Annotated in this window: 183 protein-coding genes, 1 tRNA gene and 8 pseudogenes (2 of these 192 cut by a window edge); 113 read left to right on the top strand and 79 right to left on the bottom strand. The window is 58.8% G+C overall.

Annotated features, from left to right (window positions below; genetic code table 11):
* Positions 1-294: the 5' end (the start) of a LysR family transcriptional regulator gene (locus tag ACL2XF_RS18940; protein ID WP_410012561.1), read on the bottom strand. 609 nt of this gene lie to the left of the window's left edge; 294 of the gene's 903 nt are visible here — the first part of the coding sequence; its start codon is at positions 292-294; its stop codon lies beyond the left edge, outside the window.
* A 103-nt stretch (positions 295-397) separates the two neighbouring features.
* Between ACL2XF_RS18940 and ACL2XF_RS18935 the strand changes: the two genes are divergently transcribed.
* Together ACL2XF_RS18935 and ACL2XF_RS18930 are read left to right on the top strand one after the other, a co-directional pair.
* Positions 398-820: a CidA/LrgA family protein gene (locus tag ACL2XF_RS18935; RefSeq protein ID WP_410012560.1), complete on the top strand. Its 423-nt coding sequence runs from the start codon at positions 398-400 to the stop codon at positions 818-820.
* Complete coding sequence (locus ACL2XF_RS18930) at positions 813-1,502, top strand: LrgB family protein (RefSeq protein ID WP_410012559.1); 690 nt, start codon at positions 813-815, stop codon at positions 1,500-1,502. The genes ACL2XF_RS18935 and ACL2XF_RS18930 overlap by 8 nt, the downstream gene beginning before the upstream one ends.
* A 212-nt stretch (positions 1,503-1,714) precedes the next feature.
* On the opposite strand, the gene ACL2XF_RS18925 is transcribed toward ACL2XF_RS18930, so the two are convergent.
* From ACL2XF_RS18925 to acs, 3 genes are all read right to left on the bottom strand, one after another.
* Positions 1,715-3,394: a cation acetate symporter gene (locus ACL2XF_RS18925; RefSeq protein ID WP_413721881.1), complete on the bottom strand. Its 1,680-nt coding sequence runs from the start codon at positions 3,392-3,394 to the stop codon at positions 1,715-1,717.
* Positions 3,387-3,704 carry a DUF485 domain-containing protein gene (locus ACL2XF_RS18920; protein WP_413727349.1) on the bottom strand — a complete coding sequence of 106 codons (318 nt, stop codon included), beginning with the start codon at positions 3,702-3,704 and terminating at the stop codon, positions 3,387-3,389. The genes ACL2XF_RS18925 and ACL2XF_RS18920 overlap by 8 nt, the downstream gene beginning before the upstream one ends.
* A 63-nt stretch (positions 3,705-3,767) precedes the next feature.
* Entirely contained in the window at positions 3,768-5,726 is a 1,959-nt protein-coding gene (gene acs, locus ACL2XF_RS18915; RefSeq protein WP_413727348.1) for an acetate--CoA ligase, read from the bottom strand.
* Positions 5,727-6,272: 546 nt separating this feature from the next.
* Between acs and gltP the strand changes: the two genes are divergently transcribed.
* On the top strand, positions 6,273-7,589 hold the full coding sequence (gltP, locus tag ACL2XF_RS18910; RefSeq protein ID WP_410012555.1) for a glutamate/aspartate:proton symporter GltP: 1,317 nt from the start codon (positions 6,273-6,275) through the stop codon (positions 7,587-7,589).
* A gap of 606 nt (positions 7,590-8,195) precedes the next feature.
* Here gltP and ACL2XF_RS18905 read toward each other — a convergent pair.
* From ACL2XF_RS18905 to ACL2XF_RS18870, 8 genes are all read right to left on the bottom strand, one after another.
* Entirely contained in the window at positions 8,196-11,315 is a 3,120-nt protein-coding gene (locus ACL2XF_RS18905; protein WP_410012554.1) for an efflux RND transporter permease subunit, read from the bottom strand.
* On the bottom strand, positions 11,312-12,901 hold the full coding sequence (locus tag ACL2XF_RS18900; protein ID WP_413727347.1) for an efflux RND transporter periplasmic adaptor subunit: 1,590 nt from the start codon (positions 12,899-12,901) through the stop codon (positions 11,312-11,314). Before ACL2XF_RS18900 ends, ACL2XF_RS18905 begins: the two co-directional genes overlap by 4 nt.
* Positions 12,898-14,148, bottom strand: a complete 1,251-nt coding sequence (locus ACL2XF_RS18895) for a TolC family protein (RefSeq protein ID WP_413727346.1) — start codon at positions 14,146-14,148, stop codon at positions 12,898-12,900. The genes ACL2XF_RS18900 and ACL2XF_RS18895 overlap by 4 nt, the downstream gene beginning before the upstream one ends.
* Before the next feature lie 12 nt (positions 14,149-14,160).
* Positions 14,161-14,532, bottom strand: coding sequence for a copper-binding protein (locus ACL2XF_RS18890; protein WP_413721886.1), 372 nt, complete (start codon positions 14,530-14,532; stop codon positions 14,161-14,163).
* Between the two features lie 76 nt (positions 14,533-14,608).
* Positions 14,609-14,965 (bottom strand): hypothetical protein, encoded by a 357-nt coding sequence (locus ACL2XF_RS18885; protein WP_410012550.1) that lies wholly within the window; start codon positions 14,963-14,965, stop codon positions 14,609-14,611.
* Positions 14,966-15,247: 282 nt separating this feature from the next.
* Positions 15,248-15,712: an anaerobic ribonucleoside-triphosphate reductase-activating protein gene (gene nrdG / locus ACL2XF_RS18880; RefSeq protein ID WP_410012549.1), complete on the bottom strand. Its 465-nt coding sequence runs from the start codon at positions 15,710-15,712 to the stop codon at positions 15,248-15,250.
* A gap of 5 nt (positions 15,713-15,717) precedes the next feature.
* Positions 15,718-17,856: an anaerobic ribonucleoside-triphosphate reductase gene (gene nrdD / locus ACL2XF_RS18875; RefSeq protein ID WP_413727345.1), complete on the bottom strand. Its 2,139-nt coding sequence runs from the start codon at positions 17,854-17,856 to the stop codon at positions 15,718-15,720.
* 392 nt (positions 17,857-18,248) lie between these two features.
* On the bottom strand, positions 18,249-19,901 hold the full coding sequence (locus ACL2XF_RS18870; protein ID WP_413727344.1) for an alpha,alpha-phosphotrehalase: 1,653 nt from the start codon (positions 19,899-19,901) through the stop codon (positions 18,249-18,251).
* A 529-nt stretch (positions 19,902-20,430) separates the two neighbouring features.
* Here ACL2XF_RS18870 and mgtA point away from each other — a divergent pair.
* Positions 20,431-23,142, top strand: coding sequence for a magnesium-translocating P-type ATPase (mgtA, locus tag ACL2XF_RS18865; RefSeq protein WP_410012546.1), 2,712 nt, complete (start codon positions 20,431-20,433; stop codon positions 23,140-23,142).
* Between the two features lie 34 nt (positions 23,143-23,176).
* Here mgtA and ACL2XF_RS18860 read toward each other — a convergent pair whose 3' ends face one another.
* The 4 genes from ACL2XF_RS18860 to ACL2XF_RS18845 are packed head-to-tail and all read right to left on the bottom strand — an operon-like array spanning position 23,177 to position 27,134.
* On the bottom strand, positions 23,177-23,914 hold the full coding sequence (locus tag ACL2XF_RS18860; RefSeq protein WP_410012545.1) for a peptidase: 738 nt from the start codon (positions 23,912-23,914) through the stop codon (positions 23,177-23,179).
* A 24-nt stretch (positions 23,915-23,938) separates the two neighbouring features.
* Complete coding sequence (locus tag ACL2XF_RS18855; protein WP_410012544.1) at positions 23,939-24,778, bottom strand: transglutaminase domain-containing protein; 840 nt, start codon at positions 24,776-24,778, stop codon at positions 23,939-23,941.
* Entirely contained in the window at positions 24,775-25,704 is a 930-nt protein-coding gene (locus ACL2XF_RS18850) for an alpha-E domain-containing protein (protein ID WP_410012543.1), read from the bottom strand. The genes ACL2XF_RS18855 and ACL2XF_RS18850 overlap by 4 nt, the downstream gene beginning before the upstream one ends.
* Complete coding sequence (locus ACL2XF_RS18845) at positions 25,698-27,134, bottom strand: circularly permuted type 2 ATP-grasp protein (RefSeq protein ID WP_410012542.1); 1,437 nt, start codon at positions 27,132-27,134, stop codon at positions 25,698-25,700. Before ACL2XF_RS18845 ends, ACL2XF_RS18850 begins: the two co-directional genes overlap by 7 nt.
* A gap of 289 nt (positions 27,135-27,423) precedes the next feature.
* On the opposite strand from ACL2XF_RS18845, the gene vapB reads away from it, so the two are divergent.
* Both vapB and vapC read left to right on the top strand, forming a co-directional pair.
* The gene (vapB, locus tag ACL2XF_RS18840; protein ID WP_410012541.1) at positions 27,424-27,657 is read left to right on the top strand and encodes a type II toxin-antitoxin system VapB family antitoxin; all 234 of its coding nucleotides are present in this window, start codon (positions 27,424-27,426) and stop codon (positions 27,655-27,657) included.
* On the top strand, positions 27,657-28,058 hold the full coding sequence (vapC, locus tag ACL2XF_RS18835) for a tRNA(fMet)-specific endonuclease VapC (protein ID WP_410012540.1): 402 nt from the start codon (positions 27,657-27,659) through the stop codon (positions 28,056-28,058). Before vapB ends, vapC begins: the two co-directional genes overlap by 1 nt.
* A 24-nt stretch (positions 28,059-28,082) precedes the next feature.
* On the opposite strand, the gene ridA is transcribed toward vapC, so the two are convergent.
* The 3 genes from ridA to pyrB form a co-directional block, all read right to left on the bottom strand.
* Complete coding sequence (gene ridA / locus ACL2XF_RS18830; RefSeq protein WP_410012539.1) at positions 28,083-28,469, bottom strand: 2-iminobutanoate/2-iminopropanoate deaminase; 387 nt, start codon at positions 28,467-28,469, stop codon at positions 28,083-28,085.
* Positions 28,470-28,545: 76 nt separating this feature from the next.
* The gene (pyrI, locus tag ACL2XF_RS18825) at positions 28,546-29,010 is read right to left on the bottom strand and encodes an aspartate carbamoyltransferase regulatory subunit (protein WP_410012538.1); all 465 of its coding nucleotides are present in this window, start codon (positions 29,008-29,010) and stop codon (positions 28,546-28,548) included.
* A gap of 11 nt (positions 29,011-29,021) precedes the next feature.
* Positions 29,022-29,957 (bottom strand): aspartate carbamoyltransferase, encoded by a 936-nt coding sequence (gene pyrB, locus ACL2XF_RS18820; RefSeq protein ID WP_410012537.1) that lies wholly within the window; start codon positions 29,955-29,957, stop codon positions 29,022-29,024.
* Positions 29,958-30,341: 384 nt separating this feature from the next.
* On the opposite strand from pyrB, the gene ACL2XF_RS18815 reads away from it, so the two are divergent.
* Entirely contained in the window at positions 30,342-30,809 is a 468-nt protein-coding gene (locus ACL2XF_RS18815) for a YhcH/YjgK/YiaL family protein (protein ID WP_410012536.1), read from the top strand.
* 17 nt (positions 30,810-30,826) lie between these two features.
* On the opposite strand, the gene argF is transcribed toward ACL2XF_RS18815, so the two are convergent.
* Positions 30,827-31,834, bottom strand: coding sequence for an ornithine carbamoyltransferase (gene argF / locus ACL2XF_RS18810; RefSeq protein ID WP_413727342.1), 1,008 nt, complete (start codon positions 31,832-31,834; stop codon positions 30,827-30,829).
* A gap of 176 nt (positions 31,835-32,010) precedes the next feature.
* Here argF and rraB point away from each other — a divergent pair, with 176 nt between their 5' ends.
* Positions 32,011-32,472, top strand: a complete 462-nt coding sequence (rraB, locus tag ACL2XF_RS18805; protein ID WP_410012534.1) for a ribonuclease E inhibitor RraB — start codon at positions 32,011-32,013, stop codon at positions 32,470-32,472.
* 14 nt (positions 32,473-32,486) lie between these two features.
* Here rraB and ACL2XF_RS18800 read toward each other — a convergent pair whose 3' ends face one another.
* The 4 genes from ACL2XF_RS18800 to pepA all read right to left on the bottom strand — a co-directional run bounded on the left by ACL2XF_RS18800 (position 32,487) and on the right by pepA (position 38,250).
* Positions 32,487-32,993 carry a GNAT family N-acetyltransferase gene (locus tag ACL2XF_RS18800; protein ID WP_410012533.1) on the bottom strand — a complete coding sequence of 169 codons (507 nt, stop codon included), beginning with the start codon at positions 32,991-32,993 and terminating at the stop codon, positions 32,487-32,489.
* Between the two features lie 342 nt (positions 32,994-33,335).
* Complete coding sequence (locus ACL2XF_RS18795) at positions 33,336-36,191, bottom strand: valine--tRNA ligase (RefSeq protein ID WP_410012532.1); 2,856 nt, start codon at positions 36,189-36,191, stop codon at positions 33,336-33,338.
* Positions 36,192-36,204: 13 nt separating this feature from the next.
* Positions 36,205-36,654 carry a DNA polymerase III subunit chi gene (locus ACL2XF_RS18790; protein ID WP_410012531.1) on the bottom strand — a complete coding sequence of 150 codons (450 nt, stop codon included), beginning with the start codon at positions 36,652-36,654 and terminating at the stop codon, positions 36,205-36,207.
* A gap of 84 nt (positions 36,655-36,738) precedes the next feature.
* Positions 36,739-38,250, bottom strand: a complete 1,512-nt coding sequence (pepA, locus tag ACL2XF_RS18785; protein ID WP_331122916.1) for a leucyl aminopeptidase — start codon at positions 38,248-38,250, stop codon at positions 36,739-36,741.
* Positions 38,251-38,533: 283 nt separating this feature from the next.
* On the opposite strand from pepA, the gene lptF reads away from it, so the two are divergent.
* Together lptF and lptG are read left to right on the top strand one after the other, a co-directional pair.
* Positions 38,534-39,634: an LPS export ABC transporter permease LptF gene (gene lptF / locus ACL2XF_RS18780; protein ID WP_410012530.1), complete on the top strand. Its 1,101-nt coding sequence runs from the start codon at positions 38,534-38,536 to the stop codon at positions 39,632-39,634.
* Positions 39,634-40,704, top strand: coding sequence for an LPS export ABC transporter permease LptG (lptG, locus tag ACL2XF_RS18775; RefSeq protein WP_410012529.1), 1,071 nt, complete (start codon positions 39,634-39,636; stop codon positions 40,702-40,704). Before lptF ends, lptG begins: the two co-directional genes overlap by 1 nt.
* Positions 40,705-40,813: 109 nt before the next feature.
* Here lptG and ACL2XF_RS18770 read toward each other — a convergent pair whose 3' ends face one another.
* Both ACL2XF_RS18770 and ACL2XF_RS18765 read right to left on the bottom strand, forming a co-directional pair.
* On the bottom strand, positions 40,814-41,713 hold the full coding sequence (locus tag ACL2XF_RS18770) for a LysR family transcriptional regulator (protein ID WP_410012528.1): 900 nt from the start codon (positions 41,711-41,713) through the stop codon (positions 40,814-40,816).
* 533 nt (positions 41,714-42,246) lie between these two features.
* Positions 42,247-42,780, bottom strand: coding sequence for a DUF2501 domain-containing protein (locus ACL2XF_RS18765; RefSeq protein WP_410012527.1), 534 nt, complete (start codon positions 42,778-42,780; stop codon positions 42,247-42,249).
* Positions 42,781-42,978: 198 nt separating this feature from the next.
* Here ACL2XF_RS18765 and nei point away from each other — a divergent pair, with 198 nt between their 5' ends.
* Positions 42,979-43,770, top strand: a complete 792-nt coding sequence (nei, locus tag ACL2XF_RS18760) for an endonuclease VIII (protein WP_410012526.1) — start codon at positions 42,979-42,981, stop codon at positions 43,768-43,770.
* 156 nt (positions 43,771-43,926) lie between these two features.
* A tRNA-Leu gene (locus tag ACL2XF_RS18755) sits at positions 43,927-44,011 on the top strand.
* Positions 44,012-44,221: 210 nt separating this feature from the next.
* Here ACL2XF_RS18755 and ACL2XF_RS18750 read toward each other — a convergent pair.
* Positions 44,222-44,323 (bottom strand): annotated as a pseudogene (locus ACL2XF_RS18750) (hypothetical protein); the annotation flags it as partial.
* Between the two features lie 655 nt (positions 44,324-44,978).
* Here ACL2XF_RS18750 and ACL2XF_RS18745 point away from each other — a divergent pair.
* The 13 genes and pseudogenes from ACL2XF_RS18745 to dpdD all read left to right on the top strand — a co-directional run bounded on the left by ACL2XF_RS18745 (position 44,979) and on the right by dpdD (position 67,277).
* Complete coding sequence (locus ACL2XF_RS18745) at positions 44,979-45,935, top strand: hypothetical protein (RefSeq protein WP_413727341.1); 957 nt, start codon at positions 44,979-44,981, stop codon at positions 45,933-45,935.
* A 72-nt stretch (positions 45,936-46,007) separates the two neighbouring features.
* The gene (dpdA, locus tag ACL2XF_RS18740) at positions 46,008-47,258 is read left to right on the top strand and encodes a tRNA-guanine transglycosylase DpdA (protein ID WP_413727340.1); all 1,251 of its coding nucleotides are present in this window, start codon (positions 46,008-46,010) and stop codon (positions 47,256-47,258) included.
* Positions 47,255-48,382, top strand: a complete 1,128-nt coding sequence (gene dbpB / locus ACL2XF_RS18735; RefSeq protein ID WP_413727339.1) for a DGQHR domain-containing protein DpdB — start codon at positions 47,255-47,257, stop codon at positions 48,380-48,382. Before dpdA ends, dbpB begins: the two co-directional genes overlap by 4 nt.
* 343 nt (positions 48,383-48,725) lie before the next feature.
* Positions 48,726-48,905 (top strand): annotated as a pseudogene (locus tag ACL2XF_RS18730) (transposase); the annotation flags it as partial.
* 75 nt (positions 48,906-48,980) lie between these two features.
* Positions 48,981-49,154, top strand: a complete 174-nt coding sequence (locus ACL2XF_RS18725; protein WP_413727338.1) for a hypothetical protein — start codon at positions 48,981-48,983, stop codon at positions 49,152-49,154.
* A gap of 332 nt (positions 49,155-49,486) precedes the next feature.
* Entirely contained in the window at positions 49,487-52,654 is a 3,168-nt protein-coding gene (gene dpdE, locus ACL2XF_RS18720) for a protein DpdE (protein WP_413727337.1), read from the top strand.
* Positions 52,651-55,209: a protein DpdF gene (gene dpdF, locus ACL2XF_RS18715; protein ID WP_413727336.1), complete on the top strand. Its 2,559-nt coding sequence runs from the start codon at positions 52,651-52,653 to the stop codon at positions 55,207-55,209. The genes dpdE and dpdF overlap by 4 nt, the downstream gene beginning before the upstream one ends.
* Entirely contained in the window at positions 55,193-56,098 is a 906-nt protein-coding gene (gene dpdG, locus ACL2XF_RS18710) for a protein DpdG (protein ID WP_413727335.1), read from the top strand. Before dpdF ends, dpdG begins: the two co-directional genes overlap by 17 nt.
* Complete coding sequence (gene dpdH / locus ACL2XF_RS18705) at positions 56,098-59,160, top strand: protein DpdH (RefSeq protein WP_413727334.1); 3,063 nt, start codon at positions 56,098-56,100, stop codon at positions 59,158-59,160. The genes dpdG and dpdH overlap by 1 nt, the downstream gene beginning before the upstream one ends.
* Positions 59,157-59,942, top strand: coding sequence for a hypothetical protein (locus ACL2XF_RS18700; RefSeq protein ID WP_413727333.1), 786 nt, complete (start codon positions 59,157-59,159; stop codon positions 59,940-59,942). Before dpdH ends, ACL2XF_RS18700 begins: the two co-directional genes overlap by 4 nt.
* Positions 59,943-59,956: 14 nt before the next feature.
* Entirely contained in the window at positions 59,957-64,486 is a 4,530-nt protein-coding gene (dpdJ, locus tag ACL2XF_RS18695; protein ID WP_413727332.1) for a protein DpdJ, read from the top strand.
* On the top strand, positions 64,483-65,025 hold the full coding sequence (gene dpdK, locus ACL2XF_RS18690) for a phospholipase D-like domain-containing protein DpdK (protein ID WP_413727330.1): 543 nt from the start codon (positions 64,483-64,485) through the stop codon (positions 65,023-65,025). The genes dpdJ and dpdK overlap by 4 nt, the downstream gene beginning before the upstream one ends.
* On the top strand, positions 65,022-67,277 hold the full coding sequence (dpdD, locus tag ACL2XF_RS18685) for a protein DpdD (RefSeq protein WP_413727329.1): 2,256 nt from the start codon (positions 65,022-65,024) through the stop codon (positions 67,275-67,277). Before dpdK ends, dpdD begins: the two co-directional genes overlap by 4 nt.
* 54 nt (positions 67,278-67,331) lie before the next feature.
* On the opposite strand, the gene queD is transcribed toward dpdD, so the two are convergent.
* Complete coding sequence (gene queD / locus ACL2XF_RS18680) at positions 67,332-67,694, bottom strand: 6-carboxytetrahydropterin synthase QueD (RefSeq protein ID WP_009114672.1); 363 nt, start codon at positions 67,692-67,694, stop codon at positions 67,332-67,334.
* A gap of 461 nt (positions 67,695-68,155) precedes the next feature.
* Between queD and ACL2XF_RS18675 the strand changes: the two are divergent.
* From ACL2XF_RS18675 to ACL2XF_RS18655, 5 genes and pseudogenes are all read left to right on the top strand, one after another.
* Positions 68,156-68,517, top strand: a pseudogene (locus tag ACL2XF_RS18675) (type II toxin-antitoxin system RelE/ParE family toxin).
* Positions 68,501-68,824 (top strand): helix-turn-helix domain-containing protein, encoded by a 324-nt coding sequence (locus ACL2XF_RS18670; RefSeq protein WP_413727328.1) that lies wholly within the window; start codon positions 68,501-68,503, stop codon positions 68,822-68,824. Before ACL2XF_RS18675 ends, ACL2XF_RS18670 begins: the two are co-directional and overlap by 17 nt.
* A 161-nt stretch (positions 68,825-68,985) precedes the next feature.
* Positions 68,986-69,078: pseudogene (locus ACL2XF_RS18665) on the top strand (zincin-like metallopeptidase domain-containing protein); the annotation flags it as partial.
* A 552-nt stretch (positions 69,079-69,630) separates the two neighbouring features.
* Positions 69,631-70,104 carry a hypothetical protein gene (locus ACL2XF_RS18660; RefSeq protein WP_413727327.1) on the top strand — a complete coding sequence of 158 codons (474 nt, stop codon included), beginning with the start codon at positions 69,631-69,633 and terminating at the stop codon, positions 70,102-70,104.
* Positions 70,105-70,336: 232 nt separating this feature from the next.
* Positions 70,337-70,963, top strand: a pseudogene (locus ACL2XF_RS18655) (Fic family protein); the annotation flags it as partial.
* Positions 70,964-72,010: 1,047 nt separating this feature from the next.
* Here ACL2XF_RS18655 and ACL2XF_RS18650 read toward each other — a convergent pair.
* Positions 72,011-72,123 (bottom strand): annotated as a pseudogene (locus ACL2XF_RS18650) (IS630 family transposase); the annotation flags it as partial.
* Between the two features lie 366 nt (positions 72,124-72,489).
* On the opposite strand from ACL2XF_RS18650, the gene ACL2XF_RS18645 reads away from it, so the two are divergent.
* Both ACL2XF_RS18645 and ACL2XF_RS18640 read left to right on the top strand, forming a co-directional pair.
* On the top strand, positions 72,490-74,349 hold the full coding sequence (locus tag ACL2XF_RS18645; RefSeq protein ID WP_413727326.1) for a glycoside hydrolase family 15 protein: 1,860 nt from the start codon (positions 72,490-72,492) through the stop codon (positions 74,347-74,349).
* Between the two features lie 386 nt (positions 74,350-74,735).
* On the top strand, positions 74,736-79,937 hold the full coding sequence (locus ACL2XF_RS18640; protein WP_413727325.1) for a hypothetical protein: 5,202 nt from the start codon (positions 74,736-74,738) through the stop codon (positions 79,935-79,937).
* 70 nt (positions 79,938-80,007) lie between these two features.
* Here ACL2XF_RS18640 and ACL2XF_RS18635 read toward each other — a convergent pair whose 3' ends face one another.
* On the bottom strand, positions 80,008-80,811 hold the full coding sequence (locus ACL2XF_RS18635; protein ID WP_410012515.1) for a shikimate dehydrogenase family protein: 804 nt from the start codon (positions 80,809-80,811) through the stop codon (positions 80,008-80,010).
* Positions 80,812-81,078: 267 nt separating this feature from the next.
* Here ACL2XF_RS18635 and ACL2XF_RS18630 point away from each other — a divergent pair, with 267 nt between their 5' ends.
* The 7 genes from ACL2XF_RS18630 (at position 81,079) to ACL2XF_RS18600 (ending at position 88,732) form a co-directional block, all read left to right on the top strand.
* Positions 81,079-82,137, top strand: coding sequence for an NAD(P)-dependent alcohol dehydrogenase (locus ACL2XF_RS18630; RefSeq protein WP_413727324.1), 1,059 nt, complete (start codon positions 81,079-81,081; stop codon positions 82,135-82,137).
* A 1,365-nt stretch (positions 82,138-83,502) separates the two neighbouring features.
* The gene (locus ACL2XF_RS18625; protein WP_410012513.1) at positions 83,503-84,009 is read left to right on the top strand and encodes a ferritin-like domain-containing protein; all 507 of its coding nucleotides are present in this window, start codon (positions 83,503-83,505) and stop codon (positions 84,007-84,009) included.
* A gap of 98 nt (positions 84,010-84,107) precedes the next feature.
* The gene (locus ACL2XF_RS18620) at positions 84,108-85,028 is read left to right on the top strand and encodes a manganese catalase family protein (RefSeq protein WP_410012512.1); all 921 of its coding nucleotides are present in this window, start codon (positions 84,108-84,110) and stop codon (positions 85,026-85,028) included.
* Between the two features lie 310 nt (positions 85,029-85,338).
* The gene (locus ACL2XF_RS18615) at positions 85,339-86,775 is read left to right on the top strand and encodes a cytochrome ubiquinol oxidase subunit I (RefSeq protein WP_413727323.1); all 1,437 of its coding nucleotides are present in this window, start codon (positions 85,339-85,341) and stop codon (positions 86,773-86,775) included.
* A gap of 2 nt (positions 86,776-86,777) precedes the next feature.
* A complete protein-coding gene (gene cydB, locus ACL2XF_RS18610; protein ID WP_413727322.1) occupies positions 86,778-87,788 on the top strand; it encodes a cytochrome d ubiquinol oxidase subunit II in 1,011 nt (336 codons plus the stop codon).
* Positions 87,745-87,966, top strand: coding sequence for a DUF2474 domain-containing protein (locus ACL2XF_RS18605; protein WP_413723556.1), 222 nt, complete (start codon positions 87,745-87,747; stop codon positions 87,964-87,966). Before cydB ends, ACL2XF_RS18605 begins: the two co-directional genes overlap by 44 nt.
* 601 nt (positions 87,967-88,567) lie before the next feature.
* Positions 88,568-88,732: a general stress protein gene (locus ACL2XF_RS18600; protein ID WP_410012508.1), complete on the top strand. Its 165-nt coding sequence runs from the start codon at positions 88,568-88,570 to the stop codon at positions 88,730-88,732.
* A 329-nt stretch (positions 88,733-89,061) separates the two neighbouring features.
* Here ACL2XF_RS18600 and ACL2XF_RS18595 read toward each other — a convergent pair whose 3' ends face one another.
* On the bottom strand, positions 89,062-89,949 hold the full coding sequence (locus tag ACL2XF_RS18595; protein ID WP_413727321.1) for a LysR family transcriptional regulator: 888 nt from the start codon (positions 89,947-89,949) through the stop codon (positions 89,062-89,064).
* A 120-nt stretch (positions 89,950-90,069) separates the two neighbouring features.
* Here ACL2XF_RS18595 and ACL2XF_RS18590 point away from each other — a divergent pair, with 120 nt between their 5' ends.
* Complete coding sequence (locus ACL2XF_RS18590) at positions 90,070-91,053, top strand: NAD-dependent epimerase/dehydratase family protein (RefSeq protein WP_410012506.1); 984 nt, start codon at positions 90,070-90,072, stop codon at positions 91,051-91,053.
* Positions 91,054-91,274: 221 nt separating this feature from the next.
* Positions 91,275-92,231: a GNAT family N-acetyltransferase gene (locus ACL2XF_RS18585; protein WP_410012505.1), complete on the top strand. Its 957-nt coding sequence runs from the start codon at positions 91,275-91,277 to the stop codon at positions 92,229-92,231.
* Between the two features lie 73 nt (positions 92,232-92,304).
* Here ACL2XF_RS18585 and ACL2XF_RS18580 read toward each other — a convergent pair whose 3' ends face one another.
* The gene (locus ACL2XF_RS18580) at positions 92,305-93,801 is read right to left on the bottom strand and encodes an NCS1 family nucleobase:cation symporter-1 (protein WP_410012504.1); all 1,497 of its coding nucleotides are present in this window, start codon (positions 93,799-93,801) and stop codon (positions 92,305-92,307) included.
* A gap of 144 nt (positions 93,802-93,945) precedes the next feature.
* Between ACL2XF_RS18580 and ACL2XF_RS18575 the strand changes: the two genes are divergently transcribed.
* Both ACL2XF_RS18575 and ACL2XF_RS18570 read left to right on the top strand, forming a co-directional pair.
* On the top strand, positions 93,946-94,662 hold the full coding sequence (locus ACL2XF_RS18575) for a GntR family transcriptional regulator (RefSeq protein ID WP_410012503.1): 717 nt from the start codon (positions 93,946-93,948) through the stop codon (positions 94,660-94,662).
* Between the two features lie 114 nt (positions 94,663-94,776).
* Positions 94,777-95,517, top strand: a complete 741-nt coding sequence (locus ACL2XF_RS18570; RefSeq protein ID WP_413721921.1) for an aspartate/glutamate racemase family protein — start codon at positions 94,777-94,779, stop codon at positions 95,515-95,517.
* Between the two features lie 57 nt (positions 95,518-95,574).
* On the opposite strand, the pseudogene ACL2XF_RS18565 reads toward ACL2XF_RS18570, so the two are convergent.
* The 3 genes and pseudogenes from ACL2XF_RS18565 to ACL2XF_RS18555 all read right to left on the bottom strand — a co-directional run bounded on the left by ACL2XF_RS18565 (position 95,575) and on the right by ACL2XF_RS18555 (position 98,877).
* A pseudogene (locus ACL2XF_RS18565) lies at positions 95,575-96,985 on the bottom strand (AtzE family amidohydrolase).
* Entirely contained in the window at positions 96,982-97,191 is a 210-nt protein-coding gene (gene hpxX, locus ACL2XF_RS18560) for an oxalurate catabolism protein HpxX (protein WP_413721923.1), read from the bottom strand. The pseudogene ACL2XF_RS18565 and the gene hpxX overlap by 4 nt, the downstream one beginning before the upstream one ends.
* 99 nt (positions 97,192-97,290) lie before the next feature.
* Positions 97,291-98,877, bottom strand: coding sequence for a gamma-glutamyltransferase family protein (locus ACL2XF_RS18555; protein WP_413727320.1), 1,587 nt, complete (start codon positions 98,875-98,877; stop codon positions 97,291-97,293).
* Positions 98,878-99,023: 146 nt separating this feature from the next.
* On the opposite strand from ACL2XF_RS18555, the gene ACL2XF_RS18550 reads away from it, so the two are divergent.
* From ACL2XF_RS18550 to ACL2XF_RS18480, 15 genes are all read left to right on the top strand, one after another.
* A complete protein-coding gene (locus ACL2XF_RS18550; RefSeq protein WP_410012499.1) occupies positions 99,024-99,869 on the top strand; it encodes a MurR/RpiR family transcriptional regulator in 846 nt (281 codons plus the stop codon).
* Positions 99,870-100,098: 229 nt separating this feature from the next.
* Positions 100,099-100,890 (top strand): transporter substrate-binding domain-containing protein, encoded by a 792-nt coding sequence (locus tag ACL2XF_RS18545; protein WP_413727319.1) that lies wholly within the window; start codon positions 100,099-100,101, stop codon positions 100,888-100,890.
* Between the two features lie 13 nt (positions 100,891-100,903).
* Positions 100,904-101,572 (top strand): amino acid ABC transporter permease, encoded by a 669-nt coding sequence (locus ACL2XF_RS18540; protein WP_413727318.1) that lies wholly within the window; start codon positions 100,904-100,906, stop codon positions 101,570-101,572.
* Positions 101,569-102,225 carry an amino acid ABC transporter permease gene (locus ACL2XF_RS18535; protein ID WP_410012496.1) on the top strand — a complete coding sequence of 219 codons (657 nt, stop codon included), beginning with the start codon at positions 101,569-101,571 and terminating at the stop codon, positions 102,223-102,225. The genes ACL2XF_RS18540 and ACL2XF_RS18535 overlap by 4 nt, the downstream gene beginning before the upstream one ends.
* Positions 102,206-102,949 (top strand): amino acid ABC transporter ATP-binding protein, encoded by a 744-nt coding sequence (locus tag ACL2XF_RS18530; RefSeq protein WP_410012495.1) that lies wholly within the window; start codon positions 102,206-102,208, stop codon positions 102,947-102,949. The genes ACL2XF_RS18535 and ACL2XF_RS18530 overlap by 20 nt, the downstream gene beginning before the upstream one ends.
* 153 nt (positions 102,950-103,102) lie before the next feature.
* On the top strand, positions 103,103-104,347 hold the full coding sequence (locus tag ACL2XF_RS18525) for a pyridoxal-phosphate-dependent aminotransferase family protein (protein WP_413727317.1): 1,245 nt from the start codon (positions 103,103-103,105) through the stop codon (positions 104,345-104,347).
* A complete protein-coding gene (hpxK, locus tag ACL2XF_RS18520) occupies positions 104,347-105,648 on the top strand; it encodes an allantoate amidohydrolase (RefSeq protein WP_413727316.1) in 1,302 nt (433 codons plus the stop codon). Before ACL2XF_RS18525 ends, hpxK begins: the two co-directional genes overlap by 1 nt.
* A 569-nt stretch (positions 105,649-106,217) precedes the next feature.
* Complete coding sequence (locus ACL2XF_RS18515; protein WP_413727315.1) at positions 106,218-111,143, top strand: hypothetical protein; 4,926 nt, start codon at positions 106,218-106,220, stop codon at positions 111,141-111,143.
* A gap of 297 nt (positions 111,144-111,440) precedes the next feature.
* The gene (locus ACL2XF_RS18510; protein ID WP_413727314.1) at positions 111,441-113,177 is read left to right on the top strand and encodes an acetolactate synthase catalytic subunit; all 1,737 of its coding nucleotides are present in this window, start codon (positions 111,441-111,443) and stop codon (positions 113,175-113,177) included.
* A gap of 16 nt (positions 113,178-113,193) precedes the next feature.
* Positions 113,194-114,198, top strand: coding sequence for a dihydroxyacetone kinase subunit DhaK (locus tag ACL2XF_RS18505; protein ID WP_413727313.1), 1,005 nt, complete (start codon positions 113,194-113,196; stop codon positions 114,196-114,198).
* The gene (locus tag ACL2XF_RS18500) at positions 114,198-114,824 is read left to right on the top strand and encodes a DAK2 domain-containing protein (protein ID WP_410012489.1); all 627 of its coding nucleotides are present in this window, start codon (positions 114,198-114,200) and stop codon (positions 114,822-114,824) included. The genes ACL2XF_RS18505 and ACL2XF_RS18500 overlap by 1 nt, the downstream gene beginning before the upstream one ends.
* The gene (locus tag ACL2XF_RS18495; protein ID WP_410012488.1) at positions 114,821-115,990 is read left to right on the top strand and encodes a CaiB/BaiF CoA transferase family protein; all 1,170 of its coding nucleotides are present in this window, start codon (positions 114,821-114,823) and stop codon (positions 115,988-115,990) included. The genes ACL2XF_RS18500 and ACL2XF_RS18495 overlap by 4 nt, the downstream gene beginning before the upstream one ends.
* Before the next feature lie 22 nt (positions 115,991-116,012).
* Positions 116,013-116,948 carry a MaoC family dehydratase gene (locus ACL2XF_RS18490; RefSeq protein ID WP_410012487.1) on the top strand — a complete coding sequence of 312 codons (936 nt, stop codon included), beginning with the start codon at positions 116,013-116,015 and terminating at the stop codon, positions 116,946-116,948.
* Between the two features lie 119 nt (positions 116,949-117,067).
* Positions 117,068-118,450 (top strand): MFS transporter, encoded by a 1,383-nt coding sequence (locus tag ACL2XF_RS18485; protein WP_410012486.1) that lies wholly within the window; start codon positions 117,068-117,070, stop codon positions 118,448-118,450.
* Between the two features lie 219 nt (positions 118,451-118,669).
* Entirely contained in the window at positions 118,670-119,725 is a 1,056-nt protein-coding gene (locus ACL2XF_RS18480) for a LacI family DNA-binding transcriptional regulator (protein WP_413727312.1), read from the top strand.
* Positions 119,726-119,800: 75 nt separating this feature from the next.
* Here the strand turns inward: ACL2XF_RS18480 and ACL2XF_RS18475 are convergent, their stop codons facing one another.
* From ACL2XF_RS18475 to ACL2XF_RS18460, 4 genes are read right to left on the bottom strand one after another with little or no spacing between them, the layout of a single operon-like run.
* Positions 119,801-120,616, bottom strand: a complete 816-nt coding sequence (locus ACL2XF_RS18475; protein ID WP_413727311.1) for a CoA-transferase subunit beta — start codon at positions 120,614-120,616, stop codon at positions 119,801-119,803.
* Between the two features lie 4 nt (positions 120,617-120,620).
* Complete coding sequence (locus tag ACL2XF_RS18470; protein ID WP_413727310.1) at positions 120,621-121,514, bottom strand: CoA transferase subunit A; 894 nt, start codon at positions 121,512-121,514, stop codon at positions 120,621-120,623.
* The gene (locus ACL2XF_RS18465; protein WP_413727309.1) at positions 121,511-122,380 is read right to left on the bottom strand and encodes a hypothetical protein; all 870 of its coding nucleotides are present in this window, start codon (positions 122,378-122,380) and stop codon (positions 121,511-121,513) included. Before ACL2XF_RS18465 ends, ACL2XF_RS18470 begins: the two co-directional genes overlap by 4 nt.
* Positions 122,377-123,270 (bottom strand): CoA transferase subunit A, encoded by an 894-nt coding sequence (locus ACL2XF_RS18460; protein ID WP_413721935.1) that lies wholly within the window; start codon positions 123,268-123,270, stop codon positions 122,377-122,379. The genes ACL2XF_RS18465 and ACL2XF_RS18460 overlap by 4 nt, the downstream gene beginning before the upstream one ends.
* A 290-nt stretch (positions 123,271-123,560) precedes the next feature.
* On the opposite strand from ACL2XF_RS18460, the gene ACL2XF_RS18455 reads away from it, so the two are divergent.
* On the top strand, positions 123,561-124,616 hold the full coding sequence (locus ACL2XF_RS18455) for a LacI family DNA-binding transcriptional regulator (protein WP_413721936.1): 1,056 nt from the start codon (positions 123,561-123,563) through the stop codon (positions 124,614-124,616).
* Between the two features lie 33 nt (positions 124,617-124,649).
* On the opposite strand, the gene ACL2XF_RS18450 is transcribed toward ACL2XF_RS18455, so the two are convergent.
* The 4 genes from ACL2XF_RS18450 to ACL2XF_RS18435 all read right to left on the bottom strand — a co-directional run bounded on the left by ACL2XF_RS18450 (position 124,650) and on the right by ACL2XF_RS18435 (position 128,664).
* Positions 124,650-126,431: an EAL domain-containing protein gene (locus ACL2XF_RS18450; protein ID WP_413727308.1), complete on the bottom strand. Its 1,782-nt coding sequence runs from the start codon at positions 126,429-126,431 to the stop codon at positions 124,650-124,652.
* Between the two features lie 191 nt (positions 126,432-126,622).
* Positions 126,623-127,138 carry a GNAT family N-acetyltransferase gene (locus ACL2XF_RS18445; RefSeq protein ID WP_413721938.1) on the bottom strand — a complete coding sequence of 172 codons (516 nt, stop codon included), beginning with the start codon at positions 127,136-127,138 and terminating at the stop codon, positions 126,623-126,625.
* A complete protein-coding gene (locus ACL2XF_RS18440) occupies positions 127,138-127,407 on the bottom strand; it encodes a DUF1778 domain-containing protein (protein WP_413721939.1) in 270 nt (89 codons plus the stop codon). The genes ACL2XF_RS18445 and ACL2XF_RS18440 overlap by 1 nt, the downstream gene beginning before the upstream one ends.
* A 519-nt stretch (positions 127,408-127,926) precedes the next feature.
* Positions 127,927-128,664, bottom strand: a complete 738-nt coding sequence (locus ACL2XF_RS18435) for a GntR family transcriptional regulator (protein ID WP_410012476.1) — start codon at positions 128,662-128,664, stop codon at positions 127,927-127,929.
* Between the two features lie 333 nt (positions 128,665-128,997).
* Here ACL2XF_RS18435 and tkt point away from each other — a divergent pair, with 333 nt between their 5' ends.
* The 6 genes from tkt (at position 128,998) to ACL2XF_RS18405 (ending at position 135,300) form a co-directional block, all read left to right on the top strand.
* Entirely contained in the window at positions 128,998-130,998 is a 2,001-nt protein-coding gene (gene tkt / locus ACL2XF_RS18430; protein ID WP_410016655.1) for a transketolase, read from the top strand.
* A gap of 44 nt (positions 130,999-131,042) precedes the next feature.
* Positions 131,043-131,492, top strand: a complete 450-nt coding sequence (locus ACL2XF_RS18425) for a PTS sugar transporter subunit IIA (RefSeq protein ID WP_413721940.1) — start codon at positions 131,043-131,045, stop codon at positions 131,490-131,492.
* 42 nt (positions 131,493-131,534) lie between these two features.
* A complete protein-coding gene (locus ACL2XF_RS18420) occupies positions 131,535-131,807 on the top strand; it encodes a PTS sugar transporter subunit IIB (protein ID WP_410012474.1) in 273 nt (90 codons plus the stop codon).
* A gap of 30 nt (positions 131,808-131,837) precedes the next feature.
* The gene (locus ACL2XF_RS18415; protein WP_413727307.1) at positions 131,838-133,211 is read left to right on the top strand and encodes a PTS ascorbate transporter subunit IIC; all 1,374 of its coding nucleotides are present in this window, start codon (positions 131,838-131,840) and stop codon (positions 133,209-133,211) included.
* 572 nt (positions 133,212-133,783) lie between these two features.
* Complete coding sequence (locus ACL2XF_RS18410) at positions 133,784-134,551, top strand: HNH endonuclease (protein WP_413727306.1); 768 nt, start codon at positions 133,784-133,786, stop codon at positions 134,549-134,551.
* A gap of 488 nt (positions 134,552-135,039) precedes the next feature.
* Positions 135,040-135,300, top strand: coding sequence for a hypothetical protein (locus tag ACL2XF_RS18405; RefSeq protein WP_413721945.1), 261 nt, complete (start codon positions 135,040-135,042; stop codon positions 135,298-135,300).
* A 131-nt stretch (positions 135,301-135,431) separates the two neighbouring features.
* Here ACL2XF_RS18405 and ACL2XF_RS18400 read toward each other — a convergent pair whose 3' ends face one another.
* Together ACL2XF_RS18400 and ACL2XF_RS18395 are read right to left on the bottom strand one after the other, a co-directional pair.
* A complete protein-coding gene (locus ACL2XF_RS18400; protein ID WP_413727305.1) occupies positions 135,432-137,603 on the bottom strand; it encodes a YgiQ family radical SAM protein in 2,172 nt (723 codons plus the stop codon).
* A 242-nt stretch (positions 137,604-137,845) separates the two neighbouring features.
* Complete coding sequence (locus ACL2XF_RS18395; protein ID WP_410012469.1) at positions 137,846-138,157, bottom strand: hypothetical protein; 312 nt, start codon at positions 138,155-138,157, stop codon at positions 137,846-137,848.
* A gap of 289 nt (positions 138,158-138,446) precedes the next feature.
* Between ACL2XF_RS18395 and ACL2XF_RS18390 the strand changes: the two are divergent.
* A pseudogene (locus ACL2XF_RS18390) lies at positions 138,447-138,554 on the top strand (VapC toxin family PIN domain ribonuclease); the annotation flags it as partial.
* A 122-nt stretch (positions 138,555-138,676) separates the two neighbouring features.
* On the opposite strand, the gene ACL2XF_RS18385 reads toward ACL2XF_RS18390, so the two are convergent.
* Both ACL2XF_RS18385 and ACL2XF_RS18380 read right to left on the bottom strand, forming a co-directional pair.
* Positions 138,677-139,339, bottom strand: a complete 663-nt coding sequence (locus tag ACL2XF_RS18385) for an HAD-IA family hydrolase (protein WP_413727304.1) — start codon at positions 139,337-139,339, stop codon at positions 138,677-138,679.
* A 73-nt stretch (positions 139,340-139,412) separates the two neighbouring features.
* On the bottom strand, positions 139,413-140,540 hold the full coding sequence (locus ACL2XF_RS18380; protein WP_410012467.1) for an alanine racemase: 1,128 nt from the start codon (positions 140,538-140,540) through the stop codon (positions 139,413-139,415).
* 198 nt (positions 140,541-140,738) lie between these two features.
* On the opposite strand from ACL2XF_RS18380, the gene ACL2XF_RS18375 reads away from it, so the two are divergent.
* Positions 140,739-141,668 carry a LysR family transcriptional regulator gene (locus ACL2XF_RS18375; protein WP_410012466.1) on the top strand — a complete coding sequence of 310 codons (930 nt, stop codon included), beginning with the start codon at positions 140,739-140,741 and terminating at the stop codon, positions 141,666-141,668.
* A gap of 2 nt (positions 141,669-141,670) precedes the next feature.
* Here the strand turns inward: ACL2XF_RS18375 and ACL2XF_RS18370 are convergent, their stop codons facing one another.
* Positions 141,671-142,411, bottom strand: a complete 741-nt coding sequence (locus ACL2XF_RS18370) for a 3-oxoacyl-ACP reductase family protein (RefSeq protein ID WP_410012465.1) — start codon at positions 142,409-142,411, stop codon at positions 141,671-141,673.
* Between the two features lie 117 nt (positions 142,412-142,528).
* On the opposite strand from ACL2XF_RS18370, the gene ACL2XF_RS18365 reads away from it, so the two are divergent.
* Positions 142,529-143,209 (top strand): TetR/AcrR family transcriptional regulator, encoded by a 681-nt coding sequence (locus tag ACL2XF_RS18365; protein ID WP_413727303.1) that lies wholly within the window; start codon positions 142,529-142,531, stop codon positions 143,207-143,209.
* Here ACL2XF_RS18365 and ACL2XF_RS18360 read toward each other — a convergent pair.
* Both ACL2XF_RS18360 and ACL2XF_RS18355 read right to left on the bottom strand, forming a co-directional pair.
* Positions 143,190-144,515 (bottom strand): APC family permease, encoded by a 1,326-nt coding sequence (locus ACL2XF_RS18360; protein WP_410012463.1) that lies wholly within the window; start codon positions 144,513-144,515, stop codon positions 143,190-143,192. The two genes, ACL2XF_RS18365 and ACL2XF_RS18360, sit on opposite strands and share 20 nt — an antisense overlap.
* A 63-nt stretch (positions 144,516-144,578) precedes the next feature.
* Positions 144,579-145,391 (bottom strand): carbon-nitrogen hydrolase family protein, encoded by an 813-nt coding sequence (locus ACL2XF_RS18355; protein ID WP_410012462.1) that lies wholly within the window; start codon positions 145,389-145,391, stop codon positions 144,579-144,581.
* 97 nt (positions 145,392-145,488) lie between these two features.
* Between ACL2XF_RS18355 and ACL2XF_RS18350 the strand changes: the two genes are divergently transcribed.
* Entirely contained in the window at positions 145,489-146,268 is a 780-nt protein-coding gene (locus tag ACL2XF_RS18350) for a response regulator transcription factor (protein ID WP_410012461.1), read from the top strand.
* Here ACL2XF_RS18350 and ACL2XF_RS18345 read toward each other — a convergent pair.
* Positions 146,233-146,589, bottom strand: coding sequence for a transposase (locus ACL2XF_RS18345; RefSeq protein ID WP_410012460.1), 357 nt, complete (start codon positions 146,587-146,589; stop codon positions 146,233-146,235). The two genes, ACL2XF_RS18350 and ACL2XF_RS18345, sit on opposite strands and share 36 nt — an antisense overlap.
* Positions 146,590-147,060: 471 nt before the next feature.
* Here ACL2XF_RS18345 and ACL2XF_RS18340 point away from each other — a divergent pair, with 471 nt between their 5' ends.
* The 4 genes from ACL2XF_RS18340 (at position 147,061) to ACL2XF_RS18325 (ending at position 150,904) form a co-directional block, all read left to right on the top strand.
* On the top strand, positions 147,061-147,831 hold the full coding sequence (locus tag ACL2XF_RS18340; protein ID WP_410012459.1) for an alpha/beta hydrolase: 771 nt from the start codon (positions 147,061-147,063) through the stop codon (positions 147,829-147,831).
* A gap of 33 nt (positions 147,832-147,864) precedes the next feature.
* Positions 147,865-148,539, top strand: coding sequence for a heavy metal response regulator transcription factor (locus tag ACL2XF_RS18335; RefSeq protein WP_410012458.1), 675 nt, complete (start codon positions 147,865-147,867; stop codon positions 148,537-148,539).
* Positions 148,536-149,933, top strand: coding sequence for a heavy metal sensor histidine kinase (locus ACL2XF_RS18330; protein WP_413727302.1), 1,398 nt, complete (start codon positions 148,536-148,538; stop codon positions 149,931-149,933). The genes ACL2XF_RS18335 and ACL2XF_RS18330 overlap by 4 nt, the downstream gene beginning before the upstream one ends.
* Positions 149,934-150,001: 68 nt before the next feature.
* Positions 150,002-150,904, top strand: coding sequence for a LysR substrate-binding domain-containing protein (locus ACL2XF_RS18325; protein WP_410012456.1), 903 nt, complete (start codon positions 150,002-150,004; stop codon positions 150,902-150,904).
* Positions 150,905-150,915: 11 nt separating this feature from the next.
* On the opposite strand, the gene mntP is transcribed toward ACL2XF_RS18325, so the two are convergent.
* A complete protein-coding gene (gene mntP, locus ACL2XF_RS18320; RefSeq protein ID WP_413727301.1) occupies positions 150,916-151,488 on the bottom strand; it encodes a manganese efflux pump MntP in 573 nt (190 codons plus the stop codon).
* 197 nt (positions 151,489-151,685) lie between these two features.
* Positions 151,686-152,912: an MFS transporter gene (locus ACL2XF_RS18315; RefSeq protein WP_410012454.1), complete on the bottom strand. Its 1,227-nt coding sequence runs from the start codon at positions 152,910-152,912 to the stop codon at positions 151,686-151,688.
* A gap of 82 nt (positions 152,913-152,994) precedes the next feature.
* Between ACL2XF_RS18315 and ACL2XF_RS18310 the strand changes: the two genes are divergently transcribed.
* Positions 152,995-153,960: an AraC family transcriptional regulator gene (locus ACL2XF_RS18310; protein ID WP_413727300.1), complete on the top strand. Its 966-nt coding sequence runs from the start codon at positions 152,995-152,997 to the stop codon at positions 153,958-153,960.
* 111 nt (positions 153,961-154,071) lie between these two features.
* Here ACL2XF_RS18310 and ACL2XF_RS18305 read toward each other — a convergent pair whose 3' ends face one another.
* Positions 154,072-155,037 carry an aromatic alcohol reductase gene (locus ACL2XF_RS18305; protein WP_413727299.1) on the bottom strand — a complete coding sequence of 322 codons (966 nt, stop codon included), beginning with the start codon at positions 155,035-155,037 and terminating at the stop codon, positions 154,072-154,074.
* A 90-nt stretch (positions 155,038-155,127) separates the two neighbouring features.
* Between ACL2XF_RS18305 and ACL2XF_RS18300 the strand changes: the two genes are divergently transcribed.
* Both ACL2XF_RS18300 and ACL2XF_RS18295 read left to right on the top strand, forming a co-directional pair.
* Positions 155,128-155,529: a winged helix-turn-helix transcriptional regulator gene (locus ACL2XF_RS18300; protein WP_410012451.1), complete on the top strand. Its 402-nt coding sequence runs from the start codon at positions 155,128-155,130 to the stop codon at positions 155,527-155,529.
* Between the two features lie 136 nt (positions 155,530-155,665).
* The gene (locus tag ACL2XF_RS18295) at positions 155,666-156,079 is read left to right on the top strand and encodes a VOC family protein (protein ID WP_410012450.1); all 414 of its coding nucleotides are present in this window, start codon (positions 155,666-155,668) and stop codon (positions 156,077-156,079) included.
* On the opposite strand, the gene ACL2XF_RS18290 is transcribed toward ACL2XF_RS18295, so the two are convergent.
* Positions 156,076-156,819, bottom strand: a complete 744-nt coding sequence (locus ACL2XF_RS18290) for a sulfite exporter TauE/SafE family protein (protein ID WP_413728835.1) — start codon at positions 156,817-156,819, stop codon at positions 156,076-156,078. The genes ACL2XF_RS18295 and ACL2XF_RS18290 overlap by 4 nt on opposite strands.
* Before the next feature lie 139 nt (positions 156,820-156,958).
* Here ACL2XF_RS18290 and ACL2XF_RS18285 point away from each other — a divergent pair, with 139 nt between their 5' ends.
* Complete coding sequence (locus ACL2XF_RS18285) at positions 156,959-157,867, top strand: LysR substrate-binding domain-containing protein (RefSeq protein WP_410012449.1); 909 nt, start codon at positions 156,959-156,961, stop codon at positions 157,865-157,867.
* Between the two features lie 12 nt (positions 157,868-157,879).
* Here the strand turns inward: ACL2XF_RS18285 and ACL2XF_RS18280 are convergent, their stop codons facing one another.
* Positions 157,880-158,824 carry an AraC family transcriptional regulator gene (locus ACL2XF_RS18280; RefSeq protein WP_413727298.1) on the bottom strand — a complete coding sequence of 315 codons (945 nt, stop codon included), beginning with the start codon at positions 158,822-158,824 and terminating at the stop codon, positions 157,880-157,882.
* 201 nt (positions 158,825-159,025) lie between these two features.
* Here ACL2XF_RS18280 and ACL2XF_RS18275 point away from each other — a divergent pair, with 201 nt between their 5' ends.
* Positions 159,026-159,778, top strand: a complete 753-nt coding sequence (locus ACL2XF_RS18275; RefSeq protein ID WP_413727297.1) for an SDR family NAD(P)-dependent oxidoreductase — start codon at positions 159,026-159,028, stop codon at positions 159,776-159,778.
* Between the two features lie 21 nt (positions 159,779-159,799).
* The gene (locus ACL2XF_RS18270; RefSeq protein WP_410012446.1) at positions 159,800-160,507 is read left to right on the top strand and encodes an SDR family oxidoreductase; all 708 of its coding nucleotides are present in this window, start codon (positions 159,800-159,802) and stop codon (positions 160,505-160,507) included.
* A gap of 1 nt (position 160,508) precedes the next feature.
* On the opposite strand, the gene ACL2XF_RS18265 is transcribed toward ACL2XF_RS18270, so the two are convergent.
* The 9 genes from ACL2XF_RS18265 to phnF form a co-directional block, all read right to left on the bottom strand.
* Positions 160,509-161,111 carry a DapH/DapD/GlmU-related protein gene (locus ACL2XF_RS18265; RefSeq protein WP_410012445.1) on the bottom strand — a complete coding sequence of 201 codons (603 nt, stop codon included), beginning with the start codon at positions 161,109-161,111 and terminating at the stop codon, positions 160,509-160,511.
* 85 nt (positions 161,112-161,196) lie between these two features.
* Positions 161,197-162,333 (bottom strand): alpha-D-ribose 1-methylphosphonate 5-triphosphate diphosphatase, encoded by a 1,137-nt coding sequence (gene phnM, locus ACL2XF_RS18260; RefSeq protein WP_410012444.1) that lies wholly within the window; start codon positions 162,331-162,333, stop codon positions 161,197-161,199.
* Complete coding sequence (gene phnL / locus ACL2XF_RS18255) at positions 162,323-163,036, bottom strand: phosphonate C-P lyase system protein PhnL (protein ID WP_413727296.1); 714 nt, start codon at positions 163,034-163,036, stop codon at positions 162,323-162,325. Before phnL ends, phnM begins: the two co-directional genes overlap by 11 nt.
* A gap of 31 nt (positions 163,037-163,067) precedes the next feature.
* Positions 163,068-163,856 carry a phosphonate C-P lyase system protein PhnK gene (gene phnK, locus ACL2XF_RS18250; RefSeq protein ID WP_413727295.1) on the bottom strand — a complete coding sequence of 263 codons (789 nt, stop codon included), beginning with the start codon at positions 163,854-163,856 and terminating at the stop codon, positions 163,068-163,070.
* Positions 163,853-164,713 (bottom strand): alpha-D-ribose 1-methylphosphonate 5-phosphate C-P-lyase PhnJ, encoded by an 861-nt coding sequence (locus ACL2XF_RS18245; RefSeq protein WP_410012441.1) that lies wholly within the window; start codon positions 164,711-164,713, stop codon positions 163,853-163,855. The genes phnK and ACL2XF_RS18245 overlap by 4 nt, the downstream gene beginning before the upstream one ends.
* A complete protein-coding gene (locus ACL2XF_RS18240) occupies positions 164,706-165,806 on the bottom strand; it encodes a carbon-phosphorus lyase complex subunit PhnI (protein WP_410012440.1) in 1,101 nt (366 codons plus the stop codon). The genes ACL2XF_RS18245 and ACL2XF_RS18240 overlap by 8 nt, the downstream gene beginning before the upstream one ends.
* Positions 165,806-166,387, bottom strand: a complete 582-nt coding sequence (gene phnH / locus ACL2XF_RS18235; protein WP_413721958.1) for a phosphonate C-P lyase system protein PhnH — start codon at positions 166,385-166,387, stop codon at positions 165,806-165,808. The genes ACL2XF_RS18240 and phnH overlap by 1 nt, the downstream gene beginning before the upstream one ends.
* On the bottom strand, positions 166,387-166,833 hold the full coding sequence (gene phnG / locus ACL2XF_RS18230) for a phosphonate C-P lyase system protein PhnG (protein ID WP_410012438.1): 447 nt from the start codon (positions 166,831-166,833) through the stop codon (positions 166,387-166,389). The genes phnH and phnG overlap by 1 nt, the downstream gene beginning before the upstream one ends.
* Positions 166,834-167,559, bottom strand: coding sequence for a phosphonate metabolism transcriptional regulator PhnF (gene phnF, locus ACL2XF_RS18225; RefSeq protein WP_413723531.1), 726 nt, complete (start codon positions 167,557-167,559; stop codon positions 166,834-166,836). It abuts the gene before it with no gap.
* Positions 167,560-167,954: 395 nt separating this feature from the next.
* On the opposite strand from phnF, the gene phnC reads away from it, so the two are divergent.
* The 4 genes from phnC (at position 167,955) to phnE (ACL2XF_RS18205) (ending at position 171,645) form a co-directional block, all read left to right on the top strand.
* Entirely contained in the window at positions 167,955-168,788 is an 834-nt protein-coding gene (gene phnC, locus ACL2XF_RS18220) for a phosphonate ABC transporter ATP-binding protein (protein ID WP_413721959.1), read from the top strand.
* A gap of 91 nt (positions 168,789-168,879) precedes the next feature.
* Positions 168,880-169,812, top strand: a complete 933-nt coding sequence (phnD, locus tag ACL2XF_RS18215) for a phosphonate ABC transporter substrate-binding protein (protein WP_410012436.1) — start codon at positions 168,880-168,882, stop codon at positions 169,810-169,812.
* A 64-nt stretch (positions 169,813-169,876) separates the two neighbouring features.
* Complete coding sequence (phnE, locus tag ACL2XF_RS18210) at positions 169,877-170,740, top strand: phosphonate ABC transporter, permease protein PhnE (RefSeq protein ID WP_410012435.1); 864 nt, start codon at positions 169,877-169,879, stop codon at positions 170,738-170,740.
* Positions 170,740-171,645 carry a phosphonate ABC transporter, permease protein PhnE gene (gene phnE / locus ACL2XF_RS18205; RefSeq protein ID WP_410012434.1) on the top strand — a complete coding sequence of 302 codons (906 nt, stop codon included), beginning with the start codon at positions 170,740-170,742 and terminating at the stop codon, positions 171,643-171,645. Before phnE (ACL2XF_RS18210) ends, phnE (ACL2XF_RS18205) begins: the two co-directional genes overlap by 1 nt.
* A gap of 29 nt (positions 171,646-171,674) precedes the next feature.
* Here the strand turns inward: phnE (ACL2XF_RS18205) and ACL2XF_RS18200 are convergent, their stop codons facing one another.
* Positions 171,675-172,430: an SDR family NAD(P)-dependent oxidoreductase gene (locus tag ACL2XF_RS18200; protein WP_413727294.1), complete on the bottom strand. Its 756-nt coding sequence runs from the start codon at positions 172,428-172,430 to the stop codon at positions 171,675-171,677.
* A gap of 134 nt (positions 172,431-172,564) precedes the next feature.
* Here ACL2XF_RS18200 and ACL2XF_RS18195 point away from each other — a divergent pair, with 134 nt between their 5' ends.
* The 5 genes from ACL2XF_RS18195 to ACL2XF_RS18175 all read left to right on the top strand — a co-directional run bounded on the left by ACL2XF_RS18195 (position 172,565) and on the right by ACL2XF_RS18175 (position 177,278).
* On the top strand, positions 172,565-173,449 hold the full coding sequence (locus tag ACL2XF_RS18195; RefSeq protein WP_413727293.1) for an AraC family transcriptional regulator: 885 nt from the start codon (positions 172,565-172,567) through the stop codon (positions 173,447-173,449).
* 138 nt (positions 173,450-173,587) lie between these two features.
* Entirely contained in the window at positions 173,588-174,073 is a 486-nt protein-coding gene (locus ACL2XF_RS18190; protein WP_410012431.1) for an Hsp20 family protein, read from the top strand.
* A gap of 224 nt (positions 174,074-174,297) precedes the next feature.
* Positions 174,298-174,630 carry a FlxA-like family protein gene (locus tag ACL2XF_RS18185; protein ID WP_410012430.1) on the top strand — a complete coding sequence of 111 codons (333 nt, stop codon included), beginning with the start codon at positions 174,298-174,300 and terminating at the stop codon, positions 174,628-174,630.
* Positions 174,631-174,904: 274 nt separating this feature from the next.
* Positions 174,905-175,795: an aldo/keto reductase gene (locus ACL2XF_RS18180; protein ID WP_410012429.1), complete on the top strand. Its 891-nt coding sequence runs from the start codon at positions 174,905-174,907 to the stop codon at positions 175,793-175,795.
* 805 nt (positions 175,796-176,600) lie between these two features.
* Positions 176,601-177,278 (top strand): RibD family protein, encoded by a 678-nt coding sequence (locus ACL2XF_RS18175; RefSeq protein ID WP_410012428.1) that lies wholly within the window; start codon positions 176,601-176,603, stop codon positions 177,276-177,278.
* Positions 177,279-177,336: 58 nt separating this feature from the next.
* Here ACL2XF_RS18175 and ACL2XF_RS18170 read toward each other — a convergent pair whose 3' ends face one another.
* The gene (locus tag ACL2XF_RS18170; RefSeq protein ID WP_413727291.1) at positions 177,337-178,779 is read right to left on the bottom strand and encodes an amidohydrolase family protein; all 1,443 of its coding nucleotides are present in this window, start codon (positions 178,777-178,779) and stop codon (positions 177,337-177,339) included.
* Between the two features lie 935 nt (positions 178,780-179,714).
* On the opposite strand from ACL2XF_RS18170, the gene ACL2XF_RS18165 reads away from it, so the two are divergent.
* Both ACL2XF_RS18165 and ACL2XF_RS18160 read left to right on the top strand, forming a co-directional pair.
* Positions 179,715-180,914 (top strand): serine hydrolase domain-containing protein, encoded by a 1,200-nt coding sequence (locus tag ACL2XF_RS18165; RefSeq protein ID WP_413727290.1) that lies wholly within the window; start codon positions 179,715-179,717, stop codon positions 180,912-180,914.
* Positions 180,915-181,050: 136 nt separating this feature from the next.
* Entirely contained in the window at positions 181,051-182,676 is a 1,626-nt protein-coding gene (locus ACL2XF_RS18160) for an alpha,alpha-phosphotrehalase (protein WP_413727289.1), read from the top strand.
* Here ACL2XF_RS18160 and ACL2XF_RS18155 read toward each other — a convergent pair.
* The gene (locus ACL2XF_RS18155) at positions 182,666-184,720 is read right to left on the bottom strand and encodes a TIM-barrel domain-containing protein (protein WP_413727288.1); all 2,055 of its coding nucleotides are present in this window, start codon (positions 184,718-184,720) and stop codon (positions 182,666-182,668) included. The genes ACL2XF_RS18160 and ACL2XF_RS18155 overlap by 11 nt on opposite strands.
* A gap of 234 nt (positions 184,721-184,954) precedes the next feature.
* On the opposite strand from ACL2XF_RS18155, the gene ACL2XF_RS18150 reads away from it, so the two are divergent.
* The 8 genes from ACL2XF_RS18150 (at position 184,955) to ygjG (ending at position 194,804) form a co-directional block, all read left to right on the top strand.
* Positions 184,955-185,866 carry a LysR substrate-binding domain-containing protein gene (locus tag ACL2XF_RS18150; RefSeq protein ID WP_410012423.1) on the top strand — a complete coding sequence of 304 codons (912 nt, stop codon included), beginning with the start codon at positions 184,955-184,957 and terminating at the stop codon, positions 185,864-185,866.
* Between the two features lie 117 nt (positions 185,867-185,983).
* A complete protein-coding gene (locus ACL2XF_RS18145) occupies positions 185,984-187,489 on the top strand; it encodes a gamma-aminobutyraldehyde dehydrogenase (protein ID WP_413727287.1) in 1,506 nt (501 codons plus the stop codon).
* A gap of 4 nt (positions 187,490-187,493) precedes the next feature.
* The gene (ydcS, locus tag ACL2XF_RS18140) at positions 187,494-188,645 is read left to right on the top strand and encodes a putative ABC transporter substrate-binding protein YdcS (RefSeq protein WP_410016652.1); all 1,152 of its coding nucleotides are present in this window, start codon (positions 187,494-187,496) and stop codon (positions 188,643-188,645) included.
* Positions 188,646-188,701: 56 nt separating this feature from the next.
* A complete protein-coding gene (locus ACL2XF_RS18135) occupies positions 188,702-189,727 on the top strand; it encodes an ABC transporter ATP-binding protein (protein WP_410016651.1) in 1,026 nt (341 codons plus the stop codon).
* Positions 189,728-189,732: 5 nt separating this feature from the next.
* Positions 189,733-190,680 (top strand): ABC transporter permease, encoded by a 948-nt coding sequence (locus tag ACL2XF_RS18130; RefSeq protein ID WP_413727286.1) that lies wholly within the window; start codon positions 189,733-189,735, stop codon positions 190,678-190,680.
* The gene (locus ACL2XF_RS18125; protein ID WP_410012420.1) at positions 190,670-191,476 is read left to right on the top strand and encodes an ABC transporter permease; all 807 of its coding nucleotides are present in this window, start codon (positions 190,670-190,672) and stop codon (positions 191,474-191,476) included. The genes ACL2XF_RS18130 and ACL2XF_RS18125 overlap by 11 nt, the downstream gene beginning before the upstream one ends.
* A gap of 15 nt (positions 191,477-191,491) precedes the next feature.
* Complete coding sequence (patD, locus tag ACL2XF_RS18120; RefSeq protein WP_410012419.1) at positions 191,492-192,916, top strand: aminobutyraldehyde dehydrogenase; 1,425 nt, start codon at positions 191,492-191,494, stop codon at positions 192,914-192,916.
* A 421-nt stretch (positions 192,917-193,337) separates the two neighbouring features.
* Positions 193,338-194,804: a putrescine aminotransferase gene (gene ygjG, locus ACL2XF_RS18115; protein ID WP_413727285.1), complete on the top strand. Its 1,467-nt coding sequence runs from the start codon at positions 193,338-193,340 to the stop codon at positions 194,802-194,804.
* A 131-nt stretch (positions 194,805-194,935) separates the two neighbouring features.
* On the opposite strand, the gene satP is transcribed toward ygjG, so the two are convergent.
* The 4 genes from satP to malK all read right to left on the bottom strand — a co-directional run bounded on the left by satP (position 194,936) and on the right by malK (position 199,190).
* The gene (satP, locus tag ACL2XF_RS18110) at positions 194,936-195,493 is read right to left on the bottom strand and encodes an acetate uptake transporter (protein ID WP_410012418.1); all 558 of its coding nucleotides are present in this window, start codon (positions 195,491-195,493) and stop codon (positions 194,936-194,938) included.
* A gap of 235 nt (positions 195,494-195,728) precedes the next feature.
* The gene (gene malM, locus ACL2XF_RS18105) at positions 195,729-196,640 is read right to left on the bottom strand and encodes a maltose operon protein MalM (protein ID WP_413727284.1); all 912 of its coding nucleotides are present in this window, start codon (positions 196,638-196,640) and stop codon (positions 195,729-195,731) included.
* A 111-nt stretch (positions 196,641-196,751) separates the two neighbouring features.
* Positions 196,752-198,041, bottom strand: a complete 1,290-nt coding sequence (locus ACL2XF_RS18100) for a maltoporin (protein WP_410012416.1) — start codon at positions 198,039-198,041, stop codon at positions 196,752-196,754.
* A 39-nt stretch (positions 198,042-198,080) separates the two neighbouring features.
* Positions 198,081-199,190 (bottom strand): maltose/maltodextrin ABC transporter ATP-binding protein MalK, encoded by a 1,110-nt coding sequence (gene malK / locus ACL2XF_RS18095; protein ID WP_410012415.1) that lies wholly within the window; start codon positions 199,188-199,190, stop codon positions 198,081-198,083.
* A gap of 456 nt (positions 199,191-199,646) precedes the next feature.
* On the opposite strand from malK, the gene malE reads away from it, so the two are divergent.
* From malE to ACL2XF_RS18070, 5 genes are all read left to right on the top strand, one after another.
* Positions 199,647-200,840, top strand: a complete 1,194-nt coding sequence (malE, locus tag ACL2XF_RS18090) for a maltose/maltodextrin ABC transporter substrate-binding protein MalE (protein WP_410012414.1) — start codon at positions 199,647-199,649, stop codon at positions 200,838-200,840.
* A gap of 65 nt (positions 200,841-200,905) precedes the next feature.
* Entirely contained in the window at positions 200,906-202,477 is a 1,572-nt protein-coding gene (gene malF, locus ACL2XF_RS18085; RefSeq protein ID WP_410012413.1) for a maltose ABC transporter permease MalF, read from the top strand.
* 11 nt (positions 202,478-202,488) lie between these two features.
* On the top strand, positions 202,489-203,379 hold the full coding sequence (gene malG / locus ACL2XF_RS18080) for a maltose ABC transporter permease MalG (protein ID WP_410012412.1): 891 nt from the start codon (positions 202,489-202,491) through the stop codon (positions 203,377-203,379).
* A 153-nt stretch (positions 203,380-203,532) separates the two neighbouring features.
* Positions 203,533-203,973: an antitoxin Xre/MbcA/ParS toxin-binding domain-containing protein gene (locus ACL2XF_RS18075; protein ID WP_410012411.1), complete on the top strand. Its 441-nt coding sequence runs from the start codon at positions 203,533-203,535 to the stop codon at positions 203,971-203,973.
* Positions 203,970-204,440: an RES family NAD+ phosphorylase gene (locus ACL2XF_RS18070; RefSeq protein WP_410012410.1), complete on the top strand. Its 471-nt coding sequence runs from the start codon at positions 203,970-203,972 to the stop codon at positions 204,438-204,440. Before ACL2XF_RS18075 ends, ACL2XF_RS18070 begins: the two co-directional genes overlap by 4 nt.
* Here the strand turns inward: ACL2XF_RS18070 and malQ are convergent.
* Positions 204,437-206,518, bottom strand: coding sequence for a 4-alpha-glucanotransferase (malQ, locus tag ACL2XF_RS18065; RefSeq protein ID WP_413727283.1), 2,082 nt, complete (start codon positions 206,516-206,518; stop codon positions 204,437-204,439). The genes ACL2XF_RS18070 and malQ overlap by 4 nt on opposite strands.
* Before the next feature lie 253 nt (positions 206,519-206,771).
* Here malQ and malT point away from each other — a divergent pair, with 253 nt between their 5' ends.
* A complete protein-coding gene (gene malT, locus ACL2XF_RS18060; protein ID WP_413727282.1) occupies positions 206,772-209,486 on the top strand; it encodes an HTH-type transcriptional regulator MalT in 2,715 nt (904 codons plus the stop codon).
* 1,522 nt (positions 209,487-211,008) lie between these two features.
* Here the strand turns inward: malT and ACL2XF_RS18055 are convergent.
* Positions 211,009-213,306 (bottom strand): TonB-dependent siderophore receptor, encoded by a 2,298-nt coding sequence (locus ACL2XF_RS18055; RefSeq protein ID WP_410012407.1) that lies wholly within the window; start codon positions 213,304-213,306, stop codon positions 211,009-211,011.
* 315 nt (positions 213,307-213,621) lie between these two features.
* Here ACL2XF_RS18055 and fes point away from each other — a divergent pair, with 315 nt between their 5' ends.
* From fes to ACL2XF_RS18040, 3 genes are all read left to right on the top strand, one after another.
* Entirely contained in the window at positions 213,622-214,896 is a 1,275-nt protein-coding gene (gene fes / locus ACL2XF_RS18050; protein ID WP_413728834.1) for an enterochelin esterase, read from the top strand.
* Between the two features lie 101 nt (positions 214,897-214,997).
* On the top strand, positions 214,998-215,204 hold the full coding sequence (locus ACL2XF_RS18045; protein ID WP_410012406.1) for an MbtH family protein: 207 nt from the start codon (positions 214,998-215,000) through the stop codon (positions 215,202-215,204).
* Positions 215,205-215,239: 35 nt separating this feature from the next.
* Positions 215,240-219,202: an enterobactin synthase subunit F gene (locus ACL2XF_RS18040; RefSeq protein ID WP_413727281.1), complete on the top strand. Its 3,963-nt coding sequence runs from the start codon at positions 215,240-215,242 to the stop codon at positions 219,200-219,202.
* Positions 219,203-219,205: 3 nt separating this feature from the next.
* On the opposite strand, the gene ACL2XF_RS18035 is transcribed toward ACL2XF_RS18040, so the two are convergent.
* The 3 genes from ACL2XF_RS18035 to fepD are packed head-to-tail and all read right to left on the bottom strand — an operon-like array spanning position 219,206 to position 221,990.
* Positions 219,206-220,006, bottom strand: a complete 801-nt coding sequence (locus tag ACL2XF_RS18035; RefSeq protein ID WP_413721974.1) for an ATP-binding cassette domain-containing protein — start codon at positions 220,004-220,006, stop codon at positions 219,206-219,208.
* On the bottom strand, positions 220,003-221,004 hold the full coding sequence (gene fepG / locus ACL2XF_RS18030) for an iron-enterobactin ABC transporter permease (RefSeq protein ID WP_410012403.1): 1,002 nt from the start codon (positions 221,002-221,004) through the stop codon (positions 220,003-220,005). The genes ACL2XF_RS18035 and fepG overlap by 4 nt, the downstream gene beginning before the upstream one ends.
* The gene (fepD, locus tag ACL2XF_RS18025; RefSeq protein ID WP_413727280.1) at positions 221,004-221,990 is read right to left on the bottom strand and encodes a Fe(3+)-siderophore ABC transporter permease; all 987 of its coding nucleotides are present in this window, start codon (positions 221,988-221,990) and stop codon (positions 221,004-221,006) included. The genes fepG and fepD overlap by 1 nt, the downstream gene beginning before the upstream one ends.
* A gap of 132 nt (positions 221,991-222,122) precedes the next feature.
* On the opposite strand from fepD, the gene entS reads away from it, so the two are divergent.
* The gene (gene entS, locus ACL2XF_RS18020) at positions 222,123-223,406 is read left to right on the top strand and encodes an enterobactin transporter EntS (RefSeq protein WP_410012401.1); all 1,284 of its coding nucleotides are present in this window, start codon (positions 222,123-222,125) and stop codon (positions 223,404-223,406) included.
* Positions 223,407-223,480: 74 nt separating this feature from the next.
* Here entS and fepB read toward each other — a convergent pair whose 3' ends face one another.
* Positions 223,481-224,416 (bottom strand): Fe2+-enterobactin ABC transporter substrate-binding protein, encoded by a 936-nt coding sequence (fepB, locus tag ACL2XF_RS18015; RefSeq protein ID WP_413728833.1) that lies wholly within the window; start codon positions 224,414-224,416, stop codon positions 223,481-223,483.
* Positions 224,417-224,667: 251 nt separating this feature from the next.
* Here fepB and ACL2XF_RS18010 point away from each other — a divergent pair, with 251 nt between their 5' ends.
* Genes ACL2XF_RS18010 through dhbA form a run of 4 tightly spaced genes read left to right on the top strand, consistent with a single transcriptional unit; the run spans position 224,668 to position 229,096 of the window.
* Positions 224,668-225,840: an isochorismate synthase gene (locus tag ACL2XF_RS18010; RefSeq protein WP_413727279.1), complete on the top strand. Its 1,173-nt coding sequence runs from the start codon at positions 224,668-224,670 to the stop codon at positions 225,838-225,840.
* An 11-nt stretch (positions 225,841-225,851) separates the two neighbouring features.
* Positions 225,852-227,483: a (2,3-dihydroxybenzoyl)adenylate synthase gene (locus ACL2XF_RS18005; RefSeq protein WP_413728832.1), complete on the top strand. Its 1,632-nt coding sequence runs from the start codon at positions 225,852-225,854 to the stop codon at positions 227,481-227,483.
* Positions 227,484-228,341, top strand: a complete 858-nt coding sequence (locus tag ACL2XF_RS18000; RefSeq protein ID WP_410012399.1) for an isochorismatase family protein — start codon at positions 227,484-227,486, stop codon at positions 228,339-228,341.
* Positions 228,338-229,096 carry a 2,3-dihydro-2,3-dihydroxybenzoate dehydrogenase gene (gene dhbA, locus ACL2XF_RS17995; RefSeq protein WP_413727278.1) on the top strand — a complete coding sequence of 253 codons (759 nt, stop codon included), beginning with the start codon at positions 228,338-228,340 and terminating at the stop codon, positions 229,094-229,096. Before ACL2XF_RS18000 ends, dhbA begins: the two co-directional genes overlap by 4 nt.
* Positions 229,097-229,158: 62 nt before the next feature.
* Here dhbA and ACL2XF_RS17990 read toward each other — a convergent pair whose 3' ends face one another.
* Positions 229,159-229,914 carry an IclR family transcriptional regulator gene (locus ACL2XF_RS17990; protein WP_413727277.1) on the bottom strand — a complete coding sequence of 252 codons (756 nt, stop codon included), beginning with the start codon at positions 229,912-229,914 and terminating at the stop codon, positions 229,159-229,161.
* 85 nt (positions 229,915-229,999) lie between these two features.
* Between ACL2XF_RS17990 and ACL2XF_RS17985 the strand changes: the two genes are divergently transcribed.
* On the top strand, positions 230,000-230,686 hold the 5' end (the start) of the coding sequence (locus ACL2XF_RS17985; protein ID WP_413727276.1) for a hydantoinase B/oxoprolinase family protein. It continues 963 nt past the right edge of the window; the window shows 687 of its 1,650 coding nt (coding positions 1-687); the start codon lies at positions 230,000-230,002; its stop codon lies beyond the right edge, outside the window.

Below are 230,686 nucleotides of genomic sequence, written 5' to 3'. Positions count from 1 at the left end.
GGGAATGCCCAGCCGCAGGCGGCCTTTTTTCAGCGAGCCGATATCCTCCAGCTCCGTCTCCAGCTGGCGGAATTGATCCAGAATGCCCAGCCCGCGGTGATACACCGCCTGCCCGCTGTCGGTCAGGCGCAGCCTGCGTCCCTCGCGGATCAGCAACGTGCAGTCCAGCTCCTCCTCCAGATGTTTGAGCATTTTGCTGATGGTGGGCTGGGTAACGAATAAGCTTTGCGCCGCGCGCGTAAAGCTTTGCTGTTTGACCACTTCGACAAAATATCGCAGGGTGCGGATATCCATGACTATTCCAATGGGTAATGATATCCATGATATTAATTCATTTTAAGCAAGTTTACCCGTCCGCCTATAATGCCGTTTCTTCGAGGCAAAAAAGGATGCTGTCATGCTGTCGCAAGGGCGCCTGAACCTGCCGCCGCGCGTGCTGCAATATCAACTCCCGGTCCAGGTGGGGTTGTATATCGGCCTGTTCCTGATAGCCCAGCAATTGGTGGCGCGTTTTCATCTGCCGCTGCCCGCCAATGTGGTGGGCATGTTTATGCTGCTGGCGCTGATTTTATCCGGTATCGTGCCGGTGGCGTGGGTGGCGGCCGGCGCGCGCTGGCTGTTGGCGGAAATGTTGCTGTTTTTCGTCCCCGCCGTGGTGGCGGTGATTAATTATACCCAATTGCTGATGCTGGACGGCTGGCGTATTTTTGTGGTGATTGCCATCAGCACCGTGCTGGTGCTGGGGGTTACCGGCCTGGTGGTCGACCGGGTGTATCGTTTTGAGCTGTGGCTGGCGCGCCAAAAGGCCCGACATGATTGATCTGATCCTGGGTCTGGCTTGTTTATTAGTGACCTTGGTGCTGTATTTCGCTAATAAGCACCTTTATCGCCTTCATCACCACCTGATGCTGATGCCGCTGATTTTTACCCCGGCGGTGCTGGTGGCATTGCTGGCGGTAACCCATGTGTCCTATCAGCACTATCTGGTGGAAACCCATTGGCTGTTATGGCTGTTGGGCCCTGCCACCATCGCGTTTGCGGTGCCGGTATACGAAAACCTGGCGATTATCCGCCAGCATTGGCTGTCGCTTTGCGCCGGCGTTATCGCCGCGACCCTAACGGCGGTCATCAGCTCGGTATGGCTGGCGCGTCTGCTGGCGTTGCCCGAGGTTATCCAGCGCAGCCTGGCGGTGCGTTCCATCACCACGCCGTTCGCGCTCGAGGCGGCCCGGCAGATGGGCGGCCAGCCGGATCTGGTGGCGCTGTTCGTGGTGATCACCGGCGTGTTCGGCATGGCGATGGGCGATATTGTTTTTTTGCGTTTGTCGGTCACGGGCAAGATGGCCAAAGGCGCCGGCCTCGGCGCGTCATCCCACGGCGCGGGCACTGCGCGCGCCTATGAGCTTGGCCGGGAGGAGGGCGTGGTGTCGAGCCTGGTGATGATGCTGGCGGGAGTGCTTACGGTGATGGTGGCGCCGCTGATTGGGCGGGTGATGTGGTAAAGCCGCATCAGTAAGTTGTTTTATGGGTAAAAGACTTGCGTGGCGCGGGTGCCGGACGCGCGCAGGTAAAGACGGTCCGTCCGCACGGACCGCCGGGCCGCTTGCCTGCGCCGGGCAATTCCTCTATCGCCCAGTGCGTGGCACGCGTAACCCTGCCTAGGCGATAGAAACCCCACCGGCGGTCGCAAGCGACACCTTTACCGCCGCCGCGATCAGGCCTTTTTGAATGCGGCCGGGGCCGGTGTTTCCGGCCGCACGGCGTTGGGTTCGCGCACGCCGGTCTGCGAGCGGATAAACTGGGCGAAGAACAGCGCGCGCTCGCTGGCGCCCTGCGCCGAGGTATCGGTAATCGAAAACACCCAGATACCGATAAACGCCACCAGCATCGAGAACAGCGCCGGATATTCATACGGATAAATCGGCGCGGCATGGCCCAGCACCTGCACCCAGACGGTCGGCCCCAGGATCATCAGCATCACGGCGGTAATCAACCCCAGCCAGCCGCCCACCATGGCTCCGCGCGTGGTGAGCTTCGACCAGTACATCGACAGCAGGATAATGGGGAAGTTACAGCTGGCGGCAATGGAGAAGGCCAGCCCGACCATAAAGGCGATGTTCTGCTTTTCAAAGGCAATGCCCAGCGCAATGGCGACGATGCCCAGGATCACCACGGTGATTTTTGACACCCTGAGCTCGTCGCGTTCGGTGGCGTTGCCGCGCTTGATGACGCTGGCGTAAAGATCGTGGGAAACCGCCGACGCCCCGGCCAGGGTCAGTCCCGCCACCACCGCAAGGATAGTGGCGAAAGCCACCGCCGAGATAAAGCCCAGGAAGAAGTTGCCGCCCACGGCGTTCGCCAGGTGGATGGCCGCCATATTGGCGCCGCCCAATAACGCGCCGGAGCTGTCCTTAAACACCGGGTTGGCGCCGACCAGCAAAATAGCGCCGAAGCCGATGATAAAGGTTAAAAAGTAAAAATAACCCATAAAACCGGTGGCGTAGAGCACGCTCTTGCGCGCTTCCTTGGCGTCGCTGACGGTAAAAAAGCGCATCAGGATATGGGGCAGGCCGGCGGTGCCGAACATCAGCGCCAGTCCCAGCGAGAGCGCGGAGATGGGATCGGAGACCAGCCCGCCGGGGCGCATGATGGCGGCGCCTTTGCTATGCACCTTCATGGCCTCGGAAAACAGCGTGTCAAAACTGAAGTGGACGGTTTTCATCACCATCAGCGCGATAAACGTGGCCCCCGCCAGCAACAGCACCGCTTTGATAATCTGCACCCAGGTGGTGGCCAGCATGCCGCCGAACAGCACATACATCACCATCAGGATGCCGACCAGCACCACCGCCACATGGTAATTCAGGCCGAACAGCAGCTGGATAAGCTTACCCGCGCCCACCATCTGGGCAATCAGGTACAGCGCCACCACCACCAGCGAACCACAGGCGGACAGGGTACGAATCGGCATTTGCTTAAGGCGGTAGGAAGCCACGTCGGCAAAGGTGTAGCGGCCGAGGTTGCGCAGCCGTTCGGCGATCAAGAACAGGATAATCGGCCAGCCGACCAGGAAACCCAGCGAATAGATCAGGCCGTCATAACCCGAGGTATACACCAGCGCGGAAATACCGAGAAACGACGCCGCCGACATATAGTCGCCGGAGATGGCCAGACCGTTTTGCAGGCCGGTGATATTGCCGCCGGCGGTGTAATAGTCCTTGCGCGAGCGGGTCCGTTTCGAGGCCCAATAGGTGATATACAGCGTCATGGCGACAAACAGCACGAACAGGATGATGGCCTGGATGTTCAGCGGCTGCCGGTCCCCCGGCGCCGCCTGTGCCAGCAGGGGAACGGCCAACAGCAAGCCCGCGGGGAATCTGATGAATTTATGCATCGTACCGTACCTCGCGCAGGAGCTGTTGGGTCAGGCGTTCAAATTCGCCATTGGCGCGGATGACATAAACCGCGGTCAGGACAAATGAGAGGATGATAATGCCGACACCTATCGGGATACCGCGCGTGATGCTGGTCCCCTCATGGATCGGCGTGCCCAGCCAGCCCGGCGCAAAGGCGATCAGCATGATAAAACCATAGTAGATCATAAGCATTATCAACGAGAGCAGCACCGCGAAATGCTGTCGTTTGGCCACCAGTTCCTTGAAGTGTGGGTTACTCGCTATCCTTTGATAAATGACGTCATTCATCAGGGACTCTCCAGTAGGGTAGAGGTAAAGATCGGAAAGCGCCGTCCGGAGACGGCGGAGTTTTTATGAAGGCATATCCATGGATTGTTTTTCTTCTAACAGCTTTTCAACGACGCCCGGATCGGCAAGCGTCGAGGTGTCGCCCAGATTACTGGTGTCGCCGGCGGCAATTTTGCGCAGGATGCGGCGCATAATCTTGCCGGAGCGGGTTTTAGGCAATGAATCGGTCCAGTGCAGGATATCCGGGGTGGCGAGGGAGCCAATTTCCTTGCGCACCCAACTGCGTACCTCGTTATACAGTTCGGCGGTGGGCATTTCGCCGTGGTTAAGGGTGATGTAGGCGTAAATAGCCTGGCCTTTGATCGCATGCGGAATACCGACCACCGCCGCCTCGGCGATTTTCGGATGCGATACCAGCGCCGACTCGATTTCCGCGGTGCCGAGGCGGTGGCCGGACACATTCAGCACATCGTCCACCCGGCCGGTGATCCAGAAATAACCGTCTTCATCGCGCCTGGCCCCGTCGCCGCTGAAATACATGCCTTTAAAGGTGGAAAAATAGGTTTGCTCGAAGCGGTCGTGATCGCCATACAGGGTGCGCGCCTGCCCCGGCCAGGAATCGGTGATCACCAGGTTTCCCTCGCCGGCGCCTTCCTGGATAGCGCCGCCGTTATCCACCAGCGCGGGCTGGACGCCAAAAAACGGCAGTGTGGCGGAGCCGGCCTTCAGCGCCACGGCCCCCGGCAAGGGCGTGATCATGAAACCGCCGGTTTCGGTTTGCCACCAGGTATCCATGATTGGGCATTTGGCGTTGCCGATTTTATGGTAATACCATTCCCAGGCTTCCGGGTTGATGGGTTCGCCCACCGACCCCATGATGCGCAGGGATGCGCGGCTGGTGCCCTCGATGGCCTTGTCGCCCTCGGCCATCAGCGCGCGGATGGCGGTCGGCGCCGTGTACAGGATATTGACCTGGTGTTTATCCACCACCTGGGCCATGCGCCGGGCGTCGGGCCAGTTCGGCACCCCTTCGAACATCAGGGTGATGGCGCCGCAGGCCAGCGGGCCGTAAAGCAAATAGCTGTGGCCGGTTACCCAGCCCACGTCGGCGGTGCACCAGTAAATATCGCCGGGATGATAATCAAAGACATATTTAAAGGTCATGGCGGCGTAGACCAGGTAACCGCCGCTGGTATGCAGCACGCCTTTGGGTTTACCGGTCGAGCCGGAGGTGTAAAGGATAAACAGCGGATCCTCGGCGTTCATTGCCGCCGGCGGGCAGTCGTCAGCGGCGCGCGCCACCGCATCATGCCACCAGAGATCGCGCCCCTCGGTCCAGTCGATGTCTTTACCGGTGCGCTTAAAGACAATTACCCGTTCTATGGTTTTTACCGTCGGGTTTTTCAGCGCGTCGTCGATATTCTTTTTCAAGGGGATCTTGCGCCCGGCGCGAATGCCTTCGTCGGCGGTGATCACCAGTTTGGCGCTGGAGTCGACAATCCGTCCGGCAATGGCCTCGGGGGAAAAGCCGCCGAAGATCACCGAATGTATCGCCCCGATACGGGCGCAGGCCAGCATCGCCACCGCCGCTTCCGGCACCATGGGCATGTAAATCGCCACCACATCGCCTTTGGCGACGCCTTGCTCTTTCAGTACATTGGCGAAGCGGCACACCGCCTGATGCAGTTGCCGGTAGGTCAGGGTCTCGCTTTCGCGGGCGTCGTCCCCTTCCCAGATAATGGCGGTCTGATCGCCGCGTTCCGCCAGGTGCCGGTCCAGGCAGTTGGCGGATACATTGAGGGTTCCGTCTTCAAACCAGCGGATTCGCACGTGGCCGGGGTCGAAAGAGGTATTTTTCACCCTTTGGTAAGGCGTGATCCAATCAATAATCTTGCCCTGTTCACCCCAGAAGGTATCGGGGTCGGTGACAGACTGTTGATAAAGCTGGCGATATTGCTCCTGGGATAACAGGGCGCGTTGCGCAATCGCGTCGGGAATCGGGTACGTATGGGGATGGCTCATGGTTTCCTCCTTGGATTTGTTAATAATATGTCAAGCGAGGGTTAATTGAACCTGCCCTGAGGGCTTTGTTTCTTTTTTGCGCGTTAGATCACGCAGCAAAACTGAGGTTTTACCTCAGCGTACAAAAATCTGCCGCGAACTGAACTTTTTGTCCGTTTGTAGGGAGTTTATTTATCATACATAAATATTTTTTTGGTCGCTTTTTCATCGCCCATTAAAGCGCCAAAAAAGAAAAATAAGGACCGAAAAGAGAAGGGTAAACCTGATTATAATGCGTAAATGGATAAAATTTATCAAATTATAACAAACGGTTATATGAGATAGTAGGCCTAATTCCACCGCAATAAGTTAAATCGTCGCCAACTCCCTATAAATCAGCGCTTGCATTCGGGCTTTTCAAGATGGTACAGAGTGACGTCCTTTTTTTTAGGCAGTCTGTAAACAGGCTCCGCCGCGTCCGATGACAGGGCGCTAAAAAATGCGCGCGACGACGTATTCAGGCCGCAATCGGCCACGACGGAATCACTTCGGGAAATTGTAAATGTTATGAAAAAGTTAAAAATTAGTCTTGCCTGGCAAATTCTCCTGGCCCTGATCCTGGGCATCGGCGCCGGGGCGTTGCTGCATAACCAGATTGAAGCCAGGGTATGGTTTATCGGCAATATTCTTGCGCCGGCGGGCGATATTTTTATCCGTCTTATCAAGATGATCGTGGTGCCTATTGTTATCTCCACGCTGATTGTGGGCATTGCGGGCGTCGGCGATGCGAAAAAGCTTGGACGCTTGGGCCTGAAGACCATTGTTTATTTCGAGATTATCACCACCCTTGCCATTGTGTTGGGCATTACGCTTGCCAACGTGTTCCAGCCGGGGCACGGGATTGATATGTCCACGCTTGCGGCGGTGGATATTTCCCAATATGAAAAGACCACGGAACAGGTGCAAAGCGGCAACCATAGCCTGGTGGGCACGCTGCTTTCGCTGATCCCGCCGAATATTTTCGCCGCCATGGCGCGCGGCGATATGCTGCCGATTATTTTTTTCTCAGTGTTGTTCGGTTTGGGTCTGGCGGCTTTGCCCGGCGAAACCAAGACGCCGCTGCTTAATGTGTTTAAGGCCGTGGCCGAGACCATGTTTAAAGTGACCCATATGATCATGCGCTATGCGCCGGTGGGGGTATTCGCCTTGATTGCGGTGACGGTGGCCAATTTTGGTTTTGCCTCGCTGCTGCCGCTGGCCAAGCTGGTGCTGTTGGTGTATGCCGCAATCCTGTTTTTTGCCCTGGTGGTGTTGGGGCTGGTGGCGCGGTTGTGCCATTTGCGCATCTGGACGCTGATCCGCATCCTGAAGGAGGAGCTGATCCTGGCCTATTCCACCGCCAGTTCGGAAAGCGTGCTGCCGCGTATTATCGAGAAGATGGAAGCCTATGGCGCGCCTGCGGCAATCACCAGTTTTGTGGTGCCGACCGGGTATTCCTTTAACCTGGACGGTTCCACGCTGTACCAGAGCATCGCGGCTATTTTTATCGCCCAGCTGTATGGTATCGATCTGTCCATCGGCCAGGAAATCGTGCTGGTGTTGACCCTGATGGTGACGTCGAAGGGGATTGCCGGCGTGCCGGGGGTGTCTTTTGTGGTGCTGTTGGCGACGCTTGGCAGCGTGGGTATTCCGTTGGAGGGGCTGGCGTTTATCGCCGGCGTCGATCGCATTTTGGATATGGCTCGTACCGCCCTGAACGTGGTGGGCAACGCGCTGGCGGTGCTGGTGATAGCCAAGTGGGAAAACCAGTTCGATAGCGATAAGGCCCTGGCGTATGAACAGCAGGTACTGATGCTGAAGGCGTCGGCCGCGACGCCCTTCTGAAGGCGGCGCGCGCTCCCTTTAACATGCCTTCTGTCGGTTTGGTGACGGCGGGCCCAGCGTGCCGTGGGGCGCTCGGTCGGGCGGGAAAAGCACGCCCGATTCGACCCCATTGGCACGCTCTCCCTTTAACACGTCTGCTTTGAGATGGGTGTTGGCGGGCATACCCTGCCATGGGGCGCTCGGTCGGGCGGGAAAAGCACGCCCGATTCGACCCCATTGGCACGCTCTCCCTTTAACACGTTTGCTTTGAGATGGGTGTTGGCGGGCATACCCTGCCATGGGGCGCTCGGTCGGGCGGGAAAAGCACGCCCGATTCGACCCCATTGGCACGCTCGCCCTTGAACACGTCTGCTTTGAGATGGGTGTTGGCGGGCATACCCTGCCATGGGGCCTCGGTCGGGCGGGAAAAGCACGCCCGATTCGACCCCATCGGCACGCTCTCCCTTTAACACGTTTGCTTTGAGATGGGTGTTGGCGGGCATACCCTGCCATGGGGCGCTCGGTCGGGCGGGAAAAGCACGCCCGATTCGACCCCATCGGCATGCTCTCCCTTTAACACGACTTCTGTCGGTCTGGTGATGGCGGGCCCAGCGTGCCGTGGGTGCGTTAACCTTTGCGGTGCAATAGACGATACAGCGCCGGGATCACCAGCATCGACAGCAGCGGCGCGCTGACCATGCCGCCGATCATCGGCGCGGCGATGCGTTGCATCACCTCGGATCCGACGCCGCCCCCCCACATGATGGGCAGCAGCCCGGCCATGATGGTGGCCACCGTCATCACCTTGGGGCGTACGCGCAGCACCGCGCCTTCGCGGATGGCCGCCAGCAGTTGAGCCTCGCTGAGCGGTTCGTTGCCGGTGCGATGGTTTTCCATGGCATGATTAAGGTACAGCACCATAATCACCCCGAATTCCGCCGCCACCCCCGCCAGGGCGATAAAGCCCACCGCCGCCGCCACCGACAGATTATAATGCAGCAGGTAAAGCAGCCAGACGCCGCCTATCAGGGCAAAGGGCAGCGTGCCCATAATCAGCAGCGCGTCCCTGACCCGGCCGAAGGTGACATAGAGCAGGACAAAAATAATCGCCAGCGTAAAGGGCAGCACGATTTTCAGCTTGGCGCTGGCGCGCTCCAGGTATTCAAATTGCCCCGACCAGCTTAACGAGACGCCTTCCGGCAGCTTGACCTGCTGCGCCACCGTCCGCTGCATTTCCTGCACGGCGGATTTGAGATCGCGGCCGCGTAAATCGACGTAGATCCAGTCCGACAGGCGGGCGTTCTCGCTTTTCAGCATCGGCGGGCCTTCGCTGACGCGGATATCCGCCAGATCGGCCAGACTGACCTGCGCGCCCCCGGCAGTCACTACCGGCAAGTCGCGCAGTTTCTGCACCGAGTCGCGCAGCTCGCGCGGATAACGTACGTTGATGGGGAAACGTTCGCGGCCTTCAATGGTCTCGCCGATATTATCACCGCCGATAACCGCCGCCACGATAGACTGCAGTTCACCCACCGACACGCCGTAGCGGGCGGCGCGCACCCGATCGATATTGATATCGATATAGCGCCCGCCGTTGAGCCGTTCCGCCAGCGCGGAGGTGACGCCTGGGACGTTTTTCACCACCCGTTCGATCTGCTGGGCCACCGCCTCGACCTGCTCGATATTATTGCCGTTCACTTTGATCCCCACCGGGCTTTTAATCCCGGTGGCCAGCATATCGAGCCGGTTGCGGATGGGGGGCACCCAGATATTGGCTACCCCCGGCAGCGACACCGTCCGGTCCAGTTCCTGCACCAGCTTATCGGTGGTCATGCCGGGCCGCCATTGATCCCTGGGCTTGAAATGGATGGTGGTTTCCAGCATGGTCAGCGTCGCCGGGTCGGTGGCGGTTTCGGCGCGTCCCGCCTTGCCGAAAACAGTGGCCACTTCCGGCACGGTTTTAATCAGCCGGTCGGTTTGCTGCAACAGCCGGGCGGCTTCCCGCGCCGATATGCCGGGCAGCGTGGAGGGCATATATAATAAATCCCCCTCGTCCAGCGCCGGCATAAACTCGGTGCCCAGGCGGCTGAGCGGCAGCAGGGTGACCACCAGCAGCGCCAGCGACAGGGCAAGCGTGGTTTTCGGCCACGCCAAAACCTTGTCCAGCAGCGGCTGATACATGCGGATTAGCCCCCGGTTGAGCGGGTTGGCGTGTTCGTCCGGAATACGCCCACGGATAAAGTACCCCATCAATACCGGCACCAGGGTAATGCCCAGTCCCGCCGAGATCGCCATGGCATAGGTTTTGGTGAACGCCAGCGGGCCGAACATCTTGCCCTCCTGCGCCTCCAGTGAAAATACCGGAATAAAGGACAGGGTGATGATCAGCAGGCTGCAAAACAGCGCCGGCCCCACCTCGGTGGATGCGCGGGCGGAGATTTCCCAGTAATCCTCGCTTTTCGGCGTCTGTCCGGGATGATCGTGCCGCCATTTTTCCAGCACCTTGTGCATATTTTCAATCATGACTATCGCCGCGTCCACCATGGCGCCGATGGCGATGGCGATGCCGCCGAGCGACATGATATTGGCGTTAACCCCCTGGTAATGCATGACGATAAAGGCGCCGAGGATGCCCAGCGGCAGGGTGATGATCGCCACCAGCGCCGAACGGAAGTGAAACAGGAACAGGCTGCACACCAGCGCCACGACGATAAACTCTTCCAGCAGCTTATGGGAGAGGGTTTCTATGGCCTGCTTGATAAGGCTGGAACGGTCATAGACCGGCACGATTTGCACCCCTGGCGGCAGGCTGCGGCGCACCTCGTTCAGCTTTTGTTTGACCGCGTTGATGGTCTCCAGCGCATTTTTGCCATAGCGCATGATAACAATGCCGCCGGCCACTTCCCCCTCGCCGTTCAGTTCGGCCACGCCGCGCCGCATTTCAGGACCCAGGCGGATATCGGCCACATCGGACAGCAACACCGGCACGCCGCCGCGCGAGGTGATGACGATATGATCAAAATCCTCCGGGGTTTTAAGGTAACCGGCGGCGCGCACCATATATTCGGCCTCGCTCATTTCCAGTACCGATCCGCCGCCCTCCTGGTTGGCTTGCTTAACCGCGTCGATGACCTGCTGATGAGACAGGTTAAGCGCCCGCAGCCGGTCCGGTTTCAGCAGGATTTGGTATTGGCGCACCATGCCGCCGACGCTGGCCACTTCCGACACGTTCGGCACGGTTTTTAATTCGAATTTCAGCACCCAATCCTGGATGGCGCGCAGATCGGCCAGGCTGTGGCGCCCGGTTTTATCCACCAGCGCGTATTCATAGACCCAGCCGACGCCGGTGGCGTCCGGCCCAAGGCTGGCCTTGGCCTCCGCCGGCAGCGTAGACTGCACCTGGCTGAGATACTCAAGCACCCTAGAGCGCGCCCAGTAGGGATCGGTGCCGTCCGCGAACAGGATATAGACATAGGCGTCGCCAAACATCGAGAAGCCGCGCACGGTGGTGGCGCCAGGCACCGACAGCATGGTGGTGGTCAGCGGATAGGTCACCTGATCCTCCACCACCTGCGGCGCCTTGCCGGGATAACTGACGCGGATAATCACCTGTACGTCGGACAGGTCGGGCAGCGCGTCCACCGGCATACGCTGCAAAGACCAGATGCCCCAGGCGGTCAGCAGCCCGGCGGCCAGCAGTACCAGCAGACGGTTGCGCAGCGACCAGCGAATGATAAAGGCGATCATTTGGCACTCCCCAGCGGCATCATTTGGGTGATGCGCGCACCGCTGTCGTCAAGCGTAAAGTGGAACATGACACGGCTGCCGACGGCGATGCCCTTGGGCAGTCCGCCCGCGGGCAGGATAAAATCCATGGTCATCGGCGGCCAGTTCAGGCCGGGCACGGCATGGTGCGACAACGTCGCCATTTCGCCGTTAACCGCGTCGATAACGCCCTCAGTGGCATATTCCTGCGCGGCGCCGGGCGGCGGCGATTGCGTCGCGGCGCTGTCAGCCGGCGTAGCGGCGGACGGGGGGGCATCATCCGCGCCGGCGCCAGGATTTACGCCGGTTGCCGGCGGCGATGAAGCGTCCGTATCGTCCGCCATCTGCGGCAGAGCGCTGCGCAGGCTGGCTTCGGAATCAATCAGGAACTGGCCCGAGGTGACCACCCGATCGCCGGCGGCCAGCCCTTTACGCACTTCCACCCAGTCGCCGAACTCCCGGCCGGCGATAACGCTTACCGGGGTGAAATGCCCGTCGCCCTTGGCCAGCAGCACGGTATTGCGGCTGCCGGTCTGGATCAGCGCGTCCTGCGGCATGGTCAACACCGTTTCGCCCCGCGCCGCCTGCGCCAGGCGGATGTTAAGGTACATGCCGGGCTGCAGCTTGCCGTCATGATTTTCCAGCGCGATGCGCGCCCGGTAGGTGCGGGTGGCGTTATCCACCACCGGCAGCATTTCCGCAATCCGGCCGTGAAACAGGTCCCCCGGCCAGCGTGACGTCGTGGCCTGGATATCGCTGCCGGGCTGGAGGGCCCCGGCTTGGGATTCAGGATAATCCACCACCACCCAGACCGGATCGAGCGAGCTGAGTTCAAACATCGCCTGGGACGTGCCGACCTGGCTGCCTTCGCGCACCTCCAGGCGGCTGATAAAACCCTGCTCCGGCGCCCGTACTTCGATACGGGTTTGCGGCCGGCCGGTTTTTTCAATAGCGCGGATAATGTCCTCCGGCATAAACAGCAGTTGCAGACGCTGGCGCGCCGCGGCGGTGAGCGACGCATCCCCCAAATGCCGCACCGCCAGATACTCCTGCTGGGCGGCGCTCCATTCCGGAATCCACAGCCGCGCCAGCGGCTGGTCCTTTTTCACCAACTGCTGCTCGGCGCGGACATAGAGTTTTTCCACCAGACCGTTGGCGCGCGCCGGTATCACCTGTATTCCCCGATCGTCAATGCTGACGGTGCCGAACGCCTCGAAACGCGGCTGCACGGTTCTCAATGCCACCGTGCCCAGGCGCACGCCCAGGTTTTGCTGCTGGCGGGCGCTGACGGTTACTCCGCCGTCCTGCTGCGTCTCGTCGGCATAACGCGGCGTCAACGGCATATCCATAAACGGCGATTTGCCGGGTTTATCAAAGCGCTGTGCCGGCGACATGGGGTCGTACCAATACAGTACCCGGCGGCCGCTGTCGGCCGCGGGATTGGCCTGGGCCGGCGTGCTTGCCGCTTCCGGCGGCCGGCGCAGGAAATAACCGGCGGCAAAGGCGGCGCAGAGCGCGGCCAGGGCCAGGACGACGGCGACGGTACGTCCGGTGGTAATACGGTTCATGACCTGTTCTCCTGCGGGATAAGATAACGAATGGCGGCCCAGCTTTGCGCCAGTTCCCTGGCGGCGCGGGTTTCATTCTGCTCGCTGGCCAGCAGGGCGCTGCGTGCGCCCAGCAGTTCGGCGAGCGTGGCGCTGCCGGCGCGATACTGCGCCTGCATCAGCTGCAGTCGCTGCTTTTGCAGCGGCAGTACCTCGTCCCGCTGCCGCAGCCAGCGGGCCTGGGCGGCCTGGTACTGGGCCACCAGGATATTCAGCTGCGCGGTATGATCCCGAATGGTCTGCGCCAGGCGATCGTTGGCCTCGAAGGTACGCGACTGGTCGGCGGCATGATCCTTATCCTGCCGTTGCGACTGGAACAGCGGCAGATCGACGGTAAACATAATGCCGGCCATATCGTCGCGGCCGCTGTCGCGCTTGCCGTAATACACTTCCACGCCGACATCCGGAATCGCCGCCACCGCCGACTGCGCGGAGCGGGCCTGCGAGACTTCCGCCTCGCGCCGCGCCTGCACTATTTCAGGATGCTGGTTCACACCCTGGGCCAGTGCCTGCGGATCGGCCGGCAGGCGGTCGAACCGCGGCAGGGGGCCGGCGGTCTGGATACGATCGATGCCGGTCAGCTGCATCAGGCGCGCCTGCGCCATCGCCACGTCCCGCTGCGCGTCGGTAAGCGCATCGCGCATATCGATCACCACCAGGCGGCCGTCCAGCACCGCGCCGGCGCTGCTCCCGCCGGCTATCGCCGCCTTCTGCACCGCAATCTGCCGTTCGCTTTCCGTCAGCAGATGGGTCGCCGCCTCGACCGCCTGTTGCGACAGGGCCAAATCCAGCCAGGCCTGGGCGGTATCCCGCTGCAGCTGCGCGCGCAGGTTTTGATAACCGGCGGCGGTGGAGGCCGCCTCGGCCCTGATCGCGTCCGCTTTGCGTTCGCGTTTGGTACTGCTGACATAATCCTGCATGACGCCGATGCGCTGCATGGTCATGTCTTCACGGGTAAAACGCCGGGCATTGCCGCCGCCCACCGGCAGGTTATCAATGCCGAATTTCAGCTTGGGGTCGGGCAGCTGCAGGGCGGAATCGGCCATATTTTCCAGCGCCTGGCGCTGATGAAGGTTGGCGGAAAGATCCGCCGAATAGCGTTCGGCCCGGGCCAGCGTCTCATCCAGGCTCATTTGCGCCGCGGGAGCCGCGGCGGAAACGAACAGCATGAGGACCAGCCACGTCCGGGAGGAGCATGGTAGCAACATAACGATCCTCGCTTACTGCTGGAGAGAATGAATGGCGGTGAGCGTATAGCCCTGGGCGTCCTGGCGGAAACTGAAATCCACCTGCGTGCCGGCGGCCAGCTTTCCTGCGTCCAGGTCGGCCGGCACGGCGAAGGTCATGGTCATCGGCGGCCATTTCAGCGCCGCAATGGCCTGATGGGCGATAGCCACATGCTGGTTATCCCAGCGCTTGATAATGCCGCTTGCATGGTAGTCGGCGGGGGAGGTGTTAACGTTTGACGCGGCCGTGACGCCGTGATCATGATGCATACCGGGCATATCGCCCATACCGGCCATGTCGTCGGCAAACGCGGGCAAGGCAAAAACAGAAACAGCGGAGAGAACAACAATAAATAATGTGCGCATTGCATTGATTCCTGAACATAAGTCATCCACTACCGTCGCGTTCAGGCGACGGCAACCGTTGGCGTTATGTCAGGATCTATAACCGGTACCGGCAGAATTGAATCTCCGCCGGCGGCCCTGCTATGGGCGGGGTAAGCCAGGCGACATCCGGCAGGCGCGGTTCGTCGCGCCACTCGGCCACCTGGAGATCGGTTTGGCTGGGCAGGACCACGAACGGCGCGTGCTGGGTGTCTTTTTGCGCGGAATCCGGCACGCAGTGCTTATCGCATAATAACCCGGGCGCGGCGGCGCGCTGCTGCGAAGGCATATTGTCATGCAGCATATGCTCGCTATGCTCAAGGGCCGCCGGCAGCGCGGTAACCGGCATTGAGCACTGGTGGCTGGCCAGCGCCAGCTGGGCGTTCAGTAACAGCCAAAAGGCCAGCAGAATCATAGCGAACACCCGCCGCCTGCGGCAGCGTAGCTTGACCATGAATTCTGTTACTGAAGCGGAGGACACGATAATTCCCTTGTTTGGCAATCCCGGCGCGGAAAAGGCGCCGGTCGGCTTAAGTGAACGCGAAAAGCCCGGACAGCTTATTGATGCGCATCAATTTTTACTTGATAAGCAAAAACTGGCAAGGGTAATTTGCACTAACTGACAAATCAGGGGGTGAGCCGCGATGCCCGCCGCGATGCGGCGTAAGCGCGACGGTTGCGCGGATGATGGCGGATGTTAACGCAGATGATGCACCACCTGGTTGCTGCTGCCGCGCCAGATCAGCGCCGGGTCCCGCAGCGCCTGGATAAATTTACCGTCGATCAGCACGTTTATCAACGCGGCCACCTCCTGCTGGGCGTCGGTTAATTCCGCCAGCCGGTAACCGGTCCAGACCCAGATATCCTTGGCCGGGCACTCGGCGCGCACGCGCCGCACCAGTTGCAGCACGGCGGAGAGATTCTGCGGATGCAGCGGATCGCCGCCCGAGAGCGTCAGCCCCTGGCGGTGGATACGGGTATCCTGTAAATCGGCGATAATCCGGTCTTCCATGGCCGGGGTAAAGGGCACCCCGGAGTTAAGCCGCCAGGTGCTTTTGTTATAACAGCCCGGGCATTGGTGCACGCAGCCGGACACAAACAGCGTACAGCGCGTGCCGGGGCCGTTAATCACATCCACCGGGTAATACTGGTGATAATTCATCCCTGTCAGCCCAGCTGGCCGTCGGGCAGATGTTTCACCCGCCGTTTCACCTCTTCCTGCTTGCCGGCGTTGAACGGCCGCGCGTCCGGGCTGCCGAGATAACCACACACCCTGCGGGTTACCGACACTTTGGCCGGATTGTGATTGCCGCATTTCGGGCAGGTAAAGCCTTTGCTGGTACAGGAAAACTCGCCGGTAAAACCGCACTCGTAGCATTCGTCGATGGGCGTGTTGGTGCCGTAGTAGGGAACCCGGGTATAGCTATAGTCCCAGACGTCTTCCAGCGCTTTCAGGTTATGCTGCAGGTTCGGATATTCGCCGTAGCAGATAAACCCGCCGTTGGAGACCGGGGGATAGGGCGCTTCAAAATCCAGCTTGTCGTAAGGATTGACCTGCTTTTCCACGTCAAGGTGGAAGCTGTTGGTGTAATAGCCCTTATCGGTCACGCCTTCGACGATGCCGAACTCGGCGGCGTCCAGACGGCAGAAGCGGTCGCACAGGTTTTCGCTCGGCGTGCTGTACAGGCTGAAGCCGTAGCCGGTCTCTTCTTTCCAGCGGTCGGTGGCCGCCTTCAGGTGGGCCACGATGGACACGGCCTTCGCGCGCAACGCCTGATCGTCATAGACATGGGTCTGGCCGCCGAACAGGGCGTTAATGGTTTCATGCACGCCGATATAGCCAAGCGAAATGGAAGCCCGGCCGTTCTTGAAAATGTCGGCCACGTCGTCATCGGCTTTCAAGCGCACGCCGCAGGCCCCTTCCATATACAGGATCGGCGCCACGCGGGCCTTGACGCCGTCAAGCCGGGCGATACGGGTCATCAGCGCTTTTTTCGCCAGCACCAGGCGTTCATCCAGCAATTGCCAGAAACGGGCTTCGTCCCGTTTGGCCTCCAGGGCGATGCGCGGCAGGTTGAGGCTGATAACGCCCAGGTTGTTGCGCCCGTCGTGGATCTGCCTGCCGTTCTCCTCGTAAACGCCGAGGAAGCTGCGGCAGCCCATCGGCGTCTTAAATGAACCGGTAACCTTCACCACCTGATCGTAATTCAGGATATCCGGGTACATGCGTTTGCTGGCGCATTCCAGCGCCAACTGCTTGATATCATAGTTGGGATCGCTGAATTTATGGTTCAGGCCGTCGCGAATGGCGAACACCAGCTTCGGGAAAACGGCGGTTTTACGGTTTTTACCCAGCCCGGCAATGCGGTTGCGCAGGATGGATTGTTGGATCAGGCGCGATTCACGGCTGGTGCCCAGGCCAAAACCGAAGGTGACGAACGGCGTCTGGCCGTTGGCGGTATGCAGGGTATTGACTTCATATTCCAGCGACTGGAAAGCGTCGTAACATTCTTTTTCGGTGCGCGACAGGGCATACCCTTCCGCGTCGGGAATCTTCCACTTCGTGGCGGTATTGCGATGTTTGTCGTAGCTGGCGGCCACGTAGGGCGCCAGGATCTCGTCGATCCGGTTAATGGTGGTGCCGCCGTAGATATGGCTGGCCACCTGGGCGATAATCTGCGCGGTTACCGCCGTGGCGGTGGAAATGGAGCGGGGGGGCTCGATTTCCGCGTTGCCCATTTTAAAGCCTTTGGTCAGCATACCTTCCAGATCGATCAACATACAGTTGAACATCGGGAAGAACGGCGCGTAATCCAGGTCGTGGTAATGGATTTCGCCGCGTTCATGGGCCAGCACCACGTCGCGCGGCAGAATGTGCTGGCGCGCGTAATGCTTGGCGACGATGCCGGCCAGCAGATCGCGCTGGGTGGGGATGACCTTGCTGTCTTTATTGGCGTTTTCGTTGAGCAGCGCCATATTGCTCTGCTCGACCAGGCCGCGGATTTCCTGGTTCAGGCGGCCGCGTTGTTCACGGGCGACGTCACGATCGTGGCGGTATTCGATATACAAACGGGCCAGCGTTTTATGCGGCCCCGCCATCAGCTGGTTTTCCACCGCGTCCTGGATATCGCGGATATCGACATGGGAGCGGGAATTCATCTGCTGGCCCACCAGGGCGGCGACGGTGGCGCAATAATCGTTATCCTGAACACCGGCGGCCTGCGCGGCATGCATTATAGCCTGGTAAATCCGTTGCTCATCGAAATTGACCTGACAACCGTCTCGTTTGATCACTACCGGTTTCACGATGCGACTCCTTTACGCCTGGGGGCGGGTTAGGTGTTTCCTTCTTTTACCGGCCGTTTTCCCGGCGGGCCTGGCCGGGCGCGATACCAGCGGTAGAGAAGGTAAACACTATATCTAGTTTGTTATAATCAATAATGCCACTAGATGTAGAGTATGAGCTAGTCAGATGTCACTAAACTTGACCTAACGCAATAAAATCGACCCGTGGTCGAAGAGTTGTACAGCGCGGTTTTTAGCCGATAAACGGGCCGTCGCGGTTTATGCCGCTGAAAATAAATCAATAAATTTCCCCCGGGGCGGCTTGGGGCGTAAAAAAATTTTTCGCGCGATTTTCCGGTCGTCGTTACCGACGGGCGGGCGGGGCGACCGGCGGGTTTTATCCGCGCGCATGATTATTCCCGCAGCCAGAAAACCGCCTCATAAGGCCGCAATGTCAGCGGCTCCGGCGAGTGGGGCGTATCGGCATAATTGCTCATCAGCCGCCGCCACGGGCCGCGCCAGGCGGTTGCCGGCTGCCACTGCTGCGGTTGCCGGCCCAGATTCGCCAGCACCAGCAGCCGCTGGCCGCGCCAGGCGCGCCGGTAATGCCAAAGCGCGGGGTGCGCCGGGCTCAGGTCGCGATAATCCCCCTCCGTCAGGATCGGCAGGGTTTTGCGCAGCGCAATCAGCCGCTGATAACAATAAAATACCGAATCCGCGTCGGCCAGGGCGGCCCGCGCGTTGATCCGGGCGGCATTGCCGGCGCCGGCAATCCACGGCGTGCCGGTGCTGAACCCGGCGTTGACGCCGTCATCCCATTGCATCGGCGTGCGGCTGTTGTCGCGGGATCGGGCGGCCAGGACGTCCAGCGTCTGCTGGCGGCCCAGGCCACGCGCCATGGCGTCGGCATACATATTCAGGCTTTCGACGTCGCGGTAGTCGGTAATGGCGCTGAACGCGGGGTTGGTCATGCCGAGTTCCTCGCCTTGGAAGATAAACGGCGTTCCCTGCATGCCGTGCAGCGTCATGGCCAGCATCTTGGCCGAGACGACCCGCAGCTCGCCCTCGTCGCCGAAGCGGGAAACGATGCGCGGCTGATCGTGATTACACCAAAACAGCGTGTTCCAGGCGTGGCGGTGCATCCCCCGTTGCCAGCGGTTGAATATCTGCTTGAGCAGCACAAAATCCGGCGGCGCCAGCGCCCATTTTTCTCCGTCGGCGTAATCCACTTTAAGGTGATGGAAATGGGCGGCCATGGACAGCTGTTCGCCGTTGAGATTGGCGTACTGGCGGCATTTCTCCAGGGAAGTGGACGACATTTCCCCCACCGTCGTCAGCGCCAGCGGCGTAAAGATTTCCCGGTTCATCTCGCGCAGATAATCCTGCACCTGCGGCAGATCGGTATAAAAAGGCCGGCCGTCGCCCCCGGGCGCATCGGGCAGCCGCGGGTGCTTGGCTATCACGTTGATCACGTCCAGGCGCAGGCCGTCGATACCGCGATCGGCCCAAAACCGGCAGATATTTTTCAGCTCCGCGCGCAGCGGCGGATGCGCCCAGTTCAGGTCCGCCTGCTCCCGGGAATACAAATGCAGGTAGTATTGTCCGCCCGGCGCCGGCTGGTGCCAGGCGCTGCCGCCGAATTTTGACAGCCAGTTATTGGGCGGGCCGTCGTCCCGGCCGTCGCGCCAGAAGTAATAGGAGCGGTACGGGCCGTGCGGGTCTTTCGAGGCGATAAACCAGGGATGGGAAGTGGAGCTGTGATTAAGCACCATATCCATAATGATGCGCATGCCCCGCCGGTGGACGCCGGCCACAAGCGCGTCAAAATCCGCCATCGTGCCGTAGGCCGGGTCGATGGCGTAATAATCGGCAATATCATAACCGCTGTCCACCTGGGGCGAGCGATAGACAGGCGTCAGCCACAGCGCATCCACTCCCAACTGGTGCAGGTAATCCAGACGCCGGGTGATCCCGGCCAGATCGCCGCAGCCATTGCCGGTGCTGTCCTGAAAACTTTTCGGGTAAATCTGGTAAATAACGCCGTTGCGCCACCACGGGACCGTCATGCTAGCCTCCGCCCCGCAGCCGGCCTGCCGCCGGTGTCGTTATGATTGTCGATGCGCTGGTCTCCCGGTTGTTTTTCGTCGTGACGGTATAACGATTGCCTGGCAACGGGGCAAAATGTGCTGTCGCGGCCAAAGGGTTCAATTATCAGCCGGCAAACGCATAGTTGTTTATTTTTCGTTGATGTCTGGGGCCGTATAGTCCGCCAGGAAATAAACGCGGCTGCCTGCAATACAGTTTATGCCTGACGTTACCTACCCTAAAGAAGTTGCCGCGCCAGGGACAGTAGTTTCGTCTTCCCGCGGGCGGATTTGTCGATAACCGCATGTTTTTTGTCTCACCGGAGGTGGATCACCTGTATGGACCCCGTACCCAACCCTGATTGTTATTCTCCCATCCGGTAAAGCCCCTGCGCTTTTTCGTGCCTGCCTTGCCGGATGATAAACGGCAGGCAGAAGCGACGCTCTTCTGCTGATGAACTTTTTGCCCTGCCCGGCGGTATTCGTCCGGATCGGCACGGAAGACAGCATCATGATTACACTTTACGCACGTCAACTTTTTACGCGGCTCTATCATCATTTGCCCCGCCGCCTGTTCCAGCGCGACCTGATGCTGGATGGGCTGAAAGCCGGCGCCAGCCGCACTGTGCCCGCCGCCCTGACCCGCGCTTGCCTGGAGTGCGCGCAGGCCACGCAAGCGGAACTCTACGCGCGTTTCGCCAGCGGCCCGCAGGGCCTGGACGCGGCCGGCGTCGCCATCGCGCACCGGCGGCATGGCCTGAACAGCGTGGCCGCCGAGCAGCCGCTGACCTGGCGGCGGCACTTATGGTCCTGCTATCGCAATCCCTTCAATATCCTGCTGACGGTGCTGGGCATCGTGTCCTACGGCACCGATGACATTATTGCCGCCGGGGTGATCGCCCTGATGGTGATGATTGCCACCCTGCTTAATTTTATCCAGGAGGCGCGCTCCAACAAGGCCGCCGACGCGCTCAAGGCCATGGTGAGCAATACCGCCACGGTACTGCGCGCCGACGGGCCGGGCGGCAGCGGCGTGTACCAGGAGATCGCCATGGCCAGCCTGGTGCCGGGGGATATCGTCAAACTGTCCGCCGGGGATATGATCCCGGCGGATTTACGCATCCTGCATGCCCGGGATCTGTTTATCGGCCAGGCGGCGCTGACCGGCGAAGCGCTGCCGGTGGAAAAAAAAGCCGGCGTCGCTGGGGAGGCCGGGCGCAATCCCCTGGAATGCGGCAACCTGTGTTTTATGGGCACCAACGTGGTAAGCGGCACGGCGCAGGCGCTGGTCATCGGTACCGGCGATAGCACCTGGTTCGGTCAGCTTGCCGGCCAGTCCACGGCGCAATGCGCGCCGCCAAACGCGTTCCAGCTGGGCATCAGCCGGGTCAGCTGGCTGCTGATCCGCTTTATGCTGGTCATGACGCCGGTGGTGTTGCTGGTGAACGGTTTTACCAAAGGCGACTGGTGGGAAGCGGCGCTGTTTTCGCTCTCGGTGGCCGTGGGCCTGACGCCCGAAATGCTGCCGATGATTGTCACTTCGTCCCTGGCGAAGGGGGCGGTGCAGCTCTCGCGCCAGAAGGTGATCGTCAAGCGGCTGGACGCCATCCAGAACTTCGGCGCGATGGATATCCTGTGCACCGATAAAACCGGCACGCTGACCCAGGATAAAATTGTGCTGGCCAGCCATACCGATGCGTTCGGCAAGCGCTGTGAGCGGGTGCTGCAAAACGCCTGGCTGAACAGCTTCTACCAGACCGGCCTGAAAAACCTGCTGGATAAGGCGGTGCTGGAAAAAATGGCGCAGGAAGACGCCGGCCTGGCGCAGGCGCGGTGGCGCAAAATCGACGAAATCCCCTTTGATTTTGAGCGCCGCCGGATGTCGGTGATTGTCGGCGCCGACGACGGCCAGGCGCGGCTTATCTGTAAAGGCGCGCTGGAGGAGGTGCTGGGCGTTTGCAGCCGGGTGCGCCACGGCGACGATATCGTGCCGCTCGGCGCCGCGTTGCTGGCGCAAATCAGCGCCGTGGCCGGCGAGCTGTCGCTGCAAGGGCTGCGGGTGGTGGCGGTGGCCGGTAAACCCGTCGCCATGGAACGCGGCGACTTCAGCCGGCTGGATGAGGCGGATCTGGTCCTCGAAGGTTATATCGCCTTTCTCGACCCGCCGAAAGAAAGCACCGCGCCGGCGCTGGAGGCGCTGGCCAGGCACGGCGTCACGGTGAAGATACTCACCGGCGATAACGAACGGGTGGCGGCCAAGGTCTGCCGGGACGTCGGCCTGGCGGTCGACCGGGTGCTGACCGGCGATGAGATCGAGGGCATGGACGACAGGCAGCTGGCGCTTATCGCCCGGGCGACCACGGTGTTCGCCAAACTGACGCCGCTGCAAAAAGCGCGCATTGTCGGCGCCCTGCGCCGGGAAGGGCACGTGGTGGGGTTTATGGGCGACGGCATTAACGACGCGCCGGCCCTGCGCGCGGCGGATATCGGCATCTCGGTGGACTCGGCGGTGGACATCGCCAAGGAGGCGGCGGATATCATCCTGCTGGAGAAAAGCCTGATGGTGCTGGAGGCGGGCGTAATCGAGGGCCGGCGCACCTTCGTCAATATGATGAAGTATATCCGCATGACCGCCAGCTCCAACTTCGGCAATGTCTTCAGCGTGCTGGTGGCCAGCGCCTTTTTACCGTTCCTGCCGATGCTGCCGCTGCATCTGCTGGTGCAGAACCTGATTTATGATATCTCGCAGATTGCCATCCCGTTCGATAAGGTGGACGAGGAGCAGCTACGGCGCCCGCAACGGTGGCGCAGCGGGGACCTGGGGCGTTTTATGGTGTTTTTCGGCCCCATTAGCTCCATCTTCGATATCCTGACCTTTTGCCTGATGTGGTGGGTATTCAAAGCCAACACGCCCGAGCAACAGACTCTGTTCCAGACCGGCTGGTTTGTGGTGGGCGTGCTGTCGCAAACCCTGGTGGTGCATATGCTGCGCACGCGTAAAATACCGTTTTTGCACAGTCGCCCGTCCTGGCAGCTTGGCATCACCACCCTGGCGGTCATCGCCGCCACCGTCGGCATGACCTTTACGCCGCTGGCCGGATTCCTGCACCTGCAGGCGCTGCCGGGCGGCTACTGGCCCTGGCTGGTGGCGATACTCGCCGGCTATATGGCGCTGGTCCAGTCCATGAAAGGCTGGTTCGTGCGCCGGTATGGCTGGCAATAAGCGCACGCCGGCGCCAAGCCTCGTCCCGCGCCGGCTAATTCTCCGCCAGCTTCAGCGGCGGCAGCTGCAGGAAAGTGTTGAGCAGTCCTTCGGCCCAGGCTTTGCGGATAGTGGCGAAGTAGGGGTGCTGCTCGGTAATGCGATACTGCTCGTCGCTGGCGAAGCTGTCGCGGCGATAGATCATCACATCCAGCGGCAGGCCCACCGACAGGTTGCTGCGCAGCGTCGAATCGATGGAAATCAGCGCGCAGCACATGGCCTGTTCCAGGGGGGTGTCAAAGGACAATACCCGGTCGATAATCGGTTTGCCGTATTTGCTCTCGCCAATCTGAAAGTAGGGGGTATCTTCCGTGGCCTCGATAAAATTGCCCTCCGGGTAGATATGGAACAGCCGGGGCCCTTCGCCGGCGATTTGCCCGCCCAGCAGGATGCTGCAGCTGAAATCGGTGCTGGAACCGCTTTGCTGCGCGCTGCTGTCGCGGAAAATAACTTCCCGCACCGTTTCGCCAATCAGGCTGGCGGCGTCGAACAGCGTGGGCACGGTCAGCAGGTTCGGCCGTTCCATATCCCGGGTGCGCAGCCGCAGCAGGTTGATGATGCTCTGGGTGGTCGCCAGGTTGCCGGCGCTTTGCAGCACCAGCGTGCGCTCGCTGTCCTGATGCAGGACATGCAGCTTGCGGAAGGTCGAGATATGATCCACTCCGGCATTGGTACGGGAGTCGGAGGCAAACACCAGTCCGTCCGACAGGCGCATCGCCACGCAGTAGGTCATAGAAATATATCCTCGTTATGCAGGTTATTGTTGTTGGGCGCCGGCCTGGCTCTCCTTGCCTGGCGGGCGGCTTCCCTCGGTCTGCTCCACCGTCGCTTCTGAAAACATCTCTTCGTAGCCGCCGCCGATACGCGAGCCGCGCACCGGGCAGGCGTCGAGATAATCGAAGCCGACCGCCAGCTTCAGATGCTGGCTGGGGTTACAGGTATTATTGGTAATATCGAAACTCTGCCAGTGCTCGTTCAGCCACACTTCCACCCAGGCGTGCATCGCCACGTGTTTGGTGTCTTCGCTGTAAATATAGCCGCTGACGTAGCGCGCGGGGATATGCAGGCTGCGGCAACAGGCCAGGAATACATGGGAATGATCCTGACAGACTCCGTGCTGGGCGGCAAATACTTTAGCCGCCGAATCCTGCACCTGGGTGGCGCCGGGGGTATAGGGCATGCGTTCGCGCAGTTCCGCCATCAGTTCGCGCAGGCTTTCGTCCGCGGCGGCGGCGCGGTAATAACGCGCGGCGAAAGTGCGGATGGCCTCGTCCGCCCGCGTCAGCGGGCTGGGACGCAAGAAGACCAGCGGCGACAGCGGGCCGCATTCCTCCATGATTTCCTCGCTGTTATCGGCAATCTCCACCACGCCTTTGGCGCGGATGGCGATCACCTCATGCGGCCGGTCGAGGGTCAGCACATGCTGCAGGTTGCCGAAGCCGTCGATAACCTGCGTCGCCTGCTCCGGCAGGTTAAGCGACCATTCCATAATCCGTTGCCGGGCGGTGTTCTGCGGCGTCAGGCGCAGGTATTGCGTGCTGAATTTGACCTCGTGATCGTAGCGATAATGGGTCAGGTGATCGACGGCCAGTTTCATAACGCCTCCAGATACGTATGGTTAATGCTTTCCGCCAGCGCGTTTATCTTGCCCTGGAATTGCATCATATAAGCCTGCAACCCCAGCGCCAGCACTTCATCCAGCGTGCTGAAGCGCAGCTCCACGTTCAGGGTATGGGCCAGCCGCCGGGGCACATTGGCCCGTTGGCCGCCGATCCGCTCCAGCTGCTGCACCACATCGCCCACGCAGGCGCGCAGGGAGCGCGGCATATCGTTGCGCAGCACCAGCAGCTCGGCCACCGTTTCGCGGCTGACGGGATGTTTATACAGGCTGTGGTAGGCCTCGCGGGCGCTGACCGCGCGCAGCAGGGTATCCAGGCGATAATATTCGCGCACCGGATCGGAGTCGGCATCCAGCTGCTGGTCCTTGACGCCCAGCAATTGCGCCGTGGCGTAGGCGCGCTCGATAAGCGTGCCGAGGCGGATAAAACACAGGGCGTCGTTGCGCAGCAGGGTGCCGAACATGGCGCCGCGAAACAGGTGCGCCCGTTCCTTGACCCAGTCAAAGAACGCGTCGGTGCCCACCTTGGCCACGCCCTTGCCGCGCATCAGCTTCATTTCGATCCAGGTGGCGTTAATGCTTTCCCACACCTCGGATGACAGGCTGCCGCGCACCGCATGGGCGTTGTTCCAGGCCACCTCGAAGCAGCTGTAGATGCTGCTCGGATTGTGGGGATCCAGGGCGAAAAAGTTCAGCAGATTGGTCATGCTCAGGCGGGGATAATGCTCGGCAAACAGCTCGTGGGTGCCGGTCAGGTTAAGCGGCAGGGTTAAATCCTCGTTTTGCTGGCTGCGCAGCGGCATCAGCGACAGCTTATAGGTCACGTCCAATACCCGGGCAATGCTCTCGGCCCGCTCCAGGTATCGGGCCATCCAGTAGAGTTCGCTGGCGGTTCTGCTTAGCATGCGTCGTCCTCCATAATCCAGGTATCCTTGGTGCCGCCGCCCTGGGACGAGTTCACCACCAGCGAGCCGGCGTTCAGCGCCACCCGGGTCAGCCCGCCCGGCACCAGCCGCACCTCGTCGCCGGTCAGGGCGAACGGCCGCAGGTCGATATGGCGCGGCGCCAGGCCTTCCTCGACAAAGGTCGGGCAGGTGGACAGCGCAAGCGTCTCCTGGGCGATATAGTTGCTGGGGTTGGCCAGCAGCCGCTGGCGGAATTCAGCCAGTTCGGCGCGCGAGGCTTTCGGCCCCACCAGCATGCCGTAGCCGCCGGCGCCGTGCACCTCTTTCACCACCAGCTTTTCCAGGTTGGCCAGCACGTAGGACAGGGCGCTGGGATCGCGGCACTGCCAGGTGGGGATATTGCCGAGGATGGGCTCTTCGGAAAGATAAAACCGGATCATCTCCGGCACATAGGGATAAATGGATTTATCATCCGCCACCCCGGTGCCCAGCGCGTTGGCCAACACCACGCCGCCGGCGCGGTAGACCGACAGCAGCCCGGGCACGCCCAGCGTGGAGTCGGCGCGAAAGGCCAGCGGATCGATATAGGCGTCGTCGATACGGCGGTAGATCACATCCACCTTGCACGGTCCCTCGGTGGTGCGCATATAAACCGCGCCCTGTTTGACGAACAGATCGGCGGCCTCCACCAGCTCCACGCCCATCTGCTGCGCCAGGAAACTGTGCTCGAAGTAGGCGCTGTTAAAACGCCCCGGCGTCATCACCACCACCGTCGGGTCTTCCACCGCCGTGCTTTCGCGCAGGGTTTGCAGCAGGTCGAAAGGATAGCGCTCGATGGGGGCGATATGCTGGCTGGCGAACAGATCCGGATAAAGCCGCATCATCATTTTGCGGTTTTCCAGCATATAGGAAACGCCGGACGGCGTGCGCAGGTTATCTTCCAGCACATAATAGTGCCCGTCGCTGTTGCGCACCATATCGGTGCCGACGATATGCGCATAGGTATTATTATGCAGATCGATCCCCTGCATGCAGGGCTGGTATTGTTCGTTGGCCAGCACCTGTTCCGTCGGCACGATACCCGCCTTTAGGATATTCTGCCCGTGATAGATATCATAAAGGAACGCGTTCAGGGCCTTGACCCGCTGGCGAATGCCGCGATCCATCCAGGCCCACTCCTTGGCCGGGATAATGCGCGGCACGCTGTCGAACGGGATCAAGCGCTCGGTGCCGCCCTCTTCTCCGTAGACGTTAAAGGTAATGCCAACCCGGTGAAACAACAGCTCGGCTTCTTCTTTTTTCTGCTGAATGGCCTGCCGGTCCGCCTGCTGCAGCCATTGCCAGTAAGCGCCGTAGTGGCCGCGATGTCCGCCGTCGGCCAACAGCATCTCATCAAAAAAGGGCGACCCGGAAAGATTTATTTTAATCATCTGTTTACCTTTGCTGGCCCATCAACGCTGATAAAACCCCGTTAGCAGCTCCATTGACAACCCATGCATAAAACGCGCCAGCCCGTGAACCGCGGCCACAGGAGAAAACCACGCCGCCAGGCGTCCGCCTGCATCATTTTAGTGCGCGCAACGACGCCGCAGCCGTTTTCTCCCCAAAATGATGCGTAAAATTAACCCGTTGCACACGGGCGCTTGCCTGCCATATACACTTGCTATATACCGTAATGACGTATAATTTGATGAATAAACAGGCTAAAGGAGAGGTTGGATGTCCACGAGTACAATCTTTATCAATAATCGCTCGCAGGCCGTGCGCATCCCGGCTGAGTTACGCTTTGCCGATGATGTGAAGGTGGTGAATGTCCGCGCGGTGGGGAATGAGCGGATTATCTCTCCCGCGCAGCACCGCTGGGATAGCTTTTTTTTGACCGACCCGGCGGTCTCGGAAGATTTTCCGGAGGAAAGACCCTCTCAACCGCAACCTGAGCGTGAGTCCTTTTAATGTATAAATATATGCTCGAGACGAATTTTGTCATCTACGTGATAAAACGGCGTCCGCTTGAGATGCTCGACCTGTTTAACGCCAATGCGGGGCGCATGGTGTTATCGTCCATTACGCTGGCCGAGCTGATGCACGCCGCGGAAAAAAGCGCGGATGCGGCGCGCAATTACCGGGCGGTGGAGAGTTTTGTTTCGCGCATGGAAGTCCTGGGGTATGGCGCGAAAGCGGCGCGGCATTATGGCGATATCCTGGCCCATCTGGAACAGACGGGCCTGCCGATAGGGGTAAACGAGGTGCATATCGCGGCCCATGCCCGCAGCGAGGGTTTGGTCGTCGTCACCAACAACCCGGCGGAATTCAGCCGGGTCGAGGGTTTGCTGATTGAAAACTGGATTAACTGAGGCGCCGGGCACGCCTGTCATGGCCTAGCGCCGTACGGCGATGGCCTCGATTTCAATCTGCACGTCTTTCGGCAGGCGTGCCACTTCCACGCATGAACGGGCCGGGAAGGGCGCGTTATGTTCGGTGAAAAAAGCTTCGTAAGCGGCGTTGACGGTGCCGAAGTCGTTTAAATCCTTGACGAACACCGTGGTTTTAATAATATCCGCCACCTTCAGGCCGGCGGCTTCCACAATCGCCCGCACGTTGTCCAGCGATTGACGGGCCTGCGCCGCGATATCATCGGCCACCAGCCCGGTTTGCGGGTTAATGGGGATCTGGCCTGAGGTGAAAAGCATAGTGCCGAGATCGACCGCCTGAACGTAGGGTCCGATGGCGGCCGGTGCGTTTTCAGTACTGATAATACGGGACATGCTGGCTCCTGGGGTTGATAGGCGAATCAAAAAGCGTTGCCGGCCATTATAAGGACTAAACCGGCGCGTGCCCAGCTCAGGCGTTCTGGATAACCGCCTGATGCTCGAACTCTTTTTCACAATATTTGCATTTCAGGTGCACCTGGCTGTCGCGGCTTTTGACCGTAAAACCCGAGGCCACCGGCTCGCTGCGGCTGATGCAGTTGCTGTTGGGGCAGGTCAGCACGCCGTCGATGCGATCCGGCAGCGTCAGGGTCAGCTTGCGCACCACTTCATAGTTATCGATACGATTCACGGTGGCGTGGGGGGCGTACATCGCCAGCTGGTTCGCCTGCTGTTCGGTGAGGAACACGTTCTCTATCTTGATCAGATCTTTTTTCCCCAACTGGTTCGACGGCAGGTTCAACCCGATGGTGATGCGCTGATCGGTGGCGGTCAGCTTAAACAGGGTCAGCAGCTTAAAACCCACCTGCGCCGGGATATGGTCGATCACCGTGCCGCGCTTGATTGCCTCGACCTGCAGTTTATTATCCTGAGTCATTCTCTTTCCCCTTAGCCTGCCAGTTGATCGTTTAACACCAGGGACAATAAGGCCTGGCGCGCGAAAATGCCGTTGCCGGCCTGCTGGAAATAATACGCGTAGGGCGTGGCGTCCACCTCGTGGGCAATTTCATCCACCCTGGGCAGCGGATGCAGCACCTTGAGATTCGCGCGCGCCTTCAGCAGATCCACGGCGCGCAGCACAAACTGAGCCTTGACGTTGGCGTATTCCGACGGATCCAGCCGTTCTTTCTGCACCCGGGTCATATACAGGATATCCAACTGCGGCATCACTTCCTCGATGGTGGCATGCACGCTGTAGCCGATGCCTTTATCCGCCAGCATATTCAGGATATAGGCGGGCATCGCCAGCGCTTCCGGCGCGATCAGGAAAAAGTGATTGCCGTCGAACTTGGCCAGCGCCTGGGCCAGGGAGTGGACGGTGCGGCCGTACTTCAGGTCGCCCACCAGGGCCACGTTAAGGTTATTCAGCCGTCCCTGGGTTTCCTGAATGGTAAACAGGTCAAGCAGGGTCTGGGTCGGGTGCTGGTTGGCGCCGTCGCCGGCGTTGAGGATGGGCACGCCGCCGGAAAATTCGGTGGCGAGCCGGGCGGCCCCTTCCTGCGGATGGCGCATGACGATGGCGTCGACGTAGGTGCTGATAACCGAAATAGTGTCCGCCAGGGTTTCGCCCTTTTTGCCCAGCGAGGTATTGCCGGCGTCGGAGAACCCGACCACCGAGGCGCCCAGGCGGTGGATGGCGGTTTCAAACGACAGCCTGGTACGGGTGGAGGCTTCAAAAAAACAGCTGGCCACCACTTTATGTTTCAACAGCTCCGGTTGCGGACGGGCTTTCAGGCCGGCTGCGGTGCGCAGTACCAGCTCCAGCTCCTCGCGGTTCAGGTCATTAATGGAAATGATGTGTTTTTGATAAAGGGGGTTAGCCATGTATGTCCTCCTTACGGGTGTCGTTGACGCCGGCCTTGCGCAAGTGTAGATCGCGGTCCGGGATAGCGCGCAAAAAAAAGCCCCTCAACGAGGGGCCTGATACGGATAGATAAAAACGGGCAACGGGAGCAGCAACGGCAGCTGGCCGCCTGCGGGCAGGCGGCGGCAGTCATAGGCAGCAAAAATCACGCAGCTGTTCATTGATCCTCCCGGCAAATTGCCCGGAATTATACGCGCGTGCCGGCACACTTCAAGGGCCAAGACGCCGATATTTATGAATAAGCAAACGATTGGCTTGCTAATCAAAATAAGTGTTAAATAACTCTCTTTTTTCGCGCGCAATCTGATTTATAATGAAACGATATTTCATTTTAAGGAAAAATTATGATCACCGGTAATATCCATCATCTCGATCTCGTGCCTTATCTGCCCGCCAAGCTGCGTGACGCCATCGACTATGTCAAACAACACATTACCAGCGAGACGCCGCTGGGTAAGCATGATATCGACGGCGACCGGGTATTTGTGCTGATCTCCAACGACAGCACCGATCTGCTGGAAAAGCGTCGCGCCGAGTTCCACGCTAAATATCTCGATATCCAGATCGTGCTGGACGGCGTGGAAGGCATGACCTTCAGCAACCTGCCGGCGGGCAAGACGGATACCGACTGGCTGGCGGATAAGGATATTGCCTTCCTGGCCGCGGGCGAGCAGGAAAAACAGTTTGTGATGCAGGCGGGCGACTTTGTGGTGTATTACCCCGGCGAAGTGCATAAACCGCTGTGCGCGGTCGGCGCGCCGGCCCATGTGCGCAAAGCGGTGGTGAAAATCGACACCGCCCTGGTTCGCTGAACAGATAGCACGCCGGCTTATTCCCGCGCGAGCGTTGCCACCATCACCGCTTTGATGGTGTGCAACCGGTTCTCCGCCTGATCGAATACCAGGCTGTGCGCCGATTCAAACACCTCGTCGGTCACTTCCATGCCGCCGGCCAGGCCATATTGTTCGGCCATTTGTTTGCCTACGCCGGTCTGGTCGTCATGGAACGCGGGCAGGCAGTGCAGAAATTTCACCTCTGGGTTGCCGGTCAGCCGGAGCATCGCCATATTGACCTGGTAGGGACGCAGCAGGGCGATACGCTCTCCCCAAAGGGCTTTCTCCTCGCCCATGGAAACCCAAACGTCGGTGTAGATAAAATCCACCTCGCGCACGCCCGCCGCGATATCCTCGGTCAGGGTAATATTGCCGCCGCGCTGTTGCGCCAGTTCGCGGCAATGGGCCACCAACTGCTTATCCGGCCAACAGGCGCTGGGGGCGACCAGGCGTAAATCCAGGCCGGTCAGCGCCGCCGCTTCCAGCATGCTGTTGCCCATATTGTTGCGGGCGTCCCCCACGTAGGCGAACGCCATCTGCGCGAAGGTTTTCTGCGGCAGGTGTTCCTGCATGGTCAGCAGATCGGCCAGTAACTGGGTAGGGTGGAACTCGGTGGTTAACCCGTTCCACACCGGCACGCCGGCATGGCGCGCCAGTGTCTCGACGATCTCCTGGCCATAGCCGCGGTATTGAATGCCGTCGTAAAGCCGGCCCAGGACCCGGGCGGTATCCTTAATGGATTCCTTATGTCCGATCTGGCTGCCGCTCGGGCCGAGATAGGTGACGCGCGCGCCCTGATCGAATGCGGCGACTTCGAAAGAGCAGCGGGTGCGGGTCGAGTCTTTTTCGAAGATGAGCGCGATATTTTTACCCGCCAGGCGCGGCGTTTCCCGCCCGGACTGTTTTTCCCGCTTCAGGCTGGCGGCCAGGGCCAGTAATTCATGGATCTCGGCGGGCGTGAAATCCAATAACTTCAGGAAATGACGGTGATAGAACTGGCTCATATGCGGCGTTCTCCGGTCTTAATCAATTGTAAATTGAATTTAAATTCACTTTATATGTATGAATATTCAATTTCAAGTGTTGATATCAATTCTTTCATGTTTAAGCTGGAGCCTTACCCCCGGCTGTGGGAAAATAGGTTCCTAACAGGCCGACCGACGCATTGAGGATTGAGGGCATGGCACATCAATTTCTGGAAGAGCAGCGTGACGAAACGCGTTTGATAATCGAAGAGCTGCTGGAAGATGGCAGCGATCCGGAAGCGCTTTACACCATCGAACACCATCTGTCCGCCGAGAATTTCGATACGCTGGAAAAAGCCGCGGTCGAAGCCTTCAAGCTGGGTTATGAAGTCACCGATGCCGAAGAGCTGGAAGTGGAAGACGGCTCCGTGCTGATGTGCTGCGACGCCGTCAGCGAAATCGCGCTGAACGCGGAACTTATCGACACCCAGGTCGAACAGCTGTTTACCCTGGCCGAGCGCCTGGGCGTCAACTATGACGGCTGGGGCACGTATTTTGAAGACGGCGAAGACGACGAAGACGACGAAGCGGATGAGGACGGCGAAGAGGGGATTGACGGCTCGGCCCCGCCGGCGCGCGGCCTTCTGGATCAGGACGACAACGGCACCCGCCACTAAGGCCATACGCGCCGTCAGATCAAAGGCTTAAGCATCGTGACTTCGCAATCCACATGTCCGGTGTGGCCCATCGGCCCGGCGATATGCCCAAACCCCAGCCGTTCATACAGCGCTATGGCCCGGGTCAGGGTGGCGGTGGTTTCCAGGTAACAGTGGGTAAACCCCTGCCCGCGGGCAAAGTCCAGCGCCTTGAGCGCCAGCTCATGGGCCAGGCCGCGCCCGCGCAGGACCGATAAAAAATACATCTTCTGCAGTTCACATATCCCCACATCCGCGCCGGCCAGCGGGGCAATGCCGCCGCCGCCGGCAATCCTGCCTTCAAACTCAATCACCCAGTACGCGCTGCGCGGCTGGCTGTAGAGCTGGTACAGATTATCCAGGTTCGGGTCGGAGACGGTATAGCCTTTATCCGCCGTCAGGCCGAACTCGGCCGATACCTGGCGAATGACGTCGGCAATGGCATGGTTATCTTCCGGCGTAATGGGGCGCACCAGAATATTGACTGAAGTAGCTGTGGACATCGTCATTACCCAAAAAAGAAAAAAGACACTAAGCGTTCTGGATTTATTGTTATGAGTAATAGCATCGCGCGGGCGGCGGATGCAAATAAATTAAACGGCGGTTAAACTTTTGTCGATTGCCGGCAAACCTCCACACGCGCTGAAAGCGGGTGTGCCGGGCCGGGAACCGAGCGAGCGCCCACGTCTTTGCACGACGGCGCGGACGTTGGCACGCGCTTATGGCTCACCTCCGTGTGAGCCATAAGCGCACGTCTATGTCGCCAGGGACGATTTACGCTCGCCCTCATGCCCGCGGGCATGGCCTGACCGGCAAACGCCCGCGGGTGACGCTTTCGTTGTCAGCTATAAATTGGCGATGGTCGCCTGCTGCTCCAGCAGCTTGGCCTTGGCGTCGGCATAACCCGCCAGTTTTTCCCGCTCTTTCGCCACCACCGCTTCCGGCGCGCGGGCGACAAAACCTTCGTTGGACAGCTTGCTCTCGATGCGCCCGATCTCGGTATCGATTTTCAGCACTTCGTTGGCCAGCCGGTCCAGCTCCAGGGCTTTGTCGATAATGCCCGCCATCGGGATCAGCAGTTCGCCTTCCTCCACCAGCTTGACGATGGAGACCGGGCCTTTCTCGCCGTCCGCCAGGATATCCAGGCTCTGCAGCCGCGCCAGCGTCTGGATAAAGCTCTTGTTATCCGCAATCCGCCGGCGGGTCAGCGCCGTGGCGCCGCGCACCAGGACATCCAGCGGTTTGCCGGGGGCGATATTCATCTCGCTGCGAATGGTGCGCACGGCGATAACCAGCTGTTTAATCCATTCCACGTCCGCCAGCGCCTGCGTATCGTCAAGCGTGGCGTCAAACTGCGGGAAGGCTTGCAGCATCAGCGTATCGTCGGTAATGCCCTTGAGCACTTTCACCCGCTGCCAGATGGTTTCGGTAATAAACGGCACTATGGGATGCGCCAGGCGCAGCAGGCCTTCCAGCACCTCCACCAGGGTATGGCGGGTGCCGCGCAATTCGGCCTCGGCGCCGCCGGTCATGACCGGTTTGGTCAGCTCAAGATACCAGTCGCAGAACTGGTTCCAGGTAAAGTCATAGAGGATATTGGCCGCCATATCGAAGCGGTAGCCGTCAAGCGCGTCGCGATAGGCTTTTACCGTACGGTTGAATTCCGCCAGGATCCAGCGGTCCGCCAGCGACAGGCTCATCTCGCCGCCATGCTGGCCGCAATCCTGGTCCTCGGTGTTCATCAGCACAAAGCGGCTGGCGTTCCACAGCTTATTACAAAAGTTGCGATAGCCTTCCAGGCGCTTCATATCCCAGTTGATATCGCGCCCGGTGGACGCCAGCGCCGCCAGGGTAAAGCGCAGCGCGTCGGTGCCGTGCGGCTCGATGCCGTTGGGGAACTGCTTTTCGGTGCGCTTGCGGATTTTGTCCGCCAGCTGCGGCTGCATCATATTGCCGGTGCGCTTTTCGATAAGCGCCGGCAGCGAGATGCCGTCCACCATGTCCAGCGGGTCGATAACGTTGCCTTTGGATTTCGACATCTTCTGGCCTTCGTCGTCGCGGATAAGGCCGGTCATATACACGGTCTTGAACGGCACCTGCGCACGCCCCTGTTCATCCTTGACGAAATGCATGGTCAGCATGATCATGCGGGCGATCCAGAAGAAGATAATATCAAACCCGCTCACCAGCACGCTGGTGGGGTGGAAGGTCTTCAGCGCCTCGGTCGGCTCCGGCCAGCCCAGGGTGGAGAAGGTCCATAGGCCGGAGGAGAACCAGGTATCCAGCACGTCCTCGTCCTGGCGCAGCGCCACCGAGGCGTCAAGGCCGTTTTCACGGCGCACCTCGGCCTCGTCGCGTCCGACATAGACCTTGCCGGCGGCGTCGTACCAGGCCGGGATGCGATGTCCCCACCACAGCTGGCGGGAAATACACCAGTCCTGGATATCACGCATCCAGCTGAAATACATATTTTCATACTGCTTCGGCACGAACCGGATAGCGTCGTTTTCCACCGCCTCGATGGCCACCTTGGCCAGCGGCGCGGTACGCACATACCACTGATCGGTCAGCATGGGTTCAATCACCACGCCGCCGCGATCGCCGTAAGGCACGGTCAGGGCATGGGGTTTGATTTCATCAAGCAGGCCCAAGGCGTCGAAGGCGGCGACCACCGCCTTGCGGGCGGCAAAACGCTCCAGGGAGCGGAATTCGGCCGGGATCTCGCCGCTCCAGGCGTCGCTGGCCTCGCCCAGGGTGTCGAACACTTCCGCCTGTTCGCGGATATCGCCGTCCAGGGTCAGGATATTGATCATCGGCAGGCCGTGGCGCTTGCCGACCTCATAGTCGTTGAAGTCATGGGCCGGGGTGATCTTCACGCAGCCGGTGCCCTTGGTCATATCGGCATGCTCGTCGCCGAGGATGGGGATGCGGCGGCCGACCAGCGGCAACAGGACGAATTTGCCGATCAGGTCTTTATAGCGCGGGTCCGCGGGGTTCACCGCCACGCCGGTATCGCCCAGCATGGTTTCCGGACGGGTGGTGGCCACCACCAGGTAGTCCCGGCCGTCCGCGGTCCTGGCGCCGTCGGCCAGCGGGTAGCGCAGGTGCCACATGGATCCCTGGGATTCGCGGTTTTCCACCTCCAGATCGGAAATGGCGGTGCGCAGCTTGGGATCCCAGTTCACCAGGCGTTTGCCGCGGTAAATCAAATCCTGCTTGAACAGCTGGACGAACACTTCCTTCACCGCCTCGGACAGCCCGGCGTCCATGGTAAAGCGCTCGCGCTCCCAATCCACCGAGGCGCCCAGGCGGCGCATCTGGCGGGTAATGGTGCCGCCGGATTCCGCCTTCCACTGCCAGATTTTTTCGATAAAGGCGTCGCGGCCGTAATCGTGGCGGGTCTTGCCCTCTTCGGCGGCGATTTTACGCTCCACCACCATCTGCGTGGCGATGCCCGCGTGATCGGTCCCCACCTGCCACAGGGTGTTTTTACCCTGCATGCGCTGGTAACGCACGATAATGTCCATAATGGTCTGCTGAAAGGCATGACCCATATGCAGGCTGCCGGTCACGTTCGGCGGCGGGATCATGATGCAGAAGCTTTCTTTGCTGGTATCGTTATGCGGCTTGAAATAGCCCTGTTTTTCCCAGTGCTCGTACAGCGGCTGCTCGATATCGTGCGGGTTATATGTCTTTTCCATTATGCGTCGTATTTCACTGCGTTGGCGGCGTGGCCGTGGTCAATTGGAAGCCGACGCTGCGATAGGCTTTATACCGGTCGCGCGCCAACTGTTTTAATGCGTCTTCGTCCGGGACGAAGTCTATCACTTCATGGAAAGCGGAGGCAAAATCCGCGCACTGCGGCAGCAGGCTTATCAGCAGCTCGCGCGGCGCATTGCCGCGGCGCTTGGGCCAGCACAGCTCCACCGGCGCGCCATAGCGCGGCCCCTCGCCCGCCAGGTTATGGGGAACAAAGGCGGCCGGGTCCCGCTGCCATAGGGCTTCGTCCAGCCTCAGCGCCTGCTCCTCGTCGTCACAGGCTATCAGCACCCTTTTACCGGCGCGCCAGTGGAGCGCCGCCAGATCGCAGGCCAGCCGCTCCATGGGGCTAAGCCCTTCCTGGAGATCCTGCCGGTCGAGAAGATAAAAGGTTGCGTTTTTCATGTACCGTTTTAGTCAAGCCTGAGGGGGAGAACGGAAAAATAACGGGCGGCCTGGGCCGCCCGGACAAGTTTACCTTTTTTAGGCCTACTCGTCACCGTTGAGACCGGAGCGATTGAGCAGAAACTGCGCCAGCATGGAGACCGGACGCCCGGTGGCGCCCTTGGCCTTGCCAGAACGCCAGGCGGTGCCTGCGATATCCAGATGCGCCCAGCTGTATTTGCGGGCGAAACGGGACAGGAAGCAGCCGGCGGTAATGGCGCCGCCCGGACGCCCGCCGATATTGGCCATATCGGCGAAATTGGACTCCAGCTGCTCCTGGAACTCATCTCCCAGCGGCAGGCGCCAGGCGCGGTCGCCCGACTGCTCGGCGGCGGCGATAAGCTCGTGGGCCAGCGGATTATGGTTGGACATCAGCCCGGTCAGGTGATGGCCCAGGGCGATAACGCAGGCGCCGGTCAGGGTGGCGACGTCAATCACCAGCTCGGGGTCGAAACGCTCGACATAGGTCAGCGCGTCGCACAGCACCAGCCGCCCCTCGGCGTCGGTATTCAGCACTTCCACCGTCTGGCCGGACAGGGTGGTCAGCACATCGCCGGGACGGAAGGATCGCCCGTCAACCATATTCTCGCATCCCGCCAGCACGCCCACCAGGTTCAGCGGCAGGCTCAGCTCCAGCGCCATGCGCATCACGCCGTACACGGTGGCGGCGCCGCACATATCGTATTTCATCTCGTCCATGCTGTCGGCGGGCTTGATGGAGATGCCGCCGGCATCAAAGGTCAAGCCTTTGCCCACCAGCACGATCGGACGCGCTTCCGGGTCCGGATTGCCCTTATATTCGATAACCGACATCAGCGATTCGTTTTGCGAGCCCTGGCCGACCGCCAGATAGGCGTTCATGCCCAGCTCTTTCATCTGCTGCTCGCCGATAACGCGGGTGGTGGTGGTCTTGCCGTACTTATCCGCCAGCTGGCGCGCCTGGGATGCCAGGTAGGCCGGATTGCAGATATTGGGCGGCATATTGCCCAGGTCCTTCGCGGCCTTGATGCCGGAGGCGATGGCCAGTCCATGCTGGATGGCGCGCTCGCCGCCGGTAAGCTCGCGGCGGGTGGGCACGTTAAACACCATCTTGCGCAGCGGCCGGCGCGGTTCGGCCTTATTGCTTTTCAGCTGGTCGAAGGTATAAAGCGACTCTTTGGAGGTTTCCACCGCCTGGCGCACTTTCCAGTAGGTATTACGCCCCTTGACATGCAGTTCGGTCAAAAAGCAGACGGCTTCCATTGATCCGGTGTCATTCAGCGTATTAATGGTTTTCTGGATAACCTGCTTGTACTGGCGCTCATCCAGCTCGCGTTCCTTGCCGCATCCGATAAGCAGGATACGCTCGGAAAGCACATTGGGAACATGGTGCAGCAGCAATGTCTGGCCCACCTTCCCTTCCAGTTCGCCGCGGCGCAGTAAGGCACTGATATAACCATCGCTGATTTTGTCGAGCTGTTCGGCAATCGGCGACAGACGGCGCGGTTCGAAGACGCCGACGACAATACAGGCACTGCGTTGTTTTTCCGGGCTACCGCTTTTTACACTGAACTCCATGCACTCTCCTGAATCTTAAAGACAAAGACGGCCAACCGGGATAAAATATTTCATTCCCTATCGTATCCCCCGCCTTTGCATTAACTCTTATGTGTTAATCTGAACGACGCAAAGGACGTTATTCCGGCAATAATCAGTGCGTTCTCATAGCACAGCCGAACGCTTAATGTTGTTATACTCTATCTGGCGATAAAGGTGACTAATTGATACGCATTAATAGTGCATTAGCGAAGAAATTATCGATTTTCCTGCAAAAAGACAAGTTTTCACAGGCGAAATAAGCGTGATCATCATTAGATATCTGGTTCGGGAAACCTTTAAAAGCCAGCTGGCCATCCTGTTTATCCTGCTGCTGATTTTTTTCTGTCAGAAGCTGGTGCGGGTCCTGGGCGCGGCGGTAGACGGCGATATCCCGACAAACCTGGTGTTATCCCTGCTCGGTTTAGGCGTGCCGGAAATGGCGCAGTTGATTCTTCCCCTTAGCCTGTTCCTTGGGTTACTGATGACCCTGAGCCGGTTGTATGCCGAAAGCGAAATAACCGTCATGCACGCATGCGGGCTGGGCAAGAGCGTACTGATCAAGGCGGCGCTGCTGTTAAGCGTGCTGACGGCGTTATTCGCGGCCGCCAATGTCATCTGGCTGTCGCCCTGGTCGTCCCGGCACCAGGACGAGGTGCTGGCGGAGGCCAAGGCCAACCCCAGCATGGCGGCCATGGTGGGCGGGCAGTTCCAGGCGGCGCAAAACGGCAACTCCGTCCTCTTTGTCGGCAACGTCAAAGGGCAGGAATTCCAGAACGTCTTCCTGGCGCAGCTGCGCCCGCATGGTAATTCGCGCCCCTCGGTGGTGGTGGCGGACCAGGGCCATATGACCCAGCGTCCCGACGGCTCGCAGGTGGTTAACCTCAATAAAGGCACCCGCTACGAGGGCACCGCGCTGCTGCGTGATTTTCGCATTACCGATTTTACCCAGTACCAGGCGGTCATCGGCCACCAGGCGGTATCGGTGAACAACAACGACGCCGAGCAGATGACCCTGCAGGCCCTGTGGCAATCCAGCCAGCCGGAAGCGCGCGCGGAGCTGCAGTGGCGCCTTACCCTTATCATATCGGTGTTTATCATGGCTATCATGGTGGTGCCGCTCAGCGCGGTCAACCCGCGCCAGGGCAGGGTATTAAGCATGCTGCCCGCAATGCTGCTGTACCTGGTGTTCTTTTTGCTGCAAAGCTCGCTGCGCTCCAACGGCGCCAAGGGCAAGCTTGATCCGGTGATATGGATGTGGCTGGTCAACCTGGCCTACCTGGGCATCGCCCTGCTGCTTAACCTGTGGGACAGCGTACCGTTCAGACGGGCGCGCGAACGTTTACATATCAGAGGAGCGGCCTGATGTTTGGAGTACTGGACCGCTATATCGGTAAAACCATCTTCAACACCATCATGATGACCCTGTTCATGCTGGTGTCGTTGTCGGGCATCATCAAATTCGTCGATCAGCTGCGCAAGGTGGGGCAGGGCGATTACTCCGCGGCGGGCGCCGGGCTCTATACCCTGCTGAGCGTGCCGAAGGATATTGAAATCTTTTTCCCGATGGCGGCGCTGCTCGGCGCGCTGATGGGGCTCGGCACCCTGGCCAGCCGCAGCGAGCTGGTGGTGATGCAAGCCTCGGGTTTCACCCGCATGCAAATCGCCGCGGCGGTAATGAAAACCGCCATCCCGCTGGTGCTGCTGACCATGGCCATCGGCGAATGGGTCGCCCCCCAGGGCGAGCAGATGGCGCGTAATTTCCGCTCGCAGTCGTTATACGGCGGCTCCATGCTGTCGGTGCAAAACGGTCTCTGGGCCAAGGACGGCAGCGATTTTATCTACATCGAGCGGGTGGTCAGCGACAACCAGCTGTCGGGGGTGAATATCTATCACTTCAACCACGAGAACCGCCTGCAGACGCTGCGCTACGCCGCCAGCGCCACCTTTACCGACGGCACCTGGCGCCTGGCGCAGGTGGATGAATCCGACCTGACCGACAGCCAGCAGATCACCGGCCGGCAAACGCTCAGCGGGGAATGGAAAACCAACCTCACCCCCGATAAGCTGGGCGTGGTGGCGCTCGACCCGGAATCGCTGTCTATTTCCGGGCTATACGACTATGTCAAATATCTCAAGCAGAGCGGGCAGGAAGCCAGCCGCTACCAGCTGAATATGTGGAGCAAGATCTTCTCGCCCTTCTCGGTGGCGGTGATGATGCTGATGGCCCTGTCGTTTATTTTCGGCCCGCTGCGCAGCGTGGCGATGGGCGTGCGGATGATCACCGGTATCAGCTTCGGCTTCTTGTTCTACGTGTTGGATCAGATCTTCGGACCGCTCAGCCTGGTGTACAATATGCCGCCGCTGTTCGGCGCGTTGCTCCCCAGCATGGCCTTCCTGGTGATAAGCGTGGCGTTGCTCTTGAAGAAACGGTAAAGATATCCCGACGCGCTAACAGGCAAAACCTGTTAGCGCCGGGTTGGATTGGCGCAGGCCCATTGCATCGACCTTCAGATTCAGCTCTCTTATTACAACCGTAAAAAACTCATTTAATACTCTCGACAAACATCACCTTGGTCAGGTCGCGCAGCCATTTATGGCAGGGCGAGTGATTATGCTTGGAATGCCAAGCCTGGATGATGCTGCGTTTGCCCAAATCAAAATCGGCGCTGAAAAACTCCACCGCGATATTCAATTTACGCAGGTTATTCACCACAAAATCCGGCACGATGGCCAGCGCGTCGGAATGGGTAATGGCGTTCATGGTGGCCATATAACCGGGCGTGGTGCCCATCACATGGCGCGTGGACCAAAAATATTTCATTGCTTCGTCCGACCCGGCCGGGTATTTTTCCTTGGTCTGGACAAAATGATATTTCAATAAGTTATCCATATTTTTATCCCCACAAATAATAGGGTGACCGCAGCGGCACATAAAATAACATTTGGCCGAGTGAATGGTGCGGATGGTAATTTCCGGATTGAGATCGCGCATTTCGCCAATGTAGAGATCAATATCGTTGGAGCGCAGGAAATCATCATCAAATTCCGAATCATGCACCATATTAATAAAGACATTCGGCGCGCTGCGCTGTATTTCGCTGAATAACGAGGCGTTAAGGGTAAAGACGATGGTGGCGTTCGCCGCGATGGTGAAGGACACCGTGGTGGTATGGGGTTCAAAGGCCATATTGGTATTGAGCATCGACTCAATGCGGTTGACCAGTTGGCGCACATCCTCCTTAAGTGCGATAGCCTTGGGCGTGGGGATCAGTTTTGTGCCGCTGCGCACCAGGATGGGATCGTTGAACAGCCCCCGAATCTTATTCAGCGATTTGCTGATGGCCGGCGCGGTGACGTTCAGTTTCCTGGCCGCCAGATTTACGCTACAGTCTTCCAGCAGCGCATTGAGTACTATCAATAAATTGAAATCAAAGTTATTCATATAATTGTCATGATCTAGAACGCTGGTTTGAGGGATATCCGATAGCTAAACGGATATAAATGCAAAATAAATTATTATCCTGCTTCTACTGCTCCTATATATCGATAGCATGAGAATTATTAACGTACTGCTTTCAGTGACTAATGATTTTATCTTTTATTTTTTAACGATGACAAGGCGAAAATATCTCCAACGAAATGCCTCAGCGCCGGAGAAGGCCATAAAATGACCGCGAAAGGGCGCTGGCGCTGGCATGTCTTGCCATTATTGTTGCGTTTCATAATATAGTTAATTGAGTGTAAATAGCATGATATTAATATTATGTTTACCATGTGAAGGGCGGTTTTATGATAACCGAATATAAGCGGAGGAGGGAAACTAATACACACAAACTGACTGTGGATGTGCCTTATGTTGAACTTAGTCTGAGAATTGCAACTACCCTTTAGTATAGGTGGCGTTGTCGCCCGCGGGCATATGCCATGCCGGACGGCATATCCAGCGCGGTAGTTCCCGCGCCTTATCCCGCGCGGTCAGGAAATGAAATTCTTGCTTTGTTTCAGCACCACATCGCAGGCCTTGGTTTTCACCTTCTGCCCCAGTTGTGAATTGCTCAGATCGTTAAGATTCACCTGGCCGTTTTTACCGGTGGTCAGCAGGCCGCCCAGGCCTTCCTGATAATCCTGGCTTTTGGCGTTGGCGGTGCTGGTAATCCCCAGCTTGCCAAGCAACTGGTCCTTCAGCGTCGAGGTGCCGTTGGCGGACAGCAGGTTATTTTTAACACAGTATTGCAGCACGCCGGCGGCATTGGTCATGCTGCTGGAGCTTAACGCCTTGTCGCCGCCGTTCAGCAGGCCCGACAGGGCGGCCAGTGAACTGGCGTTATTGCCGGTGGTGGCGCCGGCGGTGCCGGACCCGTTGCCGGTGGACGATTTATTCAGCTCGGTAACCGCGCTGTTAACCGAATCCATCCAGTTGCCGGCCGCCTGGGCCACGCCCGAGGCCAAACCGGTGCAGAGCGCGGCGGCAACGGCCAGCGCCATTAACCTGCGGTGGGTGGTGATCATAATAAGCATACTCCTGAAATAGTCGCGCCGGACGCGCCGGCTGTTAATCTGCGAATAACCTACCCCACACCCGCGCCGCACCGCCAGCGCGGACGGGTGAAAACCCCCCGCCGGACGGCAAATTAAGACTATTCCCGACGGCCGGTGCTATCTTAAGTACAGAAACGAAACATAAACGGAACATAACGGAGTGCAGCAATGCCGGAAGGACCGGAAATCCGCCGCGCCGCCGATACCCTGCTGGCGGCGATGGCAAACAGGCCCATAACCCGGGCCTGGTTCGCTTTTCCCCACCTTAAGCCTTATGAGGACGGATTGGTGGGCCAGCATATCGAGAAAATCGATACCCGTGGCAAAGCCCTGCTGACCTGGTTTTCCAATGGCCAGGTGCTTTACAGCCATAACCAGCTCTATGGCGTCTGGCGGGTGGCCGCGGCCGGGGAATCACCGGTCACCAAACGCGATCTGCGGGTGCGCCTGGAAAACGCCGACCAGGCCATCCTGCTCTACAGCGCCTCGGATATCAAAATCCTCAGCGCCGATGAACTGGCCGCGCATCCGTTTTTACTGCGCATCGGTCCCGACGCCCTGGATATGGCCCTGACGGTGGACGAGGTCATCGATCGCCTATCGTCGCCCCGCTTTAGCGGCCGCCAGTTCGGCGGCCTGCTGCTGGACCAGTCGTTTATCGCCGGCCTGGGCAACTACCTGCGGGTGGAGATTCTCTGGCAGGCGGGCCTGACCGCGCAGCACAAGGCGCGTGATTTAAGCGCGCAGCAGTTGCGCCGCCTGTGCGAGGCCATCCTTGAAATCCCGCGCTTGTCCTACGCCACCCGTGGACAAAGCGATATCAATAAGCACCACGGCGCGGTGTTCCGCTTCCGGGTCTTTCACCGCGCGGGCAAGCCCTGCGAGCGCTGCGGCCGGCCGATAGAAAAAACCACGGTAGCATCGCGGCCGTTTTACTGGTGCCCGGGATGCCAGCGGTAAAAAAGGCGCCGGCGCGGGATGGGTTCACATACCGGCCGCATGAATCCGCCCGGAAGGGTGTTTTTTCAGCAGTCGGCAGCACCTGAAGCTGATTAGTATTGCGCCGGGATGCGTTAACGGTATAATGCACCTCGTTTTCCGTATACTAACTTCAGTGCCGAAGTGGCGAAATCGGTAGACGCAGTTGATTCAAAATCAACCGCCTTCGGGCATGCCGGTTCGATTCCGGCCTTCGGCACCATTAGTACACAATCAGGTCACCCAAGGGTGGCTTTTTTTATGCCTGAAATTCAGTCTCCGCAAGGCCTTGCCCCGCTTTTCAGTCAATCGACGTCAACCAGATTCAATCTATATTAACTTACTAATGCGGGCATGAATGTGAGCATATCGCGGTTCGATCATGTTTGTATCCAAATTAGACTGACCCCAAAACTGTGGACATATTCTGCCCTCACGAAGAGGCCCGTTCAAAAGCATTGGGACTGACTCCGCTCAGATGGTTGTGCCGGTGGGTGCGGTTGCAAAACACTTTGATATAATCGAAGATATTTGCGGTGACTGCGGAAGAAAACTTGTTGCTAGATTATAGTTGTAGGTTGATTTTCTGGGTGCGCAGCGTGTAAGTCTCTAGTATTTTAGGAGGTAATCTTTATATACACAATAGGACATATTGATGCTTGGATGACAATATGAATTAAAAAATGGTTGTTTGCATTCTGAATTTTTCGATAAATAAAAATTTATTATATGCTTATGTGAATAATATTTTGTAAAAGAAAGCGAAACATAAAGGTTTAAAGTAAAAAAGGATGCTTGCAAAAGTTTCAATAATTTTTTATAAATCATATATGCTGACCATCATGGGGTACATCATGCAATCTTTCGATACGCAGGTAGCTATGGCTATTATATCACGCTCTACAGGAGGATTTAGCTACGATACTCTAGCTAGAGCATTGATTTCAAATGTAAATTATCCATATAGTCAACATTTTCTTGATGAGTGTAGACGCTTTTGCCTGCAACTTGAGGAGAAGGGATTGTTGAGGAGATGTCCTCACTGTGTGAATGTGCGGGATGAGTATTTCGAATACGTTCATCATTGATAGCCCATCCCTGAAAGTTTTTTCAGGGATGAACAATACGTTTCTTGCAACGACCCCTTTTCTGCGGTAGCTTTGCTACGAAGAATTTTTTGAGGGTAGGTTGTGAACCATATCAATCTGATAACTACATGCACGAATGGGAAACATGGTGATAGCTATAATTCACTGAATTTAAGTGACTATTCGTCTGGAAAAACATTTTCGAATGTACTTATTCATTCTTGGTGTCGCGCCTTAAAAGAAGCGCTTTCAAAATCAGCGTCCATTTATGTTGAAGATCTTTACAAAGGTGGACATTGGGCAACTGCGAAAGCCATATATAAAAAATATCCTATTGATTTATGGGTTCTCTCTGCAGGGCTTGGTCTTCTACATAGTAAAGACAAGGTTGTGCCTTATCAGGCGACATTTGCTACAGGTTATCAAGAGTCCATCCCATTGTATTCAAAGGATTATTCTGGGAAGTCCTTTCATAGGACATGGTGGAAAGAAATTACCGAAAGATCTGCTTTCAAATCTGATCATCCGACATCGATAACGGAATTGATGAGAAAGAAACCACAGGAGTATTTTATTATTTGTGGTTCTCCTGATTATATTAATGCTATTGAGCTTGATATTGTTAATGGTCTGGAATACTTGGATGTGCCTCACAAACAGCTTTTAATTATCACATCAAAAAAAATAAATTTTAGATTGAAAGAGTATCTCTTAAAAAGTGATAACCGTATAGCCGAGTGGTTGAATTGCAATATGTTGATGCTTAATATCAAACTAGCTCAGCATGTTATAAGAGATTTTACATCCCATCAGCGAGATGATTTAAGTATTCTTTCTCAAGAATTGTCGCGGGAATTTAATTTCTTGCCAGAGCGTAAAGTGATTCAAGGGATAAAGCGTAATCCTGATGAAGTGAAAAAATATATTTTTGACCTTTTACAGCAACAACCAGGAATCAGCGCAACGAAGGCATTGCGTGCTTTTCGTGATTCAGGCAACAGTTTTGAAGAGAAACGTTTTCGCACTTTGTTTCAGGCTGTTACTGCTAGCAATGCCTAATGTCTAGGCTAGAGTTTTGTGGTAGAATCTCGCTTTTTTTGAGGCTATGCAGAGGCGTCGCAGGAGAGCAGGTTGTCGAAGTTAAAATACTTTTTCCCTGATAGTCAGGATTTTATCGATCCAAGTTTCGACTTCGTACGTGAAACGCGCAATGAGCATCGCGTACGCCAGCGTGATGACCATTATCCACACGAAGTTTTTCCCCATCCTTACGATGGGATGCTGGTTTCAAAAGCAGTAGTTGATGGCCTTGGTGGCGGTGAAAGTAAATATACACGCGCTCAGCGATTACGTTATTTCCGTAATGGTATGAAGCACTTTTTTCGATTGCCAGATAGAATGGAGACGATGGGTGACTGCGGTGCATTTACTTACGTCAATCAGGAAGTGCCACCTTACCGTGTCGAAGAAGTCATCGAGTTTTACGAGACATCCCGCTTTAACTACGGAGTCTCACTAGATCATATTGTCTTTGGATATGAAAAACCTGGTGAATTTTTTAGCGGTGATGTTCTGGCTGAATGCTGCCGTCGCCAGGATATCACCTTGACTTTGGCTCAGGACTTTCTGACGAAAGCAAAAAGAAGTTGTTTTCAGCCCTTTGGTGTCGCTCATGGTTGGAGTAAGCATTCTTATCGGCAGTCTGTTGAAGCACTGCTGGCTATGGGGTATAAAAATATCACCATGGGGGGTATGGTTCCCCTAAAAACGGCACAGATCCTGGAAACGCTGGAAGAAATCAAGCCGCTATTGAAGGGCGATACGCAGGTACACCTGCTTGGCATTGCGCGTCCGGAGAGTTTTGCTGATTTTATCAGGTTGGGTGTCACTAGCATCGATTCTACTACACCGCTTCAGCAGGCGTTTAAAGATCGTAAAAACAACTATCACACGCCTGATGGTCTCGCCTACACTGCTGTTCGCGTTCCGCAGTTTGATGCTAACCCGAGCCTAAGTCGCAAAATCAAATCCGGCCTAGTTGATCAGGATCTGGCACGTAATTTAGAGAAAAATGCGATGCATGCTCTCTTCGAATACGACAAAGGGGCGATGTCACTATCACAAACGCTTGATGCGATTTTGGCATACGAGCGACTGCATGCCGGAGAGAAAGAAGCAGAGAAAATCCGTGTTGACTACGTGCGGACGCTAAGCGATCGTCCTTGGAAGCAATGCCAATGTAATATCTGTAAAGCAATTGGTATAAATGTCATTATTTTTCGCGGTGCTGAACGTAACCGGCGTCGTGGTTTTCACAACATTCAGGTGCTGTACAGTCGTTTACAGCGCACATTGTCATCACGCTCAGAGGAATTATCATGAGTGAGTATCGTGTTCCTGCCTTGCGCATCAGACAAGGGGAGGAAAGGCAGTTGTACAGTCTCGCGATTGAGGGTAAAGATATTAGTAAAATTGCTGCGATTTCGCGAATCCGTCGTGGTGAAGAAAGCTTAGTTGGATATCAGCGCCCAGAAGTTCGCAATCATATTCGGGAGATCCAACGCTATATTGAAAGTTCCAACCCCATGATACCTAACCCGGTCATTATCGCTTTTGATAAGCGCGTCCGTTTTGAGTCGATGACTGCGGGTGGTGATATGGGGCACTTAGTGATCCCTTATTCCGAAGAGGAAGATTACGAAAAACCTGGTTTTATTGTTGATGGGCAACAACGCACAGCTGCTTTGCGCGACGCGGATATCGAATCGTTTATGATGCCCGTTTCGGCTTTTATTGCTAACGACGCTGAAGAGCAACGTGAGCAGTTTATGCTGGTTAACTCTACTAAACCGCTACCAAAAACGTTGCTGTATGAACTGGCACCACACACTCATGGTCGTCTGCCTTCAGATTTACAGGTACGAAAATTCCCTTCCCTGCTGACTCAGCGTCTTAACTTTGGTGAAAGCCCACTTGCTGGCCGTATCAAAATGGCAACCAATCCAGATGGTGTCATCGCCGATAATTCAATGATCAAAATGATAGATGCTAGTTTGCGAGAAGGAGCGCTTTACCGCTTCCGTGATCCTGCCACTGGATTGGGGGATGAGGCGAAAATGGTGAAGTTGTTGAATAACTTCTGGTCTGCAGTTGAGATTGTCTTTACTAATGACTGGGATAAAAAGCCACGCTACTCCCGTCTGCTGCATGGTGTAGGTATAATGGCGTTGGGCAGCCTGATGGACGAAATCGACCAGGTTCATCAAGAGTATACCGGCGAACCTGGCTGGAGCGAAATCCCTCCGATGAAACGTTTTGTAGATGAACTAAATACTATTAAACCGCTTTGCGCCTGGAGTAGTGGCGTCTGGGACTTCGGCACAGATATCGACGGGCAACGCATCACCCGTAAATGGAATGAATTGCAGAACCTTTCGAAGGATATAGCGTTAGTAACCAATTATCTAGTCAGCAATTATACTCGCACCGTGAATACGAATATCTAGGTTAAAAAGGGGCTACGCCCCTTTTTTATGAGGTAACAGCGGTGGTCTGAAGTATGTGCGCGATAAACGCATTAAGCATCGATTCAGCTCCTTTACCGGCAGGATGAATCAAATCTCTCCGCCAGGCCGTTACTGCGTACAGCGCCTGATACTTAGCGCTGGCTGAAGCAAAGATGAAGTAATCTGCCTGCTTCGCCATATTGACGAGCTTGTCTGTTGCCGTATGGTCATGATTGACTTCAACTCCGATACCAGTGAACAGAGTGTTTCTGTAGTCTCCCTAAATTTAGTCTTACCGCTTAATGGAGTTCCCTGGTTAAAATACAACCAACGGAGGCTCATCATGAAGAAAGCGCGTTTCACCGAATCTCAGATCTTGCGGGTCCTGAAAGAAGTTGAAGGTGCCCGACATGTGAAGGATGTTTGCCGCGAAAACGGTGGGTCGGAAACCAGTTACTACAATTGGAAAGCCAAATACGGTGGTATGGAATCCTCTGATATCAAGCGCATGGGAGAACTGGACGGCTGAGTAAGTCGCAAACTACGTTACCTGATGTGGCGGCATTGGAAAAAGCCGTACAAATGGGCAAGAATGCTAATGAAAGGCGATCTGAATGAAGAAAGGGCATGGATATCGGCGACGAACCAACGCGGCCACTGGTGGAAAGTGGGGGTAAGTCATATGAATCAAGTACTGCCGAAGAAAGCCTTTGAGCGTGCAGGACTGTTATCGCTGCTGGAGTTGCACAAACAGTTCCAGCGTTGTAAATGAACCGCCGTATACGAAACCATACGTACGGTGGTGAGAGAGGACGGTGGGAGTAAGTCCGCCCCCTACTCGATTCTCGAAAATAGTTAAAAACCATTAAACCCCCTTTTGATAAACAAAGAAACAAAACACAGTCTTAGCTCCCTCTTTTATATCTATGTCTAAAAATTAACAAGAAATGATTAACTTTCTTGACAGTTATCAGGAAGGGCAGCAATGTATGACATTATCCTTATAGTTAATAGCGTTATATTTTTCACTTCCTTAAAAATAAATAAATAATTTCAATAAGTTAAAAAATTCCGTTACGAATAGCTAAACTTATGGATGGATATATGCCCCTTGAAGCAGGCGATCTCGTTTACTCGTCTTATGGAATTGGCAGACTCATTCGCATTAATCATGATGATGCGCTTATTCAGTATTTTGACTCTCCAGTAAATTATCAAGGTATAGAGCAAACTGTCGAAATAAAATATCTTAAAAAAGCCGAACTTTATGCGGAAAGTTTGGTATATCGTTACGACTACGAACTTGCCCACTGGCAGATTGCGCGTGTTATTGGTGCTGTTCCGGGCGGTGTGCGCCTGCATTTTCCTAATAAGCAGCAGGAAGACATCAGCTTAAATGACATCTTTGTTCGGTGGGATCGTCCCATCAGCGATGCCGCCGCCCTTCTGGCCGAGCGCATTACCTATACTCCCTTCTGGCAGGATGCCCGCCTGGCTTATCAGCATCAGATGCTGAAACAGCGCAACGCCTGCGCCGGGATCACCTCTGCGCTGTCGTCCAGTATTGAACTTGAACCATACCAGTTGGCCGTCGCACGTCGGGTGTTATCTGATCCCATCCAGCGCTATCTGCTGGCGGATGAAGTCGGCCTCGGAAAAACCATCGAAGCCGGGCTGATCGTGCGCCAACACGTCATGGAAAATCAGTTCACCCACTGCGTGGTGATCGTGGCGCCCAGGGTTCTACACCGCCAGTGGCAGCAGGAACTTTCCGCACGTTTTCACCTGGAGGAACTGCTGAATGAGTCGATCCATATTATTGATATGGCTGCCTTTTGCGCGGAGAACCCCCTGCCGTTTCGCCCCGATATGTTGGTGATTGACGAAGCACATCAGGTCGGTGCCTGGGCATGGGACGCAGAGCATGAGCAGCAGTATGCCAGCGTGAACCACATGGCGCAGCAAAGCGAAAAACTATTGCTGCTATCGGCGACACCCATAACCGGCAATGAAAAGAACTTCCTCGCCATGTTGCATCTGCTGGATGCTAAAAATTACCCGCTGACTGACACTGGCTTGCAGAAATTTCAGCAGCGTATCCAGCAACGCGAAGAGATAGGTGCACTGTTCTACGCGTTTAACTGTGATAACGATAACATGACGCTGGAAGAGAATCTGGAAGCGTTGATCAGACTATTTCCTGAGGATGAGATACTGAATGGGATGGCTACACAATTGCTTCCCCATTTAGACATGATGCAACCGCTGCGGACTGAGACGCGCGACCTGCTGATCAATAAAATCCGCCATTACATCGGTAACCGTTACCGTCTGCATCATCGCCTGCTGCGCAACCGCCGCAGCAACCGCGGTATCAGCGTCCTGATGCCTGGTTTGTCCGGCCTGTCGCTAAAAAAATACACCACGGCGAAATCTAGCAACGACATGATGATCGCCTGGCGCGAATCGGCAGTAATGATGCATCCACAGGACCCGACGCTGGCTGCAATTTATCAGTTACTGTTTGAAGCCGCTATCGCTACGCCAGAACTGCTGGCTCGGCTCGCAACTTGTCGCTTACAGCAACAGACGCTAACTGCCGCGCAGGGCTTCCTCTACAGCGAATCACAGCTTGCGCTGTTGCAGCATCCGCTGTTTGATGGCGAGAAGGATATCCTGCTTGAGCTGATAGACCGCTGTAAAATGGAGCGTGATAGCAAGCGTCAGCGCTTAACTGAAGTATTGGAAACACTTCTGGGTAGTAACGCCAGAGAGATCCCATATATTGTGGTGTTCTGTGACCAGCCATGGGTAGCCGACCAGGTATTTACCGACCTGATGATGCCATTCATTGGCAAAATACAGCGCCATAACCCCGATAAAGAAGTGCGTTTTGGTAAGGAACGTAAATGCCAGATCCTAGTGTGCGATCGCCAGGCTGAAGAAGGGGTTAATCTGCATGGTGGGCGCAAAATTGCACTGCATTACGACCTGTTACTGTCGCCTAACCGTATGGAACAGCGCCTTGGACGACTAAACCGTTACTGCGCGAATGAGAATGCGACCACCATCCTCAGCATGGCGCTGGTTAGTGAGGCTGACGATCTGCAAAACCAGTGGCTTATCATCCTTAACGAGGTTTTCGACGTCTTTGAGGAGTCGATTGCCAGCCTGCAATACCTGGTTGATGAGGAGTTACAGTGGCTTAGCGCCCATCTTTACCCGCTGGGTGAAGAGAGTATGATGCAACTCAGCGCGCGTTTGGCTGGTGAAAATGGCCGCCTGGCATTAGAAAAACAGCGAATCGAAATGCAGGAAGTCCTGCTGCAAATCGATGGCGATATCATCGAAGCCAGAGAGTACGCCGATGCACTGGCGGAGATCGATGAGCATGAAGAGGAATTCCGCCGCTGCGCTCGTAATCTGATGGGTAAAGTGTTGCGCTTCGATTTTATCCCAGATGAAGAAATCCCGGCGGCTTTCCGCTACCGCTTCAACCCGGGGGACTGGGCGACGGGCACCTTAGTCAGCCCGCAGCGCTTACAAAAACACTGCCTGCTAGGCTTTGATCTAAACAAACCTGGCGGAAGTTCGCCTATGACCTGGCCACTGAGCTACAACCGCGCAGATACCACCCAGGGCAAAATCCGCCCGGCGCGCCTTGGCGAACCTTTCCATGATGCTATCCTGCGACTGCTGGATTTTGAAGAGCGCGGCATTGCCAGCGCAGTTCTGCGCATCACACCCGGCATGGGCGATGAGCAAAAAATATTTTTCCGCTACGATTTCCTGATTGAAGCCAACGTCAACACCCCGACGCAGCAGCGTCTGGCCGACCATCTGATGCCGCCGGAAACCATTACCTTTTGGCTGAACCAAGCCGGCGAGCTGATCACCGATGCAGACGTGATGACTATATTGAATGAGCCCTATTCCCCGCTGAAGCGCGGCGGACGCCACCTTAACCTGAATGAACAGCGCTGGGCGCAGATTGCCCACTGTTTAAGCGCCAAAGAGTGGCGCAACTGGTGTAACGATAGCTACAGCATTGCCCAACGACTGGCGGTGGAACAATTCGCCACGCAACAGGCTCTCAGCTTAAGCCGTCTGGAACATTATCTGAGCAGCGCCGGGCTGCACCACGCTGACCAGCAGGAGACCGGGCAGATACTGCGCCAGGGCATTGCACAGTTGAAGATGACCTGCCTGGCGACGCGCGCGTTAATTATCGCGTCAGAAGCCCTACTTCACGAGGACCCACAAATCGGATGAAGCTGGCACAACTGATTGATCACTTAGGGGTTTGCTCAGCGCTGAGAGAGTGTCTGCTGCCCGAAACATCCGCAGGGCGACTCGATCGCCGGGCGTTGATTCGTGACTGGCTATACCGAGAAAAATATGCCCACCACAGCGATAACGAACTGAACGTTCCGGATGACAGTCACCCCGGTTGGCCAGGGCAGGAGGAGTGGGAAGCCAGCAGTGTTCAATGTCAGCGACTGGGTCACACCTTCTTGCTCAAAGCTGGTCCTGCCTGGTGCCCGCAGTGGTTGGAGCAGGGGAACAGCACGCCTTTTCTCGCCAGCGACCAGCACCACCCATGCCGCCAGGACACGCGAGTGCCGATGGACCATATCCTGCGCCCGGTGTTGAAGTTTGATCACTACCAGGCACCGGGCCAGCGCGATGCGGTACGCCGGGCCCTGTTCGCTCCGCCAGGCAGTACGCTGCTGGTGAATCTGCCCACCGGCACTGGGAAGACGCTGGTGGCGCAGGTGCTGACGCTGATGGCTCCACCGCAAGGAGCGCTATGCCTGCTGATTGCTCCAACTACTGCGTTGGTGATGGAACTGGCTAGCCGTTTCGGGGAGTTGCTGACTGAAGCAGGGAATAAAACAGAATCGGTCACCGCCTGGTATAGCGGCTTACCGGCACAGGATAAATACGATACGTACGCGCGTGTCCGCGCAGGTGAGCAGCGGCTGATTGTTACCTCTCCTGAAGCGACCTGTAGTTCACTGCAGTTCGCATTGTTTGAAGCCGCGAAACAGGGTGGCCTGCGCCATGTCATCGTTGATGAAGCGCATATTGTCGCCAGTTGGGGTAACGGCTTTCGTCCACACTTCCAGCAACTCGGCGGGTTAATCCGTGGTTTGAAACGCATCAGCCGTGCAGCGCATCACCCTCCGTGCTCCACGCTTTTAATGAGCGCCACCATCACCGAAGCCAGCCGCAAAACCCTGCGCGATACTTTCGACCAGCAGATGACGGAGGTCCACGCCAGCCATCTTCGCCCGGAACCATCTTACTGGTGTTACCAGGCGGTAGACCTCGGCGACAAACTGGATAAAGTGCTGCAGTCACTGGCGCATGCGCCGCGCCCGCTGATCCTCTATGTGACGCAACCGAAAGAAGCAGAAGAGTGGGCGCAGCTACTGAGTTTGCAGGGGTATCAGCGTTTTGCAACATTTACCGGTGATACACCGGATGATGTACGCCAGAGTCTGCTGGGGAAATGGAATAAAAATCAGCTGGATATCATGATTGCCACCTCGGCATTCGGCGTAGGCATGGATAAAAACGACGTGCGTACAGTGATCCACGCCACCGTGCCGGAAAACATGGACCGCTTTTACCAGGAAACGGGGCGTGGCGGACGCGATGGCTATGCCTGTACCTCAATGCTAATTTACAGTCTTCAGGACGTCAGCCAGGCAAAATATCTGTCCTCACAAAAGCTGATTGGTCTTGAGCTGGGGCTGGAACGCTGGAAAAAGCTATGGAGCAGGGCCGAACCTGTGGGCGACAATCTGTATCGTATTGATATAGAGAGGATCCGCGACGGCCTTAATTTCCGCAGCAAAAAAAATAAATTTTGGAATCTACGTACCGTACTCATGATGGTGCGAGCAGGCGTGCTGGAACTAGATACCGACCTGCAAAGCCCGCCGGACAAAAGTACGTTTGTCAATGTCAGAAGCTACGAAGCGGCAAAAGAGCAAATCATCCGACAGAACGAGAACTCACTGGTGGTACGCATCCGGGTCAGTAACCACACTGAAGAAGAACTGTGGAAAACGTGCATTATCCCCTCCCGTGAAGAGACGCTGGAAGCGGCAACGGATAACCATAATTCGCTAATCAACTGGCTGCAAGCGCCATTGCTAAGACCACTGTGCGAGACGCTGGTGGATCTCTACTCCCTGACCGAATTTATCCCGGGTCATGCTTGTAGCGGCTGTCCTGCCTGCCGCGATCGTCAGATGTTTAACAGCGGCTATTTGATCCCGTCGCCGCTATTGCTCAACCCGACAGTATCGGCGGCGCAGTATGCGTTGAGCCGCTGGCAGGCGCTGAGTGGCCTGCCGCACGCCAGTTGCTTTATTACCTACTCACCGGTGATCGACGATGACTGGGAACGTGACGGCTGGTATCAGCGCGTCGCGACGCTGCTGGTGCGGTTGCATCGAGCCGGGATTGTCCAGCGCGTCCGGGCGGGAAGTGAGTTGCTGCACAGTGTGTTCTCCGCTATTCCACCTGGTGAACGCCTTATCCTGCTGAGTGACGAGTTGCCGGCAAGCTGCGAATCGGTAGCGGATAACGATGCCATGGGTGAACTGGCGGAACTGGTGCTTCCTGCGGCAGAGGCGTGCCGTAACGGCTATCTCCCGCCGTTCAACCTGGCCCCGCTGCAACTGACGCTGATCCCCCATGATATGCCTGATCCCTACCACCCCGGCGGGGCGCACTACGTTCACCTCGATAATCACAACTGGATCACCCTCGAACAACTTCAAAGGAAACTAGACTGTGTCGATTATCAATAACGCCCACGGAGGCAGTCAGTATGCCGTGCTGGCCGCATTTTATCAGGTGCTGAAAGCCAGCCCGAAAAACACGTTGCCGCGTGAAAAATTGATGGCGCTCTGCGCACCGGCAACGTTGCAAACCGGCGATTCAGAAAATGCGAGCGGGAAAGCGCCAAAAGAACTAAGTGCGTGGCTTGACTTGGGATTGCTAAAGGAAGAATCGGCAAATGGCGCGACTGAAATTTGTCTCAATACGAACTATTTCAGCACAAAAAACATGCCTTTGCGCCAAGCTGCTCGCCGTTGCCTACAGGCCGTGGTGAACAACCGCGACTTAAACTCACGAGATGAACGTGCCGTCGATCTCACCCTTCTGGCTGCATTGCTGCTGGCGCTGGATGTCTATCAGAACGCCGAAATCAGCTCGAGCAACCTTGAAGTGCTAGTGAGCTCGTTCATGCCTGACTTTCGTATCAACAGTAATGAGGTTGCTGTCGTTCCCGGCTATCTCAGTTGGCTGGGGTTTGCTCAGCAATTGACCCGCGACCGCTACGCTGTCGATCCCACCGACGCAATCCGTGAAGAGCTAACATTCCTGATGCAACCCGGTGAGCAACTGTCCATTAGCGAAGTGCTGCAACGCCTGAATCAAGCACTGCCGGTGCTAGATGGAGGTAGTTACCGCCAGCAGGTCGAGGGCCGTATCAGTCTGGATGGCTGGCAACCGCTCAGTGCTAACCGAATTTCGACATCGCTGTCGCGTGCACTGCTGCGTCTTCAGCTCTCCGGGATAATCAATATGAAGGCGGAGTCTGACGCCAGCGGCGCGATGCAGTTGACTGGAAGAAAAGGCAGCGTGCTGCGTACCGTGACCCACCTCACCTTGACACGTACAGGAGCCCACTAATGTCACAACTACAGAGCTACTGGCCACGCGCAGAGAATGTTACCGCCTGCATCCTGACCGAAGCCGAGTCGCTGGCCGACAGTCAACTATTGGCGGTACATGAACCGATGCGCCTCGACCGCTCCGAATTTCACAGTGGTAAGGTCAAACAGGTGGGCGAAGGGGCGCTGCTGGAGTTTCTGCTGGAGCACAATCGCCCGCTGCCGTTGATTGGTGCCTCCGGCGTGGGAAAATCCCACCTGGTGCGCTGGGTCCATGCACAGCTCAAACGCCGTGAAGATCGCGCGAAATACCACATCATTCGCATCCCGAAAAATGCGTCGCTGCCGCGCGTACTCACCACCATTCTTAAAGGTCTTGAGGGGGACGAGTACCAGAGGATCCGCGAGAAGGTTAACGGGGTCGGGCAACAACTTATCCCTGAAAACGTTGCTGAACATATTGCCCTCAAACTGCGTCAGGCGCTGAACGCTGCATGCGCTGCAGTCCCGGAAGAGCTTCAGCAGGCGCAGATGGGAAAAATCCAGCTAGACGAAAGCAGAAAACAGCAGCTGAAAGATATCCAGCAACACGCAGCATCAACCCGACTGCCCGCGCTGTTTTTTGACAGCGTGATGACCCAATATTTCACCGCCCCTGGTGCTTGCCTGAACAATATCGCGCTGCGTTTCTGCCAGGGTGCTGACGACGACAGTATTGCCAACCTGCGCTATGAAATGTCTGCAGAGGACTTCACCTTTAGCGGCCTGAACCTCAGGCAGGTTTCACCGGCAGTGCTGCCCTATCTGGTCAATCAGCAGTTGCTTACCAGTGATGCAAAAAAACAAGCAGCCGCTCGGGTTGTCAACGAGGTGATTCCCCAGGCATTGGGAGACACCTTCGGCGAACTGTTCAGCTTTAATCGGGCCAGTTTCCAGGAGCTGATGCGCATGATCCGCAGCCAGTTGCTGGCAGAAGGCCGAAGCCTGATCCTGCTGGTGGAAGATCTAGCCGCCACCTCGGCGATTGAGGATGTGCTGATCGATTGCCTGCTGGAAGAAGAGGAGTACGAAGGCAAAAAGGTGTTGTGTACCCTGAATTCGATTATTGCAGTGACCGAGGGCCACGACAGCTTTAAGCGCCACCGCAATACGCTGGGCACCCGTGCCCGCTATGAGTGGGTGATCCAGCAGCAATATGCCAGCGAAAGCGATACCGTACTGAAAGAACGGGTTGTCGATTTCTGCGGTCGCTATCTTAATGCCGCCCGTCACGGTGCTGTTGCGCTGGAAAATTATCACCACCAGCAGGACGGGCAGCGCTATCGGGATATCCCGGTATGGCAGGATCAGGAAGTACTGGAAAATGAGTCTGCTGCGCCTGTGCTGGCCAGTTTCGGTTGCAGCAGTTACGGCCACCCGCTGTTTCCGTTTAACCCGGCAGCTATCGGACAGTTGGTTGAACGCCACTGTCAGGATAAAGAACACGGGTTGGTTTTTGTCCCGCGCAATATATTGAACGCTATCCTGCGCGAACCGCTGAAAAACTATCGCCAGAGCTATCTTGATGGGCAATTCCCACCGTCAGGATATGAAGGAATTATTTGCGGCCAAGAACTTCAGCAGCGAGTGCGCCTGTCCGGTGTCAGCCAACCGGATCGGGTCAATTCATTGCTGGCTATTTGGGGCGGTAACAGTGCACACCTAGCTGATCTGACACCCGCCATCTGTGAAGAATTTGGCCTACCGCAGGCGGCTGAACTCCTGGGTGATATTCCACCACCACCACCACCACCACCACCACATGAGGGCGATAAACCATCGCCACCACCACCACCACTACCCGGTGAACCCCGAGCCATTCAGGAATGGAAAGCCGTGCTGGAAAAATGGAACCAGGGCAACGCGCTCGATCAAGTAAGAGCGCGTGATATCCGTAAATGGCTTCTTGAAGCGTTGATTGCGCGTATTGACTGGTCAATCGAGCTGATCCAGACCCCGCTCTCGGCCAGCTCAGCAAAAACTCAGGGAAGACTCCACTTACCCCGCGTGCTGGTGGGGAATCAGTCGCGTCCGCTGGTGACGCTTGAAGATACTCCGGAGCTGTACAGCGCCTGCCTGGCGATGGCGCGCTTCAACCTCTACCAGAACTGGGATTTCGACGGCAGTGAGATCGACTACGCCGCCTTCCATAACTTTGTTGACCGTATTGAAACAGAAGTAAAACTCAAGGTGTTGCAGGAAGAACGCGAGGAGCTTTCAAGTATTGTCAAAGACCTGCAGTTGAGTGGTGCATTCCTCGGGCAGGATGGCTTGTCGTCTCCAGTCTCGACTATTCTAGTGCAGGCTCTGTTAACAGAACCAAAACTTACGGACAAAAGCCATCCGCTGCTGGACGACTTCTTAACCCAGGCGCGTGCTAACGTGATCGATGAACACCGGAACCTACGCGAGCGTTTAATCGCGCTCACTGCGGCGAAAAAGTCGGGTGCCCAACCCTATGCCATCAACGGATTAATGCTGGTGGAAGCGGCCAAGAGTCAGCAAATAGTCGCCGGGAAACAGCCGGGCAAGATCCACGAAGTCAAAAACAAACTGGCTGGCTACCGTAACCTGCTGCTGAAGACTCAGGAGGGCATCACTGAACGCCTGAGCGACGGCAACAGCGCCAGTCTGGCAGAGGTGAATCTCTGCGACACTATGAAGGAGATCATCGAGCTGGCGAACAGCGCTGACGCCGCTCGCCCGGTGGGTGAAACGGTGCCGGTTCTGCTGAAGCTGTTGAAGGGTTGGAAAGATCCGGAGTTGAAAAGCCTGATCAGACAGCTGGAGAAACTGACGCTTCCAGCCGATAACCCTTTGGTGATGATGAGAGAAATCCTCGCCGTCAACGGCAAACAATATGAGGTATTTAGGCAACTGCTGGAAGCCTGGAGCAAGTTCGAAGATGCTACTGGCAGCCATCTGCAGCAGCGTCACCGTGATGAGGGCGGCGACCAGATTGAGGGTGCCGAAAATGAGATCGCGGAAACCCTGACAAAGCTGACTGAGCAGCTAACGCAGTTGGAGAAGAACTTAGCATGAGTGAAGTAAGTAACAGTGAAGCCGTAACCGCCAACACGTCGGAAGAGATCAACGTTTTTGCGCGGCGCAGCGGCGAATTTAAAGCGCGCCTTGAGCGCCATCAGCAGTTGGAAAAAGCACAGGAGATACGCGACAGCCTGCTGCTGGTTGCGCGAAAAATCGATACCCCGGCGAAAAAGCTGGCGCAGATCCTCACTAGCTATCTGCTGCTGCGACAGGTCTACGATAGTGTGAGCGGTGAGCCTATTGTGGGCCTGTTTGATCGCAAAACATTCGGGCATCCGCAGGCCCTGCTGACGGCCTTTCTTCAGCAGTACGAGGCGCATACATACGATGTTGCTCAAGCACAAGAGTTTACCCTGCTGGTTCTGGAAATTGAGCGCTTAGCCAGTGCTCTCAATGAACATACCAGCACCGCGTGGCGTGAATACATCTGTACGTTAAAAGCTCAGTGGGAAGTGGACCAGAGACTTTTCAGTAACCTTGCTCATCAGGAAGGACAACGAAAAGTACAACAGTACTACATTGACCTGGTCGCTCAGTTCACCAACAGTAGCCGTGGGCTGCCAAAAACTGCTGACGAAGTTGAGGCGATAATCGATCTGCATGAGCAACTCTGCCACCAGCGCGACGCGCTCAGCCTGGAGGTGCCGGAAGATGTCAATCTCTTCCTAAAAGCAGTAGCCGGGCAAGGTGCCACGCTCGATATGCTGACGGAAAAAGTGCGCACGTGGCTGGCTAATGAAGACGACCCGACGCGCTATCGCATTAAACGCCTGTGAGGAACCATCGTTAAATGGAACAGATTATTCGCGCCGCACTCGATGAGCTGGAGTCTCAGGAGTCGGTACTGCTCACTTGGGGTAACACCCAGGGTTTCTTCACTCAGATCGAGCTCAGAAATATTATCACTCAGGTGCTACAGAACCAACCGCCCGACGCCAGCGGCCTAACCAGTTTCGGCGTAGCGAAAGTTATGCTCGATCGCGGATTGCTGCTGCGCCACCAGCAGAATGGCGTCTCGGTGTTCCGTACCCGCATGGCGGAGTCAGTGCGGCTTTACAGCCAGTTGCGCCAGATGTTTCCCAAGCATGGCCGGGGTGATAACTGGCGTACCGCGCCGACACTGGTATCCGACTATCGCTTTCTGCGCCGACAGCGCAAATACCCGCTACGCAACCTGCAGGCCGCTGAGGTTCTGCAGCAGCTTGATGAAACAGCCGGTTTTACCCCTACCCACCGCCAGCTACTGTCGGCACTGATCAGCCACTCGAGCGGAATGTACAACCTGGCGCGCTTTCAGCAGGATGCCTGTATAAACGTGCTGCGCGGCGTGCAGCAGAGCCAGCACCGTTCAACCGCCACCATTGTGTGCGCCGGGACCGGGACCGGTAAAACGCTGGCGTTCTATCTGCCTGCGTTGACCTTTATCGGTAGCGAACTGGTCGCCAAAAGAAAAGATGCGGTTAAGGCGCTGGCTATCTACCCGCGCAACGAACTGCTGAAGGACCAGTTTATCGAAACGCTGCGGCAGACGCGCAAACTGAACAATGAACTGGCAGAGAAAGGTGCGCGCAAGGTGCGGATCGCCGCGCTATTCGGCATGGTGCCGCTGAATAAAGACGCGATTTATCGCGACTACATGAAAAATGCCTGGAGCCGGCATCGCGACGGCATGGCCTGCCAGTATATTCCCTGCCCGACAGAGAACTGCCGCGGCAAAATGGTCTGGCGCACCGCCGATTTTGAAAACAGCATTGAGCGCCTGCACTGCGACAACTGTAGCCAGACCATCGAGCCTGACGAAGTGATCCTGACGCGTAAGCGCATGAGGGTCGAACTGCCTGACATTCTGTTCACCAGCACCGAGATGCTGAATAAAAATATGGGCAACCCATTTCTGGCATCACTGTTTGGCATAGGCAAAAATGTCGTCCCGCCGTCGATGATGCTGCTTGATGAAGTACACACCTATTCCGGCGTCAGCGGTGCACAGAACGGTATGCTGATCCGCCGCTGGCGGCATCTGTCCGGCGCAACACCGCACTTTGTTGGGCTGTCCGCAACCCTGGAGCAAGCGACGCGCTTTATGGCTTCGCTAACCGGGCTGGAAGAGCGCCTTGTGGCGGAAGTCAGCCCGACTGAGGACGATATGGAGACGGAAGGCGCGGAGTATATGCTGGCGCTACGCGGCGACCCGGCTTCCCGCTCTAGCCTGCTATCCACCACCATTCAGGCCTCCATGCTCACCAGACGTATGCTCGACAACGCAGCAGCGCCGGTCAGCAACGGCATGTACGGCACACGGAGCTTTGTTTTTACCGATGATATGGACGTCATTAACCGCCTCTACTTCCAACTGCTGGATGCCGAAGGCCGTTACTCAAACGGCAATATCAATGCTAATAAAGAACCGCTAGCGATGCTGCGCGGTGATGCGCCGAATGACGAAAAATTTACCTTTGGTCAGCAGTGGCCGCTGGCCAAAATGATCGGCCATACCCTAGACTCAGCTGACCGAAGCAATGTTAAGCGCACCTCTTCGCAGGATGCCGGCGTTGACCACGCTGCGGACATGATTGTTGCTACTGCGTCACTGGAGGTCGGCTTCAACGACCCGAGCGTCGGTGCCGTTATCCAACACAAAGCGCCACGCGATAATGCCCAGTTCCTGCAGCGAAAAGGGCGCGCCGGGCGTCAGCGCGCTATGCGCCCGTGGACCGTAGTGGTGCTGTCCGACTATGGTCGCGACCGCATGGCATTTCAGTGCTACGAAAACCTGTTTGAGCCGGTACTAAAGGCGCGCCAGTTGCCGGTCGGCAACAGCTACGTACTGCGTATGCAGGCGGCCTTTGCCACTATGGATTGGCTCTCTAGCCGCAACGAGTATCTTAATCATTGGAATCGCGGTATCTGGGATGATCTGTCAGTCCCGCAGGACAAAGGTAAGCCCTCTGGAGCTCAGTCAAAGCTGGCCGAGCTGATTGAAGACCTGCTGAACACCCAGAAAACCCAGCAGACATTTAACGCATGGCTGGCGGAAGCGCTGGGGATTAAGGACAATGACTTGCTGCAGTCCTTATTGTGGCAACCACCGCGCGCGATTATGACCGTGTTCCTGCCTACGGTACTGAGAAGGCTGCGATCCAACTGGTCCCGCCTTGGTGTTGAGCAGACCGATAACTGCCGCAAAAGCACGCCGATGCCGGACTTTATTCCGTCCGCGTTGTTTAACGACCTCTGCCTACCGGAGTTGCGGGTTAACCTGCCGGATGAAGCCGGTCAGGGGCCTGAAGCGCACAGCATGCCGATTTTGCAGGGGATGAAAGATTTCGCCCCGGGCCGCATCAGCAAGCGCTTTGCCTTCAAAAACATTCGCGAACGCCACTGGGTTGTGCCGGAAAACCTCGATCTGAAAGACGGCGCGCATCCCTTCCCTATTGACGACTACTGCCCGCCAGATAAACGCGAACCCATGCCGGATGGCTATATCACCATACGCGGCGGCATGCAGACTATCCCCTGCTTCCGCGCCTGGGAAGTGACGGCCAGCACGCCGCCGGATGACTTTAAACTGAGTGAAACCTCAAACGCGTTTCTAACCTGGCACACAGAGATCCGTCCTCCTCAGAGCGGCATCCCGGCGGACGTACCATCTAATAACGTCTGGCAGAACATTTTCCAGCAGGTTGAATTTTACACCCATCAGCAGCACTGCCCGATCGAAGCCGTGCGCTTCGCCACCGGCTCACGCGCCAATATCAAATTCAGCGACCAGCGCGAAGACCTACAGATTGATTTCAAATTTGAACACCAGGGCGAACCCGCTGCGTTTGGCTTCTCGTTGTGGGTGGATGCGGTAAAATTCCAGTGTCGGCTACCCAATTTTGACCTCGCCAGCATCAGCAACAACCGTGAACTGATGGCCGGACTGCGCACGGCGCGCTTCCTGTATGAAGTCAGCCACGACGAGGCCATCAGCGTTAATCCTTTCCTCGGCGACTGGCTGGCAGAAACCGTTCTGGCAGGCATCGGCAGCGAAGCTGTATTGAAAAATTGCACGCTGGAGCAAGCGTTTCGCGCACTGCAACACAACAGTGCGGGGATTGCCCTGCTTGACGTTCCGGCACGCATCTTCCAGACGCTGTATGATGCGCAGACCGGCGTAGAGGTCGAGCAGGATCTACAGCAAAGTCTGCGTGAACTGCTGTCCCAGGCCCCTGTGATGGCAAAAATTGCCGACTGGGTGGAATTGCTGTGGCAACCGCTGGAGAACAGTTGGCTGGAGTGGCTCACCCTCAACTTCACCAACACGCTGGGCGCGGCGCTGCTGCAAACCGCCATGCAGTTGTGTCCGGACGCTGACGATAACGACCTAATCCTCGACCTCAACAGTGGGCCGGTGCGCACTATACTGCTGGCGCCAGATCAGCGCGAGATCTGGCTGTCTGAAACCACCGTCGGCGGCGGCGGTATTATCGAGAAGATCCAGCAGATTTACCGTGAAGATCCGCGCCGATTCTTCGAACTGCTGAACTTCAACCTCAGCCCCGGCGACTACGAAACGATGGACAATAACGTCTGGCACCTACTGCAAAACCTGGCAAGCCCGGCATCATCTCTGCCCGCGCATATGAACGAGATGCGCCTTGCCAGTAACCATGCCAGCCAGGTCCAGGCGCAGCGTAACCTGTTGGGCGAGCTACAGCGCAGCGGCTTTATGACCAATCACAGCTTCCTGTCGGCGATCAACACCCGCCTGTTACGGCCGGGGACAGATGCCAGCAGTGACGCCTTTTTACTGCAACTGCACCAGGAGTGGCGACGGCAGGAGCAGCGGTTGGGTATTGAACTGCCGCAGCGCGTCTATGCCTTTACCCGTAGCCAGTCCAGCGCGCTCGACCAGCAACTGCGACGGGCCAGCAAGGGGCAGCACAACCTGGAGAGCTGGCGTTTCAATACATGCAATGGTCTGCTGTGGCCACGCGGTCATACCATCCGTGATAGTTGGCTGACCTGGTACAACCCTTACAGCTTTGCCGGGCCGACCGAGCGCCTGCTGCTGGCCCACGTGGTACAGCACCGCTGTGCTCAGGTGGTGCTCAGTCAGCCAGACTGGATGCAGCAGTGCCACCAGCATCTGGAGAATAACGGCAAATGCGAGTTGCTGGCCGAACAGGGCGATGCGCTGAATGAGGCCATCTCCACTCTCCTGGTCATCCCGGTGGAAATGTACGGGCTGTTCTTCTACCCGCGCGTCAGCGCCTTGCGCCGTCACAACAATGACACCTTCGCCATGATTGAAATTCCGGAGGCGATTCAATGAATACCCGTCGTATCTTTAAATCCAGAACCTCGCGTCAGAGTGAAGTTATGGATGTGCTCAGCTCCTTGCTGGTAGCTGAGATCGCCCAGCCCAGCGCGGAGCTGTGGATTGTCTCGCCGTGGATCACCGACCTCGACTTGCTGGATAACCGTGCCGGCCGTTTCGACTACCTCGAACCTGCTTGGGGGCAGCGCCAGGTACAGACCTCAGAACTGCTGGCGCGCGCGGTCGCCAACGGCGGCACGCTGAAGGTGATGACCAACGAGACCCAGCATAACGCACGTTTTATCCGCCAGTTAACCGAACGCGTCGCCAACTACGGCATGCTGGATAACCTGTTCATCGGCCAGAAAGAGGTGCTGCATACCAAAGGGTTCCTCGGTGAACATTTCTTCCTGAGCGGATCGATGAACCTGACGATCGGCGGGATCGTGATCAACGACGAACAGATCAACCTGACCACAAACAAAACCGCCATCATACAGGCGTTGCTGGCGTTTAACGACTTTTACCAACCGGTACAGGGAGGTGTGCAATGAACAACTCTGACAGCGAGCAGTTCCTGCGCACCTTTTTCCATAGGGAAAAAAATATTATCTCCTGGGAAAAAATCACGGGCGGCCTGCTGGAAGCGTCAACCTTACGGCGGCTGACCCCCTGGCTTGACGATGTTCGCAACGGACGCTTCCCGGTGATCCTGCCTCGCGTAGTGAAGGGCAGCAACGATAAAGTCACCTGGTATGCAGTGGCCAATGAGGAGCGGAACTATGCGGAACTGCGCGAGCTGATAGATGCGCACGTCGGCACCTCGTGGTCCGACTTTAACCGCCAGCGTACGATGCTGGATCCGAGCGACCCGGTGGAAAAAGCGCTGATCGACCACTATGGCGACAGCGTGTATAAATTCAGCTCGCTTTCGCAGTCAAGGATCCCGGAGATTTTCAACGGCATTGAGCGCCTGCGCCAGCAACTCGCCAGCCGCCCGAGCCGCCACCTCACTCTTCTGCGCCCGCGTGGCCGTATTCTGCGTGATATCCGCGCCGCTCTGCGCCGCCGTGATGTGCCGCAGACGCGTTTCTACCTGCAGGAATTGCGTGATGCAGGCGGCATCGGCCATATCAACGAGCTATTTATCGAACTGCGTTGCCTGGCGCAGGAAGGAGATGCCAAAAGCCTGCTCGACTCTACCGAGCTGCGCCAGGTACTGGATGTGCCGCATCCGCTGGTACTGGCCGAAGAAGTTATGGTGGTCTTGTATCAGCAGCTGTTGCTTGAATATGAGCAGGATAACGACATTGCCGCACAACGCCTGGCCTTCAGCAATTCGCTGGCGAAGAGCGTACCGCGCCTGTTTCAGGTCATCCAGGGCATTAACACGCCGGCGGCGGTTAAAAGTACCCTGCTGTGGCTGCTTTCTGACACTCAGAGCGATCCGGCCCGGCTGACGGAGCAGGCTCAGCAACTGGTTGCCGGCATGAAAGAAGCAACGGATGATGACCGCCTATGGGTCACCCAGTTGCTCGCAGCCCTTCCCGCCGTGACAGTGCCCGTCACAACAGCAGCTACCACAGACGATCTGATTGCTCGGGCCGACGAATATCCTGAAAGCGTGCTGGAAGAACTGCTGTTGCTGCCAGTCAGCACACGCGGTGTAGCCATTGCTTTAAAATGTGCTTGGGCAGTGGGCAGCGCAGAAGCGGCAATGAAGGCCGTCGGCTACCTGCAACGGCTGGCGCAACAGGAGCGTGACCCGCTGCTGGCAAAACCGACCTTCCAGCGTTACTACACAGCGCTACAGCTGCTGCTGCCTGCCACACCCACAAAACAGGATACAGCTGGGCTGGATAACTGGCAGGACTGGCTGCAGGAAGTGCTGAATAACCCGCAGTGGCCGGGCGCGATTGAGGCAGTAGAACAGGCCAGCCACCAATGGTCCGCCGCTGCTTTCCAGCCCGAGGCATTTATTTCGCTGCTGGATAAAAGCAACAGCCGCGCCAGCATGGTGCTGCGCGATGCCATTCCGGTGCTGCTGGAGTGGCTGGATAACCATCAGACCAGTGCTTCATGGCAGTCCGTCCGGCTGGCGTTGCTGCAACAACTGGCGCTGGACGACAACAGCTCACGCGAAGATATCTTCACCGCCTGCGATTTGGCTCGTGGCTATTTAGCGGGCGATAGTAATGCGCATGACTATCGCGAGCTGATAGAAAACCTGCAGATGATAATCGAGAGTTCCGGGACGGCCAGCGCCAGCGCTTGGCTGGATATGCTGGAACTGTTCTTGATCCACCCTACTGCTGACCAACCTGCAAGGGAGCGATTATTCAATCTGGTACTCAGCATGTTTTACAGTAACCCAGCCCGCTATAGTGAGCTGCAGTGGAGCCTGTTGGCTCAGTTTGCCGAAGAGAGCGGCCTTGCCTGTGAAGTTCCTCCGCAGATCGCAGAGGGCGGTGAAGAGAGAGCAGATGAGGTACGTGCAGGAGCAACACTGAATCACAAGGTGGTAGGCATTTATACATTGACCGAGTCGGTAGCGCAGCGCGTGAAACAACAACTACTTGCCGATTACCCTCAGGCTGATATTCGCCTCAACAACGACAAAGGTGGCTCAACCATGCTGCGTTCATTGGCTAAAGATGCGGATGTATTTGTCTTTGCCTGGCTAAGTTCTAAACACTCTGCTTATTACGCGATAAAAGAAGAGCGCGGGGAAAAGCCTTTCCTGCAACCTTCCGGCAAAGGCAGCACCAGCATGCTGGACTGCATTCGTAGTTATCTGAAAGAGTAATGGTAAAAAAATTTTAGGTGGCGTGAACACGCAACCAGTCACTTCAGTCGCGGGCTATTCACCGCGATAAGTACAACCCGCAGTGCAGGTTTCCTTAACGGTAATAGCACTCAGGATAGGGAGTTGCGGTTTAACCTGATTCCATATCCATTCAGCCAGTACTTCGCTGGTTGGGTTCTCCAGACCAGGAATATCATTGAGATAGTAGTGATCGAGGCGATCCAGAGTGGTTTTAAAAATGGCTTTCAACTCTGCAAAATCGATAATCCATCCGGTGTGTTTGTCCACCTCACCAGTGATTTCAAGGCGAACAACAAAGGAGTGTCCATGGAGTCTTCCACATTTATGACCATCGGGGACATGTGGTAGATTGTGTGCTGCCTCAAATGTGAAATCTTTAAATAATGTAGTCTTCATAGTTCCCTCATCTGTTTGTTATAAAATAACAAGGTGAAGGTTAATAGGAAAGATGTTTCATGTAGTGCCGCACATTGCCCATTTAGGTCGTGCACAACTGCTAAAGCAGTGCTTGGACTGCCCCCAAAACCGTGGACAAATTCTGTCCTCACGATGAGGCCCGTTCAAAGGCCTCGGAACTGGCCTCACCCATGCGGCTCTGACAGTAATGTTATAACCCGCGTTAAATACTTCACGCCAGGCCAGCACCTGTCTCACAGAAAGTCATACTATCTTACGGCGTTTCTCACCGGTCACTCGTAACATCCCGCTACTGGAAACATTGGTGGCTGTCATCGACAGCAGGGCTTCGTGGTCAGAAATAAGACAAAGTTTTGCAGGTTTCAAGTGCTTTGACTCTGCCAGAAAAGAGAGTAATCTAGCACTTAGTGCTATAGTTAAGATTGCAGGATGTCGGCCTGATGCATGTATTCAAAACCAAATGGTTCACTAAGGCGGCTAAATCCCACGCCATCAAGGATAGCGAATTATGTCAGGCTATTGAGGCGGTAATGCAAGGGAAAGCTGACGATCTGGGCGGCGGCGTTTATAAGAAGCGGCTGAACCAGAATCGCGATCGCGCCATCATACTGGCGAAAGGCGCACAGCATTGGTATTACACGTTTCTGTATGCCAAGCAGGGTATGGCGAACATTGATAATCGAGAACTGGCCGGATTCCCGTGAGTTGGCGAAGCACTTTGCCGCTCTTGCCGATGAAAAAAATTACGGCACTGATTAAGAATAAAGAACGGGTGGAGATTTGCCATGACCGCAAAAAGTAAATTCAAGAGTCCTGCATTTGAAGCCATCCACAGCGCGGCTTCTGGATTATTCAGCGTCGATGCTATCCCACAGGAAACGATGCGTAACTTTGACAAAGAGTGCCTCAGCAGCGTGGACAAGCTTCAACCCCTTGAGATTAAGGCGTTGCGTGAGAAGCTGAACGTCAGCCAGCCGGTTTTCGCCCGCTACCTGAACACCAGTGTTTCGACGGTGCAGAAATGGGAAAGCGGCATAAAACGCCCTAGCGGGTCATCGCTGAAGCTGCTTACCGTGGTGCAGAAACATGGTTTGAAGGTGTTAGTTTGATTGTGCCGGACAGACTTAGAAACCATCTCAATAGAGATTGTCGGTAAGCGTCCGGAAAAATGCTATTACAGACAGTAACTCACGGGCGCTCTACTCTACTACATCACGTCCGGTTCGGTGGGCGGGAGAGGCATGTCCTCACTGAGGCGTGATCCTCCCGCCTCAATGCCGAGCTGGGAAGCTCATTTCTGATTGCGGATCTGGGGATTGTCGAAGAGGTTCAGCATGAGAGCTACATCGCGTCATGGCTGAAGCGGAGCGCAGCCAGAGCGAGTACCGAACAACCATGCCCCGACAGCGGCATAAAAGATATCTCGCTGAATGCTGTAGATAATGCTCCACCATTCAGCATTGAAAAACCAGTAGTCTCGGTTTCTTCATGCTGAGACTTTTTGCTGCTCATTACTTTCAAGGGGCGAGATTAGGTTATCTCTTAATTAAATAAGTATTTGATAAATAATATTTAAATTAATTTGTCAGCATGCATTCTCCCTTCGAAATCCCTTGCGGTTCATTACCGTTAACGGTATCTTTTAGCTGCGCCTGCAAAATCAGGCGTCGGGATTGGTCTCCCGAGATTCATACTGGCGACATATGACGCGCCTGCGTCTTTTTTTATGTTGTATGTCCGGCCCTTGGGAGCGATGGTTGATTGTCTTCCACTTCAATGGTGGGCTGGACGGGGGCACCGCAAGGTGCGCCGGTGTCCAGTATGGCCGGTAAGACCAACTCCGTTCAGTCCATCACCCGCTAGATTGGTCTCTACGCTGTGGTGGTTTAAGACATAACATACTGGAGGCTGCCTAATGGCTACGATCCCCACTCGAACTCACACGTTACTTTCCATCCCTTTCAATTCAACCACCGATTTCACCGTTTTGGCAGGTCATTGTGAAAATCTGGCCGACGCTTTGCTGCAAAGCGACGATCCGGCGCAGCGCCAGGCGCTCAGCGCACGGCTTGACCGTTGCCTGGCGCAGTTGCGACCCACGTTGGACAATGCCATCCCATCTCATCTGATTGAAAGCCTGACCGTGGATGACCTGCCCATGACCTCCCCTCGCTTTGAACCCGATGCCGATCTGCTCTGCGGGTACGGCCAGGCGCTGGCGCGGTTGTTGGCGGAGCGTAAATTATCGCCGGAGATGGAGCCGGTTCTGGCCGGGCTGCTGTTTGATTTGGTGGTGTATTTCGCTGACGAATTGCGCGCGCCGCGCTGGATACGTACTGATGACGGGGTGAAATTTATCGAGGAACTGGATATGGTTAAGGAAAACTGAATACCTTGAAAGCAAAAAAACCAGCCGTCAGGCTGGTTTCTCTAAATCATAGTGCCTGGGCTCGGGAACATTCAGCTCTCTATTAAGTTGAATTCAAACATAAATTTTATCCCCGTCAGTTGTTAAGACCGAATATGTCGATAAAAATGATTTTTTTAAATATACGGCCCGAACCTGTTTACGATATCGACATGCTCCGGCAATCTGTCGATAAAACGCGATTTTTTAAACATATACGCCGCCGGTGGGTTAGGACGCCATTCGTAGTTTACTGGCGAACTGGGAGCGGTTTATACAGGGTGATGATGATTTAGATCCGCTGGTGAAAATGGCTATTGCGCACTATCAGTTTGAGTGCATCCACCCGTTCCCGGACGGGAACGGGCGAACGGGTCGTATCCTGAATATCCTGTACCTGATTCAGGCTGGATTGCTTTCGCTGCCTATACTGTATTTGTCCCGCTTTATCCTGGAGAGGCGTGATGATTACTACACATTCCTGCGCAGGGTGACAGAAGAGGGTGACTGGGAATCGTGGATTTTATTTATGTTAGAGGCAGTGAGGAACACGTCTCGGTGGACGACTGATAAGATATCGGTTGTCAGAGAATTGATGGCAGAAACCACAGCGTATGTGCGCGAGCAACTGCCGAAAATCTATACCCATGAACTTATCCAGGCGCTTTTTGCGCAGCCGTATTGCCGGATCGATAACCTTGTTGAACGAGGTGTGGCCAAACGCCAAACGGCATCAATATATCTCAAACAGTTAGTAACTATTGGCGTACTGGAGGAAATGACTGTTGGCCGTGAAAAGCTGTTTATCAACACCAGGCTGCTGCGTGAATTGGGTCAGTAACCTGGATGGTATGGAGTAAATACACATTGCTTATAAAATAGCCAGTATCAGCAGATAAGTGGGTTTTACATGCCGAGATTGATATTAATCGAGATAATGTCTTCAATTGACATAATAAGGTAGGTCGAATTTATAAAAGACCTACCCTAGAGATCGCTTTTCAACATCACTCGTTATCGCCGCTGGGTCCATGACGGTCCCATCGGCAAGTTTGGCATCCCGCCGTAATTATTACCACTTTGTCCTATATGAGAGGGATTCATAGGAACATTAGGCATACGGACATTGACTGGACCATGATCCATTAATCGAAGACTCACATTTTGCACCCCTGCTACACCCGCGCCAATCAGTGCACCTGGGACGCCGGCTTTTGCTGCCCCTCCTGCTGCCCCAATCATCATATCCCGACTTATAGAACATGCCGTTTGCGCATTCTCTGATCCCTTTGAACAATTCATAATTTATGATTTCCCTTCTTTATAAAACGATAAATAAAGAATATGATTATTGCACTAATCATGGTGATAAAAGAGGAGTAAAAAAAACTATAAACCTCGTCCTGAGTTATATTATCGAAAGTGAACCCTCTTTCCCATAAATAAATGTAGATATTTGAAAAAAAAGGACCGATTATTAACAGATAAAATGCCTTATTGGTTGTTCCGCTATTAGTAATATCAAAAAATAAAGCTAATAGTACATACAATAAAGGAGTACCTATATTAAATTCCATATTTCACCACATCAAGTATTTTAGGGCTAATAACAGTCTACTATAATTAACAAACGAAATAAAATTGAAAATTATTGAAACAGGTCAGTTATATAAATGAATGAAATCAGTTTTTTACATTAAACTTAATATAGCGCAACAATGTATAATCAAGAAACCTCGCCACTAACATGTAAGGGTTCTATGTCTTGATAATAATTATCGCTATGATAATATCATTGTACGTAGTAAGCGCACTGCCATGCTTGGTGATGCGGCCGTGTATCCTCCCAATCCACTGTTTCCCGTTCGCCACAGTCGATGGCGAAGGCGATTTTAGGATTGAGATCGATATCATCTCATCCTCGTAAAACACGGGATGTTCAGCGCTGTTCTTTTTCAATGCCTCATCGATAGCAGCCAGCTTTTCAGTTCTGTGTATATCCAGGTCGTATGGCTTTGCTCAAGTGTGGAATGATCACGATAAAATGTCGGCTGAAGTGCGGGACATTCTGGATATGATCCGTATCAAGGTAAATGGCGTTGATGTTGATGAGTAAGAAGTTACCTCTATGGCTAACAGGGGCTGTTTGTTAAATTGTAGCCCCTCCGGTTTTTAGTACCACTGCCACTTGTGGCATCCCGCCCATTAACTCCTGGCTAGGGGATCAGGGGTTTATTCCCGGGCGCCGGCAGCGCGCCGGGTGTTGGAATGCTGAAGCCTGTGACAATGATCACAGTTGTACTACGCTTAATCGTATCCCACGCCGCGGCCGCCGGCGTTCATTGATGAGCCAGGAATCAGCCAGTTGTGAAGAACAAAACCTTTATCTCACCCGCCCGGGAACAGGGGTACGCGGAGCTGGGCGACTATGCCGCGATTGGCGAGGGCCGTTCCGTGGCGCTGATCGCCCCGGACGGCGCCATTGACTGGTGGTGCGCGCCCAATATCGATTCACCGCCGCTGTTCGACCGCATACTTGATGCCGGTATCGGCGGGTATTTTCAGCTGGTTCCGGAGGGGGCCTGGCGTATGCGGCGCGGTTACCGCCGGGACAGCAATGTGCTGGAAACCCATTACGAGACGGCAAGCGGCAGCGTGCGGATAACGGAATCGCTGAACAGTACCTTGGCGGGCCGCCTGCCGTGGAACGAACTGGCGCGGCGCGTCGAGGGGCTGGAAGGGACGGTGCGCATGCTGCTGCGATTAAAGCTGGGTACGCGCGCCGAAACGCAGTCGCCCTGGCTGGATGACGCGCAGGGCATACCGGTGTTTCATCTTGGCGATCTGATGGCGATGCTGCGTTTTTCCGACGATATCACCCTTACCGGCAGCGACGATGAAGGGGTAAGCGGCTTTTTTATTACCCGCCCCGAGTCCCGCTCGCTGGTGGCGCTGGTGGCCACGGAACGGGAGCCGCTGGCGGTGCCGCCGCTGGCGAAGATTGACCAGCGTATCGAGACCAGCGATCGCGCCTGGCGCGACTGGGCGGATAATCTTACCTGGGATGGCCCTTATACCGATCACGTTAAGCGTTCAGCGCTGGCCCTGAAGTTCCTGTGGTATGCGCCCACCGGCGCGCTGGCCGCGGCGGCCACCGCTTCGCTGCCGGAAGGGCTGGGCGGCGGGAAAAATTACGATTACCGCTATGCCTGGGTACGCGACGCCTGCCTGATCATCAAGGCGTTTGTTTATCTTGGCGCGCTGGAGGATTGCAAAGCGGCCTTCTCCTGGCTGACCAATACCATTATCCGCCATGATGGCGTACTGCGCGCCTGCTATACCCTTGAGGGCGGGCTGGTGCCCGAGGAGCGCTTCCTGCCGCTGAAAGGGTACCGGGGCACCCAGCCGGTGCGGTCCGGCAATAATGCCAGCGACCAGGTCCAGCTCAGCATGTATGGCGATATGCTGGCTACCGCGCGCCTCTTTATCGATGCCGGTCATATCCTGGATCTCTCAACGTCGCGGCTGTTGGGCCATCTCGCCAACCGCTGCGCCGACAGCTGGCGCGAACAGGACAGCGGTATCTGGGAACTGCCGGAAAAACAGCATTATACGCATTCAAAGATGGCCTGCTGGCTGGCATTGGACCAGGCTGTCGCCCTGGCGGACGCGGGCCATATCGAACCGACCTGGAAAGGGCGCTGGCAACGGGAGCGCGACCGCATCAGCGCCTGGATTGAGCGGCACTGCTGGTCTGAACAGCGCCATGCGTATACCTTTTACGCCGGCAGCGACAGGCTGGACGCAGCCATCGCGCTGACCCACTATTATGGCAGCAAGGTCAATCCGGCACGCATGCTCTCCACGCTTGGCGTTATCCAGCGGGAACTTGGCGAGGGCGGCCCGCTGGTTTATCGCTACTCCGGCATGGACAAAGAGGAAAGCGCATTTGTCGCCTGCGCCTTTTGGCTGGTGGAAGCGCTGGCGAATATGGGGCGCCAGGCGGCGGCGGATAACGCCATGGAAGAGATTTTAGCGACGCTTTGCCAGACGGGGAATGTGCAGATCTTCAATGAGATGTTTGATACTAAAACCCAGACCTGGCGCGGCAATATGCCGCAGGGCTTGAGCCATCTGGCGCTGATCTGCGCGGCAAAAGGACTGGCCGGGGGCGCTACCGGGCAAGGGCAGGCCCTGACCCGATCGCCGCCCGTGGATAAGGCGTAGGCGTTCAGAGATAAATCCTTGTCCGGAGCGGAGTGATGGCGCCCGTGATGGCCGGGCGGCTGCGATAATAATAGCGCCGGCAGCGTCCTTCGGGAAGGGAACCTGGGCCAAGGTAGCCTTTACAAAGGCTTCAGGCGCGCCGGCTGCTGACAATCCAATAAAAAATCAAAAAAGGAATGCGGCGGGTTTTTATCATTCCCGCCGTCAATGTCGCTTTTGGAAACGTTTATTGCTGATGAAGGTTTTTATTTGTGAGTAATTTATATGATTTTTTCTTTAATAAGATATTAATTTAGCTATTGTATATTAATCAATTTTTTAATCGTGAATTCTGTAAGGTAATTTATATATTAAATATATGTTATTAGTGTTTACAATAGCCCGGTGTGTATTTTGGGTTAACAACGCGAGTGCTATATAAAAATATCTTTAAAATATCCATTATCATCATTGGGGGAAATAAAATGAACACTATTTTTCCATCGCTATGGCCGCCGCAGGCGTACCCTGACTATGAAAAGAAAGGCCATAACAAATTAAATAATAATTTAACTGCCGGGTACCTATATCACCATGCCCCGCAGCGAAATAATGCCATTCTTAGCGGAGAAGAACTTTTCCATAGGGCGCACGTTCTCAAACAAGAAAGCAGCCGGCAGCTTGATGATAAGCCTCGCCAAATAGCCACGCTAAATCAGCCCCAAAATATTTTCGAGCGCATCCTCTATGGTCTTTTGCTGGTGTCCTCCTTAAAAGTAGCACAGCAACATCAGGTAAAACCACCGGCAATGTCTTCTTCTTTCCCACGGCCATTCCTCCCTCCGGAGCGAAGGATAAAACGCGAGGCTTTGCCAGCCCTGCACGATTACGCCGCCGAAAGAAATTATCGCATTGCCACATACCTTAATAAAAATATAGGCGTCGGAATTAATCCCGACTTCACGGATGATAAACATCTGGCCATAATAATTATCGACAGCATCGATCGGCATCCGGAGCTTATGCCTGATGTTGCCCGACTGACGTTGTACGGCAGTCAGCTCTATGGAGAACGCAGGGGAGAGACACTCAGGCCTTTACAGCAAAAGGGACTGATAGGACAACTGCTTTGCCAGCTTATTTTCAGGGAAGACAATATCGCTCTGCGCATAGCGAAATTATTTGATGCTAATCGCAGCATCACCCACCAGGCGTTTGCCGCCCTGGTGGAAACATGGCCGTTGTCAGAAAGTTATGTGCGGAATAAATGGTTGTGGCAGGAAAAGTACGAGGCAATGGAAATTCCGACGCTGTATCTGAAAAGCTATTTTCACGTCAAGGACCAGCCGGCATGGATGGCGCAAAATCAGACTGCCATCCTTGATCTCGATAATTTGTGGGTCGGCAGCCTGACCTGGACATTATTGCATTTCGGCGCCCGGGCAATTGTGCTTGATAACCCGGATAACCTTATATCGTCATCCCTGTCATCCCTGATTGAATTAGGTATTGGCCTGGTCAGTACATCCTGGCATGGCTTGCTGGCCACAAGCGCGGAATCGACAATGTATCTGGGATTGGTGTTGTATTATTTGCGCGCCCGCCCTGAACTGAGCATTGGGCAGATAATGGCCGAGGGCAGCTTGGATGAAGTGTTTGCCTGGTTTAAGGCCGATCTGGAAAAGCGGCATCTCACCGCGCAACATCTTTATGACAGTTTTAGCTATTACAAAATCAATTTTCAACGGCCCATATGGCGTTCGCGCAAGTCGGCGGCGGAGGAATTACTCAAGCAGCACTGCGGCAGCGCGCAAGCTCTCATTATGGGCTATGACAATCTGGATAGACATGACCCCCCATCGCATGCTCCGGACCCTGTCGGGCAGTTAATGAGATCGTCCACGGCCCTGCAATGCGTGGCTAACGGTGCGTCGATCCCGAATCTGGATACTTTTTATCGTCGGGAGGTGGACCGGTTCGCGATGAAAATCCGCGCCCTGGACACGGCGCTGCTGGAAGCGGTATTTATGCCCAGTGATGTTCTTGATGATAATCTACAAGCGGATGATGAGCGGTTTCTGCAAGGAGCGGAAATTAAATGGGTGGCCCCGCGGCTGACTCAGCGCCGGACCATACAGGATATGTTTTATTCAAATAAGCCTATTCATTATCTTAGTAAACCGGATACGTTTTTTTTCCAGGGCGGTCAGGGGAGCGATCGCCGGCTATTTGCACTTCGGATCACAGATATGGGCTATCTGCTGCGCAAGATTGCGGTTAATGATCCGCATCTTGGCACCCTGATGCCGTTTATGGCGGACTGGCCGCTCCCGGAGCGGGTCTCGCAGCACGAATTTACCCTTCTGCCATTAAATAATACCGGCATCTCAAAAGAGCCGAATGAAACATTGTCCCTGTTTCTGGAGCGTTATGCCGATTTCCATTACCAGCTTTACCGGCTCAAAATCCATGAAATGGGGTACGAAGAGGAGAAGTCTGGTTTTCATCACCTTATGGCATCGTTGCCGGGGCTTATCATCCCTTTCTATGGTTGTGCCAACGCCCTGCACGCCGGACAAGCCCAGGATGCCTTTACCTCATGCCTGATGGACGGCGCTCTGGTGGGCTTGCCGCTGGTGTTTACCGGCGTCAGGGCCGGTCTGGGGTTGTTCAGGAGCGCGGCGATTGGCGCCGCCAGGACCTTGAGCGGGCCGGTATTCAGCGCCTCGGGACAAGAAGTCTTCAGGAATATAGTGCCGACAAGGATACAACTCGCCGGGGGTATCGAGGCTACCCACGCCCAATTATGGCCATTTATGGATACCGTGGGAAAAGGCATACTGAAAAGTGTCGACCCTGGTTTTGCCGCCGCCCGATCGCTGAGTATATTGACTAAAGGCCTGTATCTGGCCCTCCTTGGCAGGACGACCGTCGGGGTGGTGGCGTGGCGATCCAATATTGCAAAAGTGACCAGCGGACTGCCGAAATTTGTGCCCGCAATCCACGTACAGGATGCAAAAATAGTCTTTGGCGCCGAGGGCAGGGTCCCTTTAACCGTGGCCATCAAGGGCGTCATCTATCCTGTGGCGAAAGTACAAAACAGCAGCATAGTGGCGGTTGAGACCGGTGAGCGTACCCCCGACGGCAAGCTGCTGTTTGTCCAAATGGATCTGCAAAGCCAGTTCGGTATTTATAAGAAATACTATTGTCTGGAAACGGGTAGTGCCGTGTGTAATCTGGCCGAATATAGCCTGCCGGATTTCAGGATTGAAAAAAATGCCGAAATACCTCCTGCAACAGAGGTGCAGCTTTTTTGGCCGCTTTCCAGCAGCACGCCTATTTATTTGTTGGTTGTGCATCCGCTCCATATTCTGGATATAGCCGACAAGACATGGGTGATGTTTGAGATCAACGGCAGACGCTGGGCTTTCTCCAGGGACAATGGCACCCTGATGCCGGCGGATAATCTCGATGATGCGCAGGTGCGCGTCCGCCGAAGCGGCGAAGCCATTGCCATGATCCACACGGGCGATAACGACCGGACATTCTCGCTGCGTTTCACGCCAATGCGGCATCAAAAAAAGCGCGAAGCCGCTCTGCCGCGGGTTTTGGACTGGCATCAGTTATTGACTAACTATACGCTCAATGAAGATGAATCCACGGGTTTTAACGCCCTGATCCATGACGAAACGCACCTGGACGTGCAGATAGGCGATGCGCGCTATTTATTATTGCCCGAAAAAAACGCCGCCACCTTCCTGATGTGCCACCCGGCGCAGGCTAACGCGCCGGTGTTCCGGGTGGCATATCAGGTTGGTAAGGGCGATTTCGTTTTTGCCTCGCCGTGCGAACCGCTCAATGCCCACCATATCGGTGAATTATTGCGCCGGAAAATTGCCGATCATCCCCAGGCCACCCAGGAGCCTTATATTAATATCCTGTTGCCGCCTTTGGTGAACGGCGCCTTCCGCTACGGCAATAAAATGTTCCTTAATCTCGGCGGGCGGTTTTTACATATCGCGCCGTTTAACGGGGTTTATCACACACTGTCCCTGGACGAGGGTGAGGCGGGGTCCGTTAATAGTTACTGGACCCTGCGTTATGAATTATTTACGGGCTGCTTCGATATCATTGACATAAGCGACCGACCTCCCGCGCCCGGTCATGACGCAGGCTCGCTCTCGCGGTTTGAGAAACTCGCCGCACGGACATATGCAAAAAGCAGGTTTCCCTCCCTGGCGGCGCTTTGCCGTAGGGAAAACGCGACTCAGGACGCGGCGTTGGCCCAGGGGCATCCGCTTCGTACCCGCTTACGGCAGGTGGCGTTGCTGCTGCGTCTTGATCCGCTGCGGCGAGACGAGATCCTGCACGCCTCAAGCAGTGCGCTGCGTACCTTTAAAATGGATAAAACCCTGCCGGCGGAGTGGACGGCGGAATACCCGCCTTTGGCGCTCTGGGCCACGTTGGTTAATGTGGTGGCGGCCTGCCAGCGCGACCGTTCGCAAGGCAACCCGTGGTCAAGCAGGCAATTGGCTTTCATCGCTGATCATCCATGGCACTTTTTCCCGCCGTTATTGATAACCCAAGGCCCCGATTGCAGAGCAACCCTCATTAACGAAGACGCGGCCCATGAAGTTATTTTCGAGCAGAAAGGAATAGCGCTGGCGCCATTGGCATCGGAAACGGGATACCGTCGCTGGTTTCCGGCCCCGGGCGGCAATCAGCCGACAATAGTGACCAAATTCATCCTGGCGGAGACACAGCAGCCCATTTTCTGGGTGGACGGGGATAACCAGATCTGGGCGCAGACGCCCGACGGCGTTAAAACCCGGCTATATCGGCAAGCCAGCCACCATCCCGTCGACGATATTATCGTTTCACCGGACGGCGATATCGTCGTATTGGTTACCGAGCGCACACAAGGCAGGATCCGGGCTTTATATTATCATCTGCCGTTTATGGGCAGTCCGTCGGCGGGACAGGATAAAGAATTCTTCGAAGAAGCCTTGCTGACGGGTATCTTTGTCCCCGGCCGGGCGTTGTGGGTTACAAACCAGGGCGATTTATACGCACCATGGGAAAAGCACTGGTCTTTTTTGGAAGACGACCATCCACGCTGGGCGACGCCTGAGGGTTTCCAGCCGGATTTTGTGTCCCCCGACCAGCGTTTTCTTGGTTTTGTTAAGCGCGATGTGAATATGGCCGACCATGAAATCCTGTTACATGATACGACCAACAATAAACAACACCTATTGCCACGCAGCCAGCCCTTATTCTGCGAGGGCATTGGATTGGGCAGAATGGTGAGCGCCGCGTTCTCAGCCCTGAACGCGCTGGTGGCGGTAGGTTTTGCCGATGGTTATATTGAAATATTCCGTATTGGCGGCGGCGAGGAGACCGGAGGCGTTTTTTCGCTTGGTTATGCGCGGCTGCCGATAGGCCGGTTCATCCTGACGGATACGGTTCTGCCCAAACCAAAACAGATGGTGATGAAATTTAACAATGCTTTTGACCAATTGCTGGTGTTCCACGATGTGGGTGATTTCCGGGCAGACCATCAGGGCAATGGGACCTACGCTGTTTCAGAGATCTCCCTGGCGGAATTATAGACAGGTTCGTTCGTATCATTCCGGCTCAAACTTCCCGGCGTGGCCCATGGCCTGGCGGGAGAGCCGCTCATCAGCTCAGCATAAAGTCGATAAGCAGCGGGACCTGCGCCATGATCATTTCCTTGCCGTAATGGACCGGCAATCCGGCCTGGGCGGCGTTGGCCAGCAGGGGCGTTTGCTCCGGGAACACCACAATATCGCACACCACCGTGGAGGCATCCAGATAGCGCAATGAAAAGGGCTGTGCGGTATCGCCGCTCATGCCGACGGAGGTGCCGTTAATGGCGATATCCACCTCCCGGGGAAATTCATTGCCCTGCTCAATTAACACTCCGGGATAAAGGGACCGCAGCTGTTGACACAGCGCGGAGGCTTTACCGGCGGTGCGATTGAAGATAACCAGCCGACGGGCGCCATGGGCGGCCACCGCAAAGGCAATCGCCGCCGCCGCGCCGCCGGCGCCGGCCAGATAAACGCTTTTACCCCGGATGCCATATCCCCGTGTTTGCAAACCGGCGACAAACCCTTCCCCATCCATCATGGTGCCGCTTAACCGGCCGTCGGGAGCGCGCTTAAATACGTTACAGGCTCCGATGGCCCTGGCTGAGTCGGATACCCTATCCAGCAGGGGCAACACGTTGCGCTTGTGCGGCATGGTGACGACCGCCCCGCAAAAATTGCGGCAGGCCTTCAGCCCGTTAATGGCGTCCGCTAAACCGGCGGAGTCGACATGCAAAGGGATCATCAGCGTGTCCGTGATCCGTCGCTCGCGCAGCGCGGCATTAATTAGCGCTGGGGATTTAGCCTGTGCCACCGGATCGCCGATAATGCCCAGGAACCGCAGGTTGCCGTTGACCGTATTGCGTTCGTCCATGCCCGTGCCCGTGAATGATTGCGTGTTATCTGAGCATAAAACAAAAGCCCGCGGGCTGCATCAGCAAGAGAGAATTTGCCCGATGAGAGGGAAGGGGGTTTGTACCGTTAGCGCAGCGTATTCAGCGGCATAGGCGCGCCGGCGCGCGGTTCGCGTGGCGCAAGAAATCAAGCGGAATAGGCAATAATCCGGAAGGATCGGACTGACGCCGGCCCGCCGGGCGCGTGTAAAGTCAGGGAACGCAATTCAATCAACTGGGAGAGATGTATGAAGACTATCGGTTATGCGGCGCTGAAGGCCGGTACCCCACTGGCGCCCTTTTCCTTTGAACGGCGCGCCCTGCGCGGCAATGATGTGGCGATTGAGATTTTGTACTGCGGCGTTTGCCATAGCGATCTCCACCAAAGCCGGGACGACTGGCAAGATTGGGGGCCGACGACCTATCCTTGCGTTCCGGGCCATGAAATCATCGGCCGGGTGATTGAGATCGGCACCGGCGTTACGCGCCACGCCGTTGGTCAATTGGTGGCGGTGGGAACTATTGTCGACAGTTGCCAGCATTGCGACCAGTGCCGCAAAGATCAGGAACAGATGTGCCGGGAATACCCCACGGTGACCTATAACGGCCACGATCGCCTCACCGGCGAGATCACCCGCGGCGGTTATTCCAAGCATATCGTCGTGCGGGAAGAGTTTGTCCTGACATTGCCGCAGGGGCTCGATCCGGCCCGCGCCGCGCCGTTGCTTTGCGCGGGTATTACCGTTTATTCCCCGTTACGTACCTGGAACGTTGGACCCGGGACCCGGGTCGGGGTCATCGGCATCGGCGGTCTTGGCCACCTGGCGGTTCGGCTGGCCGCGGGCCTGGGCGCCGCGGTGACGGTGATTACCCGCACCGGTGAAAAAGCGGCGGAAGCCAAAGCGCTGGGCGCGGAAAAAATGCTGCTGTCCACATCACGAGACGATATGGCGGCGGCAGGGGCTTCTTTTGACGTGATTATCGATACCATTCCCGTTTCTCATGATGTGTCGCCCTACGTGCAACTGCTGGATATTGAAGGCGCGCTGGTGATTGTCGGCAATTTGGGGAATATGGCGGGCTTTAGCAGCCTGCCGTTGATTATGGGGCGCCGGCGCATAACCGGTTCACCCTCGGGCGGTATTGCCGAAACCCAGGAAATGCTGGATTTCTGCGCCAGGCAAAACATCCTTCCCGACTGTGAAATCATTCCCATACAGCATATCAATCATGCTTTTGAACGTATGGAGCGTGGCGAGGTGAAATATCGCTTTGTGATTGATATGGCATCGCTGGATATGGCCTAGGTTGTTTCAGGCGTAGGGAACAGGCCGGCATCAGCCGCCACCTTTTTATTGATGGGTTTATACCCTTTGGCCCCTGTCCGCTGTAACAGGACAGGGGCCTTATTATTTTATGCGCTTTCCTTGGATGGCGGGCCATTCCCCCGGACACTTTAACCGGCGGCGCGCGAGGTTTTTTCCCTGGTCCCGGCTGAGTCTCCATACGCAAGCCCACCGTTGCCGTGGCATTATTCTTATTTTTCGCGACCGTGATTTTTTTGGCTAACAGTCGGTTTGGTTAGCGCGTTGATAATATATATCATTCTCATCTGTGACGTGACATGCGCGTAATAATCCTTTCCCGGCGATGGCGCCTGCTGAAAAATAGCGGCCGCGCTGGGAAGAGGAAAATTCCATAACAGACGGATTTAATGTGAATTTTTTATAGAGTTGCATAAAACATAAATCTAATCTAATGAAACAGCTCCCCGCTTCGCTTAATTTCCGGATTGGCGCCACGCCAAACAATCATTATCACTGGCATAAAAAGAGCCGGCGCGTTGATGGTAAAAGTTTATTTTTTTATTTTTCCATGGCAGGGTGCGATGATAACGCTATGAATAAAATGGTTTTTTTATAAAGTCAAAAATATCGATTCAAACTTGCGCTTATCTTAAGATGCGCTACATTTTAATAGGTACAACAAGCGAGACATTAACTAAACAATTAACATCAAGCACCCTCTAATGTTATGAGTGTTGCGCAGAGTTGCAGGAGAATATTCTTATGGCCGCGCAGTGATAGGGCGGGGGAAGATTACTGGACCCTGTGAAATAGGGTAGTCAGCGGATTAAATATACCGCAGACGCTTTATTTTTGTTAAGAGTATCATCCGCGCTGGGGGTTAATTGTTCATCTTTAATGCGGTGAGATAAATTATTCGACGGCACCCATACATTTAAACCCGGTCAATGTAAACCAGGCTAAAGTGCCAGGCGTATTTATCATCACGGGCATAAAATGACGCAATGACAGCTATTTTAAGCAATGGAACATTATTGTATGCCTGCAACGTATTATATTTCATAGCCCGGGCGAAATGGCATTGGAAAATAAAGAAATTGACGCTGCACCGTGCAGGGCAGGGTTGTTAGGTACTCTATTTTCCCCCATGTTTTTTGCCGGATAACCGCAAAATGAAAGCGCGGCTGCAGAAATATTTTCTTTTTTCCGCGCGCCGTATCTTGTTAACCATTACTTCAAATTCAAGGCCCGGTTTTTTTTGGCACGGCAGTTAAGCCACCCTACCTCCCTGGTGCATACGTTCCTGGCAAAAAGACCACGGATACCACGACAGGCAGGTTTGTTTAATCAATTGAGAGGTGAATCATGACTTACGAAGAAAATTACCACGATTGGCTTCGTGACGCGCACGCCATGGAAAAACAAGCCGAAAGCATGCTGGAAAAAATGGCCGGCCGGCTGGAGCATTATCCCGATCTGAAGGCGCGTCTTGAACTGCATAGAGAAGAAACCCGTCAGCAACTGGTGCTGCTGGAGGACGTGATTGATCGTAATAACATTTCCCGTTCAACCTTAAAAGACGTCATGGGGAAAATGTCGGCCTTTGGGCAGGCGGTGGGCGGCATGACCGCGGAGGACGAAGTGGTTAAAGGCGCCATCAGCGGTTATGTCTTTGAACATTTTGAAGCCGCTTGCTACACATCGCTTATCGCCGCCGCCAAGCTGGCCGGGGATGTTGAAGGCGCCAGGGTTTTTGAGCAAATCCGCGAACAGGAACTCGCCATGGCCGAATGGGCCTTTACCCATCTGCCGAATGTCACGGAACAGTTTATGGTGCGTTCCGCCACGCCCGATGTCGAGGCGAAAAAATGATCTTGCCGGATAAAGCGACAGGTTGCTTCGTCCGTGGTGAGAATAAGGGAAAACCGGCATGGAAGCATTGAAAATAATAACTTTTGTCGGGAGTGAGCATGTTTAGACACGTAAAACAACTTCAATTTACCGTTCGTGTCGCCCAGCCTAATCCAGGGCTGGCGAATCTTCTGCTGGAGCAATTCGGCGGTCCGCAGGGCGAGCTGGCGGCGGCGTGCCGCTATTTCACCCAGGGCCTCGGGGATGAAGATCCGGGACGCAAGGATTTGCTGCTGGATATCGCCACGGAAGAACTGAGCCATCTGGAAATTATCGGCTCATTGGTCGGCATGCTTAATAAAGGCGCCAAGGGCGATCTGGCGGAAGGCACCGAACAAGAGGCGGAATTGTATCGTTCATTAACCGGCAACGGCAATAGCAGCCATACGACGGCATTGCTGTATGGCGGCGGACCGGCATTAACGAATTCCGCCGGCGTGCCCTGGACCGCGGCGTATATTGATACCATCGGTGAAGTGACCGCCGATCTGCGATCGAATATCGCCGCCGAAGCGCGGGCGAAAATCATTTATGAACGTCTGATTAATCTGACGGACGATCCCGGGGTAAAGGATGCGTTGGGTTTTCTGATGACGCGTGAAGTGGCGCACCAGATTTCGTTTGAAAAGGCGTTGTATTCCATTCGCAATAACTTTCCGCCGGGCAAGCTTCCGCCTATTGAAAAATATGCCACTACGTATTTTAATATGTCGGATGGCGGCGAGGTGCGCGGTAGCTGGAATTCGGATGAAAACTTCGCGTACGTCGCCAATCCCGCGCCGGCGGTTGACGGGGGTGATGGCGGCGCCAGCGTGGCGCTGCCGCCCAGGCAGCAGGCCAATGTGGATACCCTGACGCTGCGTACCCAATCCGATCCGCAGGTGAATCCCATCACCGGCGCGGAAATCGGCGCGGTGCCCCCGATTGAGAACGAGGCGGCCGGGCAGACCAAACCCGCGAAGAAAAGCAAGAAAAAATAAAAACCCCGCGGTTTACCCACGGCATCTTTTGCCGGGGTAAACCGCTGCTATTGGCGTTATTGGCTTATAATAGGTGAGCTGGCCTGGAAAACATCTTTGCCCATTGCTTCCCGTCATGCTGCTTATGGCCTCTCATCAATAAGGCTATTTTTATTACACGGGCAGGATCCTGGCCAGACTGAGCAACCAATGTTATCCCTTAATTGCCGTGCCTGGGCGTGAGCGCAGCAATGCGGCTTATCGCGACGTCTCAGGACGGTGGCAACGGCTAAAAGCCCCTCTCAGGAGAGCCGGGCAAGCAGAGGTAAGCATGGGCGATATGCACGCGTTTATACTGGCAAGGATACAGTTTGCCTTTACCGTTTCTTTTCATATCATTTTCCCCGCTATCACTATCGGTCTGGCCAGTTTCCTGGCGGTGCTGGAAGCCCTATGGCTTAAAACCCGGCGGGAAAGCTATCGCGATCTTTATCATTTCTGGCTAAAAATATTTGCCATTAATTTTGGTATGGGCGTGGTCTCGGGTCTGGTTATGGCCTATCAATTCGGCACCAACTGGAGCGGGTTTTCGGCTTTTGCCGGATCCATCACCGGCCCTTTGCTGACCTATGAAGTCCTGACCGCCTTTTTCCTTGAAGCCGGATTTCTCGGCGTTATGCTATTTGGCTGGGATAGGGTGGGGCCGGGATTACATTTCTTTTCCACCTGTATGGTGATGCTGGGCACGATAATGTCCACGTTCTGGATCCTGGCCTCCAATAGCTGGATGCATACGCCGCAGGGGTTCGAGATTGTCAACGGCCAGGTTATCCCGGTGGATTGGCTGGCGGTGATTTTTAATCCCTCGTTTCCTTATCGATTGCTGCATATGACCATCGCCGCGTTTCTGGCCTCCGCTTTTTTCGTCGGCGCCTCCGGCGCCTGGCATTTGCTGCGCGGCAATAATAGCGCGCCGGTACGTATCATGTTTTCAATGGCGATGTGGATGGCGCTGTGCGTCGCCCCCATACAAGCTTTTGTCGGCGACGCGCACGGTCTTAATACGCTTGAACATCAGCCCGCCAAAATCGCCGCCATAGAGGGGCATTGGGAGAATACCGCCGGCCGGGCCACGCCGCTGATTGTGTTCGGCTTGCCCGACATGCGCGCGGAAAAAACGCGCTTTGCGCTGGAAATACCTTATCTCGGCAGTCTTATTCTTACCCATAGCCTGGACAAGCCCATTCCCGCGCTGAAGGATTTTCCGCCGGATGAACGTCCGAACTCCACCATTATCTTTTGGTCATTCCGGATCATGGTCGGCCTGGGCTTATTGATGATCACCGTGGGCGTCGCCGGCCTGTATTTGCGCTGGCGCGGCACATTATTTCACAGCCGCCCGTTTCATCAATTTGTTTTATATATGGGCCCTTCAGGGTTGCTGGCGATCATTGCCGGCTGGTTTACCACTGAAATAGGCCGCCAGCCATGGGTTGTTTATGGCCTGCTGCGTACCAGGGACGCGGTGTCGGCCCACGGCGCGCTGCATATGAGCATCAGCCTGCTGGCGTTTATCGTGGTTTATTTTGCCGTCTTTGGCACCGGCATTATCTATATGCTCCGGCTTATCAGGCAGGGGCCGCAATCCAGCAGCGGACGGCACGCGCCGGAAGGCGGCCCCGGACAGAAGCGGACGCCGGCCCGGCCGTTGTCGGCGGCGGACAATGGCGCCGCCGGCGACGAGGGTTTTCCTGAGGGGAGACACTAATTATGGGCATCGATCTTCCGCTGATTTGGCTGATCATCATTATTTTCAGCATCATGATGTATGTGGTCATGGATGGTTTTGATCTGGGCATCGGCCTGCTTTTTCCGCTGGTGAAAGAACGCCGAGATCGCGATGTTATGATGAATACCATTGCGCCGGTGTGGGATGGGAATGAAACCTGGCTGGTGATGGGCGGGGCCGGATTATTCGGCGCGTTCCCGCTTGCCTATTCGGTGATCCTGGACGCGTTGGCAATCCCGCTTACCCTGATGCTTATCGGATTGATATTTCGCGGCGTGGCGTTTGAATTCCGCTTTAAGGCCGCCCCGGAGCGCCAGCATATCTGGGATAAATCATTTTTTGCCGGTTCCCTTGTCGCCACCTTTTCGCAAGGGGTGGTATTGGGCGGGTTTATCAATGGCTTTGCGGTGCAGGCGCGCCACTACAGCGGCGGCGTCCTGGACTGGCTTACGCCGTTCAGCCTGTTTTGCGGCCTGGGACTTATGGCGGCCTATGCGTTGTTAGGCAGCACCTGGTTAATCATGAAAACCGGTGACCGGCTGCATAGCGACATGAAACGGTGGGCCGGGCTGTTAACCCTGGCGTTGCTGGCCATTATCGCCATTATCAGCGTCTGGACGCCTTTGGCGCAGCCGGCGATTGCGCATCGCTGGTTTAGCCTGCCGAATGTGTTTTTCTTTTTACCCGTGCCGGTGTTGGTATTACTCACGGCCTGGGCGCTGCGGCGCGCGATTATGCGGGACGATACTCATTATTCACCTTTTCTGCTGACCCTGTTTCTTATTTTTATGGGCTATAGCGGCCTGGGCATCAGTATCTGGCCTCATCTTATCCCGCCGTCGATTACCTTTTGGGACGCCGCCGCGCCGCCGCAGAGCCAGGGATTCATGCTGGTCGGCGCCTTGTTTATTATTCCCCTGATCCTGGTCTATACGTTTTGGAGTTATTATGTGTTCCGGGGCAAGGTTAGCCATAATGAAGGCTACCATTGAGGGGGACAGAGCTATGGCGCTGATACGAAAAATGAAACATTCACCGTCCTTGCCGTCCTGGTGGGGCCGTATATTTTGGCTGGTGGTGATTTGGTGTGGCAGTGTGATGGCGTTGTTTATTGTTTCTCTGATATTAAGAATGATAATGAGCATGGCAGGATTGAAAATAGCCCACTGATAAAATATTAGACCAGTAGGCATAACAGACATGCTTCTCTGGCAGGCTTTTTTTGGGTACGCCGCCAGGGCATGGCGTTTATTTATGATGGCCTCCTTGAAATAATGAAGTGCGGACACATAATGATATTGTAGTCTTATAACGATAAGATGTGATGACGTTTTTCCCTGGTGAAGTTTTGCCCGCCACCACTCGCTCCGTTGTGGAACGGCGGGATTTTTTTATCTCAAACTATCATATTATTCGCGATGTTTATGCGGGTATCGCGTTTCACCAAATTCTAAGCTTAATTTACCGCTGACGCTTCTGCCGGCGAAAGCACGGCGCATGGCAATAATAAAATATTGCCTGTTTTTTATGCGTTTACCCGTCAGGTTGCCGGGAATATAAATAAGAAATTTTCTTTAATTTTTTTACAAAATGTAACGACAACAAATAACAATTTGAATAGGAATGCTTTTTATGAAAAATAGGCAAACCTTGCGTTTTGGGCATGATGCGCTAAAGTTAAAAATGTAAGACGCGCATACACTTTATCTCCTGATATACCTATAGATAAAGGTATGCAAATAAGTAAACCATGAATAAGAGGAATATTATTATGACCGAACATCGTGGTGGTTCAGGTAATTTCGCTGAAGATCGTGAAAAAGCCTCCCAAGCCGGTAAAAAAGGCGGCCAGAATAGCGGCGGTAATTTCAAGAACGACCGTGAAAAAGCGTCTGAAGCCGGTAAAAAAGGCGGTCAGAACAGCAGCCGCAGCTAGTGCTGTTCAGTGCAAAACGCACTATCAACAGAGGTAAGTGCCTATAAAGATGTAAGTACCTATACATAGGTGCCTATAACTCTGTTACCCCGGCGCGTTGACTGCCGTCCGTGCCGGGATTTAATTTTACAAGCAAGAATGACGGCTTGTTTTTATTATCCGTGTTGGTCATCCGTAGCGTGATGTAACCTGTTGATTTTCGCATTCGTGAACGTGATTTGCCCCGCCGGCTATCCTCTTCATCTTCATCACCGCCTGCTTTAGCCCATCATGCAGTATTTTCCTGATCTCAGCACCGCGCCTTTAAAACCTTGCTCTCTAAACGCTTGCTAGCCCAGCTCTCCGGTATGCCGTTGCAGGCAAAGCACCAGCGCGTCGAAGGTCGCTTTGCAGCGCGGGCTGGCGCGCAGATCCTCATGCACGATGATCCAGGTGGGCAGGATAAACCCGTACTGTTGCGGCAGTACGCGCACCAGGTCCCCCGCCAGCGCCGTTTGGCATATGCCGATGCCGCAGCCGGCGCGGATAAGCGCCAGTTGGGCCAGATCGCTGTCGGCGCGAAAGGTGAAGGCATCGCGCGTCCATACCGGCAACTGCCTGCTCGCGGCCCGCAGATAAGGCGTTTCTTCATCGAATCCGATCAGCGCATGCCGGGTCAGGTCGGCGGGCGCGGACGGTACGCCGTGCCGGCGCAGATAGTCGCGATGCGCGTAGAGGCCGAGCTTCACATCGCCCACGCGTCTGGCGATAAGCGATTCCTGTTTGGGCGGGGTCATACGAACGGCAATATCGGCTTCGCGCCGCAGTAAGTCCTGTACCCGGTTAGTGGTCACCAGTTCAAGGCGCAGCAGCGGATGCGATTGTTTTAGCTGCGCCAGCATTGGCGGCAATACTTCCGTCCCTATCACTTCGCTGGCCGAAATCCGTACCGTACCGGCGATTTCCCGGCCACGGCCGGTGGCCGCCCTTTCCAACGCCGCGGCGGTATCGCGCATGGTTTCGGCATACCCCCGTAAGGCTATTGCGCCCTCCGTCGGGGATAAGCCGTTACGCGATCGGATAAACAAGGGCTGGCCGAATGAGGATTCCATGGCCGCGATATGGCGGCCCGCTGTTGGTTGGGTAATGCCCAGGGCACGCGCCGCGCCTGAGAGCGACCCTTCGGTGAGCACGGCGAGAAAAGTGCGGTAGTATTCCCAGCCGATAGTTGAGCCCATAAACCCCCCACCCCTCTTTTGTTGACCATACATAAATGTATAGGTTGTAGCCTGACATAGACAATTTCTTTTATACGCCGCCGCATTAAAATTCTCTTATAACCCTTGGGGAGAAATGCGATGAACATAACGGACAATCCGGCGCATACGGCTTTGGTCCTTGGCGCGACTGGCGGCATTGGCGGCGAAGCAGCGCGCAAATTGCATCACGCCGGCTGGCAGGTGCGGGCGCTTTACCGGCAGGCGCCGGCCGCCGGCGAATACCGGGACGGCATCCACTGGCTGCGCGGCGACGCGATGAACCCCGGGGATGTGATGCGCGCGGCGCGGGGGTGCGGCGTGATTGTCCATGCCGTTAATCCGCCGGGCTACCGACGCTGGGCAGAGCTGGTGCTGCCGATGATCGACAATAGCATCCGCGCCGCCGTCGCCGAAAACGCCACCATTATGCTGCCGGGCACGGTTTACAATTATGGACCGGATGCTTTTCCATTGCTGAATGAAGATGCCCCGCAGCATCCGCTGACCCGTAAGGGCGCCATTCGCGTCGAGCTTGAACGGCGTTTGCAGGCGGCGGCCGATCGGGGGGCGCGGGCCATCGTGGTGCGGGCCGGGGATTTTTTTGGCCCACGAGCGGGCAATACCTGGTTCTCGCAAGGCGTGATCAAACCGGGACGGGCGGTGAAGGTGATCAATAGCCCCGGGAAGGCCGGTATCGGCCATCAGTGGTGTTATCTGCCGGACATCGCCGAGACGATGGCGGCGTTGCTGGCCCGGCGTGAGACATTATCGCCTTTCAGCACCTTCCATATGGCGGGGCACTGGGATGATGACGGCATGCAAATGGCGCACGCTATTCGCCGCGTGGTCATGCGCCACGGCGGGCAGCCAGCGTTGCGCGCTTTTCCGTGGTGGCTTACCTCGCTGTTGGCGCCGGTGGTGCCCACCCTGCGTGAACTGCAGGAAATGCGTTATCTCTGGCGCCAGCCGGTTAGGCTGGATAACAGCCGCCTGCAGGCGATGCTGGGCAGCGAACCCCATACGCCGCTGGAGCTGGCGGTGGAAACAACGCTGATGGGCTTGGGGTGTCTTACAGCCCATTGAGGGAAATGCCGGCCCCGGGCGGCCATGATATCACGGCCTCACACACCGGACGCGCGGGGCACCGACGGAGTGATGGTTCCGGCCCCGCGGATACCGTTATTGCCGATCTTATTATGTGATGACCCTCTATGTCCCCGCCGTTACATCGCGTCCAGGCCTCGACAGGATGCCGGATTCGGCCCTATAGTAAGTTGCATAATACAACTATATGGGCAATTTGCATGACAGAGGATGATCTGCCGCTGGTTGACGGCATTCGCGCGGCCTCGCGCCAGATGGTGCGTAAACTGGGGTTTATGCAATCAACCCTGGCTGCAACCGACTATCCGCCTTCGGCTGTGCATGCCATGGTGGAAATTGGCGCGCGGGGCGATATGACGGCGGCGCAGCTCACTGAGCTGCTGGGCCTGGAAAAGTCCAGCGTCAGCCGCATGGTGCGTAAGCTGATTAACGCCGGGGAAGTGAAAGAAACCGCCAGCGCCGTCGATGGGCGCGTCAAACTCCTGGCCTTAACCGCGGCGGGCCAGCGCACCCGGGCCGTTATTGAGGCGTTTGCGCGGCAACAAGTAAGGGCGGCAATGGAACGCATGCAGCAAGCGGAGCGGCAGGCGGTTGCCCGGGGTTTGGCTCTTTATGCCCAAGCCCTGACGTCCCATGGCCAGGCGCCAGCGCAGATCGCCGCGCCGGTGCGTATAGATACGGGTTATCAGCCCGCCGTTATCGGCCGCATCGTACAAATGCATGCGCATTTTTATTCCCGTCATACGGGGTTCGGCCAGTTTTTTGAAGCCAAGGTAGCCAGCGGTTTGGCTGAATTTACCGCCAGGCTGGCCCACCCTGACAACCAATTATGGACCGCCGTCGACAGCGGGCGGATCGTGGGTTCGGTCGCCATTGACGGCGAGGATCTGCCCGGGCGGCAGGCACATTTGCGCTGGTTTATCGTGGAAGAGGGCCTGCACGGGGCGGGTATCGGCCGGCGTTTGCTGCAAGAAGCGCTGGCGTTCTGCGACCGCCGGGCTTTTACCGCCACCCAGCTGTGGACTTTCAGCGGGCTGGATGCGGCGCGGCGTCTTTATGAGTCACAGGGTTTTGTCCTGGCCGAGGCGTCTCCCGGCCGGCAATGGGGCCGGGAAGTGATGGAACAGCGTTTTGTGCGGCCCTGTCACGCGGATTAGCATCACCACAATTTATAATCATCCGCCGCGCAGCATCAGCCCCGGACACCCGGGGCGGTGCCAGGGCTAAAGCCTATTCTTTCGGCGCCGGCGCCAGGCCCGCGTAATGCATGCCGGCGCTGGCGACGATATCGCGCCGCGCCAGATAGCGATAGCAGCCGGCGCCCAGAAAGACGCCGATAAACCAGCTGAAGTTCGCCACCTGATGCAGGCCGGGGGTAAAGCTTATCGCCAGCCCTATCAGCACCGCCGGCGCCAGGGCCATGATCGCCTTGGGGTTAAAACCATTATTATACCAATAACGGCCGGACGGCGTGGCGTTGAACAGGTCGTCCACCCATACCTTGCCGCGCTTGATAAAATAGAAGTCGGCGATCAGGATCCCGAACAGCGGGCCGATAAACGCGCCCAGCACGTCCAGCGTGTAATGGATAAGCTCCGGCGACTGGAACAGATTCCACGGCGTCAGCAATACCGAGCCCACCGCCGCGATCATGCCGCCGGTGCGAAAGCTGATTTTCTGCGGCGAACAGTTGGAAAAATCGAATGCCGGCGAGACAAAGTTCGCCACGATATTAATGCCTATCGTCGCGATAATCATGGTCAGCAGGCCCAATGCCACCGCCACGCTGCTGCCGACCCGGCTGACGGTTTCAATCGGATCGGTAATCATCTGGCCGAACAGACTCTGGGTACCGGAGACGATGACCACGGTGACAATGGAAAACAGCAGGAAATTGAACGGCAGGCCCCAGCGGTTGCCCCGGCGGATTTCATCCATGCTTTTACCGTAGCGGGAGAAATCGCCGAAGTTCAGCAGCGGTCCCGAAAAATAGGAGACCACCAACGCCACCGCGGTGAGCATTTCCCAGGCCTGCTGGCCCGGGGTCAGCGCTTTGCTGCTCAGGGTAAAGGAGATATTGCTTATCCCGGTCTGGAACAGGATCCAGCCGGCCAGCGCCAGCATCACCACGTAGACCGCCGGTCCGGCAAAATCGATAAACTTCTTGATGGCGTTCATGCCGTGCCAGAACACCATCGCCTGGAGCAGCCACATCACGCCAAAACAGAGCCATCCCAGCGTGGAAAGCCCCAGCCAGTGGCTTTGCGTCAGCGCCTGTAATGACGGCACGAATTTCAGCAATACCAGCATCAGGGCGTTCGCCGCCAGATAGGTCTGGATGCCGTACCAGGCAAAGGCGATAAGCCCGCGGATCACCGCCGGGATATTGGCGCCGAATACGCCGAACGCCTGGCGGCAGATCACCGCGTAGGGCACGCCGGCCATCTGGCTGGGTTTCGCCACCAGGTTGGCGCAGATTTGCACGATGCAAATGCCGAGCAGCAGGCATAACAATACCTGCCAGCTCGCCAGTCCCAGGGTGAAAAAGCTGGCGGCCACCACGTAGCCGCCCATGCTGTGCACGTCCGACATCCAGAATGAAAAAATATTGTACCAGCTCCAGTCCTGCTGGCGGGTAGGGGCTAAATCCTCGTTGCAGAGCTTGGGGCTGTAACGGCTGTGATCGGTGGATCCAATGCTATCGCTTACCTGATGAGTGTTTGGCATGAAATGTGCTCCTCTTATCACTACCCTTGGATGTCGGTACTGAGGAATGATTTGCAGGATCCAGGCCAATGCGACAAAATGTGTATACTTAATTTTTAATTTTGGTATACGGAAATAGATCTCTATCGTATACAGGAGCGGTGAATGTCCAGTTGGTACGGCCTGAAAAGTACTGTTTTTTCGCAGGATAAGGACGATGAGATTTATCACGCTATAGTCAAAGCCATCGTCGAGCATCAGCTGCCGCCCGGCAGCAAATTGCCGGAGGAAGCGCTGGCGGCGGCCTTCGGCATCAGCCGTACCGGCATTCGCAAAGTGCTGCAGCGCCTTGCCGCAGTGCATTTGATCCGGCTTACGCCCAAGCGTGGTGCGCAGGTGATCACCCCGGGGGTGGATGAGGCGCGTCATGTCCTGCTGACCCGCCGCATGCTGGAGTGCGCGAATTTACCGCAGGTGGCGGCACACTGCGAGGCGGTGCATATCAGCGCGCTGGAGGATCTGCTGGCCGGGGAGGCGAGGGCGCATGAAGAGCGGGACGGCGCCACCGCGATTCGTCTTTCCGCGCTGTTCCATGTGCAGCTGCAGGCGATTTCCGGCAACGAGGTGCTGACGCAAATGGTCTCGCAGCTCACCCTGCGCTCCTCGCTGGTGATTGCCGCTTATGGCGCGCCGTGGCAGCAGGGTTGCCGCTGCCATGATCACCAGCAGCTGGTCGCGGTGTTAAAGGCGGGGGATACCCCATCGCTGGTGCGGCAGATGGAACAGCATTTCGACGATATCCTGGCGAATCTTCATTTCGAGCGCAGCGGCGAAACCACGCCGGACTTTGCGCGCTTATTCTCGCCGGCGGTAAAAGGGTAGTACTTGCCCGGTTCCGGCCCCGGGCGGCACAGAAATCTGGCCGCCCGCCCGGGCGTAACCGGATAACCATCGCCGTATATTCGGTGCAGGCACAGGTAGAAAGGAGCCGCGATAATGGCCGCTTGTCGTATACAATTAATCAATCCCAACACCAGCGTTGCCATGACCGAGCGGATCCAGGCGGCCGCGCGGCGCGTTGCCGCGCCGGGCACCGATATCGTCGCGGTCTGTCCGGCGGAGGGCGTGTCGTCGGTGGAAGGGCATTTCGACGAAGCGGTGGCGACCATGGGCGTGCTGCAACGGGTGAAACAGGGCCGCGAACAGGGGATGAACGGGCATGTCATCGCCTGCTTCGGCGATCCGGGCCTGCTGGCGGCGCGGGAACTGGCCGGCGCGCCGGTGGTCGGCATTGCCGAGGCGGCGATGCATATGGCGACCCTGGTGGCGACCCGTTTTTCGGTGGTCACCACCCTGCCGCGCACGCTGGTTATCGCCCGCCAGCTATTGCACAGCTACGGTTTCGAGCGGCACTGTTCCCGGCTGCGCGCCATTGATTTACCGGTGCTGGCGCTGGAGGATCATTCGGGGCTGGCGCAGCAGCAGGTGCGGGAGCATTGCATCCGGGCCAAGCGGGAAGACGGTATCGGCGCCATTATACTGGGCTGCGCCGGAATGGCCGACCTGGCGCAGGAGCTGACCGGGGAACTGCAACTGCCGGTGATAGACGGCGTCAGCGCCGCCATTAAGCTGATTGAATCCCTGTACGCCATGGGATTGTCCACCAGCAAATACGGCGATCTGGATTATCCGCTGCCAAAAGAGATCAGCGGCCATTTTAACGGGCTGAACCTGTAGACCAGCCCGTAAAACCCGGCATTTAACGTTGCCCGCCGTGGCCTGCGTCGTCAGCCGTCAGGCCGCTTTTTGGCAGGCGGCGGTCGCCGCTACCACGCCGCTTTGCTCCAGCGCCCGCGCGGCGCGCAGGCAGAGATCCTCACGCCACGGCGCGGCGATCAGCTGCACGCCGATCGGCATCCCGCCCGCGATGGTGAGCGGTACGGTCACCACCGGCAGACCCAGAAACGACACCGGCTGGGTCAGCATGCCCATGCTGGCGCGCACCGGCAGCGCCTGGCCATTAACGGTAAACGTGTCCTGGCCGATAAGCGTGGCGCAGCAGGGCGTGGCCGGCGCCAGCAAAATATCCCAGTGGGCGAATAGCGGCTGGATGCGCTCCTGCAAATAGCGGCGAAAACGCTGCGCCTGGATATACCACGCGGAAGGGAGCATCGCGCCGGCTAGCAGGCGCTCGCGCGACAGCGGCTCAAAGCGGTGCGGTTCCCGCCGCAACGCCGGCAGGTAACGGTTGCCTCCCTCCGACGCGCTGAGGATAAAGGCCGCCGAGCGGGCGAGCGCCGCCTCGGGGAACATCACCTCTTCGTCCGCGCCCAGCGCCCGGGCGACGGTGTCCAGCGCCCTGGCGGCATCCGCGTCGCACCAAGCGCGGAAATACCCGCCCAGCACCGCGCAGCGCAGCCCCTCCTGTCCCCGGTCCAGCAGCGGCAGCGTCGGGCTGACCGGCCGGTCGGCCTGGAACCCGTCCCCGGGGTCAATGCCCTGCAACGCGTCATAGACCGCGCTGAGATCTTCACAGCACAGCGCCATCGGCCCGATATGATCCAGACTGGCGACAAATGAATGCGTACCGCCGCGCGACAGCCGGCCAAAGGTGGGTTTTAAGCCCAGGATGCCGCACAGTGACGACGGCACCCGGATGGAACCGTTGGTATCGCTGCCCAGGGAAAACTTTACCAGCCCGGCGGCCACCGCGGCGGCCGACCCGCCGGAGGAGCCGCCGGCGATGCGCGCCGGGTCGCGTGGATTGCGGGTGGCGCCATAATGGCTGTTCTCGGTGGTAAAACCATAGGCGTAGGCATCCATATTCAGCATGCCGGACAGCAGGGCGCCGCTGCCGGCCAGTTTGGCCACCGCCCAGGCGTCCCGCTGCGCCGCGGCGCGATCGCTGTACAGGCTGGCGCCGGCCAGGGTGGTTTCGCCCGCCACGTCAAACAGGTTTTTTACGCCATAGGGGACGCCCGCCAGCGGCGGCAGGGGGGGAGCCGGCACGGCGCAGCGCGTCCAGGGCGTCGGCTTCGCTTAACATTCTCTGCGTCGTGACCCGGGTCCAGGCGTTCAGCGCCGGATTGGCGGCGTCGATGGCGTCCAGGACGGCGCGGGCGATCTCACGGGCCGATACCTCGCCCCCGGCCAGCAGGGCGGTGATCTCGGCTATCGATAATGACGCCAGGGTGGTGATGTTCATGCCTTGTACACTCCCGCCACGTCCAGCCGGTCATCCAGCGGAAAGGCCATCAGTGGCGCCGCCATGGCGGCGATGCGCTCAAACTGCGCCAGCAGCTCCGCGCGCCTGGCGTCATCAAGCTTAAGCGCCAGCACGCTTTCCATCTGGCGGATATAGGCCGCGCAATCGATGGGAACGGCATCGCCAGGCGGGGAATCGTTTGGCATTGAGTCGCCGGGCGCTGAATCGCCCGGTACGGAAACCATGGGTACCGCATCGGTCGGAATCAAGGGCTTATCCATCAGGTTCTCCAGGTTTTGCTAACACTAAAATCCGGCGGCGCTGCCGTTGCTGCGCGGGTCAAACGCGCCCTCCAGCATCCCGTTGGTATGGCGCACTATCGCGCCGGCGTGTCCGACCGCTTCGCTGAAATCCGGCAGGGACTCCACCTCGTGGCCGAGCGCGCGCAGGGCGTCAAAGGTGGCGCCGCTAAAACGCCCTTCGAGTTTCAGGGTATCGGTGGCCTGCCCCCAGGTCCGCCCCAGCAGCCAGCGGGGCGCGTTGACGGCTTGCTGCAACGGCATGCCCTGCATGATATGGCGGGTAAATATCGCCGCCTGGGTCTGCGGCTGGCCGTCCCCGCCCATGGCGCCGTAGACCATGACCCGGCCGTCATGCAGCTTTGCGGCGGCCGGATTAAGCGTATGGAACGGATATTTGCCCGGCGCCAGCGCCCGCAAATGCCCGGGCTCCAGGCTAAAGGCGGCGCCGCGGTTTTGCCACAATATACCGCTTTTCGGCAGCACCACGCCGCTGCCGAATTCGTGGTAAATGCTCTGGATAAAGGACACCGCCAGCCCGCTGCTGTCCACCGTGCCCATCCATACCGTATCCCCCGGCGCCAGCATACTGCCCCAGGGCGCGGCGCGTTCGGCGTCCACCCGGCGCGCCAGGCCGTCCAGGAAAGCGGGCGCCAGCAGGGCGTCAGGATCGCAGGCCAGGTACGCCGGGTCGGTGATAACTTCATCGCGCAGCGCGAACGCCAGCTTGGTGGCCTCGACGATGCGATGGATGGTCTGGGTTTCAGACTGCGCGGCCATGGACAGGCGATCGGTAATGCCGAGGATGGCCAGCGACACCAGGCCCTGGGTGGGTGGCGCCAGGTTAAACAGCTCGCCTTTGCCGTGCGCCAGGCGCAGCGGGGCGCGCCGTCTGGCGCGGTAAGCGGCCAAATCCGCGGCGGTGACCGGCATGCCGATCGCCTTCATTTCCTGGGCCATGCCGGCGGCTACCGGGCCGCGGTAAAAACTGTCCAGTCCCTGCTCCGCCAGGGCGATAAGGGTTTCGGCGAGCCGCGGCTGGGTAAAGCGGCTGCCGGCCAGCGGAATCTCCCGATGGGGAAAAAACACCCGGGCAAAATCCGCCCGGCCCGCCAGTTCGGAGAATTTGGCGCGGGAAGCCTGTTCCTGCGACAGGGAAACCGGCATGCCGTCGGCGGCATAACGGATGGCGTCCGCGAGCAGGCTTGATAGCGGCAGCCGCGGGTAGCCCATTTCCGCCGAGAGCGACAGCGCCTCAGCCCAGCCGGCCACCGTGCCCGCCACCGTCAGCGCCGACATCGCGCCGCGATGGGGGATAAGCGCCTCATCCCGGTAAAAATCGAAGGTCGCCAGCGAACCCGCCGGGCCGCCGGCATCGATGGCGACCGGCTCGCCGCGCGGCGGCACGATAAGCCAGAAACCATCGCCGCCCAGGCCGTTCATATGCGGGTAGACCACCGCGATGGACGCGGCGGCGGCCACCATCGCTTCAATGGCGTTGCCGCCCGCGCGCAGGACGGCCAGCGCGCTTTCACTGGCAAGATGATGCGGCGTTACCGCCATGCCCATCGGCGCCATGGAACTGTTGTTCATCGTGGTCAATATCTCTTGTTAACGGGCGGAGGCTGGCAACAGTTAAGCAAGAGGCGTTCCAACCCGCGCCGCCGGATTCATTTGCCTGCGCCGCGGCAGGATATGCTAGGGTAATATGAAACAAAGGTTGCAGCCGGGAAGGAGATATGAAGCAATTCGATGAGCGCCTGCGCGCCGCTTATGCGCAGCTTTCACCGCAGGAACAGCGGGTCGCCGCGTTTATCCTCGATCATTTCGACGATCTGATCAGTTATAACAGCGCGGAGCTGTCGCGTTTAAGCGGCGTCTCCAAGGCGACCGTCAGCCGGCTGTTCAAACGCCTGGGTTATGATAACTATCGCCAGATGCGCGACGAACTGCGGGTGTTGCGCCAAAGCGGGATGCCGTTAACCGATAGCCGCGACGCGGTCCAGGGCAACACGCTGTTGTCACGGCATTACAAACAGGAAATGGCTAACCTGACCTACTGGGTCAACCGGCTGGACGGCGCGCAGTTTTCCGCGGTGATAACGGCGATGGATAATGCCCGGCGTCTGTGCCTGGTGGGCTTGCGCAACAGCTATCCGGTGGCGATGCACCTGCGCCAGCAACTGCTGCAGGTGCGCGGGCGGGTGAGCCTGCTGCCGCAGCCGGGGCAGACGCTGGCCGAAGAAATAGTGGATCTGACCGCCGAGGATATGGTGGTGGTGGTGGCGTTTCGCCGGCGCACGCCGCAAATCCGGCCGTTATTATTGCAGCTTAAAAATAACGCCGTGCCGGTGCTGCTGATAAGCGAGCCCCAGGCGCAGGCGCTGATTCCGCTGGCGCGCTGGCATATCGCCGCAACGCTTGACAGCGTATCGGCGTTTGATTCCTACTCGTCTGCCATGAGCCTGGCGAACCTTATCAGCAACGCATTGCTGCATCATACCCTGGCCCAGGGACGGGCGCGCATCCACAGTATCGCCGATGGGTATGGCGAACTGGATGAGCTTGAACCCCGGGGTTCATAAAAAAACAGCGCGACATAGCGGTGCGCTTGCACTTTATGGGTGCGTTATTTTCCCGCCGCAGGGCCAAGGCTTTGCCATTCCCGTTAGCATAACCCCGCTTATGGCGGGGCTGGCCTGATGTTTCCCCCCGGTGTTCCCCGGCGTGAATCAATGGTTTCATTTGGCACATTAGTTGCAGATAATTAGCCTGAGAATCATTTGTTTCATTACTTCATCTTGGGAACCCGGTATGCAAATCAGAAAACAGCTTATAGCCCTGGCGGGCGCGGTCCTGTTGTTTACCCAGGCGGGGGCGGCCCTGGCCGATCAGTTACAGCAAATCCAGCAGCGCGGCGTGCTGCGGGTCGCCATTCCACAGGACTTCCCCCCTTTTGGGTCGGTCGGCACCGATCTGCAGCCCCAGGGCTACGATATCGACATGGCGCGTTACCTGGCCGACAAGATGAAGCTGAAATTGCAGTTGGTGCCGGTGACCAGCGCCAACCGGGTGCCTTATTTGCAAACGGACAAGGTCGATCTGGTGATTTCCAGTTTGGGTAAAAACGCCGAGCGCGAAAAAACCATTGATTTCAGCCGCGCTTACGCGCCGTTTTTCCTCGGCGTCTTCGGGCCGAAGGACGACGGGCTGAAAGCGCCGGCGGAACTGGCCGGCAAAACGGTGTGGGTGGCCCGCGGCGCGGTGGAGGATATGGTGCTGACCGATCTGGCGCCGAAGGATGCCCAGATCAAGCGTTATGAAGATAACAACACCACGCTGTCGGCCTATATGTCCGGCCAGGTGCAGTATGTGGCGACCGGTAATCTGGTGGTGAGCGCCATTGCCCGCCAGAACCCGGCCAAGGCGCCGGCGGCGAAATTTATGCTTAAGGACTCGCCGTGCTATGTCGGCCTGCGCAAGGATGAGCCGGCGCTGAAGGAGAAGGTTAACGCCCTGATCGACGAAGCGCTGAAAGACAATACCCTCAACAGTCTGTCCGAAAAATGGATGAAAGCGCCGCTGCCGGCCGATTTGGGCGCCTGAGGACGCCGCGCCCATGACCTATCAGCTTAATTTCGCCGCCCTGTGGCCCTATACGCCCGAACTGCTGTCCGGGCTGTGGGTGACCCTGATGCTGACCACCGCCGCCACGGCGGGCGGTATTACCCTCGGCGTGTGCGGCGCGGCTATCCGCAGCGGCCGGTATGTCGTGCCGGGCCGGTTATGGGGCGTCTATGTGGAGCTTATCCGCAATACGCCGTTTGTGGTGCAGCTGTTTTTTATCGTCTTCGGCCTGCCGGCGCTGGGGCTGAAAATGACCGCCGGCGAGGCGGCGCTGCTGGCGATGGTGGTGAATCTCGGCGCCTACAGCACGGAAATCATCCGCGCGGGCATCCAGGCCACGCCGAAGGGGCAGTGGGAGGCCGGCCGGGTGCTCGGCCTGTCGCGCGGCCAGGTCTTCCTGCGGGTGGTGCTGCCACCGGCATTAAAACGCATCTACCCCGCGCTGGTGAGCCAGTGCGTGATCGTGATGCTCGGATCGTCGGTGGTTTCCCAGGTGTCTTATGAGGAACTGACGTTTGCCGGCAGCCTTATCCAGTCGCGCACGTTCCTGAGTTTTGAGGTGTACCTGGTGGTGACGCTGATGTATCTGATGCTGTCGCTGCTGATGCGCCAGGTATTGCTACAGGCCGGGCGCCTGATCTTCGGCGGAGAAGGGGCATGACGTCGTTTACCGACTGGGATATCCTGCGCAACCTGCTGCTGGCCGCGCGCTGGACGCTGCTGTTGTCGCTGGTGGCCTTTGCCGGCGGCGGCCTGTTGACCCTGCCGCTGATGTTGATGCGCCTGTCGCGCCGGCGCTGGCTAAAGCAGGGTGTTCGCGCCTACAGTAACCTGTTCCAGGGCACGCCGCTGCTGATGCAGCTGTTCCTGGCCTTTTTCGGCCTGGCGCTGTTCGGCATTGATGTCAGCCCCTGGCTGGCGGCGGCGCTGGCATTGACATTGTTCACCAGCGCGTTCCTGGTGGATATCTGGTGCGGCAGTATCGATGCCCTGCCGAAAGGACAGTGGGAAGCGTCCCGCTGCCTGGGCTTAAGCTTCGGCCAGACCCTGCTGCGGGTCATGGCGCCGCAGGCCATCCGCATCGCCATTGCGCCGACGGTGGGGTTTTCGGTACAGGTGGTTAAAGGCACCGCGCTGGCGTCCATCATCGGTTTTGTCGAGCTGACCAAGGCGGGGACCATGCTCACCAACGTCACCTTCCAGCCGTTTAAAGTCTTCGGCCTGGTGGCGCTGGGGTATTTCCTGATGTGTTATCCCCTTTCCCGCCTCAGCCATTATCTGGAGAAAAAGTATCATGCCGCTGATAACCATTAACCAGGTGCAGAAATATTACGGCCAGAACCATGTGCTGAAGGGGATCGATCTGGATATCGACGCCGGCGAGGTGGTGTCGATTATCGGGCGCAGCGGTTCCGGCAAAAGCACCCTGCTGCGCTGCATCAACGGCCTGGAAGAGTATCAGGAGGGCAGCATTAAGCTGGGCGGCATGACGGTGACCCACCGTGATGCCCAGGCGCGGGAAATCAGTCGTTCGGTGGGGATGGTGTTCCAGAATTTCAATTTGTTCCCGCATATGACCGCGCTGCAAAACGTGATGCTGGCGCCGCGCCGGGTGCTGGGGAAAAATGCGGCCGAATGCCGCGAACTGGCGGTATCGATGCTGGACAAGGTCGGCCTGGGCGACCGGTTGGATTACCACCCCGCCAGCCTTTCCGGCGGCCAGCAGCAGCGGGTGGCCATCGCCCGCGCGCTGGCGATGGATCCCAAGGTGCTGCTGTGCGATGAGATCACCTCGGCGCTGGATCCGGAACTGGTGGGGGAAGTGTTGAAAGTGCTGGAAAAACTGGCCGGCGAAGGCATGACCCTGATCCTGGTCACCCATGAAATGAGCTTTGCCCGCGAAGTCGGCGACCGGGTGGTGTTTATGCACCAGGGCACGGTGTGGGAGCAGGGCGCAAGCCGAGAACTGTTCGCCCGGCCGCGGACGGCGGAACTGAAACAGTTTATTGCCTCGGTACGGGGCCTCGGCGACGCCTAGGCCTGGCTGTCCGGCGCCAGGATCTGCATCCCTGCCGCCGCCTGGATTGGGCGCGGCGGGCAGCGGGGTTCAGGACCGGTGAGGCGGTTCCCCGTTGCCGACTTACTTGGCGTATTACTAAATAGATTAATAGCGTTCTCGGAAGGATAAATCATGTTGGATATTGCGAGCTATGACCAGATGAATCCGCCGGCCCGGCTGCTGATGGGGCCGGGGCCGATTAATGCCGATCCGCGCGTGCTCAGGGCGATGTCGGCCCAGCTTATCGGCCAGTATGATCCGGCGATGACCGGCTATATGAACGAGGTGATGGCGTTGTACCGCCGGCTGTTCAACACCGCCAACCGCTGGACCCTGCTGGTAGACGGCACATCGCGCGCCGGCATCGAGGCGGTGCTGCTTTCCGTGATCCGGCCCGGTGATAAGGTCCTGGTGCCGGTATTCGGCCGCTTCGGCCATCTGTTATGCGAAATCGCCCGCCGCTGCCGCGCCGAGGTACACACCCTTGAGGTTCCCTGGGGAGACGTCTTCAGCCCCGGCCAAATCGAGGACGCCGTGAAACGGATCCGTCCGCGTGTTTTACTGACGGTGCAGGGCGATACCTCCACCACCATGCTGCAGCCGCTGGCGGAGCTGGGCGATATCTGCCGCCGTTACGGCGCGCTGTTTTATACCGACGCCACCGCCTCGTTCGGCGGCAACCGTCTGGACACCGACGCCTGGGGCCTGGACGCGGTATCCGCCGGCCTGCAGAAATGCCTCGGCGGCCCGTCCGGCAGCGCGCCGGTCACGTTGAGCCCGCGCTTTGAAGAGCAGATCCGCCGCCGCAAATGCGTGGAGCAGGGGATCCGCACCGCCGATCATCGGGACGGCGATGATGAAATGATCTATTCCAACTATTTTGATCTCGGCATGATCATGGATTACTGGGGGCCGGAGCGGCTGAATCATCATACCGAGGCCACCAGCATGCTATTCGCCGCCCGCGAGTGCGCGCGCATCCTGCTGCAGGAAGGGCTGGATAACGCCATCGCCCGCCATGAACTGCACGGCGCGGCGATGCTGGCCGGTATCCAGGCCATGGGGCTGGGCGTCTTCGGCGATATACGCCATAAAATGAATAATGTGCTGGGAGTGGTGATACCCGACGGCATCAACGGCGAACAGGTACGGCAACTGCTGCTGAACGATTTCGCCATTGAAATCGGCACTTCGTTCGGCCCGCTGCACGGCAAGATCTGGCGTATCGGCACCATGGGCTATAACGCGCGCAAGGATTGCGTGATGCAGACCCTGGCCGCGCTGGAAGCGGTGCTGAACCGGCTGGGTTTTGCCAGCGGGCAGGGCGCCGGCACGCAGGCGGCCTGGGATCATTACGCAGCCGCGGCGGAGGTGTAATGACGCAACCGAGAATGACGGCGGATTTGGCCGGCAGCGCCGCGCTCAGGGTGATGGCGCGCTGCGATACGCTGGCGGAAATCAGCGCGACGCCGGGCGAGCTGACGCGGGTCTATCTTTCTGCGGAACATCTGCGCGCCAATCTGCAGGTCGGCGCATGGATGCGTGCGATAGGGATGCGTGTCTGGCAGGACGAGGTCGGCAACCTGTGCGGCCGTTACGAGGGGTTGCAGCCGGCGCTGCCGGCCATCCTGCTCGGTTCCCATCTGGATACGGTGCGCAACGCGGGGCGCTACGACGGTATGCTGGGCGTGCTCACCGCCCTGGAGGTGGTGCATTACCTGTACCAGCACCGGCTGCGGTTGCCGATGGCGATTGAGGTCATCGCTTTTGCCGACGAGGAGGGCACGCGCTTCGGCATCGCCCTGCTCGGCAGCCGGGGCCTTACCGGCACCTGGCCGCCGGACTGGCTGGAGCGGCGGGACGCCGAAGGGATAAGCGTCGCCCAGGCGCTGCGCGCCGCCGGGCTGGATGCGGGGCTTATCGGCCGGGCCAAACGGGAGAAAGCAGCCTTCAGCGCTTACCTGGAACTGCATATCGAGCAGGGGCCCTGCCTGGAAAATGCGGGACTGGCGCTGGGCGTGGTCTCGGCCATTAACGGCGCCAGGCGCCTGAACTGCCGCTTTACCGGCTCGGCCGGGCATGCGGGCACCGTGCCGATGGCAAACCGCGCGGACGCGCTGAATACCGCCGCGCGCTGGATAGCGCGCATCAACGATATCGTCGCCGCCCACGGCCCGGAGATGGTGGCGACGGTGGGCGAGCTGCACTGCCTGCCGGGCGCGGTAAACGTGATCCCGGGCGAGGTCCGGCTAACGCTGGATGTCCGCGGCCCCGACGACCGCGCGCTGGCGGCATTGCTTGCCGGCCTGCTGGACTGTGCCGCCGCTATCGCCGGGCAGCACGCCTGTGCCTTCGGCAGCGAGGAGTTTTACCGCATCGACGCCACGCCCTGCGATCGACGCCTGCAAGCCGTGCTGGCCGGCAGCGTGCAGGCCGTGCAGCAAAAAAGCCTGTTATTGCCCAGCGGCGCCGGTCATGACGCCATTGCCGTGGCGCAACGCTGGCCGGTGGGCATGCTGTTCGTGCGCTGCGACCGGGGAATAAGCCACCATCCCGATGAAGCGGTCGCCATGGCGGACGTGGCGGCGGCGATCCGGGCTTATCTGGAGGCGGTGCTGACGCTGGCGGAAGGCCCGGCGGGCGACGAACCCAGGCGCGACATTACCGGCGCCGGTTAGACTATGTAGTATAGGAGCAGGGCGGCGCAAGGAGGCGACCCGCACCGATAGGGCGCGCCAGGCGCATCGGGACAGAAAAATATCTTTAGCGATAAATATCTTTCAAGCATGTTCTTTATTCGCCAAACTTGAATGCGGCGGTGTTATATCTTTCGCATATAGAAATAATTATTATTGAATTGAATAAGTGATAAAAAATTTAATTTTTTAATTTAGTATATATTTTAAATTTATTTTATTAACTCATCATTATCGGCAGATACTCAAAGCAACAGGTGACATGGGGAAAGGTATCCATTATGGTAAGCGGCGTCAGCGATACAATACCACCATCAAATCATTCACGCCATCATGAACGGTTGTTGCATAATAATATTAGTAATGCTTTTATTTCTGCTTATTCATCGATTAATAATTTAAAGGAAGATAATACTTCCATAACCGGCGACGATCTTTTCCAGCGGGCGGCGCAATTAAATACGGAGCGCGCTCATCACTGCGGGGCGGAGGAATCATTAACGCCGACAGCGCCCAAAAAACTGTGGCACAGACTCGCTTATGCTTTGCTGATGGCGTCTCCCGTTATGGGGAAGGAGGCGTTGTGGGCAACCCCCTTGCGCGGCGGGAATACGCTTTGCGTAATGTCCGCTACGCCGCGCCGGGGTCAGCGTCTCTTAGGCCTGCCGCAAGGCGGCAAGGTTAAACGCGCGGCGAAACCGGATTCACGGCGGATCAGGACCGATAGATTCTATCTCCTGGCACTGTTTCTCAACAGAAACGCAACGGCGAGTCTCGACCCGGAAACCTGCGGCGATCTGCAACTGGCGGCAAAGTTGCTCGACGTCGTCGCCCGGCAGCCTTCCCTGATACCGGATATTGCCCGCATGGCGCTTTCCGGCAGCAATCTCTACGGCGAGCGTCGGGGGGAAACGCTCAGCTCGTTGCAACAACGCGGCCTGGTCGGGCAAATGCTGTGCCGGCTTATCTACCAGGAAGAAAGCATCCCCCTGCGCATGGCAAAATTATTTGCGGTAAATCGTCAGGTGACGCAAAAAGAGTTTGCCGCGGTAGTACGAACCTGGCCCTACGCCGAGGGCTTCGAGACAGGTGAACGGTTATGGCGGAAAAATTATGAAGCGGCGGAAATTCCTGTTCTATACCTCAACAGCCTTTATACCCTGACGGAAGGGCAGGCGTGGCACAAAAATGATTATCCCTTTTTTCTCGATCTGGATAACCTTTGGGTCGGCAGCCTGACCTGGACGTTAATACAATTCGGCGCCAGGTCTATCGCGCTGAAAGATATGGACAACCTTAACGCCACCTCTCCTTTTTCCATGATGGAATTGGGCTTGGGGCTGGTCGCTCTTTTCCGGCAAGGATTACTGGCAACCGGCGTGGAACCTACGTTTCATCTGGGCCTGCTGCTGTATTACCTGCGTGCTCGGCCGGAGCTGGACCTCGGGCAGATAGTCGTTAATGAAACGCTGGACCCTGCTTTCGCGCTTCTCAAAGAAGAATTAGAAAACAGGCATATTATCGCCCAGCGCCTGTACGACAGCGTCAGCGATTACCAGGCGGATTACCAACGCCCGGCATGGCGTACCCGTCAGGGCGCCGCGGAGGAATTGCTCAGGCAGTATTGCGGATCGGCTTCGCTTCCACTGTCAAGGAAACATGCTCCGGCTGCCAGGCATTTCCGCTATTATGAGCAGAATCCGGTACGGCAACTGATGATCCGGCCTGCCGGCCAGCAATGTGCTGAAAACGGTACGACCATACCGGATCTCGATGCCTTTTATCGCCAGGAGGTGGAAAATTTTTCCAATAAAATCAAAATCCTGGATAGCTCCCTTCTGGCTGCGGCCTTTCTGCCCAGCGATTTTCATGATCACCTCCTCCAGTCAGTGGACGTAAAGTTTCTGGAACATGCCGGCATAGACTGGGTGATTGCGAAGCTGGAGCGCATCCGGCGCGTGCCGGACATGTTTTATTCCAGCGTGCCCGTACAAAATGTGGGTAAATCCGATACGTTTTTTTTCCAGGCCCGGCTGACCCATGAGCGCCGGCTGTTTGCGTTGCGGACCACGGAACAGGGCTACCTGTTGCGCAGGATTGTTTATGACAATGCCCATCTTGAGGCACTGAAACCCTTTATGGAGGGTTGGCCGGCGCCGGGATTGCTGCCGCACTTCCGATTTTCGCTCGCGGTCCTGAATCACAACGCGCCCCTAAAACAACGAAATGAAACACTGGCGGTTTTCCTGGAGCGTTATGCCGAAATTCACTACCAATCCTATCGGCAAAAAATTTATGAACAGGGCTATCAGGCCATCGAGTCGCCTTTTCCCCGCATTTTGGATAAGGCGGCCGGCATGTTTATTCCCTTTTACACCTGTGTAAATTCTCTTATCGCGGGCCAGCAACAATCCGCCTTTACACATTGTCTGGTGGACGGCGCGCTGGTGGGGTTGCCGCTGATATTTGTCGGGGTAAAAGCCGGTCTGGGCCTGTACCGGGAGGCGGCTATCGGCGCCGCCGAAACACTGGGCGGACCGAGGTTCATCGCATCGGAGCGGGAAATTTTCGCCAACAGGGTGCCGGCCTCGACACCAATTGCCGGCGGCGTCACGGCCGCCCAAACGCAACTCGCGGGATTTATGGATGTGATGGGCAAAGAGGTGTTGAAAAGCTTCGACCCCGGTTTTGCCGCGCTGCGATCGCTGAGTCTCCTGACCAAAGGGGTCTACCTTGCGGTGCTCGGCAGAACGGCGGTTGGGCTGATACCATGGCGGTCTAGCCTGGCCAAAATCACCGGGAAAATCCCTCAGTACGTCTCTATCAATGCTACCCAGAATTATCAATTGACCTATGGGGACCAGGCAGATACACCCCTTACCATCAATGTGAAAGGGATTTCCTATTTGGTATTGCAGATACAAAACAGCAGCATGGTGGCGGCGCAGACCGGCGAGCGCATGCCCCACGGCGAATTAATGTTTTCCCAGTTGGATTTGCAGAGCCGGTTCGGCATCTATAAAAAATATTACTGCATCTATACCGGCGATGCGCAATGCCGGCTGGAGACCTATCGCCATCCGGACTTCAAGATTGAAAAGGCCGCCAATATCTCCCAGGCGCAGGATGGACATTTTGTCTGGTTGCTTAACACCACCTTACCGATAAACCTGGTGGTGGTGCATCCTATTTATCAGGTCGAATATGTTGGCAATCGGTGGGTGCTATTTGAAATCAATGGCCGGCGCTGGGCCTTCGCCCATGACAGCGGCATTCTGATGCCGGCGGATAATACCGATGAATGGCATATCTCTCCCCCCGCGGCCGGAGATTTTATCTCGATGATTGATCGCGGCGCTGACGACAGGACTTTTAGGCTGCGCCTGATGCAGTTGCCAGGACGCCGTAAACGGGATACGGGATCGCGCAGCCTGCGCACGTGGCGTCAATTATTGACGGATTACCGGCTGGATGATGAGGGGGAAATTTCCGGATTCGCCGCCAATATTTACGATGACGCACACCTGGATGTGGCAATCGGCGAGGCAAAATTTCTCCTTGCGCCGGAAAAGAATGCCGCCACCTTCCTGTTGCGTCATCCGCGAAACGCAGCAGCGCCGGCTTTTCGCGTGGCGTATCTTCCCGACGAGGCTGATTTTGTTTTTGCCTCGCCGCTCGATCGGCTCAATTCCCACCGGATCGGCGAGGATTTGCGCCGGAAAATGGACGCTGTCCCGCCGTCCGCCCGGGCATTCCCCGGCGATATCCTGCAGCCGCCGCTTTTCAACGGCGCTTTCCGCTACGGTAAACGCATGTTCCTGAAAAACGGCGATCGGTTTTTATCCATCACGCCCGCCGGCGCGTATTACCATGGTCTGCCGGGGGAGGAAGGGGATAGCCATGAGGGCGTATGGACCTTACGCTATGAATTGTTCACCGGAAGTTTTGAGCTGTCCGTCCTCCGGTCGTCTTTTCACCTGCCGGGCCAGGGAGACGACGAATTCCTTTCCCGGTTTGAAAAGCTTGCCGTTCGCGCCTTTGCGAAAAAAAAATACCCCACCCTGGCGGCGTTATGCCAGCCGGGCAACATGACTGACGGCCTTTCTCCCGCGCGGCAATCGCATCTTGGCGGTCGCCTGCGCCAGGTGGCGCTGCTGCTTCGTCTTGATCCTCATCGCCGAACAGAGCTTTTGCATGCTTCAAGCGTAGCGTTGCGCGCGTTCAGGAAAGACGACCGCCTGCCGATGGAGTGGATTGCCGACTTCCATCCCCTGGCACTCTGGGCCACGCTGGAAAACGTGGCGACGGCCTGCGGCCGGCGTAACGAGGGCGAGAGCCTGCTGGCAAGCCGGCAGTTGGCGCAGTTGGCGGGACAGGAATGGGGTTTCCCGGCGCCAGTCCTGATTGCCGAAGGGCCGGAGCCCATGCTGTTTATTGTCAGCCATACACCGGTTCCGGCGGGGCCGCACCAGGAAAAAAAATTTGTCATACGGCTGTTTGTCGACCGGATAGCCATACAGGAACTCGTCAGCGAGGACGGATTCCGTCGTTGGCTGCCGCTGTTTGAGGACCCGCAGCGGACGACGGTGACCAAACATGCCCTGACGGAAACACAGCAGCCGGTGTTCTGGTGTGATGAAGCGGATCATCTCTGGGCGCAAACACCCGACGGCGTTAAAAGACGCTTATTGCGCAATGACAGCCGCCAGCCGGTGGATGATATTATCGTTTCTCCCGACGGCGCCACGGTGGTGGTGCTTCACTTCAGCGCACCGATAACGCAGCGCGCGCTGTTTTACGCCATGCCGGCCATGGGCGCGCGGACCGGGGAGGCGGATATTGCTTATTCGAGGGAAGTCGTTGTTACCGGTTCGGTGGCCCATGGCCGGGCATGGTGGGTTACCGATCGGGGCGAGCTGTTTGTACCGCGGCAACATTATTGGTCCTTGCAGGATGACCCGCAACCCCGCTGGCGCGCGCCTGAAGGTTACCAGCCGGATTTCGTCTCCCCCGACCAGCGTTTTCTTGGTTATAGCGGGCACGATAGCCAATTACGCCAGCATGAGATAATGCTGATCGATACCGTTACCGATAACCGCTTGATACTGCGGCGCGGACGGCCTTTCAACCTGGAGAACTTTCGCCTGGGCAAGGTGGTCAGCGTCGCGTTCTCAGCGTTGAATGCGCTGGTCGCGGTTGGTTTCTCCGACGGTTACATTGAAATATACCGTATCGATGATGAGAATAACGCCGGCATGGGCATTTCTCTTGGCGGCGTAAGCGTGCCCGAGGCACTGTTTAATCTGGCGGGCATCAGCTATCCCAAACAAAAGCAGATGGTGCTCCAATTTAATAATGCTTTTGACCGGCTGCTGGTTTTTCACGATATCGGCGAATTTAGCGCCGGTTCGCCGGGTAACGGCAGCTATGCCATGGCGGAAATCTATCTGTCGGACGCAAAAAAACCGGATAGCTGACCGGGCGATGGCGCGCCAGCGGTGATAAGGCGGCTTGCCGGCGCGCAAGGCTGCCCCGCCTCCTTCCTAAAAAACCATTGAATTAATAAATTAATTTAAAACAATGGGTTAATGTTTTTTCGGTATTTCTGAAAGTGTTTATTCTGTGATCCTGTCCCACAAATCCTAATAAAAACGTTTTTATTAGAAACGTTTTTATGGGAGGCTGGCGCTATGTTACGGCTTGGTTGCCACTCTGTTAACCTTGATTGAGGTCTGGATAACGGGGAGCGCGGAAACAACGAAGGGGAGTCATGCATGGACACAGAAGGTAGCGGGAAAAACACAGGGCAGCGCAGGACCGGGGCGCATATCTTCGCCGCCGCGCTGAAACGCCATGGCGTGGAGGTGATTTTTGGCCAAAGCATTCCGGCCGCGCTGTTTTTGGCCACGCCGGAATACGGTATCCGCCAGGTGGGCTATCGTGCGGAAAACGCCGGTACGTATATGGCGGACGCTTATGCGCGCCTGTCCCATAAGGTGGCGGTGGTCACCGCGCAAAACGGTCCGGCGGCCACCCTGCTGGTGGCCGGGCTGGCGGAGTGTTATAAGGCCTCGGTGCCGGTGGTGGCGGTGGTGCAGGATGTGCATCGCAAAATGACCGATAAAAACGCGTTCCAGGAACTGGACCATCTCGATTTGTTTAAAGGCGTGTCGAAGTGGACGCGCCGCGTTACCGACATCGACCGGCTTGATGATTATATCGACATGGCGTTTACCGCCGCCGCGTCGGGCCGCCCCGGCCCGGTGGTGATTATCGTTCCCATCGATCTGTTTAACGAGGCCGCGCCGCAACCTCCCCGCCGGCATGCCTCCTCGCTCGGGCATTTTCCGTTGGATCGCACGGTGGCCGCGCCCGAGGCGATTGAAGAAGCGGCGCGCCTGCTGGCCGGGGCCGCGGCGCCGTTGATTATCGCCGGCGGCGGCGTGCATATTTCCGATGCCGCCCGGGAGGTTGCGGCGCTGCAGGATGCGGCCTGCCTGCCGGTGGCCACCACCGCCATGGGCAAAGGGGCGGTCAGCGAGGACCATGAGCTTTCGTTGGGCGTGGTCGGGTATTTTATGGGCGCGCGCGGCCGTACCCGCCATTTGCGCGATATGGTGGCCGGCGCCGATGTCATCCTGCTGATTGGCAACCGCACCAACCAGAACGGCACCGATAGCTGGAGCCTGTATCCGCAGGAGGCCAAATATATCCACCTGGATATCGACAGCCAGGAAGTGGGCCGCAACTACGACGCGCTGCGTCTGGTGGGCGACGCCAAACTGACCCTGCAGGCGCTGACGGCGGCCATGAAACGGCAGGATCTCGGCAAACGCCGCGGCGCCCGTTCCGCCATTGCCGCCAGAATTGCCGCCGCCCATGAAACCTGGCAATCGGAGGTGCAGCAAACCCTGGATCTCAACGCCCGCCCGATTCGCCCGGAACGCCTGATGCTCGATCTGGATTCCCTCTTAACGCCGGAGACGATCGTGGTCTCCGACGCCAGCTATTCCTCGATCTGGGTGGCCAATTTTCTCAAGGCGCGCGCCGTCGGCGCCCGGTTTGTTACCCCGCGCGGCCTGGCCGGCCTGGGGTGGGGATTTCCCTATGCGGTGGGCGCCAAGATCGCCCGTCCCGAGGCGCCGGTCTTCGCGCTGGTGGGCGACGGCGGTTTCGCCCATGTATGGTCGGAGCTGGAAACCGCCCGGCGCATGGGGGCCAATGTGGTGCTGGTGGTGCTGAATAATGAAATCCTCGGCTACGAAAAACACGCCGAGAAAACGCTGTTCGGCGATTATTCCGACGCCTGTGATTTCAAGCCGGTGGACCATGCCGCCATTGCCCGCGCCTGCGGCTGCGAGGGGGTGCGTATCGAGAATCCCGCTGATTTTTTACCGGCCCTGAAACACGCCTTCAGCGCCGATAACACCACCGTTATCGATGTGATTACCGAACAGCGCGCCTACCCCCCGGTGACGATGTTCGACGGGCAAAAGAACCTGGATTACTGACAGGCGGAGAGACGCTATGAAAAAAATACTGAACTCCCCCGACGCCTATGCCGATGAGGCGCTGGCGGGTATGTGCCTGGCGCATCCCCATCTCTATCGGCAGATCGGGGAAGAGGGCCGGGTCGTGGTGCGCAACGCCGGCGTCAAAAAAGATAAAGTGGCGATTGTTTCCGGCGGCGGCAGCGGGCATTTGCCTTTGTTTGCCGGTTATGTCGGCCAGGGCCTGCTGGATGCCTGCGCGGTGGGTAACGTGTTTGCCGGCCCCGCCGTGATGGACTGCATGGACGCCATTCGCGCCGCCGATACCGGCCAGGGCGTGCTGCTGTTGTTCGGCAATTACGGCGGCGACAAGATGAATTTTGCCATGGCCGCCGAGATGCTGGCGGCGGAAAATATCCGCACGGCGACGGTGCTGGCCGCCGACGACGCCGGCAGCGCGCCGCGCGCGGAACGGCACAAACGCCGCGGCGTCGCCGGCCTGGTTTATGCCTATAAAATTGCCGGCGCCAGGGCCGAGCAGCCCGGCGCCACGCTGGAATCCGTCGCCGCCGTCGCCGCGCGCGCCCTGGACAACACGGTCACGCTCGGCGTGGCGCTGTCGTCTTGTACCGTACCGGAGGCGGGCAAACCGACCTTTACGCTGGGCGACGACGAGATGGAAATCGGCATGGGCATCCACGGCGAGCCGGGCATCCGCCGCGGCCCGCTGCTAAGCGCCGATGAAATGGTGGGTGAAATGCTGGATACGCTGATTCAGGACGGCGGTTTCGCCGCCGGCGACCGGGTGTCGGTCATGGTCAATTCCCTCGGCGCCACGCCGCTGGAAGAGTTGTTTATACTGTATCGCCATGTAGACCGGCGCCTGCGTGACCAGGGCATCCAGGTCGTGGCGCCCCGCACCGGCCGTTATGCCACGTCGATGGAAATGGCCGGCATGTCATTGTCTCTCATCAGGCTGGACGGGGAACTTGAATCCCTGCTGCTGGAACCGGCCCATTGTCCCTACTGGAGTAATCTCTGATGACCAATCAGGAATTGATTGCGCTGTTGACGCGATGTACCGCCAAAATCCGCGAGGTCTCGCCCAGGCTTAACGAGCTGGACGGCCGTTTGGGCGACGGCGATTTGGGGGCGACCCTTGAGAAATGCGCGCGGTTAACCGACCAGGCCCTGGCGGCGGCGCCCGCGGATATCGCCCCGGTATTCCAGGCCGCGGCCATGGCCTGCGTGCGCGCCTCGGGATCAAGCTTTGGTACCCTGCTGGGGGTGGCGCTGCTGACCGCGGCGCAACAATGCGCCGGCAAAACCACGCTGCGGCGCGAGGATATCGCGCCTCTGCTGGAGGCGGTGCTGGCGGCGCTGATGGCGCGCGGCGGCGCAAGCCTTGGCGATAAAACGGTGCTGGACCCGCTGGATGCGGTGCGCCGGGCGCTGCAGGCGGCGGCGCCGGGCGACGATTATCACGCCCTTGCCGTCGGCGCGGTGCGCGCCACGCTGGAAGAATACCGGCAAAAACCCAATAAAATCGGCCGCGCGCGCATGTTCGCCGAACGTTCCATCGGTTTGGACGATCCCGGCATGGTGGCTTTTGCCTGTCTGGTGCACGCCGCCGCCGGCCATGCGGCAATCCCTCAGGAGGTGTCATGATGCCAGGATCCCTGGAAGGACTGAAAGTGCTCGACCTGTCGCGTTTTATAGCCGGTCCCCTGTGCGCCATGCAACTGGCCGATCTGGGCGCGGACGTGGTAAAAGTCGAGCGGCGGGGCAAGGGGGAGGACACGCGCCAGAACAAGCCGCAGCTAAACGGACAAAGCCTCTATTTCCTGTCGTTCAACCGCAATAAGCGCAGCCTGGCGCTGGATTTTCGCGACCCGCAAGACCAGGAACAGCTGCGGCAGCTGATCGCCGCGGCCGATGTGCTGATCGAAAACTTTCGCCCCGGCACCATGGAAAAAATGGGCTGCGGGTGGGAAGCCCTGAAACAACTCAACCCGCGCCTGATCATGGTACGCATCTCAGGGTTCGGCCAAACCGGCCCGCTGGCGCAGCGTCCCTGCTTTGACGCCATCGCCCAGGCGATGAGCGGCCTGATGAGCATTTGCGGCCAGCCCGACGGTCCGCCGACCATGTCCGGCACCTTTATGGTGGATTATGCCTCCGCCCTTTACGCCACCATCGGCACGCTGGCGGCGCTGAACGCCCGTCACCTGACCGGGCGCGGCCAGCTGGTGGAGGCCTGCCTGCTCGACAGCGCCATCAGCATGCTGATTTCAGCCATCCCGGAACAGGCCCAGCTTGGCAGCACCATGTCGCGCATCGGCAATCTCGATCGTTTCTCCGCGCCGGTAAACAGCTACCAGACCGGCGACGACGCCTGGATTTACCTGTCCGCCGGCACCGATACGTTGTTCGGCCGCCTGGCGCAGGCCATGGAGCGCGCCGATTTGCTGGCGGATGACCGCTTCAGCACCTATCACGCGCGCCTGGAAAACTACCGCGCCATCGACGGGGTGGTGGCGGACTGGATAAAAAACCATACCGCGGAGGACGTCGTGGCCAGGATGGATCTGGCCGGCGTGCCCTGCTCCAAGGTCGCCACCATTGACGAGGTGCTGGAGAATCCGCAGCTCAGGGCGCGCAACCAGCTGGTGGACATTACGCATCCCACCGCCGGCGTCTATACCACCCATGGCGTTACCGTCGGCCTGTCGGACACGCCCGGCATGATCCGCCGTCCGCCGCCGCTGGTGGGGGAGCATACCGGCGAAGTGCTGGCCGAGTGGTGCGGCATCACCCATACCCACAAGGCGTAAACGCCGCCAGGAGGAGGATTTTATGGCCCGTATCAACCCTGAACTTCGGGATCCGACCTATGAAAATGTGGTGGTCGGCGAATTAATCGGCCCGCTGGCGGTAACGGCGGATGAAGCCTATCGCCGCCGCGCCTGTTTTGCCCTGGACGACTACAGCGCGGACTATTGCCCTGCGTCCGGGCCGTACGTGCCGGCCGCCATGCTGGGCCGCGATCTGGTGGCCCTGTTCTGCAGCGTTTACGATCCCAGCCGCACGGTGGGGCTGCATCAAAAGGAAGAGATCTGGTTTGTGAACCCGGTTCCGCTAAACGCCGGGCTGCGTTACACCGGCAAATACACCGATAAATATATGAAGCGCGGCAAGGGCTATACCGTGTTTGATACCGAGGCCCGCGACGCCGATACCGGCGAACTCTACGTGCGCCAGATCAGCACCGAGATCATGCGCATTCCGGACAATATCCAACTGGGCGCCGGCGGGTCCCGCGCCGCGCCCGCGCCGGGCCATATCGAACCGCACTGGCCCGCGCATGTGACGCCCGCGGCGAAAGCGGACGCCGCGCTGCGCCCGGGCACGCCGGTTACGCCGCTCACCAAATGCCCGGAACAGGGGCAAATGACGGTGTTTTCCGGCGGCAATACCCAGTGGTACAACATCCATACCGATATCGAGGTGGCGCTTAAGGCCGGTTTTCGCGACACCCTGGCCCAGGGCATGATGGAAACCTGCTGGGTGGCGGAAATGCTGGCCGGTTTTATCGGCCCGTCGTGGCATACCTCGGGCTGGATAAAAATGGCCTATATCAAACCGGTCTATCGTGCCGACCGCATCACCTGCAAAGCCGTGGTCCAGGACATCGTCGGGCAACGGGTGACCTTCCATGTCTGGGCCGAGAACCAGCATGGAGACATGACCGCCGTGGGGTGGGCAAGCGCCGATAAAGCACATAACGCATAACGCCGTTAGCGGTAGTTAACGGCACATCTTTATTTTTATTGTCATCACGCTCTATAAAGCGTGCGGGAAACCGCGCGCATAAAAACAACCCTACACTAATAGCTCCTGACGGAGGTTATATGACTAACGTAACGAACGAAACCGCGCAACAGCCCGCGGCGGAGAAAATAAATAAAAAGGAATTGTCGCGTGTGGCGTTTGCCAGCCTGATTGGCACTTTTATCGAATTTTATGACTACTTTATTTATGGCGCGGCGGCGGGGCTGGTATTTCCCCATCTGTTTTTCAGCGATATGCCGCCCACCGTCGCCACTATCGTTTCGTTCGCCACGCTGGGCGTGGCCTTTATTACGCGTCCCATCGGCGCCGTGATATTCGGCCATTTCGGCGATACGATCGGGCGCAAGGCGATGCTGCTGGCCTCGGTGACCATTATGGGCGGCGCGACCGTGGTCATCGGCCTGTTGCCCACCTATGAAACCATCGGCGTGGCCGCGCCCATCCTGCTGGTGATAACCCGGTTAATCCAGGGGCTGGCGGTGGGCGGCGAGTGGGGCGGAGCCACCACCATGATGATCGAATACGCGCCGCCGAACCGGCGCGGCTTTTACGGCACCTTTGTCCAGCTGGGCAACGTATTCGGCGTACTGGTCTCGACCATGGCGTTTGCGCTGGCCTCGTCATTGCCGAAGGACATCTTCCTGGACTGGGGCTGGCGCATTCCTTTCCTCGCCAGTATTTTGCTGATGTTCGTGGGCATCTTTATCCGCCTGAAAATCCAGGAACCGCCGATGTTTCGCAAAGTGCAGGCGGAACGCGAGAAAAATAAGCTGCCCATCGTCGTGGTATTTAAAAAGTTTCCCAAACAGATTTTCCTGGCGGCCGGGCTGCGCGTCAGTGAAAGCGTGGTGGGTTACCTGGTTATTAGTTTTGTCTTGCAATATTGCACCTCTCACTTTGGCATGCAGGGCAATACGGTGTTACTCGGCGTCATGATTGCGGCGGCGTCGGGGATTATTACCTTCCCGCTGTGGGGACTGCTTTCCGATAAAATCGGCCGCCGGTCGGTATTCCTCATCGGCTCCCTGGGTTCGTGCCTGCTGGCCTATCCGTTTTACTACTTGATCAACACCGGCAATATCTGGGGTATTTATGCCGGCCTGGTGCTGGCCTACAGTTTTATTGTCGGGTCGATGTACAGTATCGAACCCTGCTATTTGTCGGAACTGTTTTCCACCGAAGTACGTTATACCGGCGTCTCCGTCGGCTCGCAGATTGCCGGCATCTTCGGCGGCTTTACCCCCGCGGTCGCCACCGTGCTGGTGGCCTGGGCCGGCGGCGCATTCTGGCCCATAGCCCTGATGATTATCGTCTGCGGCCTGATTACCGCGCTGTGCGCCCTCGGGGCGGGTGAAACGCTCGGGCGCGATCTGAACAGCGATATGATGCCGGTAAAAAAGCATAAAGGTAACGCCGAATCGTACCTGCTGAAAACGCGCTAATCGCGTGTCCCGGGGCGAAGGCGCGGCGCGCCGACACCGGCCGGATGCTATCGCCCCGGCGCGCTTCGCTTAACGGTTTTCTTCTTTCACGCCTGCAGCGGCGCCGGGATATCTCTGATTATGTGAATAAAAACGTTTTTTTAAGCGGGCGCGACGGTACAATAACGTTCACGAAGGTTTCCCGGCTCATCTCGCTTAAGGGTGCAAGGTTCGGATTGAATGGCAAAAAAATCGGCGCCAGGTAAGCGCCCGTCATCGACTAACAAAGTCTCCATCCACGATGTGGCCCGCGAAGCGGGGGTTGCCCTGTCCACGGTATCCAACGCGCTGAGCGGCAAGGACAATGTCAGGGCGGACACCCGGCTGAAAGTACAGGCGGCGGCCGACCGGCTGGGCTACCGGGTATCGGTGGTGGCGCGGTCCCTGCGCATGCGCCGCACCTTTACGCTGGGCGTGCTGCTGGCCGACGTGGCCAACCCGTCGTCGCCGGATTTCCTGCGCGGCATCGAGGATGTGGCCGATCAAGAACAGTGCAGCCTGCTGGTGTGCAACACCGACGGCAGGCTGGAAAAACAGCTCGAGCAGATGCGCGTGCTGCTTGACCGCCGGGTGGATGGCCTGGTGCTGCTGTCGCAGCACTGCGGGCAGCCGGAGGTCAGGGAACTGCTGGCGGGCGATACGCCCTACGTGCTGCTGCAACGCCGATCGCTTGCGCATGAAGACACCTATGTCGGCGCCAATAACGAGGAAGGCATCGGCGCGGCGGTGAAGCACCTGGCCGGCCTGGGGCACCGGCGTATCGGCCTGATTCGCGGCCCCGGCGACTCCTCCACCGCCGACGAACGTTATGAGGCCTACCTCCAGGCCATGGCGGCGCATCGGCTGCCGGTGCCGCCCGGCTATGTGGTACAGGGCGATTACCATGTCATGGGCGGGTACCAGGCCGCCAAACGGTTTTTCGCCATGAACCCGCGGCCCACCGCGATACTGGCGGCCAATGATATGAGCGCCATCGGCGTGATGAATGCCGCCCATGAGGCGGGCCTGGCCATACCGGCCGATTTTTCGTTAATCGGCCTGGATGATATCGAGATGGCGTCGTTTTCGCCCATCAACCTGACCACCATTGCCCTGCAGCGGCGTGAAATGGGCGCGGCGGCCAGCACGCTGCTGATGAAAATGATTCGCCAGAAAAGCACGCCCAAGCCTAAAAAGAAAATCTTCCCGATGAAGCTTATCGTGCGCGGGTCCACCGGGCCGGCCAAAGCGGACTAACCGGCGGCGTCAGGGGCCATACGCCGCGCGCTATTCCTTGGCCGGTTCCAGGCCGGAACCGGCGCGATAATCCGGTTAAACCGATCCTGGCTGGAACAGCGTGCCGTGCGGATCGATCACCTTGCGAATCAAACGCACCTCTTCCGCCGTCGGCGGCGCGGTTGGCCGGGGCTCGCCTTCAATAACCGGCTCGAACCCCATATTGTCCAGCACCTGCTCCAGGGTAAAACCCGGATGTATCGAGCGTAAACGCATCATTTTCGACGCCGGATGGAAATCGAAAATGGCTTTGTCGGTTACGCACAGGCTGGGACCCGGGCCGGGCAGGCCGAGCGCCCGGCGGCTGTCGCCGCCGTCGAGATACCCGACGCTTGTGATAAAATCCACCTTCGGCACAAACCCGCGCCGGGACAGATCGGTGACGATAATCGGGCGTTTGATAAAAGCCAGGTGCTCGGTTTGCGCCAGGCAGCCCACCAGCCTGGTTTTCGGCGGGCTGCCGCCGCCGAGGGCGGTAATATTGAGGTTGCCGTACCGATCAACCTGCGGCGCGGACTCAAAGGACACATCAAACCGGCCGCGGGTCACCATATCGATTTTATAGCCCACATCGGCGGGGGACGCGGCGGCCGGCCAGCGGGTATAGGCATCCTGCAGCAGCGCGTCGGGAATGGCGTCAAGGGACGGGGTCAGCAGGTTGCCCCAGTAAATGGAGAACCCGGGCGCGTGCCGGAGCTGCGCCAGGCGCGCGGCGGCGATGGGGATGCCCACCGCCAGGGTAAAGGCGCGGGCGGCGGTGCCCAGGCCGACAAAACCCAGCTCGTCATCGCGCAGTTCGCGGGCGATGGCGGTTATCATCATTTCTTCCGTGGTGTAATCATCTGCGGTCATAAGCTTACATCTCCCTGGCGACGTCAAAGGCGCGGAGCGCGGTATGGGAACCGAATTTGTCCAGATAGCCGGCGCGATCCCGGGTGGCGAGAATATAGTCGCGCAGGTACCGCGCCGGCCCGTCCGGCTCTTTTGCCGCCGCCAGCCAGGCTTTCAGCGCCGCCTCGTCTTCGTTATAAAACCCATCGGTGGCGGTGGGATGCGCGCCGTAAGGCGTTTCGATCACCGCCTCCACCAGGGTGTGCGGAATGTAGGTCAGCGCCGGGCGCCGGCATATTTCCGCATGGGGCACGATTTTCTCCACGGTAACGATCAGGCGCCTGGACGCGCAAGCCATCATCTGATCGATGTCATCGCTGTCGCGCACCACCGGCCACTGCACATTGCCGTATTCATCGGCCACATAGCCGTGCAGCAGGGTAAAATCCGTTTCCGCCGCTTTCAGCGCCAGGTAGGTGTCGCCGCTAAACGGACAGGTAATAGGTTTGATTTCCTCGGGGCTGTTGGCGCGCATGCCGGTGCCCAGCAGGGCTTTCGACGGCAGGAAGCTCAGCCCCATGGCCGCCGCGCGAAAGCGGGCCACGAAGGCGGATTCGGAATAATCATGGGTCTCGATCGCGCCGTCCTGCACCGCGCGGCGGAAATTGGGCGCCAGCCCGTGGCGGAAGAAACCGGCGTAAATGCCCTCCCAGCGCCGGATGGCGCCGGCGGCGGCGAGCATATCGGTGGCGAGCGTGGTCGCCCAGGTCAGCAAATGCAGGCCGGTAATATCCTGGCGGATCAGTTCGTGCACCAACGCCATCGGCTGGCGGCGCAGCAGCGAGCCGCCCAGGGCGACAGTGGCGCCCGAGGGGATACGGGACACCGCGTCGGGTAGGGTGGTCAGTTTGGATTTCATGGCGTTCCTCGTGTGGTGGCGCAGTATGCCGTGGGGGAACCGCTTCCCCGCCCATGGGGGATCAGCACGTGATGGGGGTCGACCCGGCGGCGCAAAATGGCGAGCTCCTCGCGGGTGGGCAGCGGGGTGACCGGCGCGTCCGCAACGGACACCGGGAACCCGGTGCTGCGCCGCACGTCGTCCGGGTCGATGCCGGGATGGATGCTGACCACCCGCGCGTGGCCGGAAACGTCGTCGAAGGCGAAAATGCATTTCGGCGTCACTATCCATTCCGGCCCGCCGTGGTTCAGGCCCAGGGCCCGGCGCCCGTCCCGGCCGCCCGGATAACCGACGCCGGACACATAGTCCACCTGTCCGACCAGGCTGCGCGCCTGGTGATGGGGCATCATCAGGTATTCGCGGCCGAAGCAGGTCATATGCTCCGGCAGCAGGATGGAGCCGACCAGGCGCACGTCCGGGCGGCGATAATCGCCGATGCAGGTGCTGTTGATATTGCCCTGCCGGTCCACCTGCACGCCGGAGCCGAAACCAAAATCCACATCCCCGCGCCGTACGGCGTAGTGGCCGGGGTAACTTTGCATTTGCGCCTCGCAGGGCAGATCCTGCAAGCGGGTGTCGAATTCCGCGGTGGGCAGCGCCCTGAGGGCGGAAAAATCGGGATTAATACACCAGCCGGCCAGCAGGATGGTTAAATTGGGGGCATGGGTATGGCGGGCAAATTCCATGGCGGCCAGGGGAATGCCGGTAATATACAGGGCGGCCGCGCCGCCGGTCGCAAGACCGGTAAAACCCACTTCGCCGTCGCGAAAGCGCCTGGCGAGCGTAATGGTGATGATTTCCTCAAGCGTACAGTCATTCGCACTCATGCGGGCAACTCCGTATTGCGCAGGGCCAGCAGGCGCGTCAGTCCGATGCGCTCCAGCCAGCCCATCGGCGTCAACGCCCGTGTTTCGTCCTGCCAGGCGGCGAATTGCCCAGGCGTCGCGCTGGCCGCCACATATTCCGCGAAGGCCGCGTCGTCGCAGTCGTAAATACCGGGCAGCGAGGTAGGGTGCGCGCCAAATGGCGCCTCGACGATATGCGTGGTGCGAAAGGCCGGGATTTCCACCAGGTGCGGCTGTTTTTGCAGCTCCCGCGGGGTGACGATTTTTTCCACGCTGACAATCACCGTATCGCAGGCGCGGGTTAAGGTGATATCCACGCTTTGCGGCAACATCTTGCGCCGGTGAAACGCCACGTTACCGTATTCGTCGCCAATCGGCGCGTGCACCAGCACCACATCCGGCCGGGCGGGCGGCACCGCCCAAAGCTGAGCGGCGGTGACGGGGCAGGTGAACGGCACGATATCCGCATTGTATTGCGCCACGCCGCTGCCGCCGAGAAAGGTGCAAGGCCAGAACGGCAACCCTTCCTGGGAGGCGCGAAAGCGGTCCCAGGCCAGCAGTTCAGGATAATCCACCACCTCCAGCCGGCCGGCTTCCACCGCCCGGCGGAAATTTTTCGCCAGGCCGAATTTTTCCAGCCCGACATAGGAGGTCTCGATACGCGCCACGGCCCCGGCGCCGATAAGCCAATCGGCCTCGATGGCGTTAACGATGCCGACAATGGTCAGGTTGCGCCGTTGCTGACGGACCAGTTCGCGCGTCAGGGCCATGGGCCGCTGGTAGATGGCGAACCCGCCCAGGGCGATGCGCTGCCCGTCCCTCACGGTATGCACCGCGGTTTCAAGCGTAGTCAGTTTTGTCGTGCGGCTCACTATCCCCCCTTATCCGGCGTCTTATCGCCCGTCCATCGTCAGCCCGGCAGGTTATGAATCGTATATGAGATCGATCTCATATATAATGAAAAAAAACGCCCAACGGGGCGGATGAAGCGTCGCTCTGCGGTGAATACCCGGCGGTAACGCACGTGGTCATGACGGCGGCGACCTGGTTTATAAATTATCGGGCTTTGCGCGCGCTGGCTGTGAGATCGGTCCCAGTTTTAACATCGTTAACCAGTGTATAACCCGGGAGGAAACCTATGGGCCGGCGGGAAGAAGGCGCAATGAATAACACCACTACCATCACGGCTGCGGCCAAACGCCCGACGCTGCTGGATATCGCCCGCGAATGCGGCCTCTCGCGCGCGACGGTGGCCCGCGCGTTGTCCGGCAAGGGATACGTCAATCCCCAGCGCAGGCAGCTTATCCATGATACCGCCGAACGCCTGGGATACCGCACCTCGGCCATCGCCCGCGCGCTGCGCACCCAGAAATCCGCCACCATCGGCGTGCTGATTGCCGATATCACCAATCCCATCTTTCCCGAGATCGTCAAGGGCATAGACGAAGCGGTATCCGTGGACAACTACACCCTGTTTCTGTGCAACACCGATGAGGACGTCGTTAAGCAACGCGCCTTGATCCGCTCCCTGCTGGACCGCCAGGTGGACGGGCTTATCCTCATATCCCAGACCGTCGCGGATGAAGCGCTCGCATTGCTGCAGGCGGGCCCGCCCTGCGTCTTTGTCAATCGCCGGCCCGACCCCCTGTTCGGCGATTATATCGGCCCCGATAACGCCATGGGGGTGGCGCAGCTGCTGGCGCATCTTTACGCGCTGGGGCATCGCCGCATGGCCTATGTGGCCGGTCCGGCGGCGTCCTCTACCGCCCAGGAGCGGCGGGCCTGTTTTATCCGGGAAATGGCGCGCCTGGGCTGCCCCGTGCCGGAGGGATTTATTATCGCGGGGTCCTACCAGGGGGAAAGCGGGCGACTGGCCGCGGCGGCTTTATTAGCGTGCGGCCCGCCGCCCACCGCCATCCTGGCGCCCAATGACTTTGTCGCCCTGGAAATTATCGCTTTTTTAAATGAACGCGGCTTACGGGTACCGGACGATATCTCGGTGACCGGTTTTGACGATGCGTTCAAGCTGGGTGTCGGCGGCCTGTATGCGCTGCGCGCGCAGGGGCTGACCACCATCGATCAGCCAAAACGGCAGTTGGGCCGCCTGGCGGGCGAGGCCCTGCTAAAGCGCATGGCGCAGCCGGGCGCGTCGTTCGCCACCACCCTCCTGCCGACGCTATTAGCCGTCAGGGACAGCACGGCGCCGGCAAAATCCTGACCGGGCCGCCGCGTCGGCGGGCAAACGCCGGGATTAACCGTGCGCCGTTTGATAATGCCCCAGCCAGGTTTCCAGATGCGCCGCCGTCAGCGGCGGCGAGTGATAAAAGCCCTGGACTTCATCACAGCCCAGCGCGCGCAGCGATGTAAATGTGCCGGCGTCCTCGACGCCTTCCGCCAGCACGGTATAGTCCAGCGCCTTAAGCATGCTGATCACATGGCTGACGATAGTATGGCTGGCCTTGTCGGTGGTCAGGGTTTTGATAAGGGAACGATCGAGTTTGATGATATCCAGGGGCATTTTGCGCAGATAGCCGATATTGCTGTAGCCGGTGCCGAAGTCATCCAGCGAAATGGTAAAGCCCCGCTGTTTTAACCTCTCCAGGCCGTGCAGCGCCTCGGCGCTTTCCAGCACCCTTTCCGTCTCCAGGCACTCAATGCCCAGCAGCGCGGGCGGCAGCCCGCGCGCCGTTATTTTTTCCGCCAGCGCATCGGCAAAATGCGGCCGGGATAAATCGCTGACGCCGACGTTAATGGAAACCGGCAAATGTATCCCTTTTGCCGACCATTGCTTAACCTGGTCCAGGGCCGCGTTGATGACCCAGTCGGTCAGCGCGGCCATCAGGGTGGTTTTTTCCAGCAGCGGGATAAACCGGTCGGGGGTGATATTGCCCAGCGCCGGATGCTGCCAGCGGATCAGGGCTTCGAGCCCCGTTACCCGCCCGTTGCGTAAGGCGATTTTGGGCTGGAACACCAGATACAAGCCGGGTTTGCCATGCAGGTACGGGTAGAAATCATTCAGCAGCCGGAAATCCTCTTTTTGCCGGGCGTCGCTGGCGGCGTCATACGCCATGACGCGTTTTTTGCGGCCGATGGCGTCATGCAGGGCGCTTACCGCCCGGCGCAGGATTTCGGTAGGATCCAGCTCACCCGGCGCAAAGCCGACATAACCCGCTGAAATATGCAGGTCAATGTTGATTTGCGTGTTGATATGGGCGCTAAGCCCCGCCAGATGGTCGTTAAGCTCCGCGGGCGGTATCGGGCTGTCATCGTCCATAATCACCGCGTACCGTCCGGTGGCGACGCTATACAGCGTATCATGCCACTCCAGTTTCAGCCTGAGCAGGGTGGCCATATCCCTGAGCATATCCTCCACCACCGTCATGCCCAGGGAACGGGCGATTTCATAGGCGAAGGGCATATCGATACAGTCAAACAGCATCAGGCGATAGCGCCTGACCGCGCCGGGCGTTTGCAACAGGCGCAGATCGTTCATCAACCGCTGGCGGTTGGGCAGCAGGGTCACCGCGTCGATATAGCCAATGTTATGCCAGGCTTCCAGGAACGCCGAAACCAGCCCGGCCATAATGCGCAAGGTCGCGATCTGCTCGCTGGTAAAGAGACGGGGCTGGATATCAATCAGGCACAGGGTGCCGATAATCACGCCGTCCCGCGACCGCAGCGGCGCGCCGGCGTAAAACCTGACATAGGGCGCGCCCCGCACAAACGGGTTATCGCGAAACCGGGGGTCCAGGCGCATATCGGCGCAGACCGTGATATCGTCGGCGGCCACGGCGGTCAGGCAAAATGCGTCTTCCCGCCGCGTTTCCGTCACCGGCGCCGGAAGCGCGTAGGGCGCTTTTAAATACTGGGTATCGCCGTCGAGGATAGCGATAAAGCTGGTGGCGATGCCCAGCGTCTTGCCGGTCAGCCGGGTCATCCTGCCCAGTATTTCGTCGCGATCATGCTCATCCGCTTTCAGCAGCTCAATGGCCGCCAATCGTTTTTTTTCGTCATGACTCAGGTTTGTCAGCATGATCAAGGCCCTTGCGGACGTTCCCAACGGGAAGCCGGTGTAACATCTCACCTTAACGGCGGCTATGGAATGCCGGGGTACATCTTTACCATAGCATTTCATCGGGCGACTTGCCCACACCGCTAAGGACAATATGAGGGAATCGGCCGGCGATAAACGGTTTTATTCCACACGCGGGGCGCGCAGGTGCATTAATGCCGATTTAAGGAAGAGAGGGTGCGGGTGATATCGCCGTTTAACGGTAAATACAAGGCATGCTCATTTTTTTCAAAAGAATAGAAACCATATTTTATATAAAATGCCTTGGCCCGGGGATGTTTTGCCTGCGCGTTAATAGCCCAGACCCCTATGGCGGAGTTAAGGGTATTAACGATGGCGTCGACGATAAGCGAGCCGCCCAGGCCTTTACCCTGATAACGAATATCGACCGCCAGCCGGCCAAGCAGGGCGGTGGGCACGGTCGGGTAGCGCGGCAGCTTTTGGGTGGCGGATGCCGCCAGGGCATTGATATTCACGGCGTAGGACGAGAGGGTGTAAAAGCCCAGCACGTTATTATTATTATCCGCGGCCGCATAACATTGGGTAAAGCGTTCGCGGCTTTCCTGTCCGGCATATTTCGCCAGATAAAGGTTCAGGCAGGGGACGCCGCAATCGAAATCCGTTTTGTTATGCTGGTCACCGAGCAGCGTAAAGGTCAGCGCGCGCATTATCTTCCGCCGAACTCCCTGCGCCGGCCCATGGCGTGCAGCAATCCGGCCGGCGTCTTGCGATCCTCCAGCAATGTCTCGGCGAACCGCAGCTGATCTTCCATCGCCAATTGCAGTACCGCCGCTTCTTCTATCGCCTGTTTTGCGGCGTCGTGGGTGGCGGTAATGATAAAGTCCGTCATGGTGATTCCCTGCAGGTCGGCGGCATGTTTGATTAACGCGTGAAGCGCCAGCGGAATACGGGCTTCAAGCCTGGCGGTTGTTGCCATGGTCACCCCTTTGTTCAGAACCCGGCAGTTTGCCGTACGGGAAGTCTACCTTAATCTTAGCCTGTTTATAATAACCGTTAGCGATAAAAATGACTTATTGCACATATGATCTAATAAGTAAAAATAGTTGCAAGATATTTTTATTAATTAATTATTTTAATTAGTACGCATTAATAGAAAAAATACATAACCTGATGATATGACAAATATTTTTATCGCCGCTGCTTCTGTTGACACGGAAAAATACGGCGATAATTTACATATCAGCGAAAAAAATCGCTATTTAAATGTGATTATAACGGTGGTGATTTTCATAATATCGTGGCGACGCAATAAGCTTTTAATGCTATTTTTGCGCAAATAGAGCAATAACTCATTTAAACTATTTGTGCGGTTGGGCGCGCAACGTCACCGGGCGCCGTTTGCTAAGGCCCGGCCATTATACAAAGCAGGAATATATGCAGGGGTTTTTATGCCGGCAACGCGGTCTCAGTCATCTTATGCCGCTACGGCCGGCTATCAATCGCCGCGTACCGATACCTGGCTCAGGTGCAGCATATTGGTATTGACGATGGCGATATTCACTTCAAAAGGCGTACCGTCATCCAGATACACGACCTCATATAACTCCATCATGGCGTCATTTGGTTTTATATTCATATGCTTGATCATTTCCAGATCAGTAGCATTAAATGCATGAAAATTTTGATCACGTTTATAAACCTTTTTCCCGGTAATCCGCTCGATATAAGAATATTTGGAATTTTCCAGCTCTTTAAACTCTATTGAATTAAACAGGGATACCGGGAAATGGATATACTCCAGCGAAACCGGAATGTCGTCGAAGCTCATCAGCCGCAGTATTTTATAAACCGAATCGCTGTTTTTAATACGCAACGCCTGGGCCATCGCGGCGTCGGGAACGGCGACAATACTGGCGGAAATCACTTTGCGGCCGGCGCGATGGCCGCCTTTTTGCGCCTGGTAATCAAAAGGAGACAGCGCATGGAACCGGCCGGATTGATTATTTTTACCAATGGAGCCGATATAGATACCCGACCCCTTGATGCGATAAATCCGGCGCTGATCGATAAGGATGCGGGTGGCTTCGCGCACCGTGGCGCGGGTGAGGCATAGCGCCCGTGCAATGGCTATTTCCGTGTCCAGTTTATCCCCGGGCTGCAGATCCGCTTCCTTTATTTTAGCGAGGATATAGTCGATAACCTCTTTTTGTTTTTCCGTAATATTGTCGGTCATCTCGTCATCTTCCGCCGCGTTATCAGATTGCGCACACCAAAGGCATAGTTTCCGGAGCGGGGAACAGAAGTCCACCAGCCGGCACGATGTGCATGATAAATGTGATCAAGTTAACAGCTTTACTGTAAAGCCATCCTGTCTGCTCATCTTTGCAAGCTTACCTCTTGTGTATAGTCACGTCCAGGTGCATTCTAAAGATGACTATACAAATTCAACATGTACATACTGCTATGGATTCTGTGTGTTTTTATCGTCTGCGTTTCAGGCTCAGGGGCAATCCCCTCGGCTTGGCAGCACCACATAAGGTTCATGGATTCAGTCGGATAGGGGAAAATCGTGGAAGAGAAGCAGCTGGCGAACGCCATAAGGTTTCTGAGCATCGATGCCGTGCAGAAGGCCAACTCGGGACATCCCGGCGCGCCGCTGGGCATGGCGGATATGGCGACTGTGTTATGGCGGAAGTTTTTAAAACACAACCCGGCCGATCCGCAGTGGATTAACCGCGACCGCTTTGTGCTGTCCAATGGCCATAGCTCAATGCTGCTGTATTCCCTGCTCCATCTGACCGGTTATGACCTCGGTATCGAGGATTTACGCAATTTCCGCCAGCTGCATGCCAAAACCCCGGGGCATCCCGAATACGGTTATACCCCCGGGGTGGAAACCACCTCCGGGCCGCTGGGCCAGGGCATTGCCAACGCGGTGGGCATGGCCCTGGCGGAAAAGACGCTGGCCGCGCAGTTTAACCGGGAAGGTTTTCCGGTGGTTGACCATTTCACCTATGTATTTATGGGCGACGGCTGCCTGATGGAGGGGATTTCGCATGAAGCCTGTTCGCTTGCCGGCACCCTTAAACTCGGCAAGCTTATCGCGCTTTGGGACAACAACAATATCTCCATCGACGGCCATGTCGACGGCTGGTTTAGCGATGATACCCCGGCCCGTTTCCGCGCCTACGGCTGGCAGGTCATCGCCGATATCGATGGCCATAACCCCGGGCAGGTGGCGGCGGCGCTGGAACAGGCCAGAAATGAACCACACCGGCCCACGCTTATTTGCTGCAAGACCACCATCGGCTACGGTTCACCCAACAAGGCCGATAGCCATGACAGCCATGGCTCGGCGCTGGGGGCGGCGGAAGTGGCGCTGGTCCGGCAAACCCTGGGCTGGACCCATGCCGCGTTCGAGATCCCGCCGGATATCTACGCCCACTGGGACGCGCGCGAAACAGGCGCCGCCGCCCAGGCGGAATGGCAACAGCTGTTTACGCGCTATCGCCGGGAATACCCCGAAGAAGCCGCCGGCTTAGTACGGCGCAGCCAGAAAATCCTGCCGGCGGACTGGCATGCCAACAGCCAGGAGTATATCCGCCGGCTGCAGGCTAACCCGGCCAACCTGGCCACCCGCCAGGCCAGCCAGAAAGCGCTTGACCAGTTTATCCAATGGCTGCCGGAACTGCTGGGCGGATCGGCTGACCTGTCGCCCTCCAATTTAACCCGCCACGGCCAGGCGCGCGATATTACGCCGGATGATGCCTCGGGCAACTATATCTCCTATGGCGTGCGCGAATTCGGCATGTCGGCGATGATGAACGGCGTGGCGCTGCACGGCGGTTTTATCCCTTACGGCGGCACCTTCCTGATGTTTATGGAATACGCCCGCAACGCCGTACGCATGGCCGCGCTGATGAAGATACGCAGCATTTTTGTCTATACTCATGATTCCATTGGTTTAGGTGAGGACGGGCCGACGCACCAGCCGGTGGAACAGCTCGCCGCATTACGTCTGACGCCGAATATGGAAACCTGGCGCGGCTGCGATCAGGTTGAGGCCGCCGTGTCCTGGCAGCAGGCCATCGAGCGTAACGACGGTCCCAGCGCGCTGGTGTTTACCCGCCAGCCGCTGGAGCAGCAGCCCAGGAACGCGCGACAGCTGGCGGATATCGCCCGGGGCGGCTACGTGCTGCGCGATTGCGACGGTGTTCCTGAACTTATCATTATCTCGAGCGGGTCGGAGATCGAGCTGGCCGTTTATGCCGCCGCCGGGCTCACGGAGCAAGGCAGGCGGGTACGCGTGGTCTCCCTGCCCTGCGTTGAACGCTTCGAAAAACAGGACGCGGCCTGGCGCGAAAGCGTGCTGCCCATCGCGGTGCGTAAACGTCTGGTGATTGAAGCCAGCATCGCTGGATTTTGGCAAGGGTATGCGGGATTGGACGGCAAGGTTATCGGTATGAACAGCTTTGGCGAGTCGGCGCCGGCGGCGGTGCTGTTCGGGCATTTCGGCTTTACGAAAGATAATGCCCTGGCGGCCGCCCGCGCGCTGCTTACGGCTTAACGCGCGCCGGCGAATGCAAGGTCAATCAATTGAATGGGTTAAATATGCCAGCTTTATCAACATGGTTAAATGAAGATCGCATCCAGTATGTCAACACCGTCGGCGACTGGCGGGAGGCCATCAAACGGGTGGCCGAGCCGCTGTTACAGGACGGGACTATTTCCGCGGACTATGTGGCGAACATCATCAAGCAAAAAGAGGCCATCGGCCCTTATTTTGTAATCGCGCCGCGTATCGCCATGCCGCATGCCCGGCCGGAGGAAGGCGCCAACCGCCTGGGGTTGTCCATCCTCAAGCTGCGCGAGGGCGTGGTGTTCGGCGCGCAGGAAAACGATCCGGTTGATTTTGTAGTGATGTTCGCCGCGCCTGACGGCAACAGCCATGTGGAGCTGATTGCCCAACTGGCGGAGTTTTTGTCGGATGACGACGTGATGGCGAGCGTATTTAACGCGCGGGATCGGGCGGAATTAATCAAGATCGTGAACAGTTTTTAACTGAGTATCGACACTTATTCACTATGACCAACGAGGTGAAGCATGAAAATTATGGCGGTGTGCGGCGCAGGCTTAGGCAGCAGCTTTATGATGGAAATGAATATCAAGAAGGTCCTGAAAAACCTGAACATTTCCGCGGACGTTGAACATTCGGATCTGGGGTCGGTAACACCGGACGCGGCCGATGTGTTTGTTATGGGCCGGGATATCGCCTATAGCGCCAACCTACCTGAAAACAAGCTTATTATTGTCAACAGCATCATTGATATCAAAGAGCTGGAAACCAAGATAAGCGAATATTTTCAGAAACAATAACAGGTTATACATCTTACCGCTGAGGTTGCTATGTTTATACAAAACCTTTTACTGGTCGTGGTCGACGTGCTCAAGGTGCCGTCTATCCTGGTCGGACTGGTGGCGCTGTTCGGCCTGGTCGCCCAGAAAAAGCCTTTTCCCGACGTCATCAAGGGCACGGTCAAAACCATCCTGGGGTTTTTGGTGCTGGCCGGCGGGGCATCGGTCCTGGTCGGTTCCCTGTCGCCGCTGGGGGATATCTTCAAGCATGCCTTTGATGTGCAGGGCATCATCCCCAACAATGAAGCCATGGTGTCCATCGCCCTGGAAAAATATGGCGCCTCGACCACGTTGATTATGGCTTTCGGCATGGTGGCCAACATTATCGTCGCGCGCTTTACCCGGCTGAAATACATTTACCTTTCCGGCCATGTCACCTTCTATATGGCCTGTATGGTGGCGATTATTTTGTCGGTGGCCGGATTTACGGGCATGCAGCTGATTTATACCGGGTCCCTGACGCTGGGCCTGCTGATGGCGATTTTTCCGGCGATGGCCCAGCCGTATATGCGCAAGATCATCGGCAACGACCAGGTGGCTTTGGCCCATACCGGCACCGTGGGTTATGTTCTTTCCGGCTGGATAGGCTCGCTGGTGGGTAAGGGATCTAAATCCACCGAAGAGATGAACATGCCGAAAAACCTGAGTTTTTTGCGCGACAGTACCATCTCGATCTCCATCACCATGATGATTATTTATTTTATTCTGGCGATTTCAGCGGGCCGGGAATATGTCGAAAGCCAGTTCAGCCATGGCCAAAACTATCTGGTCTATTCATTTGTGCAGGCGATAACCTTCGCCGCCGGCGTGTTTATTATCCTGCAGGGCGTGCGCTTGATTTTAGCGGAGATTGTTCCCGCCTTTACCGGCTTTTCGGAACGGCTGGTGCCTAACGCCCGTCCGGCGCTGGACTGCCCGATTGTCTATCCCTATGCGCCCAACGCCGTGCTGCTGGGCTTTATTTTCAGTTTTATCGGCGGGCTGGTGGGGTTGTTTTTCCTCGGGCAATTGCACTGGGTATTAATTCTGCCGGGCGTAGTACCGCACTTTTTCTGCGGCGCCACCGCCGGCGTCTTCGGCAATGCCACCGGCGGCAGGCGCGGCGCCATGGCGGGGGCCTTTGCCCACGGTGTATTAATCACCTTCCTGCCCGTGGCGCTGCTGCCGGTGCTCGGCGCCATGGGCCTGGCCAACACTACTTTCTCGGATACCGATTTTGGCGTGGTGGGGATTATGCTGGGCAACATGGCGCGCTTTATGGACCGAGGCACCATTACCATGGCGATAACCGGGGTATTTGTGCTGCTGGTGATTTATAACTTTGCCGCCAGGAAGAAGGTGGCGGTGGAGGAGCGCGAGGTGTAATCGCTCCGCCGGACATACTGAATAAGGGCCGGCGACGGCCCTTTTTATTGCTCATTTGCCCTTGGATGACGTCTCAACAACAAGGGCGCTGTACGAACTTATGTTAAACGTCCCGGGGATTCAGGTTGATATCGCTTTTTTATACACAATAGGTATATTTCCGTTTTATACAAAATATGTATAAAGAGAACTTATACAATATTTGTATGCTGTGAAAATATTTTTTGCATGCATAAATGCCAGACTGGAGGCTCGTTAATATCCGTCCTGGAATTTTATGTCGCGGTCATACTATCTCGATTGTCGCTGAGTTGGCCGGAAATATTCCCGCCGCCGATTAATCCATCACCCACCTGCATCGCGGACTCATGGTCGGGCAGTCCACCGCCGATCGTAAGGTCAGACGGGCCGGGTAGCGGGACGTCACCCCAACGAATAAAGGCGAGGAAACGACAGCACGTTACGTTGATGTCGGTGTAATAATAGTACCAGAATCAAAATCATATGTAGTAATATGTAATCATTGATTATAAGCAAATTAATGATTGCAGTCATGCAAACAGGAAAGTGGAATGGCAATATATGATTTTGTAGTAGGGAATAGCTATACCAAAAATGATCTTTATACCCTGTGCCGTATTCCCGTAGAAAAGCAAAAAGGCAGTTGGAATACCGGCTATACCCAGTACGATGGGGATTGGTTTATCTTTTGTAATATCGGCATGCCGGGGCGTACGGGCCATAACTATGGCAATAGATTCGTTGGGGATGATCTGTTGTGGTATGGCAAGACCGACTCCCATATCAATCAGCCTTCCATCAAATCAATGCGGGATGGAATAGGCAATAATTTCATCTTTTATCGCACAGACGATCGCTCCCCCTTCACCTTCGCGGGCAACGCCAAGGCGATACAGGTGCGCGATATACGACCGGTTGAAATCCTATGGGGGTTTCTACAATCGGGAGAGCAACGCGTTGAGGTGCTGGCGCAAGAAGAGGTGGAGCCGGAAAAGTTCTATGAAGGCGCCACTAAAACGATTTCAGTGAATATCTATGAACGCAACCCCCAGGCGCGTAGGCTGTGCATCGATAAACATGGCGTGTCTTGTGCCGTATGCGGGTTTAACTTTGCTAAGGTCTATGGGGAGATCGGCAAAGGTTTTATCCACGTCCATCATCTCAAGCCGCTGGCTGGGATCGGGGCGGAGTATCAACTCGACCCCGTTGAAGATCTGCGCCCCGTATGTCCGAATTGCCATGCTATGCTGCATCGGCGCAAACCGCCCTATTCTATTAATGAACTAACTGAATTACTAAAAGAGAATAGTTCCCAGTAATGCGGTTCAAGATGGCACGCTCACTTAACATGTCATCGTTATGATGTGAGCGTGCTTGAAAAATATTGTTGAATAAACCATGGCGAACTTGTGTGCATTGTCTATATTGACTTTTTGAAGGATAAACATTAGGGTTACCTCATGCGCTGACCGCTGGAGAAACAATGTCATTGATCGTGTTGATACTTTCAGTATCATTAATGGGCTTTTACTTTAAGAATAAAACCGAATTAAATAAAACGATTAATTTTATAAATGTATTTTCCATATGTATGACCCTGTTTTTTATTACTTATTTTATCAGAAATTATAGCTCATCGTCGCCTGAGTTGATTATGTCATTTGATGTATTTATAACTATTTTTTTCATAAGTTTATTCATTGCTGCTTTTGCACACTTAATGTTTTTAAGAATTAAACCTTATTGATATTGGTGAGATTATAAATAAATGGAATTTCATTAACATTTTTTACAAAAGGAGATAATTATGATCAGACCACAGTTTGGTATTACCCCTAACCCAGCCTGCAATCAACCCAATCCCGTGGGCAATACTAATTACAATACCAATGGTTTATTGCCTTTAGGAATAGGCATTGGAACAACGGTTATGCGGGCTATTCCCACTCCTGTAGGCGTCGGAATTGCGGTTGCCACCGATGTGTTAGGCAGGGCCGCGAATCATATGCCTATTAGTGCGCCCATGCCTAACGTACCGATGAATCCCAGTTGGGTTGGGAATAAATAATTTTTTAAGGGCCTAATGAGTTATTAGGCTCTTAAGTCATCGCATTAAATTTCTCGATTAAATCATTTAATTTACCCTATCCACTTTGCGATGGCGGCTGCAATTATCGATTAAACGGATAGCGCACGATCTTATCCTGCTTTTTTCCCTCGCCCGGGAGCCTTGCCACCCGAGCGTGCCGGCTTGCCCGCGGCCTGTGCCCCCATCCCCGTAAATCGCGTTAACGCCGGCTGAGCGTTGCGATCCCGCTTTTTGCCCGTCCTGAGCTCATCCACGGTGGCCGGCGGAATCAAGCACTCCCTGCGGTTGCCGATCAGCTGCTTCATATCCATTGCCGTCAGCGCCTCGCGTATCAGCGGCCAGTTGGCCGGGTCGTGATAACGCAGCAGCGCTTTATGCAAGCGCCGCTGGCGCTCGCCGCGCGGGATCACCACCTCTTCGCTGTGATAATCCACCTTCGCCAGCGGATTTTTACCGCTGTAATACATGGTGGTGGCGCTGGCCAGCGGCGAGGGGTAAAAATTCTGCACCTGGTTCAGCCGGAAGCGGTTTTTCTTCAGCCACAGCGCCAGGTTCACCATATCCTCGTCGCGGGTGCCGGGATGCGCCGCGATAAAATAGGGGATCAGGTATTGCTCCTTGCCGGCCTGCCGGGAATAGGTATCGAACAGCTGCTTAAAGCGCTGATAGCTGCCCATGCCCGGTTTCATCATCTTGACCAGCGGACCTGCCTCGGTATGCTCCGGCGCAATCTTTAAATAACCGCCAACGTGATGCTCCGCCAGTTCCTTAATATAACGCGGGTCCGCCACCGCCAGGTCGTAACGCACGCCCGAGGCGATCAGGATCTTCTTGACGCCCGCCAGCGCCCGGGCGCGGCGATAAAGTTTGATGGTCGGCTCGTGGTTGGTATCCATATGCGGGCAGATTTCCGGATAGACGCAGGATGCCCGGCGGCAGGTCTGCTCGGCGCGCGGCGCCTGGCAGCGCAGCATATACATATTGGCGGTGGGACCGCCCAGATCGGAGATCACGCCGGTAAAGCCCGGCACGTTGTCGCGGATTTGCTCGATTTCCCGCGTAATGGAGGTTTCCGAGCGGCTTTGGATAATGCGGCCTTCATGTTCGGTAATCGAGCAGAACGCGCAGCCGCCAAAGCAGCCGCGCATAATATTCACCGAGAAGCGGATCATATCGTAGGCCGGGATAGCGGTATTGCCATAGGCCGGATGCGGCACGCGCTGGTAAGGCAGGGCAAATACCGAGTCCATTTCTTCCGTCAGCAGCGGAATGGCCGGCGGGTTGATCCAGACATAGCGGTCGCCGTGTTTTTGCATCAGGGCGCGGGCGCAGCCGGGATTGGTTTCATGATGCAGGATGCGCGAGGCATGGGCGTACATCACCTTGTCGTTCCTGACCTTTTCAAACGAGGGCAACAGGACGTAGGTTTTTTCCCAGGGCTTGGGTTTGGGCGCCCGTACGCTTACCGGCCGGGCGTCGCCGGCGTTTACCGTCCGGGTGGCGCAGGGCAGGTCGTCGCCGTAAGGATTAACCATGGGCTCGATACGCCCCGGCGCATCAAGGCGCGTGGAATCGACGCCGGTCCAGCCGGGCAGCGCCGTTTTACGCAGTACGGCGGTATTACGCACATCGTTGATATCAGCGATGGGCTCTCCCGCCGCCAGGCGATGGGCCACTTCCACCAGCGGACGCTCGCCGTTGCCGTAAATGAGCATATCGGCTTTGGCATCCACCAGTACCGAGCGGCGCACGGTATCCGACCAGTAGTCGTAATGGGCGATACGGCGCAGGCTGGCCTCGATGCCGCCCAGCACCACCGGCACATCGCTGAACGCCTCCTTGCAGCGCTGGGTATAGACCAGCGTGGCGCGGTCCGGGCGTTTGCCGGCGAGATTGCCCGGCGTATAGGCATCGTCATGGCGCGCTTTGCGATCCGCCGTGTAGTGGTTGATCATCGAGTCCATATTGCCGGCCGTAACGCCAAAAAACAGGTTCGGCTTGCCCAGGCGCATAAAGTCCGCTTTGCCGCGCCAATCCGGCTGGGCGATGATGCCCACCCGAAAGCCCTGCGCCTCCAGCATGCGGCCGATTATCGCCATGCCGAAGCTTGGATGATCGACATAGGCGTCGCCGGTGACCACGATAATATCGCAGCTGTCCCAGCCCAATTGGTCCATCTCCGCGCGGGACATGGGCAGGAAGGGCGCGGTGCCAAAACATTCGGCCCAGTAAAGCGGATAGGAGAACAGCTGGCGTTCGGGGCGGATCAGGCTTGTCGGCACGGGGAACTCTTAAGCGGATGGCGTCTTTGGGGCGAAAATTCTACCGATTTTGCCGGGGAAATGGTGGGGAAATTGCGATCACAATGAGACAGATCAAAAAAATCAGCCCCGCTTATCGCCTGGGCCAGGAAGGCATGGCGGCAATATTACCGGCTGTGCCGTTAACGCTCTTACCGAAATCGCAATGGCCGGAAATGGGCCTGATTAGCATTCAGGCCCTCTAAGTCTTCACATTTTATCTATCAAAGTACATTATCGATCATACACTGGAGGAAAGGTTTGACTTGCTCTTGCCGGTCCTGACTGACGGGTTGGCTTGTTTCGTCGCTAATATTCAGTTCCCTCGTTATTTTATCCTGTTTGTCCGGTGATTTTTTATCAACCGCCACTTTGATATCTATGAGGTACTCATGGCCGTCAGGCAGCAGCCTGGTACAGCTTTTTATCCGCTCACTCTCGTTTTCCCTCAGCTTTACTGACTCATGTGTGGTGTGCGCATACGTGAGTGGGCTAAGCGTTACGATTGGTAATAGCATGCAAAGCAATTTTTTCATCTTATATCCTCGTTAAATTTATTTTTATTAAAAACGCGTTAATTAAAAAAATTATGCCAATTATTCACTTTAAAATTATTTTAAGTAAAATAAAAATGACCCAGAATAATCTAACCGGAATGCAATGCTCGCATACTGCTATTTAAAATAGACTATTGTGGTGTGTTTTTATATAGGGTTGGATGTTGGGTGGGCGGTAAAGTTCATCCATTTTTTAAAATCATTATTCATTTTTTGCAAGTTATAGATAGATTATTTTAATTATAATGTTAATTATATATAGTGATTTAAACACCTGGAGCAGAGGGTGCTGCGTAATCACCGTATCGTGGTATCGGCCATCACCTACGCCGAAATGCGCTTCGGGACAATCGGCCAGAAGGCTTCCCGGCGCCATGCTGGTGACCAATAATATCAGAGAATTTGCGCGTGTGCCGGGACTGGCGCTGGAGATTGGGTGGAGCAACAGGATTCGGCGGGCTTTAGCGTTATTCGTTAACCCAGGAGGCAGCGCCGCGTTTAACGCCGCCGCCTTATCTCCTGCGGCAATGTCGCCAGCGTCGCCAGCTCCGCCACCGGCCGGGGGGCGTCATCGGGGGCGGGCAGTCCCACCCGGTTGTGCCAGAACGTGGGCAGGCCCACTTTGGCCGTGCCGAACAGATCGTAGGCCGAACCGGCCACGAATACCGCCCGGTCGGCGCTGACGCCGGCGATATCCAGGGCCAGTTGATAGGGGCGCGGATCGGGTTTATAGAAGCCGGCCTGTTCCGAGGTGACCACCACATCAAAGGGCACGCCAACGCTGAGGGCCGCGGCCAGACCCAGGCGCTGCGAGCAGTTGGTGACCACGCCCAGCCGGTAATGCCGCGCTAACGCCCTAAGCACGCCCGCGGCTTCCGGCCAGGGACGCAAATCGCGCCAGCCCTCCTCCAGGCGGCGGGCGGCGGCTTGACCCAGTCCGACCCCGGCGGCGGCTTCCGCCACCAGGGTTTCATAAGGCCGGTAGGCGCCGCAGCCGTAGGTCAGCCCCAGATAGGCCATGCGCCAGGCGCGCCCCGCGTCTTCGGACCCGGCGGCCCGGTTCCATACCGTCCATGAGTCCAGCACGGCGGTAAGCAAATCAAATAACACCAGCTCCACCGGCAATACGGGTGCCCCTGCCTGGATAGCGGTTTGGTCCATGGGTTTCTCCTTGCCTGGCCTTAGTCTGGTTGCGCGATGGCGCTGATGTCCGCCTTGACGTGCCCCGTATTGCCTACCAGCCGTTGATGCGCGGCCAGAATACCGGCGGCTGGGTATCGGCCAGGTAATAACCGCTGAACTGCGCGGCGGTGGCGCAGGCGTGGTTGGGCAATATCCGCAGCAGGGTGCCGATCGGCAGCGCCGGCAGATCGCGCGCGCCGGAACGGGAGGCGATAATGCCGTGCTCCTGATTGGCGTCGGCGACGATCAGGTCGGCGATGGGGTTGCCCTGATTATCGCACACCAGGCCGTACCCCTGATCGACGGGTTGGGCCGCGGTGCCGCGATCGCGCGACAGGGCCATCCAGCCCGCATCGATAAGGGTCCAGCCTTTGGCCGGCTGATGGCCGATGACCGTGGTCGCCACCGACAGCGCAATATCCCCGGCACGACAGACACCCAGTCCGGCCATCACCAAATCAAAAAACGCGAATACCCCGGCGCGCACTTCGGTTACGCCGCTAAGGTCGCGGGCAAACAGCGCGGTGGGCGTGGAACCCACACTGACGATCTCTATGGGAAAACCGGCCCGGCGCAGCATATCGGCGCTGGTGACCACCGCGTCGCGTTCATCCATGGCGCACTGCGCCAGCGCGGCGGCGGAGCGGCAGTGATAAGAGCCGCCGGCGTGGGTCATGACGCCCCGCAGCCGCACCCTGCTGTTTTGCAGCACGCGGGCGATATCGATAAGCAAGGGCGACGCCGGCGGCACGCCGGAACGGTGGCCGTCGCAATCAATTTCCAGCAGGACGGCGAAATCGACCTGGTGACGGCCGGCAAAGGCCGTCAGCGCGCGGGCGCTGGCGAGGTTATCGAGGATCAGCAGCAACCGGCAGCCGGCGCCGATAAGCCTGGCGGCATGGGCTAATTTATTCGGCGCAATTCCCACGCCGTACAGAATATCCCGGTAGCCGGCGGCGAAAAAGAAATCCGCCTCGCGCAGGGTGGACACGGTAATCGGGCCTTTTTCCCCGGCAAAAAGACGCTCGCTGACCTGAAGGGATTTATTGGTCTTCACATGAGGGCGCAGCGTAACGTTAAACGGCGCAACCTGGCGGCGCATGCGCTGAATATTGTTGTCCAGACGCGCAACATCCAGCGTCAGGTAAGGGGTTTCCATGGTGGCGCTTATATCGGGCATAGGTCCTCCGGCTGAATAGTGACAGTATAAAAAACCGCCGCTGGCGGAGTAAATTGAATCTTTCTGTATCTATGATTCAGTACTACTTAATACTTGATTCATGCATTTAGCAGGATGGCAATATTAGTCACAGTAGTATGGTAACGGGCGGTGACTATGATAATTTATCATTATTAATCCCAGATTCAGGAATGTCCTATGCACGATATGCGGGATCTGAAGCTGCTGCTGGCGATTCGCGATAACGATACCCTCGTGGCCGCCGCCCATCAGCTGGGCCTGACCCCTTCGGCGGTGACCCAGCGTTTGCAGACCATAGAGAAGCGGCTAAATGTGCGCTTGATCGACCGATCCGCACGGGGCTTGTGTTTTACCGGCGAAGGGGAACTGTTATGCCTGCGCGGTAAACAGCTAGTGGAGCAGTACGATGCCCTGATGCATGAGCTGGATAAGCGGCGCAGCGGTTTTGCCGGCACCTTGAAAATCAACGCCCCGTTTGGCTTCGGCCGGCGTTACCTGGCGGCGGCGGCCGCGGATTTTCAGCAGCGCTATCCCGACGTCGAGATGTCGCTTACCCTGTCGGACCGCCCGCTGGTTGAAGCCGCCGAACGGTTTGATATCGTGATTCATATCGGCCAATTGCGGTCATCCAGTTTGATTGGCCATGCTATTGCCGCCAACAGACGTTTTGTCTGCGCCTCACCCGATTTTATCGCCCACCATGGCCAGCCCAGCTCGCCGGAAGAGTTGGCCCGCCTGCCCTGCATCGCCCTGCGTGAAAATAATGAAGACGTGCTGCTGTGGCATTTTACCCGCGGACGCACCAGCAGCAGCGTGCGCGTGCGCTCAACGCTTGCGAGCAACGACGGCGATATTATCCGGCTGTGGGCGACGCGCGGGCTGGGCATTATCATGCGCTCGGAATGGGATGTGGCGGAGGCCTTGCATAAAGGGGAACTGGTGCGCCTGATGCCGGCCTGGAAAACCCCCGACGCCAATGTGATTGCCTTGACCCACCAGCGTGAGGGGTTGCCGCTGCGCACGCGCCAGTTCATGCGTTTTCTGCGGGAACGGTTTTCGCCGGTCCCGCCCTGGCGCGAGGCTCAGGAGGGCATCATCCACGGCTAGGACTACGCGTTAATACCGCCGTCCACATTGATGCCGGTGCCGGTAATATGCCCCGCCGCCGGAGACGCCAGGAACGTGACCGCGGCCGCCACGTCTTCTGCCTTGCCGTAATGGCCCAGCGCAATATACTGGCGCTGGGTCTCGGCGCCTTCGCCGTCGGCGGGGTTCATATCGCTGTCGGTGGGGCCGGGGTGGACCAGGTTAACGGTAATGCCGCGCGGGCCCAGATCGCGGGCCAGGCCGCGGGTCAGCGACAACAGGGCCGACTTGGTCATCGCATAAACGGCAATGCCCGGCATCGGCACCCGATCGGCCAGGCAACTGCCGATATTGATAATGCGCCCGCCTTGCCCCAGGTGCGGCAGCGCGGCCTGGGTGGCGACCACCAGGCCGCGGATATTGACGTTAATCATCGCGTCGATATCCTCAAGCGCCATATCCTCCAGCATGCCGCCGCGCGCGATGCCCGCATTATTGACCAGGATATCGAGACCGCCCAGCCCGGCCACGGTTTGGCTTACCGCATCGCGTACCGCGCCGGACGATGCGCTGTCGGCCTGGATGGCCAGCCCCTTGCGGCCAAGCCGCTCAATCTCCGCTACCACCGCGCTGGCCTTGTCGGCGGATTTTTCATAGGTAATAGCCACGTCGGCGCCGGCCCGCGCCAGCGATATCGCCATGGCCTTGCCCAGGCCGCGGCTGGCGCCGGTAACGAGCGCGCGTTTGCCTTGCAATGAATTCATGGTCGCTTCCTCTTTATGTGTTAATCGATACAAAAATAACTTAAACGGAATTGCCGCCGAAGATCAAGCGTATTATTATAATGATCGACACATAATTAATGAGGGCAGGCGCAGGTTATGGCAGCACGAGGACGACCCAGGGGTTTCGATCGCGAGGCGGCGTTGGCCGCGGCAATGAGACTCTTCTGGCAGAAGGGGTACACCGCGACGTCAATGGCGGAGCTCTATCAGGCGATGGGTATTCATTCGCCAAGCCTGTATGCCGCATTCGGCAATAAGGAAGACTTGTTCCTGGAAGCCGTGGCCTGCTACGAAAAATCTATCGCGCCGCTGATATGGTCGCCGCTGGATACCGCGCCGACCGCGCGTGAAGCGGTGGGGGAATGGCTTAAATGCTCGGCGCACATCCTGACCCGGGACGCGTGGCCGCCAGGCTGTATGGTGACGCTGTCGAATGTGGCGGGTGAAGGAAACGCGCGGCTGGGCGAGCAGGTGAAACGATCGCGCCAGCGCGGTATCGATAAGCTCACCGCCCGGCTGGATCAGGCGGTGGCGGAGCGGGAGTTGGCGGCCGGCATCGATACCGCGGCGCTGGCGCGGATGTACTTTAGCATCCAGCAGGGGATGTCCATCCAGGCACGCGACGGCGCCGGATTCGCTGCGCTTGACGCCATGGCGGATATGGCGCTGGCGCTGTGGCCGGCGGCCCAGTCCATGGCGTGCCATGGTGTCCAGGGCGACATCCCCAGGCAGGGGCGAAAGAATGCCGGCGCCTTGGTTACTCGGCATCGCCGTTAAAATGTAATACCGGCGCCGGCTGCCGGTGGGTGCGACGAAACCCGTACAGGCGCAGCCCGCCTAACGCCAGCCAGATCAGGCCTAATATCATGGCGGTTTTATCCAGGCTGACCAGCAGCCATAAGGTCGCGACGGCACCGAACGCCGGGCAAACCAAATAGAGCAGGGTGGACAGGGGGTCTCGCCGGCGCTGGCGGATGAAGTAGTGGCTGATAACGGACACATTGACCAGGGTAAAGGCCAGGAAAGCGCCGAAATTAATAAATGACGTGGAAGTGGTGACGCTCATAAACAAAGCGAGCAGGGCGACCGCGGCGCAAAGCAGGATGGCGTTCACCGGGGTATTACAGCGTCCCAGCCTGCCCAGGACCCGGGGCAGCACGCCGTCGCGGCCCAGGGTATAGATAAGCCGGCTGGCGCTGGCCTGGGCGGCGATACCGGAGGCGAACTGGCCGAAGACCAGGCCAATCATAAACAGGGTGACGAAAATATCGCCGCCAATATTGCGCGCAATCTCAAATGCGGCCGCGTCGGTATTCGCGAATGCCGCGCCGGGGTGCGCCAGCTGTACGCACCAGGACACCGCGATAAAAATAATGCCGCCGATAAGCGTAATCAGCATAATGGCGCGCGGAATACTGCGTTTGGCGTCGATGGTTTCTTCCGTCAGGGTGGTAATGGCATCAAACCCGAGGAAGGAATAACAGGCCACGGCGGCGCCGGCGACCAGCAGCGGCAGCAGATGGGCGCCGCCGGCGGTAAAGGGCGCCAGGCTCCAGAACGGCCGGGACGCGTCGCCCCAGATATAATGCACCGCGAGAGCCACAAAGGCCGCCAGCACCAGCAGTTGCACTATCATCAGCAGGCTGTTGACGGCGCTGGCGACTTTCAGGCCGATAATATTGATACATGTGGTCACGGCGATAAACGCCAGCAGCCATACGTATTGCCCAACGGCGGGAAACGCCGAGGAGAGGTAGACCGCGCCGATAAGCCAGATCACCATCGGCAGGAACAGGTAATCAAGCAGTATCGCCCACCCGGCGAGAAAGCCCAGGTTATCGCTGATGGCATTGCGCACGTACATATAGGCGGAACCCGCCACCGGGAAGGCGTTGGCCATCCGGCTGTAGCTAAACGCGGTAAACAGCATGGCCACCAGGGCCAGCACATAGGCGCCGGGCACATGGCCGTCGGTAATCTGCGCCAGCACGCCAAAGGTGCCCAAAACGATAATCGGCGTCATATAGGCCAGGCCGAACAGCACCAGATGACCGGTGGTAAGCGTCTTTTTAAATGCCGACATGGAAAACTCCCGTGTGTGTTTAGTTTTACTAAACATCAAGTTTAAAAAATGAACGTTAAGCCGTTAAAGCGGCCACCAGCGTTGCCCGTCGGGGCAGGTTTCCATATGGCCGGATAACATGAGCCGGCGGTCCTTGAGATAGTGATATTGGCTGCGGGCTTTTTCCGGCAGGGTAAAATCCAGCGTGACCCTGAGCGTCGCCTCCTGCCTGCCCAGCGCGCCGAGCAGGTTGCCATAGGGATCCACCACCGCGCTTTCGCCGGCAAACGTGAAACCGGCGCCGGCGCCGGCGCGGTTGGTCATCGCGAAAAAAATCTGGTTTTCGAACGCCCGGGCCAGCGCCGCATGGCGGTGTACCGGACCGTAGGGATCCATATTGCCATTGGTCACGACCAGCAGATCGCAGCCCATGGCGGCGAGGGCGCGGGCGGTTTCCGGGAATTCAATGTCATAACAGATAAGCAGCCCGATCCGCTTGCCGCGCCACAGGCCGCATACCAGGCGATCGCCGGCCAGCACCAGCGCGCGTTCATCCGGCCATAAATGGGTTTTGCGGTATTTAAACGCCACGCCGTCTTCCGGGGTGATAAAAACCGTGGTGTTGAAGACGCCCTGTTCATCCCGTTCCAGCAGGCCGATGGCGATGGCGATATCGCGCCGGACGCTGAGTGCCTTAAGCGTTGCGATCTCCGGCCCGTCCAGCCGCAGGGCGCGATCGTCCACATGGCCGTTTTCGGCAAAGCCGGTCAGAAAGGTTTCCGGAAAAATCACCAGCTGTGTTTGCGGACTGCAACGTTCGATATGCATTACTGCCTGCGCCATATTGCCTTTGATATCACCCTCGCGGTTGCGTGCCTGTATTAATTCAAGCTGCATACACTGTTATCCTTTGTGCATATTTATGGCGTTAATCATTAGTCCGATTATGCATGTAGGGATATGCTTGCCTATAACACGAACGGGGATGACTCAAATGGGTGATAAGCTTTACTTATCAATGGATGACCTGGCCTGGCACCATGAAATCGGGCTGCTGATCGATAGCCTGGACCAGGCGGATTTTTGGCTGAAAGCCGCGCGCTATTTGCATGGACGGCTGGTATTCGATAATTGGGTGGCGCTGCTGTTTATCCGCGACGCGCCGCCGGTGATCTTCGCCGAAAGTGATGAAAGTGACGGCAGCGACGCCAAATTGTTTTTGGATTATCAGAAAGGCCTATACCTGCTGGACCCCTTTTACCTTGGCGTATGGGCCAATCCGCGCAGCGGGCTGCAGCGCCTGGACGAGGTGGCGCCGATCCATTTTCGCGACTCCGAGTATTACCGCCGTTATTTCCAGCGCAATATCGTCGAGGATGAAGTGCAGTTAAACCTGGTGTTGGATGAGCGGCGGATTTTGTGTTTATCGCTGGGCGGGGCGCGGCGTTTCAGCGATCACGACATGGGTTTCCTGCGGCTGTCCGTGGCCTGGCTGCTGCCGCTGATGCGCCAGCGCATGCGTTTTGAAACCGCCCGCGCCGAGAGCGTGGCCTCTCCTTTCCTGACCGGCCTGCCGGGCACCGAAATGCTGACCGAACGCGAAAGCGAGGTGACGCAGCTCATGTTAAGCGGCTGCTCCACCAAGGAAATCGCCCGTCGCCTGTGTATCTCCATCGAAACCGTGCGCGCCCATAAAAAGCATATCTATGCCAAGCTGGGCGTGAAAACGCAGTCGGAATTATTTGTGCTGTTTTGGCAGGGGCGGCAGGAGTGATGTTGGCCCATTTTCCCGGGGCAGGCTCTTAAAATCGTCCGTAATCAGCAGCGCGGCGGCTTTTTTCAGGATATCCCTTTCCATCTCCAGGCACCTGATGCGTTCCTCAAGCTCCTGGATGCGCTGCTGATCCGCTGTGACCGCCATGCCCGGCGGCATGATGCCGCTGCGTTCAGCCCGCAGCTGCGCGACCCAGCGGTACAGTATGTTTTCGTTCACCCCGGTGGCGTCACAGGCTTCCTTGTAGGTATGGTTTTTATCGAGCACCAGGCTTGCGGCCTCCCGCCTGAACTCCATGCTGAATGTTGTTTTTCTGGTCATCAGGACATCCTTTTTAATCCGGCGATTATATCGCCTATCAGGACGCCCGGCATTAGTAGCACCGCCTGCCGTTGCCGCGCGGCCGTCCCCGGCGGCCACGCTTAACCAACAATCTCGGCCAGGGGATTATTCCCGGCCGGCCGGAGAATAATCATGCTTCCTGCCGTTTCGTTCCTGTGCCGTTTAACCGTTTCTTTGCGATCTTCGCAGGGATAAAACCTGACTGGCTCGCTGAAAGAATCAATTATCTCGCACGCTATAAGGCGGGAAATGCTATTTCGCGGGACGCCTGTCCCAGCGAATAATTTCGGGGCGGCAGCGATGCCGGTTTGACGCTTTGCGCAGGGACCACGCCGTCGTCATAACTTTGTCATGATTGCGTCAGGCCGGTGTCAGCGCCGGGGCCGTAAACTCCTTACCTGAAACAAGTGGTACAGACCACTGCCACCACGGTATATGGAGCTTAAAATCATGCGTATTTTGTTAACCCGTACTATGTTGTCATCCGCCGCCTGCGCGCTTTTGCTTACGGCAGGCATGGTTTCCGCCCAGGCCGCGCCGGTCAGGAATATCGTCCTGGTGCACGGCGCATTTGTCGGCGGCGCCGGCTGGCGGCCGGTGTATGATATTTTGACCAGGGACGGCTATCACGTCACACTGGTGCAGGAGCCGCTGACATCGTTCCCGGAAGATGTGGCCGCCGCCAAACGTACGCTGGCCATGCAGGACGGTCCGGCGGTGCTGGTGGGGCATAGCTACGGCGGCGCCATCATTACGGAGGCGGGTAACGATTCCCATGTCGCCGGCCTGGTGTATATCGCGGCCCACGCCCTGGATAATGGCGAAACCGAGGCCAGTAACGGTAAAAAAATGCCCAACACCGCGCGACCTTTCGCCAAAACGCCCGACGGCTACCTGTACATCAACCCGGCAAATTATCCGGCGGATTTCGCCGCCGATCTGCCGCGCAAACAGGCCGAGTTCGAGGCGCAGGCGCAGATGCCGACCTCGGCCAGCGTATTTACCGCCAATATTGCCGACCCGGCCTGGAAAACCAAGCCGAGCTGGTACATGGTGGCGCAGGCCGACAAAATCATCAGTCCCGACCTGGAGCGGATGTATGCGGCGCGGGCGCATAGTCATACGGTGGAAGTCGCCGGCGCCAGCCATTCGGTATACGAATCCCATCCCCAAGAGGTCGCGGCGCTGATAGAACAGGCGGCGCGCCATGCGTTAGACTAAACCGTGGCCGCGACAGGCCGCGCCGGAGATTATATGAAGATTCTCGTCATCGAAGATGAACCCAAGGCCCGGGACTATATGCGCAGCGGCCTGACCGAATCAGGTTATGTGGTCGACGTGGCGTCGGGCGGCGTGGACGGCCTGCATATGGCCCTGGAAGAACGCTACGATCTGATCCTGCTGGATGTGATGATGCCGGGAATGGATGGCTGGTCGGTGATGGAGGTGATGGACAAACGGATTGATACCCCGGTGATCTTCCTCACCGCCAAAGGCACCCTGGAGGATAAACTCAAAGGGCTGGCGCTGGGCGCGGACGATTACCTGGTAAAACCGTTTTCCTTCGCCGAGCTGCTGGCGCGCATCCGGATTGTTTTGCGGCGCGCGGGACAGGGCCGGCAGGATGACGTGCTGGCCGTCGCCGATTTGCAGATGGATGTCGCCAAACGGCGCGTGGAGCGCAACGGTGTGCGCGTCGACCTCACCAACAAGGAGTTTAACCTGTTGCATCTGTTTATGCTGAGCCCGGGGCAGGTGCTGACCCGCTCGCTGATTGCCTCCAGGGTGTGGGATATGAATTTTGACAGCGACACTAACGTGGTGGATGTGGCGGTGCGGCGTCTGCGGCAGAAAATAGACGAGCCGTTCGGCAAGCCATTGATCCATACCGTCCATGGGGTGGGTTATCGCTGTGAAGACGAAACATGAAACGTTTCTCGCTGACCTCCCGCCTGTCATCGGCCCTGGCCATGCTGGTCATGCTGGTCATGGCCACCGTCGGATACGCCCTGTACCGTACTCTTGAGCAACAGCTGATTATCCGCGACGACGGGGCGCTAATCACCCGCGTCGAGCAGATCCGTACCCTGTTGCTCAATGAAGACGTCATGACGCTGATTCACGATAAGCCCGGCCTGTTTGCCAATATGCTCGGCAATACGGAGTCGTTATTGGTGCTGCAATTTACCGACCGGCCCCCCCTGATTGAAATCAATCCCGGCCATTCGCCCATTCCGCACATCAATCCGGTGCCCGCGGACGCGCCCCTGACGCTCGCCGCCGTACAGCATGCGGTGGCCGCCGGCGGCATTCCCTTTATTTCCGCCTCCGCCCTGGCAAACGTCGCCAGCGCGCCTTATCAGGTAAAAATCACCACCGGTCGCCTGATGTCGGAGCGCACCCGTACCCTGGCCATGTACCGCAACCAGATCATCCTCGTCGCGTCGATCGCCACCGTGCTTACCGCGCTGCTGGCCTGGATTTTCACCCGCCGGGGTCTGGCGCCGCTGCGCCGCCTGGCCGCTGAAACCGCCATGATGGATGTCCGCTTTTTGTCCAGGCGCATCGGTATCACCCATGCGCCGCCCGAACTGCGGGAACTGATCGCGGCGTTTAATACCATGCTGGAACGGCTGGAAATCAACTTTCGCCAGCTTAGCCAGGTATCCGCCGATATGGCCCACGACCTGCGCACCCCCATCGGCATACTGCTCGGGCAAACGGAAGTGGCGATGCGGTTCAAACGTGATAATGACTATTATGAAAACCTGCTGGGTTCGAATTTCGAAGAACTGCAGCGCCTGGCAAAAATGATTGACAATATGCTGTTCCTGGCCCGGGCCGGGGATGCGGGCCATGCCATCCAGCGCGTGATGCTGTCGTTAGCGGACGAATTCGGGCGTTTGAGCGAGTATTTTGAAGGGCCGGCCGGAGAACGCGGCCTGACGCTGGTCTGTGCGCGGGACGGCGCCACGGCGTGGGCCGACCCCGAGCTGCTGCGCCGCGCCCTGGCCAATCTGCTGGCCAACGCGATACGTTATGCCGACGCGGGCACGGCCATCGTGCTGCGGGCCGTGCAGCAGCCTGAGGGAACCACCATCAGCGTGGAGAATACCGGCCCCGACATTGCGCCGCAGCACCTTGAACGCCTTTTTGACCGTTTTTACCGCGCGGACGCTTCGCGTACCGGCGACGCCAGCGCCAGCGGGCTGGGTTTGTCCATTGTCCGCAGCATCATGATGCTGCATCAGGGCAGGTGGCATGCGCAAAGCAGTAAACGGCTCACCCGGTTCAGCCTGTTTTTCCCGGCAAAACCGCTGTAAAACCATTGCCGGGAATATATTTCATAAAAGTGGCATATCCGGCAAACATATTTGATAATTAATCAAATATGAAAACGACTCTTGATGAAATGCAGGCGTTTATCGCGGTAGTGGACAGCGGTTCCATTACCGCCGCCGCCGCGCAGCTGGATCAAACCATTTCCGCCACCAGCCGCACCCTCGGGCGGTTGGAAGAGAAACTGCGCACCACGCTGCTCAGGCGCACCACGCGCCGGCTGGAACTGACCGAGGAGGGCCGGGCCTTTCTCGAGCGCGCCCGGGATATCGTCCGCGCCGTCGAGGAGACGGAGGAATTGCTGTCCATGCGGCGTAACCAGCCGTCCGGGCTGCTGCGCGTGGATGCCGCCTCGCCGTTTATGCTGCACGTCATCGTGCCGCTGGTGGCGGGGTATTGTGCGCGCTATCCCCAGGTGGCGCTGGAGCTGAACAGCAATGAGGGCATTATCGATTTACTGGAAAAACGCACCGATCTGGCGATCCGCATCGGGCGGCTGAAGGATTCCACGCTGCACGCCCGGCTTATCGGCAACAGCCGCATCCGCGTGCTCGCCAGTCCCGCTTATCTGGCCGCGCGCGGCACGCCGGCAAGCGTGGCGGAATTATCCCGGCATACCCTGCTGGGTTTTAACCAACCCGAGGCGCTGAATGAATGGCCGCTGCCCGATGACAGCGGGCTGCCGCTGCATATCCAGCCGTCCATCCGCGCGTCCAGCGGCGAAACATTGCGGCAACTGGCGCTCAATGGCGCCGGTATCACCTGCCTGTCGGATTTTATGACATGCGCGGATCGGCGGGAGGGGAGGTTGTGTCAACTGTTTCAGCGGCAGACGCTGGATGTCCGCCAGCCGATTAATGCGGTGTATTATCGTAATACGGCGCTGTCTTCCCGGATCCAGTCTTTTGTCGATTACCTGGTCGAGGCCCTCGGCCCCCATGGCTTCGGCGCATAAGGCGCCGCGGTTTAGCTGAACAGGCCGAGATGCTCGATCAGGATATGACAACCGATGCCGACCAGCACCATGCCGCCCAGGATCTCGGCCCATTTACCCATGACCGGGCCCAGGAAGCGGCCAAGCAGCACGCCGGATGAGGTCATGACCAGCGTTGCCGTACCTATGGCCAGCGCCGTGGTGACGATATTCACCTGCAGGATGGCCAGGCCGACCCCTACCGCCATGGCATCCAGGCTGGTGGCGATGGCCGTGGTGACCAGCAGCCAGAAACTGTGTTTTCTGCGCGGCGGCAGATCGTCGGTGGTTTTGTTAAAACAGCCGTGAATCATCATTCTGCCGCCCAGGATACCCAGCAGGATGAAGGCGATCCAATGATCCCAGGCGACGATGTATTTGCTGGCGGCAATGCCCATTATCCAGCCGATTACCGGCGTGATCGCTTCCACCGCGCCAAAGATGGCGCCGGTTCTCAGCGCCTCTTTCAGCCCCGGGCGTTCAAGCGTCGCCCCTTTGCCGATGGAGGCGGCTAAGGCGTCCATCGACATGGCGAAGGCGAGGATCATGGTGGCGTACATATTCATTATTATTACCGGGTGGTGCCTGGCATCGATCCTGCCGCTGTTCGTCCTGCGCGGCGGGCGCATACCGGTTAATCAGTGAAAGAGGGGATGATACAGCGTTATCGCGGGAAAAAAAAGACAATAAAAACATGGGATTAAGTATAGCCATGGCTATATTTTATAGCCATGGCTGTTTAGCGGTATAAAATTGCGACGCTTTACGCCGGCCGCTGCTCGCTGCGCCGGCCCGCGATCAGCATGATAAGGCCGCCGGCCAGCAGCGTCAGGCCGCTGTAGGCGATGGCGCCCGGCGGCCCGAAGCCGTCCACCAACAGGCCGCCCGCCACTGCGCCCAGCGCGATGGCGATCTGGAACGTCGTCACCAGCAGGGCGCCGGCGGTTTCCGCATGATCGGGCGCGGCCAGCGTGTTCCAGGTCTGGAAGCTTACCGGCAGCGCGCCAAAGGCAAAACCCCAGGTCGCCGTGGCGGCAAAAGCCAGCCCGGCCAACGCGCCGTAGGCAAGCAGCAACGCTGCCATGACGCTGAGCAGGAGCGCCGCCAGCCCAACGCCCAGGCGGGCGCTGCGTTCAGCGATAAAGCCACCGGCGAGATTGCCGAAAAACCCGCCGATGCCGAAAGCCAGCAGCGCCAGGGAAATCATGCGCACGTCAAAGTGCGGCACCTGTTCCAAAAAAGGGCGTACATAGGTAAAGCCGGCAAAATGCCCCGAGATGACGAATATCACAGTAACCAGGCCGATGCGGATGCCCGGGCGGCGCAGCAGCAGCCAAAATGTCCCGAGGCTCGGCACATCCGCCGGCGGCAGCCGGGGCAGGGTGACCAGTTGTGCCAGCAAGGCGGCGATGCTGATGCCGGCGGCCGCCAGAAAAGTGGCGCGCCAGCCCAGGATATCGCCCAGATAGGCGCCCAGCGCCGGGGCGCAAACCGTGGCCGCCGAAACGCCGGTAAAAATAATCATCATGGCCCGCGGCAATAACCGGGCCGGCACCAGGCGCAGGGCAATGGCGGCCGCCAGCGACCAGATGCCGCCCAGGGCTATGCCGAGCAGCACCCGGGCTGCGATCAGCACCCAGATATTGGCGGCGACGGCGGCCAGCAGATTCGACAGCACCAGCAGCAGCGCCAGCCCCCAGACGACCATGCGCCGGTCCACTTTGCCCGTGCCGAGCACCACCGCGGGGCCCGCGATGGCTGCCACCAGCGCCGTCGCCGTTACCGCCTGCCCGGCGGCACCGTCCGAAATGCCCAAATCGGCGGCGACCGGCGTCAGCAGGCTGGCGGGTAAAAATTCCGCCGTCACCAGGGCAAATACGCCGAGCGACAGTGAAACCACCGCGCTCCAGGCCGCGGCGGAGCGCCCGTTATCGGTACGCGCCCCAGGGCATGACAAGCTTTCATCACCGGTACAGGACTTTTCTGACATGGAGACTCCACGAGATTCTTTGCAAGGTATGATCCGGATGGTACAGTTGAAGAGTTGGAACATCCATGCTAGGAAACCCGTAATGCTTGACAATTCGTCCAAATCTGGCGCGCCGCCGTTAAACGATCCTTTAACCGATATGCTGCGGGGACTGCGACTGGACGGGGTGGAATATGGCCGCTGCCGACTTGCCGCGCCCTGGGCCTTTGCGTTTCCGGCCCGCCAGGACGCCTGTTTTCTGTTTGTGGCGGAAAAAGGCTGCTGGCTGCAGACCCCGGCCGGCGCATGGGAAGAGCTGAACGCGGGCGACGCGGTGCTGTTGCCGCGCGGCAGCGCGCACGCGCTGGCAAGCGCGCCGGGCGTGGCGCCGCAGGCGTTTCCCCGCTGGCAGTGTCAATCGATTACCGGCAATTTCTTCGATTTAAACGCCGGCGAGGAAGGCGAGCACTGCGTGCTGTTCTACGGTTCCATGCGTTTTAATCTTGATAGCCTGCATCCTTTGCTGCGCATGATGCCCGATATGATGCGCGCCCATGAGCTGATGCGTAACGAGCCGGCGATCGTGCCTTTGCTGGAGGCCATGGGCTGCGAGGTGGCGATGAACCGGGTGGGCGCGTGCGGTATGGTAACGCGCCTGGCCGATGTCCTGGCCGCGCAGATTATCCGCGCCTGGGTAGAACACGGCTGCGGCAGCGCGGCGGGATGGATTGCCGCGGTGCGCAACCCGGAAATCGGCCGCGTGCTGGCGGCTATCCACGCGGCGCCCCACCGTGACTGGCCGTTGTCCGAACTGGCCGGCGTGATGGGCGCGTCGCGCTCCAGCTTCGCCAGCAAGTTTGCCGCCATCGTTGGGGAAACGCCGGCCCGCTATGTCGCGCAGGTGCGTATGCACCAGGCGCGGCAGTGGATTATCCGCGATTCCGCGCGCATTTCCGAGGTGGCCCAGCGGCTGGGATATGACTCCGAGGCGTCCTTCAGCCGCGCCTTTAAGCGCATTATCGGCACGGCGCCGAGTCATTTTCGCAACGTTGCGAAACAGGAGGCCTGACATTGTGCATGCTATGGCAAGAGGAAACCCGGGCGTTATTCCGGCCGCTACGCGGCCAGGCGCTACCGTCCGGGCGCGTTATTGAGAACACATCGGCCACGCCGGGTCGCTTTAGGCCGCGTCGCCAGCGCTGCGGGATTGTCCGCTGATTTTTTGCCGCGCCCACTGCTCTGCGTTTGTCATGCCGATATGGTGCTGGTGATTAAACGTCTGGTTCATATCCCATGCCACGCCGGTCCCTTTGGCGAAGGCCAGCCGGTATTTGCGCACCGTATCCCCGGGTTCACGCGCCAGCCCGGCGGCGAGGTACGCTAAATCCCATGTCACACGGCGAACCTTGGTGCCGGTCACGCCGTCAACGATATCCGCCAGCCGCGCATAGGTCAGAGTATCGCCGGCGATATACACCACCTGGTTAACGATGCGCGGCGCGGCGAACAGGATAGCCGCGGTCAGCACGCCGATATCCTCGGGCGTGGTGACGGTGACGGCGTTATCCCAACTGCCCAGGGCATGCACGGTGTTGTGCGCCAGATCCACGATGCCGAAAGACGGCTCGAACAGATAGCTGGTAAAGATGCCGGTGGAAATGATGACCCATTCGGTGCGCGTTTGCGCCCGCAGGAGATGGCGCACGTCGAGCTGTTCGTCAAACAGATCCTGGCCGCTGCCTTTGCCGATCAGATCGTAATCGACGCCGAATTGCCAGGGAAAATAGCGTTTCACTCCCGCCGCCAGTACCGCATGGGCTATTTTAAGCTGCGTGCCGCCGCCGGCGGCAAAGCCGGTGCAACACACCAGGGTGGTAAACGGCCGGAAGAGGTCGGCCAGGTCCGATGTGGTCGCGGTGAGCAGATCGCCCGCGAGCAACTGTACGCCCAGCGCGCGCAGTTCGGCCACATCGCGTTGTTTGCCCGGTTCCCGGCTGTGTATGGATGCCTGGCGCAGCAGCACGGTGATGGTGGTGCCGGCGGATAAGGCGGCGCGCTGCGCCAAATTGCGGATCACCGCCATGCCAAGCTCGCCGGCGCCGATCACCAGGATAGCGTCGCGGGTATTTTCAGGGTTGACGTTCATGGGCTTCTCCTATTAAGTTGCGACCAGGGTTACATCTCCCATGATGAAGAACAAGAAGGCACACCGGTGATACCGGGAGGCAATGTGGAAATGAGCGATATGATTGCACGGTCGCAGGCCGTGTGCGACGCGTTGAGCGACGACGACGATGGTTTAAAGCGCGAGGTGCTGACCCATGCCGGCAACCGCTGGTCGCTCGGCATCGTACACATCCTGGGCGTGGGGGGACGGCTGCGCCATGCGGAGATAGCCAGGCGCATGGGCGGGGTTACGCAGCGTATGCTGACCCGCTCGCTGCGGCAGCTGGAGCGCGACGGGCTGGTGCTGCGTTATGACTATTTTGAGAAATCCCCGCGCGTGGAGTATGAGCTGTCGGAGCTGGGCAGGCAGTTGCTGGGGCAAATGATACCGCTGTGGTTATGGGTGGTGGAGAATGCCGACCGATTTCGCCAGGCACGGGCGACTTTCGATACCGCCCGGGAGCGTCCGTAAGTCGTCCCGGGCGGCTAGCGTTATCCGGGGAAACAATCCGGTTTGGAGATGATGCCCGGACGGCGGTTATGTATTACAGTGAGATCAGGATAGTTATGCCAGGGGCCACGGTCCTGTTTAACCCGGAGATCTTACCATGCTCACATCGCATATGCGCATCGCCCGCCCCGTCACCAACCTTGAACTCAGCAGGGAAATGTACTGCTCGGGCCTCGGCATGCGGGTGCTGGGCAGTTTTACCGGCCATAATGGGTTTAACGGCGTCATGCTCGGCGCGCAGGGACTGCCCTGGCATTTTGAATTTACCGTTTGCGAACAGCACCCGGTGCCACCGGCGCCGACGCCGGAAGATCTGCTGGTGCTCTACCTGCCGGATGAGGCGCGGTGGCGGCGATCGTGCCAGCGTCTGGGCGAGGCGGGTTTCGAGCGGGTGGTATCGTTTAATCCGTACTGGGACGTGGCGGGCAAGACCTTCCAAGATCATGACGGTTATCGGCTGGTGCTGCAAAACCGGGCCTGGGGCGACGAATCCGGCGCCGGCGCGGCCTAAGGCAAATGTTGCCAGGCGATTTCCAGGCCAAGGCCGAGCAGGCCCAGGAAAAAACAGCGGCGAAACAGTCCGGGGCTGATGACGGCGCGCAGCCAGGCGCCGAAAAACATGCCCGCCAGCGCGGGAATAACGGCCAGCAGCGACAGGCCCAGCGCGTGCAACGGCAGCATATGATGCCAGGCGAGGCTGGCCGCCAGCGCCAGGGTCGAGACGGTAAACGACAGCCCCAGCGCCTGGATAAGCTCGTCCCGCGCCAGGGCCAGGGCATTTAAATAGGGCACGGCGGGGAGGACAAACACGCCGGTGGCGCCGGTGATAAGGCCGGTGATTCCTCCCGCCAGCGGCCCCAGCCATTTCTCCGCCGCGGGCGGCACCCGCGCCTGCCGGTTAAGCAGGCTGACCAGCGCATAGACCATCAGCAGGATCCCCAGCCACAGCGATGTCCACGCCGCCATTGCGCCCGCCATCATGCCGGCGCCGTACCAGGTGCCGAGGCATACGGCCAGCAGCATCGGCCAAAGCCTGCGGCATAAACGCGCCCGGTGCGGCCCGCTGCACAGCTGCCATATATTCGTCACCAGCGAAGGGATAATCAGCAGCGCGGCCGCTTGCGCGGGCGGCATCACCACGCCCAGCACGCCCATGGCAACGGTAGGCAGGCCAAGGCCAATCACGCCCTTTACCATACCGGCGATCAGGAATGTCAGCCCGATTAACAGGATATACAGCGTCGGTTCCATGGTAAGCTTTTTTCTCAAAGTGCGGGTTCTTCTATTTTTGCCGCGTAAAGGATGCGGCACAATGCGTATGTTTTTAAGTCGGCCTTCGTTATTGCCGAAGGCTGGCCGCCAGGCCGCACACGGGTAGGGAGGTAATATCATGCATTTCGACCTGACCGATTTACGTCTGCTGGTGTGGGTCGTCGACGCCGGCAGCATTACCGCCGGCGCGGGCAGGGCCTGCCTGTCCCTGTCGTCCGCCAGCGCCCGCATCGCCGGGCTGGAACGGGAGGCGGGCGTCCGCCTGCTGGCGCGCCGCCACCGGGGCGTCACGGCCACGCCGGCGGGACGGGTGGTCTATGACCGGGCAAAAATCATCCTGGGACACGCCGCGCAGCTGTCGGGCGAATTAAGCGCCTTTACCCAAGGCATCAAGGGGCAGGTGCGGCTGCTGGCGAACACCGTGGCGCTGGGGCAGTTTTTGCCCGGGCCGCTGTGTGATTTCCTGCGGTTGCATCCCGGCGTGGATATTGAGCTGGATGAACTGCCCAGCGAGGAGATTACCCGCGCGGTGGCGCGCGGCGCGGCGGATATCGGTATCGCGGCGGATCATGCGGATTTCAGCGGGCTGGAAATCCTGCCGTTCAGGCAGGATTGTTTAGTGCTGGCGGTGGCGCCGGGACATGCGCTGGAACGGCGTCGGCGGGTCAGCTTCAGCGAGGCGCTGGACCATGAGTTTATCGGCCTGCCGGAAGACAGCGCGCTGGCGCGGCATATCGAAGGACACGCGATCCGCGCCGGTAAAACCCTGCGGCTGCGGGCCCGGGTGCGCGGCCTGGATAATATCCGGCGCATGGTGGCCGGCGGCGCGGGGATTGCCATATTGCCCATCGCCATGGCGGCGAACGGGCCGGACGACGGCGTGGCCTTTATCCCGCTGGACGAAAACTGGACCCGGCGGCAGTTGAGGATCGCCATGCGCTCGCGCCTCGATCTTACCCCAGCGGCAAAAAAGCTGGTTGAATTTCTCGGTGCGTTAAACCCCCAGGCGCCAACACCCGGGGGATAAAGCCTGGCCAGATTACTCCTCCAGGGTGATATAATCCGGCCATGCCAGCGCGGCTTTGACCTGCAGCAGGTCGCGCATGCGCACCGCTTCCTGGCGTGGGCTGCGTGAGAACAACCGTTTAAACTCCCGGCTGAACTGGGATGGGCTTTCATAACCGACCCGGATAGCGACCTCCGCCGCGCTCAGGCCTGAGCGCACCATCAACAGGCGAGCCTGGTGCAAACGAGTGGATTTAAGATACTGCATCGGCGTGCTTTGCGTCACCGCTTTAAAATGGGCATGAAAAGCGGGAATGCTCATGCCGGCGTTTGCGGCCAGTTCGGTCACATCAATGCGCGCGGCGAACTGCTGCTGTATTTTTTGCATCGCTCTGGCTATTTGCCCAAAATGCCCCTGGTTGTCCAGCGCGGCGCGCAGCGCTTCCCCCTGTTCCCCCAGCAATACCCGATAATAAATTTCCTTGATTATACCTTCACCCAGCACCTGACAGTCGAGTGCGGAACCGAGGATTTTCACCAGCCGCAATATCGCTTCGCTTAACGCTTCATCGATAGGCGTAGACACCATACTGGCGGGAGCCGCATAACCCGCGGGTTTTTGCCGGGACAGGGTTAGCATTACCTCCGCCAGCAGTTTGAAATCCAGTTTCATGGATATCGCCAGCATGGGTTCATCGGCGCTGGCCTCGGTTTGGCTGGCAAAGGGCAGGGGAACCGACAGCACCAGATAGTGCCGGGCATCATAGACAAACACGGCGTCACCGAGAAAACCGCGTTTGCGCCCCTGGCAGACAAATACAATACAGGGCTCATACAAGACGGGGGTACGTTCCAGAGCGGCGTTGGCGCGTAGCAAGCGTACACCGGGCAGCAATGAGTGGTTGTAACCCGGATTGGACGCCAGGCGCAGAAGGTGGCCGACTATTTCCCCGCCTAGAGAGTGTGAGGTAGAAAGCATATTTCTCTTATATATCCAGGTTTTCATTGGATTATTTCAAAATTATTGCTCTTTTTTTACCTTATTGCGATAGGAATAGGCAATTTATTTAGAGGCCTGGGCATTATTTCCCTCGCCGGCAATTTTTACAATAGGCCTCAACCAGCCATCTGGCGAGAAAGGGACACTGGGTTCCTTACCGCCCATCGTAGGGTAAACATTATGTCTATAGATACCACCCAAGGCCTGAGGGAACGGGTTGCCATTGTTACCGGCGCGGCGGGGGATATCGGCCGCGCCACCGTGGCGCTGCTGCTGGCCCATGGCGTTCGCATCGTAGCGGAAGATATTAATCCCGAGGTCAGGGATCTAGAACAAGCCGGCCACATTGTGACGCTGGTGGCGGATGTCAGCGAGGAAGCCACGGCAAAGCAGGCGATAAAGTTAGCGCAAGAGCAGTTTGGCGGGCTGGATATTCTGGTGAACAACGCCGGGCGCACGCTGAACAAATCCGTGGCTGATACCAGCGCGCAAGAATGGGATCAGATCCTGGCCGTCAACGCGCGCGGTTGTTTTTTGCATTCCCGCGAGGCGCTGCGGGTGATGGCGGCGCAGGAGCAGGGCGCTATTGTAAACGTAGCGTCGGTGGTCAGCGTTATCGGTATGGCCGGCACCGCCGCGTATGCCGCCTCTAAGGGGGCTATCGCGCAGCTAACCAAAGTGATGGCGCTTGAATACGGCGCCCACAACATCCGCGTAAACGCTGTGGCGCCCGGTGTGGTGGAAACCGGCATCCTGAACGGCATCGTCGCGGATAGCCGCGCCACCCTGGCCGGCTACGGTCATCTGCATGCCTTGGGCCGTGTGGCTCAGCCGGGGGAAATAGCCGATGTCATCGCCTGGCTGGCGTCGCCGCGCGCCAGTTTTGTCACCGGCGCGTTAATCATGGCCGACGGCGGTTATACGGCACGTTAAACATTTTTGGGAGTAAAACAAATGAACAACCAAGACATACTGATCATCGCGGCGGAACGCGGACTGGGCCTTGGCCTGGCGGAACAATTTTTCCAACGGGGGTGGCGGCTGTTTGTGACGGCGTTTCCCGGCGCCGATACCACGTCGCTTGAACGTATTGCGGTAGCCGATCCGGCCAGACTGGCCATCGGCTATATAGACGTTACCGCCCGCGAACAGATCGAGGAGCTTAAAACCGCGCTGGGAGAACGCAAGTTTGACGTTATATATCTCAATGCGGGTATTTACGGCGCCTTACATCAGTCAGTGCTGGAGGCCACTGATGAGGAGATGATGCAGATTATGCTGACCAATACCTTTGGCCCTGCCCGGTTGGCCCGTAGTCTGCTGTCTTTCCTGCGCGAAAGGGGCACGCTGGCGTTTATGTCGTCTCACCGCGCCAGTATCGCCGGCAATGTGGAGGGCGGCCTGGAGCTGTACCGGGCGAGCAAGGCTGCGTTGAATATGTTAGCGCGTGGTATCTATGCCGATCAAAAGGCGCGGGGCGTTACCGTGCTTTCGCTGCATCCGGGATGGGCCGCCACCGCAATGGGCACGCTGGACGGCAGGGTGGCCGCGGAAATAGACGTGCTGACGAGCGTCACGGGCGTGGCGGACGTAGTGGAGCATTATCGCCATAGCGGACAACATCTTTACCTGGATTATCAGGGAAAACCCCTACCGTGGTGAACTACAAATAGCGCGCGATAAAACTGTCCAGATCGCGAAAATCCGCCAGGCGCTGTTGCAGCGTCTCATGATCCCAATGCCACCACTGGCTGCGCTCGATACGTTCAATCAGCGTCGCGTCAAAACGGCTGCCGATGGGTTTCGCCGGTACGCCGGCGACAATCGCGTAGGGCGCGACATCCTTGGTCACCACCGATGCGGTGCCGATGACCGCGCCGTTGCCGATGGTGACCCCGGGCATAATGGTGGCGCCATGGCCTATCCACACATCATGACCGATGGTGACATGCCGTTCGCGCCGCCAGTCGAAAAACGCCTCGTCGTCGGCGCCCAGTCCGTATGCCGAGCTGCGATAGGTAAAATGATGCTGGGCGATGCGCTGATAGGTGGGATGGTTGCCCGGGTTGATGCGCACATAAGAGGCGATCGAGACGAATTTACCGATGGTGGCGTACGAAATCTTGTTATGGCCGTCGGTATACGAGTAATCGCCCATGTCCACCTCTTCCAGAAAGGCGTCATCGGCCAGATGAACATACTGGCCGAGGCGGGTGCTGTTCAGTATCACGTTGTTGCCGATTTTCGGCTGTGACTGGGATGTCATGAATTGGGTTCCTGTCAAAATAACGCATTTTCCACGACGGATTGGCGCTGCCTGCCCCGCCGCCGTGGGCTGAAAGGGGCCGCGGTCAGAAGACCTGCCGCCCTTGCCGCCAGACATTTTTCACCGACACATGGCCGTGATGGCGATGGGCCAGCACCAGATCGGCGCGCAAGCCTTCGGCAATCAGGCCGCGATCGCCGAGTCCCAGCGCCCGCGCCGGATTGCCGGTCATCAGCATCACCGCCTGCGGCAGGGTAAAACCGTTGGTCTCATCCGCCGCGATGCGAAACGCGGCGTCCAGCAGGCTGGCCGGATAGTAATCGGAGGAGAGGATATCCAGCACGCCAATCGAGGCCAGATGGTGGGCCGCCACATTGCCGGAATGCGATGCGCCGCGCACGATATTCGGCGCGCCCATCAATACCTGCAAACCCAGCTGGTGCGAGGCGCGCGCCGCCGCCTCGGTGGTGGGAAATTCGGCGATGGCGCTGCCCAGGGCGCGGGATTCCTGCACATGCGCCACGGTGGCGTCGTCATGGCTGGCCAGGGTAATATTGCGCCGGCGGCAATGGGCGGCGATCGCCGCGCGGTTGGGCGCCGACCAGCGCAGGGCCAGGGCGGTCTGTTCCTGTTCAAAGGCATCCATTTGCCGATCGCTGAGATGATATTTACCCTGGGTATATTCACGGTATTTCAGCGACGAGACAAACTGGCGCTGGCCCGGCGAATGATCCATTAATGACACCAGCGCCACCGCCGGCTGATCCATAAATTGCTCAAACAGCCCAAGGGTGCTGCTATGGGGCAATTCACAGCGCAGGTGCAGCCGGTGTTCGGCGCGGGTGGCGCCGGAGGCGTGGCTGGCGACAATGGCGTCGATCATTTTTTGCAGCGTGCCGGCCCGGTGTCCGCCGTCGCGCACATCGCCTATCGCCACCGCGTCCAGCACGGTGGTGATGCCGTTGGCCACCATCAGCGCGTCATGGCTGCTCATGGCGGAATGCGCCGGCCAGTCGACATTCGGGCGCGGGGTAAAGAATTTATCCAGGTTATCGGTATGCAGTTCGATTAACCCGGGCAGCAGCCAGCCGCCCTCGCCGTCCAGCGCCTGGGGCAATTGGCTGGCGCTGTCGGCGTAGCTGAGAATCATGCCGTCGCGCATCTCCAGCGAACCGCTGACAATCTCATCTTTTAATATGAGTTTGACGTTATTAATGATCATCGGGGGTATTCACCTCATGAGACGGTTGCATAGCGTAGAGCCGGTCCGCCACCCGCTGGCGGACGGCGTCGTCATGGAAAATGCCGACAATGGCGGCGCCGCGCTGTTTGGCCTGTTCGATCAGGGCGACCACCGCCGCGCCGTTGCGGCCGTCGAGCGATGCGGTGGGCTCGTCGAGCAGCAATACCGGGTAATCGATGATAAAACCGCGCGCAATATTGACCCGCTGCTGCTCGCCGCCGGAAAAGGTGGAGGGCGCCAGATGCCAAAGCCGGCGGGGCACATTCAGCCGGTCGAGCAATGCCTCGGCGCGCTCGCGGCACTGCACGCGTTCGACGCCCAGCTCCAGTAATGGCTGCATCACCAGGTCCAGGGCGCTGATGCGCGGGATCACCCGTAAAAACTGGCTCACCCAGCCGACGGTATGGCGGCGCACCGCCAGGATTTGCCGGGCCTCGGCCTGGACCATATCCAGCCATCCGCCCTGGTGCCGTATCCAGATATGGCCCTGGTCGGGCAGGTAATTGGCGTACAGCGAGCGCAGCAGGGTGGACTTGCCGCTGCCGGAATGGCCGTGCAGCACCAGGCATTCGCCGCCCTTGACCGTCAGGTTGGCGTCGCGCAGCACCGGCAGGCGCACGCCGTTTTGCTGATGCAGCACAAAGGTTTTACTGAGATGTTCGACCCGCAATTGCGTATTCATCTGATGGTTCCACATGATAGATGCCTTTGTCTCAGGATAAGACCGACGAGACCAGGAGCTGGGTGTAGGGATGATGGGGATCGTCCAGTACCCGATCGGTGAGTCCGCTCTCCACCACCCGTCCTTCCTTCATCACCAGCAGCCGATGGGCCAGCAGGCGCGCCACGCCGAGATCGTGCGTGACGATCACCGCCGCCAGCTGCATCTCGACCACCAGCCCGCGCAGCAGATCCAGCAGCCTGGCCTGCACCGACACATCCAGTCCGCCGGTGGGCTCATCCATAAACACCAGCCGCGGCCGGGTGACCAGGTTGCGGGCGATCTGCAGCCGCTGCTGCATGCCGCCGGAAAACGTGGTGGGCAAATCATCAATGCGCGCCGCCGGGATTTCCACATCCTCCAGCCAGTGGGCGGCCTGTTGCCGGATCTCGCCATAATGGCGCTGGCCGACGGCCATCAGGCGCTCGCCGATATTGCCGCCGGCGGAGACGCGCGGGCGCAGTCCGTCGAGGGGATGCTGGTGCACCACGCCCCATTCGGTGCGCAGCAGGCGGCGGCGGTCGCTTTCCGCCATGGCGTACAGGTCGCGCCCCGGACCGGTGGCCGGACAATAGGTTATCCTGCCCTCCTGCGGCGTGAGCCGCGCGGAAATGGCTTTCAGCAGCGTGGTTTTGCCCGATCCGGACTCGCCGACAATGCCGACCACCTCGCCTGGATAGATATCGAACGAGACGTCGCTGAAGCCTTTTCCCGGCGCGTAGAGATGCGTGAGGCGCTCAACCGACAGCAGCGGCGTCGGGGAAAACGATGCGGAGGTCATACGGGATTCCCCTGTGGCTGTTGCGCCAGCTGCTGCTGGCAAAAATCGGTATCGGAGCAGATAAACATGCGATTGCCCGCGTCGTCGAGCACCACCTCGTCCAGGTAGCTGGCGCGGGATCCGCACAGCGCGCAGGGCTGCTCCCAGCGCTGCACGCTAAAGGGATGGTCATCGAAATCCAGGCTCTTGACCTTGGTAAAGGGCGGCAGGGCGTAGATGCGTTTTTCACGGCCGGCGCCGAACAGCTGCAGCGCCGGCATCATATGCATTTTGGGATTATCGAACTTGGGGATCGGCGAGGGATCCATGACATAGCGATCGTTCACCTTTACCGGATAAGCGTAGGTTGTGGCGATATGGCCGTAACGGGCGATATCTTCGTACAGCTTGACCTGCATGACGCCGTATTCTTCCAGGGCGTGCATTTTACGGGTTTCGGTTTCCCGCGGTTCGATAAAGCGCAGCGGCTCGGGGATCGGCACCTGGTAAATCAGGATCTGGTCCGCCGCCAGGGGCGTTTCCGGGATACGGTGGCGGGTCTGGATAAGCGTGGCCTGGGTCGTGCGCCCGGTGGTGGCGACGCCCGCCACCCGCTGGAAAAAGCGGCGGATCGACACCGCGTTGGTGGTATCGTCCGCGCCCTGGTCAATCACCTTCAGCACATCGTTGCGGCCGATAATGCTGGCGGTGAGCTGGACCCCGCCGGTGCCCCAGCCGTAGGGCATCGGCATTTCACGCCCGCCGAACGGCACCTGGTAGCCCGGAATGGCCACCGCCTTGAGAATGGCGCGGCGGATCATGCGTTTGGTTTGTTCGTCGAGATAGCCCGGATTATAGCCGGCCAATGTCTCACTCATGGGGGTTCTCCGATCCGGTGCCGGCGCCGTGGACAAATTCCTGGCGCAGGCGTTTAAGCAATTCCAGTTCAGCCTGGAAATCGACGTAGTGCGGCAGCTTGAGATGGGAAACAAATCCCGCCGCCTCCACATTATCGGCATGGGCCAGCACGAACTCCTCGTCCTGGGCCGGGCTATCGACCTGCTCGCCGTACTCGCCGCATTGCAGCGCGCGATCGACCAGCGCCATGGACATCGCCTTGCGCTCGGCGCGGCCGAATACGAGCCCGTAGCCGCGGGTAAAATGCGGCGGCCGGTCCGCGGGGTCGACAAAGCCGTTGACCATTTCACATTCCGTCAGCAGGATTTCGCCGATATCAATGGCAAAACCCAGCTCTTCCGGCACGACGGTGACCGTCGCGTAGCCGCTGCGGATCTCGCCGGCAAACGGATGGGTGCGGCCGTAACCGCGCTGGCCGGAGTAACTTAGCGCCAGCAGAAAACCCTCGTCGCCGCGTACCAGCTGCTGCAGGCGGGCGGAGCGCGAGCTGGGATAGGTGGGCGGACGGCGGGTGATATCGTCCGGTTCCGCGCCGTCGTCGTGTTCGCCGGGAGCCAGCTGCTGCTGGCCGAGCAGGCTGAACACATGGGCGCATTCATCGGGCAGCGCGGCGTCGGCGCGCGGCGCGGCCGGCACCGGCGCGCCCTCCGCCAGCAGGGCGAAGTCCAGCAGCCGGTGGGTATAGTCATAGGTCGGCCCGAGCACCTGTCCGCCGGGCAGATCTTTATAAACCGCCGAAATGCGGCGCTCCAGGCGCATTTTTTCCGTGGCGACCGGTTCGCTCACCGCCAGGCGCGGCAAGGTGGTGCGATAAGCCCGCAGCAGGAAGATGGCCTCGACCAGATCGCCGCTGGCCTGTTTTATCGCCAGCGACGCCAGTTGCCGATCGTAGATGCCGCCTTCGGTCATGACCCGATCCACCGCCAGGCCGAGCTGTTGATCGATCTGCCCGCAGCCGATCGCCGGGATCGCGTCGTCGCCGCGACGCAGATGTTCCTGTAGTTGATGGGCGGCATCAATCGCCTTTTCCCCGCCTTTCACCGCAACATACATCAGCACACCTCCACATGGGTGGTCCTGGGAATAGCCATCAGGCCGTCTTCGCAGGCCAGCAGGAAATCAAGGCCAAGCGGGAAACGCTGTGGCCGGTTGACCAGATAATCCAGCAGCGGCGCCGGCAGCGCCGGGGCCGCCCGGCGCGGATGCTCTATGCCCGGGCCGCTCAGGCGCAGCGGTACGCCATCGTCCAGGCTGTCGATTTGCACTACCACCATGGCGCCGAGCTCGGGCGAAATTTCAGTGCCGTGCGCCAGCGCCTGGAGCTGCGCGGCGCTAAGCCGGTTATCGAATACGGCAAGGCTTGCGAGCGCCGGACGTGCGGCCAGCGGCGCGCCGGTATGGAAACGCAGGTTGTTGATAACGGCGTCGCTGCCCAATGCCGGGCAGATGGCGAGCGGCGTTTCCCCATCGGCCAGCGTCAGCAGTACGCCGGTGGCGGCCTTGCCGAGCGGATGCCACCCGTCCTTTACCGGCAGGGTCACCCGGGAGCCGGGTTCGCTCAGGGCTTTGAGGATCAGGCGAAAAGCCTGCTGGGACTGGTGCACCGGTTGGGTAAATCCTGGCAGCAGCGTCATCAGTTATCCCCCCGCACCAGGGTAAAGAAGTCCACGCGGCTGGCGGCGATTTCACGCGCCCGTAATTGGTGTTGCTCTTGCCGCCGGGCGGACAGGGGCTCGATTAATTGCCGATGCAGGCGTTCATGATGCTCCGCCCGTTGCAGCATGGCATCCGCCAGGGCGCACAGCTCGGCATGGGCTTTATCGCGACCGGCCACGTAGCTGTAGCCATAGGTGCCGCTGCCAAGGCGGACCACGGCCCGCGTTACCGTCATGTCGCCCAGGACAAAACGGCGTCCTGTGGCGCCCATGCGCGCGACAAGCTGGGTAAGCCCGGTTTCCGGCGCGCGGATAATGTCAAACGGGACGTTAAGATCCAGGGTCTGCCAGCCGGCCCGCACTTCCGCGGCGGGGGAGGACGCCAGTACCGACATCCAGCGCTGTCTTTGCTGTAAGGTAAACATTCAGTGCTCCATCGTCAGTTCAATCATATCGGCGCGCGCCAGGGTAAAGGAGTATTCCGCTATCCGGTCGCTGTCGCCGCGGGTATTGAGCGTGCGCACGCAGAGCAGCGGGATTTGATGGGCCGCCTCCAGAAGCTGGCTTTCCTTGGTCTGGGCCCGCCGCGCGCTGATGCGCGTTTGCCTGCGCACCAGCTTCTCGCCCAGGCGCGTAGTGATAAACTCATGTAGCGAACCGCTGGCGAACTGCTGCAGTTCGGGCCACCACTCCAGGTCCGGCAGATAGTGGTCGATAACGCTGAGCGGCACGCCGTTGACCCGGCGCAGCGTGCGTAAATGAATCACGGTTGCGCCGGCCTGGCACGACAGCGCGTCCGCCACCGGCACGCTGCACGGTCGCAGCACCGCCAGCAGCAGTTCGCTGGTGGGGTGGCTGCCCTGATCCAGCAGGTTCTGGCTGAAATGCGCCTGGGCATGCAGCGGATAGTCATAGGGCCGCATCAACACCAGGATGCCGATACCGTGCCGACGCTGCAGCCAGCCGCGATCCACCAGTTGATCCACCGCGCGCCTCAGGGTGTGGCGGTTAACCTGATAGCGCTGCGCCAGGCGCTGCTCCGACGGCAAATATTCGCCGCTGCGGTACTGCGTGCGCAGCTCCTGCTCCAGCTGCGCGGCGATATGCTGATAAAGCGTGGGATAACTGGTCGGATGTCTAGATAACTGCATCATAATAAAAATCTCCACGGGGCGGCGGACAGCGGGTATGCAATAACGGGATGGCGCGGTGTGGCGGCATAACATACGGCAACGCTTCCGTTACGACATTGCATAGCATGATGGCGGCGCAAGATGACAGTGCGGTTAAAATAAGATGACATCGGAATGAATACTTGCCATTCACTGTTTTTATAAAAGAAGAAACGTCTGCAGCTATTTGAATTAAAGAGATAAAAAGATATTGCTCATGCGACGGGAATATATTTTTTGGGGCAATAGGCTGATGAATGACTTAATCCGGGGCAGCGTCATCTGAGCATCATAATAATATCATCCTGCTGTCATATATTAATCCGTTAATAGCAATCCATAGTGGTTTGGTAGACTTATTCCGGAGCAAACTTATGGCACAGGCACTGTTGCAGTTGGCGCAGCCCGAGGATCCCGTACTGCTGGCGCTGGAACAAAAAAAGGTCTTGGCGGTCAGGGGATTGAATAAGCATTTTAATCCACAAAATAAGGTATTGCAGGACATTAACTTTGACCTGTACGCCGGTGAATTTGTCGCGATCATCGGCCGTTCCGGCGCGGGGAAATCCACCCTGCTGCATATCCTCAACGGCTCATTGCCCGCCTCCGGCGGCGAAATCCTGCATTACGCGCAAGACGGCGGCATGCTGGATATCGCCAGTCTGCCCGCGCGCCAGATGCGGCGATGGCGGGCGCAGTGCGGCATGATTTTCCAGGATTTTTGCCTGGTGCCGCGCCTGGATGTCATTACCAACGTTCTGCTGGGACGATTAAGCCAGACATCGACGTTAAAATCCCTGTTTAAAATATTCGACGATAACGATCGCGCCAGGGCGATCGAACTCCTGCAATGGCTGAATATGCTGCCCCACGCCCTGCAACGGGCGGAGCATCTGTCGGGCGGGCAAATGCAGCGGGTGGCCATTTGCCGCGCGCTGATGCAAAACCCGAAAATAATGCTGGCGGACGAGCCGGTGGCTTCTCTCGATCCCAAAAATACCCACCGTATTATGGGTGCGCTGAAGAACGTGGCCGAAAATAATATTTCCGTTTTGATAAACCTGCATTCCGTTGAATTAGTAAAAGAATATTGCACGCGAGTAATAGGTATTTCCCAGGGACGGATTGTTTATGACGGACATCCCGATCTGCTGGATGAGCACGTCTTGCAGATATTATATGGCGATGAAATTGCCCAGGTTCATTGATAAGCAGATCAGCCTCCGTTAATAGAGCGGGCGGGTTGGATTAACCCACACTTTTTGCCATTTTATTCATTGACTCACAAAGGCTATTTTAATGAAAAAGACATGTTCCCTGATAACCTTGCTGGCCGGTGCCTTCATGACATTGAATGCCGGTGCGGCCGATGCCCCGAAAGAACTTAACCTGGGTATTCTCGGCGGGCAGAACGCGACGCAGCAGATTGGCGACAATATGTGCGTAAAGGATTTTCTGGATAAAAAATTAAATGTCGATACCAAGCTGCGCAACTCCTCCGATTATTCCGGCGTCATTCAGGGGTTATTGGGCGAGAAGGTGGATATGGTATTGAGCATGTCGCCGTCGTCCTTTGCCTCGGTGTATATCGCCAATCCCAACGCGGTCGATCTGGCGGGCATCGTGGTGGACGATACCGATCAGTCAAGGGGCTATCATTCTGTAGTGGTAGTCAAGGCCGACAGCCCGTATCAAAAGCTGGAAGATCTGAAAGGTAAATCCTTTGGTTACGCCGACCAGGATTCCACCTCGGGTTATCTGATCCCGGATCATGTGTTCAAGAAGCAATTTGGCGGCAATATTGATAATAAATACAATAACTTTTTCTCAAGCGTTACTTTTTCCGGCGGTCATGAGCAGGATATTCTGGGCGTGCTGAACGGCCAGTTCGAAGGGGCGGTAACCTGGGCGTCGATGGTGGGCGATTACGATAAGGGTTACAACACCGGCGCCTTTGTGCGCCTGATTAAGGCGGACCATCCCGATTTGATGAAACAAATCCGCATTATCTGGCAATCGCCGTTAATTCCCAATGGCCCGATATTAGTACGCCACTCCCTGCCGGCGGATTTTAAAGCCAAACTGGTCGACGCTATCGAGCAGTTGGATAAGCAAGACCACTCATGCTTTATCAAGGCGGTTGGCGGCAAACAGCATATCGCCCCCACGTCCCTGAAGGAATTCCAGGATATTATCGACCTGAAACGCGAGCTGGTGAAAGGCAATCGCTAAGGCGCGGTAGGGTTGTTAACCCCCGCTGGCCGCCAGTTGGCGGCCGGCTCTGAAACGATGGCCTATGAATACTGATTTCAACCACTATTATCATCAGGTCCGGCGCAAACATAAACGCGACTCGCTGCTATGGTCGGGGGCGCTGGTGGTGCTGTATCTTGGCGCCGGCAATATCGCCGAATTCAACCTGTACGCGGTTTGGGTCGCCATTCCCCACTTTTTCGACTATCTGGCGCAAACCATTCCTGTCCTGCATTGGCGGGTATTGTTCGCCGATCGCCATACCCTGGGCTCGCTGCCTTACTGGGGCTACCGGCTGCCTATCCAGCTGCCGCTGATTTGGGATACCGTGCAGCTGGCGCTGGCTTCGACGATATTATCGGTGCTGGTCGCCAGCGTACTGGCGTTTCTGGCGGCTAATAATACCCGCAGTCCCGCACCGCTGCGCTTCGCGCTGCGTACGCTGGTGGCGTTTTTGCGCACCATGCCGGAGCTGGCCTGGGCGGTGATGTTTGTGATGGCGTTCGGCATCGGCGCGTTCCCCGGGTTCCTGACGCTGGCGGTACATACCGTCGGCAGCCTGACCAAACTGTTTTATGAAGCCATTGAGTCGGCTTCGGACAAACCCGTGCGCGGGCTGTCCGCCTGCGGCGCGGGGACATTACAGCGCATGCGCTTCGGCCTGTGGCCGCAGGTGAAGCCGATCTTCCTGTCCTACAGCTTTATGCGCCTGGAAATCAATTTCCGCCTGTCGACCATTCTGGGGCTGGTGGGGGCGGGAGGCATCGGCCAGGAGCTGATGACCAATATTAAACTCGATCAGTACGATCAGGTCAGCATGACGCTGCTGCTGATCATCCTGGTGGTGGCGCTGCTGGATTATATTTCCGGCAGGCTGCGCAAATGGGTCGTGGAGGGGAGGGGCTGATGCCGACCACAACATTGTCACCGCAGGCGCTGGCGGAATCCAGGCGGCGGCACAAAGATATCTTCGCCCGGCAAAACCGCTACCTGCGCCGGCTGGGCCTGCTGACCGCCGCCGTCGCGCTGTATTATGTTTATTTTTTTTCGGCGTTCGGCCTGCCGTGGCCGCGTTTCCTGCTCGGTTGCCAGCAAATCGGCCATTACATGGCGCGCATGCTGGTTTGGCATGATGTGGCCCACTGGCCGTTTGCCTATTACCTCGGGCAGATCTTCCTCACCATCGCCATTGTCTGGGTCGGCACCCTTACCGCCACCCTGATTGCCTTGCCCCTGTCTTTCCTGGCGGCGCGCAACGTGATGTCCACGCCGGCGCTGCGGCCTATCGCCCTTGTGGTCCGCCACACGTTTGATATTTTCCGCGGTATCGATATGGCTATCTGGGGAATGGTGTTCGTGCGCGCCGTCGGCATGGGGCCGCTGGCCGGGGTGATGGCGATTATCGTGCAGGATGTCGGCCTGCTCGGCAAGCTGTACGCCGAAGGCCATGAGGCGGTGGATAAATCGCCCGGCCGCGGCCTGAGCGCGGTGGGCGCCAACTACGTGCAAAAACAGCGCTTCGGCATCTATACGCAATCGTTTCCCGCCTTCCTGGCGCTCAGCCTGTACCAGATTGAGTCCAATACCCGCTCCGCCGCGGTGCTGGGCTTTGTCGGCGCGGGCGGGGTAGGGCTGGTTTACGCTGAAAATATGCGCCTGTGGAATTGGGATGTGGTGATGTTTATTACCCTGGTGCTGGTGGTAATTGTGATGGTCATGGATAAGATTTCGTCCCTGCTGCGCAAGAAATACATTACCGGTAATGACATCCCCTTATTCCAGGCGCCGCGGATCGCCCGCGAGGTGAAATAACGGCGTCCGGCGGCGCACGGATATCCGCCTCAGATGCCTTGGCCGCCGGAGACCTCGATACGCTGGGCGTTAATCCAGCGGTTGTCTTCCGACAGCAGGCTGGCGATCATCGGTCCGATATCGTCGGGCAGGCCGGCGCGGCCGAGTGCGGTCATCGCGGCGAAAATCCTGTTGATCTCCGGATTGTCCCGCACCGCGCCGCCGCCGAAGTCGGTTTCGATGGCGCCCGGCGCCACCGTATTGACCGCAATCCCGCGGCTGCCCAGTTCCTTCGCCAGGTAGAGGCTTAACACCTCAACCGCCCCCTTTACCGCGGCATAAGCGGCGTAGCCGGGATACGATACCCGGGTCAGGCCCGAGGACAGGTTCACGATGCGTCCGCCGTCCGCCATGTGCGGCAGCAGCGCCTGGGTCAGGAAAAACACGCCTTTGAAATGGACGTTGACCAGGCTGTCGAACTGCGCCTCGGTCGTTTGTCCGATAGGTGCGTAATCACCATGGCCGGCATTATTGACCAGATGATCAAAGCTGTCGCGCCGCCAGGTTTCGCTCAGCGCCGCCTTCACCGCCGCGGCAAACGGCGCGAAGCCCGCGATATTGCCGGTATCGAGGGGCAGGGCGACCGCCTTGCGCCCCATGGCGTTGATGTCGGCGACGACGGATCGGGCGTCTTCGCCGCGGCTGCGGTAGGTGATGATCACATCCCCGCCGCGGCGGGCGATGGCTAAGGCGCTGCTGCGGCCGAGTCCGCGGCTGGCGCCGGTAACGATGGCGATGTTAGTCATGGGGCACTCCTCTTGATTGGGATGTCCATCATAAGCGGTCCGCCGTGCCTTCATCGTTGCCGAAACCTCGACGTTCTTTGCCTATTCCTCCAAACTGATTTGCCTGCCGGCCGGCGATCGGCTAGCATCTGCGCATGAATGATACCCTGCTTACTGCCGTGCGACGGTATGTCGAGGCTTACGCCGATCCCGCCGGACTTGCCCACACTCCCATCGCCGGGCTGACCACCATCCGCGCGACCGCGCCCAGCGGACTGGTTTACGATATCTCCCGTCCGCTGGTGTGCCTGGTGCTACAGGGAAGCAAGCAGGTGGCGATGGGAACCCGCGCGTTCTCGTTTCGCGCCGGCGACTCGCTGCTGATCACGGCGGATGTGCCGACGGTAAGCCAGGTTACCGGCGCGAGCAGCGACGCGCCCTACCTTTCGCTGGTGCTGGACCTGGATCTGGCGGTGATAGCGGAACTGACGGTGGAAATGCAGGCGGACCCGGCAGCCGCCGGGATCCCGGTGCATGCCCAGCCGACCGACGCCGAGGTCGCCGACGCCGCGCTGCGCCTGATGCGCCTGCTGGACCGCCCGGCGGCGGTGCCGGTGCTGCATGCGCAGCTGGTGCGCGAACTGCATTATTGGCTCCTGGCCGGCCGGCATGGCGCGGCCATTCGCCGCCTGGGCTGGCCGGACGGCCATTTCCGGCGCGTGGCGCGCGCCGTCGCCATCCTGCGCACCGGGTTCGCCCAGCCGCTGCGGGTCGATAGCCTGGCGCAGGCGGCCGGCATGAGCCCGTCATCATTCCATCATCACTTTCGCGCCGTCACTTCGCTTTCGCCGCTGCAGTTCCAAAAGCAGCTGCGCCTGATCGAGGCGCGCCGGTTATTGCGCGCGGAAGGTATGACGGCGGGCAGCGCCGCGTTTGCGGTGGGCTACGAAAGCGTATCGCAGTTTACGCGGGAATATAGCCGGATGTTCGGCCTGCCGCCGGGTAAGGACACACAGGCAGAAAGACGCGGGGCCCAGTGATTTAATTTGTGATCAATATCACAAAATTTCCCCTTGAAAGCCGTGGTAGCGCCCTTATTTAACTAGCGAAGGCAACAGATGATATTGCCTTCAGGTTTGAGCTTTTGAATGTGCAACTGATATTCAGGAGGTTTAACCATGGCACGCACAACATTATCCGTATTCCCAAGCTTTAACGATGCTATTTTCAGCGATCGGTTCGATCGCATCGACCGGCTGTTCAGCCAGCTCACCGGCGACACGCCGCTGTCCACGACGCCGTCTTATGATATACGCCGGCATGGCGACGACCGCTATGATTTAACCCTCAGCGTTCCCGGCTGGAAGGAAGACGAGCTGGACATCAGCGCCCAGGGCGGCACGCTGGTCATCAGCGGTAAACGCAAAGAAGAAAACACCGCTGAAGAACAAGACGGCTGGGTGCATCGCGGCATCAGCCGGACTGATTTCTCCCTGAGCTACCGGCTGCCGGAACATGTCAAGGTTGAAGGCGCCAATCTGGAAAATGGCCTGTTAACGGTGAATTTGCTGCAGGAAATACCGGAAACGGAAAAACCGCGAAAAATAGCGATTGGACAGCGCAACCAGGATGCGCCGAAAGCGCTGGAGCATGATGTGGCGTAACGGTGTTGTCCGCCCGGCCCTGAACCCCGGCTTTGACCGGGGTTCAGACTATTTGCCGCCGCTATGGGGCAAACAGCGTAAAGCGTAGCGCCCCCGTGCGCCGCTTTGCCTTTGTCATCGGGCTTTTTTTACGGTTTCTTTGCGCTTTCTTTGCAATGTGCGCGCTGAAGACGCCCGCAGGGTTGCCGATAACCTACCGGGTGCATAGAAAAAGGAGCCCTACCTTGTCCAATACCATCACATCCTCGGCGTCGGCCACATCGTCCGGGGGCGGCAGCGACGTCGCCGCGCAAATCAAGAATCTTACCCAGCAAATCACCAAATTGACCAAGCAACTGAAAACCGTCTCCCAGTCCAGCCTGACTGCCGACCTGAAACAGGAGCAGCAACAGCTTATCGAGGCGCAAATCAAAATGCTGGAAGCGCAAATTGCTCAACTGCGCCAGCAGCAGGCCGAAAAATCCGCCGGCACGCAAAAAACCGCCGCGACCGACGAGATTAAAGCCGATGGCGTCAATCGCGCCGCCGACGCCGATAAGGTCGACGTGTACATCTAAAGCCGCCGTCCGGCCGCCGGGGCGGGCCCGCTTACCACTCCGGCCTGTCCTGCACTATACTTTACCCTGGTTTGCCGGCCGGGGGGTGTTCCGTTCGGCAATAAAAAACCAATTGGTTCAAAAAATCTTGCTAAGCCCGAAGTGTCGCTATAAATTGAACCAATCGGTTCTAAATAGCCACGACGCTGTCGCCTTCGATTTTCATCACCATCCTGTCAGCGCCATAGCGGCACTTAGCGATATTCCAGACACCAACTCCATAAGGGGACCCATTATGAGCACGATTAACGCAGCGGCTTCAGGACAATTTACGCTAGGCGATATTACCATCAACCGGTTGGGTTTTGGCGCCATGCGCATCACCGGCAACGGCATCTGGGGCGAGCCGGAAGATCGGCAGGCCGCGCTGGATACCCTGCGGCGCCTGCCGGAGCTGGGTGTTAACTTTATCGATACCGCCGACAGTTACGGCCCGGACGTCAGCGAAAACCTGATTCGGGAAGCGCTGTATCCCTATGACGGGTTGCTTATCGCCACCAAGGGCGGCTTGACGCGTCACGGCCCGAATATCTGGCAGCCGGTGGGGCGTCCTGAATATCTGCGTCAGGCGGTTTTGATGAGCCTGCGCAAACTCAAGGTGGAGCAAATCGGGTTATGGCAATTGCACCGGGTGGACGCCAAGGTTCCCGAGGATGAACAGTTCGACGCCATTGCCCAGATGCAAAAAGAAGGGTTGATCCGCCACGTCGGGCTGAGCGAAGTCAACGTGCAGCAAATCAAAAACGCCCAGCGCTTTTTCCCGGTGGTCTCGGTGCAAAATATGTTTAATCTGGTGTCGCGCGGCCACGAAGCCGTGCTGGATTATTGTACTGACAACAATATCGGCTTTATCCCCTGGTTCCCGCTGGCCTCGGGCGAGCTGGCCAATCCCGGATCGATACTTGACACCCTGGCGAAGGAAAAAGGCTTTACTCCCGGGCAGATCGCGCTGGCATGGATATTAAAACGCAGCCCGGTCATGTTGCCCATCCCCGGCACCAGTAAGGTAAAACATCTGGAGGAAAACCTGGCGGCGACCCAGGTGCGCCTGACCGACGAGGAGTTTCGCCTGCTTGATGAGCTGGGCCGTAAAGCGCAGCCCTCCCGGGTGCCGGGCAGCAACTGATCCTTCAGGCTGAGGGAAAACCGGCTATCGTCATGATCCTGCGCCCGTCGCGGCGCAGGTTCCTGTCCCGCGCGCGGATTGCACGCTAAGAAATAAGCGGTCCTTATGTGATGCCGGGTTGATGTTATTAATTACAGTGTTGACATGACGATGGAAAGGGGTAGATTGATTATTAACGCAGGCGAAGGCAGTTTTGAAATACTTAATTAAGCCTGTGTTCCAGAAGATGATGCGATAAAGGCAGCGAAGTGGTAAAAATAGTCGTGATTTAAGGTTTGAGTTTGCCAAACGGCGGACGTCACGATGGTAAATAAGGCCACGTAATAAAGCTTTATCATCGCACAATGGGGTCTTAAATGTTAGCGCGATACAGTAAAGCCTTGTAGTTGAAGTGAATATTCGTGATTGTGGGTTTGTAGCCAAATGATTGAGAATATCACGGAGAAAGTAAGGTCTTGTAACAAAAGTATATATCGCGATGGGTGATGTGCTGTGTTAGTCGGTTGGCGTCTGGACTGATTAACCAATATAAGTGTCGGGAAGCTTTTATTCAGTAATATACCGGAGGATAGCTCGTTATAAATACTTGATGTTCCCGTATGAAAATGTACATCGTTAATGTGGTTTGTGTTAAAAAATTGAAGTATTGAATGTTAAATTTTAAATTCGTAGCACCCTGAAAGCCCTGACCTCACCGTCAGGGCTTTTTTCATGGTTTGCCGCCGCGCTGGCGGAGTATTGTCATAATATCCCCAGCCATGATCTACAATTACCTCAGGTTATGACTCCACCGGAGATGTCCATTATGAAACCTTATATCGTATGCCACATGATGTCGGCAGTGGACGGGCGCAGCCTGACGGATGGCTGGAACCTTGACTACGCCTCGGACTTGTATGAATCCACCGCCGCCACCTTTAAGGCCGATGGCTGGATTTGCGGCCGCGTGACCATGCAGGAAATATCCCACGGCACCGATTATCCCAAGAGGCTGGCGAGCACGCCGCTGCCCCGTACCCATTATTTCGCCAGGCGCGATGCCGAACAGTACGCCATATCCATCGATCCGCGGGGTCTGGTGGCCTGGAAAAGCAATACCGCCCTTAACTCACATGTGATTGAAGTGGTGACAAAACAGGTCCCGGACGATTTTCTGGCCTACCTGCGCTCCATTGAGGTGTCCTATGTGTTTGGCGGCGAACTGGAAATTGATTTGGCGGCGGTGGTTACGCTGCTGGCGGCCGAACTGGGCGTGACCAGGCTGATTGTCGAAGGCGGAGCCCATGTCAGCGGCGCTTTTGTCAACGCGGGCCTGGTGGATGAGGTCAGCGTGCTAATCCTGCCGCTGGTAGACGGACGTCCCGGGCGTCCCTCGTCGTTTGAAATTGCCCGCGAGGCTTGGAAAACGCCGAACTACCTGAAGCTCGCATCGGTGGAAAAAACCGATCACGATGGCGTTTGGCTGCGCTATACCAAAATTTAGCCTGGCCGGTAAACGGCCCAATCCACCCATTTACCGGCGGCGCAAAGACGGCCCGGTGCTATTTAGGCAAAATATCTTTATAGATATGGCCGTCTTTCATGATGATCACGAAATTCTTCCCCGGATCCTCGATAAGCTTGATATTTTCCAGCGGGTCGCCGTCCACCAGCAGCAGATCCGCCAGCGATCCTTCCTCCACCGTGCCGAGCCGGCCGGGATAGGGATTGATAAAACCGGATAATCCCATGAGCTCGCCGTTGTCGCCGGTGGCCATTTTCAGCGTTTCCGCCGGGGTAAACCAGCGTACCAGCTTGGCCAGCTGCGCGCCCTGGCGGCTGGCCACCCGCTGGTCGAACAGCGCGTCGGTGCCGAAAGCCGTCTTGATATGGTATTTACCGGCAAGCCGGTAGGCGTTGCCGGTGCCGGCAAACACCTGCTGGGCTTTTTGCCGGGATAGCTCCGTTGGCAGCGGCGAGGCATCCTCATCGTCGAGCAGCGGCTGGATGCTCAGCCAGATACCTTTGTCCGCCAGTAATTTGGCGGTGTCCTCGTCCATCAGCTGGCCATGCTCGATGTTTTTAACCCCGGCGTCCACCGCCTGGCGTATTGCCGCCGGGGTGTAGGCGTGCACCGTGACATAGGTGCCCCAGTTGGCCGCGGCCTCCACCGCCGCGCGAATTTCCGGCACGGTGTATTGTACCGATTCGAGGGGATTGTACTGCGAGGCCACGCCACCGCCGGCCATCAGCTTGATTTGGCTGGCGCCCTGCCTTAATTGTTCCCTGGCCCGCAGGCGGACTTCGTCGGGGCTGTCGGCGATGGCGGCAATGCCCGTGCGTTCAGAAAAGCTTAAGGGGCCGCCAGGCTGGCGGGGCAGCTCGAACATAAAGCGGAAGTCGCCATGGCCGGAGGTTTGCGAGATAAACGCGCCGGAGGGATAAATGCGCGGGCCTGTAATCAACCCTTCGTCGATGGCGCGCTTGAGGCCGAATACCGGACCGCCGAGGTCGCGCACCGTGGTAAAACCGCGCATCAAGGTGTCGCCGGCCTCGTGCGCCGCGCGCATCTGCAGATAGTCCGGACTGGCGGTCATCAGCATCATCTGCGGGGTTGCCGCCATAAACGCATGCCAGTGCGCGTCGATAAGCCCCGGCATCAGCACGCGCCCATTGCCGGCGATCACCTGGGCATGGTCGCCGTTGTCCACGGCGATGGGGTCGGCGGAGATGCGCGCAATGACGCCGTTCTTGACCAGAACGTTGGCCGGACCGGACAGGGCGGTGCTTTTACCGTCAAAGATGCGGACATCCTGGAATAAGGTCACCTCGTGATTGACCGGCGGCGGCGGGGCTTCTCCGGGAATGGCGAAATCGCCTTCATCCGCCAGGGCGGCAGACGAAAATAAACAGAGTATTCCCACCAGGAGCAGCCAGGGATATTTAGAGGTTTTGCCGTAACCTGGTGAAAGAGCGCCGGGCTGACTGTTATTTATTAAGCTCATAGTTATCGATCCTTAAGGATATTCTTGCGGGAACACGCCGCCGGCGGGTTAATAAAAACGCCATTACTCAATAAACTATGTCACGTCGCTGTATTCTGGTCGTCAATCATTTGCCGTATTTGAGATCGGGTGCGCATTAAAAATGGCGGCTTATTTTCCGTTATTAGATAGGTGAATAAATAATATTATTAAGTATGAACTTTGAGGGCCGCAAAAGAGTGTGTTAATACTTAACGTTGTTTTTTATTCCACCGGCATAACCATGATTGCCGCTGAATAAAAGCCATGTCCGCCGCGCCGCGCCGGCTTTTTGCCACCCTGGATATATAAGGCGCCGGTATGCAATGGCCTGGGATAGTCGTGGGTTAACCCGTTGATTATACTAGGCGGAGGATAAGTTTATACTGATGACATTAAATCATGAGATATTTTTATCTTATTTGGGATACCTTTCCGGCGGATTTAACAGGCCTGCTGATTTATTCGCCGGACGGCGGCCAGGGCAAAAGTCGCGACCGGACAGATTTTTTTAACCATCGCCTTTCACTGCCGCGCTGGTTGCGGCCTGGCCGGACCGCGGGATAAACAGCCGGCGTAAACCATTCAGGTCTATTTGGCGCAAATTCTGAAGGACCTTCTTAATTTTTCGTCTGCTTCTGGGCATTTTATTATTATGAAGGGAATTATTGCATTTAGTGACCTTTCCCCGTGCCGTATTATTCCCCGCCGGCGGCGCCCCGGGCCGCGCATAGCGCAATTACCGCCCTCACATTAATAAGCGCGCCAGGCGCTGAAAGAATGTCCGGACAGCTATTGCCACCGGAGCGGGCGGGTGGGACAATCGGCGCCCGCCGGCCAGGACGGTAAGCGCGGGCACGTATGAGACAAAATTATTTTTGGAAACAATGATAAAAAATTTAATTAAAATAGGATTAATGTTTTCAGGCACATTTGTCCTCTCCGCCTGCGCCACCCTGTCAAGCATGCCCATTGATAATTCGGCCGTCGAGGGCCTGCGCCTTGCCGGCCACGGCGATTTGCGCGCCCAGGTGGACAGCCTGGCGCTGCCCATGATCGCCGCCGGGCAATCGCCCGGCCTGGTGGTCGGCGTGCTGCGGCCCGACGGCGCCATGGCCACCTTTGGTTATGGCGTTACCGATAAGCGCGGGGGATACCCCGTCCGGGGCGATACGCTCTTTGCCGTCGGATCGGTGAGCAAGGGATTCCTTGCCGAGGTGACGGTCATTCTGGTTAATAAGGGCCTCTTGCGCTGGGATGAGACGCTGGAGACGCTATTACCGTCGACCGTGCCGCTCAGCCCGGACGCGCGCAATATTACCCTGCTGCAATTAGTCACCCATACTTCCGGCCTGCCAAGGCAAATGTTTTCCCTAGAGATATTAACTTCTTTCGTTCATTATTTATTTACCGGCGAGAATTTCTACTCTTCGCTGGATAATGACCGGCTGATGGATGCGCTGGCCGGTTTTCATCGTCCCGCCCGCCTGGAACCGCGCTATTCCAACCTGGGCTATGCCTTGCTGGATTATATCCTGCAGCGCCGCGGCGGAAAAAAAGTCACAGAGCTGCTGGCGGAAAATATTACCGGGCCGCTGGGCCTGGAGCATACCGGCTACGACGCCGGCTCATTGCCTGGTTATGCGCGCCGGGCCATCGGCCACGCGGGCGATCAACCCAAGTTTATCCGCCGCGGGCAGGCGGTGCCCGACTGGCATTTTTCATCGTATATGGTGGGCGCCGCCGGGCTGTACACCAATGCCGACGACCTGCTGCTGTATGCGCGCGCGCATCTGCGCCCCACCGGTTATCCCGCCTTGGACGCGGCGCTGCGGGACTCCCTTAGCGTACGTTATAGCCGTACGCGGGAAGCCGCGGCGCTGGGCTGGATCGTCGATGATCTCGGCGCGCAGAAAATTACCTACCAGGTCGGTTTTATCGGCGGCTATTCCAGCTATATCGGGCTGGACACGCGGCATAACATCGCGGTGGTGGTGCTGCAAAACAGCTTTAACTGGACCAATAATATCGGCCATCGGTTGCTGCAGCGCATGGGCGAGGCGGAGGATGAAAAGGCCCGCGCGTCGCAAACGCGGGCCGCGCCCCCGGCCCATTGACGCCAAAAACGGCGCCATGGCCGGCGCTGGCGACTTTCGCCGGCTTGGCATATACCTAACAGTATCGTGCTTAAACCAGCATCGCGTCGGCGCAGCCGGGAAGGAGGAGCCTCCCGGCGGATATTAAGGGTCTTTTATGAATCATGAGCATAAATGGTGGCATCGTTCCGTAGTCTATCAAATTTATCCCCGCAGTTTTTATGACGCCGACGGCGACGGTATCGGCGATCTGGCGGGCATTATCCGCAAACTGGATTACCTGGCGCTGCTGGGCGTGGGCGTCCTGTGGTTATGCCCGGTATACGCGTCGCCCAACGATGACAACGGCTATGACATTGCCGATTATTACCGCATCATGGACGAGTTCGGCACCATGGACGATATGGATCTGCTGATAGCCGAAGCCGGCAGGCGCGGCATGAAGATCATGATGGACGTGGTGGCTAACCATACCAGCGACGAGCACCGCTGGTTTTGCGAGGCGCGTACATCGCCGGATAATCCTTATCATGATTATTATATCTGGACCAAGCAACCCAACGATCTCATGTCGGTATTTGGCGGCAGCGCCTGGCAATATGAACCACGGCTCGATGAATATTACCTGCATCTGTTCTCGCGCAAACAGCCGGACCTGAACTGGGCTAATCCCCAGGTGCGCCGGGAAATCGTCGATGTGCTGACCTTCTGGCTGGAAAAAGGCGTGGGCGGCTTTCGCTTCGATGTCATCGATTTGATCGGCAAAATCCCTGAACAGCGCATCATCGCCAACGGTCCCCGGTTGCATGACTACGTGCTGGAACTCAATGAAGACGGCTTCGGTCAGTATGACGATATCCTGACCGTCGGCGAAGCCTGGGGAGCCACCCCGCAGACCGGGGTGCGCTGGAGCGATCCCGAGAGCCGGCAACTGAGCATGATCTTCCAGTTTGGCCACCTGACGCTGGATCAGGCCCGGGTCGGTGGCGAAAAATGGGATATCATCCCCTATGACCTGCGCGAGCTGAAAACCGTGTTAAGCCGCTGGCAGACCGAACTGTACGGCCGCGGCTGGAACAGCCTGTTCTGGAACAACCATGACCTGCCGCGGGCGGTGTCGCGGTTTGGCGATGACGGCCGGTATCGGGTTGAAAGCGCCAAAATGCTGGCCACGGTGTTGCACGGCATGGCGGGCACGCCCTATATCTACCAGGGCGAGGAGATCGGCATGACCAACGTGCGTTTTGCCGCTATCGCCGATTACCGCGATATCGAAACCCTGAACATGTACCGCGACCGCCTGGCGGCCGGGTACCGGCCCCAGGGCCTAATGGCGGCGATCTACGCCAAGAGCCGCGATAACGCCCGCACCCCCATGCAATGGGATACCAGCGAGCATGCCGGTTTCAGCGCCGGCACGCCGTGGATAAAGGTAAACCCCAACTATTGGGACATCAACGCCTTGTCGGCGGTGGAAGATAAGGACTCGGTATTCCATTATTACCGGCGGCTGGTGGCGCTGCGCAAGACGGCGGACTGGCTGGTCTACGGCAGTTATGAACTGCTGTTGCCCGACCACGGCCAGCTGTTTGCCTATTGCCGGCGGTATGAACGCGAGGAATATCTGGTGTTCGGCAATTTCAGCGGCCTTACGCTTACCGTCGACCCGGCGGAACTGCGCCTTAGCGCGCGATCGGTCCCGCTGCTCAATAACTATCCCGACCCGACCCCGTGGGAAAACGGCGTTATCCGCCCGTGGGAAACGGCCATTATCAAGCTGTAGCGCCCGCGTCGATATCCGCCTTGTTCCTGACAAACACCGGAATGGTGTCGATAGGGGTCGCCACCTCGATCCAGGCGCCGCCGGGGTGGGTCCGGCCGGTGAAAAAATCCCGCCAGCGCATACCCTGGGGCAGCGGCGGCAGATAGACGCGCCGGGATGCCATCCCCGCCTCCAGCACCGGCGCCACCAGGATATCCGGCCCGAACAGATACTGATCCTCGATTGACCAGCAGGGCTCATCCTGCGGAAAATCGTAAAACAGCGGGCGCATCACCGGCGTGCCTTTGTCATGGGCCGCCACCATCTGGCGCTGGATATAGGGCCGCAGACGCTCGCGGATATGCAGCCAGCGCGACAGAATGCGGTAATTCCGTTCGCCGAAGCTCCACAGCTCGTTTGCCGAGCCGCTGTTGCACTGTTCGACGCCGTCGCGGAACTTTTCCGGCGGATCGATTTGCGGCTCGCGGCAGCCGTGCAGGCGCATGACCGGGCAGAACACGCCCCACTGGAACCAGCGCACCAGCAGTTCTAGAAAGCCGGGGTCGCGGATGTCCCCGCCCTGGAAACCGCCGATATCCGTCGTCCACCAGGGGATGCCCGCCAGCCCCATATTCAACCCGGCGACCACCTGGATACGCAGTGAAGTGAATGAGGAATGCACGTCTCCCGACCAGGCGAGCGCGTCGAAGCGCTGGCTGCCGGCCCAGGCGCAGCGCACCAGGTTGACGATGCCGGTTTGCCCCTCCCGGCGCTGTCCGTCATACAGGCATTGGGTGAAGTTCTGCGGATAGACATTGCCGACTTCAAGCGCAGTGCCCATGGCATAACGATAATTATCGAAGTGGTAGGTGCGGTATTCCGGCTCCGCCATATCCAGCCAGAACAGGCGAATGCCGATATCGTAATAGTTTTTTTTGATTTTTTTCCAGACATACGCGCGCGCCTTGGGGTTGGTGGGATCAAAAAACGTGGTGCTGCCGCGCGAGTCGAGATTGATGGGCACCCCGCGGTCGGTGCGCACCAGCAATCCCTTGGTTTCCATATCGGCAAAACTGTCGGCCCGGCCGTCGACGGTCGGCCAGATAGAGACCATGAGCTCAATGCCCATGGCGCGCAGCTCGTCCACCATGCCCTTGGGGTCCGGCCAGTCGCGTTGATCAAAACACCAGGTACCCTGGATGGGCCAATGGAAGGAGTCGATCACCAACACCGATAGCGGCAGCCCGCGCCGCCGGTACTCCCGCGCCACCGCCAGTACTTCCTCCTGGGTACGGTAGCGCAGCTTCGATTGCCAAAAGCCGGTGGCGAATTCCGGCATCACCGAGACCGTGCCGGTGGCCCGGGCATAGTTTTCCTCGATGGCGGCCGGGCTGTCGCCGGCGGTAATCCAGTAATCCAGCCGGTCGGTGACCCGCGCGCGCCAGACCGTCTGGTTGGCGGCGAAATGGACTTCGCCCACCGCCGGATTGTTCCATAAAAAACCGTAGCCGAGGCTTGAAAGCATAAAGGGCACGCTGGACTGCGAATTGCGCTGGGCCAGCTCCAGCAGGCAGCCTTTGAGATCCAGCATGCCCTGCTGATATTGCCCCATGCCGTAGATTTTCTCGCCGCGCCGCGCTTCAAAAAACTGCGTCAGCTGATATTTGCCGCCGGGAATGGGATTGAACTCCCGCGCCTCGATTTCCAGCGGGCTGATATATTTGTCCTTATCGGTCTCGCCCGGTTCTATGCCGTCGGTGGTGCGCTGGCGCCACTGTTCGGCCAGCAGCAGCTCGCCGCGCTGGTTGTAGAACGCCAGCCGGCCGCGCTTATCGATTTCCGCCCTGATCTTGCCGTTAACCAGGGTCACCCGCCCATCGGTATGCGTGATGACCGGCCTGGATTTTTTTTTCACCGGCAGCAGCGCCCAATCCTGCTGCATATCCAGTTTGGCATAGTAGCTGACCCTGACCCGCAGGCTGTCTTCGCCCCAGGCCTCCATGATTAACTGCTGGCCGCTGGCGCGCCAGTACACCTTATTATTTCTGATGGCAAAGTTAGACATGCGCTACCCCGGTGACATCCATCCCCTGTTTACTATAGCAACCGCGACGGTAAATGCATGGGCGCGGCCGGGACCGGCACCGCTTTGCGCCCCGGGCGGGCGCGGGCGCCGATCCCGGCGTTCGATTTTTCCGAAACTGTCCGGCATGCGCGCTATTTACTGGCTATAGGGTCACCCGCTCTATATAACTATTAGATAAGGTTGCTTATTATTTGGATAACGGGGCGGGCGCTGATGCTGACACTGCGGCAGTTACGTCATTTTATTGCGGTGGCCGAGGCCGGCTCCATTTCCGGCGCCGCCCAGGCCACCTTCGTCGCCCAGTCCTCGCTGACGCTGGCGGTGCAGCAGTTGGAGGAGGAACTGGAGGCGCCGCTGTTCGAACGGCACGCCAAAGGCATGACGCTCACCCATCAGGGCCACCAGTTTCTGCGCCAGGCCAACCTGATCCTGGCGACGGTGGATAATGCCAAATTCAGCGTCAAGCAGGGCATGGCGCGCCTGAGCGGCAACCTGACCCTGGGGGTGACCAGCCTGGTGTCCGGGTATTTTTTAGTGGATATGCTGACCCGGTTCCGCGCCTGTTATCCCGAGGTGACGGTGCAGATTATTGAAGATGAACGCCGTTATATCGAGCATCTGCTGGTCAACGGCGAGATCGATATCGGCGTGCTGATCTTAAGCAACCTGGAGGACCGCCACGCCCTGCAGACCGAAGTGTTGGTCCATTCCCCGTACCGGTTATGGCTGCCGCCGCTGCATCCGCTGCTGGAGCAGGAAGCCATTTCCCTGGGCGATGTGGCGCCCTATCCGCTGGTGCAGCTCAACGCCGATGAAATGGAAAGGCACGCCAGGCAAATCTGGGCCAGGGCCGGGCTGCATCCCTGCATCGCCATGCGCACCGCGTCCACCGAGGCGGTGCGCAGCATGGTGGCCGCCGGGCTCGGCGTGTCGATCCAGCCGGACATGGCCTACCGTCCCTGGTCGCTGGAAGGCAGCATGATTGAGGCCCGCCAGTTGTCGGATCTGAATGAACATCTCAATATCGGCCTGGCCTGGCGGCGGGGCAACAGCCGGCCGGAGCTGGTGACGCCGTTCCTGGCGCTGGCGCGCGAAAAGACGTCGGCGCGCAAGGTTTCGCTTTAATCGAACGGGGCGTTCGTTATTTAGAATTTGTCGCTGGCAGGCCTGCGGGATAGTCTCAATGTGTAAGCAATTGTACCTACGTTGTTAACACCCGCGCCAATCCCCGAGGGCAACGCCGTGACCGACCTTTCCCTGTTAAGCGAGACTCGTTGGCTCAACTTCATCGACGGCGCAACCGTCGCCGGCGAAGGTGCCGCGCAGCCGATTATCAATCCCGCCACCGGCGCGGTCATCCTTGCGCTTAACGAAGCCGGCGAGGAGCAGGTGATCGGCGCGGTTAACGCCGCGCATCGCGCCTTTGCGCACTGGTCCGCCACCACCCCGGCCTTTCGCGCCGGCATCCTGCTGGAGATCGCGGCCGTCATCGACCGCCACGCCGGCCTGCTGTCCGGGCTGGAAGCGCTGAACTGCGGCAAGCCCCTGCACCAGGCGCGGCAGGACGATATCGCCGCCGCCGCCGACGTGTTCCGCTTTTTTGCCGGGGCAGTGCGTTGCCAGCAAGGGCAATTGGGCGGGGAGTATATCGCCGGCCATACCTCGATGCTGCGCCGCGACCCGCTCGGCGTGGTGGCCTCCATTGCGCCCTGGAACTACCCGCTGATGATGGCCGCCTGGAAAATAGCCCCGGCGCTGGCGGCGGGCAATACGTTGGTCTTCAAGCCCTCCGAACATACCCCGCTATCGATCCTGGCGCTGATGTCCCGGCTGGACGGCCTGCTTCCCCCCGGCGTGGTTAATGTTATCTCCGGCCGCGGCGAGACCACCGGCGCGGCGCTGGTCAATCATCCCCTGGTGCGCATGATTTCCGTGACCGGCGATACCGTCACCGGTCAGAAGATCCTCCAGGCGGCGGTCGGCGGCATCAAGCGTACCCATCTTGAGCTGGGAGGCAACGCGCCGGTCATCGTCTGCGACGACGCGGATCTGCAGGCGGTGGTGGAGGGGATCCGCCGCTATGGCTATTACAACGCCGGCCAGGACTGCACCGCCGCCTGCCGCATCTACGCCCAGGCCGGCATCTACTCCCGGCTGGTGGACGCGCTGGGGGAGGCGGTGGCCGGCCTGCGTTATGCCCGGCCCATTGATGCAGACAACGAGCTTGGCCCGTTGATTTCTTCGCGTCAGCGCGACCGGGTGGCCAGTTTTATCGAACGCGCGCTGGAACAGCCGCATATCTCCCTGGTCACCGGCGGCCAGGCCCACGCCGGCCCCGGCTTTTATTACCCGCCCACGCTGCTGGCCGGCTGCCTGCAGCACGATGAGGTCATCAAAAAAGAGGTGTTCGGCCCGGTGGTCAGCGTCACCCGCTTCGAGGATATCGCCCAGGCGCTGGCCTGGGCCAACGACTCGGAGTACGGCCTGGCGTCCTCGGTCTGGACCCGTGATGTCGACCTGGCGTTTTTCCTGGCCTCGAAGCTGCAATACGGCTGTACCTGGATCAATACCCATTTCACCCTGGTCAGCGAGATGCCCCACGGCGGCCTGAAAGGCTCGGGCTACGGCAAGGATCTTTCCGGCGAGGCATTGCAGGAGTACAGCGTGGTGCGTCATATCATGGCCAAATTCGATACCCGTTTTCCCACCCGCCCCCCAACCCCGAGACAGGAGACAGGCAATGAATAAAATAATGCGGTCAAGCGCCTTATGTATCAGCGTGTTATGTATCAGCGCCCTGGCCCGGGCCGCCGATCTTCCCACCCGGCTGGGCGAAAACGAAGGGCGGGTGGATATCATCGCCTGGCCCGGTTATATCGAGCGCGGCCAGACCGACAAGCAGTATGACTGGGTGACGGCGTTTGAAAAGGAAACCGGCTGCCAGGTCAACGTCAAGACCGCCGCCACCTCCGACGAGATGGTCAGCCTGATGGCCAAGGGCGGCTACGATCTGGTCACCGCCTCCGGGGACGCCTCGCTGCGCCTGATCCTCGGCAAACGCGTCCAGCCGATCAATACCGCCCTGATCCCCAACTGGAGCAAGATCGATCCGCGCCTGACGGGCGGCGCCTGGTATAACGTCGACGGCAAAACCTATGGCGCCCCGTACCAATGGGGACCCAATCTGCTGATGTACAATACCCGGGTATTCACCACGCCGCCGGACAGCTGGTCGGTGGTATTCGAGCCGCAAAACCTGCCGGACGGCAAAAGCAATAAGGGCCGGGTACAGGCTTACGACGGCCCGATCTATATCGCCGACGCGGCGCTGTACCTGAAAAGTACCCAGCCGCAGCTCGGCATCAAGGACCCCTACCAGCTCAATGAAACCCAGTACCAGGCGGTGCTGGCGCTGCTCAAACAGCAGCATCCCCTGATTCACCGCTACTGGCACGACACCTCGGTGCAAATGAGCGATTTTAAAAACGAAGGGGTGGTGGCGTCCGGCGCCTGGCCTTATCAGGCCAATGCCCTGGCGGGCGAGGGGCAGCCGATCGCCACGGTGATCCCGAAAGAAGGGGTTACCGGCTGGGCGGATACTACCATGCTGCACAGCGATGCCGCCCATCCCAACTGCGCCTACCGCTGGATGAACTGGTCGCTGGAGCCGAAAGTGCAGGGGGATGTCGCCGCCTGGTTCGGGTCGGTGCCGGCGGTGCCGGAAGGCTGCAAGGCCAGTACCCTGCTGGGGAGCAAAGGGTGTGAAACCAACGGCTTCAGCCAGTTCGACAAAATCGCCTTCTGGAAAACGCCGATGGCGAAGTGCGACAGCGGCAACGGCGGCCAGTGCGTATCCTACAGCCGCTGGACCCAGGATTATATCGCCATGATGGGCGGCCGTTAGGGCGCCGGTAATTTGCCCGCGGCGCCTGCGCCGGGGCGCCAGCAGGAGGGGCCATGATGAACAGTGCGGTGAGCCTGGATAACGTAACGCGCCGTTTTAACGGCGTTGCCGCCGTGGACGGGGTATCGCTGGATATTCCCGACGGGGAATTTTTCGCGCTGCTGGGGCCGTCGGGTTCCGGCAAAAGCACCTGCCTGCGCCTGATTGCCGGCTTTGAGCAGCCGGACGGCGGCGTTATCCGGCTGCACGGCGTCGACACCGCCAACCTGCCGCCCTATCAGCGCGACGTCAATACCGTGTTCCAGGATTATGCCCTGTTTCCCCATATGTCGCTGCTCGACAACGTGGCCTATGGCCTGATGGTCAAAGGGGTGGGGCGCGCCGAGCGCATGGCCCGGGCCCGGGCCGCGCTGGCGCGGGTGGCGCTGGGCGATGTGCACGATCGCAAGCCGGCCCACCTTTCCGGCGGCCAGCGCCAGCGGGTGGCGCTGGCGCGCGCGCTGGTCAACGAACCGCGCATCCTGCTGCTGGACGAACCGCTGGGGGCGCTGGATCTCAAGCTGCGCGAACAGATGCAGGGCGAGCTGAAAACCCTGCAGCGCGAGCTGGGAATCACTTTTATTTTTGTCACCCACGATCAGGGCGAGGCGCTTTCCATGTCCGACCGGGTGGCGGTATTTAACCAGGGACGCATTGAACAGGTGGATACGCCGCGCCGGCTTTATCTTCAGCCCAGGAGCCGGTTCGTCGCCAATTTTGTCGGCAGCGCCAATGTGATTGGCGGCGAGCTGGCCCGGGAACTCACCGGCGAAAACGGCCTGTTCGCCGTGCGGCCGGAGTTTGCCCGCATCAGCGTAGCGGGCGCGCCCGCGCCGGCCGGCGAGCTGTCGGTTAGCGGCGTTGTGAGCAATATCCTGTTTCAGGGGGCGATGACCCGCTATGAGCTGGTGTTGGCGGAGGGAACCCATTTTTCCGTCAGCGAGACCCATCCGGTACGTTCATCCGGCCAGGAAGGGATTGCCCTCGGCCAGCGGCTGACCGCGTCCTGGTCCCGGGCGGCCATGACCGTCCTCGAGGAGTAAGGAGTATGGCTATGAGCCTGGCCGATCGGCCGCAAACCGCCCGGCGCCCGGGCCGCGCGATAGCGACATTCCTCTACCGCCGGCCGGCGGTGCTGCTGGCGTTACTGTTGCTGCCGCCGCTGATGTGGTTTGTCATCATTTACCTGGGCGCCTTGCTCAGCCTGCTGTGGCAGGGCGCCTATACCTTTGACGATTTCACCATGACCGTGCTGCCGGAGCTGACCACGGCCAATATCCTCGCGCTGTTCAGTCCGGCCAACTACGACATTATCCTGCGCACCCTGGCGATGGCGGTGGCGGTCACGCTGGCCAGCGCGCTGCTGGCGTTTCCCATCGCCTGGTATATGGCGCGTTATACCAGCGGCCGCTGGAAGGCGTTTTTTTATATTGCGGTGATGATGCCGATGTGGGCCAGCTATATCGTTAAGGCCTATGCCTGGACGCTGCTGCTGGCCCATGACGGCGTGTTGCAGTGGTTTTTACAGCATCTCGGCCTGCAGCCGGCGCTGCAGGCGGTGCTTACCCTGCCGGGCATCGGCGGCAGCACCCTGTCCACCTCCCATTTGGGCCGCTTTATGGTGTTTGTGTATATCTGGCTGCCGTTTATGATTTTGCCGATCCAGGCGGCGCTTGAGCGCCTGCCGCCGTCGCTGCTGATGGCCTCCGCCGATCTTGGCGCCCGTCCGGACCAGACGTTGCGCTATGTGGTGCTGCCGCTGGCGGTGCCGGGCATTGCCGCCGGCTCCATTTTTACCTTTTCGCTGACCCTGGGCGATTTTATCGTGCCGCAGCTGGTGGGGCCGCCGGGTTATTTTATCGGCAGCATGGTTTACGCCCAGCAGGGCGCCATCGGCAATATGCCCATGGCGGCGGCGTTTACGCTGGTGCCGATGGTGTTGATCGGTTTGTATCTTACCCTGGCCAAACGTCTGGGGGCCTTCGATGCGCTCTGATCGCGCGCCGCTGGCGCTGAGGCTTGCCGCCTGGGGCGGTATCCTGTTCCTGCATTTTCCCCTGGGGATCATTGCCCTGTACGCCTTTAACACCGAGGACGCGGCGTTCAGTTTTCCGCCGCGGGGATTTACCCTGCACTGGTTTGAACTGGCCGCCGGGCGCCCGGATATTTTGTCCGCCCTGTGGCTGTCCCTGCAGGTGGCCTGCCTGGCGACCCTGATTGCCCTGCTGCTGGGCACCCTGGCGGCGGCGGCTTTGTACCGGCGGGATTTTTTGGGCAAACAGGCCATCGCCATGATGATGGTGCTGCCCATCGCCCTGCCGGGCATTATCACCGGCATCGCCCTGCTGTCCGCTTTCAAGGCGCTGGATATCAGCCCCGGCCTGATGACCATCGTTATCGGCCATGCCACTTTCTGCGTGGTGATTGTTTTCAATAACGTTATCGCCCGGCTGCGCCGCACCTCTTTTAGCCTGATCGAGGCGTCGATGGACCTGGGCGCCGACGGCTGGCAGACCTTCCGCTATGTGGTGATGCCGGGGCTGTCCTCGGCGCTGCTGGCAGGCGGCATGCTGGCGTTCGCGCTGTCGTTTGACGAAATCATCGTCACCACCTTCACCGCCGGCCATGAGCGCACGCTGCCGCTGTGGCTGATGAACCAACTGGGTCGTCCGCGCGATGTGCCCATCACCAATGTCGTTTCCCTGCTGGTCACCCTGGTGACCATGCTGCCGATACTCCTGGCCTATTACCTGACACGCGGCGGCGAGGGCGTGGCGGGCAGCGGCAAATAACCCAAGGACTCTCCTATGCATGACACATTATTGATAGACGGCAGGTCGGTGACGGGCGCGGGCAAACCGACGCCGGTGATAAACCCCGCCACCGGCGAAACGATTATTACCATTAACGAGGCCAGCCTGGAGCAGGTGGACGCGGCGGTGCTGGCGGCGGACGCGGCGTTTGAAACCTGGGGGCAAACCACGCCGAAAACCCGCGCCACGCTGTTGCTGCAATTGGCCGACGCCATCGAGCGCCACGGCGAGGCGCTGGCTCGCCTGGAATCCCTGAACTGCGGCAAGCCGTACCACTGCGTTATCAACGATGAAATCCCGGCGGTGGCGGACGTATTCCGTTTCTTTGCCGGCGCGAGCCGCTGCCTGGGCGGCAGCGCCGCCGGGGAATACCTGGAAGGGCATACCTCCATGATCAGGCGCGATCCCATCGGCGTCATCGCCTCCATCGCGCCCTGGAACTATCCGCTGATGATGGCGGCGTGGAAACTGGCGCCGGCGCTGGCCGCCGGCAATTGCGTGGTATTCAAGCCCGCCGAGCAGACGCCGCTGACCGCGTTGTTCCTGGCGCAGCTGATGGCGCCGATCTTGCCGGCGGGGGTGGTCAACGTGCTGTTCGGCACCGGCGCGGAAATGGGCGACGCCCTGACCGGCCATGAGCGGGTGCGCATGGTATCGCTGACCGGTTCGATTGCCACCGGCGCGCATATCCTGTCCCATACCGCCGGGGGGATCAAAAAGACCCATATGGAGCTGGGCGGTAAGGCGCCGGTGATTGTGTTTGACGATGCCGACATCGACGAGGTGGTGGACGGTGTGCGCACCTTCGGATTTTATAATGCCGGCCAGGACTGCACCGCCGCCTGCCGGCTGTATGTGCAGCGTGGCGTTTACGATGCGCTGGTGGACGCCTTGGGCAAAAGCGTCGCCACCCTTAAAACCGGCGATCCGGCCGATGCCGGCACTGAACTGGGGCCGTTGATTACCGCTGAGCACCTGCGGCGGGTCAGCGGGTTTGTCGAGCGCGCCAGGGCGTTGGCGCATATCCGGGTGATTACCGGCGGCGCGCCGATCGACGGACCGGGTTTCTATTTTGCCCCCACGGTGCTGGCCGATGCGCGCCAGGAGGATGAAATTGTCCAGCGCGAAGTGTTCGGGCCGGTGGTGACCGTCACGGTCTTTGACGACGAAGCGCAGGCGATACGCTGGGCCAACGCCTCCCCCTACGGCCTGGCCTCGTCGGTATGGACGCGGGATATCGGCCGCGCCCATCGGGTTAGCGCCCGTTTGCAGTACGGCTGCACCTGGGTCAACACCCATTTTATGCTGGTCAGCGAAATGCCCCACGGCGGCCAGAAGCTGTCCGGCTTCGGCAAGGATCTGTCGATGTACGGGCTGGAAGATTATACCGCGGTGCGGCATGTCATGATTCGCCATTAGCCGCGGCTTATCACTCCGGTCGGCGGCGGGAATAGGGTTTTTCGCCGCCGCGCCGGGGCCGCGAAAAAATTGCCATAAAAAGCGCTGCCATCGACATAAAAAGATTGCCGTTCCGCTCCGCGTCTGTTATAAAATTCTGCGTTCAAATATTATTGGCTAAATATCACTGGTCAATTGCACCTATTTAATGCAGGCGCGATCTATTATGGTGCATGGTTATTTTCGCAATAAATCCCCCTTATATTTCCTTTGGCAGTAATCAGCATTTCCGGCCGCGGTTCTTCTCTCTCCCTATGTGAATAACTTTTTTTATTGGTCTTATTTATATTTTGTTCTAAACCTAAGCATGTAGTTACAGTTGGCCCGGACGCTGCATCTGTCAGATCGATATCATATGATATCTCCTTCCAAGGAGCTTATTTTGTCTCGTTCAACCCCCATGCTTACCCCGTTAGAATGTACTCAGCAGGCGCTTTCGTGGATTGAGAAAAAAACGCTGACGCATGATGAGATGGTTAACCTGAATAAGGAAGTGATAAACAATTTTAAAGAGTATGTGAATCCTGGTTTTCTCGATTACCGTAAATCCGTGACGGTAGGCGGGGATTACGGAGCCGTAGAATGGCGGGCCGGCGGTCTTAATACGCTGGTCGACACCCAGGGCAGGGAATATATCGATTGCCTGGGTGGTTTCGGCATATTTAACGTGGGGCACCGTAATCCAAAAGTTCTTTCCGCCGTCGAAAACCAACTGGCGAAACAACCGCTGCATAGCCAGGAACTGCTTGATCCGCTGCGCTCCATGCTCGCCAGGACCCTGGCGGCGGTCACCCCCGGCACGCTGAAATACAGTTTTTTCAGCAACAGCGGCACCGAGGCCGTCGAGGGCGCGCTGAAGCTGGCCAAGGCGTATCAAACCCCGCGCGGCAAAACCACCTTTATCGCCGCCACCGGCGCCTTTCACGGCAAAACCCTCGGCGCGCTGTCCGCCACCGCCAAATCCACCTTTCGCCGTCCTTTTATGCCGATGCTGCAGGGTTTCGATCATGTGCCGTTCGGCGATATCGGGGCGATGCGCGATCATGTCTATCGCTGCCGGTCCACCGGCGCGGACGTGGCGGCGGTTATCCTGGAGCCTATCCAGGGGGAGGGCGGGGTCATTATTCCGCCGGAGGGATACCTAACGGCGGTGCGGGCGCTGTGCGACGAGGTGGGCGCGCTGCTGATCCTCGACGAAGTGCAGACCGGCATGGGCCGCACCGGCCGGATGTTTGCCTGCGAGCACGAAGGCGTGCAGCCGGATATCCTGTGCCTGGCCAAGGCGCTGGGCGGCGGCGTAATGCCGATCGGCGCCACCGTCGCCACCGAAGAGGTATTCTCGGTGCTGTTCGAGAACCCGTTTTTGCATACCACCACTTTTGGCGGCAATCCGCTGGCCTGCGCGGCGGCCCTGGCGACCATTAACGTGCTGCTGAGCGAGGATTTGCCGGCGCAGGCGGCGCTTAAGGGCCAGATTTTGCTTAGCGGTTTCGCCCGGCTGGCGTCGGCGTATCCAGAGTTTATGGTGGAGGCGCGCGGGCGCGGGCTGTTGCAGGCATTGGAATTCAGACGCAACGATATCGGTTATGCCTTTGCCCAGGGTATGTTCCGTCATCAAATCCTGGTGGCGGGTACGCTGAACAATTCCAAAACCATCCGCATCGAGCCGCCCCTGACCATTACCCCCGAGTATTGCCAGCAGGTGCTGGCGGTAGCGGAACGGGTACTGGACCAGATGCGCGGCAAGGAACCGGCCCATTACAAAACGCCGGCGACGACGGTGGCGCAGCCGCAAACGCAGGCACACATACCGTTCCCCTTGGCCGCCTCGACCGGCCTGACCGCATAAGACGGACCCGCCGTTGTCGCTTGCGGGAGGGGTTGCCGTGTTGGCGCGGGTTTTGCCTAGGCGGCATAAAGCTTACTCCTAGGCGCCCCCCCACCGGTTCGGCATAAATCCCGCGGTAAGCGTCGTGATGCTCAGCCGACCGGCATCACCTGGCGGCCCAGCTGTTCATTGACCACCTGCGCCATGGCCAGATAAATGGCGCTGGCGCCGCAGAACAGGCCTTCATAGCCGGCAATGACGATGATCTGATGATTGCCGGTAATATTGCCGGCGGCCAGCAGGGCGAACAGCACGGTCAGGCTGCCGAACACGATTTGCAGGCCACGGCTGGATTTAAGGGTGCCCAAAAACATAAACAGGGTAAAAATGCCCCACAGCGCCAGGTAAACGCCTAAAAATACCGCGTCGCTCGGCTCGGCCAGGCCCATGCGCGGCAGCATCAGAATCCCCACCAGGCTCAGCCAGAACGCGCCGTACGAGGTAAACGCCGTGGTGCCGAAGGTATTGCCGTGCTTATATTCCATAATACCGGCGATGATTTGGGCAATGCCGCCGTAAAAAATCCCCATACTGATAATGATCGAGGTTAAAGGGAAAAAACCGGCGTTATGCAAGTTTAGCAAGACGGTGGTCATCCCAAAACCCATTAATCCCAGCGGGCCGGGGTTCGCCAACTTAAAGGTATGCATATATCCTCAGCAGAAAAAAGCAAAATGAAGTGGACTGACTGTCCTGTTGCGTCCCGCGACGGCGAAGATGGCTCTGCGGCCGAAGGAGGGCTGCGGCATCATAATGACCTTGCACGGCTGAAACAATGATTTAGATTAGTGCCGGGTGATTTTTGCCGGTTTTTGCCGGCCGGAAAAAAAAGGTGCGCCTGGGCGCACCAATATTCTGCCAAATATCAGCAGTATCGGGATAACCTTACCCCTTGCCTTTTACACTACTGATAAATGTTTGCCGCGCCGATGACGATCCCAGCCGCTCCGCTTCGTTGAGCAGCTTCAGCGCCTTATCGATATTACCGTCGCGCACCGCTTGTTTAATGGCTTGATTAAAATAGCTCTCGGTATCGTTAAGCATCGGCGCGGCCGGTCCCGCTGCCGCTGCCTGGGGCGCCGGCGCCGGCGGCGCGGTATTGCCGACCACGACCGGCTGCGTCTCGGGGCCGGAGAAGATCTGGCCGATGGTGATATTGCCGCTCTTCTGTTCCGCCTCCACTTTTAACCTGATGGTGCCGGTGTCGCTATGGCGGCCGATGGGATCGGGAATATCGGGCACCGCATTACCGACGCCCTCGGCGTAGGCCTTGGCCGGATTGGTCATGGTGGTGGTGGTCAGCAGGTCCTGGCGGGTGGTATAGATCAGCAGGTAGATTTGTTTCTGTCCCAGGGCGGGGGTGAGCTTAAGCGTGCCTTCCAGCCGGTCCATCGACATGCCGCCCGGTTTTTCATAGGGGAAATAGCTGCTGGGGAAAAACGCCGCCGGACGCAGTTGTTCATCCAGCACCAGCACGTTGGGGGCATAGATCGACTGGCCTTTAGCCAGGCTGCTGAGGGTGATGGCCAGCGATCCGCGGTTGGCCGGCAGCGTAATGGCGGCCACCGGCCCGGTGATATCGCCCATCTGGATGCGGGGCGAGGCGCCGTCGAGAATGATTTCCTGCCTGGCCGGGGGCATCAGCGTCTGCCAGGGCAATTGCCGCAAGGTGGACTGCGGTATCACCGGCGCCACCGACATATCTTGGGGGTTGGTCAGGGTATCCGCCAGCGTGGTGGCCGGCAGGGTGGCGCTCAGTGCGGCCATCAGGCACAGGGAAAGTATTTTTATTTTCATTATTATCGCCTTTTCAGCGTGACGAGCGACGGGCCGTCGCCGGGCAAGTAGCGCCGGCCCGCCAGGTACTATCCCACGCGTCCTACCCCCGGGGGCGGGACGCGCCGGAGATTATTTCCACCAGGCTTCCATCTGCACGCCGAAGGAGACTTCATCATCCTTACCGCGGCTGAAGGTGGTCGAGCTGTTATCGCTATACGCGATGCCGTTGGTAAAACCGGCGTCGTTATTGCCATAACCCCATTTTTCATTCCATTTGGCGTAGGTGGCGAACAGGCGGATCGCCGGACGGGAGAAGATGCTGTCCCCGGCCTGCCACTGCTGCGCCAGCGTCACTTTATACTGATCGTTGCGATCGCTGGTGCGCTGGGATTTGACATTGTCGTAGCCGACTTCCAGCAGGGTGCTCATGATCGGGGTCCATTTGTACATCGGGCGTATGCCGACGGTGTACCAGGTGGTGCCGTTATTGTTATCGCGGTCGATATCCTGGTACATGCCGACGTACATCATTGCCCACTTGTCGTTGAAGTCCAGGCCGCCGTGATCCAGCACGCGGATCATATGGCCGTCGTTATCGACGTAGGAGCCGTGCGGGCGCCCGGTATTATCGGTGGTCATGGCGTCGGTGGCGTATTGCAGCACAAACTTGTTAAAGCCGTTGCCGATGGTCTGGGTATGCTCCATCGTGGCCATGGTGCCGTCTTTGGTGGCCCCGTCCGCCAGATTGAAATTGTCCTGCACGTTGGCGCGGCCGTAGTCCACGCCGAATTCCAGCTTGCCGCCGGGGTTGGTTTCCAGTTCGGCGATACGCACGTCGTAGATGTCGTTAATGGTCGGCACCTGGTTGAGCTGGTTATCGATATAACCATAAGAGCCGCCGGACTCGCTGTTGCGCGTTACCGCCAGGGACAGCTTGCCTACGCCCAGATCGATATTTTCCAAACCGGCGCCGGGACCGGAAATGTCCCAGTAGTAGAAGTCGATCATATGGACGTCGTGACGCTGATAGAAACGTTTCCCGGCCCACATATTGGCGCCCGGCAAGGCGTCGATCAGATTCTTGCCCACCACGTTGACTTCGCGGAAGCTGGGTTCCAGCGGTTCGTCATCGTTACGCTGGGAAACGGAGTACCCCACGTTGGTATCGAAGTAGAAGCTCTTGTTGCCTTCGCGCCACAGCTCCTGCCCGAGTTTTAATTCGGCGTAGGTTTCGCATTCGTTGCCAAGACGGTATTTACTGGAGGCGCCGGTGGCCTTGAAGCATTGCTGCTCGCCGCCGCTCCCGGTCCAGCCGATGCCGGAACGGGCATAACCGCCAAAATCCACCGCCATCGCCTGGGCGGAAGCCGCGCCGGCGATGATTGCCACTGACAAAGGTAAAATGCGTAGGTTAGTCATTATTTTCTCCTGATTATTATTGCCTGCGGACAGGCAGACTTATACGCCCGGTTCCTGATGTAACCGTCGGCAGGCGCTGCCATCCTCGCGGAATAAATGGCAACGCTCGGGCGGTAGGCCGATAGCGAATTGGGCACCCTCGTTTACCAGCACCACGTCATTCTGGCGATAAACCAGATTGAGGCGGAGCGAGGGAATTTGAATATGGATCAGGGTTTCATACCCCAGTTGCTCCACCACCTGCACCACGCCTTCCAGGACGACATCGGCGATGTTGCCGGCCAGCAAATGCTCGGGCCGGATACCCAGCGACATCGTGGCGCCGACCTCCACCCGGCTGCTCTCCACCGGCAGCCACACTTTCTGGCCGTTGTGCAGCGCGATCTGCACCTGGTCGATGGCGATGGCGGTGACTTTTACCGGCAGGAAATTCATCTTCGGCGAACCGATAAACCCGGCGACAAACCGATTTTCCGGGTAGTGATACAGCGCCAGCGGCTTGCCGACCTGCGCCACGCGCCCGCCGTCGAGCACCACGATTTTGTCCGCCAGCGTCATGGCCTCGGTCTGGTCGTGGGTGACGTAAATCATGGTGCGCCGCAGGCGCTGGTGAAGACGTGAAATCTCGATACGCATCTGGACGCGCAGCGCGGCGTCCAGGTTCGACAAGGGTTCGTCTAGCAGGAACACCTGCGGCTCCGCCACCAGGGTGCGGCCGATGGCGACCCGCTGGCGCTGCCCGCCGGATAACGCTTTGGGGCGGCGGTCCAGCAAATGGCCGAGCTGGAGAATCTCCGCCACCTGGTTTACCCGGCGCGTTATTTCCTCTTTTTTCACCCGGGCCAGCTTCAGGCCGAAGGACATATTGCCCGCCACCGACAGGTGCGGATAAAGCGCGTAGGACTGGAAAACCATCCCGACCCCGCGTTCGGCGGGCGGCACGTCATTCATCCGGCGATCGTTGATTTTCAGCTCGCCGGAGGTGATGTCCTCCAGCCCGGCAATCATTCTCAGCAAGGTGGATTTGCCGCAGCCCGACGGGCCGACAAACACCACGAACTCCCCTTCGCCGATATCCAGATTGATATCGCGGGAAATCACGTTTTCACCGTAGCTTTTGCAGATATTGCGCAGCGTCACGCTTGCCATAGACCCGGATTCCTGCCTCTGTTTACCCTGCCGCCCGGCGGTGCGGCGGCAGGCTGACATCAAGTGTCGGCAAGTGTGAGGGAAATGCGCGGCAGGGAAATCATCCGGGACGGTTTTTTTCAAGGGGGAGGCGGCGGGATGACGGCAAAGCGCCATTCACGGCCGCATCGGCGGCGAGCCGGCAAAAACGTGACGGCGGCGGCAAATATCCAGCATGCTTTTTGTGGCTTGCCCCGCAAATTGTCCACGGAGTGTTAATGCGGTCACATCGGGAGGCGCAGGGGCGTAGGACGGGGGAGGATGAGCGCGCCTGAGGTTAAACGCAGTATGTCCGGTGTATAAATTCACCACAGCTTTCCGTGCGCCCCGAACATCGCCGGGCAGGTTGCAGGTACGATGCCTGTCGGGACCCGCTTTGCGCGCGTTGGGAACGCTGCCACCAGTAAGGATGGAACTATGACCCGCATCAAATGCACTCTCCGTACCCTGGCGCTGTCGTCCCTGATGTCGGCGATGGCCTGTTCTTCGGCGTTCGCCAAAATAGAAGAAGGCCGGCTGCTTATCTGGATCAACGGCGACAAGAGTTACAACGGCCTGGCTGAAGTCGGCAGGAAGTTCGAACAGGATACCGGCATCAAGGTGAGCGTAGAGCATCCCGATAAGCTGGAGGAAAAATATCCCCAGGTGGCGGCCACCGGCGACGGACCGGATATTATCTTGTGGGCGCACGACCGCTTTGGCGGTTATGCCCAGTCGGGCCTGCTGGCGGAAGTGGCGCCGGATCAGGCGTTCCAGGATAAGCTGTTCCCCTTTACCTGGGACGCGGTGCGCTATAACGGCAAGCTGATCGGCTATCCCATCGCGGTGGAGTCCCTGTCGCTGATTTACAACAAGGATCTGGTCGGCGCGCCGCCGAAAACCTGGGAAGAGATCCCGGCGCTGGATACCCGACTGCGCGCCAAAGGCAAAAGCGCCATTATGTGGAACCTGCAGGAACCCTACTTTACCTGGCCGATTATCGCCGCCGCCGGCGGTTATGCCTTCAAGCCGGAAAACGGCGGTTACAATATCAAGGATGTGGGGGTGAACAATGCCGGCTCCCGCGCCGGGCTGCAGTTTATCGTCGATTTGGTCAAAAGCGGGCATATCAGCGCCGATACCGATTATTCCGTCTCCGAAGCCGCCTTCAACAAAGGACAGACCGCCTTGACCATCGACGGCCCCTGGGCCTGGGGCAATATGGAAAAAAGCGGCGTTCACTACGGCGTGGCGCCGTTGCCTACCTTCCAGGGCCGGCCGTCGAAACCTTTTGTCGGCGTGCTAAGCGCCGGGATTAACGCCGCCAGCCCCAATAAGGAACTGGCGAAAGAGTTCCTGGAAAATTACCTGCTGACCAGGGACGGACTGGATGCGATGAATAAAGACAAGCCGCTCGGCGCGGTGGCGCTGAAAAGCTATCAGGCGGAGCTGGCCAAGGATCCCCGGATCGCCGCCACCATGGCGAATGCGCAACAGGGTGAAATCATGCCCAATATTCCCCAGATGAGCGCGTTTTGGTATGCCGAGCGCAGCGCGGTGGTCAACGCCATAAACGGTAAACAAAGCGTGCAGGCGGCGCTGGACGGCGTGAAGGACCGCATTACCAAATAATCCGCCGGCCGCCGTCACGGGGCCTGCGTTCAAGCGGGTTGTCATCCGCCGTTATAGGAAGGGTTATGTCAAACACCGGCTCGGTTCCTCTGTCCCGCAAGCCCGCGCGCTGGCGGCATCACCGGTTTGTGAAGTGGGCGGTCGTGATTTTTTGCGCCCTGGCCATCGCCTGGATGGTGATACCGCTGTATGCCCGGGGTGAATATCTGTTTGCCCTGCTGACGCTCATCCTGACAAGCGCGGGGCTGGCCGTTTTCGCCAATGCCGGGGCCTATGCCTGGCGCTATGTGTATCCGGGACTGGCGGGCGTGGGGCTGTTTGTGTTGTTTCCGCTGCTGTGCACCGTCGGCATCGCCTTTACCAACTACAGCAGTGTCCATCAGCTGTCCTTTGAGCGCGCGCAATCGGTGCTGCTGGATCGGCAGTTGCAAATCGGCAAAGCCTACGCCTTCAGCCTGTACGGCCAGGGAACCGCATGGCGGCTGGCGCTGGCCGATGCCGACGGCGGACGGTTATGGGTCTCGCCGGCGTTCAGCCTGGACGGCGGCCGGGACCAGACGCTAATGATGTCGCCGAGCGACGCGCCGCCGCCGGGAGAGCGCGGCACGCTCAGGGTGGTAACACAGTATCGCCAGGCCCTCGGCCGGCTGACGCTGCAATTGCCCGACGGCGCCCGGCTGCGCATCAGCTCGTTACGGCAATTTTCCGGCCTGCGGCCGCTGTATACGCTGGGCGGCCAGGACCGCCTGACCGACAGCCGCACCGGGGCCGTCTACCGGCCCAACCGGGCCACGGGTTTTTACCAGGCGGTCGATGCCGAAGGCCATTTTGTCGCCGGGCAGCTCAGCCCGGGTTATACCGTGCCGGTGGGGTGGCAAAATTTTATGCGGGTGGTAGAGGATCAGGGAATCCGGCAGCCTTTCCTGGCCATATTTGTCTGGACCATTGTGTTTTCGTTGCTGACCGTGGTCCTGACGGTGGCCATCGGCATGGTGTTGGCCTGCGTGGTGCAATGGGAGGCGCTGCGGGGCCGCGCTTTGTACCGGCTGCTGCTGATCTTGCCGTATGCCGTGCCGTCGTTTATTTCAATATTGATTTTCAAGGGATTGTTCAACCAGAGTTTTGGGGAAATCAATATGCTGCTGAACGCTGTGTTCGGCATCCGGCCCGCCTGGTTTCAGGATCCGCTGCTGGCGCGGCTGATGCTGGTGGTGGTGAACGCCTGGCTCGGGTATCCCTATATGATGATTTTGTGCATGGGGCTGCTGAAATCCATACCCGATGACTTATACGAAGCCTCGGCCATGGACGGCGCCGGACCGTTACAGAATTTTTTCCGTATTACGCTGCCGCTGCTGCTCAAGCCGCTTACGCCGCTGATGATCGCCAGCTTTGCGTTTAATTTTAATAATTTTGTGCTGATCCAGCTGCTGACCAACGGCGGGCCTGACCGCATTGGCACCAGCACTCCCGCCGGTTATACCGACCTGCTGGTAAGTTATACCTACCGTATCGCCTTTGAAGGCGGCGGCGGGCAGGATTTCGGCCTGGCCGCCGCCATCGCCACCCTTATTTTCCTGCTGGTGGGCGGGTTGGCGATACTGAATGTGAAAACGGCGCGTCTGACATTTGATTAAGGAGGTCCCGGGTGGCTATGGTGCAATCTTCATCGCGTTTTCTGCGGCTGGCGGCGACGCACGTGCTGCTGCTGGGTTTTATCGCCCTGATCGTGTTTCCATTGCTGATGGTGCTGGCGATTTCACTGCGCGTCGGCAACTTCGCCACCGGCAGCCTGATCCCGCAGCAGATATCCCTGGAGCACTGGCGGCTGGCGCTGGGTTTGAGCGTACGGCACGCGGACGGCAGCATAACCCCGCCGCCGTTCCCGGTGCTGCTGTGGTTATGGAACTCGGTAAAGGTGGCGACCATTACCGCCCTGGGCATCGTGGCGCTGTCCACCACCTGCGCCTACGCCTTTGCCCGCATGCGTTTTCACGGTAAAAGCGCGTTGCTTCAGGGCATGCTGATTTTCCAGATGTTCCCGGCGGTACTGTCGCTGGTGGCGCTGTACGCGCTGTTTGACCGGTTGGGTCAGTATCTGCCGTTTATGGGGCTTAATACCCATGGCGGGGTGATCTTCGCCTATCTTGGCGGCATCACGCTGCATGTCTGGACCATCAAGGGCTATTTCGACACTATCGAGGGTTCGCTTGAGGAAGCGGCCGCGCTGGACGGCGCCACGCCCTGGCAGGCGTTCCGGCTGGTGTTGCTGCCGCTGTCGGTGCCGATACTGGCGGTGGTGTTCGTGCTGTCGTTTATTGCCGCCATTACCGAGGTGCCGGTGGCGTCGCTGCTGCTGCGCGATGTGGATAATTTCACCCTGGCGGTGGGCATGCAGCAGTATCTCAATCCGCAAAACTATCTGTGGGGGGATTTTGCCGCCGCGGCGGTACTGTCCGCCCTGCCCATCACCCTGCTGTTTTTGTTGGCCCAGCGCTGGCTGGTAAGCGGTCTTACCGCCGGAGGCCTGAAAGGTTAAGCCACTGTTGTTGTTCTTGCGTACGTGTCTGTGTCTGTGTCCTGTGTTTTTGGCGACGTTATGTCGCCATTTTTTTGCCGGGCACGAAAATATTGATTTTTTCTGCCAAATGGCTATCATGAAGTATGACATTTGGCAGAAAGTGAGGCGTGCATGAAAATATATACCCCTCCCGTAATGAAAGAGCCCGCACATAGCCTATGGGCCTCCGCTCATTTGCCGGATGCGTCCGGTCCCGAGCTGCGTCATCTGATGATGGAAGGGCTTGAAGTGTCGGTAATTGATAATATCAGGTCCATCGTCGGCTTCAAAAGAGAAGAATTTTTGGCGACGCTTGGGTTAAGTGGACGCAGCATTGCCCGGCGTAAAGAGAAGCTCTCTCCGGCTCAAAGTGAATCTATTACCCGTTATGTTACCGCCTTTGATATGGCTTTAGCGCTGTTCGGCAATGACTTCCAGAAAACCATTGCCTGGATGAACAAACCTGCCAAAGTTTTAGGCGGCGAAACACCCAATCAGGCAATTGGCACTGAAACCGGTGCCCGTGATGTGGTCAGTTTGATTGAAGGCATTAAACATGGAGTTGTCATGTGATCTTGTATCGATTTTGCCAGAAGCAATATATCGCCACCGCGTGGAGTGGCGTTGGCGCTTTTAACAGCTCGGTGGCAAGATGGAACAGAATGGGTACGCCGATGGTGTATATCTCCTCGGCAGTGTCACTGGCCATTCTGGAAGTATTAGTGCATTTACAGGACGAATCCATATTAGATTTTTATCAGTTAATGAGTATTGACGTACCCGACGATTTCATTGTCAAGCTCAATGCGCAAGATCTTCCTGCTAACTGGAATGCGCCGGTGCCGATTCCCGCCACCAAGGATATCGGCACACAATGGTTTCAGGGAAAATCGAGCGTCGGGCTAATGGTGCCTTCCGCCATTGTGCCTATGGAATACAATGTATTGATTAACAATGAGCATCCGGCGTTTGCTGGTTGTCTGGCGTCGGTTACGCCGCTCGAATTTACCTTTGATCCAAGGCTGAACCCCAGCCTCTAACGCAACTGGCGACGCCGGTTGATATCCCGCAGCAGGGCATTGATGCCCTTATCGGCGAAAATCTCCTCCAGGCCGCGCGTCAATTTGCGGCGCCAGTTCGGATACCCATCGCTGGTGCCGGGCACGTTGACCGGCGTGGTGATATCCAGCCAGTCCTCGGGCTGTAATCCCAATAACGCGCTGCCGCTGTCGGCCAGATAGCGGTGAATGGCATGGTTAAGCATGCGCGACATCGGCAGGCCATCGGCCCGGCGCGATACCCGCCGCGGCAGGCCGCCGTGACGGTGCAGGGCGTCCAGCAGCCCCTGGCGCGCGCGCCGTCGGTCCTCATGCAGATAATGCAGCACCGCCGCGTCGGGATACAGTCCCAGCGTTTTGCCAAGGCTGAGATCGCCCGCGCCCCAGTAGCCGCGCAGCGTCGGTAAATCATGGGTGGCGGCGGTGGCCATCGACTGCGGCGGGTAGGCTTCCGGCGGCTGGAAATGATGCCGGGCGTCACGCTCGAAATAGAGCACTTTATAGGAATAAACGGCGCTGTCGCGCAGCCGCGCGAGGATTTCATGCGGCACGGTGCCCAGATCCTCGCCGATCACCAGGCACTGGTTGCGCAGGCTCTCAAGCGCCAGGATGGCGAGCAAATCGTCCAGCGGGTAGTGGACGTAGGCGCCCTGTCCGGCGGTATCGCCGCGCGGGATCCACCACAGGCGCAGCAGCGACATGACGTGATCGATGCGCAGCGCGCCGCAGCCCTGCATATTCGATCGCACAAGATCGATAAACGGCTGGTAGCCGCGGGCGGCCATCACCCGCGGATCCATGGGCGCCAGCCCCCAGTTCTGCCCCTGCGGACCGAGCACATCCGGCGGCGCGCCTAGCGCTACCTCAAGGCAATATAATGCCGGATCGCTCCAGGTTTCCGCGCCGCCGTCGCTGACCCCCACCGCCAAATCGCGGTATAAGCCGAGAGGCATGCCAAGCGCCCGGCAGAGCGCAGAACATTCGGCAAACTGACGGTCGGCCAGCCACTGCAGCCAGAGATAAAACGCGATCTCACCGGCATGCCGCCGGCGAAACGCCTGCGTTCCGGCGCCCTGGCTGGCGCGGTACTCGGCAGGCCAGTCCTGCCAGCGGCGCCAGGACGGATCCCGCGCCAACAGGTACGCGTGCAGGGCGTCAAATTCAGCCTGATGGCGCAGGCTGTCGCCGCCCAGGCGCACAAAAGCGGCAAACGCCAGGCGCTGCGCGTCCTGTTCCCCGCGCAGGCTGAACTGTTGCCAGCACAAACGCAGCGCGGCTAATTTCAGCGCGCCGACCCGGGGATAATCCACCTCGGGAGCGGCGCGCGCCAGCGCCAGCGCTTGCTGCACCTCTTCGCGCGCCCACCATGACCGCGCCGCCGGGCTAAGGTGGAAATCCTCCAGGCTATTGATATCGATATACAGCATATTCAGCCAGCGCCGTGACGACGGGCTGTAGGGACTGGCATCGCCCGGCGTGGCCGGGCAGAGCGCATGGATGGGGTTGAGACCGACAAACGCGCCGCCGCGCCGGGCGACTTCCCGCACCATCGTTTTCAGATCGCCGGTATCGCCGATACCCCAATTGACCGCCGAACGCAGCGTATAGAGCTGGATGCAGGCGCCCCAGAGCTTTTGCCCGGCCAGCAGCGCCCCTGGCTGAAAACAGCAGGGCGGGGCGATGATTACCCGGCAATGCCACTCCCGCGCGCCCTGGCTTAACGTTAACCGGTGATAGCCGCACGCCAGGGTGTGGGGCAGCGATAGCGGCGATCCGGCGCTTATCTCGCCCTGAAGGGTTCCGCCCTGCTCGGTGCGCAGTTGCCAGCGGTAATCGCCCCGGCCGCCGGGCGTCAGCGCCGCCGGCGCATCCCGGCGCCAAACGGCCACCGGCGGCAGCGGGTCCTGCGAGACGGCCGCCAATCCTGACCCGCGCCCCATGGCGTCCAGCAACCGTCGTTTGGTTTGTGCCGAGATGGCCTGCCGCTGGCCCAGGGCATTGATATAGTCGCTGCCGATACCGGCCTGGGCCGATATCTGTTCCAACAAGAGTTCTTCCATTATTTTTCCCGCGGTGGATAGCCGTCGCCCGTTTGCCGCCACCGGCCATCATGACGCGGCATAGGGCGTTTTTCATCCTCCCGGCGGCGGGTTAAAAGGGGAGGAGCGCCAAGGCTGAGTTAAAATTGTGATAGGGCGCAATTTACTAAAATGGGATATGGATAACCTTAGGTAATAATTATTTACATTATAATTACAATGGTTAACAGTTAGTTTTAGCACATTGCCGTGTACCCCTGGGGAAATAAAAACAATGCTAATCCCATCAAAACTGAGACGGCCAGTGAGGCTGCAAAGTGCCGTGCCGCGCCAGCGTTTGCTGGACCGGCTGGATAGCGCGGCGAACTATCGCCTGGCGCTGATTACCAGCCCCGCCGGTTACGGCAAAACGACGCTTATTGCGCAGTGGGCGGCGGCGAGGCAGGATCTGGGCTGGTATTCCCTTGACGATAGCGATAATGAACCGGAGATCTTTGCCAATTACCTGGTGGCGGCGATCCAGCAGGCGACGGGCGGCCATTGCCTGCGCAGCGAAGCGCTGGCGCAGAAGCATCAGTATGCCAGCCTGGGAACCTTGTTTGCCCAGCTGTCGGTGGATCTGGCCGACTGGACCACGCCGCTTTTCCTGGTCATCGACGATTACCATCTGATCACCAATACGGTTATCCATGACGCCATGCGCGGCCTGCTGCGCCAGCAGCCGGATAGCCTCAAGCTGGTTCTGCTGTCGCGCAACCTGCCGTCGCTGGGCATCGCCAATCTGCGGGTGCGCGATCAACTGTTGGAAATCGGCAGCCAGCAGTTGGCCTTTACCCATGAGGAGGCCAGGCAGTTTTTCGCAGGACGCCTGGATATGCCCATCGCAGCCCAGGACAGCAACCGGCTGTGCGACGAGGTCGCGGGCTGGGCGACGGCGCTGCAGCTGATTGTGCTGTCTTCCCGCCAGTCCGATACCCCGGCCAGCAAAACCGCCCGGCGGCTGTCGGGCATTAATGCCGGTCATTTGTCCGATTACCTGGTGGATGAGGTGCTCGATCGGGTCGATGGCGCCACCCGTCGTTTCCTGCTGCGCTGTTCGCTGCTGCGCTCGATGAACGATGCGCTGATTGACCGGCTGATGGGCGAGGGAAACGGCCAGCAGCGGCTGGAGCAGACCGAACACCAGGGGCTGTTTATCCAGCGTATGGACGACAGCGGCGAATGGTTTCGTTTTCATCCGTTATTCGCCAGTTTCCTGCGCCAGCGCTGCCAGTGGGAACTGGCGGCCGAGCTGCCCGAGATCCATTGCGCCGCCGCCGAGGGCTGGCTGGCGCAGGGCTATCCCGCCGAAGCCATCCACCACGCGATGGCGGCGAATGATGTGGGTATGATGTGCCGGATCCTGCTTGATAGCGGCTGGACGTTATTTAACCATGGTGAGCTGGCGTTGCTGGACCGTTGCCTGAAGCATTTGCCCTACGACGTGCTGATCCTGCGGCCCAGGCTGGTGTTGCTCAAGGGCTGGCTGGCCCAGGGCCAGCACCGGAGCGCCGAGGTGGCGAGCCTGCTGGCTCATGACAAAGCGGAGATGGCGCGGCGCAAACTCGATCTTGCCCCCTGGCTGGTGGCGGAGTTTAACGCCCTGCTGGCGCAGGTGGCGATAAATACCGGCAAGCCCCTTGAAGCGGAATCCCTGGCTGCCGAAGCGCTACGGTTTTTGCCGCAGTTTAATTATTACGGCCGTATTGTCGCCACGTCGGTGACCGGCGAAGTCGCGCATTGCCAGGGACAGTTGGTCAAAGCCTTGAGCATGATGCAGCAGACCGATCGGATGGCCCGCCGGCATGGGGTGTATCACTACGCCTTGTGGGCCTTGCTGCAGCAAAGCGAAATCCTGATAGCGCAGGGGTATTTGCAGGCGGCGTATGAAATACAGGATAAGGCGTTCGAACTGGTGGGCGAGCAGCATCTGGAACAATTGCCGATGCATGAGTTCCTGCTGCGTCTGCGCGCGCAGCTGCTGTGGTCCTGGGCGCGCCTGGACGAGGCCGAACAGGCCGCCAGCGCCGGGCTGAAGGTGCTGGAAAGCGCCGAACCGCAGCAGCAGCTGCAGTGCCTGGCGATGCTGGCCAAAATCGCGCTGGCGCGCGGCGATTTTGATAATGCCCGCAGCCATCTGCACCGTTGCGAGAACCTGATAAGCGGCGCGCAATACCATAGCGATTGGGTGACCAATGCCGATAAGCCGCGGGTGCTGTTCTGGCAACTGACCGGGGATGTCGATGCCGCCGCGAGGTGGCTGGACCAGACGGTGAAACCGGATAACGTCGATAACCATTTTTTGCAGGGGCAGTGGCGTAATATTGCCCGCGCCCAGATTCTGCTCGGCCAGTTCGACGAGGCGGAAGTGGTGCTGGACGAGCTTAATGATAATGCCCGACAACTGCATTTGGTGAGCGATCTTAACCGTAACCTGTTGCTTAATAATCTTATTTATTGGCGCACCGGGCGCAAGAACGATGCCCAGCGGGTGCTGATGGAGGCGTTGTCGTTAGCCAATCGCACCGGTTTTATCAGCCATTTTGTTATTGAAGGCGAAACGATGGCGACGCAGCTGCGGCAACTGCTGCAGCTCGGCGTGCTGCCGGAGCTGGAACAACAGCGGACCCGGCGCATTTTGCGCGATATTAATGCCCATCATCGCCATAAGTTCGCCCATTTCGACGAAGATTTTGTCCAGCAATTGCTGCATCATCCGCAGGTGCCCGAGTTGATTCGCATCAGTCCGCTGACCCAGCGGGAGTGGCAGGTGCTGGGGCTGATTTATTCGGGTTACAGTAACAACCAGATTGCCGGCGAGCTGGACGTGGCGTCGACCACCATCAAAACCCATATTCGTAATCTTTACCAGAAGCTGGGGGTGGGGCAGCGGCAGGACGCGGTGCAGCAGGTGAAAAAGATGCTGACGATGATCGGTTATGCGGTATAAGGCGCATATCGATTACGCGTCCGGGCTGTTGACGGCGCCGGCGCTTTTTTTCGTTCGGGCGTGATGGGTAAAGGGGGGCGGTATTACAGCGGCCTCGTGGCGGCTTGAGCCCGGTGGGCAAAGGTTTTGTTTGCGGTCAGCTGAATGTTGCGTCGGGGAGGGGTCGTTTGCCGTGTGCGGGGGAGGCTTATACTGCCGCGGCGGAAGGTTCGCTTGCGGGGGAGGCTTATGCTGCGGCGGTAGGAGGTTCGCTTGCGGGGAGGCTTATGCTTCGGCGGCGGGAGTTTCGTGTGCGGGTAGGCTTATGCTGCGGCGGCGGGAGTTTCGTTTGTGGGTAGGCTTATGCTGCGTCGGCGAGAGTTTCGTTTGCGGGTAGGCTTATGTTGCTGCGGCAGAGGTTTCGCTTGCCGTGCGTCCGGTGGTTATATGTATTGCCTGGCGCCGGCAAGCGACAAGGAGGCCGTACCGCGACGGCCTCCTTGACCTCCGCGCGCCCGGCAGGTCGCGCGTCGCTGCGCGATGCCTTCCTCCGCCCATGCCCCCGTTATGCACCGGCCCGGTTAGCGCTCCCGGCGCAACCGGGCCTTTCGCCGCTCCCGGCGGCTCATGCCGGGGGCACAGGCGCCGTCAGCGCGCTTTATGCCGGTCCATATGTCGCTGTTCGTACTGCATGTTATGAAGCGATAGCGGCGCTGTTGTTTTGGATGGGGGCTGGCGTCGGCATAGGATTGACGGTTATCGAATGCAACACGTATGGAAAACCGTTGGCACAGCGAAAATCAGTCATGCAGTCATGCAGTCATGCAGTCATGCAGTAAGGCATTCATCATTCAGTTTTGAGTTTTAACAGTAAGCATTACGCTTTCAGCCATTAGCCATTAGCCATTAGCCATCAGGCTGTAAACATTAGCGCAAAATGAATACTGAGACTTTTCCCGGTAAGCGCATACCGCTAAGAACCTCAAAACGCTGTTTTACTGGCAGGCGATGGTGTTGACGTGGTGCCGGCATAGAGTGCGCCGGCAGCGCACGTCACGGCTGGATGAGCCGCCGGGAGCGGCGAAAGCCCGGCTTGCGTCTGGAACGCATGCCGGGCGGTCCACAAGCCGGGATGGGTGATGCCGGGCACCGCGCAGCGGCGCACGATCTGCCGGGCGCGCGGAGGTCAAGGAGGCCGTCGCGGTACGGCCTCATTGTCGCTTGCCGGCACCCGGCACGGCATATCACCGCCGAACGCACGGCAAGCGAAACCTCCGCCACGGCAGCATAAGCCTACCCCCACACAGCAAGCGAAACCCCCACCGCAGCAACATAAGCCTCCCCGCACACGGCAAGCGAAACCTCCATCGCAGCAACATAAGCCTCCCCGCACACAGCAAGCGAAACCTCCGCCACGGCCTCCCCGCACACTACAAACGAAACCCTCTCCGGCCTGCCAATCCTCTCGCCGCCAGCGCCCCTCCTTTGTCAACAAACCCAACATACCAGCGGCACACCCTTTCCCCCGCTACCGGCGCCGGCTTCAAAAGTGAGTATTAAGGCCAAGGTAGAAGGTCCTGCCCGGTTCGTTGTAGGTGGCGGCGCCGGCGCCGTACATATAAGCGTTGGTGGCGGCGTTGCCGGTGGTCTGGGCGTTACCGGCGCGGAACTGGCGCTTGTCGAAGACGTTGTCGATGCCCAGGGTCAGGCTGGCGTATTTGTTGATATCGTAGGTGCCGCTCAGGCCGACAATGGCGTAAGGACTGACCTCATTGGTTTCGCTGCCGGTAACGCGTTCGCCCTTGTAGTTGTATTTTTTCGGTTTCTGGCGTCCATACCATGAAAGGGTGGACTGTAGCGACAGATCCTGGCGCGCCTGCCAGCTCAGGGTGGAATTCAGCGTATATTCCGGAATGATCGACAGGTAGTCCCCGGTCTCTTTATTTTTGCTTTCAATGATATAGGTAACATTGTTATTCCAGGAAACCGTTTCGCTAACCGGGATATTCAGCGTACCTTCCAATCCCTGCACCACCGCCTTGGGTACGTTTTCCCAGCGATAGATATCGGACGCGCCGTTGGTCGAGACGCCGGTCGGCACATAACCCGCCTCGATTTTATCGCGGTAGTCATTGCGGAAATAGGTCACGCCCGCCTGGTAGCCGTCGCGTTTAAATTCCAGCCCGATTTCTTTGTTGATGCTGGTTTCCGCCTTGAGATCATCATTACCCAGCAGATAACACCCGCCGGTGCTGGCGGCACAGCCCTGGCCGCGGCTGTAGAGCAGGTAGTTGGGGTTGGTCTGGAACAGGCTCGGCGCTTTATAGGCGCGGGCGATGCCCATTTTCAGGGTGAAATCCTGTCCCAGCCCCTGCGAGAGGTTAAGCGAAGGGCTCCAGTTGTCGCCGACGATGGAATGGTGGTCGAAGCGCAGCCCCGGCACCAGCATGGTGCTGTCGGTCAGTTCCATATTATCCTCGGCGAACAGCGAGAAAATATCGGCCGAGGAGTAGGGGCTGCGTCCGGTGCTGGCCACGCCCGGGATAGCGCCGCCCAGGAGGGTCTGGGTATTCGACGCCGGATCCTTCATTTTCTGCTGGTTCCACTCGCTGCCGGCCGTGAGGGTCTGGTTGACCCCCAGCTCAAACGGCACGCTGAGTTCGGTATGCGCCAGCACGCTGTCCAGCTGGATGGTGGAAAAATCATTGCTGGCGAAAATCCCCTCCGTGCCGCCGGCCAGCCCCTCGTCCAGGCGGGTATTTTTTGTGCGCTCATATTGCAGGTAATTTAGGGTGCTGACGCCGCTGTCCCAGGCGCCGCGCCAGGTCAGGGCATGGGTCTGGCGATAGATACGGTTGGTTTCATGGCCGTAGTTGTCCTGCACCAACTGGCTGGTATTGGTGTTCTGGGTATCGCCGGCGTAGATATTGCCCTGGCGGCTGTAGGTGGTTTCATATTCCAGGCTTTGCATCGGCGCCAAATCCCAGTGCAGGAGGGCATCGATATTTTTGTCCCTGACCCCTTCGCGTCCGGCCGGGACGGTATCGGCATAGGTGCCGGTGCGCAGGGACTGATGACCGTCGTTAATATCCTGGGCGTCGGCCTGGGTTTTGCTGTAGCCGCCGGTCAGGCGGAAGCTGAACGCGTCGCTCAGCGGCCCGGACAGGCTGAAGTTGGTGCGTTTGGTCGCGCCTTCGTCGTCATGCTGCGGCATATTCAGATAGGTATTCCATGAACCATGCCAATCGCGGGTGTCTTTTTTGGTAATAATATTCACCACGCCGCCGGCGGCGCCGTTGCCGTAGCGCGCCGCCGCCGGTCCGCGGATCACCTCGATATGATCGATCATTTCCGGCGGCACCCAGGCGGTATCGCCCCGGGTGTCGCGCTCGCCGCGCCAGCCCTGGCGCACCGAGTTGCGGCTGCTGACCGGCAGGCCATCAATCAGGATCAGGGTATTTTCCGGCCCCATGCCGCGGATATCGATTTGGCGGTTGTTGCCGCGCTGGCCGCTGGTGGAATTGCCGGTCAGGTTGACGCCGGGCATGGTGCGGATGATTTCCGACACATCGCGGGCGGGCGGCCGTTTCCTGATTTCATCGGCGCTGATGGTGGATACGCCAGGCGCCTGGAGATTTTGCTTTGCCGCGGTGACGACGATGGTATCGCCCGCCGCGCTTTTGCCGCCGCTGGTTGCCGTGGCGTCGTCCGTCGTCGCGGAGGTTGATACCGGTGCTGTGGTCGTGCTGTCGGCCGCAGGCGCGGCCAAAGGAAGCGCCAGAGTTCCCAGACCCAGACTGATTAGGGTCGCTAAGGAGTAACCTGAGAATGTGGTATGCATATGTTCCCTGATCTGTAGCCGATCCCGTGACTGCTCCGGCGAAAGCCAGCAGTATGGACGGCCTGCTATGTTATAAATTGGATAAAATAAGCAGTTTTTTCAGCAACTGCCGGCGGCTAGCACGCAATGTTAAATCGCTGTTAACATTACGTTATTCCCTCGTTCGGCCACGCCATTGACAAATAAAACCGACCCTTAATGGAACTTTTACACACTATTGCAAATAGAAATAATTATCAATAGTATTTAGTTTACGTTTTAGATTAAAACGTCTACATTCACGGTTTACATAAGGAATCGCGCCCGGTGAAAAAAATGATGTTGGCCCGCGCCGATGTGGGCGGCGACGACTGGTGGCGGGAGGTGGAACGCCAGGGCGCGCCCTGGGTGGAGGCCGGTGCGTCCGGGCAGTGCGGCGTGATATTCCTGTGGCGCGACCCCGGGGGCGACGAGCGCGCGTCCCCTATCCGCCGGGTATGGATTAACATCAGCGGCGTGACCGACCACCATAGCGATACCGGTCCGCAAAGCCTGGAGCGTATTGCCGGCACGGATGTCTGGTATTGGCAAACCAGTCTCGGCGCGCAGTGGCGCGGCAGTTATTGCTTTATCCCATGCCGGGACGACGGGGCGTTCGGCGCGGCGGCGGCGCCCATGGACCGCGCCGCGCTGCGTAACGCCTGGCGTGGTTTATTTTCCGGCGCGGTCGCCGACCGGCTTAATCCGCTGCGCGCCTGGACCAACGGACGCGGCCATCCGGTTTCCGCGCTGCATATGCCGCTGGCGCCCCCGCAGACAGCCTGGAACGAGTACGACAGGCTTGGCCCGGTGGCCGGGCGCACCCTGCCGCCGCTGCCGTCGCCCGCAGGGCTGGAGCGCCATCGCTGGCATAGCGAACGCCTGGGCAACAGCCGCGATATCTGGGTATTCACCAGCGGACGCCGGCATGCGCCCGGGCGTCCGCTGGCCATCCTGCTGGACGGGCAGTTCTGGGCGCGGCAGATGCCGGTCTGGTCGCCGTTGCTGCATATGACGCGCGCCGGGGTCCTGCCCGAGGCGGTCTATGTATTGATTGACGCCATCGATAGCCCACGGCGCGGGCGTGAATTAACCTGCAACCCTGAATTCTGGCGGGCGGTACGGGAAGAACTGCTGCCGCAGCTGGCAGCCTGGGCGCCGTACCGCGCCGATCCGGCGACGACGGTGGTGGCGGGGCAAAGCTATGGCGGCCTGTCCGCCCTGTATGCCGCCTTAAACTGGCCCGGGCATTTTGGCTGCGTGCTCAGCCAGTCCGGTTCGTTCTGGTGGCCCGACCGGGATGCGGCACAGGCGCGGGACGCCTGCGGCGATGCCCGTGGGCTGCCGGCGCAGATCGGGCGGGGCCTGGGCGACGGACTGGCGCTGAAGGTCTTTATCGAGGCCGGCAACCGGGAGCGGCTTATTCACCAGGTAAACGACCGGGTGGTGGAACTCCTGCGCCGGCAAGGGCACCGGGTTGATTACCGGGTGGTGGACGGCGGCCATGACGCGCTGTGCTGGCGCGGCGGCCTGCTGGACGGGCTGGCCGCGCTCTGGTCGCCCGGCCGCTAGCGCCCCTGGCCGGCGCTTCCCGCGTCCATGCCCGGCCTGGCTATTTTCGCCCCGGGCAATCCCCGTCATTGGCGCTATCGCAGCAAAATAAGGAGTGCGTTTTGGAACACCCCAACCCCTTCGACGATCCGCAACAGATTTGTCTGGTTTTGCAAAACCGCCAGGCCCAATACAGCCTCTGGCCGGATTTCAGCCCGGTGCCCGCCGGATGGACGCCGGTTTTTGGCCCGGCGCCGCGCCCGGAATGCGGCCGGTGGCTGGAAACCCACTGGACCGATATGCGTCCCGCCGCGCTGCGCGGGGCATAAGCAGCGCAACCCATCGTTTTTAAGGAGTTACCGCCGTGTCAGAAATATCCTTGCCAACCGGCGCCGATGGACAGCCGGCCGAACTGCCGCTGGTGGCGGCGCAGCCCGGTATCTGGGTGGCAGACCAACTTTCCGCGCAGCCCAACGCCTATGCGGTGGCGCACTATATCGAGCTTAAGGGCGATATCGATGAAGGCTGCCTGCTGCGCGCCATCGACCAGGGCATGGGCGAAGCCGACACCCTGCGCATGCGTTTTGCCGAGCGTGACGGCATTGCGGTGCAATGGGTTGACGGCGATCTGACCTTTGACCGTCCCGATTGCGTGGATCTCAGCGCCGCCGGCGACGCCCGGAACGCCGCGCTGGCGCTGATGCAGCAGGATCTGGCGGGAGATCTGCGGGTGCTGAGCGGCAAACCGTTGTACCGGCATCTGCTGATTCGCGTGGCCCGCGATCGCTGGTTTTGGTATCAGCGCTATCATCATCTGATCGTCGACGGCTTTAGTTTTACCGCCATCACCCGCCGCATCGCCGTGCTGTATAGCGCCTTCATGCGCCGGGAAACGCCGCCGCCGTCGCCTTTTACCCCCTTTCAGGGGGTGGTGGAGGAATATCAGGCGTATTATCAGTCGGATGCCTGGCGCCGCGACGCCGCTTTCTGGCGCGAAAAAACCGGCCGACTGCCGGCGCCGGGCACGCTGTCGCTCAAACCGTTGTCCGGCCAGGCCGCCACCACCCATGTGCTGCGTTATGCGCTTGATCTCGATAGCCGGCTGTTCGCCGGCCTGGTCACGGGGGAGGAGCGCGCGCCGGGCATCGCCGATCTGGCCCTGGCGCTGGTGGCGTTATGGTTTGCCCGGCTGTGCGGGCAACCGTCCTATGCCGCCGGTTTTATCTTTATGCGCCGTATGGCCTCGGCCGCCCTGGATGCCACCGGTCCGGTGATCAATGTCCTGCCGCTGGCCGTGACCGTCGGCCCGGGGCAGACGCTGGGCGCCTTGGCCGCCGCCCTGTCCGGCGAGCTGAAGAGCCTGCGCCGCCATCAGCGTTATGATGCGGAACAGGTACTGCGCGACCTGGGCCGCACAGGGGATGAACAACCGCTGTTCGGCCCGGTATTTAATCTGAAGATGTTCGACTTCCAGCTTGATTTCGCCGGGGTGGAGGGCGTGACGCACGCGCTGGCTTCCGGGCCGGTGCGCGATCTGGAAATCGCGCTCTATCTTGGGGAAGAAACGGTAGCGGTGGAACTGGTGGCCAACGCCGAGCGGTATACCGCCGGCGAGCTGGCCGGCCATGCCCGGCGCCTGCCGCTGCTGCTGCGCCAGTTTGCCGCCGATCCCGCGCTGCCATGCGGCCAGGCCGATTTGCTGGGCGAGGCCGACCGCGCGCTGCTGGCGCGCATCAATGATACCGGTAAAACGCTGGCGCCGGATACGCTCGCCACCCTGCTGGCACGCCAGGCGTTGCGCACGCCCCAGGCCGTGGCGCTGGCGGATGCGCGGCGCCGCCTGACCTACGGCGAAACCCGCGGGCAGGTGCTGGCGCTGGCGCAACGGCTGGCGGCGCAGGGGGTGCGCCCGGGCGATATCGTCGCCGTCGCGCTCCCGCGCTCGGTATTCCTGACGCTGGCGCTGATGGCGGTTATCGAGGTGGGCGCCGCCTACCTGCCGCTGGACACCGGTTATCCGGACGAGCGGCTGCAACTGATGCTGGACGATGCGCGGCCGCGGCTGATTATCACCTGCGCCGGACAGGCCGCGCGGTTCGACGGCCGCGGCGATCTGTTGCTGTATGAGGCGCCGTTGACCGCGGACCCGCGGCTGCCGCGGGATTTCCCCCGGCCGTCGGCGCATCATCCCGCTTATATTATCTATACCTCCGGGTCGACCGGACGGCCGAAAGGCGTGGTGGTGGCCCATGACGCCATCGTCAACCGGCTGCTGTGGATGCAGGATCGCTATCCGCTGAGCGCGGATGACGCGGTGCTGCAAAAAACCCCCTGCAGCTTTGACGTATCGGTGTGGGAATTTTTCTGGCCGCTTATCAACGGCGCGCGGCTGGTCATGGCGCCGCCGGACGCCCACCGCGATCCGCAGGTGTTGCTGCAGCTTATCGCCGATTACCGCGTTACCACCCTGCATTTCGTCCCCTCGATGCTGGCGGCGTTTGTCGCTTCACTTGCCGATGACGGCGCCATCGCCTGCTGCGCCACCCTGCGGCGGGTATTTTGCAGCGGCGAGGCGTTGCCCGCCGAACTGTCGCGCCTGTGGCAGCGGCGCACCGGGGTGGAGCTGCATAACCTCTACGGCCCCACCGAGGCCGCGGTGGACGTCAGCTGGTACCCGGCCCACGGCGAGACGCTGGCGGCGGTGCGCGGGGCGCATGTGCCGATCGGCTTCCCGGTATGGAATACCGGCCTGCGCATTCTTGACGGGCGGTTGCGGCCGGTGCCGCCGGGCGTTGCGGGCGATCTCTACCTGACCGGCGTTCAACTGGCCCAGGGTTACCTGGCGCGCCCGGAGCTGACCGCCAGCCGGTTCGTGGCCGATCCCGACGGCGACGGCGGGCGGATGTACCGCACCGGCGATGTTGCCCGCTGGCTGGACGACGGCGCGGTGGAGTACCTGGGCCGCAGCGATGATCAGCTTAAAATCCGCGGGCAGCGGGTGGAGTTAAGTGAAATCGATCATGCGCTGCTGTTATTGCCGGGCGTGCGCCAGGCGGTGACCCATGCCCGGGTATTGGGCGCCGCGCCTGATGGCGGCATCGGCGGCGATGCGCGGCAACTGGTCGGCTATCTGGTGGCGCAGCCGGGTGAAAGGCTGCACCCCGAGGCGCTGCGCGACGCCCTGGCCGAACGGCTGCCGGCGCATATGGTGCCGGTGGCGCTGGTCGAACTTCCGGCCCTGCCGCTCAGCGCCAACGGTAAACTGGATCGCAAGGCGCTGCCGTTACCCCAGTCGCGTCGGGCGACACGGGGGCGAGCGCCGCAAACCGCCATCGAGCGGCGGGTAGCCGCGCTGTTTGCGCAACTGTTGCAACAGGAAATCGGGTCCGTCGACGATGACTTTTTTGCCCTTGGCGGCCATTCCCTGCTGGCGATGCGGTTGGCGGCGGAGCTGCGCCGCGACGTGGGTAAGCCGGTAACCGTCGGCCAGGTGATGGTGGCCTCGACGGTGGCGCGCTTGGCCGCGCTGTTTGATGATGAGGTGGATAACGACCCCGGCGATGCTATCCGGCGTTCCGGACTGGACGCGGTCCTGCCGCTGCGCCAGGGCGAGGGCCCGCCGCTGTTTTGCTTTCATCCCGCCTCCGGTTTCGCCTGGCAGTTCAGCGTGCTGCGGCGCTATATCGATCCGCGCTGGCCGCTGGTGGGTATCCAATCGCCGCGTCCGGACGGTCCGCTGCAGCGGTGCGGCACGCTGGAGCAGGTGTGCGACGCGCATCTGCTGACGGTGCGCGATATACAGCCGCACGGCCCTTATCATTTTATCGGCTATTCGCTGGGCGGCACGCTGGCGCAGGGCATTGCCGCCCGTTTACGCGCGGCGGGGGAAACGGTGGCGTTTCTCGGCCTGCTCGATACCTACCCGCCGGAGACGCGCAATTGGGACGCGGTGCAGGGTAAACATGTGCTGGACCCCGAAGTGCTGGAGGAAGTGCGGCGCGAGCGCGAGCAGTTCATCGCCGCGCAACAGGGTATTGCGGAGCCGGCGGGGGACGAACAGCGGCGGCTGTTCGATGCCATCGAGGGCAATTATGCGGATTCGGTACGCCTGCTGGCGGCCAGCCGCAGCGCGTATTTTGCCGGGGAAGCCACGCTGTTCGTGGCCCGGCGCACGCTGCCCGCCGCTATGGACGTGCGCCGGACCTGGTCAGATTATGTGGACCGGCTGCGCGTGCACGAACTGGACTGCGCCCATGTGGATATTATTTCGCCCGCGTCGTTCCAGGTGCTCGGACCCTTGCTTAACCAGGCGCTCAGGGAACTGTAGGCGTCAGCCCCGGCCCAGCGGCACGATCATCGGCGTATGGGATACCGGATCGTCGATGATCATGCAGCGCAGGCCGAATACCGCCTCCACCAGTTCGGCGGTGACGATGTCCACGGGCGCCCCCTGGGCCAGGATACGCCCGTCGCGCATCGCCACCAGGTGGGTGGCGTAGCGGCAGGCGTGATTAAGATCGTGCAGCACCACCACCAGCGTATGGCCGGCGCGGTGCAACTCGCGCATCAGTTCCAGCAGGTCTATTTGATGGGCGATATCCAGCCAGGTGGTGGGTTCGTCCAGCAGCAGCAGCGGCGTTTGCTGCGCCAGCACCATGGCGATCCAGACCCGCTGCCGCTGGCCGCCGGACAGGGTATCCACCGGCCGTTCCGCCAGCCCGGCGACGCCGGTGGCGCGCATCGCTTCCTGCACCGCTTGTTCATCGCGCCCGCTCCAGCGGCTTAATAGCGATTGATGCGGGTAGCGTCCGCGCGCCACCAGATCGCCCACCGTGATATCCCCGGGCGCGCTGGAGCTTTGCGGCAACAATCCCAGGCGCCGCGCCACCTCCTTGGTGGCGTAGGCGCCGATCTCCCGGCCGTCCAGCCATACGGTGCCCTCGCCGGGCCGCATCAGGCGGCTGAGCGTGCGCAGCAACGTCGATTTGCCGCAGGCGTTGGGGCCGATGATCACCGTCAGTTCACCATCGGGGATGGTGATGGACAGATCGCGGGCAATCACTTTTTTATCATAGGCGAGCGTAAGATTTTCCGCCCGCAGGCGGCTGGACGACGGGGTAAGGGCGCTCATTTTTTTCGCGACTCCCGGATTAATAAGCCGATCAGATAGAGGCCGCCGATGCTGACGGTAACCACCCCGACCGGAAGCTGATAAGGCGTAAACATACGCTGGGCGGCGAGGTCGGCCGCCAGCAACAGCAGCGCGCCGGTCAGGGCCGCCAGGGGGATCGCCAGGGTTTGGCTGCCCGCCAGGCGGCGTGAAATCTGCGGCGCCACCAGGGCGATAAAGGAAATGGGGCCGGCGGCGGCCGTTGCGGCGGCGGTCAGGGCCACGCCCGCCAGCATCAATCCTAGTCGCGATCTTTCCACCGGCACGCCGAGCGCGCAGGCGGCGTCATCGCCCATTTCCAACAGGCGCATGCGCCGCGACAAAGCCAGGGCCAGGGCAAAGGCCAGGACAATCGGCACGGCCACCGGCGGGCATTTCGCCCAGGTCATGCCGTTAAGCGATCCGGCGCTCCATAGCCCGGCGGTCAGGGCGGATTCCAGCGAGGCGCTGACCACCAGCCAGGTGTTAAGCGATACCAGCAGGGCGCGAACGGCAATGCCGACGATAATGAGCCGGAAGGTCTGGATGCCGTTGCGCCAGGCCAGCAGGTAGACTATGGCGGCGGTCAGCAGGCCGCCGGCAAGGGCCGCGCCGGTTATGCCCAGATAGCTGCTGTTGAACAGCACTATCGCTATCAATACGGCGCTGTGCGCGCCGGTATTGAAACCCATGACATCCGGGCTGCCGAGCGGGTTGCGCATCAACGACTGGAAAATAGCGCCGCTGGCGCCCAACGCCGCGCCCAGCAATAACGCCATCGCCACCCTGGGCAGCCGCCATTGCGTCACGATAACCTGGATATTGTGCGCCGCCGCGCCGCGCAGGGCGTCCACCACCTGCCGGGCCGGAAGCGGGAGCGACCCGGCGCCGAGGGCGTAAATCGCCAGCGCAAGGCAGGCAAGCAGCAGGATGCCGACGGTCAGCGACGTCCTGATCCGGGCGTGCCGGTTCGCCATCATCACCGGCTTATCATCCGGTGGCGGCGTACCAGGGCTATCAGCACCGGCGCGCCGAGCAGCGCCGTTATCACCGATACGCGCAGCTCGCCGGGCACCATCACCCGGCCCGCCATATCGCTGCCCAGCAGCAGCAGCGGCGTAAGCAGCAGCGTCCAGGGCAGCAGCCAGCGGTGGTCCGGGCCGGCTATCCAGCGCGCGATATGCGGCATCATCAGCCCGATAAAGGCTATCGGCCCCGCCAGCGCCGTAGCCGCGCCGCATAACAGGGTAATGGCCGCCAGGCCGAGCAGCTGCGTCAGGCCCACCCGCGAGCCCAGCGCCGTCGCCAGTTCGCTGCCCATGCCCAGGGTATTGAGCGCCCGCGTTAGCCAAAGCGTCAGGCCGGTGCCCAGGACGATAGGCCAGATAACGGCGTTTACCGCCGCCATGCTGCGGATATCCAGCGAACCGGCCTGCCAGAAGCGCAATTGGTCGTAGACCAGGGGATTGAGCAAGGAAATACCGGAGGCCATGCCGTCCAGCACCGCGCCCAGCGCCACGCCCGCCAGGGTGAGGCGAATGGGGTTCAGCCGCCCGCCGCCCGCCGCGCCGATTAACGCCACCAGCAGGGCGGCGGCCAGCGCGCCGGCAAAGGCAAACCACAGGTAGCGATCGATGGAGGCGGCGCCGAAAAAGGTGATGCCCAGCACCACGGCGAACCCCGCGCCGGCGTTGACGCCAAGAATGCCGGGGTCGGCCAGCGGATTGCGGGTCAGGGTTTGCATCAGGGCGCCGGACAGCCCCAGGGCGATGCCCACCAGCAGCCCGGCCAGCGTGCGCGGCAGGCGGCTCTCGAGGATAATAATACAATCCGGGCTGCGGCAGGCGCCGGTCAGCGCGGGCAATACCTGGTCGGCGGGAATGGTTTTGGCGCCGATAAACAGGCTCGCCGCCATCAATAATGCCAACAGCACGCCGCTTAACAGCAATCCGTAATAATGGCGCATAAAAGGCTAAACCATAAATTATATGATAATGATATTTATTATCGTTATTACTCGCAATAACTTATGATAGCATGACTGCTTCCCTGATTGCAGCGCCCAGTGGCGTCGAATTCCCCGGATAGTTAGCGTCTTATGCAAAAACCCTCGTATTTACTCGATATCAGCCTGCTGAAAACCCACCCCGCCTTCCGGGCGGTTTTTATCGCGCGGTTTTTGTCCATCCTGGCGCTCGGCATGCTGGCGGTGGCGGTGCCGGTGCAGATACAGGCCATGACGGGGTCCACCCTGCAGGTCGGGCTGGCGGTGACGCTGGCGGGCGGCGGTATGTTCGTCGGCCTGCTGGCCGGCGGGGTGATGGCGGATCGCCGCGAGCGGCGCGGGCTTATCCTGTTTGCCCGCGCAACCTGCGGGGTGGGGTTTATCGGCCTGTGCCTTAACGCGCTGCTGCCGGTACCGTCCCTGTTCGCGATTTATCTGCTGGCGGTGTGGGATGGTTTTTTTGGCGCGGTGGGGGTGACGGCGCTGCTGGCCGCCACGCCGTCGCTGGTCGGGCGGGAAAATGTCATGCAGGCGGGCGCCATCAGCATGCTGACCGTGCGCTTCGGCGCCATTTTATCACCGGCGGCGGGCGGCCTGGTCATCGCCTCCGGCGGGGTGGCCTGGAACTACGGGCTGGCGGCGCTTGGCACGCTGCTGACGCTGTTGCCGCTGCTGCGCCTGCCCAGGCTGGCGCCGCCTCCCCAGCCCCGGGAACACCCGCTGCACGCGCTGGCCGGCGGCATGGCCTATCTGTTTCGTCATAAAACCATCGGCCTGGTGGCGCTGATCGGCGCCCTGCTGACCATGGCAAGCGCGGTACGGGTGCTTTACCCGGCGCTGGCGATAAGCTGGCATATCAACGCCGCCCGGCTGGGGTTGATGTATGCGGCGGTGCCCCTGGGCGCGGCGATAGGCGCGTTTACCAGCGGCCGCGTCGCCGCCACGGCGCGGCCGGGAAGAATGCTGTTGCTTACCGCCGTCATGGCGTTTATCTGCGTCGCGGCATGCAGCCTGATGCCGTTCTACGCGCTGGCGCTGCTGTGTCTGGCGGGCTTTGGTTACTTCAGCGCCATCAACTCGCTGCTGCAATATGCATTGATACAACAGCTGACGCCGGATCATCTGCTGGGCCGCATCAACGGCCTGTGGACCGCGCAGAACGTCACCGGCGACGCGCTGGGGGCGCTGGTATTGGGGGGGTTGGGCACCCTGATGCCGCCGGGGCTGGCCGCCGCGGCGTTCGGACTGGCGGCGGCCCTGGCGGGGCTACTGCCGGCGCTGGCGCTGCGGGGCCTGCGCGCCGTGGATATGGCGCGGCATCGGGATCAGGGCCGGCCGGCGGATGAAATCCCGCCCGCCGGCCGCAGTGAGCCATAACCGCCATGAATCCCCTCCCGGCCGGGAATGGCCGCGGCATGACGCGGTTAGCCACGCGGCAGGACGGGGAAAGATCACGGCTTGGCGAACAGTTGTTCCAGGCGGGCCAGCACATTGCTGGCGCTGTAGTAATCAAGGCGGAAGGTGTCGTTGCCAAGGGCGTAGACCCGGCGGTTTTGCACCGCCGGCAGATGCGCCAGGAACGGATTGGCCAAGAGCAACCGGGCGCTGGCGTCATCGCCGGCAAACAGCAGGAAGGTTTGCCCGTTCAGGCCGGCGGCCAGGTTTTCGCCGGACAGCTGGACGATATCCTTGCGCACGCCCATGCTTCTGCCGCCAGCGGGGATAGCGGGCGGTTCGGCCAGCGTAAAGCCCAGCTGGCGCAGCAGCTGGCCCTGCGGCGAATCGGCGGTCCACAGGTTGGCGGCTTTGCCGTCCGGCTGGTAAACCAGGGCGGATACCGGCTGCGGCGGCAGCGCCAGATGCTGTTTCAGCGCCTGCCGGCGGGCGTCGAAGCGGGCGATGACCTCCGCGGCCTGCGCTTCATGGCCGGTGGCTTGTCCCAGCTCACGGGCCAGGTCCTGCCAGCTTTTATCGTCATAATTGACCACCAGGGTCGGCGCCAGCGGTGACAACTGATCGTAAAGGCGCAGGGCCGAATCGCCGCCGGTGGCGGCGATAATAATCAAATCGGGATTCTGGCCGGCGATGGCCTCGGCATCCGGTTCGCCGATGTACAGGCGTTTGACGCCGCGCTGCCGGGCGACATCGCTCCACTGGCGAAAAAAGCCCTGCTCGTCCGCGACCCGGTTATTCGGCGTGGTGGCGCCGCTGGCTATCACCGGCGCCCCGATGGCCAATAGCGAGCCGGTAAGGGTGACGCTTGTGGATACGATGCGCTGCGGCATGTGATCCAGGGTAATGGCGCCATGCGCGCCCGCCACCTGCCGCGGCCAGCCGTTCTCAGCGGCGCGCGGGGACGCGGCCGCCAGCAGTAAGGGCAGGGCCATCAGGGCGAGCCAATTGCAGGCGGATCGGTGCCGGGACAATAGAGTGATCATGTCTGGTATTCCTGGGGTAGGGGCTGGTTTTGTCCGCCTTATGATGACAAAAAACGGGCAATCAAATCCACCCTTGCGCGGGTGAGGCAGTGTTTACGTTCATTGACACGGCAGATTCTACGACGTAGTTTATGTGCTATCAATACAAATGATAATTATTATTATTGTGTTTATCATTTGAAAATAGCGGAGATCGTCACGTGGAATTCTCATTGTTTCGACAGACAACACCAGGCGACGCGGATGCCATTATAAACGGATTTTTTTTCATGTCGCCTTATCGCAGCTTCGTTACCCAGGGTCGTTTCTGCGCCATCAGCGCGCCCGCGGGCAGGGGTGATCAGCCCGATGGCGTGTTTCAGCGGGAGCTGCGCCACGCCTTCCGGCGCGCCAGAAACGCCGGCATTGAACGGCCGCTGGTGGTGGGCGCCATTCCCTTCGATGCCGACCGGCCCGCGGCGCTGTTTATCCCGCAGCGCAGCCAGGGGTTCGATCGCGAGATGTTTTTGCAAAGCCGGAATGTGCCCGCCGAACCCTTGCCGCAGGTAACCGGCAAAATCGAGCGACCGCCGGAGCGCGACTTTAAACACATGGTGGCGCGGGCGGTGGAGGCCACCGGCCAGCAACGGCTGAGTAAAGTGGTGCTCGCGCGCCTGCTGGATATCACCACCCGGGAACCGGTGAATACCGCGGCCCTGATGCGGCGCATCGCGGCCCAAAATCCCGCCAGTTACAATTTCCATGTTCCCCTCGACAACGGCGCCCTGCTGGGCGCCAGCCCGGAGCTGCTGCTGCGCAAGACCGGCAACCGGTTTTACTCCACGCCGCTGGCGGGTTCCGCCCGGCGCGACGCCGAGCCGGGCCGTGACGCCGCCGCCGGCCGCCAATTGCTGGATTCAGTCAAGGACCGCTATGAGCATCAGCTGGTTATCGACCAGATGCGCGAAGTGCTGGCGCCCTACAGCGCGGGTTTAAACGTGCCGCCCGTACCCGGCCTGGTCAATACGCCCACCCTTTGGCATCTGGCCACCGCCATCGACGGCGAGGTGGCGGACCCCGCCGTCAACGCCCTGGCGCTGGCCTGCCTGTTGCATCCCACGCCCGCGCTGTGCGGCGCCCCCACCGATCGCGCGCGCCGCTTAATCCAGACCCTGGAACCCTTCGACCGCGATCTGTTCGGCGGCATGGTGGGCTGGTGCGACGAGGAGGGCAATGGCGAATGGGTGGTAACCATCCGCTGCGCCAGGGTGGCGGGCAACCAGGTGCGGCTGTTCGCCGGCGCCGGCATTGTGCCCGCCTCCCTCCCCGACGCGGAGTGGCGCGAAACCGGCGTCAAGCTCGATACCATGCTGAGCGCGTTTGGATTGCATTAACAGGAGAGATGATGAGCATTGTATTTAACCGTTGGCCGGATGAGTTCGCGGCCCGCTACCGCGCCAGGGGATACTGGCTGGATTTGCCCCTGACCGATATTATCGACCGCCGTAAAGACAGCGGCGCGCTGGCGGTGGCCTGCGGCGAGCGCCGCCTGAGCTACCGGGATGTCAACACCTTGTCCGACCGGCTGGCCGCGGCCCTTGCCCGGCGCGGGCTGGCGGCGGGGGATACCGCGCTGGTGCAGTTGGGCAACGTGGCGGAATTTTATCTGGTGCTGTTCGCCCTGCTGAAAATCGGCGTGGCGCCGGTAAATGCCCTGTTCAGCCACCAGCGCAGCGAACTTACCGCCTATGCGCTGCAAATCAGGCCGGCGCTGCTGATTGCCGACCGGCAGCATGGGCTGTTCAGCGATAATGGCTTTATCGATGAACTGCGGCGGCTGCATCCGTCGCTGCGGGTGGTGGCGATGCGCGGCGACGACGCGCCGCAAACAAGTTTACAGGCATTATTCGACGAAGCGCCGGGCGCGTTCACCGCCGCCCCGTCGCCCGCCGACGAGGTGGCCTTTTTCCAGCTATCCGGCGGCAGCACCGGCACGCCGAAGCTGATTCCGCGCACCCATAACGACTACTACTACAGTATTCGCGCCAGCGTGGACATCTGCCGTTTCGATAAGGATACCCGCTACCTGTGCGCGCTGCCCGCGGCCCATAACTACCCGCTGAGCTCGCCGGGCGCGCTGGGCGTGTTTTACGGCGGCGGCGGCGTGGTACTGGCCAGCGATCCGAGCGCCAACGTCTGTTTCCCGCTGATAGCGCAGCACCGGATCACCGTCACCGGGCTGGTGCCGCCCGCCGTGACGCTGTGGCTGCAGGCGATGGAACAATGGGGCGACAGCGGGCAGCTGGCCAGCCTGCAATTATTGCAGGTCGGCGGCGCCAAGCTTGGCGAGGCCCTGGCCGCGCGCATTCCAGCGGAGCTGGGCTGCCGGCTGCAGCAGGTGTTCGGCATGGCCGAAGGGCTGGTGAACTACACCCGGCTGGACGATGACGACGAACATATCTTTACCACCCAGGGCCGTCCGATATCGCCGGATGATGAAGTCTGGGTGGCCGACGGGCAGGGCAATCCGCTGCCGCCGGGCCGCGTGGGACGCCTGATGACGCGCGGGCCTTATACGTTTCGCGGCTATTACCAAAGCCCGGAGCACAACGCCGCGGCGTTTGACGCCGACGGGTTTTATTGTTCCGGCGATTTAATCGAGCTGACGGACGACGGCTACCTGAAAGTACAGGGACGCGAAAAAGACCAGATCAACCGCGGCGGGGAAAAGATTGCCGCCGAAGAAGTCGAGAACCTGTTGCTGCGCCATCCGCACGTGGTGAATGCGGCCCTGGTATCCATGACCGATGCGCTGATAGGGGAAAAGAGCTGCGCCTATATTGTCGTCACGCAGGAGATCAAACCGGTGGCGCTGCGCCGCCATTTGCGCCAGCTGGGGGTGGCGGAATTTAAACTGCCCGACCGTTTTGAACGGGTGGACGCCTTGCCCCTTACGCCGGTGGGCAAGGTCGATAAAAAACGACTGCGCCTGCTGATCGACGCCGCCACCGCCACCCCCGCCACAGGAGAAAAATAAATGGCCATCCCGAAACTGGTTTCCTATGCCATGCCCACCCCGGCGGAACTGCCCGCCAATAAGGTCAACTGGGCCTTTGAGCCGCAGCGCGCGGCGCTGCTTATCCATGATATGCAGGACTATTTCCTTAACTTTTGGGGCGGGGACAGCGCGCTGGTCAGCCGGCTGGTGGAGAATATCGCCGCCCTGCGCCGCTACTGTAAATCGCAGGGCATCCCGGTGTTTTACACCGCCCAGCCGGCGCGGCAGAGCGAGGAAGATCGCGGGCTGTTAAACGATATGTGGGGGCCGGGGTTAAACCAGTATCCCGAACAGCAGGCGGTCATCGCCGCCCTCGCGCCCGACGCCGATGACCAGGTCCTGGTCAAATGGCGTTACAGCGCCTTTCACCGCGCCCCGCTGGCGGATATGCTGGCCGAGCGCGGCCGCAACCAGCTTATTATCTGCGGCGTTTATGCGCATATCGGCTGCCTGATGACCGCCGCCGATGCGTTTATGCGCAATATCAAACCGTTGCTGGTGGCGGACGCCCTGGCCGATTTTACCCGCGACGACCATCTGATGGCCCTGCGTTATGCCGCCGGCCGTTGCGGGCGCGTGCTGATGACCGCCGATTTGTTGCCGGCGCCCATCAGCAAGGCGCACCTGCGCGCGCTGATCCTGCCGATGCTCGACGACGACTGCGGTGATTTGGGCGATGATGACAACCTGATCGACTACGGCCTGGATTCGGTGCGCATCATGACGCTGGCCACCCGCTGGCGGCAGGCGCGCGCGGGGCTGGATTTTGTCGCGCTGGCGCGGAACCCGACCCTTAACGGCTGGTGGCAATTACTGGCGCCGGAGCATAACGTATGACTATCAGCCTGGATTTCAGCGGTAAGCGCGTCTGGGTGACCGGCGCCGGTCAGGGCATCGGCTACCAGACCGCGCTGGCGTTCAGCGAGGCCGGAGCCGACGTGGTCGGACTGGACCGGCGCTTTGCCGGCGACGGCTACCCGTTTCGCACGCAATTGCTGGATATCACCGATGCCCCCCAGGTCGAACGGGTGTGCCGGGCGCTGCTTGAGGAAAACCCACGGCTGGATGTCCTGGTCAACGGCGCCGGCATCCTGCGCACGGGGGCCACCGATAGCCTGGACCTCCAGGACTGGCAAGACTGCATGGCGGTCAACGCCGGCGGCGCGTTTAACCTTTTTCGCCATACCCTGCCGGTCTTTCGCCGCCAGCGGGCAGGCGCCATCGTCAGCATCGCCTCCAACGCCGCCCACGTGCCGCGCGTGGGCATGTCCGCCTACTGCGCCTCGAAAGCGGCGCTGAGAAGCCTGTGCATGACCGTCGGGCTGGAAATGGCGCCGTTCGGGGTGCGCTGCAACCTGGTGTCGCCCGGCTCGACCGATACGCCGATGCAGCGCGGCCTGTGGCAAAGCGCGGATGCGGAACAGCGGACCATTGCCGGTTTTCCCGGGCAATTCAAGCTGGGCATTCCGCTGGGGAAAATCGCCCGGCCGCGCGAGATTGCCGACGCGGTGCTGTTCCTGGCCTCGGAACATGCCGGCCATATTACCTTGCAGGATATCGTCATCGACGGCGGCGCGACGCTTGCCGCCTGATGCCGTTACGGCCCGCCGGGCGCTAATGCCGGCGGACGTGTTTCATCGCCGGCCGGCCTGCTTCAGTGCCAGCCCAGCCGGTTGCTCAATACTAGTGCATGGCGTTTCACCGCCGCGATAATATCCTCGCGCCGCTCGGCAAAACGGCTGGAAAGGGCCGCCACATTCAGCGCGGCCACGGTTTCCCCCTTGGCGTTCAGCACCGGCGCCGCCACCCCCGAACCGCCAATATCCATCTCCTGATCCGACACCGCGAAGCCGTCCCGGCGGGCCTTGGCGATATGCTGGCGGATAAGATCGCGGTCCACCAGGGTATGCCGGGTGTATTGCACGATGCGTTCATGGGCGAGGTAACGCTCGATCTGGCCGTCGTCCCGGGCGGCCAGCAGGGCGCGCCCCATGGCGGTGCAATAAGACGGCAGGCAACTGCCCAGCGGCGACTCGTAACGCACCGGTTGGGTGCCGCTGCAACGCTCCAGGGTTTTCAGCCGGCAATCGTGGTTCAGCACCCCGAGCATGATGGTTTCGCCGCAGCCGTCGCGCAGTTCGCGCATCACCGGCCCGGCCAGTTCAATCAGCCTGGCCTCCGGCCCGCAGATCCAGCCCGGGCCGTTGCGGTACGTGTCGCTCAGCGTATACCGATCCGCCTCGCCGCGCACCGCATAGCCGCGCGCCACCAGGGTCGCCAGCAGGTTATGGGTGCTGCTTTTCGGGTAGCCCAACTCGTCCACCACCTCTTTCAGGGCGAGCGGTTTTTCCGCCTGCGCCAGCAGTTCGAGTACTTCCAATACGCGCACCGCGCTTTTGACTTCGTTCATGTATGTGAACCCTATTCTTGTTGCTGAACTTATTTTTACTGTGTTAGAACTCGGAACACAATCTTTTCCTGATACGGGATCCGCGATGAACCAAACAGCGCCGCTGGACCAGATAGCCATCGAGCTTGTCCGCAACGCCTTCCATTCCATCTGCGATGAAATGGCCGAGTCGCTGGTGCGTTCCAGCCACTCGCCGAATATCAAGGAGCGGCGCGACTGCTCATGCAGCGTCTATGACGTGGCCGGCGATATCGCCGTGCAGGCGGAGCATATTCCCATCCATCTCGGTGTGATGGCGGGCGCGCTGCGCCATATCCTGGCGGCGTTCCCGGCGGCGGAGATGGCGCCGGGAGACGTGTTCCTGGTCAACGATCCGTATTACGGCGCCAATCACCTGCCGGATTTTATCGTCGCGGGACCCTTGTTCGCCGGCGGCCGGATGGTCGGCTTCGGCGCCAGCATGGCGCACCATACCGACGTGGGCGGCCTGACGCCGCGCAGCATGCCCGCCACCGCCACCGAAATCTTCCACGAGGGCCTGCGCATTCCGCCGGTGAAACTGGCGGCCGCCGGCCTGGTGGATAACAATATCCTGACCATTATCGCCGCCAACTCGCGCCTGCCCGACGAGCGCATGGCGGATCTCGGCGCGCAAATCGCCACCATCCGCGTCGCCCAGAGCCGCATTGACGAACTGGCGCGCCGCTATGATACCGATCAGCTGCGTTACGCCCTGGCCGAGATTATCCGCCGGTCGGAGGCGGCGACCCGC

Source organism: Sodalis sp. RH19 (assembly GCF_047324215.1).
Classification (GTDB): Bacteria; Pseudomonadota; Gammaproteobacteria; order Enterobacterales; family Enterobacteriaceae; genus Acerihabitans.
Note: the sequence above shows the minus strand (reverse complement) of the source record. Positions and strands in the feature narration are given on the sequence as shown.

What these genes read in the sequence shown, in the direction of transcription:
- ACL2XF_RS18935 (WP_410012560.1), top strand. Translation starts at nt 398, where the DNA reads ATGCTGTCGCAAGGGCGCCTGAACCTGCCGCCGCGCGTGCTGCAATAT.
- ACL2XF_RS18930 (WP_410012559.1), top strand. Translation starts at nt 813, where the DNA reads ATGATTGATCTGATCCTGGGTCTGGCTTGTTTATTAGTGACCTTGGTG.
- ACL2XF_RS18925 (WP_413721881.1), bottom strand. Translation starts at nt 3,394, where the DNA reads ATGCATAAATTCATCAGATTCCCCGCGGGCTTGCTGTTGGCCGTTCCC.
- ACL2XF_RS18920 (WP_413727349.1), bottom strand. Translation starts at nt 3,704, where the DNA reads ATGAATGACGTCATTTATCAAAGGATAGCGAGTAACCCACACTTCAAG.
- acs (WP_413727348.1), bottom strand. Translation starts at nt 5,726, where the DNA reads ATGAGCCATCCCCATACGTACCCGATTCCCGACGCGATTGCGCAACGC.
- gltP (WP_410012555.1), top strand. Translation starts at nt 6,273, where the DNA reads ATGAAAAAGTTAAAAATTAGTCTTGCCTGGCAAATTCTCCTGGCCCTG.
- ACL2XF_RS18905 (WP_410012554.1), bottom strand. Translation starts at nt 11,315, where the DNA reads ATGATCGCCTTTATCATTCGCTGGTCGCTGCGCAACCGTCTGCTGGTA.
- ACL2XF_RS18900 (WP_413727347.1), bottom strand. Translation starts at nt 12,901, where the DNA reads ATGAACCGTATTACCACCGGACGTACCGTCGCCGTCGTCCTGGCCCTG.
- ACL2XF_RS18895 (WP_413727346.1), bottom strand. Translation starts at nt 14,148, where the DNA reads ATGTTGCTACCATGCTCCTCCCGGACGTGGCTGGTCCTCATGCTGTTC.
- ACL2XF_RS18890 (WP_413721886.1), bottom strand. Translation starts at nt 14,532, where the DNA reads ATGCGCACATTATTTATTGTTGTTCTCTCCGCTGTTTCTGTTTTTGCC.
- ACL2XF_RS18885 (WP_410012550.1), bottom strand. Translation starts at nt 14,965, where the DNA reads ATGATTCTGCTGGCCTTTTGGCTGTTACTGAACGCCCAGCTGGCGCTG.
- nrdG (WP_410012549.1), bottom strand. Translation starts at nt 15,712, where the DNA reads ATGAATTATCACCAGTATTACCCGGTGGATGTGATTAACGGCCCCGGC.
- ACL2XF_RS18870 (WP_413727344.1), bottom strand. Translation starts at nt 19,901, where the DNA reads ATGACGGTCCCGTGGTGGCGCAACGGCGTTATTTACCAGATTTACCCG.
- mgtA (WP_410012546.1), top strand. Translation starts at nt 20,431, where the DNA reads ATGATTACACTTTACGCACGTCAACTTTTTACGCGGCTCTATCATCAT.
- ACL2XF_RS18860 (WP_410012545.1), bottom strand. Translation starts at nt 23,914, where the DNA reads ATGACCTACTGCGTGGCGATGCGCCTGTCGGACGGACTGGTGTTTGCC.
- ACL2XF_RS18855 (WP_410012544.1), bottom strand. Translation starts at nt 24,778, where the DNA reads ATGAAACTGGCCGTCGATCACCTGACCCATTATCGCTACGATCACGAG.
- ACL2XF_RS18850 (WP_410012543.1), bottom strand. Translation starts at nt 25,704, where the DNA reads ATGCTAAGCAGAACCGCCAGCGAACTCTACTGGATGGCCCGATACCTG.
- ACL2XF_RS18845 (WP_410012542.1), bottom strand. Translation starts at nt 27,134, where the DNA reads ATGATTAAAATAAATCTTTCCGGGTCGCCCTTTTTTGATGAGATGCTG.
- vapB (WP_410012541.1), top strand. Translation starts at nt 27,424, where the DNA reads ATGTCCACGAGTACAATCTTTATCAATAATCGCTCGCAGGCCGTGCGC.
- vapC (WP_410012540.1), top strand. Translation starts at nt 27,657, where the DNA reads ATGTATAAATATATGCTCGAGACGAATTTTGTCATCTACGTGATAAAA.
- ridA (WP_410012539.1), bottom strand. Translation starts at nt 28,469, where the DNA reads ATGTCCCGTATTATCAGTACTGAAAACGCACCGGCCGCCATCGGACCC.
- pyrI (WP_410012538.1), bottom strand. Translation starts at nt 29,010, where the DNA reads ATGACTCAGGATAATAAACTGCAGGTCGAGGCAATCAAGCGCGGCACG.
- pyrB (WP_410012537.1), bottom strand. Translation starts at nt 29,957, where the DNA reads ATGGCTAACCCCCTTTATCAAAAACACATCATTTCCATTAATGACCTG.
- ACL2XF_RS18815 (WP_410012536.1), top strand. Translation starts at nt 30,342, where the DNA reads ATGATCACCGGTAATATCCATCATCTCGATCTCGTGCCTTATCTGCCC.
- argF (WP_413727342.1), bottom strand. Translation starts at nt 31,834, where the DNA reads ATGAGCCAGTTCTATCACCGTCATTTCCTGAAGTTATTGGATTTCACG.
- rraB (WP_410012534.1), top strand. Translation starts at nt 32,011, where the DNA reads ATGGCACATCAATTTCTGGAAGAGCAGCGTGACGAAACGCGTTTGATA.
- ACL2XF_RS18800 (WP_410012533.1), bottom strand. Translation starts at nt 32,993, where the DNA reads ATGTCCACAGCTACTTCAGTCAATATTCTGGTGCGCCCCATTACGCCG.
- ACL2XF_RS18795 (WP_410012532.1), bottom strand. Translation starts at nt 36,191, where the DNA reads ATGGAAAAGACATATAACCCGCACGATATCGAGCAGCCGCTGTACGAG.
- ACL2XF_RS18790 (WP_410012531.1), bottom strand. Translation starts at nt 36,654, where the DNA reads ATGAAAAACGCAACCTTTTATCTTCTCGACCGGCAGGATCTCCAGGAA.
- pepA (WP_331122916.1), bottom strand. Translation starts at nt 38,250, where the DNA reads ATGGAGTTCAGTGTAAAAAGCGGTAGCCCGGAAAAACAACGCAGTGCC.
- lptG (WP_410012529.1), top strand. Translation starts at nt 39,634, where the DNA reads ATGTTTGGAGTACTGGACCGCTATATCGGTAAAACCATCTTCAACACC.
- ACL2XF_RS18770 (WP_410012528.1), bottom strand. Translation starts at nt 41,713, where the DNA reads ATGAATAACTTTGATTTCAATTTATTGATAGTACTCAATGCGCTGCTG.
- ACL2XF_RS18765 (WP_410012527.1), bottom strand. Translation starts at nt 42,780, where the DNA reads ATGATCACCACCCACCGCAGGTTAATGGCGCTGGCCGTTGCCGCCGCG.
- nei (WP_410012526.1), top strand. Translation starts at nt 42,979, where the DNA reads ATGCCGGAAGGACCGGAAATCCGCCGCGCCGCCGATACCCTGCTGGCG.
- dbpB (WP_413727339.1), top strand. Translation starts at nt 47,255, where the DNA reads ATGAGTGAGTATCGTGTTCCTGCCTTGCGCATCAGACAAGGGGAGGAA.
- ACL2XF_RS18725 (WP_413727338.1), top strand. Translation starts at nt 48,981, where the DNA reads ATGAAAGGCGATCTGAATGAAGAAAGGGCATGGATATCGGCGACGAAC.
- dpdE (WP_413727337.1), top strand. Translation starts at nt 49,487, where the DNA reads ATGCCCCTTGAAGCAGGCGATCTCGTTTACTCGTCTTATGGAATTGGC.
- dpdF (WP_413727336.1), top strand. Translation starts at nt 52,651, where the DNA reads ATGAAGCTGGCACAACTGATTGATCACTTAGGGGTTTGCTCAGCGCTG.
- dpdH (WP_413727334.1), top strand. Translation starts at nt 56,098, where the DNA reads ATGTCACAACTACAGAGCTACTGGCCACGCGCAGAGAATGTTACCGCC.
- ACL2XF_RS18700 (WP_413727333.1), top strand. Translation starts at nt 59,157, where the DNA reads ATGAGTGAAGTAAGTAACAGTGAAGCCGTAACCGCCAACACGTCGGAA.
- dpdJ (WP_413727332.1), top strand. Translation starts at nt 59,957, where the DNA reads ATGGAACAGATTATTCGCGCCGCACTCGATGAGCTGGAGTCTCAGGAG.
- dpdK (WP_413727330.1), top strand. Translation starts at nt 64,483, where the DNA reads ATGAATACCCGTCGTATCTTTAAATCCAGAACCTCGCGTCAGAGTGAA.
- dpdD (WP_413727329.1), top strand. Translation starts at nt 65,022, where the DNA reads ATGAACAACTCTGACAGCGAGCAGTTCCTGCGCACCTTTTTCCATAGG.
- queD (WP_009114672.1), bottom strand. Translation starts at nt 67,694, where the DNA reads ATGAAGACTACATTATTTAAAGATTTCACATTTGAGGCAGCACACAAT.
- ACL2XF_RS18670 (WP_413727328.1), top strand. Translation starts at nt 68,501, where the DNA reads ATGACCGCAAAAAGTAAATTCAAGAGTCCTGCATTTGAAGCCATCCAC.
- ACL2XF_RS18660 (WP_413727327.1), top strand. Translation starts at nt 69,631, where the DNA reads ATGGCTACGATCCCCACTCGAACTCACACGTTACTTTCCATCCCTTTC.
- ACL2XF_RS18635 (WP_410012515.1), bottom strand. Translation starts at nt 80,811, where the DNA reads ATGGACGAACGCAATACGGTCAACGGCAACCTGCGGTTCCTGGGCATT.
- ACL2XF_RS18630 (WP_413727324.1), top strand. Translation starts at nt 81,079, where the DNA reads ATGAAGACTATCGGTTATGCGGCGCTGAAGGCCGGTACCCCACTGGCG.
- ACL2XF_RS18625 (WP_410012513.1), top strand. Translation starts at nt 83,503, where the DNA reads ATGACTTACGAAGAAAATTACCACGATTGGCTTCGTGACGCGCACGCC.
- ACL2XF_RS18620 (WP_410012512.1), top strand. Translation starts at nt 84,108, where the DNA reads ATGTTTAGACACGTAAAACAACTTCAATTTACCGTTCGTGTCGCCCAG.
- ACL2XF_RS18615 (WP_413727323.1), top strand. Translation starts at nt 85,339, where the DNA reads ATGGGCGATATGCACGCGTTTATACTGGCAAGGATACAGTTTGCCTTT.
- cydB (WP_413727322.1), top strand. Translation starts at nt 86,778, where the DNA reads ATGGGCATCGATCTTCCGCTGATTTGGCTGATCATCATTATTTTCAGC.
- ACL2XF_RS18605 (WP_413723556.1), top strand. Translation starts at nt 87,745, where the DNA reads ATGTGTTCCGGGGCAAGGTTAGCCATAATGAAGGCTACCATTGAGGGG.
- ACL2XF_RS18600 (WP_410012508.1), top strand. Translation starts at nt 88,568, where the DNA reads ATGACCGAACATCGTGGTGGTTCAGGTAATTTCGCTGAAGATCGTGAA.
- ACL2XF_RS18595 (WP_413727321.1), bottom strand. Translation starts at nt 89,949, where the DNA reads ATGGGCTCAACTATCGGCTGGGAATACTACCGCACTTTTCTCGCCGTG.
- ACL2XF_RS18590 (WP_410012506.1), top strand. Translation starts at nt 90,070, where the DNA reads ATGAACATAACGGACAATCCGGCGCATACGGCTTTGGTCCTTGGCGCG.
- ACL2XF_RS18585 (WP_410012505.1), top strand. Translation starts at nt 91,275, where the DNA reads ATGACAGAGGATGATCTGCCGCTGGTTGACGGCATTCGCGCGGCCTCG.
- ACL2XF_RS18580 (WP_410012504.1), bottom strand. Translation starts at nt 93,801, where the DNA reads ATGCCAAACACTCATCAGGTAAGCGATAGCATTGGATCCACCGATCAC.
- ACL2XF_RS18575 (WP_410012503.1), top strand. Translation starts at nt 93,946, where the DNA reads ATGTCCAGTTGGTACGGCCTGAAAAGTACTGTTTTTTCGCAGGATAAG.
- ACL2XF_RS18570 (WP_413721921.1), top strand. Translation starts at nt 94,777, where the DNA reads ATGGCCGCTTGTCGTATACAATTAATCAATCCCAACACCAGCGTTGCC.
- hpxX (WP_413721923.1), bottom strand. Translation starts at nt 97,191, where the DNA reads ATGCCAAACGATTCCCCGCCTGGCGATGCCGTTCCCATCGATTGCGCG.
- ACL2XF_RS18555 (WP_413727320.1), bottom strand. Translation starts at nt 98,877, where the DNA reads ATGAACAACAGTTCCATGGCGCCGATGGGCATGGCGGTAACGCCGCAT.
- ACL2XF_RS18550 (WP_410012499.1), top strand. Translation starts at nt 99,024, where the DNA reads ATGAAGCAATTCGATGAGCGCCTGCGCGCCGCTTATGCGCAGCTTTCA.
- ACL2XF_RS18545 (WP_413727319.1), top strand. Translation starts at nt 100,099, where the DNA reads ATGCAAATCAGAAAACAGCTTATAGCCCTGGCGGGCGCGGTCCTGTTG.
- ACL2XF_RS18540 (WP_413727318.1), top strand. Translation starts at nt 100,904, where the DNA reads ATGACCTATCAGCTTAATTTCGCCGCCCTGTGGCCCTATACGCCCGAA.
- ACL2XF_RS18535 (WP_410012496.1), top strand. Translation starts at nt 101,569, where the DNA reads ATGACGTCGTTTACCGACTGGGATATCCTGCGCAACCTGCTGCTGGCC.
- ACL2XF_RS18530 (WP_410012495.1), top strand. Translation starts at nt 102,206, where the DNA reads ATGCCGCTGATAACCATTAACCAGGTGCAGAAATATTACGGCCAGAAC.
- ACL2XF_RS18525 (WP_413727317.1), top strand. Translation starts at nt 103,103, where the DNA reads ATGTTGGATATTGCGAGCTATGACCAGATGAATCCGCCGGCCCGGCTG.
- hpxK (WP_413727316.1), top strand. Translation starts at nt 104,347, where the DNA reads ATGACGCAACCGAGAATGACGGCGGATTTGGCCGGCAGCGCCGCGCTC.
- ACL2XF_RS18515 (WP_413727315.1), top strand. Translation starts at nt 106,218, where the DNA reads ATGGCGTCTCCCGTTATGGGGAAGGAGGCGTTGTGGGCAACCCCCTTG.
- ACL2XF_RS18510 (WP_413727314.1), top strand. Translation starts at nt 111,441, where the DNA reads ATGGACACAGAAGGTAGCGGGAAAAACACAGGGCAGCGCAGGACCGGG.
- ACL2XF_RS18505 (WP_413727313.1), top strand. Translation starts at nt 113,194, where the DNA reads ATGAAAAAAATACTGAACTCCCCCGACGCCTATGCCGATGAGGCGCTG.
- ACL2XF_RS18500 (WP_410012489.1), top strand. Translation starts at nt 114,198, where the DNA reads ATGACCAATCAGGAATTGATTGCGCTGTTGACGCGATGTACCGCCAAA.
- ACL2XF_RS18495 (WP_410012488.1), top strand. Translation starts at nt 114,821, where the DNA reads ATGATGCCAGGATCCCTGGAAGGACTGAAAGTGCTCGACCTGTCGCGT.
- ACL2XF_RS18490 (WP_410012487.1), top strand. Translation starts at nt 116,013, where the DNA reads ATGGCCCGTATCAACCCTGAACTTCGGGATCCGACCTATGAAAATGTG.
- ACL2XF_RS18485 (WP_410012486.1), top strand. Translation starts at nt 117,068, where the DNA reads ATGACTAACGTAACGAACGAAACCGCGCAACAGCCCGCGGCGGAGAAA.
- ACL2XF_RS18480 (WP_413727312.1), top strand. Translation starts at nt 118,670, where the DNA reads ATGGCAAAAAAATCGGCGCCAGGTAAGCGCCCGTCATCGACTAACAAA.
- ACL2XF_RS18475 (WP_413727311.1), bottom strand. Translation starts at nt 120,616, where the DNA reads ATGACCGCAGATGATTACACCACGGAAGAAATGATGATAACCGCCATC.
- ACL2XF_RS18470 (WP_413727310.1), bottom strand. Translation starts at nt 121,514, where the DNA reads ATGAAATCCAAACTGACCACCCTACCCGACGCGGTGTCCCGTATCCCC.
- ACL2XF_RS18465 (WP_413727309.1), bottom strand. Translation starts at nt 122,380, where the DNA reads ATGAGTGCGAATGACTGTACGCTTGAGGAAATCATCACCATTACGCTC.
- ACL2XF_RS18455 (WP_413721936.1), top strand. Translation starts at nt 123,561, where the DNA reads ATGAATAACACCACTACCATCACGGCTGCGGCCAAACGCCCGACGCTG.
- ACL2XF_RS18450 (WP_413727308.1), bottom strand. Translation starts at nt 126,431, where the DNA reads ATGCTGACAAACCTGAGTCATGACGAAAAAAAACGATTGGCGGCCATT.
- ACL2XF_RS18445 (WP_413721938.1), bottom strand. Translation starts at nt 127,138, where the DNA reads ATGCGCGCGCTGACCTTTACGCTGCTCGGTGACCAGCATAACAAAACG.
- ACL2XF_RS18440 (WP_413721939.1), bottom strand. Translation starts at nt 127,407, where the DNA reads ATGGCAACAACCGCCAGGCTTGAAGCCCGTATTCCGCTGGCGCTTCAC.
- ACL2XF_RS18435 (WP_410012476.1), bottom strand. Translation starts at nt 128,664, where the DNA reads ATGACCGACAATATTACGGAAAAACAAAAAGAGGTTATCGACTATATC.
- ACL2XF_RS18425 (WP_413721940.1), top strand. Translation starts at nt 131,043, where the DNA reads ATGCCAGCTTTATCAACATGGTTAAATGAAGATCGCATCCAGTATGTC.
- ACL2XF_RS18420 (WP_410012474.1), top strand. Translation starts at nt 131,535, where the DNA reads ATGAAAATTATGGCGGTGTGCGGCGCAGGCTTAGGCAGCAGCTTTATG.
- ACL2XF_RS18415 (WP_413727307.1), top strand. Translation starts at nt 131,838, where the DNA reads ATGTTTATACAAAACCTTTTACTGGTCGTGGTCGACGTGCTCAAGGTG.
- ACL2XF_RS18410 (WP_413727306.1), top strand. Translation starts at nt 133,784, where the DNA reads ATGGCAATATATGATTTTGTAGTAGGGAATAGCTATACCAAAAATGAT.
- ACL2XF_RS18405 (WP_413721945.1), top strand. Translation starts at nt 135,040, where the DNA reads ATGATCAGACCACAGTTTGGTATTACCCCTAACCCAGCCTGCAATCAA.
- ACL2XF_RS18395 (WP_410012469.1), bottom strand. Translation starts at nt 138,157, where the DNA reads ATGAAAAAATTGCTTTGCATGCTATTACCAATCGTAACGCTTAGCCCA.
- ACL2XF_RS18385 (WP_413727304.1), bottom strand. Translation starts at nt 139,339, where the DNA reads ATGGACCAAACCGCTATCCAGGCAGGGGCACCCGTATTGCCGGTGGAG.
- ACL2XF_RS18380 (WP_410012467.1), bottom strand. Translation starts at nt 140,540, where the DNA reads ATGCCCGATATAAGCGCCACCATGGAAACCCCTTACCTGACGCTGGAT.
- ACL2XF_RS18375 (WP_410012466.1), top strand. Translation starts at nt 140,739, where the DNA reads ATGCACGATATGCGGGATCTGAAGCTGCTGCTGGCGATTCGCGATAAC.
- ACL2XF_RS18370 (WP_410012465.1), bottom strand. Translation starts at nt 142,411, where the DNA reads ATGAATTCATTGCAAGGCAAACGCGCGCTCGTTACCGGCGCCAGCCGC.
- ACL2XF_RS18365 (WP_413727303.1), top strand. Translation starts at nt 142,529, where the DNA reads ATGGCAGCACGAGGACGACCCAGGGGTTTCGATCGCGAGGCGGCGTTG.
- ACL2XF_RS18360 (WP_410012463.1), bottom strand. Translation starts at nt 144,515, where the DNA reads ATGTCGGCATTTAAAAAGACGCTTACCACCGGTCATCTGGTGCTGTTC.
- ACL2XF_RS18355 (WP_410012462.1), bottom strand. Translation starts at nt 145,391, where the DNA reads ATGCAGCTTGAATTAATACAGGCACGCAACCGCGAGGGTGATATCAAA.
- ACL2XF_RS18350 (WP_410012461.1), top strand. Translation starts at nt 145,489, where the DNA reads ATGGGTGATAAGCTTTACTTATCAATGGATGACCTGGCCTGGCACCAT.
- ACL2XF_RS18345 (WP_410012460.1), bottom strand. Translation starts at nt 146,589, where the DNA reads ATGACCAGAAAAACAACATTCAGCATGGAGTTCAGGCGGGAGGCCGCA.
- ACL2XF_RS18340 (WP_410012459.1), top strand. Translation starts at nt 147,061, where the DNA reads ATGCGTATTTTGTTAACCCGTACTATGTTGTCATCCGCCGCCTGCGCG.
- ACL2XF_RS18335 (WP_410012458.1), top strand. Translation starts at nt 147,865, where the DNA reads ATGAAGATTCTCGTCATCGAAGATGAACCCAAGGCCCGGGACTATATG.
- ACL2XF_RS18330 (WP_413727302.1), top strand. Translation starts at nt 148,536, where the DNA reads ATGAAACGTTTCTCGCTGACCTCCCGCCTGTCATCGGCCCTGGCCATG.
- ACL2XF_RS18325 (WP_410012456.1), top strand. Translation starts at nt 150,002, where the DNA reads ATGAAAACGACTCTTGATGAAATGCAGGCGTTTATCGCGGTAGTGGAC.
- mntP (WP_413727301.1), bottom strand. Translation starts at nt 151,488, where the DNA reads ATGAATATGTACGCCACCATGATCCTCGCCTTCGCCATGTCGATGGAC.
- ACL2XF_RS18315 (WP_410012454.1), bottom strand. Translation starts at nt 152,912, where the DNA reads ATGTCAGAAAAGTCCTGTACCGGTGATGAAAGCTTGTCATGCCCTGGG.
- ACL2XF_RS18310 (WP_413727300.1), top strand. Translation starts at nt 152,995, where the DNA reads ATGCTTGACAATTCGTCCAAATCTGGCGCGCCGCCGTTAAACGATCCT.
- ACL2XF_RS18305 (WP_413727299.1), bottom strand. Translation starts at nt 155,037, where the DNA reads ATGAACGTCAACCCTGAAAATACCCGCGACGCTATCCTGGTGATCGGC.
- ACL2XF_RS18300 (WP_410012451.1), top strand. Translation starts at nt 155,128, where the DNA reads ATGAGCGATATGATTGCACGGTCGCAGGCCGTGTGCGACGCGTTGAGC.
- ACL2XF_RS18295 (WP_410012450.1), top strand. Translation starts at nt 155,666, where the DNA reads ATGCTCACATCGCATATGCGCATCGCCCGCCCCGTCACCAACCTTGAA.
- ACL2XF_RS18290 (WP_413728835.1), bottom strand. Translation starts at nt 156,819, where the DNA reads ATGGAACCGACGCTGTATATCCTGTTAATCGGGCTGACATTCCTGATC.
- ACL2XF_RS18285 (WP_410012449.1), top strand. Translation starts at nt 156,959, where the DNA reads ATGCATTTCGACCTGACCGATTTACGTCTGCTGGTGTGGGTCGTCGAC.
- ACL2XF_RS18280 (WP_413727298.1), bottom strand. Translation starts at nt 158,824, where the DNA reads ATGCTTTCTACCTCACACTCTCTAGGCGGGGAAATAGTCGGCCACCTT.
- ACL2XF_RS18275 (WP_413727297.1), top strand. Translation starts at nt 159,026, where the DNA reads ATGTCTATAGATACCACCCAAGGCCTGAGGGAACGGGTTGCCATTGTT.
- ACL2XF_RS18270 (WP_410012446.1), top strand. Translation starts at nt 159,800, where the DNA reads ATGAACAACCAAGACATACTGATCATCGCGGCGGAACGCGGACTGGGC.
- ACL2XF_RS18265 (WP_410012445.1), bottom strand. Translation starts at nt 161,111, where the DNA reads ATGACATCCCAGTCACAGCCGAAAATCGGCAACAACGTGATACTGAAC.
- phnM (WP_410012444.1), bottom strand. Translation starts at nt 162,333, where the DNA reads ATGATCATTAATAACGTCAAACTCATATTAAAAGATGAGATTGTCAGC.
- phnL (WP_413727296.1), bottom strand. Translation starts at nt 163,036, where the DNA reads ATGAATACGCAATTGCGGGTCGAACATCTCAGTAAAACCTTTGTGCTG.
- phnK (WP_413727295.1), bottom strand. Translation starts at nt 163,856, where the DNA reads ATGACCTCCGCATCGTTTTCCCCGACGCCGCTGCTGTCGGTTGAGCGC.
- ACL2XF_RS18245 (WP_410012441.1), bottom strand. Translation starts at nt 164,713, where the DNA reads ATGAGTGAGACATTGGCCGGCTATAATCCGGGCTATCTCGACGAACAA.
- ACL2XF_RS18240 (WP_410012440.1), bottom strand. Translation starts at nt 165,806, where the DNA reads ATGTATGTTGCGGTGAAAGGCGGGGAAAAGGCGATTGATGCCGCCCAT.
- phnH (WP_413721958.1), bottom strand. Translation starts at nt 166,387, where the DNA reads ATGACGCTGCTGCCAGGATTTACCCAACCGGTGCACCAGTCCCAGCAG.
- phnG (WP_410012438.1), bottom strand. Translation starts at nt 166,833, where the DNA reads ATGTTTACCTTACAGCAAAGACAGCGCTGGATGTCGGTACTGGCGTCC.
- phnF (WP_413723531.1), bottom strand. Translation starts at nt 167,559, where the DNA reads ATGCAGTTATCTAGACATCCGACCAGTTATCCCACGCTTTATCAGCAT.
- phnC (WP_413721959.1), top strand. Translation starts at nt 167,955, where the DNA reads ATGGCACAGGCACTGTTGCAGTTGGCGCAGCCCGAGGATCCCGTACTG.
- phnD (WP_410012436.1), top strand. Translation starts at nt 168,880, where the DNA reads ATGAAAAAGACATGTTCCCTGATAACCTTGCTGGCCGGTGCCTTCATG.
- phnE (WP_410012435.1), top strand. Translation starts at nt 169,877, where the DNA reads ATGAATACTGATTTCAACCACTATTATCATCAGGTCCGGCGCAAACAT.
- phnE (WP_410012434.1), top strand. Translation starts at nt 170,740, where the DNA reads ATGCCGACCACAACATTGTCACCGCAGGCGCTGGCGGAATCCAGGCGG.
- ACL2XF_RS18200 (WP_413727294.1), bottom strand. Translation starts at nt 172,430, where the DNA reads ATGACTAACATCGCCATCGTTACCGGCGCCAGCCGCGGACTCGGCCGC.
- ACL2XF_RS18195 (WP_413727293.1), top strand. Translation starts at nt 172,565, where the DNA reads ATGAATGATACCCTGCTTACTGCCGTGCGACGGTATGTCGAGGCTTAC.
- ACL2XF_RS18190 (WP_410012431.1), top strand. Translation starts at nt 173,588, where the DNA reads ATGGCACGCACAACATTATCCGTATTCCCAAGCTTTAACGATGCTATT.
- ACL2XF_RS18180 (WP_410012429.1), top strand. Translation starts at nt 174,905, where the DNA reads ATGAGCACGATTAACGCAGCGGCTTCAGGACAATTTACGCTAGGCGAT.
- ACL2XF_RS18175 (WP_410012428.1), top strand. Translation starts at nt 176,601, where the DNA reads ATGAAACCTTATATCGTATGCCACATGATGTCGGCAGTGGACGGGCGC.
- ACL2XF_RS18170 (WP_413727291.1), bottom strand. Translation starts at nt 178,779, where the DNA reads ATGAGCTTAATAAATAACAGTCAGCCCGGCGCTCTTTCACCAGGTTAC.
- ACL2XF_RS18165 (WP_413727290.1), top strand. Translation starts at nt 179,715, where the DNA reads ATGTTTTCAGGCACATTTGTCCTCTCCGCCTGCGCCACCCTGTCAAGC.
- ACL2XF_RS18160 (WP_413727289.1), top strand. Translation starts at nt 181,051, where the DNA reads ATGAATCATGAGCATAAATGGTGGCATCGTTCCGTAGTCTATCAAATT.
- ACL2XF_RS18155 (WP_413727288.1), bottom strand. Translation starts at nt 184,720, where the DNA reads ATGTCTAACTTTGCCATCAGAAATAATAAGGTGTACTGGCGCGCCAGC.
- ACL2XF_RS18150 (WP_410012423.1), top strand. Translation starts at nt 184,955, where the DNA reads ATGCTGACACTGCGGCAGTTACGTCATTTTATTGCGGTGGCCGAGGCC.
- ydcS (WP_410016652.1), top strand. Translation starts at nt 187,494, where the DNA reads ATGCGGTCAAGCGCCTTATGTATCAGCGTGTTATGTATCAGCGCCCTG.
- ACL2XF_RS18135 (WP_410016651.1), top strand. Translation starts at nt 188,702, where the DNA reads ATGAACAGTGCGGTGAGCCTGGATAACGTAACGCGCCGTTTTAACGGC.
- ACL2XF_RS18130 (WP_413727286.1), top strand. Translation starts at nt 189,733, where the DNA reads ATGGCTATGAGCCTGGCCGATCGGCCGCAAACCGCCCGGCGCCCGGGC.
- ACL2XF_RS18125 (WP_410012420.1), top strand. Translation starts at nt 190,670, where the DNA reads ATGCGCTCTGATCGCGCGCCGCTGGCGCTGAGGCTTGCCGCCTGGGGC.
- patD (WP_410012419.1), top strand. Translation starts at nt 191,492, where the DNA reads ATGCATGACACATTATTGATAGACGGCAGGTCGGTGACGGGCGCGGGC.
- satP (WP_410012418.1), bottom strand. Translation starts at nt 195,493, where the DNA reads ATGCATACCTTTAAGTTGGCGAACCCCGGCCCGCTGGGATTAATGGGT.
- malM (WP_413727284.1), bottom strand. Translation starts at nt 196,640, where the DNA reads ATGAAAATAAAAATACTTTCCCTGTGCCTGATGGCCGCACTGAGCGCC.
- ACL2XF_RS18100 (WP_410012416.1), bottom strand. Translation starts at nt 198,041, where the DNA reads ATGACTAACCTACGCATTTTACCTTTGTCAGTGGCAATCATCGCCGGC.
- malK (WP_410012415.1), bottom strand. Translation starts at nt 199,190, where the DNA reads ATGGCAAGCGTGACGCTGCGCAATATCTGCAAAAGCTACGGTGAAAAC.
- malE (WP_410012414.1), top strand. Translation starts at nt 199,647, where the DNA reads ATGACCCGCATCAAATGCACTCTCCGTACCCTGGCGCTGTCGTCCCTG.
- malF (WP_410012413.1), top strand. Translation starts at nt 200,906, where the DNA reads ATGTCAAACACCGGCTCGGTTCCTCTGTCCCGCAAGCCCGCGCGCTGG.
- ACL2XF_RS18075 (WP_410012411.1), top strand. Translation starts at nt 203,533, where the DNA reads ATGAAAATATATACCCCTCCCGTAATGAAAGAGCCCGCACATAGCCTA.
- malQ (WP_413727283.1), bottom strand. Translation starts at nt 206,518, where the DNA reads ATGGAAGAACTCTTGTTGGAACAGATATCGGCCCAGGCCGGTATCGGC.
- malT (WP_413727282.1), top strand. Translation starts at nt 206,772, where the DNA reads ATGCTAATCCCATCAAAACTGAGACGGCCAGTGAGGCTGCAAAGTGCC.
- ACL2XF_RS18055 (WP_410012407.1), bottom strand. Translation starts at nt 213,306, where the DNA reads ATGCATACCACATTCTCAGGTTACTCCTTAGCGACCCTAATCAGTCTG.
- fes (WP_413728834.1), top strand. Translation starts at nt 213,622, where the DNA reads ATGATGTTGGCCCGCGCCGATGTGGGCGGCGACGACTGGTGGCGGGAG.
- ACL2XF_RS18035 (WP_413721974.1), bottom strand. Translation starts at nt 220,006, where the DNA reads ATGAGCGCCCTTACCCCGTCGTCCAGCCGCCTGCGGGCGGAAAATCTT.
- fepG (WP_410012403.1), bottom strand. Translation starts at nt 221,004, where the DNA reads ATGATGGCGAACCGGCACGCCCGGATCAGGACGTCGCTGACCGTCGGC.
- fepD (WP_413727280.1), bottom strand. Translation starts at nt 221,990, where the DNA reads ATGCGCCATTATTACGGATTGCTGTTAAGCGGCGTGCTGTTGGCATTA.
- entS (WP_410012401.1), top strand. Translation starts at nt 222,123, where the DNA reads ATGCAAAAACCCTCGTATTTACTCGATATCAGCCTGCTGAAAACCCAC.
- fepB (WP_413728833.1), bottom strand. Translation starts at nt 224,416, where the DNA reads ATGGCCCTGCCCTTACTGCTGGCGGCCGCGTCCCCGCGCGCCGCTGAG.
- ACL2XF_RS18005 (WP_413728832.1), top strand. Translation starts at nt 225,852, where the DNA reads ATGAGCATTGTATTTAACCGTTGGCCGGATGAGTTCGCGGCCCGCTAC.
- ACL2XF_RS18000 (WP_410012399.1), top strand. Translation starts at nt 227,484, where the DNA reads ATGGCCATCCCGAAACTGGTTTCCTATGCCATGCCCACCCCGGCGGAA.
- dhbA (WP_413727278.1), top strand. Translation starts at nt 228,338, where the DNA reads ATGACTATCAGCCTGGATTTCAGCGGTAAGCGCGTCTGGGTGACCGGC.
- ACL2XF_RS17990 (WP_413727277.1), bottom strand. Translation starts at nt 229,914, where the DNA reads ATGAACGAAGTCAAAAGCGCGGTGCGCGTATTGGAAGTACTCGAACTG.